This is a genomic window from Candidatus Pantoea communis, assembly GCF_011752685.1.
Classification (GTDB): Bacteria; Pseudomonadota; Gammaproteobacteria; order Enterobacterales; family Enterobacteriaceae; genus Pantoea; species Pantoea communis.
This window is the reverse complement of sequence record NZ_VWXC01000003.1, coordinates 57,672-285,551: the sequence shown is the minus strand read 5'-3', so window position 1 is coordinate 285,551 and position 227,880 is coordinate 57,672. Positions and strand designations below refer to the sequence as shown.

The following is a 227,880-nucleotide window of genomic DNA, read 5'->3' as shown; positions in this document are numbered from 1 at the left end:
ACGGTCGGCACACCGGTTTTCTTCATCGCGGTGATCGCAGACACTTTGTCGCCCATCAGGCGGATGGTGTCAGCTTTCGGGCCGATGAAGATAAAACCAGAGCGCTCAACCTGCTCGGCGAAATCGGTATTCTCAGAGAGGAAGCCGTAGCCCGGGTGGATCGCCACGGCGCCGGTAATTTCGGCGGCAGAGATCAGGGCCGGGATATTCAGGTAGCTTTTGACCGACTGTGCCGGGCCGATGCAGACGGTTTCGTCCGCCAGCAGCACGTGCTTCAGATCGCGGTCAGCAGTGGAGTGAACCGCAACGGTCTTGATGCCTAATTCTTTACACGCGCGGAGAATTCGCAGAGCGATCTCACCGCGGTTAGCAATGACAATTTTATCCAGCATGCTTCGCCTCGTTATTCGATGACGACCAGCGGCTCGTCAAATTCAACCGGCTGGCCGCTTTCCACCAGGATCGCCTTAACAACGCCGGATTTATCGGCTTCGATCTGGTTCATCATTTTCATCGCTTCAACGATGCACAGAGTGTCGCCGGCGTTCACTTTCTGGCCGACTTCAATATAGGCTTTCGCGTCCGGGCTCGGCGTGCGATAGAAAGTGCCGACCATCGGAGAACGCACGATGTGGCCGGTGATTTCCGGCTTAGCGGCTTCAGCCGGCGCAGCGGCTGCAGGTGCAACGGCGGTCGCCAGTGCAGGCTGCTGCATCACTGGCGCAGCATAAGCCTGTTGCATGACCGGGTAGCCAGCGTTTGCAGGTGAACGGCTGATACGAACTGACTCTTCGCCTTCAGAGATTTCCAGCTCGGAGATGCCGGACTCTTCAACCAGTTCGATCAGTTTCTTAATTTTACGAATATCCATGAAAAACTTTTCCTACGCGTTATCAACTCGCAGCAGTTATAGCAGAGGGCATTCTTGAGCAGGACATAGGGAGTTCAGTTGGGGTTATAAGGAAAAGGTGGCGGAGTGGATCGTTGGTCATCTGAATTTTATGCCGAGGTGGGGATATCGTGGATAATATTGCAGTTTGAGAGGTAAATGACATATTAGAGAGGCGTAATCTTATTACGCCTCTTATGAATAACCGTTACTTCTTCAGACTAATTTTCTGCAGGGCTTCCCACAGCCGCGTTTTATCATCCTGTTCCAGATTCGCTTGATCAAGCGTGTGCAGAAAGGCGGCTTTATCGGTGAAGGGTTTGCCCTGCGCTAACTGCGCACGGATACCACTCAGAATGCTGGCGCTCAGCACATTAATTTTGCTTCTGACCTGATCCAGCGGCAAAGGCTGCCAACCTTGTTCAGGTGTGGAGAGCCAATCTGCGCGATAGCGATATTGAATCGCTTTTGCTGCATCCATCTGAGCCTGCACAAAGGGTTTCACAGACTCGCCCGCTAAGCCCAGCTTTTCGGCTTGCTGCACAGCACTGGCCAGCACTTTTTCTTCTTGCGGCAGATCTTCAATCGCAAGATGATTGGCGGCTTTATAACCGGCCACATCCTTCATATAGGACAGGCGTTGATTGATCAGGGAAGCCACATCGCTATCAATGACAGGTGCCGCCAGCGCGGTGGCCGAGCAAGACAACCCAATTAACAAAATGATCTTACTGAAATAATTCCGATTCATCTCTCTTAGCCTCTTTTTCCATGAGTCACATTGCGTCGCTAATTTAACTTTTTTTTTCTGGCACCGAAACCTTTCCGCCCACTCCAGCGAACTGATGTATTGAGTCACTTAAACCGGACCTCCCTTACATCGCAGGAGCAGATAATGAAATCGTTTAAAACCCTCGTTTGTACTCTGAGCATCACCGCCGCATTGGGCCTCTCTGCCACCGCTTTTAACGCCAGCGCCGCGCTGCCGGTTGGTGCAAAGGCACCAAATTTCGAACTGCAAGGTGCATTAGCCGGCAAACCATTGACCTTCTCGCTGCAAAAAGCGCTGCAAAAAGGGCCAGTGGTGCTTTACTTCTTCCCGGCCGCATTCAGTGCGGGCTGTACGATTGAAGCGCATGACTTCGCCGAAGCCACCGACAACTTCACCAAAATGCACGCCACAGTTATTGGTGTGACTGCAGGCAATACCGATCAGGTGAGCGATTTCTCTAAACTGGAGTGCCGTGACAAATTCGCTGTTGCCGCCGACCCAGGTGCTAAAGTGGCCGCTCAGTATCAAACCACCATGCAGATGAAAGGCAAAACCCTTTCCGATCGCACCTCTTATGTGATTGCGCCTAATGGCGACATCCTGCTGAGTTACACTGATAGAAACCCGGATACGCACATCGAGAAAGCCCTCGCCGCCGTGAAGCAGTACGACGCTGCACATCCGCAAACTAACTAAGCAAAGAGGCCAGCGATGTTAACCGCCATGCTGGCCGCCTTTATTGGCGGCATCATTCTGAACTTAATGCCCTGCGTCTTTCCGGTCATCTCCCTGAAAGCGCTCGGCCTGTTGCGCCACACTGACAATGCCGCCAACGCGCGTCGTGAAGGTTTAGGCTTTTTACTGGGCGTGATCGTTACCATGATGGCGCTAGCGGGTATTTTGCTGGCCGCGCGTGCAGGCGGTGCAGCTGTAGGCTGGGGATTCCAGTTACAGTCCCCCCTGGTGATTGCCCTGCTATCATTGGTGATCCTCGCCGCTGCGCTCAATCTGCTTGGCGTATTTGAAGTGGGCCTGTCGGTTCAACGTGTTGGATCCGTTGAAATCAATCGCGGCGCCTTCTTACGTTCTGCACTCACTGGCGTATTGGCGATTTTGGTTGCCACCCCTTGTGCGGCACCGTTTATGGCTAGTGCGATCGGCTATGCCCTGGTGCAACCCCCTGCTGTGGCGCTGGTGATCTTCTTCGCCCTGGCACTCGGTTTCGCAGCGCCTTTCACACTGATTTCTCTTTTCCCTCAGCTGGCGAGATTCTTACCTCGTCCAGGCGCATGGATGGATGTACTGAAGCGTGGTTTAGCCTTCCCGATGTTTGGCGCTTATGCCTGGCTGGTGTGGGTGCTCGCGCAACAGGCAGGCAGCGCGGCATTGGCTACACTGTTAGCAGCCTCTGTGGTAGTGGCATTCGCGGGCTGGCTATATGGGATGGCGCAACATCGCCGCTTTGCCGGTAAAGGCCATAAAGTGCTGTTCGCCGTGACCGCCGTATTGGTTATCGCCGTGCTGGCCCCACTGCCGCAGTTAATTCAACCGGGCGCAGCGCTGGCAGGTGACCAGGTAGCCAGCCAGCTCACTAAAGAGAAGTGGACACCGCAAGCCGTCGCCTCTCAACGTGGACACGGTAAAGCCATCTTTGTCGATTTCACAGCCTCATGGTGTATTACCTGTCAGGTGAATGAAAAAACCTCCCTTTCGACGCAGGCAGTGAAAGACGCGTTGGCAAAAACCGGTACGGTGTATATGGTGGCGGACTCCACCAAGTTTAATCCCGATGTCGATGACGCCATGAGCGAGTTTGGTCAGGGCGGACTGCCGATGTATCTGGTTTACCCCGCCGATGGCGGGCCGCCAAAAGTGCTACCGCAAGTGCTGACACCGAGCATTGTGGTGAATGCGCTGCAAGCGGCCAGCACCAAGGCGTAATTGTTTCAAGGCGGATTATGCAAGCAAGTGATAGCGCGCGCGAAAGTTGGCCCGCGCTAATGGAACAGGCGCAGGCGGGCGATCAGCTCGCCTACACCCGACTGCTCAAAGCGCTAGTGCCGGTGATACGCGGGCAAATACGCCAACAACTCACCGACCAGGCATTAGTGGAAGATGTGATTCAGGATGTGCTGTTAACAGTGCATCGGGTGCGTCACACCTATGATCCTGCCTACCCGTTTTTACCCTGGCTGATGGCCATCATCTCCGCTCGCGCAGTCGATGCCCTGCGGCGACGCGGACGCCATCAGCAATGGGAAGTCCATGAAGAAACGCTAACTGAAGCTGTCATTGCGCCAGAGGCACCATCGCTGGATACACAAGAGGAACTGGCTGGCTATCTGCGCCAGCTTCCCTCGCGCCAGCGCGAGATTGTCGAGCATGTTCACTTGCGCGAAATGACCCTGACGGAAGCGGCAGAACATAACAATTTGAGTGTGGCAGCGGTGAAGTCGCTGCTGCATCGCGCGCTGAGTAATCTGCGTCGCTTTGGAGCACACCATGAATAACCATGACCTGTTAATCGAAAAACTCAGCCGCGACATGCAGCCCGTTCAACCGATGCGGCCGACTTATTGGCGTGTCTTAGTGTGGCTGCTACTGGCACTGCCCTGCGGCATCGTCGCCAGTTTTCTGGTCCAGCGTACGTTAACCGATTGGTCACAACCCGGTGCGATGCGCGCGCTCATCCAGTTGGCGCTGGCGTTTGTGCTCGGCTTGTTCGCGATTCGTAATGCGTTCAACATGAGCATCCCTGGCCGACGCAGTGTCAGTTGGAAAGTGCTGTTGCCTCTGGGTTTATTGTGGTTGGGATTGAGCCTGAGCAGTATCCCGCACGCCGTAGTGGAGGCACATGATAATGACAGCACGCGCTGTTTTACCTTCCTGTTAGTGGTGAGCACACCGATGATGGTGCTGATGATTGCCAGTTTACGCAAGACACGTGCACTCCATCCGGTACGCAGCCTGGCGATGGCCGGACTGGGCATATCCTGCATGGCCGTCACCATGCTGGCGTTTTGCCATCCGGTGCATCTGCACGCCATGGATTTTGTCATGCATCTGGCCGCGATTGCGGTGATTATTGCTCTGACAGTGCTGCTTGGTCGCCGCTGGGTAAGATTAGGTTGAGGTGATAAAAGGATGTCATTCTCCCTCTTAAAATAGAAAACAGGAGTCTGGCTCTCATTAAATCTACCTCATCACTATCCTTTGATGTGTTAAGTTAATTAATGGAGAGAGGCAATCAAGTGAAGGAATACACATGCCAGTGCTTAACAAGGGGGATTCAAATATGGCCATAATGCCAATGTCATACAGCCCCAATACATTACAACGACGTTTTGAGATTATTGATGAGTTTGAAATGGGTAGTTTTACTTACTGGATTATCTATGATCGAAAAACACCTTTTTCAGCAGTCGTCGATGCTGGTCCAGCATTAATTGAGAACGATTTACGCCATCGCGTCATTGCTACGTTGGAACTGATTCGCGTTGAAAATTTTGATGGGCTCAGCGTAAAGTCATTCTGGCAAGATGCTGCCGCGCTGCAGGTTGAAGGGGTTGTTGTACAAGAGATCATGCAAGGTTTTGGTCTGGCAACCCGCATGTATGAAAACTTGGTGGTGCATCAACATATCACGCTGATGAGTGATCATCACCACTATGAAGGCGGAAAAGCACTTTGGAAACACATTGCGCAAAAGTCTCGTCTGTTGCAGGTTTTTGTTTTAGATACAAACGAAGGTAAATTTTATCCCTACGATGGCACCAAAATACGTTATGACGGCATTTGCATCCCCGAAAGTAAAATATGGAGCGTTCATCCTGATGAATCCTTGCAGGGGATTATTTTGATTGCTGAGGCTAAAGAAAAAGTCTCAGCATTATCCATCCCTGTTATATAAACAGGTAAAGATAAAGGTGAGTAAAACGGCAGCGCATGAAATGTAAAATATCGCGCTGCCCGTCTTTCTGAGTTCCTGTAATTAAAACCCAACCATTAGGCTTCTTCAGCCACCTTCTTTTCTTCATTACGAGCAATGTCGTAAGCGGCTTGAGCCTGTTCCATCACCGGGCCGTACTCCATCGCCCAACTCGCCAGGGCCATAAAGGGCTGCTGCAGCGTCTGCGCTAAAGGTGTGATGCTGTATTCCACGCTCACCGGCGAAGTTGGTAGCACTTTACGGTTCACAAGACCATTGCGCTCCAGACGTTTGAGCGCATCCGCCAGTGCCTTATGCGTAATCCCATCCAGTCTGCGGCGAATCTCATTGAACCTTGAGGGCTGTGTGCAAAGCACGGTGAGAATTAATATTGACCATTTATTGGTGATGTTTTCCAAAACAGGTCGGGTTTTACCAATATCAATCAATGGCTTGTCAGTTTTGTCATTCATGGCGATATACCCGTATATATCTGATATAAACTAAGTGCGTAATTGATATCAAGTATAGTTTTTATATCATCTGGGTTCCACTCTTTAAGGAGTATTGCAGATGAGCAGATTAGAAAACAAAGTTGCCGTAGTACTGGGCGGCGCAAAAGGTATCGGTTTGGCGATCAGCCAGCGTTTCGCCAGCGAAGGAGCAACAACCTGGTTTACCTCCCGTCGTGAAGAAGAATTAGCTACTGCCAGCCGCAAGATATCCGGCATCGCGAAGCCATTACGCGCCGATGTTAGTCAGAACGAAGAGCTGGCCGATATTATGGACACCATCAAAAGCACGTCAGGCCATTTGGATGTGTTGGTGATCAATGCGGGTATGTCGGAATACGCCCGATTAGACGAGATCAGTGAGTCTCACTACGAGCAGATTTTCGGACTTAACGTGCGCTCGCCGCTCTTTGCCTTACAAGCTGCATTGCCCCTGCTGAAACCTGGCGCGAGCGTGGTGTTGATTGGCTCGATTGCGGATGTGATTGGCACGGAAGGCTATGGTGTTTACTCTGCCAGCAAAGCCGCTCTGCGCTCCTTTGCCCGCACCTGGACCCGTGAACTCGCCGCACGCGGTATCCGCGTCAATGTGGTCGCACCCGGCCCTGTGGATACCGAAATGATGGCAGCAGCTTCAGAACAGGTTCGAAATGGACTCACCAGCGCCATCCCCCTCGGCAGAATGGCAAAACCGGAAGAGGTGGCGAATGCTGCGTTGTTCCTTGCCAGTGATGAAAGCAGTTACATTGCGGGCGCTGAGATCTGCGTTGATGGTGGATTGACCCAGGTTTAGATGCGGCATACAAACAGCCATCGCAGGATGGCTGTCACTTCATTTCAGGGCAGACACGGTTCGAAATCAGTATGCTTTTCTCACCACACCTTAGGCACTCCAGGATCACTCACCCATCACAACATCGAATCACTGATATTGGGCGGAGGACTCACGCGCATCACCACTTTCATTGGAATATTTTTAGCGGGATGGCCTTTTTCAAATCGCCACTTATTCACCGCTCTTATAACCGCGTCATCAAACAGATGGTCGGGTGTGGATTGCACAATGCGCATTTCACTGACCTTCCCTTGCGCATCGACATCATAAAAAAATTGCACCTTTCCTTCGATATGATTCTTTGCAGCATAAAAAGGGTAGTCAGGTTTATCCATTCGCAGGGCTTTAGGATGTTCTTTATTGGCGGATGAAGTGGTACAACCTGATAATGCCAGAGTGAGAATGATGGGTATGACCTTAAACATAACAACCTCCTGTTGTTGAGAATCATTCTCATGTTATCATCACATGATATCAACAAGATAGAGCCAGTTTAACGTAAAGAATCCTTCATTAGGCTTCTGCTACCCTGTTCATCCATCAAGATTAAGGAATAATCGTCGATGAAAAACATCGTATTTATCTACATGCCCAGTCCAACATTGTTCAGAACACCGGGATTCGGAGTGAGTGGCGGATTGTTTGTTGCCTATTTTCGCGAAGATAAATATATCGCCGCAGTGCAGAAGGCGATCGATAAACGCCAATTGAACTGGCGCTTCACGCGCGACACCACAGAATCGAATATTGAAACGCTTATGGACGAAGGTGTTGAATTACTGGTCTGTGCACCCGGTCTACGCTTTATGTTTTATCGCAAGAATTTTGATAAGCAACGCATGGTGTTTCTCACCACCATGGAATACCTGAGTAACGACGTCCGGCCTGTAATGCGTAAAATACGGGAACGGGAAGACAGGGAATATTTGTTGGACTAAAGGGCTCGGATACCTCATGTCGGATATTACAGCCCAAAATAGTATGAGTTGTTGTTCATGAAGGTGCGCATTGATGCGCACCTGGAACACCGATCACAATGAATAAAACTACTGAGGAATCACCTTCTCCGCTTTCAGCCGATCAAACAGCGCAATAAACGAATCCAGCGTTGAACGATATCCGGTGAATCCCGCTTTGCGGCTTTTGCTCATGTCGGTGAACGCTTCCATTGGACGCCCAAGATCCGCATCGGTGTGCCACCACGAAGCCAGTTTATTGATGTCAGCCTCACGCAGCTGTTCGCTCGCGGCAATTTCATGCCATGCGTCGGCGGCCTGTTGCATGCGCCCTTCCAGAGGCATCATCTGTGCAGGATACGCGGCGGCTTCAACGTTAAAGTAAGCGGCCAGCCGTGGCCACAACCAGTTCCAGCGGAATACATCGCCGTTGACCGCGTTGAAGTCCTGATTCGCTGCTACATCCGCCGTCGCTGCCCACAGCAACTGCTCCGCCAGCAAACCGGCGTCGGTCACATCCGCAATACCGTTCCACTGCTCCGGCGAGCCAGGAAAGATAAACGGCCAGCCCTTCTCGCGACACAGCGAGGCATACACCGCCAGCGTCTGCCCCATATTCATGGCATTAGCCACTGCATAACCGATGATGGTGTGCGGGCGATGCACGCTCCAGCGATAGCCATATTGCTCGGCACCGGCAAAGATTTCATCTTCCTGCGCATAGTAGAAGTTATCGACCGGCTGGCGTCCCTGTTCTTCACGGAACGGCGTCACCGGCACAGCACCTTTGCCATACGCCTCAAATGGTCCCAGATAGTGTTTCAGCCCGGTCACCAGCGCCACGTGCGCACCGTTCAGGCGCTCACCCAGCGCTTCAATCACATTACGTACCATGCCGCCGTTCACGCGAATGTTCTCTTTTTCGTTCTCCTGACGCGCCCAGACGCTAAAGAACACCGCATCAGGCTTCTCTTGTGACAGTGTAGTGCCGACCGCATCAGCATCGGTCAGATCTGCGGTCAGACTGCGGCAACCTTCGGGGATCGCGCCGCGTCCACGAGATAATCCAGTCACCAGCCATCCTTCACTTTGCAGTTTTTCCGCCAGCGCACGCCCAATCACGCCGCTAATGCCGACAATTAACGCCTGCTTTTGCATTTCAATTCTCCTCGGTTTCGGTAATCATTAGCCTAATAGAGAATTCAATTCCTATCTCTGGCTTTAATTCACATCATTCACAACCTGGATTCACGAATAGATGCACGATCAACGCCTTAAAGACATTGTTCCCTTTGTAGCCAGTGTTGAGAGTGGCAGTTTCGCAGCGGCGGCGGAACGTTTGCACCTGACCGGTTCCGCAGTCAGTAAAAGCGTCACACGGCTGGAGACTCGTCTTGGTTCACGTTTGCTGGAGCGCACCACGCGCAGTCTGAAGCTCACCGATGCAGGCAACGCCTACTACCAAACCTGCCTGCGCATCATGGAGGAGCTGGCCGAAGCCGAAGCGGTACTGGCAGCACAGCGCAGCATTCCCTCAAGGCGATTGCGCGTGGCGGTGCCGAATACCTATGGCCGCCTTAGCGTCATGCCGGTGCTGATTCCGTTTTGTCAGCAACATCCCGAGCTGGAACTCAATCTCACCTTCTCGGATCGTTTTATCGATCTGTTTGATGAGGGGATCGATGTCGCAGTACGCATTGGCGGATCGCCGGACGTACCGGCCTCGCTTGGCTGCCGTCAGATGGGTCGCGAGCGTATGGTGTTTTGCGCGGCGCCGGAATATTTAGCCCGCGCGGGTCGCCCTCGTAACGAAAGCGAGTTGCTGCAGCATCAGGCGATTATGTATGAACGTGTGGATGGCAGCAGCAAGCCATGGCTGTTTACCACTTCAGATGGTCACCCGCACTGGCGCAATGTGCCACACCGGATGGCGCTGGGTGACGTGGATGCGCAAGTCCAGGCGCTGTGTGGCGGATTAGGCGTGGCGCAGATGCCATCCTGGCTGGTGCGCGAGCCACTGGCGCGCGGTGAACTGGAGATCATCTTGCCGGAGCAACAGCCCGATGGATTGGCTTTGACGCTGATATGGCCGCGCCGCAAGCAGCTGTTGCCGAAAGTCGATGCGCTATTGACCGCGCTGAAGGAATTACAGATTCGCTGAAGTGGGCGGCCTGAAGGCCGCCTGCTACCGCGAGCGCAACCATAATGACGTGCAGGTTTTCAGCGGGCCAGTGTCCCCGTATCAGGATCGCACAGGGGATCCTGATTAATTTTCGGGGTCAAACAGTGCGCGGGCGTAATTCTGAGAAGAGACTTTTTTCTCGCTGTGCGGGATCTCCACGCTATCGATAAGCTTGGCTTGCTGATAGCTTTTCACTGTCTCATGCTGAGTGAGTTGCTGCGTGGTCTGCGCAGCCAGCTCACCTTTTTTGTTCTGCGAAACCACGGTCTGGCTGCGCTCTTCATCATCAATCAGATGATAGCGGTAATTTTGCGATGACTTAAGTGCCGTCAGTTTCGCTGCCCCGTCAGAATCCAGCGCGGTGTGGAAACTGGCTTTGAGTTTGAACAGCGTATCCTGTGTCAAATCCTGGCTATCAGTGTGTTGCTGCGAGCGGGTTTGCTGCGCGACGTCCAAAGAGAAAGTGTCCTGTTCCTCCGGTTTATAAGGATTATCAGAACGTGGCGTCTGCTGATAACTGGCGGAAAAATCGGCCAATCCGCTGATGGCACCGTTTTTAGCGGCATTAGCATCAATGGAGATCACTCGCTGGGTGTTGACGCTGTGGCTTGCCTGTCCTTGCGTGGTATTCAGCGCCCGGAAGCTGGCTTTGAAGAGATTCAGCATGTCGCGATCGCCGTGCCCACGCGTTACGGCCTGATCCATTTTGGCAGACCACTGTTCGAGTGCGGCGGCCTGCTGTTCGGCGCTGCCTGCCTGAGTCAGCTTTGACACATCAGTATCGAGTTTGATACTGACATCCCCGTTGTGAAAACCGAGCCAGCGCTCTTTATCATCTGCGTGAAGGTTGAGGGACTGCGTCACATTGTCGCCATTACGCAGATCGGTCTTCAAATCGACACTTTTCAGCTGCGAGATATCAAACTTCATCAAGTCGCTGATATCTAGCTGCGTGGTCCCTGCGTCCAAACCGTCCAGCGCTTTTTGCAAACCGTCGGAGAGCTGACTGATGGCTGCGGCTTCATCACGGTTGAGTTTACCCCCGCTGGTATTCAGCTCCACCACCAGTCCACCCTGCTGGCGTGTCATTTGCAGACTCACTTCAATCCCCGATTGTGTGGTCATAGTGAGCGCCACCGCGCTCTGACTGTTGCTGGTGCCGTTGGCTGATGAGGTTGCGGGCACGCTTAACGTGACATTGTCACCACTCTGCACCAGGCCCTTGAGCAAACTAGTGCCGATAGCGTTCATACCAACGCCGCCAGACTGCGCTGCCGCGTTGAGTTGCGCCTGTAAATTGCTGCTGATCGTGCCGCTACTCTTTACCTGTGCTGGCACAATTTTATAGATGTCGGCAATGGCCTCGCTTGCTTCACTGAAGGTCACTTTGGTGGACGCTTCAGCCTGTAAGTGGCTTTGTGCTGCCTTGCTGTTTGCGGTGGTATTTACGCTTGAACCCGCAGAAATCAGGTTGCGTAGAACGCTGTTGCCAATCCCATTTAGCATCAAAATAATCCTTCTTGTGAACTATTCCTGAAGGTTATCGGCATCATATCGCCATGCTTTAACATTCCCCTCCGGTTAACGCCAGCTCCTGTTAGGCCGCTGGCACTTCTGGCACAGCATCTGTCTGCCTAAACACAGCCGAACCCGCGCGTCTGATTTACGTTATTGATCAACACATTGTCTACCGCACAGGTAGCCCCCTTCAACAGAGGTAAGGTCGCGATGAATAATCTGCATTACAAAAGCTTGCTGGAAATTGGACGCCTGATTCAGTCTGGCGACATCACCTCGGTAGCGGTCACTGAATCACTATTAACGCGCATCGACACACTGGATAGCGATCTGCACAGTTATTTCTACGTGATGCGCGACAGTGCATTAAAACAGGCGGCAGAGGCGGATCAGGAAATCGCCGCAGGTAAACTGCGTGGCCCGCTGCACGGTGTGCCGATTGCCCTAAAAGATCTGATCTGGACCAAAGATGCGCCCACCAGCCACGGCATGATCATCCACAAGGATCACTATCCGGCGGAAGACTCCACGGTGGTTGATCGTTTCCGCGCTGCCGGTGCGGTGATCCTCGGCAAGCTGACGCAAACTGAAAGCGCCTTTGCCGATCACCATCCGGACATCACCCGCCCTAATAACCCCTGGGGCAGCGCCCTCTGGACCGGTGTCTCCTCCAGCGGTTCTGGCGTGGCAACCGCCGCTGGCCTGTGCTTTGGCTCGATCGGAACGGATACCGGTGGTTCTATTCGTTTTCCTTCCAACGCCAACGGCTTGACCGGCATCAAACCGACCTGGGGTCGCGTCACGCGCCACGGTGCCTGTGAGCTGGCTGCCTCGCTTGACCATATTGGGCCAATGGCACGATCAGCCGCCGATGCGGCGGCCATGTTGCAGGCTATCGCCGGGCGTGATGATAAAGATCCGACCTCCAGTAGCGAGCCGGTGCCTGACTATCTGGCCTTGATGACGCGCGGAGTCAGTAAAATGCGCATCGGATTAGATGCGGGCTGGGCGTTGGAAAAGGTGGATGCGGAAACCCGTGCCGCGCTGGAATCGGCGATAGCTACCCTGACATCGCTGGGTGCCACCTTCGTGGACATCACTGTGCCAGACACGGAAAAAGCCGCCGCCGAGTGGAGTGCGCTTTGTGCAGTGGAAACCGCCCTGGCGCATGAAGAGACCTATCCAGCGCAGAAAGATCAATATGGTCCAGGATTATCTGGTCTGCTGGATCTTGGCCATCAGGTCACCGCATTGGAGTATCAGCGCCTGCTGCTAAGCCGTGCTGCACTGCGTGGCGATATCTCAGCTCTGTTCAGCAAAGTGGATTTGATTCTGGCACCCGCCACCGCTTATGCCGGATTAACCTGGGACACCATGACCCGTTTTGGTACCGATCAGGCACTTTTTAACGGCGTATTGCGCTATACCAGTGCATTTGACGCGAGCGGGCATCCGACCATCACCCTGCCATGTGGCATGACTTCCGCCGGTGCACCCATTGGTTTCCAGTTAGTCGCCGCCCATTTCGATGAAACCGCAATGATTCAGGGCGCCTGGGCTTATCAGCAAGTCACTGAATGGCATAAAAAACATCCTGCTATCTAAAGCTGCTTATTTTGGCCGCACTGCATTTCGGGTGCGGCCTTTTCGTGTCGATATGGCCTGAAACTTGCTTGGTTTGTTGTGATTTCACCCTTTTCGCCAGGTTTAGGGGATGTTGCCATGAAAGAAACGTTCACCACGGATCACTTAGATAATCGCCACCGCTTTGATGCCTGGCGCGATGCCGTCTGTTCGCGCTTGATTAATGCCGAGGCGCGTCAGGTTAATGCCGGTACTTTTTCCGGCAGCTTTGGTTATTCCATGCTGGGCCATGTCGATATCGCACACCATGTGTCACAAACCGCGCTGGTGTGGCAACGCACTACCGAGTGCATTCGCCGCCATCCTAATCATGATTTTTATCTCGGCTACGTTCGTTCCGGCATCGGGACATTGCGGCAAAACGATAACCAGTCACGGGTGAGCGCAGGGGATGTGGTGATTTACGATGCCGCAACGCCCTTTGATTTCGCCATGGATAACGTGGCCATCAACATTGTGCATTTGCCGCGCCAGATGATTGAAAAAGAGGCGCCAGCGATTGCCCGGCTCGCGGGGAAAACGCTGGATCTTAGTCGTCCCGGAATGACCTCACTCAAGCAACTACTGGAAGAGGCGTTTGTCTTTAACGCGGAGAGTGAGAACACCTTTCTCGCGGAACAGTTCGCCAATACGTTGATCAATATGATCTCAGTGAGTGTCAATTTGCAGAAAGGCGATGACGCACTAAAACCGGATCTTTACTCGCGGGTGGTGAGTTATTTACGGCAAAATCTGCAGGAAGCGGACCTAACTATGGCGCAAATTGCCAATGCCCATCATGTTTCACCGCGCACCATCAGCCGCGTGTTTGCTGCACACGGCACCACGCCGATGAATTTTGTCTGGCAGGAGCGCCTGCTGGCGTGTCGCAAGGCGCTAGCCGAAGGTAAAGCGCGCAACATCACGCAGGTGGCGCTGGATCACGGCTTTAGCGATATGTCGCATTTCAGTCTCGCCTTCCGCAAAGCCTTTGGTTACACCCCGAGCAGTCTGCTGAGACAAACCGAGGCGTAACGGCGTTTTGTTTTACCCTTTCTGCAACTGACTGATCACACGCTCAGCAGTAAATTCCAGGCTGCTGCGCGTGTTCATCGCTTCGGTACGCATAAAGCGATATGCCCCCGACTCATCCAGACCGAAAGTCTGCATCAACACGCCTTTAGCCTGCGCCAGTCGCTCATTCCTCAGTTTACGCTGTTGGCGAGCCTGCAGTTCACCCCGCAACTGGGCATTCTGCTGGGCGGATTGCCAGGTGCCGATGATCTGCACAATCAAGGCAACGGGGTTTAGTTCTCGCTCGGCGATGGCAGCGGGTTGCAGTTTCATTAGCAGCGGAAACAAGCGCGCATCGTGGCAGTTCGCCAGGGCAATCACCGGTGTGTGATGCTGTTGCAATGAACGAAACAGCGGCGTTAATACCGCCTCGTGGTGATTTTCAATCGCCACCAACAGCAGTTGCGCGTCAGCCGGACGTTCGGCGACAGGCGGCCAGCTGTGTTGTGCGTGACAACCGATTTGCGTCAACGAGGCACAAAAAGCCCGCACGCTTTGCGAATCAGGATGGAAAATATGCAACCGCACACCCGCAAGCGTTTTCAGCAAAGATGGCTCATTCATGTTTCACCCGTGTGCATTCTGAAGTTCGAAGCATCACGTTAGAGGAGTCAGGCAATCGATGCTGTGTTGCTGCTGCCGGGTGCTGTGTCAGGCGAGACAGGGCATGCACCCCGTCCCGCTTGACCGATTTAGGCGTGAAACCCTAAAAACTGCTCCGCCACACTGGCACTCGGCTGGGCGCGCGGATCAATCTGCTGCACAATCTGCCCTTTTTCAATCACATGGATCCGATCCGATAACGCATACAGAAACTCAATATCCTGCTCTACCAGAATGATCGAGATATCCATTTCATGCCTCAGCCGCTGCAGCGTCTCGATGATCTCCTCACAGATATTCGGTTGAATGCCTTCGGTTGGTTCATCCAGCAACACCAGCTGTGGCTGCCCGCAGAGACAGCGCGCCAACGCCAGCAGTTGCTGCTCGCCGCCCGAGAGCGCCCCGCCCGGTTGAGCCAGTAAACGTTTCAGGCGCGGGAAAATCTCCAGCATCTGCTCGATGATCTGACCCGCACGCGAAAAGTGCTTCACGCAGCCCATGCGCAGGTTCTCTTCCACCGTCAGCAGCGGGAAGATTTGCCGCCCTTGCGGCACAAAACCGATGCCCGCCGCCGCCCGTTGGTGGGCCTGATAGCGGGTGATATCAATGCCGTTGAGCGCGATAGTTCCCTGCCAGGCGGGCAGCTCTCCCATGATGGTGCGCAGCAGCGTGGTTTTTCCCATGCCGTTGCGTCCTAACACACCGGTGAAGGATTTCGCCCCGACAAACAGCTCGGATAAGTGCAGGACCGGAATTTTGTTGTAGCCCGAGACCATCTCTTTTATTTCAAGCATGTTTAATCTCCAGATTGCCGAGATACGCCTCTTTCACCAGAGGATTCTGCGTCACCTCGCGGAAAGTCCCCTCCGCCAGCACCGCGCCCTGATTAAACACCGTGACCTGCTGCGCGATCATGCTGATGAACTCCATATCGTGCTCCACCACCACCACGGTGCTCTGTTGATTGATCGCTTTAATCAGCTGGGCGGTTTTGCGCACTTCCTGATGCGTCATGCCTGCGGCGGGTTCATCCAGCAACACCAGTTGCGGACGAGAAATCAGGATCATCCCTAACTCCACCCACTGTCGCTGCCCGTGCGCCAACTCCGAGAGCACGGCATCCTGATGATCTTCCAGTCCGATATCGTGCAACACCTGATCAATTGCGGAGGACAGAGCCGCTTTCGCCAGCTTATTGGCTGCCGCCTGCCACAGATTCTCCCGAACACTCAACCCTTCAAAGACGCTCGGCACCTGAGTTTTGATGCCGATACCCAACCGGGCAATATCCCACGGGCGTTTGCCGGAGATCACTTGATTGCGGTAGCGGCACTCACCGCGCGTGGGCGTTACCTGACCGCTGAGCATTTTGAAAAAGGTGCTTTTCCCCGCGCCGTTCGGGCCGATCAGGCAGCGAAGCTCCCCTTCATGCAGGGTGAAATCCACCTCCTTCACCGCATGCACACCACCAAAACTGACGCCCATTTTGCGGGTTTCCAACAGGACTGTTGCCGTCATGGTTTCACCTCACTCACCGATGTGCGGGTTGCAGGCAGCGTGTTCGGACGCTTGCGTCGCCACAGCCGTTGTAAGGTCGGTAAAATGCCTCCGGGGATCAGCAGCACAAACACTGCCAGAATCACGCCGAGCACCAGATTGACATCCACCGTTTGCTGCGCGCCCAGCCGCGTCACCATCCACTGCAACAGCACACAGCTGATCACCGGACCGATCAACGTGCCGCGCCCCCCGACAATCACCCAAATGATGATCTGTGCCGACTGACTGATACTAAACACCCCGGGGCTGACAAAGGCACCCCAGTTGACGTACAGGCATCCCGCTAACCCGGCAATCGCCGCGCCAATGGCAAAGGTGACGAGCTTATGTGCCGGCACGTTGTAGCCGAGCAGTCCTGCGCGCTTTTCGTTTTCCCGAATGGCCACCACCGTTTTGCCAAAGCGGCTGAGCAGCACAAACTTCAGCAGCGCATAGCAGAGCGCCAACGCACCGGCGGTCACCATAAAGATCGCCTCCGGTGACAAAATGGCATCTGGCTGGAATGGCATGTTGAGTGTCGGCACTGACGGAATACCATTGAACCCACCCAGCAGCGCTTCGCCGATATGGTATTCACTGCCCGAGGTGGAGTTTACCCAGTTAAACAGCACCAGGCTCACGGCTAACGTGATCGCGCCGAGGTACACATCACTGACACCGCCGTAGAAGATCACGTAACCGAGAAGCAGAGAGAACAGCGTGGGCAGGAGAATCGCCATCACCACCGCCCAGGTGGAATCCCCCCAGTTAATGGCGCAAATGGCGTAGGTATAGGCCCCCAGTCCAAAAAATGCCGCCTGACCAAAACAGAGGATGCCGCCGTAGCCCCAGATAAACGCCAGGCTGAGTGACAACAGTCCCATCACTAAAAACACCGTAATGGAGAGCAAGGTGTACAGCTCAATCGCACCAGCGAGCCAAAACGCCAGCAGGATCAGCATCAGGGCACTGAGCACAATGCGCACTTTTTCCGAAAACAGTTTCATTACAGCGATCTCCTGAAGAAGCGCCCGGTGATACCCTGCGGCAGCAGTCGCAGCAGCACAATGGCACTCAACAGCAGCGCCACCGCACCAAACACCGGCGTGGAGAGATAGGTCACCAGTTGCGAAATGGTTCCAAACAGCGTGGAAGAGGTCAGCGTGCCAGCGATGATGGCGCTGCCCCCGCCGATTACCGTGATAAAGGCTTTGGCAATAAAGCTAACGCCGATGGTCGGTATCACGCCGGTGATCGGTGCCAGCAGCGCGCCACCCAATCCGGAGAGCGCGGCTCCCAGACCGAAGGTCAGGCTGTAGATTTTACCGGGATTGCTGCCTAGCGCCGCCGCCATGCGCGCATTCTGCATGGTGGCACGTGCGCACAATCCCAATGTGGTGAAGCGCAGCAACAGCCACAATGCCGCCACCAGACACAGCGCAAACACAATCATAAACAGCGAATAGCCGCTGGTGCTGTAACTTCCCACATTCACGCTGGGCAGCGGCGAGCTGATGCCCAGCGTGGTGTTGCCAAACAGCATGGTCGCGGCACCGATCAACGCCAGACTCAATCCCCAGGTGGCCAGCATGGTGTCGATCATCCTGCCGTACAGATGACGAATAATGACGCGTTCAATCACCATGCCAAACACGCCAACACAAATCGGCGCAACCACCAGCATGGAGATCCAGATCGGCACGCCAAAGTGGTTAGTGGCCATAATGGCGCTGTAGCCGCCCAGCATCATAAATTCGCCGTGCGACATATTGACGATTTTCATCATGCCAAACACCACCGCCAGCCCCAGACTCATGATCACCAGCACCGCGATGGCATTCAGCACTTCGATGCCATAGATAACCGACAGATCCATTAGCGCCTCCCGTTACAGCTCAATCTGATACTGTTTGGTATCACGTGGATTTTTCTTCAGGTCGCACACCATGGCGGTATCAACCGGTGCCTGGTTGGTGAAGGTTTCCAGAATTTTCATCTGATGGTTCTCCACCTCGGCAATGTGTACGTCCAGCGAACAGTGATGCGTGGTGGGATCGACACTCAGCTGACCGCTTGGCGAGGTCAGCGTAACGCCCGACTCCAGCGCTTCAATCACTTTCATGCGGTCGATGTCGCCTGCCTTGCGCACCCCTTCGGCCCAAATCAACATGCCCTGATACGCGCCCATCGCCAGATCGCTGATGTACATTTCGCCGTAACGAGCATGGAATTTATCGACAAACGCTTTGTTCTCGGCAGACGGAATTTCCTGCATGTAGTTCGCCGCCACCAGAATGCCGTTGCTCTCTTCCGGCGACAGAATGATGTGTTCATTACCGCCGCCGAATACGGTAGAAGCGATGGGAATCTTGCCGCTCATGCCTGCCGCATGCCATTGGCGGTAGAAGGAGATGTGCGCCCCGCCCACCAGCGCTGACCACACCATGTCGGGTTTAGCGCTCTGGATTTTTGAAATGGCGGCACCGAAGTCCGTGACATCCAGCGGGAAGAACTCCACCGTCATCACTTCACCGCCGTTGTCACGCACCGACTTCTTCACCCATGACGAAACAATCTGGCCGTAGTTGTAATCAGCCGCCAGCACATAGACTTTCTTGCCCCACTTCTTCATGGCGTACGGCACCAGTTTCTCCACGGTTTGTGCGGGCGTTGAGCCTGAAGAGAAGTAGTTGCGATCGCAGACGCCACCTTCGTACTGCGCAGGATAGAAATAGAGTGAGCGGAAACGATCCAATACCGGACGAATCACCTCGCGCGACGCAGACGTGATGCCGCCGTGCACCACCGCCACTTTGTCTTTCAGCGCGGCCTGCTGGGCGTATTGCGCGTAGAGTTGCATATTGGATTGCGCGTCGTAATTGATGATTTGCAGCGGTCGGCCCAATAATCCCCCTGCTGCGTTGATCTCATCTGCAGCTAAATTGATGGCGTTGGACATCGGCTTGCCATAAATATCCAGCCCGCCTGACAGGTCGAGAATGCTCGCCACTTTAATGGCGTCTTTGCTGTCAGCGGCTAAGGTGAATTTCGGTGCAACCCCTGCAGCCAGACCCAATGCGGATACGGCAGACCCCTGAATAAATGAACGACGACTAATAGCCATAGCACCCTCGCAATGAAGTTATTGGAATAAATAGAGATGAAGTATTCCGGGAACCGGAAGAGATAAGCGGATACACAGACAGCGCTGTCTGCATTAATGCGAGAAAAGGGCCACAACATTGGGGCACGTTTTTTAGATTAGCAATAAGCGGGCCAAAACCTGGCCAACCGCTTAAATTAATCTTATTCCCTGCCAGAAGAAGCGACGACAACGAGAAGTATTACTGCATTTAATTACATCCAGCTTTAATTAATTCAAACCACCCCACTTTACTGCACTTAATTAAAGCAATAAGCACCAGCGCGGTGCAATTAAATCTTTTAACACTGCGCTGTCCGCTCAAACACAGCGAATGGCAGCATTAACAAAGATGTAATTACCAGAAGCGTTAACGTCTCTCACACACTCATTCATCTCATCAGTAAAAATCTTTGGAGGAGACATTATGTCGGACCCTTCGGTATTACCTTCGGATGCCGCGTTAAAGATCCGTGCTATCCAATCCCTGTTGGCAGAAAAGGGATTTCTGAGTCAGGAGGTCACTGACACCATCGTGGATTATTTCGAAACCAAGGTCGGCCCACGTAATGGTGCGCAGGTGGTGGCAAAAGCCTGGTGCGATCCCGCCTTCAAGGCCCGCTTACTGGAAAATGGCCGCGAGGCGGTGAATGAACTCGGCTTCTCCGGCTTTGAAGCCGCTACCCTTCACGTGCTGGAGAATACCGACAGCGTGCACAACGTAGTGGTGTGCACGCTTTGCTCTTGCTATCCGTGGCCGGTGCTGGGCTTGCCGCCCATCTGGTTTAAATCGACACCCTATCGTTCACGTGTGGTGATCGATCCCCGTGGCGTATTAGCTGAATTTGGCACTGCAATCCCGGCCAATAAGGAGATTCGCGTATGGGACAGCAATGCCGAAATCCGTTATTTCGTGCTGCCTCAGCCCCCTGCTGACAGTGAAAACAAGAGTGAGAGCGAGTTGGCCGCATTGGTCACACGCGACTCCATGATCGGCACACGCACGCTTTAAGCGGAGAAACACCATGAATAATATCCACGATTGCGGCGGCATGCATAATTTAGGTCCAATCGAGATTGAAGTCGATGAACCTCATTTTCACAGCCAATGGGAAAAAGATATTTTCGCCACCACGCTGGTGTTCTTTATGAGCGGAAAGATCGTGCTGGATGACTTCCGTTATGAAATTGAGAAAATGTCCGTAACAGAGTATCTGCAATCCAGTTATTACGAGCACTGGTTATTTGCCATTGAGCAGTTGATGTGTAAAGCCGGCGTATTCACTGAACAAGAGTTACAGCAGCGTCTTACCGAACTCTCCGCCTGAGGATACAACATGAATACTTATTCGCCGCAGGTCTACCTGGATTTAATTACTACACCGCCCAATTACCATCGTGATGTTGAGATCGCACCGGAATATCAACCGGGTGACACTATTACTACGCACAATTTAAATCCGCTGAGTCATACACGCCTGCCGCGCTATGCGCGGGGTAAAAAGGGCGTGATTGTTGCCAACTACGGCGCCTGCGTATTTCCCGATGCGCTGGTCGCAGAGCAACAGGAGAAACCGCAGTACGTCTACCTGGTGAAATTCAGTGCCGCCGAGTTGTGGGGAGAGAATAACGAGAATTTCAGCGTCCACCTGAGCGTCTGGTCCGACTATATTCAGGGCAGATGTGAGGATGCTGCGCATGGATGAGTTAAACGCGATTATTGCTCAGGTGAACGAAGCCGATCCCACCTTTGCACAACCCTGGGAAGCCGATGCGTTTGTCATCGCGGTGGCCCTGTCACAACGCGGCTATTTTAGCTGGCCACAATGGGTGGAACAATTTGCCCAGGAGATCCGCGACTTCCCGCAGCGCAGCGATGAAAGCGCCCATACCGCCTATTATCGGCAATGGCTGAGCTGTCTGGAAAAGATCCTGTCACAACATCAATTGATTCCGATGTCAGAATTGCTGATTCGTGAAGAGCAGTGGCGCCAGGCGTTCCTTAACACGCCACACGGCAGCCCGGTGGATCTCGCTGCCGCCAGCTGCCCGCCCGACCACCCGCATGATCATGACCATCACCACCATCATCATCATCATCATCACGACCATCACGCCGCGCAGCCGCTGATCCAGCCGCTGCGCGTCTTTGCCGCCGTCGGGTAATTCTCAGGAGCATTTATGAAGGTGCTGAGTCATAGGCAAAAAGGCGCGGCGGTGATGGGTGGCGCCATGCTGTTTAATTTGCTGGTCATCGGTACGGCGTTGGTGACGTTTCAGCATTCACCGGCCGCGCTGAGTGTCGCGCTGTTGGCCTATCTGTTTGGTTTGCGCCACGCCGTCGATGCCGATCATATCGCCGCCATTGATAATGCCACGCGCAAGTTGAGTAATGAGGGCAAGAGCCCGTTTACCGCAGGTATGTGGTTCTCACTCGGCCACGCTTCGGTGGTGCTGATCGCCTGCCTGATATTCGCTTTGACCACGCAACCTTTGCAGCAGATGTTCCCCGGCGTGAAAGAGATTGGCGGCATGATCAGCACACTGATCTCCGGTGCTTTTCTGCTGCTACTCGCCTGGGCTAACTCCCGCACTTTGTGGCAATGTTTTCGCCAACGTCAGCGGTTGCTGCGTGGCGATGCAACGCGGGTCCCGCAGAAGAGCCATCACCACGGCGTGCTCACCCGGCTATGCGCGCCACTGTTTCGCATGGTGAGCAAAAGCCATCATCTGTTCCTGATCGGTTTCCTGTTCGGCATTGGCTTTGATACCGCAACCGAAGTGGCGATTTTCGGTATGTCCGCCAACCACGCAGCGGGTGGCGAAGCGATGCTGCACATCATGTTGATGCCGCTTTTATTCACTGCCGGCATGATGCTGATCGATACCACAGATGGCGTCATGATGTTGAAACTGTATCGCTGGTCGCAATTCGATCCGTTGCGCAGCCTCAATTACACCCTCGCCATTTCATCACTCTCAATTGTGGTGGCCTTCGCGATTGGCTGTTACGAAGTGTCGACGGTGTTACAACTCAACACGCTGCTCTCCCCGGCGCTGGATGGCGTGATGGAAGCAATCATCAGTCAGATGGGCTGGGTGCTGATTGTAACGTCCATTGGTGTATGGCTGCTGTTTTCACAGCGGGCTAAGCGTCGGGCGCTGTAAGTACAATGGCGGCTTTGTGCCGCCCTGTTTCTGGCATCAGCTTGTGTTAGACCCCCCTGTCAGGTTCAACATCCTGTCAAAAAAGCCTTTTCTGAAACAGGCTGCCATCAGTAAAAAGAATTGAAATCAAGAATCATTCTCATTATGGTGCAAGGTGATATGTACCAATAACCAATAGAGCAAGGATTTCAATGCTTTATAGATTTTCAGCAATAAACCGTCCCATTGGCCTGCTGTTGTTGCTCAGCAGTGTCACCACCAGCGTTTTTGCACGCCCGAATATGACGCCACTCGGCCCGAATATCGCCGACAAAGGCTCCGCTTATTACCACTTCTCCATCAGTGAATATGACTCGGCTGATGGCCAGCGGCATTACAAAGTTTGGACTGCGGTGCCAGATAAAGCGCCTCCGCCATCTGGCTACACGTTGATCACGATGCTGGATGGCAATGCGGTAATGGACAGGCTGACCGATCCGCTGCTGCAAAAACTCTCGGCAGGCAACCCTCCGGTTCTGGTGGTGGTCGGGTATCAAACCACTTTGCCGTTTGAGGTAAACGCGCGAACTTACGATTACACCCCGCCTGACAAAGAGCATGGCGATGCAGGATACACTTTTAGTCGCGGTCGCAAGGGCGGCGGCAGCAGCGCATTCCGCACCTTGCTAGAGCAACGTATTTTGCCCGCAGCGGAGAAAGGTGTGCATGTCGATCATCAACAACGCGCGCTGTGGGGCCACTCTTACGGCGGATTGTTTGTACTCGACAGCTATCTCTCCTCTCAGCTGTTTACGCGCTATTTCGCTGCCAGTCCATCGGTCGGCCAGGGATTTAACTCTCTGTTGAGTGAGATGCAGACCCGCAAAGCCAGTAATAGGCAGATCACTTTGATGGAAGGCAATGGCGATCGCCGCAGCGATAGCAACACGGCGGAACCTGAAGTATTGCGCGCGGTGCGCACCACTATCGAAGGTATGGCAGAGAACGGCACAGCCGCACGCTATCAACTTTATCCGGGACTGTCCCACGGACAAATGTTTGGTGCATCAATGGAAGAGGCGCTGCTGGAAATGTCACAGGCAAAATAGCGAGGAGAAGTAGGCGCAAAAAATGCGCCCACCGAACGGCTTAATTAAAGAACTTTATATCAGTGGGCGTGGATATTTTTGCTGCATCGCCCGCTGCTTTCAGCTCACCGCTCTTTTCATCGAAATGGAACAGGGAAATATTGTTGGTGAACACGTTAGTGACATAGAGATATTTTCCACTGCCATCAAATGAGAACGCCCGAGGTTCAATGCCGTTGGCTTTATAACTGACCGGCTTGCCTAACTGGCCATCCGCCTCAATTTTAAACACCAACAGCTTATTATCTGAACCACGATTCGCTGCAATCACATATTTACCGTTCGGACTGAGAATAATTCCGCCGCCGCTACGGTATTCAGCACTGTTATTTTCAGTGTTCAGCTTCACGGTATTGCTGCGATCCAGGTGATCGTCTTTCACTGTAAATACCGCGATCTCACCAGCCATTTCGGTGGTGACGTAGGCATGTTTGCCATCTGGTGAGAACACCATATGACGCGGGCCAGAACCGGCGGTAAAGGTCACGTCATGCGCGGTATCCGCTTCCAGAGGCTCAGCCTTATTGGCGTGATAACGATAGGCATGGAGCTTGTCACCGCCGAGATCGGCAGCGTACAGATATTTACCGTCGTGGGTAAAGGTGGTCGAGTGTGCGTGACCGCCATCCTGACGCCCTTTCACCGCGCCCGTGCCGTGGTCGAAAGCAAAGTGCTGCACCTGCTCACCCAGTTTACCGTCATGATGAATCGGGAACACCGAGACGCCCGCGCCGCCTTTCGCCACCGAGTAGTTAGCAACAAACAGGAACTTACCGTCCGGGCTGATGGTGGCGTGCGTCGGCTGTTGCCCATGGCTATCCACCGCATTTAGCACTTTCACCTGACCGCTTTTATCAATGGACAGTGCGGTAACGGCCCCGGCGTTTTCTTCATTGGTGGTATAGGCAAAGCGGCAATCCTGGGATTTTACAATCCATGACGGGCTTTTCATTTTGATCACATCAAGTGGTGTTAAAGTGCCATCCGCATTCACCTTGAGGCGATATAAACCTTCGCCAGGATGATCCGGTTTCTGCTCTAATGGGGCATCTGGAATCGACGTCCAGGTACCCACTAAAGCGATTTGTTGATGTTCCGCAGCATTTGCCATAGCGCTCCCCGCCAGTGAAAAAACAGCTAAGGATAATGCCATGGTTATGTTTGATGCTAAACCGCTGAATGCGGCTTTTTTATTTCTATTCATTTTCGTCCCCCACCATAATCGGAATGTTTAACGACTATAGTGGGATTAATTTGAATAGCGCCCGGCCAGGGTGACCGGGTTCACAATATAGCAGATTAGTTTTTAGGAAATCGTGCCTTTAAATTCTGACTCATCACGATTCAAGGTAAATATCTGCCAGTCAACTTGTTTGGCATGAAGCGTAAATACCGCTGTCGCCAGGGTGTTCTCTTCATCCGGATCGTTCGGCGAAAGGCGATAAATGGGCAGCACCGCATCATGCTGGTCAGAGAGAATCGCTTTTGCTGCATCGCCATCCAGCTGCGTTTGCACCTCCAGCCACTCAATTAACCGCTGCTGGCGTGATCCGGAGCTGGCAGTGATCACCTGTTCCACGCCATCAAGCTGCGGATGAATCAGGTGATTGGCATGGGCGAACACTGCGGTCAGTGGCGTTACGGAGCAACCCGAACCCGTGGCTTCCACGCTAAACAGACGGCTATCGCCCATCTGTCCGAGCGTATGGTGGAACGATCCGGCGCGCGGTGATGTGGTCAGAATAGCGATAGCCTCATCCAGCGTAGTCGCATTCAGCGCGGCGCGGGCCAGAATCTGACGCGGCACTCCTTCCGGGCGATACAGCGCACGAATATTATTTACCGTGTTCACCACGCCCTTCTCGTTTACGGCAACGGTATGACCGCAAATTGACCCCGGATAAGCAAAGCTGGTAAACGCCATGCCGCTATCCGGACGGATGCTGACGATGGCACAGTCATCGCGTAATTGAGGAAAACCATCTTCATTGTGCGCGATAGTTAACACGCCATCAGCACGCTGTCCCGCCACGGTGGTACATCCATCCGAGGTTGAACGTACTAAATCGCCACGGCAGTTCCAGGCAAAAACCTCCTCAATCGGCGCCTGTAATCCTGCGGCCAGCCCTTCCAGCTCCTGCCAGATCAGCGGATAGTGCGCCTGGACCAACGCGCGCATGGCCACCGTTTGGTCGGCGTCTTTCATGGCTGTCACTGTCTGCCAGAGTGCGGTGAGCGTCAGCTTTTGATGCCAGGCTTCACGGCCAAATTCACCCAGTTGCTGACCAATTTCGAAGTCGGAACCATGGATTGCGATTTTTTTCATATTGTTATCGTTCACTTCTGTTCAGGATACGTGTTGCAAGAATTCTTTCAGACGCGGATTGTCGCTGGCCGTCAGCAGCATATCAGGTGAACCGTCTTCGGCAATGGTGCCGCCATCAATAAAGATCAGTCGTGAGGCCACATCACGGGCAAAGCCGATTTCATGTGTCACGATCACCATCGTCATGCCCTCTTCAGCCAGTGATTGCATCACTTTCAAAACTTCGTGGCGCAATTCTGGGTCGAGAGCTGAGGTTGGCTCATCGAACAGCATCATCTTCGGCTTAACAGCTAACGCACGTGCAATCGCCACTCGCTGCTGCTGGCCGCCAGAGAGTTCAGACGGATAGTGATTGGCGCGCTCACGCAAACCCACACGATCCAACAGTGCCATCGCCTGTTCACGGGCTGCAGCTTTGCTCTGCTTGCGCACGCGAATCGGACCAAACATCACGTTTTCCAACGCGGTGAGGTGCGGGAACAAATGAAATTGCTGAAACACCATGCCCGCCTCGCGGCGAATATCGCACTCATTGGCGTGTGGATCGGTGATGTGCATGCCCGCCACCAACAGCGTACCGGAGGAGATCTCTTCGAGCTTATTGATGCAGCGTAACAGCGTGGACTTACCCGAGCCCGATGGCCCGATAATCACCACCACTTCACCGGCTTCAATCTTTAGATTGATGTCATGCAGTACCTGAGTGGTGCCAAAACTCTTCGACACCGCGCTAAATTCAACCATGCTCATAAAATATGAATCCTTTTCTCCAGTTGCTTCAGCAGGAAACTCAGGCACAACGTCACCAGCAGATAAATCATTGCCACTGCGGTCCAGACTTCCAGTGCGCGGAAGTTACCGGCAATAATCTCTTGCCCTTGACGAGTTAATTCCGCTACGCCAATCACAATAAACAGCGAGGTGTCTTTAATACTAATAATCCACTGATTGCCTAACGCGGGGATCATACGACGTAGCGCCAGTGGCATAATAACGTGTAATACGGTACTGCGCTGTGATAATCCCATTGCCAGACTGGCTTCTTTAAAACCTTTATTGATGGAGAGGATCGCACCGCGCGTAATCTCCGCAATATAGGCGCCAGAGTTAATCACAATGGTCACAATCGCAGCCGTCACCGGATCGATACGGATCGGCATGACCATCGGCAGTGCAAAATAAATGAACATCACCTGCACCATAATCGGCGTGCCGCGAATTAACTCAACGAAAATCAGTGAAAGTGTTTTTGATATTCTACCGCCCAATGCACGACAGGTGCCCGCCAGCAAACCAATAATAAAACCACCCAGCAATCCTGATAGCGAAATAATCAGCGTTAACTGTAATCCCTGTAACAGCAGTGGCAGGGACTCCCAAATATATTTACTTTCGAAATTCATCTTTCAACCCGTAAAAACGAAACGAGGCCGATTCTCACCGGCCTGGCGGGATTATTTTGGCTGCTTAGCAAACCATTTCACGTAGATTTTGTTATAGGTGCCATCTGCGCGCAGTGCCTGCAACGCAGCATTCACCTTAGGTGTTAAGCTGCTGTTCTTCTGCATCGCAAAGCCATACTGCTGTGGCAGAATGCTGTCAGTTTCACCGGTGGATTTCACTTTGCCATCGCCTGCCGTTTTCACGTAATAGAGCACGTTCGGTGAGTCATGCACCACGGCGTCGAGGTTGCCCGCTTGCAGATCAAGATAGGCATTATCTATGTTCGGAAATTCAACGTAGTTCGCTTTATATTTGCTTTTCATAAAGCTGGCAGCGGCGGTGCCTTGCTTGAGGCCCACTTTCTTACCCGATAAATCGCTAAATTTCGTGATGGAATTATCGGAGCTTTTTACCGCCATCAATAAATCGGCGTCGTAATATCCTTCACTGAAATCGACGACCTGCTTACGCGCATCCGTAATAGTAATGCCCGCCATCGCCACATCCAGATTACGCGATTGCAAGCCCGGAATTAACCCACCAAAATCCATTGGGCGTAATTCGTAGCTAACGTGCATTTTCTTCGCAATGGCATCCCATAAATCGATATCAAAGCCGACGTATTTATCACCTTGTTTAAATTCGAACGGAACAAATGCGGTGTCTACTCCGACGGTTAATTTATCTTGCGCTGCTGCGACAAAACTGGCTGAACAAGCAACCAATGCTAACGTAACTTTTAATTTAGAGAATAATGCAGACATAATAACCCTCAGCGTCAGTGAAATAGCGTGCGATGAATGTCACCCAGCGAAATATTTCGGCGGGAGTAAAAAGATAAATCCATTTGATATTCAGGGCGCATTCGATCACGCCCTGATGAAAACGACGGCTTATGCCGGGATAATATCATCCCGTGTTTCGGGTACCGGCGTCTGTGCGCCGTTCATGATCATCGAGAGGAAGCTGTAATAACCGTTAATGCCAATCAGATCCACCACGCCCTTTTCGCCCCATAAATCGATGGCTTGTTGCCAGGTGGTGTCAGTGACTTTTTGCTGTTGATGCAGTTGCTGGCAAAAGTGGTAAATCACCCACTCATCCGGCTTTAAGTCATCGGGCAGGCGCTTCTCATTAATGGCCTGAACGGCAGCGCCGGATATGCCCTTTTCCCGGGCGATGGGCGCATGAATCGCCCACTCCACCGGCTGCGACCAGTGACGCGCCGTCATGAGAATCGCCAGTTCCGATAAGCGCTGACCGAGCGCGCTGCGATAGCGCAGGTACTCTCCCATGCGCTGCGCGTGCGCCATCAATTCCGGGCTGCGCAGTAAAGGCTCAAACGGCGGAAGCAATGCGCCGCGCGGCCCATTAATGATCTCTTCTGCCAGTGGACGTTGCTGGTCGTCCCACTCGTGTTCCGCCAGCGGCGGCAAACGATTAATCATAATTTACCGGTCTCTTCACGAATCACAGTCGCCAGCGTATCCACCACAAAATCGAGCTGGCTCGGCGTAATAATAAATGGTGGAGCAATCAGGATGTGGTCGCCATACTGCCCGTCAATGGTGCCGCCCATCGGATACACCATCAGGCCACGAGCCATACAGTTGGCTTTAATGCCAGCATGTAGTTTCAGTGCAGGATCGAACGGGGTTTTGCTCTCTTTATCGCGCACCAGTTCCACGCCGGCAAATAAGCCGCGCCCACGTGTGTCGCCCACATGCGGTAATGCGCCCAGCACTTCACGCAAGGCATTTTGCAGGTAAGCGCCCTGCTGCTTCACCGCATCGAGCAGGTTATCGCGTTCAATCACCTGCTGGACGGCCAGTGCCGCTGAAGCCGCCGTAGCGTGGCAAATATAAGTATGACCATGCTGGAACAGACCACTGCCCGACTGGAGTGCGGAGACGATCTTTTCGCTGGCCAGCACCGCACCAATCGGCTGATAACCGCCACCCAACCCTTTGGCGATAGTGACCAGATCCGGCACCACGTCATCTTGTTCAAACGCGTGCAGCGTCCCTGTGCGACCCATTCCGCACATCACCTCATCGGCGATATACAGGATGCCGTACTTATCACACAGTGCGCGCACGCCTTTCAGATAACCCGGCGTCGGCGGTGTCGCGCCGGTGGTGGCACCCACTACCGTTTCAGCGCAGAAACCAATAATGGTTTCCGGACCGGCATCAATGATTGCCTGTTCCAGTTCGTTGAGCAGTCGCGTGGTGTATTGCTGCTGCGTCTCATCAGCACGACGATCGCGATATTCGTTACAGGCTGAGACGCGAATCACGTCAATCAGTAATGGCGCGAACTGGCGACGACGCCACTCATTGCCGCCGACGGCCAGCGCACCCAGCGTGTTGCCGTGATAGCTCTGCTTACGCGCAATAAATTTGGTACGTGACGCCTGCCCGATTTCAACGAAATATTGACGCGCTAATTTCAGCGCGGTTTCCACGGCTTCCGAACCACCGGAAACGAAATAGGCGTAGTTGAGATCGCCAGGCGCCGTGCGCGTCAATTGTTCGGCAAGTTGTTCAACGGTGTCGCTGGTGAAGAAGCTGGTGTGAGCATAGGCCAGTTGGTCGATTTGACGATGCATCGCGGCTAACACATCAGGATGCGCGTGGCCTAAGCAGGAAACGGCAGCACCACCGCAGGCGTCGAGATACTGCTTTCCTTGTTTATCGAAGATGTACGCCCCTTCGGCGCGAGCAGCCACGGCGGGCGTGCTGCGCAAACTGCGGTGAATAATGTGGCTCATACTGGGTACTGCTCCTGAATACGCTACGGTGATTAAGCGCATCTTGCAGGATTCATTTGGATCACGTCAATGCAATAATGATTCACATGCATTCTATTTTCTTATGACGGATACAAATGAATCATCCCTCAGGATTTGCCAGGCACCACATATGCTCCAGATTCAATCAGATAGCGTTCGGCATTTTCGATTTTATGCACAGCATCACGGCCATGGCGCGCCACCAGCATTGCCAGTAAGCACTCTGCCAGCCCCATGCCAGAGACCACTGAGGGGAAGAACGACGGACTGTCGATAGAGAATAACAGGGTGCAGTCGGCGGCCTGCGCCAGCGGGGAAACCGGTGAATCGGTAATCGCGATGATCTTTGCCCCTGCCTGCTGCGCGGCGTGTAACACATCCAGTGACTCACGGGAATAAGGCGCAAAGCTGGTCAGCAGCACACAATCCTGCGCGGTGAGTTCACGGGTAAACACTTCGATATTACTGGCCAGGCCATCAATCAACGAGACCTGACGGTTAAAGAGTCGGTAAACATAAAACAGCGACCAGGAGATGGGAAAACTGGCGCGAAAGCCGCAGATATAGACGTTATCAGCCGCATCGAGCAAGGTCACAGCTTGTTCCATTTCCGCCTGATTTTCGTTTTGCGTAAAGGCAAGATTGGCCTGATGCGCGCTAAACACCTCATCATACAGCTGCGGCTGTGTTCCTTTGGCGATCAGTTTCTCGGCCTTGGATACGTATGTATCATTGCGCAGGCCAATGTCATCAATGAAGGCATCTTTCAGTTCGCCCCAGCCGTTGTAGCCCAAACGTTGCGCCAGTCGCAGCAGCGTGGCGGGTTTGACACCGGCTTCAACGGCAAACGCACGCATCGATTGCACCACCAGCTGATTGGCATTTTGCAGAGAGAACTCAGCCGCGCGCTGCAGTTCTGGTGACAGCTCACTGAACTGGCCGACAATTTTTTCCCGAAGATTCATGGCGTTTGGTCGTTGATGGCAGATGGATGCATATAAACATAATTGCGACGGCGAGAAAACCAGACGCAGAGACGATTCATCCTGGAGCGAATGCCGTGGTGCTCCGGGCGCGGTGGCGCAATTCTTTCCAATACAGTGTGATTCGTGCCGTGGTTTAATGCCGCTCACAGAAAAAATAAGGACAGGCTTGTTGCTATGCTGCAGTTTTCAAATGGTTTTCTGCTGAGTTTATCGCTGTGCCTTGATATTGGGCTGGCCAATATCGCCATGATTACCCTCGCGATGCAGCGTGGCTATTTTCACGGTTTTTGGTTAGGGATTGGCACCTGCATTGGCGACCTGATTTATGCGCTGCTGGCGCTGGCTGGCATGGCGGTGGTGTTGCAGTTTACGGCGGTACGCTGGGTGTTGTGGATTGGCGGTGGATTATTACTACTGTGGTTCGCAGGTAAAATGTTGATCGCTGCACTGCGTAAAGACGCGGCGTTACCCCCAGCGGAGCAACAGCCTTATCGTTCGTTACTGCGCGAGTTCAGCCGTGGCGTGGTGCTGGCGATGTCATCTCCCACGGCGATTTTATGGTTTGCCAGCGTGGGCGGTGCACTGATTGCTCGCATGGGGCACGGCAGCGTCAATGCCACCTCCTCTTTCCTCGGTGGGTTCTTTATCGCGGGAGTGGTCTGGACCTGTGTGTTATGCCTGGTGGGCAGCATGGGCGGTAAGCTGTTGGGGCAGCGCCTGTTAAAATACTCCTATCTCGCCTCGGCGCTGATCTTCTGCTACTTCGCTGCCTATGTGATGGTGTCAGGCTATCGGGAGTTTGTATTGGGCTGAGGCAATTTGCTGGGCGTAATGGCGTGGCGTGGTGCCCATCACTTTGCGAAAGGCGTTAATGAAGTGGCTTTGATCGTAAAAACCCAGTTGCAGCGCGGCTTCCTGCGGATGTACCCGACGGCGCAACAGTTCCCGCGCCTGCTGTAGCCGCAATTGCATATGGTATTGCAACGGTGGCAACCCGGTGAGCTGGGTGAAACGACGCACCAGATGATATTTACTCAGCCCGGCACGTTGCGCCAGCGCATCCAGTTGCGGTTTCTCGTGCAAGTGTTCACCAAGAAACTGCTTCACCTGTTCGATAATCTGCACTTCCCCCTGCTCGGCACTCTCTTTATCGTCGAGCAGTTCACCACACAGCCACAGCAGCTGTTGTTCCAGCAGTAACTCATCTCCTGTGCGCGCGGCCTGGTTGAATTCAGTGATCGCCTGAAACAACCGCGCGTCATGGAACACCCCTTCGCGCAAAGCGGGCGCAGCGGTAGTGCCAAACATTTCGGATAAGATCACCTGCGGCAAGTGAATGCTGATAAAACTCACCGGATCATTGCTGAATAAGGAGGACTGAATCGCGCTGGGATTATAAATCGTCACCTGCCCGGCAAACACGTCAGAGACTTTGCCATCGAGCCAAATCTCTTCGCGCCCGCTGAGATTGGCACAAATTACATATTCGTCATGCAGATGACGCGGAAAGCGGCTGCCAGTGGCGTTCACGCGCGAACATTCAATGCCATTACGGCTAAACCATTCTGATGAGGAGAGCGACACGCGATAACCCGTTAAATATGGCGATGGGTTATAACAGCATCGCCAGGGTTGAATTGCAATGCTGCTGAGTTATAGCGGGCTGATTAGCTTTAGTGCCGTTTTAAAGTGTTTGCCGGGAGCCGCGTAGCGACAACGGCTCCCGACAGAGAAGGCAGCATTTAAATTCCAGCAATCCGTTTCAAATCAGCTTCTGCGCCAGGCGCCACCGCCAGCACCTGAGCGCCTTTCAGCAAACGTTCGCCTTCGGTATTGAACGGGTGATACCAGCCGCCCGCCTCTTTCACCAGGCAGTAGCCCGCCAGACAATCCCATGCGTGCATATAAGGTTCGTAATAGCCCACTACGCGGCCAGCGGCTACCCACGCCAGCATCAGTGCACCAGAGCCGATACGGATGAAGTTGCCCCCGGCTTCCAGCAATGAGGCCAGGATTTTACCCACTTCAGCGGGGCTAACGTGGCTGTTAGCGCCAAAGCCAGTGACATGGTTTTGCAGCGTGCGGTTTGGATCGACCTGCAAGCGACGACCATTCAAAGTCGCGCCTTGCCCCAGCGCCGCTACATAGCACTCCTGATAGGTGGGCGCATAGATCACCCCGATCACCGGCACGCCGTCATGCAGTACCGCGACGGAGACGCACCAGTTAGGCATGCCGTTCAAAAACGGGCTGGTGCCATCAATCGGATCGACTACCCAGGTGTATCCCGATGTGCCTTCCTGCAATCCGTACTCTTCCCCCAGGAAACCGTCGTCGGCAAACTGCGCGCGAATCTGCTGGTCGATCATCTGCTCGACTTCGCGGTCAGCACGAGACACCACATCCTGCAGATCATACTTGGTCTCGACCACCAGCGTGTCGCGATGATGGAAATACTCCAGCGCCTTCTCGCCCCCTGCGCGTGCCACTTTCTCTGCCAAAATCAAACGTGCCAGCAGCGCGTCATTCACGGTGTCACTCATTATCTGTCCTTAAATTATCCGGCAATCAGGGCTAATCCCTGAGGTTTAAAATCAATCGCCACGGCAGAAGCCAGCGGCAGACGCTGCTCCATCTGCGCATCAACGATAAACAAGGAACCGAGCGGCGTGGCCACTTCATATTCGATGTGATCACCCAGCCATGTGCTGTGGGTCACTTCGCCTTGCAAGGCTCCCTGCCCATCGCTGTGCAACGTAATAAACTGCGGACGCACCGACAATTGGGCCGAGCCGGTTGGCACGCCGTTACCGCGCACGCGATAACGCAGATTTCCCAGCCGCACCAGCGCATCGTTGCCCTCCACTTGCTCGACTTCGCACGGCAGAATGTTGGCTTCCCCCATAAAATCAGCGATGAACACCGAATTCGGGGAGTGGTACAGGCTTTCAGGTGCGCCCTGCTGGGCAATATCACCCTCTTTCATGACAATAATTTTATCAGACACCGCCAGCGCTTCTTCCTGATCGTGCGTGACATAGACTGCGGTAAAGCCAAGCCTTTGTTGTAGCTCGCGAATATCGGTGCGCACACGGCGACGCAGACGTTCATCAAGATTGGATAAGGGTTCATCCAGCAGCAGCACCTGCGGTTCCAGCACCAGCGCACGCGCCACTGCGATACGCTGTTGCTGACCGCCCGAAAGCTCAGACGGCAATCGCTGGCCCTGGTTTTCCAGTCCCACCAGTTTCAATCCTTCGCGCGCCCGGTCTTGCGCTTCCCGCTTGTTCATTCCCGAGGACTGAAGCCCATACATGATGTTGTCGAGCGCGCTCATATGGGGAAACAGCGCGTAAGATTGGAACACCATTGCCACATCGCGCTCGTTGGCAGGCAAATGTGTTACGTCTTTGCCGCCGATCAGAATGCGCCCGGAGGTGGGATGTTCAAGCCCCGCCAGCAAGCGCAACGTGGTGGTCTTACCGCAACCAGAGGGGCCCAGCAGCGTAACCAGCGTGCCAGGTTCCACCGTCAGTGACAGATCCGGCAAGGCGTTGAAGCCCGCAAAACGTTTAGTGACATGCTCAAATACCACGGAACCCGCATTGATACTGGTCATACGGTTCTCTCCTGAGTTAACGAAGTTGAAGTCGACGGCACGGCGATATCCACGGGGCGGGCAACGCGACGCAGTTTTCGCTCACCCACCAGCCACTGAAACACGCCAATGATCAGCAACATCACCACAATCAGTACTGTGGAGTAAGCAATCGCCACGCCGTACTCACCGTTTTCGACCAGCCCGACAATGTAGGAGGTCGCCATGTTGTACTGCGCACTGACAAGGAAGATCACGGCGCTAATGGAAGTAATAGCGCGAACGAAGGCATACACTAACGCGGCGCTGATCGCCGGTTTGAGCAACGGCAGCACCACTTTGCGCAGCGTGCGGAAACTGTTGGCACCGAGCGTCAATGAGGCTTCATCAAGGCTTTTATCCAGTTGGCTCATCGCCGCAATGCCCCCGCGCACCCCCACCGGCATATTACGAAACACAAAGCAGGCAATCAGGATGAGAGCCGTACCGGTGATCTCCAGCGGCGGCAAGTTGTACGCCATCACATAACTCACACCAATCACCGTGCCCGGAATAGCGAAACTCAGCATCAACAAGAATTCAAACGTCTGACGGCCGGCAAACTTCTGTCGCACAATCAGCCAGGCGGTGAGCAAGCCGACAATCGCGGTGAGCGGCGCGGCAATCAGCGCTATCTCCAGCGTGGTCCAGAACGAGTTCCACGCCACGCCGGTCCAAAGCAAATGCCCGTCACTGCTGCTGACACGGAAAGCTCGCACATAATGCTCGACAGTGAGGGCGTCATTTAGCCCCCATGACTGCACAAACCCACCGACGACGATCATGCCGTAAATCACCAACGTGAAGAGCCCCCACGGGATCACCATGCCATACACGCCATAGCGTAATAGTCTGGGCAGTTGACCATGTTTGCCGCCGTCGCCCTTACCGGTGACGGTGGCGAAATTTTTGCCGCCCAACCACCAACGCTGCAGTACGAACGCCGCCAGGGTGAAGCTGAGTAAAATCATCGCCAACACCGCTGCCCGACTGGGATCATTCTGCGCGCCGACTACCGAGAAGAAGATTTCGGTGGAGAGAACACCGTGACTGCCGCCCAGCACCATCGGGTTACCAAAATCAGCCATGCTTTCGATAAAGCTGATCAGGAAAGCGTTGGCCAGACCGGGCGCCATTAAAGGAAGGGAAATGCGGCTGAAGGTGCGCCAGCGGTTGGCGCGCAGCGTTTGTGAGGCTTCTTCCAGTGAAGGGCTTACCCCCTCGACCACACCAATCAGCACCAGAAACGCGATAGGCGTGAATGACAGCACCTGCGCAATCCAGATGCCGGTTAAACCATACAGCCATCGTCCAGGTTCGATGCCAAACAGCGCCGCCAGATATTCCGTGACCACGCCTGAACGGCCAAACAGCAGAATCAGCGCCAGACCAATCACAAACGGCGGCGTGATAATCGGCAAAATGGTCAGCATACGCAGCGCTTTTTTACAGGGCAGCGGCGTGCGCGTGGCGGCCAGCGCAAAGGCCAGCCCCAATAACGTAGAACCAGAAGCCGTCATCAGCGCCAGCCACAGTGTGCGCCAGGCCGTACCGCAGGTACCTCCTTTCAAACAGGCCAGACTCCAGATTGAAGGATCCTGAATATTGCTGATCAGTCCGTCGGGTTTAAAACTGCCATCAACGTCCTGTACCGAGACCACAAACATGCTCAGCACCGGATAAAGCACAAAAATACTGACCAGCGCGGTCAGTAATACCAGGGACGCCACCACAAAGGCATCGCCTTTCAACACGCCTCGCTCGGCCAGCGCAAAGGAAAACAGCAGCAAAAAGGTGGTCATCAACAGCAGTGCACCCGCGCCCATCGCCGGTTGGCCCTGCTCCAGTGCCCCGAAGCGGTTTTCCAGCCATAACCAGCTCCAGCCGCTGTAGCCGATGGCATGTCCTTCAATCACCAGAAAAATGACGCCCAGTGCGCTAAATAACAGCATCAGGCGGCTGCGGGCGCCAGAGGGAAGTAATCCACACGCGGCACAGAGCGCGAACAAGGTCAGTGCAATCGCCAGCCACGGATGTGAGCTGACCTGCCACAAGGCGGGCGCATTAGCAGGATCGCGCCACAAATTGAACAACCAGCCGCCATCAAAAAAGCCGGCTTCCAGGCTATACCACGGCAGCAAGAGTAGAGATGCCAGGCCGATCAACAGTGCGCCGGTAAGCCGACGATTATTTGCATGCATAAAACACCTCAAGAGGGAGAGTCTGCCTCTCCGGCTCGCAGTGGAATGATGTGTTGAAAGGCGCCACGGCAAGGATAGGATCTCGCAGGATGTGGCGCGGGTTCACGCAGTCAGGCCATCACTGTGCGCTGGCACCAATCTCTTTATCCCAGCGGCTGAGCAGCGCTTTGCGTTTAGCGGAGTCGCCATAAGTTTTGAAGTCGTAATCGATCAGCTTGATGTTTTCGAAGCGTGGGGCGTATTCCGAGATTTCAGCGTTACGATTTGACGGCAGCTGGAAGGATTTCGCTTCCTTCATATGCGACTGCGCCTCTGCGCTAAGCGCCCAGTCGTACCAGACTTTGGCATTCGCCAGGTTGCGCGCCCCTTTCACAATCGACATTGAGCCGATTTCATAGCCTGTGCCTTCACAGGGCGCCACGGTTTTGATCGGGAAGCCATCCACTTGCATTGCAACGGCATCATGCATGAACACGATACCGACCGTGGTTTCACCTCGCGCCGCGGCTTTCACCGGTGCAGAGCCAGACTTGGTGTATTGCGAAATGTTGGCATTAAGTTTTTTCAGGTAGTCGAAGGCCTGATCTTCCCCCATGATTTGCACCAGGGTGGCCAGTGTGTTGTAGGCGGTACCGGAGGAGTTAGGGTTAGCGATTTGAATTTCCCCCTTAAAGCCGGGATCCAGCAGATCTTTCCAGCAAGTGGGTTCTTTCAGTTTTTTATCGGCTAACAGTTTGGTGTTATAGCCCCAACCCAGTGCACCCGCGTAAATTCCCACCGTGCGATAGCCCGAGTTTTCAGCCTGTTTTTGTGCCCAATCCTGCTGCTGGTCAAGCAGTGGAGATTTGTACACTTGTGTTAACCCCTCATCGGCCGCCTGCATATGCGGATCGCCGGTACCGGCCCACCAGATATCGGTACGCGGATTACGCGCTTCACTGCGTAAACGCGCATACGCTTCCCCCGCCGACAAACGCACCATACTGACTTTGATATCTGGATGGTTCTGGCTGAAGATACGTGTCATGTGTTCACACACCACCACGTCAGCGGAACAAACCATGTTGAGGTTGCCTGCCGCAGAGGCAGCGAAAGGCAGTGCAGTACAAGAGAGGGATAGTGCGACGGCGATTGAGGTGGCTCGCATGGTGTTCTCCTTTGATTGTAGGGTGGTGCTTCACTGGCACCTTTTTTGCACATCTGTGCAAAGTAGTAATGAACAAAAAAACAGCTGTCAAATGGCTTGCGATGCAATTGATAGGTTGTGTCACAAAAATGCAACAAATTAGATTCTGAACGGTTTGCACAGCTTTGCAATTTGAGGCAGACTCTTTTTCAACCGATGTTTGCACAGGAGTTGAGCATGCAGAGTGAGAAAACCGTGGTCAGTGCGCAGGATGTGGCAGAACGCGCTGGCGTATCACGCTCAGCGGTATCACGCGTGTTTACACCGGGTGCCAGCGTGTCCTCTGCCATGCGAATCCGCGTCATGAAAGCCGCGCAAGAACTCGGCTATCACGTCAACCATCTGGCGCGCGGCCTGGTGCGTAATCGCAGTGGAATTGTGTGCTTAGTGGTATCGGAGATCGCTACCCCCTATCGCGCCAGCCTGGTGCGCTGGCTGACCCAGTTTCTGCAGGAAGCGGGAAAAATTGCCATGCTGATCAATACGGATCGTTCCGATAACAGCGTGTCAGCCGCGTTACAGCAGGCGATTAACTTCCGTGCGGACGCCTCGATCATCCTTTCCGGTATGCCGGATCGCACCATCACGCGTCAGTGTTATCAGCATGGTCAGCGCATCATTTTGATTAACCGCGATGAAGCACTACCCGGTTCACTCAGCATCAATCTGGATGCACAGCGAGCCGCTGCCACAGCGGTGATGGCGTTTCAGCGTGCTGGCTGTCGCCACCTCGCCTTTGCTAACTCCCTGGCGGGCACACCCAGTCTGATGAAACGGGAAGCGGCATTCGTTGCCGAAGCGCAGCGCGTTGGGATGACGGTTACCGTTGAGCGCTTTGGCTCCACCTCTTATGAAAGCGGGCGGTTTTTGGCCCACCGATTGCTGACTCAGCATCAACGACCCGACGCCGTGTTTTGCGTGACCGACCTGGTTGCTTGCGGATTTATGGATGAAGCGCGCCACCGTTTCGCCCTGCGCGTGCCGGAAGATTTGTGCCTGATTGGCTATGACAACATTGCGCAAGCAGGCTGGTCTTCCTATAACCTCACCACCTTTGCCCAACCGGTTGAGCTGTTTGCGCGTGATGCCGTGAACTGGCTGATGCAAACCGAAGCCGATGAAACCGGCTTTACTCCGCAAACCGAGCAACAGCATGACAGCTTGCTGTACCAGGCCGATGTAGTGTGGCGCGGGTCGGTGCGGGGCGCCTAAGCCCAGCATGATATCCAACCCTGTTCTGCATAGGCGCAACGTTCTCGCATAAGGATCACGATGAACCTTCCCAGGAATCAGATTTCCGCAGGCCTGTTGATTGCCTGTTCTATGTGGCTAAGCGCCCTACCGGCACACGCTGAAGCGCAGTATCAGCTGGAAAAGGTCGTGGAACTAAGCCGACATGGTATTCGCCCACCCACGTCTGGCAACCGTAAAGAGATTGAAGCAGCGACTCAACGCCCGTGGACAATCTGGACCACACACGATGGCGAGTTGACCGGGCATGGCTACGCTGCCGTGGTGAACAAGGGGCGCTGGGAAGGCGATCATTATCGTCAGTTGGGTTTATTGACGTCAGACTGCCCACAGGCACAAGAGGTGTATGTTCGCGCCAGCCCGTTGCAACGCACCCGCGCCACTGCCCAGGCGCTGGTGGATGGTGCATTTCCAGGCTGTGGCGTTACGGTGCATCACGTGGCGGGTGAGGATGATCCCCTGTTCCAGACCGAAGCGTTTCCGGCTACCGATACCGATCCCGCACAACAACTTGCCGCCGTGACCGCTACGACGGGGAATCTGGTCGCACGTCAGCAGGCGCTACAACCTGCCGTTCAGGCATTAAAAAGTGCTGTCTGTCAGCCAGGCAGCGATTGCTCGGTCTTTGACAAACCGTGGCAGATCAAGCAGAGCAAGAGCGGCAAGACCTATGTGCAGGGATTGAGTGTTCTTGCCAGCATGGTGGAGACGTTGCGTCTGGGCTGGAGTGAGAACCTGCCGGCAGATCAACTGGCCTGGGGCAATATCACCCACTCTACACAGATAACCGCTGTATTACCGCTGTTAACCGCTAATTACGACCTCAGTAACGACGTGCTGTATACGGCGAAAAAGCGTGGCTCCATTCTGCTGAATGAAATGATTCAGGGTGTTGAACAGGGTGTCAGCCCCGTTTCAGATGCCGTGCCGTATGCACGCTGGCTGCTGTTTGTCGCACATGACACTAACATCGCGATGGTGCGCACGTTGATGGGCTTCACCTGGACTTTGCCGGGTTACACGCGCGGGAATATTCCGCCCGGCAGTAGCCTGGTGTTTGAACGCTGGCGCGATAAGCAGAGTGGCGAGCGCTGGCTGCATGTTTATTTCCAGGCACAAAGCCTCGACGACCTTCGTCATCTGCAGTCCGTCAATCAGGCGCATCCGCTGCTGCGAGAAGAGTGGCGAGCGCCTGACTGTCGGGTCACCGAGGTGGGTACGCTTTGTCCAATGGCATCCACGTTAGCGAAATTCGGTCAGCAACTTGATCCTACCGCCATTACGCCGATCAGTTACGCGCCATAACGCAAACCTGTTTCACCACGCCGCGCAACCAGCGATGCGCGGCATCATTCTCCAGTCGAGGATGCCACATTTGTGACACTGTCATTTCCGGCGTGGCAAAGGGCAACTCAACCATCGCTAACGCCTGGCTGTGAGCGATCAATGGGTGATGTGCAACCAGCGAACGGGGCACCAGCGCCACCCAATCCGAATCGACCACCAGCGCCACAGCGGCAGAGAAAGCCGGCACAACAGCAACAACCTTGCGCTGCAATCCGGCTTGCTCGATGGCGTCATGGATCGGTCCCCCCCGTTCTGCGCGACGAGACGCCACAATATGGCCAAATCGGGCCAATTGGGTGATGTCCATCTGCTGTGTCAATGGATGGCCCGCGCGCGCCACGCCGACAAAACGATCGCGAAACAGCGCCTGCAAGCGGATTTCAGGCCCCATATTGCCGAGCACGCCAATCTCTATATCAATGCTGCCATCACGCAATTCACGATCACTTTTCTCCGGCTTTGCCACAAAGACCAACTCGACCTTCGGTGCCTGCGCGGTCACAGCAGCAATCAACGCACTGCCAAACGCTTCGACAAAGCCTTCGTTGGTGCGCAACCTAAAACAGCGATTCAGTTGTGCTAAATCCAGCGTTTCAGCATCCGGGCTGAGCACGGCATGTGCTTCCCGCAACGTACGGTGCGTCCGTTCCCGTATCGCTTCTGCATAAGGGGTCATCACCATCTGGCGGCCGGCCCGTACCAATAACGCATCGCCCGTGACATTGCGCAGGCGACCCAGCGTGCGGCTCATCGCGGATTCGCTCAGGTTCAACTGACGTGCCGCCCCCACCACGCTGCCCGTGGTGAGCAGCGCGTCGAGTGCCGTGAGTAAATTCAGATCGGTGGTGTTCATGGACACTATCCTGCTGGATGTCGAGCGGCATAACAAGGCGTTTGGTGCATGTTACCACTGCATAGGCTGCGTGTTCCGCCTCCCCTCACTCCGCGCTAGACTTTTCTTAAGAACTCAACTGAGGAACACAGGATGAAAACATTATTGATTGGCGCGTCACGCGGGTTGGGATTCGCACTGGCAGAAACCATGCTACAGCGAGGCTACCAGGTTGTGGCCACCGGGCGAGCCCATTCTACCGATAAACTGGCGCAGCTGGCTGCGCGCTATCCGCAACAGCTGACGGTAGAAACGGTGGATATCACTGAACCCGAGCAGGTTCGCGCTCTGCATCAACGCCTGGCGGGCACGGAGTTTGACATGCTGTTCGTCAATGCCGGGGTGAAAAATGACGATCGGGAAACGATAGCCGATGTTTCAACCGAGGAGTTCACCCGTGTGATGGTGACCAACGCGCTCAGCCCATTACGCGTGATCGAGACATTCAAAGATCGGGTCAGCCCCAGCGGCACGATTGCCGTGATGTCCTCCGGTCAGGGCAGTCTGACCAACAACACCAATGGCAACTACGAGGTGTATCGCGGTAGCAAAGCAGCCTTGAACATGTTTATGCGCAGCTTTGCCGCCCGTCATCAGGATGCGCGCACGCTGCTGTTGATGGCACCGGGCTGGGTGCAAACCGATATGGGCGGGCCGGAAGCTCGCCTGACCATCGATGAAAGCATCCCCAATCTGCTCAACACGATGGAAGCCTATGCGGGTCGCACCGGGCTGCATTATCTCGATTATCTGGGTCGCGTCGTGCCGTGGTGAAGTCAAAGGGATGCGCCGGACGCTGCAGCCCGGAGCCTGAAGTCTGAAGTCTGAAGTCTGATGTCTGATGTCTGAAGCCTGAGCCTGAATTCTGAACGCCAGACTAAATCTTCCGCTGCAGCAGACTGCACAAAATCTCCCGCAGCCAGCGGTTTGCCGGATCGTCATGCTGCGCGTTGTGCCACAACAAAGACAGTTCATAATCCGGCATTTCAACCGGCACGGGCGCAGCATTTAAGCCATAGCGTTGGCACCACGCGGGAGCCAGCCCCTGCGGTACAGTGGCGAACAGCGGCAACTGCTGGAGTAGCAGCGGTAAGCTGGAAAAGTGCGGCGTGACATAGCGTACACGTCTGGATTTACCCAGGCGCTGCAAAGCATGGTCAAGGGCACTTTCGCTGGCACCGCGATAAGACACCAGCGCATGCTGATGACCGACAAACTGAGCCAGTGTAAGGCGTTCCAGTGCAATTTGCTGGCAGCTCCACACAGTGCGAAAACCCGCCGGGCCGATTTTCTCGCGGGTTAAGTCGCGACTGGCTTCATTCCCAACGGTGATTACCACATCTGCCTGCTGCTGCTCCATTAACGGAATCGCCTGCCAGGGATCGGCAGCGACGACATGAATATCTACACCGGGCGCGGCAGTGGCAAGTTCCGCTAACAAATCAGGCATCAACCACTGTTCCAGCCAATCGCTGATGCCGATGCGAAAACGGCGGTTATCACGCTGTGGATCAAATGCATCGGGCGTGAAAATCACCCGATGCAGCCCCTGCATCAGCGGTGCGAACTGCTGCACTAATTGTTCGGCACGCGGCGTCGGTGTCATGCCGTATGACGTGCGGATAAACAGCGCATCATCGAACATTTCACGCAACCTTTTCAAAGCGGCACTCACCGCTGGCTGGCCGAGGTAAAGGCGGTTGGCGGCCTGCGTGACGCTGCGTACCTCGTACATCACCATCAACACCACCAGCAGATTGAGGTCGATACGAGAGAAATCATTTTCATTGATGTTATTCATGATTTTAATCGATTTAAATAATGTTCTCCGCCTCAGTATAGTGACTTTCAACTTACTGTCACGGACGCTGTTGAACGCGTCCTCTATCAAGTGGAGCACAGCATGAAGATTCAGGTGGGCGAGTGCCGGGTTGAAAAAATCACTGAGCAGCGCGCCGCTTTTCCGTTTGGGGCGTTGTTTAAGGCACATCGTTCTGAGATGAGTGACGCCTTTGCCGAACAGCCGGCTGAAGTGTCGATACACAGCTGGGTGGTGCGTACCGCTGAACACACTATTCTGATTGATACCGCAACCGGCAATGGGCGCAATCGGGATAACAAACCATTATTCCATCAGCTGAATACGCCTTATGTCGAAAATCTGGCACGGGCGGGCGTTGATCCTGCTGAAGTCACGCTGGTATTGATGACGCACATCCATACCGATCATGTTGGCTGGAACACCCACTGGGTTGACGGCCAGTGGCAGCCGATGTTCCCTAATGCGCGTTATGTCTGCTCGGCGATTGAATTGCAGCACTGTCAGGACGATCCCGCCAGTCAGGAACTGTATCGCGACAGTATTCTGCCGCTCATCGAGCGCGGCCAGTTGCAGACCATCGATGTGCCGGAATCTCCGCTGTTCGCCGGCGTGCTGCGCTATATTTCCACGCCGGGTCACAGCATCGATCACGCCTCGATTGTGCTGGAAAGCCAGGGTGAATATGCGATTTTCCCGGGTGATGTGATGCACCATCCTGTGCAGTTTCAACACCCGCACTGGAACTCGCTCTTCTGTGAAGACCTTCCGCTCGCGATGGCTTCACGTCAACGCGTTATAGACTGGTGCCAGCAACATCAGGCAATCTGGTTCAGTTCCCATTTCCACAGCAGCTCTTTGGGCCGTGTTACGCCTGATGGGCAATGGAGTCCAATCGAGGATTGACCGGATGCAATACGCTGACTATCTCACCGCGTCGCTCAGCGACTTAAACCAGGCACTGCAACGCGGTGACGTCACTGCACGCGAGCTGACCGACTATGCACTGCAACGCATAAGCGAGGCAGACCAGCCGCGCTACAACGCCATCACCTGGCTGTTTGCTGATGAGGCGCGTGCAGCAGCAGAACGGAGTGATAAACGCCGCCAACGCGGTGAGGCGTGGGGTCCGCTGGACGGCGTACCGGTGCTGATTAAAGACAATATTGAAGTGCGCGGCTGGCCCACCAGCGCGGGTTCGGTGATGTTGCGCGACGTCATCGCTGATAACAATGCTCCGCTGGTCACCACACTGCGCAATCAAGGCGCGATTTTGATCGGCAAAACTGCGATGCATGAACTGGCAGCGGGCATTACTGGCGCCTCATCGCTGAGCGGCTTTACTCACAATGCCTGGCTGCAAGGACGCTCACCGGGCGGATCGAGCAGCGGCTCTGCAGTTGCCGTTGCCGCCGGTTATGTGCCGCTCGCCATTGGCAGCGACACAGCAGGTTCGGTGCGTATACCCGCGGCGTTTAATGGCCTGTTCGGCTTACGCATGACGCGAGGTGCACTTAGCACATCCGGAATTGTGCCGCTGTCACCCACTCAGGATATCCCCGGCCCGCTGACACGCAGCGCGGCCGATCTGCGCATCGCCAGCGAAGTGCTTAGCGGCAAGACGTTTACTACGGAGGGAGAAGCATTACGGGTCGGCATCTGGCAGGAGGGATTTGCCGCTGATGAAGATGAGATTAACCAGGCGGTGCAGGCTGCCGTGGCTGGGTTCGCGCCTGCCACGCTGAGCTGGCCAGAATTAGAGACGTTAGCGGCTGATGCCAATATCATCGGCTATGAATTTGCTGAAGCGCTGGCGAAGTATTTAGCCGATAAGCCGCAGGCGCAGTTCCATACCCTGCCGGATATCACTGCGTCCGGGCTGTATCATCCTCAGCTCGAAACCGTGTTTAAGACCCGCGCGGTACATCCTGGCACGGCCAGCGAAGGTTATGCACGGGTGCAGCAGCGCCAGCATGATCTTTACCAGCAGTTGGTGGCGATGTTCGACCAGCACAACATTAACCTGCTGGCCTACCCGGTGGTGCGCCGTGCGCCAGTCAAACACGGCGAGATGCCGGAAGGCAGCAATGCGCTGGTTTCCGCAGTGACTGGCGCGCCAGCCATTTCGATTCCCGCAGGCCTCAGTCAAGATGGGGTGCCAATTGGCGTCGAATTGCTGGCGCTGCGTGGCCGGGAAGATTTGTTGTTGCGCGCGGCTGAAATCATCGAGTTGCGCAGTCGCTAAAGAAATTAATGCGGTCGCCACAGGTGGCGATCGCTTTCACCCATGCAGTGACAAACCTTTAATCGCCTTATCCACTGCTTTCTTTGGCCCACGAATCGCGATGCCGACCAGGTTCAGGTTGTCGGCATCTTCAGCCATGAATACCTCGCGGTTGGCGGCATCATGTCCGGTGGCGAACATCGCTTCCACATACGGGATCACCGTCAACTCCCGTTCCAAACCCTGGCGATGAGCCCGTTGTAATCCCGTGACATCACCCGCAAACACCAGCATCGGCTGGCCTGCCATATTGCCGTATTGACGCCCCTTCGCATCCACGTAAGGTTCGCCCATCATGTCAGGCGCAGCAGAAGCAATGCCGGTAGCAAGAAAGGCCACCACATTCAGGCGCTGCCAGGTGGCTAAATCATCACGAACAATCAGGGCGATTTTGGTATCAAACATCTGTCACTACTCTCCGATGGGGTCTAAAACAGCATCATCTAAGAGTCGCGGGGGTGGGATATAGAACGTTTGTGCACTGTCGTTGATAGGAGGCCGGTGTCATGCGGTAGGCGCGTTGGAACCAACGCCCTAAATGACTCTGATCGGCAAAACCAACCTGAGCGGCAACCTGCACCGGCTCAATGCCCTGCGCCAGCAACACACGTGCGCTGCGCAACCTCAGTCGTACCAGGTAGGCATGCGGTGACTGACCAAACGCCTGCTTAAACTGACGCGTCAGCTTAAAGCGATCGATGCCCGCCAGCCGTGACAGCTCATCCAGCCCTATATCCTGCGCCATAAAATCGTGCAGATAGTCGCGTAATAGCTGCATGTGCTGCATCGCTGCGCCTGATTGCGCATTGGGTTTGGTTTCAAGATGGCGGGAAAGCATCGTCATCAGATGATCGAGGCTTTGGTCGCGCGCCAGTCGCCCTTCACTGTGATGCACTGAAAACCACGCCTGCTGGATGGCACTGGCCAGCAGCGCATCATCATTTAACGTGTGGCGAAAAGCCCCTTCGATGTTGGAGACATCACCCAGACCGCGTCGCTGCATCATCTCTGCCACCCAATGTTGCGGCAGATAAAGCATGGTGTAGGTGAAACCCTCTTCGTTAGGCGCGTGGCCATCATGCACCGCGCCTGGCTCAATCAAAATGGCGCGGCCAGGCGTGCTGGTGTGCAATGCTCGATGGCAGTTAAAACGCTGTAAGCCCTGCTGCGTCACGCCCACCAATAATTCATCATGATCGTGCGGATCGTAGGCGTGTCCGCGAAAATGCGCGTTGACGCTTTCGATACCGGTTTCGTCATCGCGACGAAAATCGACCCAATCTTTATTGGCTGACATAACGGCGTGCTCAGGCTGTGAGGGAAAGTCAGGCATAGCCTAGCAGCCTGAACCAGAGATAATCCAGTGGTAACAGCAACAGCACGCTGAAGATAAACACCAGCACGCACAGTTGCAGGCCCGCTTTGGCAGGCACATTACCCAGCCCCATCGCCACCACCACTGGCGAAGCCTGATAAGGCAACAGCGGCGTCGCGTAGGCAAACACCTGCATCATAACGACGCTCATCAGAGAAAAGCCGGATGCGGTTGCCAGCTCTTGCGCGATCGGCGTGACCATCGCTGGCACGCCGTTGGCGGTCAGCACAAAGTTGAGCAGCGAGACCAGCGAGTTAAGCACCGCGAAATTACCAAACGAAGCGTGATCCTGCAGAGGCAGCACGCTGAGCAGCAAATTGGCAATCAGTCGGCCAAGTCCTGAATCCACCACCACTGTCGCCACCCCGAGAATACCCGCGATATAGATACAGGTGCGGAAATTAACCCCGCTGGCGAAATCATCTCCTGAAAGAAAGCCAATGCGCGGCAGCAGACAAATACAGGCCGCCGCCAGCCCAACCCATGCGGCAGGCAAGCCGTGCAGGCTATCGGTCATCCACAGCAACAGAGTGATAGCCAACAGGCCCATCAACCGCCATTCGCTGCGGCTGAGCGGCTCAAGTTGATCGCGATGGCGCACGGGCTGAGGTTGCGCGCGGAACAGGAAAAGAATAGCGGCTGCAAGTACCATCCCCTTGCCAATCCCCACCACCGGCATATGCAGCAGCCACCAGGGCAGCCACTGGAGATGGATCTGATAGGCGTTTTCCGCAGCACCGCTCAGCACCAGATTGGGCACGTTAGCCGGTAAGATGCTGGCGGAGAGCTGGAAAGTGCCAAAACCCACCGCCAGCGCCAGACCAATGCTGCCACGGCTCCCGGCTTTAATTCCGGCCCGTTCACCCAACGCCAGCACCACCGGCATCAGCAAAGCGATGCGTCCCATATTGGAAGGCATCACCAATGCCAGCAGATAGGTCAGCACCAGAGTCCCCACCACCATGCGCGGCCAGCTCTGGCTGAACGGCACCACCAGATAGTTAGCCCAGCGTTGTGCAAGCCCGACTTTACGGATTGCTGCACCGAGCACAAAACCGCTCAATACCAGCCAGAAGGCTGAAGAGGCAAATCCGCTGAAGATGGTGCTGGCGGGGGCGATGTTGAATAACGTGGCAGCAGCAAAAAAAAGCAGCGCGGTAAGATACTCGGGCAAACGAGCGCTCGCCCACAGCAGAATAGTGATGGCAATAATCAGCGTGGTAAGCCAGAAATGCATATCTGAAGTCACTGACTGAACTCCCTGTCTACGATCCGTCGCACAAAGCGGATAAGCATAGTGCAATCCACGGTGTGCAACGCTGAGTCAGTTAACAGTTTGTTAAATTGCTAGTTGTCCGAGCCAATTAATTAACGCTTCGCTGCCCGGCTGGCTGCGCGAACGCTGCGGCCAGGCAAGAAAATAGGGTTTACTTAACGGCAGGCTTAACGCATCAACCATAACTAAATCGCCTCGTGCCAGCTCTGCAGCGATAAGCCTTTTCTGCCCTAATAACAAACCCGCGCCTGCCACCGCAGCATCGATCGCCAGGGAGGTGAGATTGAAGCTTAACGCGGGTTGAGGCGCAGGTTCCGCCATCCCTTTCGCCTGATACCAGCTGCGCCAGTCCGGCAAAAATCGCCCTTCATTACCCCAGTCAAGATGGATCAATGGAGCCTGTTGCAACACGTTTTCTAATGGAAACTGCTGCAACAGCCTGGGACTCACCACGGGCACCACCTCATCCAAAAACAGACGCTGCTTATCAAGCTGGGGATAGCGATCCTCACCAAAGCAAATGACAAAGTCAGCTGGTGTGGCATTAAAATCCACCAGTGCATGGGTGCCGTGTAGCGATAAATCAATGTCGGGACAGTGAACGCGCCACTGCGCAATATTGGGCAGCAGCCACTTCGAGGCTAGCGCGGGCAATGAATAGAGTGTGAGCTTGGGCATCGCCGCCACATGACGCAGGTTTTGCTGACCGAGATGCAAAATATCAAAAGCTTCCGTCACATAGCGCAGATACTCTTTGCCGGTTTCGGTGAGCATGACCCCACTCTGCGTGCGCACAAACAGCGCGCTGCCCAACTGTTCCTCTAGCTGGCGGATCTGCTGACTTACCGCCGCAGGCGTCAGCGCCAGTTGCGCGGCGGCTTTTGCTAAACTGCCCAATTCCGCTGCCACCTTAAATGACTGGATAACGCTGATTTTCGGTAAACGCGGTGACTGTGCGGGCATTAAAGTTTCCTTAGCAGGGCATTAAATTTATATCGTTACGCACTAACATATCAGTGAGTTACTGTGATAACACACCTGTCACAATGAGAACTGTTGCTATGTCTGCATTGATTCGTTTCGATTTGCATCCACTGGCCGACGCCGACTGGCGACGTGAATGCCGTGAACAGCTCAACCAGCATGGCGCGCTGGTCCTGCGTCAGTTTTTACAACCCGACGCGCTGCAAAGCATCATTGCCGAAGGAAACGCTCAGCGCCATCTGGCCTATCACACCCTCAGCAAGCATAACGTCTATCTGATGAAGAAAGACGAGACGTATGACGCTGACCATCCGCGCAATCGTGATGTAATCAGCACTAAAGGCTGTATTACCGACGACGTGATCGCCGCCGAATCGCCGCTGCGCCAGCTGTACAACGACGAACTGTTTAAAAGTTTCCTGTGCGACGTGCTGGGTGAAACCGCGCTCTATCCTTACGCCGATCCGCTCTCTTCCATCAATCTGCATTACGCGCCTGATGGTCAGGAGCTAGGCTGGCACTTCGATAACTCCTCCTTCGCCATCACCCTGCTGGTACAGAAACCCCGCGCCGGCGGCGTATTCCAGTATGTGAAGGATCTGCGCGATGCCGATGCCGGTGAGATGAACTTTGATGGCGTGGCGGCGGTTTTGGATCAGCGCCAGCCGGTGGACGCGCTGGCGATTGAAGCGGGTGACTTAGTGCTGTTCCGTGGTCGCAACTCAATGCATCGTGTGACGCCAACCGAAGGCGACATCACACGCATGCTGGCAGTGCTGGCGTATAACACACAGCCTGGCATCGCTCTATCGGAAACAGCGCGTATGACTTTTTATGGTCGGTTGTGATCGGCGTTTAACAAACCTTGCCAGCCGCGTACAAATATCTGCTGGGTCCGAAAAGCCACCAGATCGCGCCAGTCGCGGTCTGCTGGCCAGAAACCTTCCACCAGCTCATGCTTTAAGGCGCGCCCTGACTCACTGGCCGGTTCACCTTGCAGATGCAACCAATGATCATCACGCACGCGACGATGCATCTCTTCGCCGGGATACGTTCCGCACTCCACCACCAGTGGCAAAATATGCGTCTGCGGCAGTGATTCCAGCAGGAACTGCGACAGATAACCCGTTGCGGTCGCGGTCACTCCGGTGACACTGTCACGACCTGCACCGGTAAACAGTAACGTTAACCACTCGCCATACAGTGATTTTCCCCACTGATGCGCAGCGACTTGCTGCTCAGCAATAGAGAGCAACATTGGATGCCCCCATGCTCCGGCTCCCGTATGCAGATCGAAACTCAGGATGGTTTTTGCCTGCGATAAATGGTCGGCGATGATGGTTTGCATGGTGCGATAAGACCAGCTCGGTTGCTGTCCACCGTAGAAGAAACCGTCAGCGAATTGGTATTGCCCGGCTTCCACCACCCGTTTTACCGCCAGCCAACCTGCGCCGTTAAGGGTTTTAACTAACAGCTCATCAGCTTGTGTCCGATCGCCGTGGTAAATCCCGTGCCATGACGGGTATTCCGGATTGGCGGGGGCTGGCTGAGTAAAATCGATAAAATTGCGATTAAGATCGATGTTGTCTTCGTTGACGCGCCGCAAATGGGCTGCTCCCCAGGGATTCAACAGGTGCAGCAGCACAATCGCGGTGTCATCGGGCAAAGCAGTCAGACTGAAGCGATTGAGCCACTCAATCTGACTGTCCGATCCGTAGTAGCCCTCCACCCCATGCGTGCCCGAGATGATCATCATCAATTTGCTTGCACCGGGATCGCCAATGACGGCGACATCGGTATAAAGCGTTTCACCTTGTGGGCCCGGCAGCGGATGCGGATATGAGGTCAAAACGCCGTGTTGGCGCTCGACTGCCGCAACAAAACGGGCACGTTGGGACGAGTAATGCGGCAAATCTGACATGCTGTTTCCTGTAAATAAGGGCGCTTACGGATAAACCTTAAACTTGAAGTATTTTTTCGCTAGCTGATCGTAAGTGCCATTGTTGTGCAGTTCGGCCAGCGCATCATTGATCAGTTTCAGATGCACGGTATCGCCCTTACGCAGGCCAATTCCCACACCGTTGCCCAGCAGCTCTTTATCCACCAGCGTGGCTTTGATGACGTAATCTTTGCCTTCCGGCGTATTCAGGAAACCCTGATCCGCAGACACCGCATTCGCCAGAGTGCCATCCAGTCGCCCCGCGACCAGATCGGGATAGATCTCCATCTGGTTCGGATAGGAAACCACATTGACACCCTGTGCCGCCCATTTTGCTTTGGCGTAGGTTTCCTGAATGGTGCCCTGCGCCACGCCGATGTTTTTACCGCGCAGCGTGCTGATATCTTCGGTCAGGGTGCTGCTTTTTGGCGTCAGCAACGCACTCGGCGTGATATACAGCATGTTGCTGAAATCCACCTGCTCACGGCGTTTCTCCGTCATCGACATCGCCGACAGAATCGCATCAAATTTTTTAGCCTGCAGTGCCGGAATACTGCCATCAAAGCCGATCTGCACCCACTGGCATTTGACTTTTGCCTGCGCACAAATGGCGTTGCCCAAATCGATATCAAATCCTTTTAGTGAGCCATCACTGGCCTTAGATTCAAACGGTGGGAAAGTGGGATCAACACCAAAACGCAACGTCTGCTCAGCAAACGATAAGGTGCTGAAAGCGCCCAGTGAAAGCAGTAACGCGAAGGACAAACTCTTTTTCATTGTTATCTCCAGCAGGCAGGTAAATTCACAACGGCATGGAGATTTAATAACATGACGGAAACATTACCACCACTAAAAAAATGGATTTATGTAGAGTGAATTCTTATATTGATTAATAGGTTAGAGGAATTTCACACCCCATTAAAAATTACTTAATACCCCCTGTCATTCTTTTGTCATAACTCGCTCACCCTGCTGTCAGCGCCGTTTTCATATCCTGTGCCCGAACCTTCCTTATCTGGAGCACAAACATGAAACTGAAAAAACTGACGTTAGCGGCGGGCATTTTATTGGCGATGGCAGGCGGCGTGGCGCAAGCCGAGGCGCAACCGGTGAAGAATATTGTGTTAGTACACGGTGCGTTTGTGGGTGGTGCAGGATGGCGTCCGGTGTATGACCGCCTGACGCACGATGGCTATAAAGTGACGCTGGTGCAGGAGCCGCTGACCGGTTTCCCGGAAGATGTCACCGCGACACGCCGCATCATCGATCAGCAGAATGGACCGGTGATTCTGGTCGGCCACAGTTATGGTGGCGCGATCATCACCGAAGCCGGAAATGACAGCAAGGTGGTGGGTCTGGTGTATATCGCCGCACACGCGCTGGATAACGGCGAAACCGAAGCCATCAACGGTAAAAAATTCCCCAACAGCGCGCATCCGTTTGCTAAATCCAGTGATGGCTATCTGACCATCGCTCCTGAAAATTATCACAGCGATTTCGCTGCGGATTTACCGGCGGCGCAGGCGGATTTTGAAGCGCATGCGCAGATGCCAACCAACGCCGCTGTGTTCACCGCCAACATTCCAGACCCTGCGTGGAAGACCAAGCCTAGCTGGTACATGGTGGCGAAAGCTGACAAAATCATTAACCCTGATCTGGAGCGGATGTACGCCAAACGCGCGCATAGCCACACGGTTGAAGTCGCCGGCGCCAGCCACTCGGTGTATGAATCTCATCCTGATGATGTGGCGAAACTGATTGAACAGGCTGCTCAGCAGGCGCAGCCCTAATCCACTTGTCCCGCCCGGAGATGCGCATGAAAATTTTGGTGATTGAAGATGAAGCCAAAGCGCGCGATTACATGCGCAAAGGATTAACCGAAGCGGGATTTATCGTGGATGTGGCCGAGAATGGGCAAGATGGTTTGTTCTATGCGCAGGAGCACCATTACGATTTGATCTTACTTGATGTGATGATGCCCGGCATGAGCGGCTGGGAAGTCATGGCCGCGCTGGATAAACAGATCCAGACGCCGGTGATTTTCCTCACGGCTAAAGGCACGTTGGAAGATCGCATCAAAGGATTGGAACTGGGCGCGGATGATTACCTGGTGAAGCCCTTCTCGTTTGCGGAACTGCTGGCGCGCGTTCGTACGCAGTTGCGGCGTGGCGGCCAGCAAAAACTTCCCGATGTGCTGACCCTCGCCGACCTGCAACTCGATATCCTTAAGCGTCGAGTGGAGCGCGCGGGAGAACGCATCGACCTCACCAACAAAGAGTTCAACCTGCTGCATCTTTTTATGCTGCATCCAGGAGAGGTACTGACGCGCACGGTGATTGCCTCGCGCGTGTGGGACATGAATTTTGATAGCGATACCAACGTGGTGGATGTGGCGGTGAAGCGCCTGCGCCAAAAGATTGATGGTCCCTTTGCCCATCCGCTGATTCACACGGTGCACGGCGTTGGATATCGCTGCGAAGCTGAAACATGAAAAAACTCTCGCTTGCCACTCGCTTATCCCTGCTGCTCAGCACTGCGGTGATCGTGATTTTTGCCCTGAGCGGCTTTGCGCTGTATCAGTCGCTGGCGAAGCAGATTGGCGTGCGTGATGACGCGGCTTTACTGACGCGCATTGATCAGATTCGTACGCTGCTGCGCGATGAAGATGCCATCACGCTGATCCAGCAAAAACCACGCCTGTTTGCCAATATGCTGGGCAATACGGAGTCTTTGCTGGTGCTGCGCTTTCCAGGTCAACCGCCGCTGATTGTGGTCAATCCCGGCGCACGGCCGATGCCCAACATCACGCCAGTGCCCACCGATCAGCCACTCAGTCTGACCTCAGTGCATCACCAGCAGGCAGAGGACGGCACGCCTTTTATCTCCGCCGCTGCATTAGCGCCGACGCGCGATGGTAATGGGCAAATTGAGATCATCACCGGCCGCCTGATGAGCGATCGTACCCAAACTCTCAACAGCTATCGCGATCAGATCATTGTCTCGACCGCACTGGCTGCGCTGCTGGTTGCATTATTGAGCATCTGGCTGGTGCGACGCGGCTTATCGCCATTGCGTCGGCTGGCAGCGGAAACCGATGCCATAGACGTGCGGCGTTTATCGCACCGCATCCAGTTCAGCGATGCTCCGACAGAACTGCAACCGCTGGTCGCTGCCTTCAACCAGATGCTCAGTCGTCTGGAAATGGGCTATCAACAGCTCAGCCAGGTTTCCGCCGATATGGCGCACGACCTGCGCACGCCGATTGGCACCTTGATCGGTCAGACCGAGGTGGCGCTGAGCCAGCCGCGCAGCGTGGGCGATTATCAGGCACTGCTGGGCTCCAACTACGAGGAACTGGAGCGATTGGCGAAAATGATCGATAACATGCTGTTCCTCGCTAAAGCGGAAGACGCCAGCCAGGCGATGGATTGGCAAACCATCGATTTGGCACAGCTGGGCGAGAAGTTGCAGGACTATTTTGATGGCATGGCCGAGGAGCACGCCATGCAGTTGGAGATGCGCATGCAAGGAGAATTGCGCGCCGATCCGCAGCTGCTGCAACGTGCACTGGCGAATCTGATGGCGAATGCCTTGCGCTATGGCGAGCGGGATACCACCATTCGCGTGTTAAGTGCGGTGCGCGATCAGGGAATCGAATTGGTGGTGGAGAATCAAGGCGCGGCGTTGAGTGTTGAACAGCAGTCACGCATGTTTAATCGCTTCTGGCGCGCCGATGCATCACGGCATCAAAGCAGTAGCGGACTGGGCTTGTCGATTGTACGCAGCATCATGCGCTTGCATCACGGCAGCTGTGCGGTGAGCAGTGAGAATGGGGTGAACCGGTTTAGTTTGCTGTTTCCGCGATGAAACGTGTCGCGGCGCGATTCATCGCGCGGGGTTAAAACCACGCAAAAAATTGCGCCGCAACCGCTTAAATAAAGGTGAAAATCTCTTCGCGCGGCAAACGTGATTTTGGCAATGCCGCGTTGAAATCTTCGTCGCTGCGATAGCCCAACGAGACCAGTACCACGCTGGTAAAGCCTTTCTCACGCAAGCCTAACGCCTGATCCAGCGCTCGCTGATCAAAACCTTCCATCGGCGTCGCATCAATCCCTAACATCGCGGCACCTAGCAGCAGACCACCGAGCGCCAGGTAAACCTGTTTCTCCATCCACTGCGGGATATCACGCTGCTCGTAACGGTGCATATCGACATAGCCACGACGGCTCTTATCCTGACCGGCTTTGCCTTCTGGTTTGGCAAAACGCCCATCCTGCTCTTCCTGCGCCAGCACGTTTTGCAGATGCGCGTCATCCAGATCGGTGCGCATGCACAGCGCGATCACATGGGAAGCATTCAGTACTTTTGGGCCGTTATAAACAAAGGCGCCGGTAGTGGATTGCGCGATCTGCTCACGACCTTCTGGCGTGGAAGCCACCACAAAATGCCACGGCTGAGAGTTGACGGATGACGGGCTGCTACGCAGCACGTTCAGCAATGTTTCGATCTCTTCCTGCGGCAAGCTTTTACCACTGGCGAAGGCTTTTACAGTGTGGCGACGAGCCACTGCGTCATTAAGTGTCATGGCAATCTCCTGAATCGATTATTTTAAAAGTGCCGTTACCTTAACCGCCGCGCTTACACGGCGGTTAACGAATTGTGTTTCAAAGGGTTAAAAGCCGCTCAGCACGATTTTGCCGCGTGCACGCCCGCTTTCGATCAGCGCATGGGCTTTGCGCAGATTGGCCGCGTTGATGGTGCCGTGATGTTCGCCTGCCGTGGTTTGCAGCGTCTGGTCATCTACCAGTTGGCTGACGCGCTCTAAAATATCGTGCTGACGCTGCATATCGCGGGTCTGGAACAGTGAACGGGTAAACATCAGCTCCCAGTGTAGCGAGATGGCTTTGCGTTTCAGTGGCACCACGTCCAGCGTTTCCGGATCGTCGATCAGCGCCAGCTTGCCTTGCGGGACCAGCACATCCACCAGCTGGGTGTAATAGCTGTCGGTGTGCGTCAATGAAGCCACATAGCGCACCTGCGGGTGACCAATGGCCGCCAGCTGTTCGCCGAGTGGCTGCTGATGATTAACCACATGATGCGCGCCCAGTGAGCGCACCCAATCCGCGGTTTCGGGACGCGATGCGGTGCCAATCACCGTGAGGTTAGTCAGCTTGCGCGCCAGCTGCGTCAGAATTGACCCAACACCGCCGCCTGCTCCAATTATCAGCAATGCGGCATTGTCATCCGCCTGCACTTCCAGACGATCAAACAGCAGTTCCCATGCGGTGAGTGATGTCAGCGGCAACGCGGCGGCATCGGCATCATTCAGCGTACGGGGTTTATGTCCGGCAATGCGTTCATCCACCAGACCATACTCGGCATAACTGCCCGCGCGCGTAATATCGCCCGCGTAAAACACTTCATCGCCCGGCTGGAACAGCGTGACTTCCTCGCCCACCGCTTCCACCATGCCGACCGCATCCCAACCCAGAATGCGCGGTTTGTCGGTGGGCGCACCGTTACGCACTTTGGTATCCACCGGGTTTACGGCAATCGCGTGGATCTTTACCAGCAGGTCACGCGCGCCCGGCTGCGGTTGGGCGACATCCAGTTCGTACAACGCATTTTCATCGGAAATTGGTAAACCGTTTTGGCTATAAACTATCGCTTTCATCAAGCCGTTCCTCAATTCATCAGGGTGTTAGGTAAGTTGAGCTCAGCATAGCGGCCTGCACGCTGAGGAAAAATGCCGATTGCACAGCAACACTTTCACTCTTAGAGTGAAAATCCCTGCGCGTTTTGACGATGAGTAAGAAAATGATCCGACTGGAAGATGTCACGCTGTTTGTAAGATCGGCAGCACTGGGCAGCTTTTCGCGCGCGGCCCGCGAAGTGAATTTGCTGCCGGGCCAAGTGAGCGCCGCCATTCAGCGTCTGGAGCGGGAACTGGATCGCCGCCTGTTTGCGCGATCCACGCGTAGCCTGCGTTTAACCGCTGAGGGTGAAAAGTATCTGCCCTACGCGCAGGAGATGCTGGCCCTGATGCAAGCGGGCGCTGATAGCCTGCAAAGTCACGAAGACGCACTGAGCGGTGAGCTTAAAATCGCGATGCCTTCCGATATTGGCCGCAATATCCTCTTGCCGCTGATTACCGAATTTTGCTGTGAGCACCCTGCCTTGTCGGTTCGATTATCGTTATCCGATCAAATCAGCGATGTGTTTCGCGATCCGGTCGATATCGCCATTCGCTACGGCAAACTGGAAGACAGCAGTTACGTGGCATTGCCGCTGGCCGAGGACAATCGCCGCATTATGGTGGCATCGCCAGCCTATCTCGACCAACATGGACGCCCGCAGAAGCTGGAGGATTTGGCCCAGCATCACTGCCTGCCGTTTGTGATGGGCGGCCATGTCTATGACAAATGGACGTTCCCGCAGGAAGGTATGCGCCGCCAAATCACGGTGAAAAGTCGCCTGCTGTGTGATGACGCCGAAGTGGCGCGTCGTTGGGCTATCAATGGCATGGGCATCGCGTATAAATCCTGGATTGACGTCTGTGAAGACATTAGGCAGCGCCGCCTAGAACGGGTGCTGCCTGAGATCCCCGGCGAAAGCACGCCGCTGCATTTAATCTGCCCGCATCGTAAGCAGTTCTCTCCTGCGATTCGGGCGCTGCATAGCGTATTGCGGGAGCATTTGCGGGCGATTACCGCGCAACTTTGATAGCTGTAAATGTGCAGAGCTTATGCGAACTTGCGGTTTTGATTGCCTCGTGAGCGGCTTTATCATTTTTAAAAATTGATAACACCTTCAGGGACTCACATGCGCAACATTACAAAGACAATACTTGCTTCACTACTTTTCTCCTCACTGCTTGCCAGCGCCAATGCCGAAGAGACACTTCGCATCGGCTATCAAAAATCTTCCACCTTGCTGACGTTGATAAAGCAGCGTGGCGATCTGGATAAGGCGCTCGCCGACCGTGGCATTAAAGTGACCTGGCACGAGTTCACCAGCGGATTGCCGCTGCTGGAAGCACTGAATCTCAACAACGTTGACCTCTCTGCTGACGTGGCCGATACCGTGCCGGTGTTCGCGCAAGCGGCTGGCGCTGACCTAACGTATTACGCGCGCGAAACCCCCTCGCCTGAAGCTCAGGCCATTTTGGTGCCCGCTAATTCCAGCATCAAATCACTGCAGGATTTAAAAGGTAAAAAGATTGCCGTCACCAAAGCGGCTGGCAGCCATTATCTGCTGATCGCCGCGTTGCAAAAGGCGGGACTGAAATTCAGTGATGTCGCGCCTGCATGGCTGACGCCTGCTGATGGGCGTGCTGCGCTGGAACATGGCAGCGTTGATGCGTGGGTAACCTGGGAACCCTTTGTCACCAGTGCGAAAGTGGAGCAGCACACGCGCGTGCTGGTGAGCGGCAAAGGTCTCGCCAGTTATCAGCGCTACTATCTGGTGTCGACGCCTTATGCGCAGAAGCATCCTGAGGTGCTGGGCATTGTGTATAAGACGCTGGATCAGGAAGCACAATGGCTGAAAGCACATCCAACGGATGCAGCAAAGATTCTCTCCCCGCTGTGGGGTAATTTGCCGCTCGCCACGGTGGAACAAGCGAACCAGCAACGCAGCTATCAGATCGAGCCAGTGAACAAGAGCGATTTGGCTGAGCAGCAAAAGATTGCAGATGCGTTTTATCAGGCGAAGCTGCTGCCTAAAGCGATTGATGCGCAGGATGTGGGCACCTGGCAGCCGCAGGCGAAATAGCCGACCTGCCAGAGAATAATCTGATTAAGCCGGTTGGCGTCGGGGATCTCCGAAGATAGCAGTGAAGCTTTGCCCCTGGATGCCGATAGACGTATCAGGCTTACTCAAAGCCGTTTCCGCCCCCCATTAGTCGTTTTAAAGGAGAGCAAGATGGATGTATCACAGATTACTTCACTGGCTATCGGTCTGGCTAATATGGACCTCAGCAGTAAGGTGAGCACAATGGTACTGAAAAAGTCCCTGGATAATCAGCAGTCAATGGCAGCTGGAATTCTTAATTCGATTCCGCAACTGCCGGCGAATCCCGCTGTTGGCCGCAACATCAATACCACCGCATAAACTCACGCTGCATCGTTGCACTCACTGAACGACCTCTGTTAGCGTGTATTTTTAACCACTCCCTACTTCAGGGAGTGGTCGACACGCTAATCAGGGACGTTTCGTGACGATTTTCTTTCCGCTTATCTATCTGTTTGCCGGATGGTTGCTGGGTAAAACTGCCTGGGATTGCAAAACGGCTGCGTCATGGATATTGACGCGCATCGCTATTCCCATCGTGATCATTTTTAATATATCGACCCGCTTTCACAGCATGAGCACCATTATTGTCGCCACTGCGATATGCATGATGGTGCTGTTGCTGGCAGGTCGCTATGTTTTTGCTGACCCAATTAAAAACCTCTGTTTTAGCTATCTTAATATCGGCTGGCTGGGTCTGCCCGTTGCCAGCGTGTTATTCGGCAATGATGCTGCGACCATTATCATTGCCGCCTATGTCGGCAGCTCAATTGTCGGAAACTCGCTGGGCGCAGGCATGCTCTCCAGTGAGAGATTTAATCCAATCACGTTGATGCGCACCCCGCCCGTCATCGCACTGATAATTGGCGCAATGTTAATTCCATTCAGTGGTCAGGTGGCTCATTACTTCGATAGCCTGTATCAAATTGCCAAATTTATGATGAGTTTTCTTGGCATGGCCGTGTTGGGCATCTGGCTTGCAAAGACGACAATATCGATGCGCGATTTTCGGCTCGAATTGCGTCCGTTTTTCACTCGCTCAATAGTTTTCGCTGTGCTGGTTTCGTTGCTGCTGCTAATAGCCGATCAGTTCAACGCGCCACTTATTACGCAAAATCCGGCAACACTGTATCTTTTATGCCTGCTTCCCCCGGCAGCGAATATTATCGTGCTGGAGACGCATTATCTGGGCACCGGAAATTCAGCGCGGGTGATTTCATGTGGGACTTGTATCAGTATCGTGGCGATAGCGCTTTATTCGGGTGCTTTTTGGGGTGGCAGAGCGTTAGGGATATGGGGTTGAAGAGATGTTTAAGCGGGCTAACGTGATGCTCTTAAGACACTCATTTATCGTTTGTCGCGGCATGAGCGAACAGGTTGCGCGGCATCAACTCTAGGTCGTGCTATTTAAAAGGACATAAGCAATGACAGTTCAGCATGAGCCCTACTGGAACCGGATGGTGCCCGAATTGACCGTAACGGACTTCACTGCCTCACTGCATTTTTACACTGATGTATTGGGATTTCAGATTATGGTCAGACGAAGCGATCCCGAATTTGCTTACATCAACCTCGGCGAAGCACAGCTGATGCTTGAGCAGTTTCACGCCGAAGGCTGGAATACCGCAGAACTCCTCAAACCGCTGGGGCGTGGCGTGAATTTCCAGATAGAAGTGGATGATATTGCGTGTGTGCTGGCGCGGGTGAGGAAACATGGTGTGCCGCTGTATCGGGAGCTGCGTGAAAACACTTATCAGATTGGAGAAACCACGGCTTGCCAGAGAGAGTTTCTCGTTGAGGATCCCGATGGCTATCTTTTGCGATTTAGCCAGTTTGTTGAGTGAGGGTGATTGTGGATGTTGGGGGTGGCTTTGGGGATTTGGATTCATGGGGCTGGGGATCCACTTTGAAAGAGGATCGGACTCTTTTATCCATTTCTACTATCGTGGCTTACGAAATTGAGCTTACGGTGTCTCTCGGTAGAAAATAGTGAGAAACTGCTATTAATTTTTTATCTCAACCTGCCCTATGGGAAGCAAATTCGATTAAGGAGGAATGAATGTCACATTCATCATCAAGAAGAAAAGTGTTAGACACAGAAGGCCTCCTTGCTCATAGATCGTCACATGCACGGAGTTGTGCTAACCATGTTGCGAATAGATTAGGTATCGCCCGAAGCGAGCTATTGATGAAAGTTGAGAAAGATTCAGGAGCAAGTTTGGTGTCACCGCTTACAGAAGATGAGTTGATGAAAGCTTTTCATTATATGGAAAACCTTTAAAAACGACTGTTAAGAGCGAAAAGCGGACATTTCAAATAGCGTTCTGTGTGAATAAGCTAGGAGCAGGTCTGTGTTCTATGAGAATATCGTCTAAACGCTAAAAAACATTATTCCAGTGGGTGATTAATGATGAATGTTTGCGAAGAGCGATTTGAATTTTGGGCTGATGCTAAAGGCTTCGACTTACTCAAAATAGATGGGAAGTATGACGACCCGGCAACTAATAATGCATGGGAGTGCTGGAAAACCGCATGGGCTGAAAGGGATAATTGGGGGGCGTGATGCTTACATCTATTGTTCTCGATATCTAAACTGTCCTACTCACTTTAAAGAAACCTAGTCCTGAGTTTGCAATGTCCGTTATTGGCACACAGCAGACATCCACAACAGCCAATGTCCACTGTGAGCGAACTGCAGACATTGTTAACAGCATTCTGTATTAACCAAAGGTGAGCAGGTCATGACCTCAATAAATAGGGTGATAAAAAGTCTTCAACTTCTTGTTTGCCAAGGCCTAACGTGAAACTGATACCTGCATTCTTTAGAATACTCAGCCCTTCCCCCCTATTTCTAGGGTGCGGATCTTCTAAAGCCACATAGACATGTCTTGGCTTCAACTCTGCAAGTGTTAAAGCACAGGATGGGGTTCTTCCCTGGAAGGAGCAGGGTTCAAGCGTGACAAAGATTTCACATTCCCGAATTGGAACCTTTAGTCTAGAAATTGCGTCTATCTCAGCGTGACTATGGCCTGGGGATTGCGTAAACCCCTTCGAGACCACATCTCCTTTATGAACAATCACGCACCCTACCGGTGGGTTAGGCCTGCATTCCGGTAATGCCTGGCGGCAGTGTTCAAGCGCCAACAACATGAATTTCAGTTCTTCACTCATCCACTTTCCGTCTTTTGTGTAAGTCACATACCGCCAGTTTTTAAGGATTCTGAAATTAATGTCCATAAAAAACTACTAGCGTATTAGCATCCGTACCTGCTTACCATGGTAGTTAACATACCCCTGAAACTTGAAACCAAAACGCTCAGCGAGATAATTTGAGCGTCTATTTTCTTCGTCAATAATACAACACACTGAAGAGGAAAATGTCTTATCGGCCCAAAGTAAAATTGCTGTCAGTGCTTCAGACGCATAACCCTTTCCTCTAACTTCGGGAATCAACGCCCATCCAGCTTCAGGGTATTTTAACGCAGGGGTGATATCGCGATGGGCATTTTGAAAACCAAATGCTCCAATATAACGATTTGTTGTTTTTTCAATAACCGCCCAGTAGCCATAACTCAATGCATGCCAGTGCCCGATATAGCGTAGTAAGCGTGACCAAACGATTTCTGCCGTTGGATTCTCACCGCCATTAATTTTAGCCATCTCAGGAGTAGCCCAGCTCGCCATAAGCTCCGGAAAATCGCCGAGCGCAAATTGCCTTAAAATTAGTCGTGCAGTTTCAAGTTGAGGCGCTTGCTGAACAGTCATCACTTATCCCAATCGTAGCTATTTAATGCAGCTGCTTTACCACCATGCATGATTCATCTCTCCCGAGCAACTAAAACGACGTCCGCTCGTGGCACATTGCAGCATTTGGAAGTTGATAAAATGCGTCAATCATGACAACTGAAATGGATGAGGTATCTGCCATATTGTGAATCAATTACAAACTCATCGCGAAGTGAGCCATACCACACAGGAGGGCTCGTAATGAGGGTATATAACAGAGCAGTACCGGTCATTTCAGTGAGATCATCTTGGAAATTGGCAAGCAGTTTTTGTTTGAGTGGGCGAGGCAGCCGTTGCATGTCCTGTTGCTCAAAAAACCGGGACTTCACAGTATCCATAAACATTTCCCGAGAGCACGCTTTTAATTCGGGGTGCCAGTATGCGGCCGGAAATTCATCAGTGATGGACGAGTGATAGATCGCCAGTGATGTCAAAATGCTATCGGTTTCCTCAAGTTTTACTAGAAAATAGTCAGACATGCGGTTTGCCGCATCATTCATACATCCTAAGGCCCGCATGAAGCCTGTAAGTCGTTCCACATACTTATCCAATTTTCTCTCTCTAAGCACGATGTTGAATCTGAATTAATGAAAATGGATTCTGATGATGAGCAATGTTTCAGGACATTAAAACATATAGCTGTGCCCAGTGTTAACGAGCGTTTTGAAATACTAAAGCCATGGCCTACTTTGCATTGATTACAGATGCTGATGTAGCAACTTCCGCTTTTGGCACAGAGCAGACATCCACAACAGCCAATGTCCGCAGTGCTAGCTCTGCGGACATTGCTGACAGCATTCAGTGTGAATCAATTGGTAGCAGCTCAGCACTGTTACTTTTATAACCTCTGGTATAAATCAATATTTAGTCAGTCCGAGGTGGTCCCGCAGATGAGTTCCTTCATATTCGGTCCGAAATATGCCTCGTCGTTGCAGTTCCGGCACTAGAAGACCAGTTAATGCCTCTACCCCTGTAGGGAAATGAGTGGGCACGGCAAGGAATCCATCACAGGCATCGGCATCAAGCCAGGCTTGCATCTGATCGGCAACCGTGGCCGGGGAACCGATGGCTTTCAGATAACTGCCTTCCGCGAAGTAGCGGGCAGTTTCAAGGACGGAGAGATTTTTATCACGGGAAATGGCCATAATCGCGTCCCGGTGCGATTTTCCCGCGTTTGATTCAGGCAGTTCTGGTACTAGTTCATTAAGGTCAAACTGGCGAAAATCGACCCCACCCGCCAGGGGTTTCAGATTACTTAGGGCAATGTCATCTGGAATCAGGGCTAGCATTTGATCGGCCAGTTCTCTGGCCTTCTGGTCTGTTTCGGCAATGATGGGAGTAAGCCCCACCAGGATTTTGATTGAATCGGGTGAGCGCCCGAACTCCTGAGCGCGCCGACGAATGTCATCACGAAATGCGCGCCCGCCTTCGATGGTGGATTGCAGTGTAAAGACCACATCAGCCGTTCGTGCCGCCAGCGCCCGACCGGGCTCTGATGCGCCGGCCTGAAAAATAACAGGTCGCCCTTGTGGGCTGCGCCCCATCGGAAGTGGACCACGAACTTTAAAATGCGTCCCCTGGTGCTGAAGAAAATGCATCTTATCAACATCGAAGTAAACACCGCTCTGCTTATCCCGCGTAATAGCATCCTCATCCCATGATTCCCAGAGGCCGTTAACAACGTCGACGAACTCTTCCGCCCTTCCATAGCGGTCAGCGTGCCCCACATGGGCATCCAGGCCATAGTTTTGCGCTTCATCTTCGTTAAAGGAAGTGACTAAATTCCATCCCGCGCGCCCCTTGCTAATAAAATCGAGCGTTGAGAACCGACGCGCAATGTTGAACGGTTCGTTAAATGTCGTCGTGGCTGTGGCAGCCAGACCCAATCTGGAGGTATGGGCTGCGAGAAGCGGTAGCACCATCGTAGGGTCAAAGTGAATTGAACGGGGGTTAGCCGCGCCGTACTTGTCACCCGCCAGGATGTCATTACTGCGACGCACGGCGGCCTGGTCTTCGAAAAAAATGGCATCCAGTTTGGCGGCTTCTGCAAGCTGTGCGGCGTGCACCAGATGGTCGATGTCCAGATCTATCTCTGGAATGGCATCCGGCAATCTCCAGGCTCCGAGGTGATATCCCGGGAAGAGAAACAAGGCTAAATGAAGCTTTTTTTGTGTCATAACGTCACCTTTTATTTTTACTGTCCCAAAGTGCGATCTCATCGCCTGGATGATTAGCCTGTGCATTGCCATCGCAGTATGGGTAATTTAAGGTGTACTAATCCATCAGCATAAATGCACGACCCTGTTGCATAAAACTGTACAGGAACCCTATGAGTCCTTTTTCCCGCTTTGCAGCCTACTTTATGGAGGTTGCGCGCCATGGAAGTCTTCGAAAAACAGCGGAAAGGCTGCACGTTTCCGCGTTAGCCATTAATCGGCAGATCCTCCAGGCGAAAGAAGATCTGGGTATACCTTTATTTGAGCAACTGCCGGGTGGCATGCGTATGACAGCGGCAGGTGAACTTCTCTACACTGGCCTACTCCGCGGGCACGTGAATTCAACCTGACAAAATAACGATTTGATGAGATTAAGGGGCTGAGGCGTGGAAAAGTCAGTATCGGGCGGGTTCAGGCTTTAACGGAGGGGCAACTCTGTGACGAGATTTCTGCCATTGCTCAAGAGCATAGCTGGCTGGATCTCCAGCTAAATGTTGAAAGCAGCGCCGTAATCACACAGCAGGTGCGGGATTCCGAAATTGATTTTGGACTTATACTCGCCCCGGAAAGCGTTGTTGTACTAGAAGTTTAGCCTTTGCTGGCCATCATTTAGCTAGCCTGATAACAAACGAGCCATCTTCTTTTTTGATTTTGGCTCCTCGCTCTGCCCAGCGATCCGCAAGCTCAAAAAACTCATCGGCACTGATATTGAAATCCAGCACAACCTCCCTGAACTCACCACTTTTCAACAACTCGTTCGCTTTTTTTAAGGACTTTGCGGTTGCGCTTTTCATCGATTTTCTTCTCCGAAATTTGAGTGGGTAATTTTTGTTCAGTGCAGGATATCCCTGGTTGGGTCTGAAGTCGCCCTGAAAAATTTGCCGCCTGAATGGGTAGACTTAGGTTGGTTATCTTCCCCGCTTACATATAAGCCAACTTTTGGCTGTGAGTTCGATTGATAGATGCAACAGATTGGTTCAACTAAGACATATTCTTTTCATGTTCGATTAACCACTCTTTGCGTGCGATGCCTCCACCATATCCGGTAATAGCTCCATCATTTGCGGATATTCTGTGGCAGGGAATAACAATTGCTATCCGGTTTGCACCATGCGCAGCGGCAATTGCTCTTGCAGCATCGGGTTTGTTAAGAAGCAGCGAAATAGTCTGATAACAGGAAGTTTGACCATACGGCACAGCACGCAGTGCCTGCCAGACAGATCGTTGAAAATCACTGCCCGGGGCATCGAGTACCAGATCAAACTGTCGGCGCGTTCCGGCAAAATATTCGCTGATCTCTTTTACCGTCTGCCGGGTATGATTGTTTTCTCCTGTGACAATTCTGGCGTTCATTAAACGCTGAATGTCGCGAAATTCCGTTTCTAACAACCTTCGATCGGTAAACTCCAGCAGGCACACGCCTCGCTCTGTGGCACAGACAAACATTGGCCCCAGCGGAGTAGTAAACCGGTGAATGACAATCACCTCAGCCCGTTGAGTTGGGGCTGCGCCAGTGAGCCGCTTGTAGGTATAACCAAAACCGCTCAGTGATTCATAGCCATTGTCCAGCGCGACATCAGTCGCCGCACGCCCGCTTTTAAGCTCCTGAATGGCAATATTTACCCGCTGCATTCGCTGGAATGCCTGAAACGTAATGCTGTGATTTTGTATGAACCAGCGCCGTACGCGTTCCGGGCTGATTCCATGCTTACGAAGATCCGCGTCGGTTACACGGGTTTTGAGATCCTGCCTGACAAGTGCAAGCGCTTCCTCAACAAACAATGGCGCGCTGTGAGCATTTTCCGCTGGTCTGCAGACTTTGCATGGACGAAAGCCCGCAGCCAGAGCTGATTTAGCATCTTTGTAGAATTCGACATTTTTACGTTTAGGCTTTCTTGCACGGCATACCGAGATGCAAAATACGCCTGTCGTTATGACACCGACAAAAAATACCCCCGTATATTCTGAAGCACGTTCAAGTAATGCCTGATACCAGATATCACACAAATCATCATCGACAATTTTCATTAGCAAAAAGTCCTTCAAACGTTTGGTGACAGCGGATTGCCTTCATCACATCATCAAGCTTTGACTGGAGGGCTGAATGAACAAAGTTACCCATCGATATGCGGCTGACCCCTGCAAGTTTAAGCCTGCTGAACGGCGGAAGATTTGGCATGCACATGACATTCAGAGGAAGATCAATGGAATCCGCAATGAGGGTAATCTCTTTCTCTGACGTCACGCAGGGAACGAACAGGCCGTCAGCACCTGCGGCTTTATATAGCTGACCGCGTATTAACGTCTCTTGTAACGCGTTTTCATGGGCAAGCAAGTAGGTGTCAGTCCGGACGTTTACAAAGAGATCATAGTTCTCACTTTTCAGACCACTGCAAATCGCTCTCAGCGTGGAGGAGAATTCAGACGCATCATCAAGCTGACGAACGTGATTGATAATCCTGCTGTCTTCGAGGTTTACCCCAGATACACCTATATGAGCAAGGCGTTTGAGATTAGTTGTAATCTCTTCAACTGAATCACCATATCCGGCTTCCATGTCTACGCTTAATGGCAAAGTGATGACTTTCCGTATGCGGGTGACCAAATAAAATAATTCTTCAAATGGCATCCTCTGGTCGTCTTCATATCCTAATGTGGCCGCTATTGCTGCGCTGGACGTTCCTAAAGCCTGATAACCTGCTTTTTGCACGGCAACAGCACTGGCTGCATCCCAAACATTAGCGATAAGCAACGGCTCATGTTGGCTGTGGAGTTCTGCAAAATTCATATTCATATCCTCACAATCAAGTTGAAGATGAATCTAAGCATTCAATAAAAACGGCACAACCGAATTTCAGACGACCATTTGGTGATAGAAGCGGAAACAAATCCCTCGGCACCCTCGATGCGATCCCAACATTATCCAACGTTTATTTGGCCCGCTGCGCCACAATGAAAAAATGCGCCGCCCTGGCGCATTTCTTACACAGGATGCCCCCCTACAGAACCCCCTTCCCCTGCGAGTGAGCATGCCATCCTTTAATGATGCTCACAAAGGCAAGACCTACCGGGATAAGTGATCCCCACAAGACAGCATTCCAGCCATAAAGGTTTAGCAGAGCGCCGGAAGAAAATGACCCCAACAGCATCACACCGAATACCACAAAATCGTTCAGAGACTGAACCTGCGTTTTTTCTTCTGCCCGGTGGTACTCAACAATTTTTGCTGATGCGCCAGTGAAGCCAAAATTCCAGCCGATGCCCAGCAAAATTAACGAAAGCCAGTGATGAAAAATGTCTGTTCCGCTCAGGCCAGCAGCAACCGATGCAACGGTAATCACTAATCCAGCGGCCGTCACTCGCATGGAGCCGAAACGGTTTATCAGCCTGCCTGTAAAGAATCCAGGCCCGTACATGGCAATAACGTGCCACTGAATCCCTAAGTTCGAAGCCTGCTGAGAGATAGCGTGCATATGCATGGAAAGCGGTGCGGCAGTCATCAGAAAGTTCATAACCATATAGGTTACTGCACCGCAGAACACGGTCAGAGTAAAACCAGGCTGACGCACAATGTCGCGCAGAGGACGCCCTTTTGATTGTATTGCTACAGGAGGCTCAGCAGGTGTAACGCCTTTCAGGATAACGGCAGCAATAGCGGCTACACATGCCTGGGCTATAAAGGTCACGGCGAAGGGATGAGTTGGCCAGAGATTCATCGTCGTTGTCACCAGCATCGGACCGATGACGCCTGCCAGAACACCGCCTCCCATGACCAGAGACAAAGCACGCGCGCGTCGTTCAGGATTAACGCCGTCTGTTGCTGCAAAACGAAAACTTAGCGCAACCGCTGCGTAGGCTCCGCCAAGAAATCCAGCGAGACAAAATAGCAGGAAGGAGCTGATCACAACGGCCAGAGCGGCTACCAGACCGGTTAACACCCCTGCACCGGTTCCCACCATAAAGACGGTTTTACGGCCCCTTTTTTTAGCCAATGCGCCGAGAGGCAGGATGCATGCAGCCATCCCCAGGACAAACATGGTGACCGGCAATGTGGCGAGCGTTGGGCTGGGCGCAATATCATTACCCACGATGGCGCCAGTGGCATAGAACACCACGGCATTCGCGCCGGCAAGCGCCTGGCACGCGGACAAACGGAAAATGTTATTTTTTTGCTCTGCGACGGAAAGTGTGTGTTCTGCGATCATCTGATCGAGCATCCTTAGTGATTGTAAGCACGATCCAATAACGTGCTTTTCCTTACGCCTCGTTTGCCTGTTCAAACGGCATCGCCTCGATGATGGCAGGAACCACTAAGAGGCGACTGAAACATAATGATGTTCTGTCTGCGCCGGAGTGCTTACAAACCCGAACGTATGAACGGCATCGCCATCATGCGTTACGTCCTGCCATCACGCCACCATCAGTGTCCCAAATTGCGCCGGTCACCCAGCCTGTCTTATCTGAAAGCAGAAAAGCCACGGTCTCAGCAATGTCTGCCTGCGTGCCCACGCGACCAATTGGATGGAAGCTGTCAAAGCTGTTCATTACATTTTTCACGTCGTCTTTTGGGATAAAACCTTCGTAAATCGGTGTATGCACAACCGCCGGTGAGACAGCATTCACGCGAATACCCTTCTCACCGAGCTCAATCGCCAGGTTTTTAGTCATCGCATGCAATCCCGCTTTTGCCATTGAATAGGCAGAGGACGGCGTGGCACCGATTGCCTGCTGTGCCCACATAGAACCAATGTTGACGATTGAGCCTTTAATATCGGCCGCAACCATATTGCGCACCACATCGCGGGTGATAAAGAAGGTGGCGCGGTTGATGCTCATGTACATGTCATAGTCAGACGCTTCATGTTCGATAAACGGTTTTGGGAAGAATACCCCTGCGGCATTCACCAGCAGACTGATGTCTTTATGTTCCGCATTGATGGTTTTAACCACTTTCTGCAGTCCTTCCTCTTTTGTCAGGTCGGCCACAATCACAGATACCTTGCTGTCCGCAGCCAATGCCTGCCGAGCCTGTTCAGCTTTATCCTGACGGCTACCCACCAGCACAACATGGCCTCCGTTTTCTAAAATCAGTTTCGCCGTTTCGAAACCCATGCCGCTGGTACCGCCGACCACTAACAGTTTTTTTCCGGCAAAAGATGTGTTCATCACTAACCTCATAAATCGTTGATTATCATGAATGAAGAGTAGAGTTCTTCATTGTGTGAACGCAGAGTGCCATCACGGCTTCAGGTTGACGAATGAGAAGAAGTTGTGTCACAAGAAAGAAAATCTTTTTCGTTAACTCTGTTAGCGTTGATCAGGAATATTTCTATGCGATCGCTAAACCGACTGAAATGGCTGCATGCTTTTGAGGCAACCGCGCGGCACGGAAGCTTTACCGGCGCAGCGCAAGAGCTGGGTGTCACGTCAGCAGCGGTTGGTCAACTCGTCCGATCGCTCGAAGATTGGGTTGGGCACCCGCTGCTTCACCGCACACGCAGCGGCAAAGCGCGTCTGACACTGGTCGATGAAGCTCAGGAAGCCCTTGAGGACATCACTCAGGGATTGGACAAGCTCGAAACCGGCCTGACTAAACTGCGTGGCCGCCGTGCGCGCTCAGCCATTGTTGTCACTGCGTCACAGGTTTTGATGATGAACTGGCTGATGGAGCGCCTGAACCGGTTCTCTGAAATGCATGAAAATACCGACTTGCGCCTCAACGTGACGGACAAGCTGATGGATGTGTCACACGGTGAAGCGGATATCGGCATTCGTTGTGGGCTGGGAGACTGGCCTGGCGTGAACAAAACATGGCTGATGGATGAGGAGGCGGTATTAGTATGCAGTCCACGGCTTTCCCCGCCGCAAAAAATGGCCTGTGGTAAATGGCTCGCCACGCAAAAGTTGATTCATGATGACACGCCACATCCCGGTGCAGACTTTCCTTCATGGGAGGATGTTCTTAAGGCGGTAAATGCACCTGAAGCACTTGAGAGTGGGCTGCACATCAACTCCACTGCAGCAGTGATTTTATCTGCGTTAAGCGGTCGGGGCGTTGCCATTGTTCGCCATGCGCTGGTTAAACAACTTATTGAAACCGGTCAACTCGCGCAGCTCCACCCTGAGAAACGTTGGCCGCTGAAATGGGCTTATTATCTGGTGACACCGCAGCATCAGACTATGCGAAGTGAAGTCAGAATGTTCCATGACTGGCTTATTGGGGACGTGAAGAGTGATGATGAGTCAACCGCATGTGAAGACAATCAATAAGTGGCGTATTTCGCAGGCAACCTGACTATGTTAGTGAACATATGCCGAATGCATTAACACCCCAAAACGAGGTTAAGGATGATTTCACTGGGTTTTGTGTCAAAGAAAATGCTGACTAATTGGAGTGACGTTCCGCCCTACCTGCCTGATTTCCAGTTCCACGAAAAACACAGCGCGGTAATCCAAACCACCAGCCCGGAAAAGATCATGCCGCTTATCAAGGCCTTCGATCTTGAGCAGGATGCGGTTATCCGGGCATTGATGTCGATACGACAGTTGCCGCGTAAACTGCAAAGAAAGGCCCCTGTATCCCAGGATGATCAATTCGGTCTGCAAACCTTCACGCTTCTTCACGCCTCTGCTTTAGAACTATGCTATGGCTTAAGAGGCGAGTTTTGGCGTGCCGACTTTGGCCTGGAAAAGATTTCAGACGCTGAAGAGTATCAGCAGCCCGCGCGGCCGGGTGCTGCAAAGCTGTTGCTGCGCTATCAAGTTAATATCATTAATGGCAGCCAGTCCGAACTTATTACGGAAACGTTCATCCACTGCCCCGACAAAGCCTCTCATTTTAAGATGGCAGCTTATTGGCTGGCGATCAGAGCGGGAAGTGGTTTGATTCGGCGCAGAACGTTGAGCGCCGTTAAGCGTGAGTTAGAAAAATATTCAGATAAGGCAACGAGATGATTTCGCAAGAGAATGCTGAGCATTATGTCTGGGGTGATAACTGCGACGGTTGGTATTTAGTCAATCGTCAGGACATGTTGATTATTCATGAGAAAATGCCTCCTGGCACCTGTGAAACACGTCACTTTCACTCCGTATCCAGACAATTCTTTTTCGTTCTGCAGGGCGTCCTGACGATGGAACTGGAAGGTGAAAACCACGACATCAGGGCCCAGCAGGGTCTTGAAATCGCCCCCGGCGCAAGGCATCAAGCAAGAAACGATAGTGAATCTCCAGTGGAATTTCTTGTGATCTCCCATCCAACGCCACGAGGGGACCGTACTGATCTTTCAGCATGCTGAGTTTCAACGATAATGAACCCTCAACCCCAATGAAGGCAGGCCATGAATCACGAAAAAGAAGCTGACCATATTATTGACCTGTATCGGGAAGGTGCCGAAGTCTGGGATAACCATCGCATTAAGCACTTTATCGAGCAGCACTGGTTGGCGCGTTTTCTGGATCTGATTCCCGCTGGCGGTGAGATCCTGGATGTGGGCTGCGGCGCGGGTATTCCTATTGCGCAGCACTTTTTGCAGCAGCAATTCAAGGTCACGGGGGTGGATGCTTCCGAGCCGATGATCGCCCGCTGTCGTGAACGGTTCCCGCAAGCACAATGGCATATTGCCGACATGCGCACGCTGGCACTCGCAAAGGCTTTCAACGGTATCATCGCTTGGGACAGTTTCTTCCACCTGACGCGCGATCATCAACGCGCGATGTTTCCACGTTTTGCTCAGCATGCCCAGAACGGCGCGGCATTGATGTTCACCAGCGGGCACGGCGACGGCGAAGCAATGGGCACTTTCCTTGACCGTCCGCTCTATCATGCCAGTCTGGATCACGATGAGTTCCGCCAACTGCTGTCGGATAACAGTTTCAGCGTGGTTAATCAGGTCACCGAAGATGCCACCTGCGGTGGCAGGACGGTGTGGCTGGCTCAGAAAAACAAAACTGCTTAAAGCGCAAAATCGACGTGCTGGCCGCCAGGCATATTTACGCCAATCGTTAATTGCCCGCCCAGCGCCTCAACATAACGCTTTAAGGTGGCAATTTTCAGGTCTTCGCCACGCGCTTCAATTGCTGCAACCGACGGTTGAGCGATTCCCATGGCTTCCGCTTGTTGTTTTTGCGTTTTTTGCAGCGCCTCGCGTAACTTATAAAGTTGGGAGTCCAGGCGCATTGCCACCACTTTATCATTTACCTGAACGAGCTCCTCAGGCGTTAAATCCGCCATCAGGTCTTCTAACGTTTTCATTTTTAGCCCTTTTGTATTTGTCCTAACACTCCACACAATACATCCTTATAGATTAGAGTCTATACAAGGATATATATATTACAATCTATATTGAGCCATTCCTGACTACATAGCAGTCAAGTGCTATAAACGAGACCCCGCTTCATTAGTTTTGCGCATTCTTGTCGCGTTGTTTCAAAAATTTCAGATACATATCCGAAAAAGAGACGGCTTTGCCCCACGTTGATGACTTTGCTTAACGACTCACCGCCCCTCAATTATCCCCCACATCCCTGCAAACACCCCGCTCAGACTTTTGTTTCCCACTTCCGAAAGGTGGTTATCGTCGCGATACAGAGGCACATTCTCCCTGGCTCCGTAGCAGTAACGGCTGTCACACAATCCCTGCGTGGCATCCAGCAAGGTGATGTTAGGTGAGAGCGCCACGATCTTGTTGAGCATTGCCAGCGCGTCCTGATGACGTAATTGATACTCAGCGCGAGATTGCTGAATGGTCAGCACTTTGCCGCGCATCGCATCGCGTGACATGCGATAAATCACGTCATAACCGAATTCCGGCACCGGCGTCATGATGAATACACGATGATGGCTGGCGAGTTGTTTCACCGCCGCGCCAAAATGCTGTTGGTAGGCGTCGATGGAACTGCCGTCCTGCCTGAAGCTATAGGTCGGTGCGCTGCTGCCGCTGCCATACTCGCCGTGCAGATAAAACGACATGCGATTGATGATCAATACCGATGCGTTGGGATATTTGCGTTCAATATCAGCCATTGCCGCTTTTACAAAGCCACCGCAATCAGGGCTGGCGCGGCGTTGAATATCCGGCACTGAAGGACAGCCAGACTGTGCGATGAACACCACGCCATCCTGCGTTCCCGCGCTGGCCACAATCGAGGACAACATGGCGGCGGCGTGGCTATCACCCAGCACCACCAGATTCACCTTTCTGGCATCGCCAAATACGCACTGTGGTGATGTGCTGCCGCTGAACACAAAGCAATTTTTAGCCAGCGCAAAGCGTTGCTGTGAATAGTGATCGATTGAGGCCACCACGGCGGGCGCGCGCGAAGGGATTCCCGCCCTCGCAACGATCGTCACACCGAACAACATCACCACAGCAGCCTGTCCCAGCGCGATATAGGTTTTCCGGCTGAACCAGCTTTGCCTGTTCTCAACCCAGACGTAAGAAGCCCAACCGGCAGCCAGTGACAGCAGGATCAGTAATACCTGGCTGACGAACGTGACCGGCCAGTCCGCCAGATGCCAGAACACCCACAAGGGCCAATGCCATAAATAGATCGAATAAGACGTTTTACCGATGTGCTGCATCACGCGATGATTTAACCACCGACTGTTCTGTACCCCCGCATGAAGGATCAGCGCGGTGAACAACACCGGTATCAACGTCATGATGCCGGGCCACGCGCTATTCTCATCAAATATCAGCGCACACAAAATCAGCGCCAGAATACTCAGTGGTGGAACCCAGCCCTGCCCGCTCAGTCGTGTTTTAGGTGCCAGATACACTAATCCGCCAACCAGCATTTCCCACGCGCGGGTGGGCAACAAATAATAGGTGGCGGTGAGATGATAATCAGCAGAAACCATCGCCAGCACCAGGCCAAACGACAACAGCGCCGCTATGCTCATCACCCAGGCAAATTGCTGGCGCAGGAAACGCGCGGTGGACATCAACGCCAAAGGTAATAACAAATAAAACTGCCACTCAACGCTTAACGACCAGGTATGCAGCAGCCATTTATATACCGATCCGGTATCAAAATAACCGCCCTGTTTGAAATAGACCACATTGGATATAAAGCTGAGGCTGGAGACCGCATGCTCCGCCATGCGTTGATACTCGTCTGGCGGCATCAGGAAATAACCCATCAACATTAATATTGCGCACAGCACCATTAATGGCGGGATAATTCGCCTGCAGCGCGCGGCATAGAAAGCCATCAGTGAAAATTTCTGATGATTAAGTCGCGAGAGAATAATTCCCGTCATTAAATAGCCAGAAATAACAAAGAACACATCCACACCGAGGAATCCTCCGCTCACCTGGGTAAAACCAAAGTGGTAGAGGATGACTAACATAACCGCATAGGCACGCAGCCCGTTTATGTCAGAGCGGAAATTCATTGGGATGATCCCTGAAAGAGGTTTTCAGGATAATGTAAAGATTGTGAAAAGGCGCGGCAATCGATGAAACCGTGCCAGATGCACAACCATCCCATTACCGATGGAACTGTACACCTGGTGTTTTTTCTTAGAATAATGTCATTAGCATTTTAATTTTCATTAAGTTGTCAAAGGTGAGAACGGGGGCACCCTCTGAGAGTGATTATTGAATTAAATGGAAGGCCTTCAGGATATTCAGAATAATGGTACACTCCTATCAATAGATATTAATAAACCAGAAAAGATAAACAATTCAGCTTTATCTGGCGCTAATGCCGCAGCGGCATCCTCAAATCAACACAGTCGCATGATGTGTGGCGTCAATGTCATGGCGATGGCGATGGCGATGAGGAGTTGATGCGTCAGATTCGCGCACTGCGCGCCATGGCTAACCAGACGATTGATCCGAAGTCACGCACGCGGCTGCTCAGGTTGAGCATAATTGCAGTTGATTTAGAGAGTCCCATGAACATAAGCACATCAGGCCAAAGTAAACAGAGATAACGCAACTGGCAATCTTCCTTAGATATCTTTACACCCATAATAAGATTTATCTATATCTGAAAGTTATTAAGATCCCCTTAAGATTTTTGTGCTTCACTTATTCACTGGCGAACACCAGATTTGACGCATTGCGTTATCACAATACTCTCAATGAGCAAGGGTGAATTATGCTGATAAAACTGAAGCGCACCAGAACACACGTTGAAGATCGTAATCTCGCCCTGTGCCTGGCCACATCAGCGGGATTATTGAACGCCATGGCGTTAGCCGCCTTTGGCTTTTTCCCCTCGCATATGTCCGGCAACATCGCACAAATCTCCAGCGATTTGAATGAGATGGATATACGTAATCTTAAAGTCTTCATTGCCATGATTGGTGCCTTTGTCACCGGTGCGGTGGTGGCAAGGATTTCGGTGGTGCTTGGCGTGATTAATGGACTGCGCACCATATTTAGCTGCATTCTGCTGGTGGAAGGCGTGCTGTTAATTATGACGTCATTGTTCGAAATTTATTATTTCTCGTCGAATAATAACGGCGAAATATTGCTGCTATTGGCCTTTTTAATGGGTGTACATAACTCCACCTCGACGCAACTTTCGAACGGCCGTGTACGATCGACCCATATTACCGGCACACTAACCGATGCAGGTATCTCTATCGGTTCGGTATTTGTTGCATTATTACGCCGCGATCCCTCCAAAAACATCCGTGCCTTTAAACAGCAGCTGAATACCCATCTGGTGACCATTTTCTCCTTCCTGACCGGTGGCATTGTCGGCCTGCTAATCTTCAATGCTTTAGGCTTCGGGTCGCTGATTGGCCCCGGATTGATTTTGGTGGTGATTGCCACGCTTTCGATCATTTTCACGCTTTATAAAGTGAAGCGTCGCGGTTACGCCAAAGCGATTCCTTCTTAAGACGGAATCAGCAGTAGTCATTCTGCGATGCAGGCGATATAACAAAAGCAGGACAATCTCATCGCAGAGGACGACATGGCGCTTTCACACGAATTGATTTTAATCTACACCACCTATTTTGTTGCCACCGCCAGCCCTGGCCCGAGCAATATGGCGATCATGGGCACGGCGATGAAGAGAGGACACGGTGCCGCACTGGCGCTAGCAAGTGGTGTGATCAGCGGTTCGATGATGTGGGCGCTGCTGGCAGCCTGCGGCGTGTTAACCGTACTGGCAACCTTTGCTCAGCTCTTGATTGTGCTGAAAATCGGCGGTGGCTTATATCTGCTGTGGCTGGCCTATAAGGCGGGTAAATCGGCTTTACGCCGTCCTGATGCGAATGAATTAAGCGCCAGCGGCGACAAAGTCGCCTTTATCAGGCTGTTTCGTCAGGGTATTTTGATGCACGTTGGCAATCCTAAGGCGATTCTCACCTGGGTGGCGATCATGTCGGTGGCACTGAAACCGGATGCAGCGACTTCAACCTTACCGATGATCATCGCCGGTTGTGCCACGATCTGCGTGCTGGTGTTTTGCGGCTATGCGCTGTTGTTCTCCACTGCGGTCATGGCGGCATTTTATCGCCGTATCCGCCGTGGGCTGGATGCGCTGCTGGCGTGCTGCTTCGCCGTTGCGGGATTGAAACTGGTATTTAGCCGGAATTAAACGGGGGCGGTGCTGGCAAGCGCAGCACCGCTTGCAAATCAGGAGTTGTTTGGCGCAGCGGCCTGGGTTTCGCTAAAGGTCGGCTTCTGACGCGTCACCGAATAGACCACGTTCTTTGGGCCTTTGGTGTCGGTGGTCACATCCACCGACGCGATGGTCACCCTGCCAAATCCGAACAGCGTCTGCACGTAACCACCGACCTGGTGTTTACCTTCACTGACGCGGATCTCTTTATTCTCGCCTTTTTGCAGCAGCCCGGCATCCTGACCATCTACCGTCACGTAAACGGAAGACCCGTCATCGGTACGCGTGATCAGATGAGAAACGTTGATCACGGTCGGGCCGCTATCAAACTGGGAAGGAATGTTGTCATTCTCGATGGGCGCAGCAGCTGGAGCGTCAGCTTGCGCGGTAGCGTTGCTGTCTGCGGCGTGACGTGCACAACCGGTAAGCATGAGTGCGGCCGTCAGAGCGGCCAGAGTGAAACGCGAAAACATCGTGACGAAAAACCTTTTGCTAAATGAGAAGCGATTATTTTAGCGTGCCTCGCGGAGTGATGACAGTCACACAAATCCAGTATTTTCCGAAAACCTGTCTCCAGGTGTTTCATCTGCAGGAACACAGCACGGAATGCAAATGGGTAAAACCAGGGCACCCGCAAGGACGCCCTGCCTTATCACGCTTACCAGCTGTAGCTGACAGACGCCACAATCGAACGACCGCTGCCGTAGAAGCATGCGCTGGTGTTGCTGCATGAGGCAACATAGTGCTTGTCGGCCACGTTGTTGACGTTCAACTGCAGCGTGGTGCCACGCAGTGAGTTAGCCGCTTCGCCCAGCTCATATTTCGCCATCACGTCATACAGCGTGTAGTGCGGAACCTTGTCCTGACCGATGGAATCCGCCCAGGCGGTGCCGGTGTAACGCACACCGCTGCCGAGCGTCAGACCGTTCAGAGCACCACTCAGGAAGCTGTAGCTACCCCAGGCAGATGCGGCATGGCGCGGAATGCTGGAAGGCGTTTTGCCAACCTGCGCCGCGGTGTTGCTCTCCTTGGTTTCCGCATCGGTAAAGGTATAAGCCGCCATCACCTTAATTTCCGGAGTGATTTGCGCGTGCGCTTCCGTCTCGATCCCTTTGGACTTCACCTTACCGATCTGCTCGTTGTAACCCAGTTCGCTGTTGTAAGAGGTGATGTTTTTCTGTGTGATATCAAACGCGGAAACCGTAAACACTGCATCCCAGCCCACAGGTTGATACTTGATACCGATTTCCGTCTGCTCGCCGGTGGTCGGTGCGAACGGATCGCTACCCGGCGCACCGGTGCTCAGATTGGGTTCGAACGAGGTGCTGTAGCTGATATACGGCGACAGGCCATTATCGAAGGCATACAACAGACCGGCACGGCCGGTGAACTTGCTGTCATTTTGCTGGGTGGTGGTGTTCTCAATGCGGTCCTGCGTGCGCACTTCTGACCAGTCCTGGCGACCGGACAGCAGCAGATTCCATTGATTCCATTCCAGCTGATCCTGCAAATACACGCCAACCTGATCGAGCTTTTTGCGCGTGCTGGTGTTCAACGCCAGATCGCTCTCATTGATCGTCACACTGGTTGGATTCGCCCAGTCGAGAATGTACTGGTCACCGCTGTCGCGCCACAGTTTGTTGTCGACATCGCTCCATTTGTAATCCAGCCCGCCCAGCACGGTATGCGCAACGTTGCCAGTATCGAACGTTGCTTTCACCTGGTTATCAATGCCCAGTTCTTTGGACTTGATTTTGTCATGCTGCGGACGACGGTTGATCTGATGGTCACTGCCATCCACATCGAAGGTATAGACCAGGTATTTGTACGACTCATCCATGTTGCTGTAACGCATATTCTGCGTGAAGCTGATGTTATCGTTAAAGTTATGCTCGAAGATGTAGCCAACAGAAGTCTGCTCGCGTTTCGCTTCGTTAAAGCTCGGGTCGCTGACGTTGAAATCGTAAGGAATGTAGCCCGCGCTGGTGTTAAACAGCGTGCCGTTGGCAGGCAGGAAGTTACGATATCCGGCCTTTGGCTCGTTCTGGTACATGGTCAGTAGGGTAAAACTGGTGTCCGCGTTTGGCAGCCAGGTCAGCGCCGGGGCAATGGCCATGCGCTCCTGTTTGTTATCTTTCACGAACTCATGTTTGGTGCTGGCAATACCGTTGAGACGATAAAACAGCGTGTTGTCGTCATTCAGTTTGCCGCCGAAATCAAACGCCGCTTCGCCCAGATGCTGATTACCGGTGCTGAGCTGAACTTTATGAATGCTCTGCGCGGTTGGGCGCTTGCTGGTCATCGCGATGACACCGCCGGGGTTAACCTGGCCGTACAACACCGATGCCGGGCCATGAATCATCTCCACACGCTCCAGCAACCATGGGTCGATCTGTCCTGCCGCGCCAGCCTGGCCGGATAAGCCATAGCTCAAGCCATCGAGGAATTTCGGTGCATAGCGGAAACCACGCGCGATGATCTCATCGTTACGGTTCGAGTTGCCACGGTAGTTGGTCAGCACGCCGCTAGTGTAGCTCAGAGCATCCGCTACCGACGGCGCTGCCTGATCGTCCATCTGCTCACGCGTAATCACCGAAATCGATTGCGGGGTTTTACGCAGTGGGGTCGAGGTTTTCGTTCCAGCAGCGCTCTCTTTCGCCACATAGCCTTGCAGCGGAGACGTCACGCTTTCACGCGTATCTGCATTCACGGTGATGGTTTCTTCCGCCGCGACGCTGAAAGTAGCAGGCGCCACCAGCAGAATTGAGGCCAGTGACAGGTGAAGACGGGAGAATCTGAACGGAAGTGCCACAGCAGGTATTGCTAAATTTTTTGCTTTAACGGACATAGTTGCCATCTCTATTTCAAACTGCCTTGTCGATGAAATAATCCGTCCATTCCCCTTCACCCAACGGCGAAAGCTGTAACGGATTGAAATATAACTTCCTCTGATAAAACTCGGCCCTGAATCCCCCTTAAAAGCCTATTTCATAATAATCATCTGAAAATAGGGGATTTATTCGGCGCAAAAATAATATTGCAAATGTAAATCGTTATCAATAGCATTTGCATTACGTTTGTTAATGTAAAGTCTTTGAAGAAAATGTGGAGAGAGATTGCAGGATGTTTCTCAGTAACTCAGAACAAATGACGCAAATCTGGTTGCCCACTGGAACAGTTACCCAGTGGTTACAACAGGACGATCTCGGCAGCCATCGCTGGTGGGAACAGCTTCATCAGGCGGGTACGCCGGTGATTGAGCATGAGGCAGATGGCGAAACGCGCATGCATTTTTTCTGGCGCGATCCAGAAGGCCGTTCCGAGTTATCGTCTACCAAAAAGGTGTATATCGATATAAACGGCGTCACCGATCATCACAGCCAGGCGCCTGAATCCCTTGTTCGCGTCGGCAACAGTGATGTCTGGCATTGGTCGACGCAGATCGAATCTGACTGGCGTGGCAGCTATAGCCTGATCCCGGTGACCGCTGAGCATTTGCCCCCGCTGTTCTGCGGCAGTGACGAAACCTGCCGGGTGCTGCAACGCAAATGGTGGATTTCGCTGATGCCACTGGCGATCCCCGACATGCTTAATCCTTCGCCCCCGTTTCTTAGCAGCCGCCGTTTTGCGCTGAGTAATGCGCATATGCCCGACGCGCCGGATCAATCTGCCTGGCAACAGTTGGATGCCGGATTGGCCGACACCTGGCCAGATGGCCTGCAAACTTTGCAGTGGCACAGCGATCTGCTCAACGTCACGCGTCACGTCTGGCTTTACACCACCGGACAGACTGCGCAACCGGATCAGCGCCCGCTGGCGATTCTGCTGGATGGGCAGAATTGGGTATACGGGCAGCCGATTTTCAGCGCCCTCGATCAGAGCACCGCAGCAGGTGAACTGCCGCCTGCCTGCTGGTTATTTATCGACGTGATCGATAGCCAGCATCGCGAGATTGAGCTGCCCTGCAACGAAACCTTCTGGCAGGCGGTGCAACAGGAGCTGTTGCCGCTGGCCCGTCAGCATGCCGCGTTCAGCCATGATGCCAGCCGCACGCTGGTGGCCGGTCAAAGTTACGGTGGCCTCGCGGCGCTCTATGCTGGCCTGCATTGGCCTGAGCGTTTTGGCCGCATTCTCACGCAATCCGGCTCGTTCTGGTGGCCGCACCTGCAATACATCCGCGATTACGCTAACCGTGAACGGCACGCTCCGGGTCTGCTGTTGCAGCGCTTACAGGACAACGCCCTGCCCGCTGGCAAGTTGAAGATTTTTCAGGAAGTCGGCGATCGCGAGCAGGACATGTTGTTCGTGAATCAACAAATACGTCCCGCACTCGAAGCCGCTGGACATGAACTGTTTTTCCGCTGCTACGCCGGAGGGCACGACGCGCTGTGCTGGCGTGGCGGCTTGATCGACGGCTGCCACTGGCTGCTGGCCGATCTTCTCTCTGACCCAACCTCAAAAGGTAACCACCATGTCTGAACAACTAAATCCGTTTGATAACGACGCGCTCGATTTTTTGGTGCTGATCAACGCGCGTCAGCAATACAGCCTGTGGCCCGCATTTGCTCAGGTGCCTGCGGGCTGGCAAAACGTGGCGGGTCCGCTGCCGCGTGCCGCAGCGATTGAGTACATCGAAACACACTGGCAGGACATGCGACCAGCGACGCAACAGACGTCGTCCAGCGCACATTAATTTTTCGCTTTTTAACTTTTCCTTTTTCGATTTTTTTAGACGGGAACATTCCTTTGGCATCGTTAATCACGCATTCACCGGCGTATCCTTTGGTGGCGGCTCAGCCCGGCATCTGGATCGCTGACGCTATTGCGCAGCAGCGCAATCAATTTACCGTGGCGCACTACAGCTTGCTACACGGCGACATCAACCGCGCCGCCCTGGACAGCGCCATCCGCCAGACCATGGCGGAAGCCGATACCGTGCAGGCACGCTTTGGCCTCGATGAAAACGGGAATCCCGCGCAATGGTTTGGCGCGCAGGCACTGGTGCTGCCGGAGTGGCATGACTTCAGCCAGCGCGCGGATGCCACCGGTCAGGCGCATAAACTGATGCAGGCCGATCTGCGCGCCGAACTGGCGGCCGACGGTGATAAGCCGCTGTATCGCCACGTGTTAATGCGCGTGGGTGATGGCAGCTGGTGGTGGTATCAGCGGTATCACCATCTGCTGGTTGATGGCTTCAGTTTCGAAGCGCTGACGCAGCGCGTGGCGGCCATCTATGCCGAACTGTGCCGTGGCGACGAACCCTCGCTTTCACCCTTCACGCCGTTTAGCGAGGTGATTGATGAGTATCAGCAGTGGCAGGCATCCCCGGCTTTTTCCCGTTCCGCCAGCCACTGGCAGACCTATGCGGCTGACCTGCCCGAAACTTTAACGCTCTCCAGTGAAAGCGTAACGGATGCTGGCGATCGTCCGATCAGCTGCCACGTCGCGCTGCCGGAGTTGGCAACGTTGCGCCAGCATGCTGCGTTCCAGGATTGCAGCGAAGGCGATATTGTCAGTGCCCTGCTGGTGGCTTATCTGGCGCGCATTAGCGACAACTCGCGCTTAGCGATTGGCTTTCCGTTTATGCGCCGCATGGGCTCGGCGGCACTGACGGCGTTGGGGCCGGTGGTCAACGTGCTGCCGCTGATCTTCGACATCCCTCATCACACTGATTTAGCCGCGCTGGTGCAGCAGGTACAGACGGAAATCCGCAAAGCACGCCGTCATCAGCGCTATGAAGCAGAGCAACTGCGTCGCGATCTGGGTTTGGTCGGCGGCAGCCAACAGCTTTATGGGCCGGTGATCAACGTCAAGGTCTACCATGATGATCTGCGATTCGATGGCATTCCGGCGGCGACCCACACCTTAGCCATGGGCCCGGTCGACGATATCGAGTTTGAAGTGGGCTTCCGTGATGGCGCATTGCAGTTAACGCTGGTGGCTAACCCGACGCGCTACGACGCGCAAATGTTACAGCGTCACGCTAATCGCATTCGTCATCTGCTCACGCAGTTCGCTGCACAACCCGAAGCCACTCTGGATACGCTTTCGATCATTGCTCCGGACGAACAGGCTGATTTACAGCGCTGGTCCACTGGCCCGAAAATCACCCCGCCAGCGGGGGCAACCACCATCGTGGATATGCTGCTGCAACGCACGGCACAAAGCGCTGACCTGACGGCAGTCGTCTGCGGCACACAGTCACTGACGTATCGCCAGCTGACCGACCGCGCCATGCAACTGGCACATGCCTTGATGGCGCGTGGCTTACAAGCAGACGACGTGGTGGCGATTGGTATTCCGCGCTCGGTGGATTCGCTGGTCGCCATCTTTGGTGTGCTGGCGAGCGGCGCGGCCTACATGCCGCTAGACCTCGACTATCCACGTGAACGTCTGGCACTGATGTGCGACGATGCGCAACCCGCATTATTGCTGACTCACTCCACGACACTGGCGCAGATGCCGGCCCTTCCCGCGCTGTGCATTGATCAGCTGGAGAGCGAACTGGCGGCACAGCCGACCAGCGTACCGAGCACCCTGCTGTGCGGCGACGATCTTGCCTATATGATTTACACCTCCGGATCCACCGGCCGGCCAAAAGGCGTGATGAGCACACATCAGGGATTGCTGAATCTGTTCCTGTCACATCGCGAACATCTGTTTGGACCGGCGATTGACCGCTTCCACGCCAGCAACCCGCGCCGCATGCGCGCCGGTCATACCGCGTCGTTCTCATTCGACTCTTCGTGGGAACCGCTGTTCTGCATGCTGATGGGCTGCGAGCTGAATATCTTCGACGAAGAACTACGTCGCGATGCCTGGGGTTTGATTCAGCAGATGAACGCGGTGCCGGTCGATCTGCTGGACATCACGCCGTCATTCTTCTCTCAGATGATCGACAGCGGATTACTGGAAGCGGAAAACCACCGCCCTGCGTTTGTCATGATTGGCGGTGAAGCGGCCACGCCGACGTTGTGGAAACTGATGCAGCAACAGCAGCAGATGGAAATCCACAATTACTACGGCCCGTCTGAGTACACCATTGATACCCTCGGTGCCAGCGTGCTGGCTTCCCCGCAGCCGGTGATTGGTCGCCCGATGGGCAACAGCCAGGTTTATCTGCTCGACAGCCAGTTGCGTCCGGTGCCGATTGGCTGCACCGGCGAACTCTATATTTCCGGAACCGGCATCGCGCGCGGGTATCTGCGCCGCCCGGATCTGACAGCCGCCCGCTTTGTGGCTAACCCCTTCCGCGAAGGCGAGGTGATGTATCGCAGCGGCGATGTGATGCGCTGGCGTCAGGATGGTCAACTGGCGTTTATCGGACGCGTGGATCATCAGATCAAAGTGCGCGGTTTCCGCGTCGAACTCGGTGAAATCGAAAACGCGCTGGTGGCACTGCCCGAAGTCAGTACCGCAGTGGTGATTGCCGAAGTGATGGGCGCCACTCACCGTCTGATTGGCTACTGCTCGGTGCAGGATGATGCTCTGCGCGCCGATCCGCAGATCAGCGCCCGCTTACTGGCCCAGCTCAGCACCCAGTTGCCCGACTATATGCTGCCAGCCGTGCTGATGGTGCTGGATGATCTGCCGCTGAATGTGAATGGCAAAATCGACCGCCAGGCGCTGCCGAAACCACAGCAGGCTCAGCAACAGCAAAGCCGCGCGGCTCGCACCCCACAAGAAACGTTGATTTGTCAGGCGATGGCGAGCCTGCTCGGGCTGGAAAGCGTCGGCGCAGAAGATGATTTCTTCTCGCTGGGTGGTGACAGCATCTCGGCGATGGGCCTTAGCACCGCCGCCCGCCGTGCCGGATACCTGCTGCGCCCACGTGACATTTTTGCCGAACGCACCGCCGCACGTATGGCGCAAGATCTCGCCCCGCTAACGCAACACACTCAACATGCTCGCGTGTCGCAACAAGGCGCGATTGGTGGTCTGCCGATTCTGCACTGGTTCCATGCGCAGGCGGGGATCAACGCGCGCTTCGCTCACGGCGTGCTGCTATCGGTGCCACCTGAGCTGCAACTTTCGCAGCTGGAACAATTGATTGAGCAGCTCGCCAGCGCGCATCCGGCGCTCAACGCTTTCACGCGTAATACACTGTTGGTGGTGGGCGAACCGCTGCCTGCGCGTCCTGCACGTTGTCGTGTTATCGAAGTGCAAGCGCGTGACCAGGCCGCAGACCAGGCCTTCCGTGAGGATGCAGCACGCCTTGATCCGGCAGCAGGATCGTTGCTACAGGCGACCCTGCTTCAGACACAAGGCACAAGCTGCGGATTGGTGTTAACGTTGCACCATCTGGTGGTGGATGGCGTGTCGTGGCGCGTGTTGCTGGATGAACTGCAACAAGCCGGTGATGCACTGCTAAGCGGTGCACCGATCACCTTGCCCGCCGAAGAGACCTCGCTGCATGACTGGTCTGCTACGCTGCTGGCTAACTTGGCATCACGCCCCAGCGAAATGCCGTTCTGGCAACGCATGCTGGAACAGCCGCTGCCGGCGCTGGGTGAGCGCGCCTTAACGGGTAACGAGCGTGTCTTGCATCAGCGCACCCTGCTGGATGTGGCCACCAGCTCTGCCTTGCTGAATACCCTGCCGCAGCAGTTCCGTGCCACCAGCGAAGAGTTACTGCTGACGCTGCTCTCACTGGCGCTGAGCAGCATGAACGGCAGTGCGTTACAACGCGTGACGCTGGAGTCACACGGCCGTGCCGAGTTGCACGATCATCAGGATCTGGCGCGCACGGTGGGCTGGCTGACAGCGGAGTTTCCACTGCTGCTCGCCCTGCCTGCTTCGGCCGACCTCAATGACAGCGTGCGCGCGGTGAAATCCGCGCTGCGTGCCGTGCCGGATCGCGGTATCGGTTACGGCCAACTGCGCTGGCTGGATGCCCACCGTGGCATTACATTGGCGAAACTGGCCGCCGACCATGCGCCACAGGTGCTGTTCAATTATCTCGGCCGCTTCACTCAATCCGCCGGTCACTGGCAGCCTCAGCGGACCGCGCAGCAGTTCCGCGACACTTTTGCGGTGATCCAGGACGATGCTATGCCGTTACAGCACGCACTGGAACTCAACGTGTTTGTTGATGACCAGCAGCTGGCGCTGAACTGGAGCTGGGCGGAGGGCGTCTTGCATGCCGATCAGATTGAGCAACTGCATCAGGCCATCGCTCTGGGTGCGCAACAGCTTTACCACTTCGCAGAGCAACAGCCACAGCAGGCCGCCAACACGCTGGTCGCTGCGGAAATCAATCTTGAAGGCGTTGATGATGCGCTGCTGCAACGATTGCGCGCACGTCACGGGGCGTTTAGCCACGTCTTGCCGCTGCTGCCGTTGCAGAAAGGATTACTGTTCCACGCGCAGACCAGTGGCGCGCAAGGCAGCTATAACTCACTGACGCGATTAACCCTCAGCGGTGATGTGTCGGTAGCATCGGTGCAGCAGGCGCTCAACCAGGTGTTGCAGCGCCATCCGCAGCTCGCCGCCAGGTTTGATAGCGAACTCAGTCTGCAACCCTTGCAGTTGCTGCCGGAAGGCGATCTGCATTGGCCGCTACAGGTGCTGGAAGTCGAGGATATTGACGCCACTGAACATCAGGCGCTGTCACAGGATCTGTTCCGGCAGCCGGTGATGTTGCAGGCGACGCTGATCCCGCATCGCCATGAAGCACGCTGGACGCTGCTGCTCAATGCGCATCATCTGGTGGTGGATGGCTGGTCAACGCCGGTGATTTTAAACGATTTACTTAGCGCATTGCGTCAACAGCCGCTGGCCGCCCAACGCACCCATTATGCTGACATCGTGCGCCAGCTTAGCCAGCGTGATGAGCATCAGGCTCGCCAGCAGTGGCAAGAATGTCTGCGCGACGTGCGGCCCACATTGCTATATCCCAATGCCGCCGAGAGTGCTGTTCAGGAAAAACGCATTACGCTGGATGCCACGCTGGAGCGCGAACTCTATGCGCTGTGCCGCGCACGCGGGTTGACCCTCAACACCGTGATGCAGGGCCTGTGGGGCATGATGTTGTCGATTGCCAGTGGTCAGCATGACGTGGTGTTTGGCGCGCCGGTTTCCGGTCGTTTCGGCCAGATTGAAGGGATCGATCAACATGTTGGTCTGTTCAGTAACACGCTGCCGGTGCGCGTGCGGTTTGATACTCAGCGCCCGTTGCTGGAGCAGTTAGCCGCGCACCAAAATCAGCAGATCCAGCTGATTGAGCAGGATTGCCTTGGACTGGCTGAAATCCAACAGCTGGCGGGTGCAGGCACCCTGTTCGATACCTTGCTGGTGGTGGAAAACTACCCTGATAATCAAACATTACTCGACGCCAACGCGAAGGTGCGCTGCGACGCGATCCACAACCGCGGCTATACCCATTATCCGTTGACGCTGCTGGTGCTGCCGGGTGAACAGTTGACGCTATTAATGGAATACCGCGCTTGCGTCACCGATGCCGAGCGTCTGGCTGAACGCCTGTTGCTGCTGTTACAGCAGCTGGTGACCACACCGGATCTGCCGTTAACGCAGTGGCGTTTGCAAACCCTCGCCGAGCAATCGCTGCTCGAGTGGGTCAATAACACCGGCGTGCAGCTGGAAAATGAAACCCTACAACAAGCCATCGCCCAGCAAGCCGCACGCACACCGGACGCGCTGGCGCTGTGTGATGTTGAGCATCAGCTCAGCTACCGCGAGATGCAGCGTCAGGCCACATTGCTGGCCGATCGACTGATCGAAGCGGGCGTGATGCCAGGCGATATCGTTGCCGTTGCCTTGCCGCGCTCGGTGCGTCTGAGTATTGCTCTTACTGCCATCTTGCAGGCGGGCGCAGCCTGGTTGCCGCTGGACATTGGCTATCCCGATGAACGTCTGGCGTACATGGTGGACGATGCACGACCGTGGGTGGTGATCACCGAGTCGGCGCTGGAAAACCGTTTTGCTGGCTTTGGCACTCTGATGATGTTCGATCACCTTGCCAGTGAGCAGAGTGTGGCGCGTCATACGTTGCCTAAACCCGACGCGCAGCGACCGGCTTATGTGCTTTACACCTCAGGTTCGACCGGCAAGCCAAAAGGTGTGGTGGTCAATCAGCGCGCCATCGTTAACCGCTTGCGCTGGATGCAAGCCAGCTATCCATTGCGTAGCGACGACGTGGTGTTGCAGAAAACACCGTGCAGCTTTGATGTTTCGGTATGGGAGTTCTTCTGGCCATTGATGACCGGCGCACAGCTGATGATGGCGCCGCCGGATGCCCATCGCGATCCACAGGCGCTGTGGCAGTTGATTGACGATTATCAGGTCACCACCCTGCACTTCGTTCCGTCGATGCTGGCCGCCTTTGTCGGGCATGTCAGTGCGCAAACCGATCGCGCCTGCGCCTCGCTGCGCCGCGTATTTTGCAGCGGAGAAGCGCTGGCCTGCGATCTGGCGCGCAGCTATCAGCAGGTGATCGCCGCTCCGCTGCATAATCTGTACGGCCCGACCGAAGCCGCCGTGGATGTCACCTGGCAACCCGCCAGCGGTAACGCGCTCGAAGGCCTGAATGGCCCCGGCGTGCCGATTGGTCGTCCGGTGTGGAACACCCAACTGCATATCCTCGATAACCTGCTGCGCCCGGTGCCAGTCGGCGTGCCGGGCGATCTCTATCTCAGCGGCATCCAGCTGGCAGATGGCTATTTGCATCGCGCCGATCTTACCGCGCAGCGCTTTATTGCCGCTCCGTTTGCTGATGGCGAACGTATGTACCGCACCGGTGATATCGCCTGCTGGCGTGAGGATGGCGCCGTAGAGTATCTGGGGCGCAGCGACGATCAGTTAAAGATGCGCGGACAACGTATCGAACCGGGTGAAATTGAGCAGGCGCTGGTGGCATTGCCGGGCGTGGCGCAGGCAGTCGTGGCTGCGCGCAATTTGACACAACAGGCGGCGGCGGGCGTCGATAATCGCCAGCTGCTCGGCTGGCTGGTGGCTCAGCCTGGCGTGGTACTGGATATCGAGCAAATTAAACAACAGTTGAGCACCCGCCTGCCTGCCCATATGCAGCCGGTGAGCTATCTGCTGCTCGACGATTTGCCCCTCAGCGCCAACGGCAAGCTGGATCGTAAAGCACTGCCGATGCCACAACGCAGCGCGCAACCAGGCCGCCTGCCGGAAACGCCTCACGAGCAGATGCTGGCAGAACTGTTCCAGCAGCTACTGGGATGTGAGCAGGTGTATGCCGACGATGATTTCTTTGCGTTGGGCGGTCATTCCCTGCTGGCGATGCGACTGGCAGCAGAAATGCGCCGCCGTGTAGCGCAGCCGGTGAGTGTCGGACAGATCATCGCCGCACGCAGCGTGGAGAAACTGGCAGCGCTGTTATCAGGCGATGCCAGCGACAGCAGCGGCAACGGGGAACTGCTGCCACTGCGTGCCGGTCAGGGGCCGACGCTGTTCTGCATCCATCCGGCATCAGGGTTCGCCTGGCAGTACAGCGCGCTGCTGCACTATCTCGACGGCGATTTCCCGATTGTGGGGCTGCAATCACCGCGCCCGGCGGGTGTTATCGCAGCCTGTACAAGTGTAGAAGCCATGTGCGATCGCCATCTGGCTGTGATTCGCGAGCAGCAGCCGCATGGGCCTTATTTCCTGCTGGGCTACTCGTTGGGCGGCACGCTGGCACAAGGCATTGCGGCGCGTCTGCAGGCGAGTGGCGAAAGCGTGGCCTTCCTTGGTCTGCTGGATACCTACCCAGCCGAAGGACAGGACTGGCGCACGCCCGATGCTGAAGAGGCGGAGCAGGAAGTGGCACGCGAACAGGCCGAATTTATGGCTGCTACTGAAGATGAGCGCGATCCCCTGTTACGTGCCGAGAAAGCCGCGATGTTTAGCACCATCGTCGCCAACTACAAGGACGCGGTTGCCCGGCTGGCGGAAGCGCGTACGCCGCGTTATGCCGGTAAAGCCACGCTGTTTATGGCAGAGAAAACCCTGCCTGCCGACATGGATGTGCCTGCGACCTGGAAACCGTTTGTTTCAGACCTGGAAATCTGGCCGCTGGATTGCGAGCACGCTGACATTTTGTCTGCGGCCTCGCTGAAAGTGCTGGGTCCGCTGATCAACCGGTTGCTGACGGCAACTCGCTTATAACCCGGCCCTCGGCCAATGAATGTGGGCGCGCTAATGTGCGCCCCAGCTCATTTTTAACAATGGATATTTATGGCTAAGCCTTCAATTCTTCTAGATTTCAGCCTGTTGAAAAACAACGCCGCGTTTCGCGCTATCTTCTGCGCTCGCATGCTATCCGTGTTTGCGCTGGGCATGCTGGCAGTGGGCGTGCCGATCCAGATTCAGGCCATGACCGGCTCGACCTTGCAGGTCGGCGTCGCCGTGATGCTGGATGGTATCGGCATGTTTATTGGCCTGCTGCTCGGGGGCGTGCTGGCGGATCGTTATGATCGCCGCAAGCTGATCCTCTTTGCGCGTGGCACCTGTGGTATCGGTTTTGTGTTGCTGAGCCTGAACGCGTTTAGTCCTGTCCCTTCATTGTGGGCCCTCTATTTCCTCGCCTTCTGGGACGGATTTTTTGGTGCGCTGGGCATGACAGCGCTGATGGCGGTGATTCCGCTGATTGTAGGACGCGAGCATCTGGCGGAGGCCGGTGCGTTAAGCATGTTAACCGTGCGGCTGGGTGCGATCCTGTCTCCGGCGCTGGGTGGCATGATTATCGTGGCGGCAGGAGTCGGCTGGGCGTTTGCCGTGGCCGCCCTCGGCACGCTGGCGACGCTGATCCCGCTGGTACGGCTGCCCGTGATGAAACCTGAACAGCAAGAACCAGAACACCCTTTGCGCGCGCTCGCCAGTGGCATTCAGTTTGTCTGCCGGCATAATGTGGTGGGTGCGGCCGTACTGGTCGGCTTGCTGCTCAGTATGGTGGGCGCGGTACGCATCCTGTTCCCGGCACTGGCGCAAACGTGGCAGGTTGATGCTTCGGCGCTCGGGCTGATGTATTCCGCGGTGCCGCTGGGTGCGATGATCGGCGCATTCACCAGCGGCTGGGTGCGACAGTTGTCACGACCAGGCCTGGTGTTGCTGGTGAGTGCACTGGCTGCCTTCGGTTGCATCGCTTCTTTGGGGCTGTATAGCCAACTGATTCCGGCGTTGCTGGCATTGGTGGCTTATGGCTACAGCAATGCTATCGCTTCACTGCTGCAATTTATTTTGATTCAGCACCACACGCCAGATGCCCTGTTGGGTCGGGTCAACAGCCTGGGCACCGCGCAGGATGTGAGCGGGGATTCGTTGGGTGCTTTAGGACTCGGCGCATTGGCGCGTGCATTGAGCGCGCTCAACAGCGTGCTGTGGTTCGGCGGCGTGGCGGCGGGTTTACTGCTGCTGATCGCGCTGGCCGCACGCGGTTTGCGCTCGGCACAGCTACATCATGAACCACCGGCCACTGAGCAAGCCGCTGCTTAGTGCACAAACTGCCGTTTTAAACTGCTGAGTATATTGCTGCCGATTAGTGTACGAACTGCCGTTCAATGCTGCTGAGCATATTGCTGGCACTGTAGTAATCGAGGCGGAAAGTATCGTTACCCATGGCAAAAATGTCGTGATGCTGCACAGCGGGTAAATGCGCGAGGAACGGATTCTTCGCCACCTGCGGTATCGTTTTTTCATCGGCGGCGAACAGCAGCAGCGTATTGCCGGTGACGCCATCCGCCATCGTTTCGCCATTGAGTTGGATGATGTCGTTGCGTTTGCCCATGCTGGTACTGCCCTGCAAGTTGGCAGGCGGCATCGCCAGCGTGAAGCCCAGTGCCTTGAGTAATTCTCCCTGCGCCGAAGCCGGCGTCCACACATTCATGCCGCGCCCATCTTCGTAATAGACAATCGCCGAGGTGGGCTGTGGCGGCAGGGTAATTTTGCTGCGCAGTGTCTCGACGCGTTGGTCAAACTTAGCAATCACCTGTTTCGCCTCCGCTTCGTGACCGGTGATATTGCCAAGCTGCAACGCCAGCGCCTGCCAGCTCTTATCGCCGTAATCAACCACCAGCACGGGCGCGATGGTTTTCAGCTGATCGTAGAGTTTCAGCGCAGAGTCCCCACCGGTCGCCGCGATAACGATCAGGTCTGGTGCCTCCGCGGCTATCGCTTCCGCGTTGGGCTGGGAAACATAGAGCGGCTTGACGTGACGTGCTTTGGCGACCTCCCCCCACTGGGTAAAGAAGCCCTGGGCATCGGACACACTGCTGTTGCGGCTGGTGGCGCCAGACCCAATCAGCGGCGCGTTAATCGCCAGTAAGGTGCCGCTCAACGTCACGCTGGTGGAGACAATGCGCTGCGGTGGCTGCTGTAAGGTGAACGGGCCTTGCGGAGTGGGTATGGTGCGAGGCCAGCTGGCTGAATCTTCAGCGGCGGTAGCCTGGTTAAACACGGAAATGAGGCAGAAGAGTAAAGCCAGAACGGGCAGACGCATCAGGTTATCCATCACTTGATAATTGAGAATGGATATCATTATCAAAATAAGGATGGGGTGCAAGAGGATTTGGTGGCCAGGGCCGAGGAAGGTTGCCGAGGAGTGGTTGAGGGTTGGTGATTGGTGAAATTTGATGCTGGAGCGCGGATGAAGATTGAGTGGTCATGCCGAATGGGCTAGTGGTTGCGTTCTGCGTTCTGCGTTCTGCGTTCTGCGTTCTGCGTTCTGCGTTCTGCGTTCTGCGTTCTGCGTTCTGCGTTCTGCGTTCTGCGTTCTGCGTTCTGCGTTCTGCGTTCTGCGTTCTGCAGGTTAGAGCATAAAGGATGGAAGGTGAAAGTGTGTTGCGGGCCAGCGAATTAGCCAGCCCGCACACCGTTTACTGCTCCAAAGAATAACGTGTCATCGGTGCCACATCCTTGATCAGGCCGTTGGCTTTCATATATTCACCAAACGCCTGATACCGTGCTTTATCAAAGGTCGCGCTGTGCCCATCAAACAGCGGCAATGTCGCTTCCCATGCCTGATGATTGAGTTTGGTGTTCAGCTCAGGATACTGCTTAATAAACGCTTTCCAGGCTTCTTCCGGATGCGCACGCAGCCACACTACACCCGCATCCAGACCACGTAAAAATGCTGGAATACGCTTGTCCTGGGCGGCGCTCTTGTTGTTCGCCAGAATGATCAGCTCATCATAAGCGGGCACACCATAATCTTCGGGTTTAAACACCACCGGTTTCGCGCCCTTATCCTGCAAATCGATCAGCTCGTAATTGCGGAAAATGGTCATCGCGCCATCGATTTTGTGCGTCAGCAGCGCCGAAGTGGAATCCATATTCAGGCTGATTAATTTCACCGAATTGACATCCACTCCCTGCGATTTCAGCATATTGCGGATCGCCACATCTTCCGATCCTGGCACCGCGTAACCCAGCGTTTTACCCGCTAAATCTTTAAGTGAATGGATATCGCTGGACACGGTGGTCAGCGTATTTAGCGGTTGTCCAATCAGCGTACCCACGCGGATCACCGGAACATCCTTCTCTACCAGCGTGTAAAGCTGTGGCTGATAGCTGATCGCCAGATCGGCCTTGCCTGCCGCCAGCAGCAGCGGCACCGACGCCGAATCAGCCGGGGCGATCATCTCGACATCCAGCCCTTCCTTCTTGAAAGCGCCGCTGTACTGCGCGGCAAAAATGGCTGCATGGTTAGGGTTCACAAACCAGTCGAGCAGCAGGCGAACTTTTTGTTCAGCATGTGCGCTGGTGGTTGCCAGCAGCAGCAAAGCGGTAATCGCGGTACGTAGGGTGTTCAAGGGACGTCCTTATGTTGAGTGCCAGAGGAATTTTTTACGCAGCATCGCGACGCCGCCGGAGAGCAGCAGCGCCAGCATCAATAACAGCAACAAAGCAGCAAAGCTGGTGGCCGTTTCCAGCCGGGCGTTGGATTGCATCATCAGATAGCCCAGCCCTTCGCTGGCACCGACCCATTCGCCAATCACCACCCCAATCGGGGCCAGCACCACCGCCATCTGCAAACCGGAAAAGAACTGCGGGAGCGCTGCGGGCCAGCGCACGTGCCAGAAAATCCGCGCACGTGAAGGATTCAGCGTGCCCGCCAGTTCCAGCCAGCCGGAGGGCGTACGGCACAGGCCATCAAATAGCGACAGACACAGCGGGAAGAAAACGATTAACGCCGCGACTACCACCTTGGAGGCGATGCCAAATCCCAGCCACAACACCAGCAGTGGCGCCAGCGCAAACACCGGAATCGCCTGGCTGGCGGTCACGAGCGGAAACAGCACGCGACGCAGCGTTTGGCTGCCTGCCATCAGGACCGCCAGCGTCACGCCCGTCCCAACGCCCAGCAGCAACGCCAGCACAATCTCTGCCAGGGTAAACAACGCGTGATGCGCCAGCAGCTGGCGATGCAGCCATAATGCCTCCAACACCGCCAGTGGCGAAGGCAGCAAAAAGTCCGGCACGCCATGGTGCCGCGCCAGCAGCCAGCCACACAGCAGCACCGCGATCAGATAGATCGCGCTAAACAGTTTTTTCATCTTGATTCAGTCGGGAAAAGAGTTCGCCCTGCGCCTGTAGCAGGCGAGGATCATCAAGGGATCGGGGAGCATCACCCGCAGGCACCGGCCAGCTTTCAACCGCTAACGGCTGGCCATGCAACAGCACGATGTCATCGGCCATACGGCAGGCTTCGAGCGGATCGTGCGTAACCAGCAGCACCGTTTTGCCCTTGAGCAGCGTGGCAGTCAGGGTTTGCAGACTGAGTTTGGTCATCACATCCAGCGTGGCGAAGGGCTCGTCCATCAGCACCACTTCGCGTTGGGCATACAGTGTACGCGCCAGTGCGACACGCTGCCGCATCCCGCCTGAAAGCTTATCCGGTGAGGCTTGCGCCACTTCACTCAGCTTCACCTGCTCAAGCAGCGCCAACGCACGCACCCGGTCCGGTTTTTCACCGTTGAGCCGAGCGGAAAGCATCAAGTTTTCCAGCACCGTCAGCCAGGGATACAACAGATCCTGTTGCCCCATCCATGCCACTTTGCCCGGCAACCCGCTGATATCGCCCTGCTGCGGCTGCAGCAAACCCGCCACCAGCCGCAATAAGGTGCTTTTCCCAATGCCGCTTCGCCCTAATAGCACCGTGGTTTTACCGCCGCGCAGTTGCAGATTGAGTTGCTGGCACAGTACCTGTTCGCCCCAGCTAAAGGTGATGTCGTTAAAACAGATCGGATTCATGGTCGCTTTGCCGCCAACATTGCCAGACGGGTAAACCCTCGCGCTTCCAACACCGAGGCCGCCTGCGCCGCGCGAATGCCGCTGGCACACACCAGCACAATGCGCCGGTCCTGTGGCGGCTGCCAATCGGCTATCGCCTGCGGCAGAACGCGTTCGACGATGTTCGCTACGCTGACAGGCGCTTCTTCCACCGCGCGCAACTCGACAATGCAATCATCTTTCGTCAGCAGTTGCTCATCGATAAAGGGCACGCTGTTTTCTGGCTCTTCCGCGCCGTCAAAACGAAATGCGCGCATATGCCAGTTGATGAAGTCACAGTTGATCACACTGCCGAGGGGTGAAGGTTGCAGATCCAACAGCACGCTGAGTGCCATCTGAGCCTGCATTGCACCCAAAGTCGCCACTGCCGGTCCCATCACGCCTGCGGTGTTGCAGTTGGCTGCGGAGGCGGGTAAGCGTGGAAACAGTGCCCGATAGCTCGGCGCGCTGCCGCAAAAGCCGCCGACATAGCCCTGACGGCCTAATACTGATGCACTGATCAAAGGAATCTGCGTTGCCAGACAGGCGTCGGAGAGTTGATAGGTCACCGCGAAGTTATCAGCGGCATCAATCACCAGATCGATATCCGTGAGGAGGTGCGGCAGATCGCTGGCGCCGATAGCCCGTGGCACCACCTCTATCTGCACCTCGGGATTACGTTGCAACAGCGCCTGTTGCGCACGTGCTGCCTTGCTGTGACCGAGGTCCTGCATCGTAAACAGCGTCTGGCGATGAAGATTGTGTAAGGCCACTTCATCGTCGTCACACAGGCGGATAAAACCGACGCCTGCGCCAACCAGCTGCGGCAGTAATGTAGCGCCCAACCCGCCTGCCCCCACCACCAGGACGCGCGCATCCGCCAGCTTTTGCTGACCTTCGACACCGATTTCCGGCAGCATCATCTGCCGTTGATAGCGATCCATGGTGGCTCCTTAACTCAAACTCGCCAGACCGAAGATCGGTGTTGAAGCTGCCGCCATATCGCGCTTCTCCATCAAACCAGCACTGCGTGCGGCCTGTCCCGCTTCAATCGCCAGCCGGAAACCGTTCGCCATGCCAACCGGATCGCCGGCTTTCGCCACCGCGGTATTGAGCAGGATGCCATCGAAGCCCATCTCCATCGCCTGTGCGGCCTGTGATGGCGCACCGATGCCTGCATCAATTATCAACGGGATGTCGCTGAACCATGCCCGCATCGCGCGTAATCCTTCAATGTTGCGCAGGCCCTGCCCGGAACCGATCGGCGCGCCCCACGGCATCAGCAGTTCACAACCGGCTTCCAGCAGCTTCTCACCGACGATCAAATCTTCGGTGGTGTACGGGAAGACCTGAAAACCGTCCGCACACAGGATGCGTGCCGCTTCAACCAGCGCAAAAGGATCGGGTTGGAGCGTGTCGGCATGACCAATTACCTCCAGTTTGATCCACGAGGTATTAAACAGCTCGCGCGCCATCTGCGCGGTGGTCACCGCCTCTTTCACCGTGTGGCAGCCTGCGGTATTGGGCAGCACGCGAATGTCCAGCCCGGTTAGCAGCTCGCGAAAAGCCGCACCCGCCGCGCCTTCACGACGCAAACTCACGGTGATGATTTCCGTGCCGGAGGCGGCAATCGCCTGTTGCAGAATCGCCGGTGACGGATAGCCCGCGGTGCCAAGCAGAAAACGTGACTGGGGATCGAAATCGTAAAACATGTTTCAACCTCCCTGCATCGGCGATAAGACTTCCAACTGGCAGCCCTCTTCCAGCAGCTGGTTGCTGTACTGACTTTTAGGCACAAAGTTGCCGTTGAAAGCGCTGGCAACGCAGGCGGCATCAATTTGCTGCTCGATCAGCAATTCGCTGAGCGTGCTGGCCTCAGTGCGGATCGCCCGGCCGTTAAGCTGAATATTCATAGGATTGTTCCCCGAAAAGGCGCTGCATCAGCTGTTCTGCCATCATTGGCGCCAGCAGAAAACCGTGGCGATACATGCCGTTAAGATAAAAAGTGTCGTTTTGATAATGGATTTCTGGCAGATTGGCCGGATACGCTGGGCGTAGCCCGCTGCCGCTTTCCACCACGCGAGCTTCCGCCAGAGCAGGATGAATCGCGTAGGCCGCGCTGAGCAGTTCCATCATGGCGCGTGCGCTAATGGGGCTGGCATCGTCGCTTTCCACCATCGTGGCACCGAGCATGAAATGGCCGTTACGGCGCGGCACCAGATAGCACGGAAAGCGCGGATGCAACAGACGAATCGGACGCGAGAACTGCACCTCTTCGCTGTGCAGAATCACCATCTCGCCACGCACCGAACGCAGACGCGGAAGGTCGGATTTGGCATGCATGCCACGACAATCAATCACCCGACCCGAAGGGTGTTGTGCATCAAAACGCACGCCGCGCTGTAACAGCTTTTCGCGCATTTCGGTGAGAGCCAGACGCGGGTCGAGATGCGCCTCCTCGGCAAAAAACAGCCCGCGCGCAAAACGCCCGGCCAGCAGAGGTTCAAGCTCACCGGGATCGACCCATTGGTGCTGTTCGGTCATGCGTGCGAAGCGAGTCAGTTCCTGGCTATCGCGCGGTGGCGCCACCACCAGCGTTCCCTGATGTGCCACGCTGCTGACACGCTGTTGCCACCAGGCCGCAGCATGCTGCCCAAGAGAGATCACTTCCTGCGGTGCACTTTCGGATTCGCACCAGGGTGCAAGCATGCCGCCAGCAAACCACGACGCGGGCTGGCGGGAGTCGTCGCCAATGACGTCGACCTCTTCGCCGCATTCAGCCAGCAGCGTTGCCACGCACAGGCCTGCCACGCCGCAGCCTAAAACCGTCCAGCGGCTCACAGCAGGTTATCCGGGATATAAAGGGAATTCACATCGGCCTCTCAGTGTTGACTGAGACCCGCAGATACAGGAGGAGGGAAAGGGCGCGAGCGATCCTCTGCGCCAGACAACACCGGAGCGGTGCTGTCAGTCTTCCTACGCCAGTATCAACTGGGTCAGGTTCAAAGGGTCGCTAAGCCGCGCATTGCGCTTTTAGCCTCTCAGTCTCTTTGGCGAGACTCCCCCGACGCGTCTATTTGTATTGCAGGCGCAGGTCGCCGTCAAGCACGGATTGCCGCAGATAGCCATCACGTCATCGCATGGCATTTATCGCTACCTGCACGTTCTGGATCGAAAACGTAACATATGGTATACAAAGGCATTATTGCTACTTTTCAAGCGCAAAGAAATTACAGGTGATGTTGGACTCATTATGAAAAATATTAGAATTGCCTTTATTAAAGCCGGTTGGCACAAAGAGATTGTGCACAATGCTTTGGTGGGTTTTGAGCAAGAATTAAAAGCACAGAACGTTGAAGCGGAATTAAAAGTGCTGGAAGTGCCGGGCGCATTTGAAATGCCGCTGCTGGCAAAACGCTTAGCGGAAACCGGCAAATACGACGCGATCGTAGCGGCTGCGCTGGTGGTGGATGGCGGTATCTATCGTCACGATTTCGTTGCTGCAGCCGTGGTTGATGGCCTGATGAACGTTCAGCTGACCACCAATGTGCCAGTGTTCTCTGTCTCACTGACGCCGCACAATTTCCAGCCGGTCGATGTGCTGGAAAACTTCTATACCGAACACTTTATTAAGAAAGGCAAAGAGGCCGCGCGTGCTGCGCTGGCGATTCATAATTTGTCGATCGATTAATTCCCTCTCAGGAACACTTCATTATTCGCGGTGAAGTGTTCTTGCTCTCAATAATACCTCCCTGCCCTTAAGAACAATATGTTCTACGTTATTTCGAAAATCGCATAAGCCACTTTCATTACTCTCCTCTGCTACTTCAACTTACGTAAATTTTTGTCGTAAACAGCAAAAGGTGTACAAAAACACTTCACATTCATAGCATTCACTATAATGTATAGCACAGGCTATACTTCTCAGAGGATGACTATGTTGATCAGGCACGTTGTATCGGTTGTGATGCTTACGCTCGCGATGAGCACTTCGGCGTTTGCTGCCGACAAACTCAAAGTGGTCACTACTTTCACGGTGATCGCAGACATGGCAAAGAACGTCGCAGGTGATGCCGCCGAAGTGACATCCATCACCAAGCCCGGTGCGGAGATCCATGAATACCAACCAACCCCCGGCGATATTCGTCGCGCGCAGGGTGCCGATTTAATCCTGGTAAACGGTTTTAATCTGGAACTGTGGTTTAGCCGCTTCTATCAGCGCCTGAAAGGCGTGCCGCAAGTCACAGTGACCGAGGGCATTGAACCCTTAGGTATCACCGAGGGACCCTACAACGGCAAACCCAACCCACATGCCTGGATGTCACCAGACAATGTGCTGATTTACGTCGATAACATCCGTAAAGCACTGCAAAAATACGATCCTGCCAATGCCGCCGTTTATCAGGCCAATGCGGATCGCTATAAAACGCAAATCCAGCAAACCCTGGCGCCGATGCGCGCGGAGATTGAAAAACTGCCGGAAAACCAGCGCTGGCTGGTGACCAGTGAGGGCGCTTTTTCCTATCTGGCACGTGATTTGGGTCTGAAAGAACGTTATCTCTGGCCGATCAATGCCGATCAGCAAGGCACACCGCAACAGGTGCGCAAAGTGATTGATGCGGTGAGAGCCAACCACATCCCGACTATCTTCAGCGAAAGCACCATCTCCGCCAAACCGGCCCAACAGGTCGCGCGTGAAGCGGGTATTCACTACGGCGGCGTGCTCTATGTTGACTCTCTCAGCAACAGTGACGGGCCGGTTCCGACCTACCTTGATCTGCTGCGCGTGACCACCGATACCGTAGCCAAAGGCATCACCGCCGGGAGCCAAAAATGACCCTAAACGTGCAGGATGTTAGCGTCACCTACCGCAACGGTCACACTGCGCTGCGTCAGGCATCTTTCTCCGTGCCAGCGGGCAGCATCGCCGCGCTGGTGGGCGTCAACGGCTCCGGGAAATCCACACTGTTTAAGGCCATTATGGGCTTCGTGCCGCTTTCGACGGGTCAGGTCACGCTGGCAGAGATGCCCGCGAAGCGTGCGCTAAAACACAATATCGTCTCCTATGTGCCGCAATCCGAAGAGGTGGACTGGAGCTTCCCGGTGCTGGTGGAAGATGTGGTGATGATGGGCCGTTACGGCTATATGAACATGCTGCGTATCCCGCGTGCGGAGGACAAACGCAGCGTGGATGAGGCGCTAGCACGCGTCGGGATGAGTGATTACCGCCATCGTCAGATTGGTGAACTCTCCGGCGGGCAGAAAAAACGCGTCTTCCTCGCACGTGCGCTGGCTCAGAGTGGTCAAATTATCCTGCTGGATGAGCCCTTCACCGGCGTCGATGTCAAAACCGAGGCGGCGATCATCACCCTGTTGCAGGAGCTGCGCGATGAAGGCCGCACTATGCTGGTCTCCACGCACGATCTCAACACCATCCCCGATTACTGCGACCGCTGTGTGCTGGTCAAAAACACCGTGCTGGCTAGCGGCTTATTGCATGACACTTTCACCGCTGCCAACCTGGCGCGCACCTTTGATGGTGAGGTGCAGCAGCGTAATGCCGCACTGTTGCAGAAGATAGCCGCACGACCGGGGGCGGATCATGTCGTGGATTATTGAACCCTTCGGCTATCAATACATGCTGAATGCGATGTGGATCGCCGCGCTGGTCGGGGCGATTTGCGCGTTTCTCTCCTGCTTTCTGATGCTGAAAGGCTGGTCGCTGATTGGTGATGCGCTATCCCATTCGATAGTGCCGGGTGTGGCTGGCGCGTACATGCTGGGGTTGCCCTTCTCACTCGGTGCCTTTCTCTCCGGCGGACTGGCGGCGGGCAGCATGCTATTCCTTAACCAGCGCACGCGCCTGAAAGAGGATGCGATCATCGGACTGATCTTCTCCTCCTTCTTCGGCATCGGGCTCTTTCTGGTGTCACTCAATCCGACATCGGTCAATATTCAAACCATTGTGCTGGGCAACATTCTCGCGGTGGCGCCCGCCGATATCTGGCAGCTCGGCACCATCGGCGTGGTGACACTGACGTTGTTGCTGCTGAAGTGGAAAGATTTGATGGTGACGTTCTTTGATGAAAGCCACGCGCGCTCGCTTGGACTGAATACCACCGGCTTAAAGATTCTGTTCTTTACCCTGCTCGCGGCCTCCACCGTCGCCGCATTACAAACCGTTGGCGCTTTTATGGTGATTTGTCTGGTGGTGACACCGGGTGCCACTGCTTATCTGCTCACCGACCGCTTCCCGCGTTTGTTGATGATTGCCGTGGCTATCGGCAGCATCACTAGCTTCCTTGGCGCGTGGAGCAGCTATTTCCTTGATGGTGCCACTGGCGGCGTGATCGTGGTGGCACAGACTCTGGTGTTCCTGCTGGCGTTCGTCTTTGCGCCTAAACACGGCGTGCTGGCCGCACGGCGACGCGCTCGTCTGGCGCAGGAGGTCAACCTCAATGATTGAAATACTGCTGAGTCCTTTCGAATTCGAATTTATGAATATGGCGCTGATCATCACGCTGATTTTGTCGCTGCCGTGCGCCATGCTGTCCGCATTTTTAGTGTTAAAAGGCTGGTCACTGCTCGGCGATGCCATGAGTCACGCGGTATTTCCCGGCGTGGTGCTGGCGTGGTGGATCGGCTTTCCTTTTGCGATTGGCGCTTTTATCGCGGGCATGCTTTGCGCACTCGCCACAGGATTTATCAGCCAAAACAGCCGCATCAAACCTGACACGGTAATGGGTATTGTGTTCTCCGGCATGTTCGGCGCCGGACTGGTGTTGTATCTCAAGCTCAAACCTGAAGTCCATCTCGACCACATTCTGTTCGGCGATATGCTGGGTATTGGCTGGGCGGATATCGCACAAACCGCCGCCATTGCGCTGCTGGTCGTTCTGGTGCTGAGTGTGAAATGGCGCGATCTGTTGCTTCATGCCTTTGACCCACAACAGGCGCGCGCCTGTGGCATCAACGCTAATGTGATGCATTATGGGCTGCTGTGTTTAATTGCGCTGACCATCGTTGCCGCGCTGAAATCGGTGGGCGTGATTTTGTCGATCGCCATGCTGATTGCGCCAGGAGCGATATCACTGCTACTGGCGCGGCGGTTCTTACAGGTCATGCTGCTGGCGGCGCTAATTGCCATCCTGACAGGATTTTGTGGGGTATACGCGTCCTTCTTCCTCGATAGCGCGCCGGGACCGACCATTGTAGTGCTGTATAGCCTGTTATTTGTGGTGACGTTTGTGAGTGTGAGTTGGCGCGAGAGAGCGAATGGTCGCGGCTTAGCGGCTATCAAATAAAGTGATTCCGGGCCGCAAATTTCAAGATTGGGCCATAAATTTAATTTATTGGGCCGATAATGAGTGAAATGGGCTGTAAAATATTTATAATGGGCCGTAGATGTTCGGGATGGGCCATAAATTATGATGTCGTGGGCCATAAACGTTCAATATGGGCCACAAATCTACCTGGTCTCAAGCCTTCAGCGAGTGCAAAGCACGGGCCAGGTAGGTTTCTGATTTATGGATTTCGAGCTAATCCCAGAGGCATACGATTTTGATCCAGCCAATCTCCCCAGATGATCTTTCAGACCTACAACACCGAATTCTCTCAACTATCGCATGTGCCGAGTCTTCGCTCAGTTCCGGTGATCTCGCGAGTCGGCTTGGTGTGGGTCGTTCAACGATCAAACGGCATATCGAGGTTTTGCTTGGTCAAAGTAAAATTACCCGGCACGGCGTAGGACGAGGGACTCGGTATACCGCGCAGGCGCCCATTAACAAGCTGCCCCAATCCGGTTCATCGGTGACAGAGAAGACCCCTGAATATCATTCTTCTTCCCTCACTACAGCTCAATCATTGCATCAATATCTAAATTTACCTCTGTCAGTCAGGGATATTTCCGGGTATGACCGAAGCTTCGTGGACAATTATATTCCAAACGAAACGTTCCTACTGCCTCAGACGCTAGCCCTGGCCTTAATGAATGAAGGCAAAATGGCAGGGCAACAGCCCGCTGGTACCTACGCGCGAAAAGTTCTGGAGCAATTGCTCATTGATTTGTCCTGGTCATCCTCTCAACTTGAAGGAAACCGATATTCATTGCTGGCCACCGAAGAACTGTTCAAAAGTGGCGCGGCTTCGAATGATTTGGATGCCGTCATGCTGCTTAACCATAAACAGGCCATTGAGTTTTTGGTCGATGCAGTCCCTGAATCTGGATTAACTGGGCCGGTAATCAGTAACCTGCATGCCTTATTGATGCATGATTTACTGTCAAATCCAGACGAGTTGGGAGCGATCAGACGCAAAATCGTGAATATTTCGGGAACCACCTACACTCCACTACAGGCACCGTTCCTGTTACAAGAAATGTTCGACATTATTATCAAAAAAGCACGGCTGATTAATAATCCTGTGGAGTCAGCCTTTTTCCTGTGGGTCAATATCGCTTATCTGCAACCCTTTGAAGACGGAAACAAAAGAACCAGCAGGCTGGCCGCGAATATTCCGCTTATGATTTACAACAGTGCTCCACTCTCCTTTCTTGATGCTGATGTCACAAGCTATGCCTACGCGATGATGGGGATTTATGAAAAACGTGACGTGACTTTAGCCATTGAGTTGTTCGAACATTTATATCGTCGCTCAATCAAACGCTATGCCGTCACACTGGAAGCTATGGGCGTTCCGGATCCGTTTAGACTTCGTCACCGGGAAGATTTAAACACCACTATTCGCTTAATCGTTGCAGAGAGTCAGAATATTAAGTCTGCGATGCAGGTGATTGATCTTTTTCCTGAAGACAGAACGCGATTCATGCAGCTTTTACAGAACGAGCTACGCATATTGAGTACGTTAAATTGTGCCCGGTATCGTCTATCAATATCGCTAACGGAGCAGTGGATCCGTCAGGGGCGGCCATGTTAGTAGTGAGGCCGACATACATCTTACATACCCGTTTTTGGCTAACCCGCATCGCGGCTTAACGTTATAGTGCCCTCACTGATGACGATATGAAACCGGCATGAAACTTACCCTCGACAATGATCTCACCATTCGCAAGCTGCTGATTTTCAGCTGCTACATGGAAACGGAAAACCTCGCCAGAGCGGCAGAAACGCTGGGGATCAGCACCGTGAGCGTGCATCGTGCGCTGCACACGCTGGAAGAGAGTTTGCGTTGTCCGCTGTTTGAACATAAAGGCCGCAACCTGGTGGCACTGCCCGCCGCTACGACGCTGCTGGAATACAGCCGGGAAGCGCTGGCCACGCTGAGTCAGGGCATTGATGAAACACGACGCACTGCAGGTATCGGTCTGGGGCATCTGCGTGTGGGCACCTTATATTCTCTGTCGCTGGAAACCGTGCCGCGTCTGATCATGAAAATGAAACTGCGCCGCCCCGAGTTAGAACTCAACCTCACCATGGGCTCCAATGATTTGCTGCTGCGCGCGCTGAAAGATAATCAGTTGGATGCGATTATCATTTCTGTCAGCGAAGCCGAGATCGATGAAAAGATTTTTGAGCAGGTGGCGCTGTTTCAGGATGACATCTTCCTCGCCGTACCAGCGGGCCACGGCGATAAAAGCGAGGAAGATATCGACCTGCGTCGCTACAGCGATAAACCCTTTGTCTCGCTGGCAGAAGGCTTTGCTACCTTTGCCGGATTTCAGGAAGCCTGCCACGTAGCCGGTTTTGAACCCAACATCGTCACCCGCGTGAATGACATCTTCTCGATGCTCAGTCTGGTGCAGGCCGGCATGGGCTATTCGCTGGTGCCGGGCAGGATGCGTAAGCAGTATGAAAACGATCTGCGTTTTCTACGCTTAGCCGAGCCGTATCAAATGCGACAGCAGATCGCTATCGTGTTTCCGCGCAACCGCGAACATGATCCAAATCTGCTGGCACTGGTGGCTGAAGGGCGTATGTTCGCCCTGAGTTTGCAGGAAAAAGTTCAGCGCGCCAGCCGCTGAAACAGACGCAGCGCCACTTCAGCACCGCTGCGCTCAAGGGCGATACACTCGCCCTGGCACTGCACGCTGCGCGTTAAGCCCGTCAGCACTTCACCGGGTGGCATCTCAATCACCAGACGCACTTCGCGTTCTTTTGCCGCCACCATCGCTTCATGCCAGCGCACGCTGCGCGCCATGTTCATCGCCAGATCGTCAGCAATACGCTCCGGCTGCCAGAGAACGCGAGCGCTGCTGCCGCTTAAATACGCTAATGGCGGACGTTGTAACCTGACCTTGTCCAGAGCGGCTTTGAGCTGCTGCGCGGGGCTATCCAATAGCGCGCAATGTGAAGGCACGCTGATCGCCAGCCGCTGCGCTCGTTGTGCCCCTTGCGCCAGCGCCCGCTGCGCCACTGCGGCCATGGCACTATCGCTTCCCGCAATCACAATCTGTGTTTCGGCATTAATGTTGGCAATGAAACTGTTTTGTCCATCTACCAGCGCTTCAACTTGCGCCAGCGTCATCCCACTGATAGCCGTCAAACCATAGCCCTGCGGATACGCCTGCTCCATGAGTTCACCGCGCAGCGCCACAAGGTGCAGAGCATCGGCAAAATCTATAACCCCTGCGATCACCGCCGCAGGATACGCACCAATCGACAGGCCACACACCATATCGGGCCGTAATCCGCGGGATATCAGCTGGCGTGCCGCCGACACGCCCGCAATCAGCAGCGCCAGTTGTACTGCGCGCGTATGTTGCAGTGCGACGGGGGAATCGAGTTGCATCAACTCCTCCCCCAGCACCTCATGCGCCACTTGCCAGGTCTCATCGCGCGCCAGCGACTGCAGCATGCCAGGCCGTTGCGTGCCCTGCCCCGGAAAAGTGAACAGCGTTTTCATTTTATGTCCTCCGTCCAGGGAAGCGTTGTCAGGCGTGGACCGCGTGCGGTTTTCAGCAATACGCGCCCCTCGCGCAGCCACTCATTAAGCGCGAAGGCACCCACCGGCGTTTCCACCTGGGTATCAGCCCGACAGGGCAAACGTGACACTTGTTGCTGCCAGGCCGTCACCTCCTCCGCCTGCAACGGCTGCGGTGCGCGAATTAACAGGTCGAGATCGCTCGAGGCATGCAGCACCGGCAATCCGGTCGCTAAGGCAAATCCCGTGCTGCCGGTCACGCCCCACGACCATGACCAGCGCTGCTGATGAAGTTGCATCACTGCCTCAACCGTGGGTAATGCGCGAAACACAGAATCGCTTGCATGCGCCAGTAGCCCCTCCGGTGTATCAATCCGCAGCACATCCTGCTCCCGCACCCATCCCGCCGCCCGTTGATGGCGTGCACTGCCACGCACGCCAATCGGAATGCGATCCTGCCGCATCACATCACGCCGCACCACGACCGGCTGCTGAGCGTTCCACTGTTGCGCCACCCAGCTTTCCTTAATGTGGAGCAGCGTGGTATCAGCGTGCAGCCAGAGCAGATCGTGTGGGCGGATATTCATGATTACATTCCTGAAGTTAGGCTAATAAACAGCGGCAGTGACACAATCGACAGCAGCGAACTCAGCAACAGTACCGCTTCGGCATCCGGTGACTGCACACCAAAGCGATTACCAAATACCACACCAAAGAAACCGGCTGACAGCGCAATCATCAGAATCGCGGTGATCGCGACGGTGCCGTGCAAACCAAACAACATCACAATGCCCCACGCCAGTAACGGTTGGATCAGCAGTTTGGTCACTGTCGAGCTGATCACCATGCTGTTGATTTTCAGCTGACGTGCCGAGAGGATCACCCCGGTCAGGAACAGTGCGGCGGCGGTGGCAGCCAGACCGAGCGGTTTGATCGCGGCCAGCACCAAATCCGGCATTTTGATGCCAATGGCTGACAGCACCACGCCCAATAGCGGTCCCAGTACAATCGGTTTTTTCACCGAACGCCACATCAACACCGGCAGCATCGCCAGCGTTGAACGCTGTGTTTCCCCGGCGGTGCGCGCTTTTTCACGCTCCAGAATCAGCAGGCAGAACGGTGTCATCAGTACCGACCCGCAGGCAATAGAAACCGCAACGGACAGTGAGGTTGCTGAGCCCTCGCCCACTACGCTGCCGAGAATCGGTAAACCCAGCGCCGCATAGTTAGGCAGCGCCACGGTCAGCGTCAGCACCGCCGCATCCTGTGGCGATTTCTTGAAAATCTTCGTGGCAACAAAATAGAGCACCGCATAGGCGATCCACATCGCTAACGTCAGCACCACAATCAGCGGCATCTGCGCTACAATCCCGCTCCACGGCGTTTGTACCGTGGCGCTAAACAACGCGGCGGGCAGCGCAAAATCCATCACAAAAATATTGAGCAAAGAGACGTTCTTGTTATCAACCATTTTGGCTTTGCCGGCCCAGAATCCGAGCAACATGATAATGAAGATCGGAGCCAGAGCATGCAGAATCACGTAAGTCATAAATCACCTGTTTGTTATTAAAAGAGTGAGTACTGACGCGATGGTGTTGAATTTATCAGTTGCCGCAGAGGCCGGACGCCGCGTGCGTCCGGCATACTGACAGCCGGCAGGTTGATTTAATGCTTTTTATTATTAGGGTATTACCAACTGGCGCGCAGACGTTCGCGCACCAGCGCCGAGCTTTGACGATTCGGTGCCGCCAGGCGCGAACCTCGACCCGGCACACGGCGCGTATCGTCAATCGCTTCCGCCAGCGTGGCTTTAACACGCGTGACCTCTTCGGCCGTCGGCGCATCCGGATGGGTGATGTCCAGCAGAGATGACAACAGGCCGAGCGTGGCGTAATTACCGATGTCATAGGCCATCGGCGGTACGCTGGCAGTAAGTTTCTCCAGCGCTTCCACGGTGCGCAGGGTGATACGCGCCGCCGAGGCTTTACCCATGGCGTGCACCTGCACGGCCGGGTCGTTAAACGCGATCAATCGATTGGCCTGATAACCGTGCGCCAGAAACGCGCCGGACATTGCCTTACCCACGATCAGCCCAATCACCGGATGCCCGGCCAGACGCGCTTGTGCATAAGCACCCGCAGCGCCCGCCAGGGCCTGATGAATACCAAAGCCCTCTTCACGGCGGCCATAAGCCTGACTTGGCACATCAATCACCGCAATGATGGGTCGCTTCACTGCGTTTGCGGCGTCTTCCGCAATGGTCTCTTGCACCACTTTTGCCAGCGTCCAGCCTTCCAGCAAACCGACTTCGCCTTGCGCAGCGCGTGGATAGCGATTGTGCGCATCCGGAACGACAGCAATGAAACGAGCGGTTTCGCCATTAAGTTCGGCATCCGCGACCTGCACGGACGGGCAAAGCCCAGTGTGGCGGGCAGCTCCGCCGGTTAACTGGCTGAGCCACAGCTCACCCCGACTGTTGTATGCGCTCATGATTTCACCTCCGGATGGAAGACCTGATGAATGGTGGCTGTGCTGGCCTGTTGAGCGGTATCGAAATGGCTTAAACGCTCAAGATAAAATGCATAGTTTTCGCTGCGATGCTGTGCCGGAACCCCTTGCGCCAACGCTGCATCCACTGCCGTTTTCACCGCCTGGACACCGTCTGACACCAGCGCATCGACCAGCCCGCTTTGATAGCGAATCTCGCCGCCGGTCATGCTCCAGATAAATGGGCGGTCACGCGAGTCATACTCATCAATGCCCGCTTCCTGCTCAATCACCTGCGGGCCATTGAGTCCCAGACGTGCCTCACGCGTCACAATCAAGTGACTGCACAGCGCAGCGGCAATCGACATCCCGCCAAAGCAGCCAACGGTTCCGGCAACAATGCCGATCACAGGGGTGTACTGACGCAGATCGACAATCGCGGCGTGGATATCGGCAATCGCCGCCAGCCCCAAATTGGCTTCCTGCAAGCGCACGCCGCCGGTTTCCAGACACAGAATGGCCTGGGTTGGAATGCCGTTGCGATTGTCTTCAGCCGCCAGCTCCAGCGCACCGGCCATTTTTGCGCCGGAGACTTCCCCCATGCTGCCGCCCTGGAAGGTGCCTTCAATGGCAATTACCACGGTGGGATTGCCGTTAAGCGTGCCTTTCATCACCACCATGCCGTCATCGGCCTGCGGCACAATGCCCTGTTTCTCCAACCAGGGAGACATCACACCTTCGAACGGATCGAGCAGTTCGCGCGCACTGCCGCTGTCCAGCAATGCCAGCGCACGCTGACGGGCGCGTAATTCGATAAAGCTGCTGCCATCACGCATGGTTTACCTCCTCAAACACCTGTTCGATACGGATACGCGCGACACCCGGCGTAGCACCGAAATCGTGGATCACCAGTTGGCCCGCTGGTAGCTCGGTCAGTTCCGCCAGGCGGCTAAACAGTGCATCCCATCGCGCTTTGCTGTTATCCACCGAGGTGGTGATCGCCACGCTGAGCACGGCACTGTTATCCGCGCGGTACAGCACTTCCATATCACCCGATCCCACTACGCCCGCCAGCGCATTTCCGCTAAGCGTGCGACGTGCCGGGTAAGACAACGTTATCTTTTCCATAGCAACCTCTTAATCAATGAGTGGCGATGCTGACGCGATCGATAAACAGCGTGGCGGCGAGTAAATCAGCCGCGCCGCCGGGAGACGCATTCAGCGCCAGCATCGCGCTATCCAGTTGTTGTAAAGCCTGACGACCCGCTATGTGCGCAGTGCCACCCGCCTGTAACACCGCGTGCGCACCACGTTGTAAGGTCAGCAAACCGTTCATACCTGAACGGTTGAGCACGCAGGTGTCACTGAGCGAGGTCAGAATCGCCATCAGCGCATCAAGCCGCGCCTCGGTTTCGTTGGCTCCAGATTCACGGCTGCGCCATAACTGCGGCAATGCCAGCTGCGTGATATGCGGAAAGCCCTGTTGCGCTTCTTCACGTGCGCCCGGCACCTGAAAGCGATGCACGGCACGTAACCCTTTACTGAAGGTTTTGGGTGCGTGGCGATCCGGTAAACAAGCCAGTTCAGCGGCACGAGTGCAGAGTTGATCGCTGCTTGCCTCACCGCCGCGCATCGCCGCCGCGCTGACCAGCAAACCTAATGCCCAGATGGCGCCACGATGGGTATTCACCCCGTCGGTGGCAGCCATCATCTGACGCTCCCCTTCGCGACCAAGGCGGCCAACGGTTTCGCGCAAAGCAATATCCGCTGGACGCTGCCAGCACTGTTGCGCCAGCGCATAGAAGGTCGGGGTCAGGCTGCGTGCAGAACGCTCCATCAGCGCCAGCGAGAGATCCTGATGTGCGCCGCTGCCGCGACGATCCACCAGCCCCGGCTTGGGCGTCAGGTTCACTTCTTCGATCAGGCAATCGGTGGCGTGCTGTGCCAGTTGATGCAGGTGACTTTCAACCGATTGCGGCGCAAGTCGTTTCATTACCAGCTCCGGAATTTTGCCGGTGGGTTGTAAAGGCCATCAGACCATTCGACCAGGTCGGCCACGCTACCGGCCGCCAGCAGCGAACGCGTGGCATCAGATCGGCGAATCCCAAGATCTTCCGGGAACACCACTTTGCCGCTGCGACGCAGTTCAGCGACGCGTTTGGCATCCACGCCCAGACCGATATCGGTAATACCGGCCACCGCTGCCACCATCGCCCGACGCTCTTCGAGGTCCTGCGCGCGATAGAGATAGGCAATACCTTCTTCGGTCAGCACATGCGTCACGTCATCGCCATAGATCATTACCGGCGCCAGCGGCATTCCAGAGTTTTTCGCCACTTCAATGGCATCGAGTTTTTCTACGAAGGTCGGCTTCACGCCTGCCTGGAAGGTTTCCACCATCTGCACCACCAGCTTGCGACCACGTTCCATGGCATCTTCGCCATTTTTCATTGCCAGCCAGGCGGCGGTGGCATGACGACGACCGTGCGGATCGTGGCCCATATTCGGGGCGCCACCAAAGCCAGAGAGACGACCACGCGTGACCGTTGAGGAGTTCGCCAGGCCATCGATTTGCAGTGTCGAGCCGATAAACATATCGACGGCATACTGACCTGCCAGCTGGCACATGGCGCGGTTAGAGCGCATCGAGCCATCGGCACCGGTAAAGAAAATATCGGGACGGGCGCGGATGTACTCCTCCATCCCCAGTTCACCGCCGAAGCAGTGCACGCTCTCGACCCAGCCGCTTTCAATCGCCGGGATCAGTGTAGGATGCGGGTTCAGCGTCCAGTGCTTACAGATTTTGCCTTTTAGGCCGAGCTGTTCACCGTAGGTCGGCAGCAGCAGTTCGATGGCGGCAGTATTGAAACCAATGCCGTGATTGAGCGATTGCACCTGATGTTCGGCGTAGATGCCTTTGATCGCCATCATCGCCATCAGGATGTGTTCCTGTTTGATCAGACGTGGGTCGCGTGTAAACAGCGGTTCGATAAAGAAGGGTTTGTCAGCTACTACTACGTAGTCGATCCACGAACCGGGAATATCCACGCGCGGCAGATCACACTCGTCGTCCACCAGTTCGTTAACCTGGGCAATCACAATCCCGTCATGGAAAGCAGCCGCTTCGACCAGTGCTGGCGTGTCTTCGGTACTTGGCCCGGTGTAGAGATTGCCTTTACGGTCAGCTTTGTATCCGGCGATCAGCGCGACATTCGGTGCGAGGTCTACGTAGAGGCGAGAGTAGAGTTCGATGTAGGTATGAATCGCACCGATTTCCAGCTGATCATCTTCCAGCAGCTGCGAAATGCGCAGACTTTGCGTGCCGGAGAAGGAGAAATCGAGCTTACGGGCGATGCCTTTTTCGAAGATGTCGAGGTGTTCACTGCGGCCCACGCTCGGCATGATCATATGAAGGTGGTGCACTTTTTGCGGATTGACCTCGGCCAGCATACGCGAGAGGAAATCGGCTTGTTTCTGGTTATTGCCTTCCAATACGACACGGTCACCTGGCGAGATTAATTTTTCCAGCATCTCGACCATGTGTTCAGTGGGTAACACTTTGCCCTGCACCGGCACGGACGCCTGCCGCCGCTGTTTTTCAATGCGGCGCGTATTCCACACTCGCGCCGTTTGTTGTCCTGATGACATGACTAACCTCCTGAATGAGCGAATATCTCGATGACGTCAATGCAGGAAAGTGTGGTCTTAAGCGGTGATGGCATCAATCAACCTGAAAGTGGGATCGTTAGCCTGAGAGTAATGATTGAGATGACAGAAATTTGCGGTTGGTCAACGATTGGTGGGAATATGTGTGAGTGTGCAAAATTTGACTGCGATGATATGCATATTCATGCATATGTAATTAAACATTAATATTCAAAGAGTGATCACAAAAATTGAAGAAAAGCTCATTCTTACACCATAACAGTAATGCGCTGATTTAAAGGTTATTGTTGCATTATTTCCCGGAGGTTATGATTACCTCACACCTTAACTTATTTCGAGCTAAATCATGAATCGATACAACGTTTCAAGTAGTGAGGGTAAGTATGAGAATGAGTCTTGCGAGCAGGTTCTTCAAAATAAACTTGGGATCACTAATGCTGAAGAAATGGATGGTGCCGAGCTGGTTTTGTTAGAGCAGCTCTATCGCTCAGTTTTCGAAGAACAATTTCCTATGAAACACATTGATGTGGCGATGATTAAATCCTGGCATCACCGTTGGTTAGGCAACATTTACGCATGGGCTGGACAAGAGAGGACAGTAAACATTAGCAAAGGCGGCTTTATGTTTGCGCCTTCCGCTCAATTGCCAAAACTGCTGAACGATTTCGATTCGAAGTATCTTTCAAAATACACGCCTTGCTCAATCATGAGCGAAGAACAACTCATCGAAGCAATTGCAATTACGCATGTCGAGCTAATATTGATCCATCCATTTAGAGAAGGTAATGGACGATTATCACGACTTTTAGCCGATGTGATGGCAGTTCAGGCTGGTTATAAGACCTTGAATTATCAAAGCTGGGAATGTAATAAAGCCCAATACATTTCAGCTATACATTCAGGTATGTCACTGAATTACGAGCCAATGCAGCATTGGGTATGGGAGGCATTGAGAAGCCACTAAGCCAGGCGAAGATGTGCGAATTTCTTTCGAGCGGCTTCAAGTGAGGCTTCAATTTTAGCTGATGGCTGCCCTGTTTCCACCGCCGTTGACGTTGCGACAGAGCGGGTAATGTCCGCACGAGATGGCTTTGCATAGGTGGCCTGCTCATTTCTGTTATTACTCATTTAGCCCTCTCCGTTTTGCGATTACCTTTCGGATACAACTTCATATTCTATCAAGCTTTAAAAATAACATCACATTTTTTCGATTCTGTTTCAAAAGGCCTATAAGAGCAAAATCGGCAGAATTTTAATGCCAGATGTATCGCGCCGCGGTAACGGCGCGATTGTTTAAATTACAACGGCTTATGCGCCGTCTCTTTTGCCTTCCACAAGGCAAACAGCGTAATCAGCAGCGCCAGCGTAACGTACATCGACACCCACAGCGTGCTGCCCATTTCTTTATAGAGCGTGGTGATGATCAACGGCGCAAATCCGCCGCCAACAATACCTGCCAGCGTGTAGGCCAGTGATGACCCGGCATAGCGAACGTGGCTGGGAAACTGCTCAGTGACGAACGCGGCCTGTGGGCCATACATGATCGCATGGATCAGCAGACCACCTATCACCGCCAGCACAATCAGCACCGGCTGCGTGCTGTCCAGGAGCACGAAGAACACGAACGACCAGATGATCGCCAACACTGCGCCGGTGATGTAAACCGGGCGGCGTCCCCATTTATCAGATAGCGCGCCAAACATCGGGACGGTGATCGCATTCCCTATTGCGCCCAACATCGTGGCCATCAAGGCCAGCGGGCGTGGCAGCTGTAATACGGTGGTGACGTACGTCAGGGTAAATACCACCACCAGCGCATAGAGCACATCGGAACCGATACGCGATCCCCCCGCAATCAGCAGCTGTTTCGGATAGTTGACGAATACCTCTTTTAGTGGCGTATGCGTCGTTTTATCTGCAGCCTGCATCGCGACAAAGGTCGGTGTCTCTTCCACGCCACGACGCAGCCACAATCCAAATAGCACCAGCAACAGACTCAGCAGGAATGGAATGCGCCAGCCCCATGCCTGGAACTGATCGCCGCTCATCATCACCGTCACCAGGGTGATAAACCCGGTGCCAATCAAGGTTCCGCAGGAAGGCCCCACCTGTGCAAAAGATGCATTACGCCCACGTTTATCAGCATCACCGTGCTCCATCGACAGTAAAACGGCACCCGCCCATTCACCGCCCAGCGCAATGCCCTGCACAAAACGCAGCGCGACCAACAGCACCGGACTCCAGATGCCCCACACCGCATAGCCTGGCAGCAAGCCCATTAAGGCGGTGGTGACGCCCATGATCACCAGCGTGATGATCAACACGGCTTTGCGCCCTGCGACATCCCCCAGATGACCAAACACAAAACCGCCCAGCGGACGTGAAATGTAACCTACCGCATAGGTCGAAAACGCCAGAATGGTGCCAACCAGCGGATCAAAACTGGGGAAGAACACATGGTTAAACACCAGTGCCGCCATAATGTTGTAGACGGTGAAGTCGTACCATTCCAGCGCGGTGCCGATGGAACTGGCCGCGGCCAGGCGCCCGGTTTTCGACGCCGTCCGCTTATCACGCACCGTCTGCTGCAATGAAGAGTCTGTATTAGCCATGTGCCAACTCCTGTTTGGTTAACTGCCAGCTAAAGGCATAGCGTTGAACATCGCCGGTCATCAATTCCGCCGCGTGTGCGGCCAGTTGGTCACAGCTTGATGCGTCACTGCAGTGAATCAGTAGCATCGGTAGCATCTGCCGCTGTCCTTTACTCTCCATCGGCAACGGAGAACTGAGCACCACATCCGGGGTGAGTAAACCGGAGGCAACATAGCCCGGGGTATGGCTAATTTGCTGCTGCCACGCAGTCAACACGCTGGCATCCAGCGCTTTCAGCGTCACCACCGCCAGATGGGTGCCGGTGCCTTTGCCATGCTTGTGAGTGACCGCGCTGACCCGACGCATGGGATTAACCATCTTTTGCAGGTTCTTCACTGACCATTCGGTCTGGCGGGTGAAGGCCGCGTGATAATCCGCACTGGTAAAGGCTTCCAGCGCCTCGGTTTCATACAGGCCAAGATATTTGCGCTCGGCATGGATAGCCTGATAGCGCGTTCCGCTTAAGAAGCCACGAATCGCGACGCGCTCTTCTACATGTTCATGGTCATACCATTGGTTGAAGTCCGCTTCGTCTTCAGCGCCAATATTAGTGGCGACAAACAGCATGCCGTGGGATTGAGTCATCATCAGGATCTCCAGTTGAGGGCAGTTTCCACGGCGAGCGACCAGCTGATTAAGCGGGCGTCATCACCATGAACAGAAGCAAGGCTTAGGCCAACCGGCGCACTACCGGTTTGATGGCAGGGTAAAGAGAGTGCACAGCCGTCCAGCATGTTGATTACGCTGGTGTTACGCAGCATCAGCGCGTTGACTTCCATGTACTGCTGCGCATCTTCCAGAGAAGCGAGGGTCGGTGCGATGCGCGGAACGGTGGGCATGAGTAAGGCGTCAAAGTCTGCCAGCGCGCTATTAATGCGGTGCTGCCACGCTTTGCGCTGTTGATGAAGTTCACTGGCATCTTGCTCCGTCAGCAAACTGCCGCGCTGCACACGCACTAACACTTGAGGATCGTAAGCTTCGGGTTGCGCCAGTGCGGATTGTTGATGCCACTGCCATGCCTCGTAAGCAGTAATGCCGCCACGCGCATTCATAATGTTCAACTCATCCAGCTCTTCAAGCGGCAGTGCAATGAGGGTGGCCCCCGCCTGTTCCAGCACCGCGATAGCGTGCTTCCAGGCCAGCGCAACGTCTTCGTCCAGTCCCTCCAGCACGCGGGTCTGCGGGATAGCGAAACGAGCACTGCGTAACTCCACCTGCTGGAGTTCAAGCGGCTGTTCCGCGATGACACTGTCCAGCAGCCAGCAGCTGCGCACGTCATGGGCAATCACGCCGATGCTGTCGAGCGAGGCAGAGAGCGGTAACGTACCCACCTGGTTGATGCGATTCGCGGTGGGTTTAAAGCCGGTCAAGCCGCATAGCGCAGCAGGAATGCGCACCGAACCACCCGTGTCAGTGCCGATAGCGCCCAGGCACATGCCGTCTGCCACGGCGACAGCCGCACCAGAAGAAGAACCACCCGGAATGCGTTTGTCTTCGCGACGCCACGGATTGGCCGGCGTGCCGTAATGCGGATTGATGCCCAACCCGGAAAAGGCAAATTCGGTCATGTTGGTTTTACCGACAATCGCCGCCCCTGCGTGATGTAAGCGATCGACTACATGGGCATTCGCTGCCGCCGGTTCTGCATTCAGGAGCAAATGTGAACCCGCCGTGGTTGGCTCGCTTTGCACATCAAACAGATCTTTGATGCTGACAGGCAGCCCATCAATAGCACTGAGGGCTTGCTGGGTTTGCCAGCGTGCACTCGCTGCTGTTGACTGTTGAGCTGCCTGGGTGGCATAGCGGGTGGTGAAAACAAGATCCCCCTCTTTTAACGGATCCTGCGCTGCGCGCAATGCCGATTCAGTGAAAACCTCAGGAGACGCGTTACCGGCCTGAAGCTGCTGACTTGCTTGCCAGAGTGTGGTCATTAGCATGCTCCTTAAGCGACCACTGGCAGCGCGCCAGTGCAGTAAGCGTGTTCCAGCGTGCGGTTCAATTGGGGATCGTGCAGCGCCATGCGGAATTCACTGGAGGGACGAATACCGCCAATCGCACCCAGCGTGCCGCAGGACATCGCCAATCCTTCTTTAGCCGGGCTGTCGTTCAGATAGCGGGACAGCAGATCTTGTGGTGTCAGTAATGAGGCCAGCGTACCCTGCTGATAAACCACCCATTCGCCCTGCTCTTTTATCCACGAGGTCAGCTCCAGCGTATCCCAGTGCTCAACTACCTCGCTCATGCGCCAGGCTTTGCTGGCAACCGGTTTAATACAGGCCTGTTTGGAGAGGGCAACGCTGAAAGTTTCCAGATAACGGTCGGTGTGATCAGAAGTCAGCGACACCCACCATTCGCCCCGATGGAAAAACACAAAGGGCTCAGCTTCCCCGGAGGTTTCATTGCCGACCACTTCCAGCAGTGGCTGTTGGCTCAGTTGATTGGTCGCAACCCGGTAAAACAACGGTACTGCACCGGGAGCGGGCACGCCCAGTGCCTCAAGCTCCCTGATATGGTGCAACACCGCATCACTATCGCGTCCGGCCCAACCCGCAATAATGAAATGGGAAACCTCGACATCGAGCGTGCTAGCGGCTTTATCGCCGGTTGTGAACTGAAGGTGCATGTGATGATCTCCATTTGAAAAATCACTGTGAAATTTCACTGTGTTTTCAAACTAGCGATTTTCATGCCAGATTTTTGTGTAATATGTCTCATTGGCAAAAAAAGGAACGTCGTGATGAGTGAGTCAGTTACTGAAAATGTGAACCCAGCCAGCCGGGAAAAGAGCCTCTCTTTAAATGAACAGGCTTATCTGGCGTTCAGGCACAAGCTCATCACGCTTCGCTACAAACCAGGGGAGTATTTAAATACCGCTCAGGTGATGGATGATTTGGCAATGGGTCGGACGCCGATCAATCAAGCGATTCATCGGCTGGCCACCGAGGGGCTGTTGCAGATCATCCCGCGCAAAGGCGTGATGGTGGCACCTTTGTCGATAGATGATGCACTGGAGTTAATTGAGGTGAGATTGGTCAATGAAACCCTGTGTGTTGAACTAGCCAGTCAGAAAGTCATTGATTCACACATTCAACAGCTGCGCGAACTAAACCAGCAAATCGCCAGAGCGAGCGAATCACGTAGTCGCGAAGAAATGATGTTGCTGGATCGCGAATTTCATCAGGTGCTGGCCGATATCGCCGGAAACAGTCGGCTGTCAGATATTCTGAGTGTGATTCATGCGCAGGCACAGCGCTTTTGGGCGACAACGTTGTCCAATGTTGTCCATATGGATGAAGTCATCGCGGAGCATAATGAGATTATTGACGCGCTGGAATCCGGTGACACGCAACGAGCGGCCGATGCCGCACGGGCTCATATTTTCTCGTTTAAGCGAGCCCTGCTCTCGACCTGACTTCTCCGGAAATTTTCCACATGGCGAGGTGTTAAGCGCTTTTGCTGACAAGGCGCCCAGCAACCGACTCGCGGTGACTGGGCGATTCAATTTTGCTGTCGAATTTAGCGGCGACTTGAAATTTTTCTGCTGTAAAAGCGCTTTTTCTTTTTACCATGAACGATGGCATAAATAGAAAATGCCAGCACTAAACATAATACAAAAACCAAAACCAGCTGTGACATGACCCGCCTTATTATTGTTTACAGACAATACCTTTCGCAATATAGATCAGTGCTCGCTCAGAGAATGAACTCCTGATATGCAAACGCCTTTTGCAGTATGAAAAGTTGTTTTTTATCGTTGAATAACTTCTGTTCATCAGCGATGCAATATCCGCAATCTCAACACCCAATGATTTCATGTAGATGATTTGCATACTTTGCAGCGATAACCTGACGGCTCTACTTTCATGCAGTATCACCGCACTCATGATGTAACACAGTAGTGCATTGGCTGATGATCTTAGCGAAACAAAATGAATACGGGAATAGATCTCGTAATTGTCGTTATCCTGCGTCAGCACAAAAATAAATGCGCGTTCGCCGTATCTTTTTCTTAATACGAAAACATCATTCATTCTTGCCTCCAGAGACATCGAGCAGGCATTGACGATAATGATGGTACTGCCGGTTGGTTGCTGTGGAAATCTCTCACGCATCATGGCTGAAATGCCGGCTACGGTATATTGGCAATCTGAATACAGCACGAGCGAAGTCGTTCCCAGATTAAGTACCCTGGCGTTAGTAAGTGGCATACGAATACTCACGCAATGTTGCAATGAATTAGGTTTTTTCTGATTTACATTGGACTTAAGTCTCAAAAAAATCATACACCTTTCATATCTTGCCGCGCAGGGTTATTTCATTTTGCTTGCGTGTTCTTAGCGGAATGCTTACGCACCAGCAATAAGACATGCCGATGCGGGGTGATTTATTCAAATAATTGGGGTTTGGAAAGGAAATAATCTTCGATAAATTTGAATATGAAGAATTTGGCACGCCGTTGCTAATGAACTTTACGTGCCACTCTAAAATGGTGTCTGCGTGGCAAGCGTTGCGCTGCTAACGGCAGCGCACCCATTTATTTCACGCTCATCAGCCGCTCATCCGCCCCGATTTTACGTGGAGCTGACGGATTGATATCGCAATTACGCGGCAGCAGTACCGTAATAATGCCGGCCACCACCAGCGATCCCGCCAGCCAGCACACCGCCACACTCTGCCCATACAGCATCGTCATTATGCCGACCAGGTACGGCCCGCAGAATCCGCCCAGATTACCCAGCCCGTTGATGACGCCACGCGCACCTCCCGCGACTTCTGGCGAGGCGATACGGCCGGGAATCGACCAGAAAGGGCTGGTTGCCGCTTTCAGGAAGAAACCGCACACCACCAGCGCGATATAAGACGCGACGATATTACTGTGCAGCACCACCGATGCCAGCAGCGCAGCGGCGAAGCAGAACAGGGAAACCATCACCCACAAACGGCGTTTTCCTGTGCGGTCGCTGAGCCACGAAATCGCATATATCCCAAGAATAGTGGCAACAAACGGGATTGCCGCTAACAAGCCGACCCCCGCCATATTCGTGCCGGTGAGATTTTTCAGGATGCTCGGTAGCCACAGCGTGTAACCGTAATCGCCGGTCTGGTAGAAGAAGTTCAGTGCCACTAACTTCATCAACCCCGAATTGCGGAACACGGCTTTCAGTGGCGCTTTGCTGACCGGTGCCGCATTGCTATGCACCGCACGATCGCGCGCCAGTTCGCGTAACAGGTACTCTTTTTCACGCGTGGGCAGCCAGCGCGCCTCTTCCGGCCGATCGGCGATCACCAGCCACCACACCAGCAACACCGCTGCAGACAGCAATCCTTCGATAATAAACAGCCAGCGCCAGTCGAGTACGTTGATGATGTAACCCGAGATCGGCGCGGTAAACATGCCACCCAACGGCGCGAACATCATCACGAAGGCGTTGGCGCGTCCGAGTTCTTTTTCCGGGAACCAGTTGCTGACCATGGTGAGCACCACTGGCAGCATACCGCCTTCGGAGATACCCAGCACAAAGCGCAGCGCCAGCAGTTGATAGTGGTTGGTGACAAAGCCGGTGGCAATTGACACCACCATCCACGCGATCAGTGACCAGGCGATAAAGCGTTTACCGCTGCCGTTCACCGCGATACGTCCGCCCGGCACCTGTAAGAACAGGTAACCAATAAAGAAGATGCCGCTGACCATACCGGCCATTTGGCTGGTGATCGCCAGGTCCTGATCCATGCCGCCCGGCAGCGCAAAGCTGATGTTTACGCGGTCCATAAACGAGATGATGCAGGTAATTAAAATCGGGGCAATAACGCGATACCAACGTGTTCCGGGGATTTTCTCGTGCATAACGCCCTCTCTCTTTGCGCAACCATGCGTAAGCTCTATGGCTTCTTATTAAAGAGAGTTTGGTAATAATTATTGCGATCCTAATCACTGGGATGAATGTTAAGAAACTGTGTTACTTACGGCGTGATCGCAGGGGCAAAATTCTCCGGTTTTAGAGCCATCAAGCGCAGCCATACGATTTTTGGCGGGATGATTGATTAGGATTGGTGGCTGAAATAGCAGGTGTAACCTGATGCCGTAACATGGCATGCAACAAGGTCGCCATAAGAGGCGACCTTGCGGAGGTTAATGCAGTTTGTCGTGTGCGCATTCATGCGCACCTGGAATCAATCTACACGCCTGCGACGCATCAAGCACCACACGACAATCACCACCAGCAACACAATGATCGCGCCAATCATACCCGGCAACATCATCGGTTGCAGACGCGCCAGCAGCGGTGGATGACCGCCCTTTCTCACCCACGCCACATCACCCGCCGTCACGGTAACCTCGGCATTGCCGTAATGCGCTAACACGAAGTTACTGATATTGGCGACCTGCTGGTCATTCAGTTTGTCGACATAGGACGGCGAACTGAAGCCCGGCATCAGCACCTGGTGATCGGCGGTGTCACGTTGCACACCAAACAAAATGGCAGAGATCAGGTTGTTCGGATTACGCAGCCCGGTTGCCGTGTTGTGGAACAGTGATGGATAAGCCTGATTAGCACTGCCCGCGCCATCCGGCTGGTGACAGCTGGCGCAGTTGCCGCTGAACAGCGCCGCGCCGTTGTCCAGCGAGTGATTGGCGTTGTTCGGATTGCGCCCACGCACGCTATTTTCCACATCATGAGGCGCGCCGTAGCTGAAGGCTGGAATAGTGTCGCCTTCATCACGAATCGGTGCGGTGCCTTTCAGGTAAGTGGCGATAGCATGTAAATCGCCCTCCGGCAGATACTGCAGGCTGTGCTCAACCGCTTCCGCCATACCGCCCGCCGCCTGGTTTTTGCCCGGTGCGCGTCCGGTTTTCAGATACTGCACCAGCTCGTCATCACTCCAGCCGCCAATACCGCTCACCTCATCCGACGTGATGTTTGGCGCATACCAGCTACCCAGCGGTCCGCCTGCCAGCGGACGATCCTGCTGCTCCTGCATCATAAATCCGCGCGGTGTGTGGCAAGTATTGCAGTGTGCCAGTCCGTTGACCAGATAGTTACCGCGATTCCACTCCGCGCTTTTGCTGCCATCGTTCTGCCACATCTTGTCGTTGGCGAACATCATGTTCCAGAAACGCATGCTAAAACGCAGGTTGAATGGGAATGGTAAATCGGTCTGCGGGTTGTGCTGCGCCTGCGCTTTGACGCCATGCATCATGTAGTAGTAAAGCGCGTGCAGATCTTCATCGGTCATCATGCTGTAAGAGGTATATGGCATCGCCGGATAGAGTTGCGCGCCGTCCGCGCGTACACCGTGCCGCACCGCCTCGGAGAACTGGGCCTCGCTATAATTGCCGATGCCGCTGCTATCCGGCGTAATGTTGGTGGCGTAAATGGTGCCCATTGGCGAAGCAATACCGTATCCACCGCTGTAAGCGGTTTTACTGCCCGGCGCAGTATGGCACGCCTGGCAATCAGACGCGGTGGCAACCTGTTCACCCTGACGCAGCAAATTCACGTCAAGTGTTTCCGCTTGTGCGCCAAACGCCATCAGCGCGAATAAGCTACCTGCAAGCAGCGTTTTCATGCGAACTCCTTCATACGCAGGCTGATGTCATGTGCCGCTTTCAGGCCCAGTGCCGCCATGGTCAGCGTACTGTTAACCACGCTGGCGGAAGGGATCGCACCGCCGCCCGGCAACCACAGGTTCTCATGATCAAACGCACGGCAGTTGCCATCCACGACTGCATCTTTGCCGCTTTTGCCCATGATCACGCCGCCCATGATGTGGTTGTTGGCATTAAGACCTTTACTGATGGCGAACTCTTTGCCGTTAAACAGCTTGCCGATTTTCTCCAGCTGTTCGTGCGACACTTCCGCGCCCTTACGCACGTAATCCCCGACGTCGTAATAGATATCGGGACACGCCAGACCGTGCGGATCTTTGCGGGTTTTACTCAGGGTGAGACGGTTTTCCGGATCCGGTAGCGGTTCGAGGCTGATGGAGATATCGACGCTGTGCACCGAGCGATAGCGAATCTCCTCATCCAGCGCTTTGCCGACCAGACCCTTTTTCAGCGCCTGTTGCGTGGCGGCCACTACGCGCGAAATGTTATTCAGAATCATTTTGTTAGCCGAGTAATCCCGACGGAACTCGCCATCGCGATAGCCGACCATACAGCTGCTCTGCGCCGGTCCACGTCCCAGCCATACCGGTTCTTCAGTGAGGAATGAGCAGTGGAAACCGGAGTGATCCATCATGTTACGACCGACCATATCGGAACCGTTGGCGATGCCGTTCGGGTTTCCGCCGTTGGCCGCCAGCAGCAGCAAACGTGGGGTTTCGATACCGTTACAGGCCAGAGCGAAGGCCTTACCGCTGGCTTTGTGCGAGGCGCCAGACGCATCTTTCCAGTGCACGGCGGTGATGCGGTTATTGCCATCAGTATCGATTTTGTAAACTACCGCTTCGGCCAGCACCACTGCGCCATTCCGCTCGGCGCGTTCAATGTGGTGGATGCCGTTGTACATCGCGCCGATCGGGCAGATCGGTTGGCAGTTATTGTTGCCGCAGCAGGTTGGACGCCCTTCCCACGGACGCGTACTGCGCCCTTGTGGAATCGGCACCAGGTTGTAACCGTGCGGATTCACCACGCTAGCGAAATAGTTATCACCGTGGGCAAACGGCACCATATCCATCGGGTACGGCTGGCTGCGTTCAACCGGCGACTGCATATGCGGATCGTTTGGCCCCGCCACACCAATTTCATTTTCCGCGCGGCAATACCACGGCTCCAGTTCGTCATAGCTGATTGGCCAGTCACGCCCCACACCGTATTTTGACTGCATCACAAAATCGCTCGGGTGATGACGCCAGCACGATGCCGCCCAGTGCCAGGTGGTGCCGCCTACGGTGCGCAAATAGCCCTGCTGAAAACTGGACGCGTTAGGGCCGGTCACATTGACATAGTTGTTCGGCGGGAAGTAAAGCGGCGCGGGCGCGAATTTGGACTGCGGATACAGTCCCTGGAAATCTGACCCAGCGCGATTCGCAAACGGCATGTTGCGCCAGTTTTCTACCGCTTGCGCGCGGTCAATGCGTAAACCTGCTTCCAGTACCAGCACCGAGTAGCCCTGACTGACGAGTTCGTTCGCCATCAATCCACCGACCACACCTGAGCCCACAATCACAATGTCCGCGGAGGCATCACCCTGCGCAGTAAAAGTTGGTTTTTTCATGATTTTTCGTCGTTTTAGTTTTGAGGAAATTACAACTGTTCGATATGACCGTCGTGCTCATCCGGCACCGGTGCGGTCCACCAGATGGGTCCATTGCCGCAGTAAGTCGGCACCACCAAACCATCGCTGACCGTCTGGTACATCAGCGCCTGTTTGTAAGCCACCAGCGTGCCGTGATAGTCATCCCCTACCGTGCCGGTGTACCAGGCCGTGACGATTTGATAGAGGAAATCGTGCAGTCCTGCGCTGCTGGCTTTTGCCAGAAAATCCTGGGCGGTGATTTCTGAAGTTATCAGCGCATCGAGCTGCGCAACACGCGGCACAAATTGCGTGTCACGCTGCGCCAAAACTTCATAAAAGCGCGCGGCAAGAGCCACATCCAGTTGCTTGTGTTCGGTGATCGCCTGCGAGATGCGAACGAACTGTTTCACCGCGTCGCTGGCATGAATCACGCTAGCCGCAAACGCCCGCCCCGGAAGGGCTGCGACCGCACCAGTCACGGTTAATCCGAGTGTGGCAAGCAGGAATTCCCTGCGAGTGGAACCGGTTCCATTTTTAGATGCAGAAACGGTTTCGGGTGCAAAATGTCGTTTCATGGGGTTACCTGATGCTGAGACAAAAGAGGAGAAAGCCAAACGGCGCTATCCTAACGATTTCGTTGCAAAACTGTTATCAGGATTTGAACGAAATCCCATTAAAGGGTGTGGTTTTAGCTCTAAATGATAATTTAGGTCAAAAATTGTTGGGTTTAGGATAGTTGCGAGGAGGGATTGAGTGTGGGTAAAAATTAATCACACAGACAGTTGAACGCTATTAAGGTTATGATGATATTCAATAATCAACATAACCAAATCAGGAGTTCCTCCATGAGTCTCATCGAACAACATGCAGGGGTTTCCACATTGATTGGCACCCCTAAAGAAGTCAAAACACGGTTAGGAAAATCTCAGGCTAATCAGGTGTTAGTGGTGTCCTTCGATAACATCAGCAACCTGCGTGTGCTCAGTACGCTGACAGAAAATATTTCTACTGTAGCTTCAACCATGTTTGAAGTTTTTAAAGAGCGGCAGGAGAAGCAGTCACTCGAGATATTGGTTGGATCGATGCTGCCCAAGGCCCCTGCCTCACCACATCTGATGAAAGAAGCGGCCATGCTGTTGCAAGCACGTAAAGCCGTGTTGGAAAGTGGGAACTGGTTAACCGCCGCTGACGTCTCGCAGTTAGCCGGTTTGAGTACTACCAATCCCAGTGCTCAACCGAATAAATGGAAAAAAAGCGGCCAGATATTTGCGATTCACCACAATGGCATGGATTACTTCCCGGATTACGGTCTGGATCGCAATACGCAATTCCGACCATTGAAAGCGCTCTCTGAGGTGTTGAAGATATTCGCAGATCATAAAGATGGTTGGGGAATCGCGTTCTGGTTCTTGTCAGTGAACAGCTTTCTTGGTGGTCAACGCCCACAGGATATGTTGGCAAAACACTCAGAGCGGGTGATTGAAGCCGCAAGGGACGAAATCGAAGGGGTTGGACATGGATAAACTGCCAGAGCAAATGAAGGCTCAGCCCCTCTGCATGAATAATTCATTGACGTTGGTAAATGACATTTAGTTCGATAATACAATTATTGACCTGGATATAAGAAATACGAGGCTGATAGATACCGGTCAATAACAGCGCCGGATTTCGTTCAATTAAATAACCCTGTAATTAAAATAGCCACATATCGCTTATTAGTCTTATTAGTCTTATTAGTCTTATTAGTCTTATTAGTCTTATTATTTTATTCCGGTTCTTAAATGTGTTCTGATGATGTTATTGCCACTCCCATGGATTGAGCAACATAACGCCTGGTCCTTCAAAGTCCCTGGTATTTCGCGTAACTACAGTCATATCATGACGAAAGGCAGTGGCCGCGATCATTGCATCATTCGCGGAACGTTGGTCGGGTACATGGAGGCTCGCACAATAAATGGCAGTTTCGGCATCAAAAGGCAGTATACGGCCTGAAAACTCACGTAATACCACTGATGCAAACCATTCGCGTAGCATTTCTCCCTGACGCACATCCTTTCGCAACACCTGAAGGATGCCTTTTTCGATCTCCATAATCGTAATCGCTGATATGAACATATCACCCGCATCTACCGTATCCGTCCAGTTGGATACTTGTGGATCAATTTTGGGCGTCCTTGCCTTACGCATTTCCGAAATGACATTGGTATCAAGCAAATATCTCATGAAAAATCCACATCCCTGAAGTCTATGTCCACTCGTTGAGGATCAAAATCGATATCAGCGACACCGGGCATAGCAAGTGCATCCTGGATATTGCGTCGTGTACCCGTTAGCTTTTTATATTCCTCAAACGTCATCAATACGTGGGCTGGTTCTCCGCGATCAGTGATGTATACAGGGCCTTCCTCCGCCAGTTTTTTCGCAGCTGATACCTGCTGATTGAACGAACGGCTCGAAATTGTTGAGATACCCATAACAGCCTCCTGAGAATGTAGAAACATAACTACATGATACGTCAGCTGCACAATATTTCAACACCATGCTGAAAATAAGCATGTTTCAAGGGTACTGGAAATCTAGCTGATTGAAGTTCAAGAAAAATAAGAATAGCGGTGATAAATCAGCAGCGGCGTTTTCACATCCTCCGGCAGGCGCTCACTCAACGGCTGCTCAAATATCGCCAGGCACTGCTCGATCTCGCGCCGCATGTCATGCCCCAGCACCATATCCATGGTCCCTTTCTCCAGCAGCAAGCGACTCGATTCACTCAACTCATGCCCGGTGAAAATAACCTGTTCCTGCACGCCAAACGCTTCCAGCGCTTTCGCCACGCCTTCGTTGCCGCCCGCCGTATTATAAATCCCGGCCAGAGGCTTTCCCTCTTCCAGCCACTTTTTCACACTGTGCCAGGCGGTTTCGGCTTCGTCGTTAATGTTGACGCGATCGCGAATCGTCAGCCACGGGAAAGCCTCTCGCAGCACGCGACGAAAGCCGATCTCGCGCTCCTCCTGGGTGCGATAGGTCGAACTGCAAATCAGCAGAATATTGCCTGGTTGCTGCGGCGGCAGCATGCGGCCCATAAACCAACCGGCAGTCGCGCCTGAAGCGGTCTGATCGATACCCACATAAGCAGTACGCCGCGAATTGGGCAGATCGCTGGTGAGGCAAATCACCTGCACACCATCATCAATGGCGGTTTTAACCGCACGGTTGATCTTCACGTCATCGCGACACACCAGAATAATGCCGCTGGCTTCAGTAGCGCGGCGTTCAATCAGCTTGCTAAAGCGGTCAGCGTGGAATTGCGCACTCGGTAGCGTATCCAACGTGATGTGCAGTTGTGGACGTTCGCGCATTACCGCTCGTGCATGAAACTCAAGCTGCGCGACAAAGCTGGTGCCGGATTCACACACAATCGCGATACGTTTTGCCGCTCCGCGAGGGTCTTCTGTGTCACTCAGCCCTAACCGCACCATGGCATTTTCAACTTTCTTGCGCGTCACCTCGCGCACGCCTTGCCGTCCATTGATCACGCGGTCAACGGTGGCGGGACTGACGCCCGCTTCCTGCGCGATGGCTTTAATGGATGGCGATTTCCAGTTTTGCAGCGTCATGATATTTCCTGATGTCCTTCACCTCATGGATGAAACAGTAGCTTGATAAGGCACTGATAATCAAATTGTTATAACTCCATGAATCCAGAGAACAATCATATTATTGAGGTCATTAACCTCAAATTTTCATGTGATCGGCCTCATCCTTTTAGCATCCGTTTCAGGCTTTGCTTTGACTTAAAACTTCACCAATACGCTTAATAGCGCCATCACCTGTCGCCCTCATAGGAATTAAAAAATGCTCAATGTTGCTCTCTTAGGTGCTGGCCGTATTGGACAGATCCACGCTGGGAATATCGCCGCGCATCCGCAATGTCGTCTGGCGTATGTGATGGATGTCTACGCCCCTGCTGCTAATGTGCTGGCAGAGAAATACGGTGCCAAAGTGGCAGATCTCGACACCATTCTGGCGGACAGTTCGGTTGATCTGGTGGCGATTTGCAGCGCCACTAACACCCATGCAGATTTGATTGAAGCCGCCGCGCGCGCCAAAAAAGCCATCTTCTGTGAGAAGCCGGTGGATTTGAGTTTGCAGCGCGTGCAGAGCTGTTTAGCCACGGTGCGTGAAGCAGGCGTGCCATTGATGGTTGGCTTTAACCGACGTTTTGACCCGAGCATGGCCCATTTGCAGGCGTGTCTGCGTGATTGTGAGATTGGTGAAACCGAACTGGTGACCATCAGCTCACGCGATCCGGGTGCACCACCTGCCGAGTACGTTAAAGTCTCTGGCGGCCTGTTCCGTGATATGACGATTCATGATTTCGACATGGCGCGCTGGTTGTTAAATGAAGAGCCGGTATCGGTATATGCCAGTGCAGCGGCGCTGGTTGATCCCGAGATTAAAGCGCTGGGCGATGTCGATACCGCCGTTGTCACCCTCACTTGCGCCAGCGGCAAGATGGCGGTGATCACCAACAGCCGTCGTGCCAGCTACGGCTACGATCAGCGTATTGAAGTACACGGCAGCGAAGGGATGTTGCAGGTAACGAATCAGCTGGAATCACAGCTGGTGAAATCCGTGGCAAATGGCGTGGTGGCGCAGAAGCCGCAGCACTTCTTCCTGCAGCGTTATGCCGATGCTTACCGCAATGAACTGGCGACCCTCATTGAGGCGCTGGCAAAAGGCGAAGGCCAGTACCCCGGCGGGAATGATGGGTTGCAGGCGTTGTTGCTGGCGGATGCAGCGCTGGAGTCATTGAAAACCGGCAAACCGGTCGCACCGCAGTCGCTGTTGTAAGGCGGTGCTGATGAGGGGCGAACCCTGGTCCGTCCCTTCGACCACTCCCCATCAAGATGGAAGCTTGATTGAAAGCTCACTTAAGCTAAAGCAAACCGGCCAGAACGAGCCACATGCAGCAGTATGTTGCTCATTCATGGCAGCGTTAAGAACTAAAACGCATATGCTTCAGGGCGTCCGTTAAGACGCCCTGGCTTGTTTTAACGCTGTGGATGATTCACTTCCAGCGGACGCAGGTCGAATAGCAGCACTTCTGCGTTATCGCCCTGGGCGAAGTGCAATGCGCTCTCATTACGCACTCGCGCACCGTCACCTTCTTTGAATTTCACACCATTCACTTCGATGCTGCCGCGCGCCACATGAATATAGGCGTAACGATCGGCATCCAGTGCGAAAGTCTGCTGCTCAGCACCATCAAAGAAACCGGCATAGATGCGGATATCCTGACGTACGCTCAGGCTGCCCTCTTTCCCCTCCGGCGAGATAATCAAACGCAGTTGCCCGCGTTTCTCGCTCTCTGGCACGGAGATCTGCTGATAGCCCGGCTGGGTATTGTGCTCGCCCGGTACAATCCAGATTTGCAGGAAGTGCACGTTATCGCTCTTCGAGTGGTTGAACTCGCTGTGCGTCACACCGCTACCCGCGCTCATCAACTGCACATCACCGGGGACGATCACCGAGCCGGTGCCCATTGAATCTTTATGCTCCAGCGCGCCGTCCAGCACATAGGAGATGATCTCCATATTGTTGTGTGGATGCGCACCAAAGCCACGACCCGGTGCGACACGGTCGTCATTGATTACCAGCAGATCGGAGAAGCCGGTCTGTTTAGGATCCCAGTAATTCGCGAAGGAAAAAGTGTGATGTGAATTCAGCCAACCGTGGTCACCCACTCCGCGTTGTTCTGACAGACGTTGTTCAATCATGGTTTGCTCCTCAAATGTGCGGTGGAAAGACGCTTGCCCTTCCGAATGAGGATAAGTATACGTAAACTAATTTGCCCAACAATGCGCTAACCTGACAATGACTGTCACCGAAAAGTGGACAATATGCAGATAGAAGATCTTCGTATTTATGTCGCCGTAATTAAAGCCGGTAACTTCACCGCCGCCGCCGAACAGTTGATGCTGTCGAAGCAATACGTCAGCCGCCGTATTGCCGCGCTGGAGGAATCACTCGGTGCGCGTCTGCTGAATCGCAACACGCGTAAACTGTCGGTGACGGATAACGGCCAGCTCTTTGCCCAACATGCGCAACGTATTCTCGATGATGTGCAGGAAGCCCAGCAGGCGGTATCTGGCCGGCAACAGGTGTTGCAGGGCAGCTTTCGTCTTAGTGTTCCGATGTCGTTTGGCATCAGCCATTTGTCACCGTATATCGCCGAGTTCCTCAGTCAGCATCCCGGATTGCAGTTCCAGGTGGAGTTGGCGGACCGCTACGTCGATATGGTCGGCGAAGGCTTTGATATGGCGATCCGCATTGGCACCCTGCCCGATTCCAGCCTGATCGCCAAACGTCTGGGCGTGTTTCGCCGCGTGATCTGTGGCAGCCCGTCATACATTCAGGGCGCGGGCGCACCACGTGAACCAGAGGATCTGCTCAATCACGCTTGTTTGCGTTACGGGCGAGAAAGCCAGACCGGCTGGGAACTGTTTAACGGTGAACAACGCAAGGTGATGGCGGTGCAAGGCCCGATGGTGAGCAATAATGGCGAGATGCTGCGTGATGCGGCAGTGGCTGGATTGGGGCTAATTCTACTGCCGGAGTTTATCGTGGCACCGGCCTTAGCCAGCGGTGATTTGATGACCGTGCTGGATGAGTGGCAGCCTTCCTCACTCAACCTGAACGCGCTCTATCCACAGCATCGTCAGCGCAGCGAAGTGAATCGAGTATTTATGGCGTTTTTGCAGGAAAAGTTGGCAGGATAATGAAACGGGCGACCTGATGGCCGCCCGATAAGAATCAACTAGGCGCTTTCATGCGCAAACGTAATCGACTTTCTCCGTGCATCGCGCACCGCGATACCATGGATCAACAAGCCCAACACCGCCAGAATCGCACCGACCCAACCAGTGGACTGCCAGCCAAGGCCCGCAGAAATGGTCACGCCACCCAGCCATGCGCCGAGCGCATTCGCCAGGTTAAATGCTGAGTGATTCAACGCCGCCGCCATAGTTTGCGCATCGCCCGCCACATCCATTAAACGGATTTGCAGCACGCTCGCCAGGGCCACCATGGTACCGACCAGCATCACATTGAGTGAACCGGCAAACGCATAGTGAGCGGTAAACACAAAGGCGCTCAGCACCAGCACCGACCAGATAAGCACCATGCGAATGGTTTTCTCCAGTCCACGATCCGCCAGACGACCACCCACCACGTTGCCGATAATCATGCCGAGTCCAAACAGCGCCAGCACCACCGGAATCCAACTCACCGGCATTTGTGCCAGTTCGGTCAGCGTAGGTTTCACGTAGCTGAACACCGAGAACAAGCCGCCGCTGCCGATCGCACCAATAGCCAGCGTCAGCAACACCTGCTTGCGCGTCAGCGCCGAGAGTTCACGCAACGGACTGGCGGTTTTGTCACCCGCCACGTTCGGCACCCACATGCCCACCAGCACCATGGTCAACAGCGCTAATACGCCCACAATGGCGAACGCTTCACGCCAGCCAAACACCTGTCCAATGGCGGTAACCGCAGGCACGCCAAGCAGGTTGGCGATCGTCAGGCCAAATAGCACCATCGAAACGGCCTGAGCACGTTTTCTGCGCTCCACCAATCCAGCAGCGACCAATGCGGCGACACCAAAGAACGTGCCGTGCGGGAAACCGGCGAGGAAACGCGCCAGCAGCATTGAGTAGTAACCCGGTGCTACCGAGCTAAACAGGTTACCCGCGGCAAACAGGCCCATCAGCGTCATCAGGAAGTTACGACGTGAAGCGCGAGCACCGAGCACAGCCAACAGCGGCGCGCCGATCACCACGCCCAGCGCGTAGATACTGATCAGGTGGCCTGCAGTAGGGATAGAAACATTGAGGCCGGTGGCGGCATCGGGCAGCAGGCCCATGATGACGAATTCGCCGGTACCAATGGCAAAGCCACCGGTGCCGAGCGCAAACAGCGCTTTCAGCACACTGGCGCGCGGCAGCGATGCCTGCTCCGGCAGCTGATTAAGTTGAGGTTGTGCAGATGACATGGTTTTCCAGTAACGCAGGTGAAGAATCCAATCACAATCGTGGCGGCATTGAAGGCCACCATCGTTGAGACTGAAAGGATTTAGCGTCCCATGATAACTGATTTAAATGAAAATTCGATGGCAGAGAATTATGTGGCTGCTAATTAATCGTTTATTAGCCGCCTTGCGCCCATCACGGCGCAAAGCAAGGGTATGTTGACTGGCACCGCTGCAGTGTGTGCATTTTCGTTAAGCAACCTGCCGCGCCAGCAGCGCCGCGCCGATCATTCCGCCGTTATGGGCAAACGCGCCGGGCACCACCAAAGGATGCTGAGTGCTGCGCAACACATAACGCTGCACTTCCTCATTTAACGCTTCCATCAACGCTGTCACCGAAGCCAATCCTCCGCCCACCGCCACCAACGATGCACCGGTGATATTGATAGTGTAAGCCAGCGGCTGACTTACCAGTTGTAACCACACCTGAATCGTGCGATTAGCCTGCACTTCCTGCTGTTGCCAGCCGGCGATAATGTCGAGGCTGCTCGCATTAACGTCATGCAAAGTGCGATGGAGATTCTCCAGCCCGCGCGCGCCGCCGTAACTATCGAGACAGCCTTTTTGACCGCAGGGACAAGGCTGGCGCGGCAAGCGTATTGTCTCGCCTTCAATGTCCACTTCGGTCAGCGTAATCGGACCATGGCCCCATTCACCCGTCAGGCCATTCTGTCCGGTGATGATTCGCCCATCTGCCACCAAACCGCCGCCGACGCCGGAACCGATAATGGCGCCAAACACCACTTTATGCCCTTTACCCACGCCTGCCTGCGCTTCCGCTAAAGTGAAACAGTCGGCATCGTTATGCACGATCACTTTACGTTGCAGTAACTCGCCCAGCGCCTGGCTGAGGTTGCGTTGATGAAAGGCTGGGATATTACTGGCAAACATCTCGCCGCTATCGGGTGCCACGATGCCCGCAGTGGAGATTGCCAACGGTGAATCCGTGCTGAAGTGCAGCTGATGTTGTTGAATCATACGGCTCACCAGCGCGGTAAAATCCGGCCAGCTGTCTGCCGGGATTTTTTGCTGATCGAGGATAGTGAGCTGCTGCTGCGCATCCATCACACCCAGCTTAACGAACGAACCGCCCAGATCGAGGCAGATCACTGCCGGTGTTGTACTCATAAACGTTTATCCATCACATCACGCAGGCCGTCGCCCAGCACATTAAAGCCAAGCACAGTAATCAAAATCGCCAGTCCGGGGAACAGCGACACATAAATATTCAGCCCAAGGAAGTTGCGCCCATCACTCATCATGGTGCCCCACTCCGGCATCGGCGGTTGCACGCCTAACCCCAGAAACGACAAGCTGGCCGCCGACAGCACCACTGCGCCCGCCGTCAGCGTCGATTGCACAATCAGCGGTCCGATTGAATTGCGCAGTATGTAATGGGTGATGATGCGCGGATAGCGCACGCCCAACATATGTGCGGCTTCGATATACTCCATGTTTTTCAGGCCGAGCGTCAGGTTACGACTGAGGCGCGCATAGACCGGAATCGAGAATAGCGATATGGCAATCAGCATATTGGCCAGTCCCTCGCCCAGCACGCTGACGATCAAAATCGCCAGTACGATGCCAGGAAAGGCGAAAATAATATCCATCACCCACATAATCAGCGCATCGATTTTGCGTCCTGCCAGACCGGAGATGATGCCAAGGGGAATGCCAATCACCATCGAAATCGCGACGCTCAGACAAACCTCGAACAGCGTGATGCGCGCGCCATAAATCACGCGGGCGAAGATGTCGCGGCCATAGTCGTCCGTGCCAAACCAGTGCGCAGCAGAGGGAGCCTGCAAAGTGTTCAGCAGATCCTGTTCGATCGGATCCCAATGGGTTAACAGTGGCGCTAACACCGCGGCCAGCACCACCAGCAGTACCAATCCGCCGCCAATCGCTATCGACGGATTGTTCTGTAGCATGCGCAGGAACTGGCGACGGCGCGATCGTGTCGGCAGCAAAGAGGTATCGAGGCTGTTCATCAGTCGAACCTTATTTTTGGATTGAGCAGGCCAATCAATATTTCACCCACCAGGTTCATCAGCACCACGCCGGTGACCGCCACCAGCGTCACGCCCTGAATCACCGGGTAGTCGCGGTATTTGACCGAATCCACCAGCAGGCGAACAATCCCGGGCCAGTTAAACACCGATTCCGTGACCACGGCGCCACCAATCAGGCTGCCGAAGTTAAGCGCGACGATGGTAACTATCGGGATCAGCGCATTGCGCAGCGCATGTTTCCAGTGAATATTCGCCGACGATAAGCCTTTGGCTTTGGCGGTGCGAATATAGTCCTGACTCAGCACATCCAGCATGCTGGAGCGCGTCATGCGGGCAATCATCGCCATGGGTAAAATCGCCAGCGTGACAGTCGGCATCACGTAGTTTTTCCATGTGTCCGCGCCCAACAGCGGCAGCCAGCCGAGTTCCACCGCAAAGTAGTTCATCGCCAGCAGCGCGAGCCAGAAGTTGGCTATCGATGCGCCCGCAATGGTCAGCACCATCACGATTTGATCGGGAATACGCTGGCGATAAATCGCCCCGGTCATGCCCGCAGGCACGCCGATGGCAATCGCCAACAGATAGGCCAGTGCCGCCAGCGATAAGGTGTAAGGCAAACGCTCGCTGATTTCGGTGATCACCGGGCGCTGTGACTGCAACGATTCCCCCAGATTGCCGTGCAGTGCTTCAGTAGCAAATTTGATGTACTGCAGCGGCAGCGGCTGATCCAAACCCAGCCGGATGCGCATGTTATCCACCGCTTCCTGCGGCGCTTCCGGGCCCGCCATCAGGCGTGCCGGATCGCCCGGCAACGCGCGGATGGCGATAAATACGATGATCGACACGCCGAAAATAATCAGCGGCAGCGAGAGCACCTTTTTCGCAACGTACGCTTTCATCAATCAGTTCTTCACTGCGTCACGAACCACAATCTGTCCGCCAGGCTGCATGGTTACGCCACTGATGTTTTTGCGCGAGGCATAGAGATCATCCTGATAAAACAGCAGCACCTGCGGAGCCAGCCCGCTGATCTGTTTCTGTGCCTGGAAATAGAGATCTTTGCGTTTCGCATCGTCAAGCGTGGAAGCGGCGGTATCGATCAGGTCATCGGTTTGCTTATCGCTGAAGAATCCGAGATTCGCGCCACCCGGTGCAAAGCTGGCGCTGTGATACAGCGGGCGCAGTTGCAAGTCAGAACCGTACAAACCGGATGACCACGACGCCAATACCGCATCAGTGCCCTGCTGGGCTTTCTCTTTGGCATCGGCGAAGGCGGCTTTGGTCCAAACACCGCTTTCCATCTGGCGCACATTCAACTTCACGCCGATTTTCGCCCATAGCCCCTGCAACACCTGCGCGGTGCGCGCATCCGGTGCCTGAACCGCAATCGACATGCTGAAGCCATCCGGGTAACCTGCCGCTTTCAGCAGTTCTTTGGCTTTCTGCACGTCGTAAGGGTAATCCTTCAGGCTCTTGTCGTAGTTGGCATCAACCGGTGCCAGCGAGGAGTTAGCCGGCTGTGCATAACCAAACATGATGGCTTTCACCAGCGCCTGCTGATCGGTAGCAAAGTTCAGCGCCTGACGCACGCGCACGTCGCTCAACGCTTTACTTTGCGTATTAAGATCCACCCAGAACACGGCCGCGCCCGGCGACTGTTTCAAATTCACGTTAGCATTGTTTTTCAACATACCAGCGAATTGCGGCGGTACCGGATTAATAATATCGACCTGGCCGGATTGCAGCGCCATATTCATCACGGAAGGCTCACTGCTCCACGTCCATTTAATTTCATCAGGGCCGTTTGATTTACCCCAATAGTCACTGTTCTTTTTCTCCAGCACATATTCGCCAGATTTATATTGTTCCAGCTTATAAGGTCCGGTGCCGTCCGCCTTATTATTGATGCTGCCCGCTTTATCTGCGGTAGGGCTGACCATTAATCCTGGTCCCGAAGCCAGCACGGTTAAAAAGGCCGGATTGATTTTTTTCAGCTCAAACTCAACCGTTAAATCATCGGTTTTCTTCACATCCTGAATAAAGGTGCGGACTTTACCGCTGCCCGCCAGACCGCGTTTGGTATCCAAATGGCGCTGGAAGTTTTCCACTACCGCATCGGCATTAAACGGCGTGCCGTCGTGGAATTTCACATTGGGGCGAAGCTTGAATGTCCAGTGTAATCCGCTGCTATCCGCACTCCAGGAGAGCGCCAGCGCAGGGATAATCTTGCCGTCATCACCCAGACGCGTCAGGCCTTCATACATGGGATCGAGCACCGTGCCGGTAAAGGTAGCGGTCTGGTTGCCCGGATCCATGCTGCGTGGCGGTTCGTTTTGCATAATCACCAGCTGGCTGGCCATTGCCGCCGAGCTTGCCAGTGACGCCATGATACAACCGGCCAGCGTCAGTACCTTTAAATGCTTGAATGTGCTTTGCATGAAGGCCCTCAATGAATCATTGAAATGTTCGGTGAATTAACAACGCTATATAAGGCACACTCTCTGAACAAAAGCCAATACGTAAGTTCATATATTTTACTTATAGTTAGATCTGCGTTCAGGAAATTAACTAAATATCGTTGAATTTGTTTTCCAGCCTCATTATTGTCAGGTCATATCGCTAATGCAGTGAGAACCAACATGCTCAATGCCCACCAGCAGCAAATTTTGCGTCTGCTTATTGCCTCGCACGGCATGAGCCGTACCGCTATTGCGGAAAATATGAAATTGAGCAAAGCCGCTATTAGCCCACTGGTCAAAGAGATGCTGAATGCCGGATTGCTGGAAGAGAGCCTGGCGGAATCCAGCGGTCAGGGTCGGCCATCAGTATTATTAAAAATGCGTGCTGACAGCGCCTATTTTCTCGGCGCTTCGCTGCTCGGCGAGTACGTCGTTTTAGTGCTGATTGATATGCATGGACTGGTGCTGGCGAGCACGCACATGCCACTCGATCCTGATCCCCAACAGCTGAGTGCGACGCTAGCGGCAGCGATTCCCGATTTGATTGCGCAGAAAGGCATTTCAGCCGATCAATTAATTGGCCTGGGCGTTACGCTCTCCGGATTTGTCGATGAAAATCAGGCAATTTGCGTGCAATCAGCGCTGCTGGGCTGGAAGCATGTCCCGCTGGCCGACATGCTCAAACAGCAAACCGGCCTTGATGTCTCGCTGGAGAACGATGCCAAAGCGCTGGCCGTCAGCGAGAAGATCTTCGGCGTGGCGAAAAAAGCGCGCAACTTCACCCTGATTTCCCATGGTGACGGCATCGGTTCCGCACACTTCTTCCAGGGCCAACTGCATCGCGGCGCACACGGCGGGGCCGGTGAAATCGCCCACTGCACCATCGAACCCGGCGGCCGCCCTTGCCGATGCGGCAAACGCGGCTGCCTGGATACTCTCGCCTCGCTGACCGCGATTCGCGAGAGCATGCGCGATAAAGCACTGGAGAGCCAAACCATCGCCGAACTGGAAGCGCTGGCGGTGAAAGGCAACAGTGCCGCCATCGCCATTCTGCATCAGGCTGGTCACGCGCTGGGCCTCTCGATCGCCAACATTATTCAGATGAACGATCCCGAATTGATCGTCATCGCACATCAACCCGATGCTTTTGACGGCTTACTGAAAACCGTGGTGATGCAATCCATTGATAGCCACGTGTTGCCGTCGATCATGGGCAAAACCCCGATTTCCAGCATCGTGATCAGCGAACAGAGCTGGGCGCGCGCCGCGGCAAGCGTGGCGGCATATCGATTCATCATTCAATTACCTGACTAGCGGAGGCTGTATGCGCATTGCTTTTGGTGGCATTCATACGGAGTGCAGTACGTATAACCCGGTGCTGAACTATGCCGACGACTTCCGCATCGTGCGCGGTGACGATCTGCTAACCAACCCCTACTTTGCCTTTTTGCAGGATTATGATGCGGAGTTTCTGCCGACCTTCCATGCGCGCGCCATCGCCGGTGGTCCGGTGGCGCGGGTCACTTATGATGATTTCAGGCAGGATTTTCTCACCCGTCTACGAGCACAGCTGCCGGTGGACGGCGTCTACCTCGCCATGCACGGCGCGGTGTATGTGGAAGGGATGGAAGATGCCGAAGGTGACTGGATTACTGCTACGCGCGAACTGGTCGGCCCGGATTGTCCGATCACCGTCAGTTACGATCTGCATGGCAACGTGACGCAGCGCATCATCGATGCCATTGATATGTTCTCCACCTATCGCACGGCGCCGCACATCGATGTGGAAGAGACCATGCGTCGATCCGTGTCGATGCTGGTGAAAAGCCTGCAAACCGGCGTGAAACCCGGTGTGATTTGGGCACCGATTCCGGTGGTGCTGCCCGGTGAGCGCACCAGTACCGAAGATGAACCGGCAAAAAGTTTGTATGCGCGTTTGCCGGGTATCAATGAAATCGACCACATTTGGGATGCGTCGCTGATGGTCGGCTATGTCTGGGCCGATGAACCGCGCGCCACTGCGGCGGCGATCATGACCGGTACCGACGCCGATGTGCTTTCCGAACAGGCAGCAAAACTGGCGCTGGCATACTGGCAGGCGCGCGACGAGTTTGTCTTCGGCTGCGTCACAGGCAGCACCGAAGAGTGCGTGAAAATGGCCATCGCCAGTGAAACTGCACCGGTGATTTTGGCCGACTCGGGCGATAACCCGACCGGTGGTGGCGTGGGCGATCGTGCCAATCTGCTGGCAGAGTTGATTCGCCAGGGCGCGCAGGATGTGATCGTCGCCGGAATCACCGATAAACCGGCCACCGATGCTGCTTTTGCGGCAGGCGTTGGGGCGAAACTCACTCTGACGATCGGTGCCACGCTCGATCCCGCAGGGGGGAAAGTTACTGCAGAATTTGAAGTCCTGCTGGTGAGTGATGATGCGCGTTCGCTGGCTAAACAGGCGCTGCTGAAAACCGGCGGCATTACGGTGGTGGTCGCCGATCGTCGTCGCCCTTATCACAATATCGCTGATTTTGAATTGCTGGGGCTTCATCCTGCGCAGGCAAAAATTGTGGTGGTGAAATCGGGTTATCTGTCACCGGAACTGGCACCACTTGCTAATCCTAACCTGATGGCGCTGTCTGAAGGCGTGGTGGATCAGTACGTCGAACGTCTGGAGCGTAAACGTAAACTGCAGCCTGCCTATCCTTTCGACACTGACTTTGAATTTCTGCCGGTCAGCACCCGTTCGGCTCGCTTTGTGGCGGCCAAATGAGTCGCGAGCCGGTCTTGCAGGTAGAAAACCTCACCGTTGCGTTTCGCCATGACGATCAGTGGCGTGAGGTAGTGAAGAACGTATCGATGACCATCAACGCCAGTGAGACGCTGGCGATTGTCGGGGAGTCGGGTTCGGGCAAAAGCGTGACGTCGATGGCGATTATGCGCTTGCTGAATATGCGCCACGCGCGCGTGACCGGCAAAGTGCTGCTGAACGGCGTGGACCTGCTGAATCTGAGCGAAAAAGCGATGCGCGATATTCGTGGCAACGCCGTGGCGATGATTTTTCAGGAGCCGATGACCAGCCTCAACCCCTCTTTCACCATTGGTCACCAGATCGCTGAAGTCCTGATCAACCATCGCAACATCAGTAAGCGGGCGGCGCGGGAAGAGACGGTGAAGCTGCTGGAGAAAGTGCGCATTCCTAATGCCGCTAAACGCTTCGATGATTATCCGCATCACTTTTCCGGCGGCATGCGCCAGCGTGTGATGATTGCCATGGCGCTGGCGTTGCGGCCAAAACTGCTGATTGCCGATGAGCCGACGACCGCCCTGGATGTCACCATCCAGGGGCAAATTCTCGACCTGATTAAGACATTGCAGGAAGAGGAAGGCACCGCGGTACTGTTTATCACCCACGATATGGGCGTGGTGGCGGAAGTTTCGGATCGCACGCTGGTAATGTATCAGGGTGATGTGATGGAAACGGGCACCACGGCGGACATTTTCTCGGCGCCAGCCGCGGATTATACGCGCACGCTGATCGCTACCGTGCCGCAGCTCGGCGCGATGCGTGGCATTTCGGGGCCGCAGAAGTTTGCGCTGAAAGGTGATGCGGTTGCACTGCTACCTGAGCGCCCCGCTTCGCAACAGCCGCTGCTGTCGGTGAAAAACCTCAGCACCCGGTTCAGCATCCACGAAGGGCTGTTAAGCCGCAAAACCGGTGCGGTGCATGCGGTGGAGAATATCTCTTTCGATCTGATGCCCGGCGAAACCTTGTCGCTGGTCGGTGAATCCGGCTGTGGAAAATCCACCACCGGTCGCTCCCTCACCCGGCTGGTGAAAGCCGATGCCGGCGAGATCGCTTTCGACGGTTATGACGTGCTAAATCTCTCCTCCAGCGAACTGCGCCAGTTACGTCGGGCGATGCAGATGATATTTCAGGACCCGTTCGCCAGCCTTAATCCAAGGATGTCGATTCTCGAAGCCCTGACCGAGCCTTATCTGCAACATCAGCTCGGCAGTAAACAGGCTGCTCGGGAAAAGGCGGCGGAGTTGATGGAACGTGTGGGTTTGTCTTCGGCGATGATGAAACGTTATCCACATGAGTTTTCCGGCGGTCAGCGCCAGCGCATCTGTATTGCCCGTGCGTTGATGCTCGACCCCAAAATGATTATTGCCGATGAATCCGTCTCTGCGCTGGATGTGACTGTCAAAGCGCAGATTATTAATCTGCTGTTGGATCTGCAGAGCAGCCTTGGGCTGTCTTATCTGTTTATTTCCCACGATATGGCGGTGGTGGAACGCATCAGCCATCGCGTGGCGGTGATGCTGTTGGGCGAGATTGTCGAGATCGGCCCGCGCGCTGCGATCTTTGAGAATCCGCAGCATGACTACACGCGCAAGTTATTGTCATCGGTGCCGGTGCCTGACCCAGCTCGACGTCATCTCAAGCGCCATATGGACGTTAGCGAGCTGAAAAGCCCGGTGCGCGCATTAGGGTTCGTGCCAGAAACACGGCGCTATCGCGAGGTGGGTGCCGGGCATTGGGTGATGGAGAGTTAAAGCAGCCGCATTAAACGCGCCGGGTTTCCGGCGTAAACGCCCTTCTGCGTGATGTCTTTCGTCACCACACTGCCCGCGCCGATGACCGCGCCATCGCAGATGCTGACCGCCAAAATACTCGCGCCACTGCCGATTGAGACGTTGTTACCCAGCGTGATGCGCGCCCAGCTTTCTCGATCGGCATTGGGTTTGCCATCCCGGAACATATCGTTGGCGAACATCACGCCGTGACCAATAAAGCAGTTTTCACCCACGCTAACGTATTCGCAGATAAAGGTGTGCGACTGCACTTTTGTGCCTCTTCCAATCACCGTATGTGCCTGGATTTCGACAAACGGACCGATGAAGACATCGTCTTGCAGGGTGCAGCAATAAACGTTCGCAGGCTGGTAAATCGTAACGTTACTACCGATTTCAACGTTCTTGACTGCGACTTCGCGTAGGTTTGGCTGCATTTTAGCTCCATTTGTTTTGTGCTGAAGATTTTCGTCCGAGATATATTTTTAATAATGTTACTGAATCTACTTACACGTCCTAACAACAGATATTCTCGGTTTTGGAAACTGTAAAACTAACAAGTTGAAAATTAAAAATCGAGACATATGTGGCCTTAAAACAGTATTAAATCTCGTTACCAAAACCATTAACAATATGATTTAAATAGAAATTATTTCACCACTTCGACCATTTAAATATTGCACATTGCTCATCGGGTGATAAAATCATCGCGAATTGTTTATCGGCTTGTCGCTAAAACTGCATAAAAGGTGTAATTTCTGTCATCTATAATCGAAGAGAATTTCTTGATTGGGAGTCTGTATGTTTAAATTTGACATGCAAATAGAGCAGAATTATGCCTCATTTTTTGATGCTGAGAGCGGCAACGCTGTCTTTGTCGATTCATTTGATAATGAAGAGTTTGATGTCCGGATGGGAACGCTAAGCTACAGCGCCCATGTTGCGACCGTTCATGCACTCTCAAATGAAGAGCTCAATCGCAAACTGAGCGAGGTTGCTGCGCAGCATTATGACCATAACGGAACAACAACTCCTGGATTTGGAAGCTGATATCAATGACATCCTCGCTGAAGACTGCGCCAGAATTCATTTTACTTTCCATGCCGCATTTGAACGAATAAACGATCCGCGTAATAAACCATCCATCACATTACATGAACTGGATAACGTATTTCAGACATTCATTCAAACACACCTTTCTACGATAATTGATTATGATGAAGGCACGCGTTTTGTATTAAAGTGCAATAAAACACATTTACACTTTCCGTGTGCAATCACCCATGACAGACAAGTTGGCAAGTTATGGGTGGTACAAAATGTCATTACGGTAATGCGTAAAAAAGATTTTAAATCGCCCGATAATTTTCTTGTTATAAACTGAGTGTATTAAGGCAACACAGTGCCTTTGCACATAATTTGCAACTCAGCCAGGGAAAGACGATGACGCAACTAAACCAATATGGTCAGCCAGTGGGTTTTGCTCTGCCAGATTGGCAGCCGCTGGCCGCGCCTCCTGCTATTGCGCTTCACGGCCGCTTTTGTACGCTTGAACCGTTAGATATTGCGCACAGTCACGCTTTGTTTGCCACCTTCTCAAGCGCACCAGACGATCGGGACTGGACCTGGCTGGGCGCGACACAGCCCGCCTCGTTGGCAGAGATGGAAAGTTGGATCAGTGGAAAATGCCAGGACAGTGGATTGGTGAGTTACGCGGTGATCGACCACCGCACTCAGCAAGCGGTTGGTGCGGTATGTTTCGCGAATATTGACGGCCAGAACGGTGCGATTGAGATTGGTCATGTCACCTGGTCGCCGCTGATGCAGCGTAACGTGCTGGGCAGTGAAGCGATCTACTTGTTACTGAAACAGGCATTTGAGCTGGGCTACCGCCGGGTCGCCTGGCGCTGTGATTCCACTAACCTCGCCTCACGTCGGGCAGCGGAACGTCTTGGCTTCACTTATGAAGGGCGTTTCCGCCAGGCAATGACACGCAAACAGCGCAATCGAGATACCGACTGGCTGTCGATAATTGATGGTGAATGGCCGCAGGTGAAGCATGCGATATCGGCCTGGCTGGCGGCGGATAATATGGATGAGCACGGTCGGGAGCAGCAAAAGTTGAGCGTATTTTTCGCAAGTTAAATCTTGTCAAGTCACCTGCCGCAGCGCAGGCGTCAGGAACAGTATTCTGGCAGATGGCAAGTCAGGATTTCCGTTGTTTCAACGTCATTTAAGGGCAGGAATGGGTCTTGCCTGCGCATTGTTGTCCTTATTTCATCAACACCTGAAACTGCGGATTAAACTCGTCAAAAATCGGCAACGCCGCCGCCCCCAACGCAGCAGTATCACTGCCGGTTAAGCCGGTTTTCAGGCGCGAGCCGGTGAGATAACGCCCGCGCACCGACTGATAGAGCGGCGGTAGGCGCTGAATGATTTTATCCAACAGTGCGGCGGGCATCATGCCGCCGATGATCACGCTCTCCGCATCGAAAATGCACTCCAGCATATTGATGCCCTGCCGCAATGGCGTGAGCACCGTATCAATCCAGCGATCAAATACGGCGGGATCGACTTCCAGCAGGTCGTCCGGCAACGCGGTCATCGGGTCCAGCCCACAGAATTCATAGGCTGCCTGCAGTGATACATAGCGTTCGAGGCAACCGTGATTGCCGCAATAGCATTCACGTCCCCCCGGTTCTACCACCACATGCCCGATTTCTCCGGCGTTGTGGGCATGGCCGCTGTAAACATGGCCATCCATGATGATGCCAGCGCCTAATCCAGTGCCGATGTAGAGATAAATAAACGAGTTGAGATGGCGCGCAACGCCGTGGAAACGCTCCCCAATCGCCGCTACCGTGGCATCGTTCTCCAGCGTGACCGGCACGCCGCTCATTTCGGCCAGCCTTGCTTCGATATCGACCGACTCCCAGCCGTGCAAGGTAGTGGGACCCACCGAGGAAATCCCCTCAACGCCAAAGGGTCCCGGCATCACTACGCCGATCCCCAGGACTTTCTGCCAGCGGTCACCGAGCTGCGTTTTGATCTCTGCCAGCACCTCCGCAATGCGCGCTAAAGTGGCATCGGGCTGGGGTTTTTGCACCAGAATAAGGCGGCGGAAATGAACTTCACCGGTGAGATCCACCAGCACAATCAGCAGGGTTTGGTGGTCGAGATGAATGCCGATGGAGAAGGCACTGGCTGGATTGAGGATTACCGGAATCGCCGGTTGCCCACGCCCCTGCTTGCGCGGTTGGCGGCTGGTAAGCAGTTCGGCGGCTTCTAGTTCAGCCACGATATTGGAGACGGTTTGCGGGGTTAAGGCGGTGAGTCGCGCCAGCTCAGCCCGCGTCAATTCACCGTGCAAGCGGATCGCTTCAATGATCACACGACGGTTGTGCGCGCGCGCATGCTCCAGATTGGTTCCTGATGTTTTCATCCCGCTTCCCTCTTTTCACGCTCGCGACTGCCAGCGCATCAATATCTATGATCGGCGACACAATTTACAATCTGTTTACCTGACATCAGCAAAAATCTGTGCAGAGTAGTGTCCAGCGGCAAACGAGATTTATGCCCTGGCACGTCACTTGCTTTAGCTCATTGATGTCAGCTGCAGCAACCTGACAACCTGTGCGCGTTATTAAATCAATCAAATTGATTTAATTAAACACCCTCTTCTTGCATCAAGGCGGAAAATGTTATGAAAATCCGGTTTTCGACCACATTGAAAGGCTGTGCCATCGCGGTGATGTTAGCCAGCGCCGGTAGCGCGGCAGCCGCAACCACCCTCAATGCGCTGTTTATGACTCAGGCGGCTTACAGCGAAAATGATATTCGCGCCATGACGCAGGAGTTCCAGAAAGCGCATCCGGACGTGCAGGTGAATCTGGAGTTTGTGCCGTACGAAGCGCTGCATGACAAAATTGTCGCAGCACGTGGTGCAGGCGGTAACGGTTATGACGTGGTGCTGTTTGACGCCATCTGGCCGGCGGAATTCACCAAATTTGATCTGCTGCAGGACGTCAGCAGCCGTATCGCCGCAGACGAAAAAGAGAAGATCTTCCCCGGCGCAATGAACACCGTGGTCTATAACGGCAAAACCCTTGGCATGCCGTGGATCCTTGATACTAAATACCTCTATTACAACAAAGCGATGCTGGAGAAAGCCGGGATCACCACCCCGCCGCAAACCTGGCAACAGGTGATTGATGACTCACGCATCATCAAACAAAAGAACATCGTAAAATATCCACTGGTGTGGAGCTGGTCGCAGGCGGAAGCGCTGGTGTGTGATTACACCACATTGGTATCTGGCTTTGGCGGCAAATTCTATAACAACGGCAAGCTCGATTTCTCTAGCCCGGCCTCATTGCAGGCGGTCAAGCTGATGAAGAGTTCGCTGGATGAAGGGCTGAGTAACCCAGCCTCACGCGAATATCTGGAAGAGGATGTGCGCAAAGCCTTCTCCAACGGCGATGCCGCGTTCGCGCTGAACTGGACCTATATGTACAACATGGCTAACGATCCGAAGCAGAGCAAAGTGGCCGGTCAGGTCGGGATCGTTCCGGCACCAGGCGATGCGCCGGGTAAATTTGGTGCGGTGAACGGTTCGATGGGGCTCGGCATCGCCAAAGGCAGCACCCACGGTGACCAGGCGTGGCAATACATCAGCTACATGACTTCGCAACCGGTTCAAAACAAATACGCTACCCTGAGCCTGCCCATCTGGAAAAGCTCATATCAGGATCCTGCGGTACTGAAGAATCAGGAGAGCCTGATCGCGGCGGCGGACAAATCATTGAACGTGATGCTTTCACGCCCGGAAACCGCTGATTATTCCCGTCTCTCCAACACCTTGCAGCAGCAACTGCAGCAAGTGCTGGTGGGCAGCGCCACGCCAGACGCGGCCATGCAGACGGTTGATAAAAGTGCGGCGCGTTTACGTTAAGGGGTCAGCATGCTGAGTTTGCGTCAACGCGAACAACGGCAGGCATGGGTGCTGTTAGCACCCATGTTGCTGGTGATGCTGTTGCTCACCGCCTGGCCGCTGCTGCGCACCATCTGGCTGAGTTTCACCGATGCTGCCCTCATTGGCAGCGGTGAAGCACCAGCCTGGGTGGGTGTGGAGAACTATTTGTTCGCCATCACCGATCCCGATTTCCAAACTTCGCTGTGGCGCACGCTCTACTTCACCGTGGTCTCGGTGGCGTTTGAGGGTGTGATTGGCGTGCTGGTGGCATTGTTACTGAATCAGAAATTTGCCGGACGCAACATTTTGCGCGTGCTGGTGATTCTGCCGTGGGCGCTGCCGACCATCGTCAACGCCATGATGTGGCGTCTCAACTTTAACCCCGATTACGGCAGCATTAACGCCCTGCTGACTCAATTGGGCATTATTGATGGCTATCGTAGCTGGCTGGGATCGCCGGATTCGGCATTGAACGCGGTGATGTTTGCCGATATCTGGAAAAACTATCCGCTGGTGACACTGCTGGTACTGGCTGCGCTGCAATCCATCCCTGACGATCTGTTTGAAGCGGCGCGTCTGGATGGCGCATCCGCCTGGCGGCGCTTCCGTGCCATCACCTTTCCGGCGATTGTCGGTCCGCTGAGCGTTGCGCTGGTGTTGCGTACCATCGATGCCTTCAAGATTTTCGACATCATCTACGTGATGACGCGCGGTGGTCCGGTCGATAGCACTAAAACCCTGAGTTTCTACGTTTATCAGGAGTCGTTCAGCTATCTGCGCGCGGGCAGCGGTGCCGCCTATGCCATGTTAATGACATTGCTGTGCGCCGTGCTGATCACGCTTTACATGTTGTTATTGTGGCGTCAGCGCCGCAAAGGGAGCGTGTATGAAGGCTAAATTACGCAGCACGGCCAAATATGCCGCCGCGCTGCTGGTGGCGATTTCCGTACTCGCGCCGATGGGCTGGCTGTTTCTGATGAGCGTCAGCGCCACCAGCGATCTCACGCGGGTTCCGCTGGAATGGTTGCCGCGCCAGTGGGACTTCAGTCGCTACGGCCGATTGATCTCACTGGAACCCGGCCAACCCGGCACGCTGTTCCTGCATGCGTTGGGTAACAGCCTGTTAGTGGCAACCGGGGCGACGATTATCTGTCTGCTGCTGGCCATTCCGGCGGCGTTCAGCTTCTCGCGCTATCGTGGTCGCGATGGCTGGCTGTTTGCCTCGCTCGCTATATATATGGTGCCGCCAGTGGCGTTTGTGCTGCCACTCTACTTCCTGCTGCAACAGTTTGATCTGCTTAACACGCGCCCCGGTTTGATCATCGTTTACTGCTCGCTGATCCTGCCGTTTCTGACGTGGATGCTGAAAAACCAGTTCGATGCCTTACCGCAGGATATTGAGCAAGCGGCGCGGCTGGATGGCTTGCGCGTCTGGCAGGTGCTGCTGCGCATTACCCTGCCACTGGCAAAACCAGTGCTGGGTGCAGCGGCGCTGTTTGGCTGGTTGCTGGCGTGGGATGAGTTTTTCTATGCGCTATTGTTCACCAGCAACATTGCGGCACAAACCTTGCCAGTGACGATTGCGGGCTTTACCGCCGGACGCGCCACCGATGATGGTTTGATCGCAGCGGTCGGCATTCTGGCATCCGTGCCACCGCTGTTTATTGCTATCTGGCTGCAGAAAACGCTGGTGAGCGGCCTGGCCAGTGGCGGGAGCAAAGGATGAAGATGAACATGGACACTACCGCCACGCTGTATGTGGTCGGCAATATTAACGTCGATTTGATTATGGGCACCCTCGACCACTGGCCGCAGCGTGGCACCGAAGTGATGATGAATCACAGCGAATTGCGTCCCGGCGGATCGGCGGGCAACTGTGCGTTAGCACTGGAAGCAATGCAGGTGCGCCATCGTGCAGTGGCAAATCAGGGCGATGACGGCTTAAGCGCCTGGCTGGGCAGTTACTTTCCACACAGCGTCGCCCACTGGACGCGCTATCACTGTGAAACCTCACTCACCGTAGGTGTGACGCACTCCGATCACGAGCGATCCTTCCTCAGTAATCTTGGCCATATCGTGCGGCTCACCGCCGAAGATGTGCTCAATCAACTGCCGCTGCGTGCCAATGAAGGCGATATCGTGCTGCTGTGTGGCACCTTCCTGTGCCTGCATCTGTACAACGAATACCCGCTGTTACTGAGTGAGTTGCAGCAACGCGGATTTACCACCGCCGTGGATACCGGTTGGCCGCCGCAGGGTTGGACCGAAGAGGTTCGCCAGCAGATGGCGCCATGGTTGCCGCTGTGTGACTGGCTACTGCTCAATGAAGTCGAAACGCTGGGTCTGATGGACGCGGAGGACCTCAACGTGGCCGCCACCCAACTCGCACAACGACTCAGCGGACGTGGCGGTTGCGTGGTGAAATGCGGAGCGCAGGGGGCGGGTTGCTGGCAATCACATCAGCACATCACTCAGCCCGCGAAGCCCGTCACCGTGGTGGACACCATTGGCGCAGGCGACAGCTTTAATGCCGGTTTTCTCGCTGCGCTGCTGCATCAGCAGAATATCACCACCGCGCTGCAATGGGGCATCGCGGTGGCGTCACTGGCAATCAGTACCCAGCCACGTCGCTATCCCGACTGGCATCAACTGCAACTTTCCGCACAGGAGCGCTAAATCATGGCCAGTGTTGAACTCGTAAAAGTGGCCAAGCGCTACGGCAAACAATCGGTTCTGCATCCGCTCGATCTCACCATTCCCGACGGCAGTTTTACCGTGCTAGTTGGCCCGTCCGGCTGTGGTAAATCCACCTTATTACGTCTGCTGGCGGGGCTGGAGAGCCTGTCGGATGGCGCAATCATGATGGATAAAGTGGCAATCAACGATCGCGATCCCGCCGATCGTGATATCGCTATGGTGTTTCAAAGCTATGCGCTTTATCCGCATCTGACGGTGGCAGAGAACCTCGCGTTTCATATGCAGGTGAAGAAAGTGAAGCGCGAAGAGCAGCAGAGCAAAATCGAACGCATCGCCGGGATTCTCGGCATTGATAAACTGCTCGGGCGCTATCCGCGTGCGTTATCCGGTGGGCAGCGCCAGCGTGTGGCGATGGGCCGCGCGATGGTGCGCAATCCGCAGGTGTTCTTGTTTGATGAGCCGTTGTCCAACCTCGATGCACAGCTGAGGATGGAGTTGCGTGCGGAGATCAAATCCCTCCATCAACGCTTCAAAACCACCATGGTGTATGTCACGCACGATCAGGTAGAAGCCATGACCCTGGCCGATCAGATTGTGGTGATGAAAGAGGGTCGCATTGTGCAGCAGGGTGCACCGCTGGCGATTTATGACCGACCAGCGGACACGTTTGTGGCGCGTTTTATCGGTTCGCCGCCGATGAACCTGCTACCGGCGCAATTGATTACCCGCGATGGCATCCCGGGCGTGCAGTGTCAGGATCTATGGCAACCCCTGCCACTGCGCTGGCAAGCGGCGGCACGCGATCGCGAAGGGGCTAAGGTGACGCTGGGCGTGCGTCCTCATGATTTGCTGGAAGCCGAAACTCGCGCACAAGCTAAAGTAAAAGTGGTCGAAATCACCGGTGAATCCACGTTATTGCATCTCGAATGGCACGGCCATGCGATGCACATGCAGATCGCCGGGCGCCATGCTGCAGTAAGTGGTGATCAGATTCGTATTGGATTCAACGCCGAGAAGATTCATCTGTTTGATGCAGAAAGCGGATTACGCCTGAGCGAAGGTTAAATAAAATAAAAAAGCCACCCAAATGGGTGGCGAAATATATTTACAGAAAATGCATAACAACGATGGTGGCAGGCACTCATTCCATAAGCACCGTACCCTGACTATTTTACTCAAACGGCTTTTTTATTCTGTTCTCTCTGTTTAAAGATAACGTAAATCTCACTTCGTCCTTTAACAAATAAATAACCGCTACCAGGTTTTCCCGATATTAAACTGGAACTGCTCTGACTTATCACCTTCATATTTCTTGATTGGTAAGGCATAGGAGAACACCAGCGGACCAAGCGGCGATTGCCATTGCAGTGCCAGACCGCTGGAAACACGGATTTCACTCGGATCACCATAATCCGGAATGCCTGCCGCGCGCGTTGCCGCGGTATTTTCCCATTTGGTATCCCACACGGTACCGGCATCGACAAAGAACGAGGTGCGCAGTGAATCCGCATAACGATCGCTAACAAGTGGAGTCGGGACGATTAACTCCGCGCTCGCCACAGCCATCGCATTACCACCCACCGCATCATCCGATTTATTCACCGAACAGTTGCCATAGCTGCTTTCGCTGCCGGTGCAACTGTAATAAGCCGCTTTTGGACCGATGGTATTGGATGAGAATCCGCGCACGGAGCTGGAGCCGCCGGCGTAGAAGTTGTCGTAGAACGGCACTTCTTTGCCACCGAACCCATCCGCATAGCCCGCTTTGGTGCGGCCCATCAACACCCAGCGATGGTCATTACTCAGCGGTAAGTATGCGTTGGCACTCAGCGTACTTTTGTAATAGCTGTTGGTCGATCCCGGGATCGTCACTTTGGTGTTGAAACCCGCTGAAACCCCCGAGGTTGGGAAGAAGCCGCGATCTAACGAATTGTAGTTCCAGCCAATGTTCCAGAAGAAGTCATTAGCAACAAACTTCTCATCGCTGGTGGCGTAATCGTCATCATCATCTTCATTAGTGGTGATGACTTTCGGATGGATGCCCTGCGATCCCAGATAGCGCCACATGGAGACCTGCGGTGCCATATTACTGACGCGGTTGTAGGTGTAATCCAGCCCTGAACTCAGATTACTGTTTTCGCTGATCGGGAAGCTTAATGTACTGCTGGCACCAAAACTCTTCAGCGCGTATTCAGACAGGTCATTATCTTCGGCGCTGTAATCGTTGTAGAACAGTTTACCGCCAAGACTCACGCCATCCACGGTGAAGTACGGATTGGTGGCAGCAATCTCAACATAGGTTTGATAACTGTTTTTAGTGCCGCTAAAACTCACGGTATTACCGGTACCCATCCAGTTATCCTGGCTGACGCCAAGCTGGTAACTGATGCCGCTGTCGGTGCCGTACCCAAGACCCACGTTGAAAGTGCCGGTGTTACGCTCTTTCACCTTATACACCACATCGACCTGATCAGGGCTGCCGGGCACACGCTGGGTATCAACATCGACGCTTTCGAAATAGCCGGTACGATTGAGACGGGCCTTACCTTGATCAACCGCATCGCTGGCTAACCAAGACCCTTCCATCTGGCGCATCTCACGGCGCAGCACCGAATCCTTTGAGGTGTCATTGCCGCTGAACTTCACCTGACGTACGTAGAAACGATGGCCCGCTTCTACATTGACGTGCAGCTTAACGGTTTTGTCTGCATCGTTAATTTCAGGCTGAGAACTGACTTGCGGGAAAGCATAGCCGTAGCGACCGAGCAGCGCTTTGATCGCGCCTTCGTTCTCATTAATTTTGGCACCGCTGTATAAAGCCCCTGGCGGTATATGAGCCAGTTTCTCAATTTCGGCGGAGTGTCCCGCCATATCGCCGTTCAGGATAACATCGGAAATATGGTAAACATCGCCTTCATGAATATTGACTGTCAGATAAATACTTTTCTTATCGGGTGTTAAACTCACTTGCGTTGAATCAATATTAAAACGTGCATAACCGCGATCGAGATAATAGCTACGCAGTGTTTCTAAATCGCCGGACAGTTTTTGTTTCTGATATTTCTGATCGGCAATAAAATTCCACCACGGCACATCATCACGCAATTGGAAGTGCGAGATGAGTTCATCTGATGAGAAGGCATGATTGCCGACAATATTGATCTGCTGAATCTTCGCGGATACACCTTCGGTAAACACGAACTTCAGGTCGACACGATTGCGTGGCAACGGCGTGACCACAGCTTTGACGCTGGCAGTGTATTTACCCGCGCTGTAGTAGAAATCTTCCAGCCCTTTTTCAATATCCGATAATGTGGTGCGATCCAGCGCTTCGCCGACCCGCACACCGGTGGCGTCGAGATTTTGCTTCAGCTGATCTTCTTTGATTGCCTTGTTGCCGGAGAAGGAAATGCTCGCAATGGCCGGCCGTTCTTTCACACGAATGAGCAGCGCATCGCCATCGCGCAGCACTTGCACATCTTCAAAGTTGCCAGTGGCAAATAGCGCACGAATGGTGTTACGAATATCGTCATCTGTGACGCGATCGCCCACGCGTACGGGCATACTCAGCATTGCTGCACCCGGTGCGACGCGTTGCAAGCCGTCAAAGTGAATATCCCTGAGGGTGAAATCGTCTGCACCAAAGGCTGTGGTGGTTACCATGAAAAGTAACCCGGTTAACATCTTTTTCATCTGCTATGAGCCTGCCGTTTTTCCATTCAACGCATTTCTGCCGCACCACAAAAAAACGGGCTGAACACGCGGTTCAGCCCGTTAGTTGCGGCGATATGTTCCGGAAAAAAGACCACTGCGCCAAAGGTAAATTCAGCGCAATCAACGGATTTTCGCTTACCTTACAGTAAGCTGAAAAGCCGCTGCAGAAATCACAGCATAAGGATTACCCTTCCGCCGTCACCGGCTGGAAAGTGCGACGGTTCAGACTGGTCAGAATCACCAGCGTCACCATCATTAACAGCTCCACGCCCAGGGTGCCGGAGATAGCCGCCAGGTGATTACCATGCATGTTAATCTGCGTGAAAACGCCTCCGAGCAGCATCGGACCCAAACCGAGTGCCGATTGCTGTACGGTGGATAACACCGCACTGCCCGCGCCCGCCTGATGATGCGGTACACCGCTCATGCCAATGCGATAGAAGGTGCTGACGATAAACGACTGACCGAAGCCAATCAGGATGGTGGCGGGCATCAGGGTAAAGACGCCAACATCAGGCCAGGCAAACTGGAAAGTCCCGATCAGTGCAATCAAACCGACCATCTGGATGCCGCAACCGGTCAGTAACGTGGTGCGTTTACCAAAGCGTTCCACCATGCGTGTTGAACGCATCGCACCGATAAAGTAGGCAGCGCCCAGAGCGATAAACGCGTTTCCCGACTGAAATGCAGTTAAGCCAATTCCTGACTGCAGCGTCAGCGCTACCGCGAACATAAAGCCGCTCCAGCAGGAGAAGAACAGCACCGCCAGGGTCAACCCAAAGCGAACGCTTGGCAGACGCAGCAGCGAAGGGGGCAGCAACGGCGAACCGCCTTCTGCTTCCAGACGCAGTGAACTCTGACGCAGGCGATGCAATAACACCGGGAACAGCACCAGCAGCAGAATGCACGGCCATGACCAGTGCAGCAGCGGACCGAGCGCCAGCGCTAGCATCAAACAGCCAATCGCGCCTGCAAGCAGCAAGGTGCCGCTGACATCCACCGGCACGCGCTGATGATTGTGGGTTTCAGGCACAAAACGTCGCGCGGTGATCAGCACAAACAGGCAAATCGGCAGGTTGATCAGGAACACGCTGCGCCAGCCGTAGCCGCCGATATCCGCTTTGATCAGGAATCCACCTAACACCTGGCCGATGATAAAGGCCAGCCCACCAATGCCGCCGTAGAGACCAATGGCGCGTGCGTGCTCCCTGCCCTTCATGGTGACATGCATAGTGGCGAGGATTTGCGGCACGATGAAAGCCGCGCCGACACCCTGTAGTGCGCGAGCAAACATCAACAGGCCGACGCTGTTGGCGATGCCGCATAATAAAGATGCAATACCGAAGATCCATACTCCTGCCAGGAATATCCGACGACGTCCGTAGTTATCCCCCAGGCGTCCGCCCATCGCCAGGCAGATGGCGAAAGCAATGCCGTACACGGCGACAATCAGCGCCAGCTCAATCGATGTGGCGCGCAACGTATGCGCCATGGCATCCAGCGCCACGTTGACAATGGAAAAATCGATCATGGGCAGCAGTTGCCCTGCCAGCAGGACCACCAGTCCCGCGCGTTGAAGTTGCGATGTTTGCATCGGTTTTAACCTTGTTTTTAAGTGCAGTACGGCATAGCATCACCTAACTATTAAACGGGTACCAGTTCTTGTTTATCATGGTATAAATACTACCCGTCTCGTTTGGAGATCTGCTCATGCGCACGGCTACTGCCCCCGTCACGGCTGAATACAACAATCGAAAACTGCTTGGCACTTTTTTACGCACGCGCCGCGAAAGTCTCGATCCTAACCGTCTGGGTTTGCCACATATGCGTCACCGCCGCACGCCCGGTCTGCGCCGTGAAGAAGTAGCGCAGTTAGCGGATGTCGGCGTGACCTGGTATACGTGGCTGGAACAGGGTCGCGATATCAAAGCCTCGCCGAAAACGCTGACGGCCATTGCCACGGCATTGCAGTGCAACGATGTCGAGACGCAGCATCTGTTTTCCCTTGCCGGACACTCGTTGCCATCGGTACGGGTGGCCGCTGCCTGCTGCAAAATCGCAGCACATAATCAGCAGATGCTGGACGCGATCCAGTTACCGGCGATTATCGAAACACCGCGTTTCGATATTCTTGGCTATAACGCCGCCTGGTGTGCATTGATGGGCGTGGATCTTGCGGAGATCGCCGTGGAGGACCGCAACTGCATCTGGCTGGCGTTTAATCATCCCGGCTGGCGCAAAGCGATTAATGACTGGGAAGACGTCATGCCGCAGATGGTGGCGATGTTTCGTGGACAGATGGGCGAACACCTTGGCGATCCACACTGGGAGAGTTTTCTCGCTCGTTTGCTGAATAGCTCGGATGAATTTGCCCAAACCTGGCAACGCTACGAACTGGGCAAGGTGGAAAATCGGCTGAAGCGTTTTTACCGCGAGGAAGTCGGTGAAATGACGCTGCGCCAGAATAACTGGTGGTCTGCTTCACGCAACGGCGACCGCCTGCTGGTGTATGTACCGGATGATGAGCAGAGTGCGGTATCGCTGCAGCGATTGATGAAGTCGTAAAATTGACCACCTGCGCCGCAATGCTCGAGGTCTGGTGATGCAAACGGCTTGAGCGGGCTTCAGGCCGCTGCAGCCGCTTAACCTCATCACTACGCCTGGGATTCCGACCTTACCAGCGCTTTTCCGCAAACCAGGCCACCAGCCATTCGGTCAGGGCACTCTTCCACTGCAACCTGTGTCAAATCATCTGTCTCTCAACAAGGTCAGCTAGAGTTAAGCTAATCCGTGTAACCCGAGGCGAAGTGATGAAGAAAATCATTCTTGTTCCGTCCAATCTCGGCCTTAATCCATTGTATGAAGGGCATATTCCAGGCACATTCCGTGCCCCTGAGATCCTGATGCAGCATGGGCTCAGGAATGTCTTCTCAGACTATGAGATTGTGACGGTTCCATGCCCTCCCTATAGCCCTGAGGCTGAACCCGATACCGACATCCTAAATGGTCACAAGCTCAGACGGCTTAATTTGCAATTGGCGGACGAAGTCGAAGCATCACACCGATTGAACCTTAAACCGATTGTAGTTGGGGGTGATTGCGCTATTTTGCCGGGTGTCATTTTGGGCAGTCGGCGTCAACTGGGACCGCTGGCACTGGTACATATTGATGGCCATAGTGATTTCCGCCATCCTGGAAACTGGGCACGCCCTTACGCCGGGCGACCCGGTGCAGCAGCCGGAATGGATCTGGCGTTGGTCACGGGTCGAGGGGAAGCTTTACTCACTCAATGGCCTGATTTTGAAGGAGCGCTCATTGCAGATCACGCTGTGGTTCAAGTGGGTGAGCGTGAATCGCAGCTTGTCGATTACGAATGGCCAGATATTGCCGACACTGATATACGCCGTATCACTATTTTTGACGCGCTGAAGTTATCAAATCAGCAACTCATTGACAGAATATTCGAACGACTGAATCGCTTTCCTGAAATACCCTACTGGATTCATCTCGATCTGGATGTACTGGATAGTGCCGAAATGGCCGCCGTAGACTGCCCCGGCACACCAGGGTTGACTTCGCAAACCCTGGTGAGTATCTGTCAGGTGCTGTTCAACTCTATCCGCTGCTGCGGCATTACGGTGACTATTTATGATCCTGATTTAGATCCCGATGGGACCGAAGCTAAACGGGTTGTGCGCATTATTGGTGGGATCACTGGGGAAACTTAAAATTCAAAACGAAGATGCGAATTAATCGTTAACTGCATGAAAATCAGAGATTTAACAGGACATATTAAGTGGCATTCAAAAGCATATCACTGACAATAGTTCGAATGTGGGCAACTGTTCAATAAGCCATACGCATCTTAAATCATAGGGTATGCAAGGGACGGCTATTTCCTTGGCCAATTTGTCTCCTTGCTGGAAAAATGCTATTTCACCTTGCTTTCGATGCGGGGAAGATGCCTTTAAGTAAAGTTGAGGTTGAAGCGGCGCTGGTATCGTTGCGTGATGAAACAGATGATGACAGGTATCGACTCTCGTAGAGTAAGTTAAGATTTTAAAGAAATAGGCAGTATTTTCTCATTTAGTGTTCTGGCTTATACAGAATAAATTTCAGAGGCGCAGTTTGATGAGTAATGGAAAGTATGTATTAGGCATTTCTGGCAGTCTTCGTGCTGCATCGTTGAATACGGTTTTTTTACGGGCCATGTCTCTGCTTAGCCCAGTGGGAATCACATTTGAAATATATGACTCGCTGGATAAACTCCCTCTATTTAATGTTGATGATGAAAATACACAGAATTCAGCAGTTGAGCACTGGAGAGATGCACTATCCAGGGCGGACATGGTGTTATTAGTCAGCCCGGAATATGCACACGGTGTCACCGGAATCATAAAGAATGCCCTTGACTGGATTGTTAGCAGTGGCGAATTTCTTGATAAGCCTGTCTCAATGCCTAACCTGTCTGTCAGGGCCCATCTGGCGCACTCACAACTCACAGAAACATTAAAGGTTATGGGCGCGTTACTGCCAGAAGCATGTTGCCCGAGTGCAACACTTGAAGCACCTTATGTGTTTTCCGATGCTACAGAGTTTTCATTAATTGAAAATGCTGGAATTTGCTTAAGATTAAATGAGTTATGGGAAAATATCGAAATGGTAATGACACAATAAATAAAATGACTTAATTCTGCCTTTAACATCCTGTTTTCAGTCCATACCACCATCAACCATCAATATTTCGCTCCTTCACATAGCGCCAGAAGCGTTCCGCCGTCAGATTTAAACGCGCGCCGGAGCGATAAACATAAGCCGAAATCTTCAGCGAAAGGCTGTGGTCCATAATCGCCAGCCTTCTCTCCTCCAGCTCACGCTGAATCGAGTAATCCGGTAGCCAGCCAACGGCATCGCCTTTGAGGATCATTCTCTTCAGCAACTCACTCATCGAAGAGACAAAGGTCAGGATAAAGGTGGTGTTCGGGATGCGATCAATCACCTGATTGACCTGACGACCCATGTAGCTGTCATTGGCATACTTGACCAGCGGCAGTGTGTCGCCATTGATGGAGAAAATCGGCTTACCGTGTTGGTCACAGGGTGAAACCAGGTGCAGCGCGGAATCGAAAATTTTGTGATTGATAAACGGATAATTCATCAGCTCTTCATTATAAAAGGACAGGATGAAATCACTTTTCCCCTCTTTCAGGTTAAATACGGCATCGTTGACGTTTATCGATTCAACAAAGAAAACTTTATCAGGGCTGTCACGGTAATCCGCCAGTATATCGGGCAGCAGCAGGACGGAAAGCGAAGGCGCCGCATCGATACGGATACTTTGCTTTAGCTTATCTTCACCCTTAATTCGGCTGATCTGGAAGTCCATATCATCGAGCATATTTCTGGCATAGCCGACAAATATTCTGCCCTGTGGCGTCAACTGCGGAGGATTAACTTCACGATTGAAGACGCTGAAACCCAGGTTAGATTCGAGTGCCTGAATCCTTCTGCTAAACGAGGATTGCGAAATATTTCGTCTCTCTGCCGCAAGCGTAAAGCTGCGGCATTCTTCTAATGCAATCACATCATAGAACCACTTCACTTCGAGGTTACTTAGCACTTCTTCGCTCCAATTACAGCCCCCATTTCTATGCAATTTTTACATGACAAATGATTTATATGCAATTTCTGCATCAAAAAGCCAGTGCTACTATCCATCCCCTACTCGGGTCGGCCCTTGCCGCCTCGCCAATCATCCAATGAGTCAGGGTATTTTATGAGCGCAATTAAATCTGTCATGCAACACCTCTCAAACCTTGGCATCAACGATGTCAGCGAGATCGTTTATAACCCGAGTTACGAATTGCTGTTCGAGCATGAAACGTCAGCCGATCTTGAAGGCCCGGCGCGCGGAATTTTGACGACGTCTGGTGCAGTGACGGTTGATACCGGTGAGTTCACTGGCCGTTCTCCACGCGATAAGTACATCGTTCGCGACGATGTGACGCAAGATACCCTTTGGTGGTCCGATGCTGGCCTGGGGCGTAATGATAACAAACCGATGTCGACTGAAGTGTGGGCACACCTGAAATCGCTGGTAGCCGATCACTTATCTGAAAAAGCGCTGTATATCGTTGATGCCTGGTGTGGTGCCAGCGCTGATACCCGTCTGGCAGTGCGTTTTGTCACTGAGGTGGCCTGGCAGGCGCACTTTGTCAAAAATATGTTTATCGCCCCGACCGACGAAGAGCTGGCAAGCTTTAACCCGGACTTCACGGTGATTAATGGTGCCGGTTGCGTCAATCCGCAGTGGCAGGAGCAAGGGTTAAACTCGGAGAACTTTGTTGCCTTCAACCTGACAGAGAATATCCAGCTGATTGGCGGGACCTGGTACGGCGGCGAAATGAAAAAAGGGATGTTCTCAGTGATGAACTACCTGCTGCCGCTGAAGGGTATCGCGTCCATGCACTGCTCAGCCAACCGGGGTGAAAAAGACGATGTGGCGCTGTTCTTTGGCCTCTCCGGTACCGGAAAAACCACACTGTCGACCGATCCGCGTCGCCAGCTCATTGGTGATGATGAGCACGGCTGGGATGCAGACGGCGTATTCAATTTTGAAGGCGGCTGCTATGCCAAGACCATCAATCTGAAAGCGGAATCTGAACCGGAAATTTATGGTGCTATCCGCCGTAACGCGTTGCTGGAAAACGTTGTCGTTCGTGAAGATGGCAGTGTGGATTATGCCGATGGCAGCAAAACCGAGAACACACGCGTCTCTTATCCACTGTCGCACATCGAGAATATCGTGCAGCCGGTGTCTCGCGCGGGTCACCCTTCACGCATTATCTTCCTTGCTGCGGACGGATTTGGCGTGCTCCCTCCGGTTTCACGTTTGACGCCAGAGCAGATGCAGTATCACTTCCTTTCTGGCTTCACCTCCAAGCTGGCGGGCACCGAGCGCGGCATTACCGCCCCGACGCCGACGTTCTCAGCTTGTTATGGCGCTGCTTTCCTGATGCTACACCCAACGCAGTACGCGGACGTGTTACAGGAGAAAGTTGCACAAAGCGGTGCTGAAGTGTGGCTGGTGAATACCGGCTGGAACGGTGCAGGCCAACGTTTGTCGCTGAAAGATACGCGCCAGATCGTCAACGCCATCCTCGAAGGGGAAACTGGCGCAATGCGTGAAGAAACACTGCCGATCTTTGGCCTCGCCATTCCGCAGGAGATTGCTGGCGTCGATGTAAACACTCTTGATCCGCGCAACGGTTGGGCATCACCGGCAGAATGGCAGGAAGCGGCCGAGAAACTGGCACAGCTGTTTATCAATAATTTCAAGCAGTACAGTAATAACGAGGCTGGTGCGCGTATTGCGCAGGCAGGTCCGCAGTTGTAATTTCGCTGACGTTTAGCAGAGTGCCATTCCATGGCACTCCTTCACCGCTAATGAAGTGCTGATATCTGACTGAAATAACGCTGCCCCGCGTAAAATCGCCGGGCAGCGTTATTAATTAATAGAGCAGAAAGAATGCCAGGCACAGTTAGCCTGACGTATTCAGTGCTTATGCTGATTTATAACGAGCTTCTAACTTATCTAAAAAGCCAAATAGCACTTCATTCATCTCGCTGTAGTCGTGTGCACGAAGTTCTTCTGGCGTGTTAACAAAGCGGTATTCAGCTGCACGGCTCAGGTCATTCTCAGAATGCGCGATCAACATTTCAACGACCTCCCGCGTTAATTCCATATGACACTGGAAACCATAAACGCGATCGGAATAGGCAACGATCTGGCGCGGGCAACCTTGGCTATAAGCAATGATTTTTGCCTCTGCCGTCAATCCCGGCATGTCGTTGTGCCAGTGCCCCACTTCCAGCGTGCTGGCAAAGTGAGAGAACATCTCATCCTTGCTACCCTCTTCCGTCAGTGTGATTGGGAATTTACCAATCTCTTTCTCAGGGCTATATGCGAACGGCGCGCCAAGCGCTTCACCAATCAGTTGTGAACCGAGACAGATACCGATAACGGCTTTACCGGTTTGAACCGCCGAAGCAATCAACGCCTGTTCACCTTTCGCATCAAAGTGCGGGCATTCAGCTAGTGTGGTGGAGGGATCTTGTGGCCCTCCCATCACAATCAGAAAATCGATACCTTCCGCGTCTCCTGGCAACTTATCACCGGCGTAAACCCGCGAGTAAGACACATCATGGCCGTGATTAATGGCCCATGTTTCGTAGGCGCCGGGTGCTTCAAAATCTTCATGTACGATGAAATGTACGCGCATTGCAGAGAACTCCATGAGTAATTTACTGGCCTGTTCAGACCTTATTGGTAGCCTGAATCTGACCCTGCTGTGACAGAATCCCGGCCAGGGATTTTGCGATTAATTCAGTTTCGGGTGCATCAAGCTCAGAGACGGTGATCCGTAACCCTGAACGCGTGCTGTCCAGCATGAACCCTTCTCCGCCGCGAACCAGCCAGCCGCGTTGTGCCATTTGCATCACCGTTGCCGCACTGTTGTGCGCTAAAGGAACCCACACGTTTAAGCCATCGTGATGATCTGAAACAGTGACGCCGTGCTGTTTCAACGCGCTGACCAGCAATTCTCGTTGGCCCAAATAGCGCCCGCGTGCGGCCAGAATGGATTGCTGAAAGTCTGGCGAACGCATATGGCCCGCAGCCATATCCTGCAGAATATGGCTGACCCAGTTTGTCCCGGCATTCAGGCGTTGACGCAGACGCTGTGACGTTTCTTCATCGCTTGCAACAAAGGCCATGCGCATATCAGGACCAAGAAACTTGGACAGGGAGCGGATGAGCACCCAGTTACGGGTATTTGCCGGAACAATGTGGTGATAATCCTGTGTTGAGAGCAGAGAAAAGTGGTCATCAACAATCACCAGTACCTGCGGATAACTTGCCAGCAAAGTACGTATGCCCTCTGCCCTGCCAGCGCTCAGGCCAAAGCCGGTTGGATTGTGGGCGCGAGGGGTGATGATCACCGCCTGGACGCCCGCAGAAAGCTGACGTGATAGTGCCTCAATCTGCATTCCTTCCGTGTCCATTGCTACAGGCGCAGCCTGCAGACGATTGTACCGCAAGGTGCTGATGCTACTCAGGAAGCAGGGGTCTTCAACCGCCACGCGATCGCCTGCAATCAGGTAACTGGCAAGCACCCTCTCAACCGCATCAACCGCACCGTTGGTCAAATTTAATTCAAAGGGAACATCGAGATCGGGTTGTAGCCATTCGAGACCCGCCGCCTCAAGTTCAGGCCGGATTTCCGGTTCGCCGTACAAACCCGGTGTATTTTGAATATGCGTAACAAGTTGGTTAACAGAGGGAAGAACCGAAGATGCAGGATTGCCACTGGCGAGATCGCGTATCGCCAGGCCCGGTGCGCTGCCTTCAATATCAATCGTCGCGATCGGTTCACGCACAATGGTGCCGTTTCTGCCTCTGGACAGCACAAAACCTGCATCCGTGAGGCGCTTGTAAGCCAGGGCAACCGTGTTGCGATTAATGCCCAACTCACCGGCTAAATCACGCAGTGTAGGCAGCATCGTGCCGGGAACGAGTTCACCGGACTGAATCTTTGCGCGGATTTGATCGAAAATATCACCCGCTGTTTTTCCGTTTATCTTCATTGATCTGGTACAAATAAAAGTTTAGCCTAGGTCAATGTTAATTGACTGCTGAGCGCTTGTCTATACGCGATGAAAACATCGGTACAACACACTGAAAATTGAGGGATTACAACGGAATCGCGATACCACAGACAATATCTTCTAAGAGAGTTAACGTTACGAGGAAAGAGAGCCAAAAATGAATACCCGGCCTTCAGCACGATTACTCATCATTGACCCACAGCAGCGTGTTCTGTTGTTTTGTTTCACACATAAAGCCGATGCTCTGGATGGACAACGTTATTGGGCCACACCCGGCGGAGCATTGGAAAATCACGAAAGCTGGAAACAGGCAGCGATTCGCGAACTCTTTGAAGAGACAGGCATTATACGTACTCAGCTGGATGATGCCATCGGCTACCGAGCGTTTGAAATGCAACTACCCAGCGGCGAGGTAGTGTTAGCACAAGAGCACTATTATACGGTGCATGTTGTTCAACAGGAGATTTCAACAGCGGGATGGAGCAAGCACGAGCGCGAAGTGATGTCAGACTATCACTGGTGGGAACTGAAAGAACTGATATGCAGTGGGGAACGCTATTATCCGGAAAATTTAACGGCTTTGCTGGAAATCGCCCATCAGTCTGCTGCACGCTGACGGTTGCAGGCGGCAATCAAAACCGCCTTCGATAAGCCCTCTCGGCGCATCAATTCTCGTCGTTATCGCTAAGGTAAATATCTGGGCGCGTGATCGTCCACGCATAATCAGGACGATTGACCGGCTCGTAACCAAATTTCTCATAAAGCCGTGGTGCTGTCGTGGTGAACAACATGATCCTGCGGAGCCTGTTAAATAAAGGATGGTCATGAATGCACGTCATTAACCATCTGCCTAACCCATCCCCCTGATGCGCTTCCAGTACATACACGTCACAAAGATAAGCGAAGGTCGCATGATCTGTTATGAGCCGGGCAAATCCGACCTGAGATTGATGATGATAAATGCCAAAGTTCAGGCTGTTTTGAACTGAAGCCGTGACGGTTTCCACGTCTATGCCTTTCGCCCATGTTGAGCGCGTCAGATACTGGTGTATCGCCTCCACATCCAACTTTGCGCTGTCTGTACTAATGAGATAATCATTTTGATGCCATTCATGGATTGATGGAAGCGTCACTCTTCACTCCAAATAACTTTTTCAGTGGTGCTGGAATCCTATCATAGCGGAATGACCATGGGTTCTGATGTATATTGCTTTGCAAGATCCGATGTTATTGATATCGATCCGTGTGAATTAACAGAGCGTTGGTTTTCGCTGCGCTGTAATTAATCTGGGTATAAAAAAATCCTGCAGAATTAAACGGGTGTTCTTTGAGGACTTAGACATGACCACATTCCATCAACTTACCGCCACCAGCCTGAGCGGCCAGCTTATCTCCATGGCTGATTACGCTGGCAAACTGGTTTTGGTAGTGAACACCGCCAGCCATTGCGGCTTCACGCCACAGTACGCAGGCCTTGAAGCGCTTTATAAGAAGTATGCCGCCCAGGGGCTGATGGTGCTGGGGTTCCCCTGCAATCAGTTCGGTAAGCAGGAGCCCGGTGATGCCGACGCGATCTCTCAAACCTGCCACATTAACTACGGTGTAAGCTTCCCGATGTTCGAGAAGGTGGAGGTCAACGGAGCGGCTACGCATCCGGTGTTTGGTTATCTGAAAGACGAATTACCCGGCTTGCTGGGCGGTCGGATAAAGTGGAACTTCACTAAATTTCTCATCGGACGTGACGGCAAACCTATTAAGCGTTTTGCACCGTTCACCACGCCAGAGAAAATGGAATCTGCGATTATAACTGCACTTGAAATCTAATCATTCCTGAGCGTCATTCGCGCTGAAAGAGATTAATCTAAATAATATAGTTCCCTACTTCTTTCAGCGCAGACAATTCAAGTTTTGCCACCGGTGAGTCAGATTTTGTCGTTTGACGCACGGCTATAAATCAGTTTAACATCTACATTACTGTATAAAAAAACAGGCTCAGCATCATGACCCTAACTTTAATTGGCGAGAAAATTGGCAAGAATCGGTTTACCGGTGAGAAAATTGAAAACAGTACTTTCTTGAACTGTGACTTTTCTGCTTGTGACCTTAGTGGTACTGAGTTTACTGGTTGCACTTTTTACGATCGTGAAAACCAGAAAGGATGTAATTTCAGCCGCGCCACCTTAAAAGATGGCATCTTCAATAGTTGTGACCTGTCTATGGCGGATTTCAGAAATATCAGTGCTCTGGGTATCGAAATTCGCAGCTGTATGGCTCAGGGAGCGGATTTTCGCGGTGCCAGCTTTATGAATATGATCACAACCCGCACCTGGTTTTGCAGTGCATATATCACCAAAACCAACCTCAGCTACGCCAATTTATCGAAGGTGGTTTTAGAGAAGTGTGAACTCTGGGATAATCGCTGGATTGGCACTCATATTCTGGGTGCAACGTTCAGTGGTTCAGATCTCTCCGGTGGTGAGTTTTCTTCATTTGACTGGCCTTCTGCCAATTTCACTTATTGCGACCTGACAAACTCGGAGCTAGGTGAAATCGATGTGCGTGAAGTTGATATGCAGGGCGTGAAGCTGGACAACTACCAGGCCTCATTAATATTGCAGCATCTTGGCATCTCGGTTGTTAATTAATAAGCTGCATGTTAACCACTCATTTAAAATTTATCGCAGTGCTTGAGTGAATGAATACAGACTGCCAGTAAAAAACATATTATGGCAATATCGCTAGTCAACAGCACAAGGTCGATTATCTGGCATGGTCGACCAAATAGTGTTTAGCCCATCGTGTTGCCTTCACTCCTGCCACGGAATAAAGGCGCAGTGACGATGCCAATGAGCCTGTGAGCTTAACAAGCATCAGTGAGTCCGTCTTGCCCACTGAGAACGCCCGTCCTTACGTCTCAAATCTTCGCGATTACTTATATACGTCAGCCTAAAAAAGCCGCTAAATCGGGGTTTCTCCCGGCAAATTGTAAATTTATGTCTATGCTGTATCAGGATCATCAGCTTTTGCTGGGTTCACTATGACGTTTTACTGTTTGTTTATAACTAGATATCAATCAAAAGCAATTGATTTTTAAGGGAATGGTAATGCTTAGTTTAAGACGTAAAAAGGTTAAACCGATGCGGTTGAAGGACGTGACAATCATTGATGATGCTCGTCTCAAGAAGGCGATTACCGCCGCCGCTCTGGGTAATGCCATGGAGTGGTTCGATTTTGGGGTATACGGCTATGTCGCAGCCGTTTTAGGCAAAGTTTTTTTCCCGGGTGCCTCGCCTGGCATTCAGATCATCGCCGCTTTAGGCACATTCTCGGTACCGTTCATCATTCGCCCGCTAGGGGGAATGTTCTTTGGCGTATTGGGTGATAAATACGGCCGTCAGAAGATTCTCGCCATCACCATCATATTGATGACCTTCAGCACCTTCAGTATCGGACTTATTCCTTCCTATGCCACCATCGGCTTCTGGGCACCGGTCTTGCTGCTGATTGCAAAAATGGTTCAGGGATTCTCGGTGGGGGGCGAATATACCGGTGCTTCCATCTTTGTGGCGGAATACTCACCCGACCGTAAACGCGGATTTTTAGGCAGCTGGCTTGATTTCGGTTCGCTGGTTGGCTTCGTCTGTGGCGCCGGTGTGGTTGTGCTGCTCACCACGATCCTGGGCCAGGAAACCTTCAATGACTGGGGCTGGCGCATTCCCTTCTTTATGGCGTTGCCGCTAGGTTTAGTCGGCCTTTACCTGCGTCATGCGCTCGAAGAGACTCCGGCATTCCAGAAGCATGTGGATTCAATGGAAGAAGGTTCCAAACAAGGTTTGAGTGAAGGCCCCTCTGTTCCTTTCAAAGAGATTGCACGCAAACACTGGCGGAATCTGATCTCCTGCATCGGCATCGTTATCACCACCAACGTGGCGTACTACATGCTGCTGACTTACGTGCCGAGTTATCTGACCCACAATCTGCACTATTCAGAAGACCGTGGTGTTTTGATCATTGTGGTTATCATGCTGGCGATGCTGTTTGTGCAACCGGTGATGGGATTACTCAGTGATAAATTTGGACGTCGTCCGTTTATCATTATTGGTAGCGTGGCAATGGTGCTGTTATCCATTCCCTCCTTTATGCTGATTACCCATCACAGCCTGGTCGCACTCTTTTTTGGATTGTTGATTCAGGCGGTCATACTCAACTGTCTGATTGGCGTGATGGCCTCGACCCTGCCCGCGCTATTCCCGACAGAAGTGCGTTACAGCGCGTTGGCCAGCACCTATAACATCTCCATTTTGGTTGCGGGTATTACCCCTACCCTTACCGCCTGGTTAGTGGAAGTGACAGGCAACCTTTATATGCCGGCATGGTATCTGATGGTAGTGGGTGCGATCGGTGTGGTGACCGGTTTTACCGTGAGGGAAACCGCTAACAAACCGCTCTATGGTGACACCCCAGCTGCCTCCTCGCTTGAAGAAGCCAAAGAGTTGCTGCAGGAGCATCATGATGGCATTGAGCAGCGCATCGAGGATATTGATGAACAAATTGAAGCGTTGAAAAACAAGCGCCGCAATTTAGTTGCTCAGCACCCCGAAATAACGCAATAAATAACAGCCGCTGCCTTAGGGCAGCGGATTCCCCCTTCAATCGCTCTTCCTGACACAGAACACTTATTATCGTCTATACTTTCAGTGAGTTGGTTTATTCACTATTTTTAATTAAAACTCGATAATGATGAAATTGTTTTCATCAGAATCAATGATGGGTATTAAATTAATCTCATTATTAGCGATTAGATAATTAGCAGAGAACCGGACAGACAACGGTTACTGAATTTTTAATTTACCTGACAATGATATATTGTCAGCTGAGAATGAGGGAAAATAATGCCATCAATATTTGATGAGTTATCTGACGCCCCTTCATGGGTGCCTGCTGTGTTACTTGTCACCCTCTCGCTTGTCGCGGGATTTCTGGCTCGATTTTTACTGCTTAGGTTTATACGTTATTGGCAGGATCGCGACAGGAAACTGTTCAAGTCACTTGAGAAGCATCTTCGTGGTTCAATGTTTCTATTTATTCCACTGATGTTAATCAACGTCGGAGCCGAGTATGTGAATATTCACCCCAATTCGCTTTCGTTTATTACCCCCACACTGAATGTTTTTATCATTCTGTCATTGTGCTCGATCTTAATTAGATTGACCAACGTCGCGCAGGACATGCTATTTATTCGCTATGATATTAATCTGTCGAACAACCTGCGCGCCAGGAAGATTCGCACCCAGATCATTTATGTCAAAAAGGTCGCGATTGTCCTGCTTGTGTCATTCTGCCTTTCCCTGATTCTTATCAGTATTCCCGGCGTGAGAAAATTCGGCACCACCATCCTCGCAGGCGCTGGGGTGGCAGGCATCATTATCGGTTTTGCATTGCAGAAATCACTGGTTAATTTGTTTGCCGGCATTCAGATCGCTTTCACACAACCGATCAAAATTGATGATGCGGTTGTGGTTGAAAATGAATGGGGTTGGATTGAGGAGATCAACCTGACCTATGTTGTGGTGCGTATCTGGGACCTGCGCCGTCTGGTGCTGCCAATTACCTATTTTACCGAGAACGCCTTCCAGAACTGGACGCGCAATAATGCCCAAATATTAGGTTCAGTATTTCTATATCTTGATTACTCAATGCCACTCGAACCGCTGCGTCAGCATTTTGAAAAAGTTCTCAGCGAAACCAAACTCTGGGATCAGCAAACCCAGGTGCTTCAGGTGACCGATACCACTGATAAAACCATGACGATTCGTTTATTAATGACCGCACAAAACTCCCCAACCGCCTGGGATTTACGCTGCTACGTGCGCGAGAAGATGATTGAGTTTATTCAGCAAAATTATCCGCAAAGTCTTCCTCATGTGCGGGCGACGTTGACCGAGACTGGAGTATCTAATAGCACAAAAACGTTGTCTTAGATGATACGCTTTCCTGCGTTTAAAGGTGGCAGCTCAAGCGGTAATGACGTATCTACGTTGTATCAACCTCAACGATGATATACAGTGTATCGACATTTCGCAGGAGGTTGGTTATGACCACGGTGACGTTAAAAAAATGGGGCAATAGTCCTTCAATCCGCATCCCTGCCAGCGTAATGCAATCTGCTGCGCTCAGTGTTGACGACAAACTGGAACTCAGCGTGGAAGATGGCAAATTGATACTTGTCCCGGTGAGAGAAAAGGAGTATTCCCTTGATGCTCTGCTGGACGGCATCACTGAAGATAACGTCCATGAAAAAATTGATTTTGGACCTTCAGTTGGCAAGGAATTGCTCTGATGGTTTCACGTTTTGTACCCAATGCCGGAGACCTGATCTGGCTGGATTTTGACCCTACACTGGGGCACGAGCAGGGTGGACATCGCCCTGCTGTCGTCCTCAGTCCTTTTGCCTATAACAACAAAGTGGGCATGCTGCTTTGCGTACCCTGCACCACTCAGGCCAAGGGTTATCCCTTTGAAGTCATCCTGTCAGGCGCACGGGAGAGTGTCGCGCTGGCTGATCAGGTGACCAGCATTGACTGGCGCGCCCGAAAAGCGGTGAAAAAAAGCCATGTCACATCGAATGAACTGGCTGAGATTCGCGCCAAGGCGAAAGCGCTGATTGGATAAGCACGAAAACTGGCAGCCTGAAGCCGCCAGTTGTTCTTCAGTGCCCACGCCGCGCCCGCATCATCGCCAGCCTGAACTGGCGGACATCTTGTGGCGTCCAGCAGCGGCAGGACAACGGCGCGGTATCGTCAACCGCGGCGGGTAGCGGGACTTTCTCTAGCGTGCCACGATTGCAAATCGCACAGGCTAAAGTGGCGGAGGGCACGCCAAGATAGCGCGCAACCTCCGGCAAGGTCATCAGTGTAGTACGCATCATAACCTCCTCGTTGCATGTGATTTAACTGACATGGTTGAGCAGTTTTCAGCGTAATTTTATGATCGCGATCAGGTGATGAATTATTTTTGGTTAAAAAATAATCAAAGCGTCATCAGCATCTCGTGCCACGCCATGCCGCCGTGATCGGACGCCGAAGGTTTGATGTACTGATAGCCGAACTTCTTATACAGATCAACGTGATGGGTTTTGCACATCAAATGAATGGTCAGCTTATCCATCTGCTTCATAAGCTTGATGAACTGTTGCATCATCAGTGTGCTGTACCCTTTGCCCTGATAGGCCGGATCGAGCACCACTGACATAATCACCACGTTAGGTGCTGCAGGATCGTGCCCGATTAACTCCTTAAATTCCTCATCTGACATCACCACATCCCAGGCGCAACCTGCATTGATAAAGCCAATGACTTGACCCTCGTTTTCAAGGCACATAAACCCTTGAGGATACTGTGCGATACGGGTTGCGATTTTTTCGCGCGTGGCAGCCTCATCGCCTTCGTAGGCATTAATTTCAATGGCATAGCAGCGATCAACATCAGCTAAAGTGGCACTTCGGAACTTCAGATTCGACACAACAGACCTCTAAACATAACATCTCGTGAGCGCCATATTAGCAGGGTGTCATGGGGAAAGGTTGAGAGAATGGAGCGCTGCATTGCTGCAGCGCTACCGTTTAAATCACTTCCACAACCCGATTTTCACGTGCGCTAACAAAAGCAGCATCCAGTACCGCCAGGACTTCAATCGCCTGCTCTGGCGTCACCGGAGGCTCACTGCCATCGCGTACCGCTTGAGCAAAAGCTTGGTAATAGGCGTGATAGGCACCTTGTTCAGAAGGCACCCGTTCTGAGCCTTGCGGCGTATTAAGTGTGCCCCAGCGCTCAGGCTGCTCATAGCCCCATGCATCCCGATCGTCCGCCGGGCGCTGGCCCGCAAAAATGGCCTGCGCCTGCACATCCGTCCCTTGTGAAACAAAGCTACCGGCATCGCCATACAGACGAAACTCACGGCAAACAAAGCGATTCAGTTTGGTGGCGGAAAGATAGGATTTAGTCCCGTTTTGATGAGTTAGCGTCAGCACAAAACTGGCATCGGTCGGCCCTTCCGGCAGGTCGATGATATCCAATTGAGCATAAACCGATTTTACCGGCCCCAACAGGAACAGCGCCTGATCGACAATATGACTGCCTAAATCACGCAGCAAACCGCCGGTTTCGCCGCCTTCGAGGGTATTGGCATCGTCAAAATCCATACGATTATGCAAACGCCACACTTTTCCCACGCGATTTTGCTCAATCAGTTTTTTCAGCGTGCGCACATCATGGTCAAAACGACGGTTGTGATACACGCTCAGTACGACGCCTTTCGCTTTCGCGGCATTGGCCAACTCACGCCCCGTTTTCGCGTCGGGTGCAAAGGGTTTGTCGGCAATCACCGCCACACCCGCAGCAATCGCTTCCAGCACCAGTTCACGGCGCGTTTGCGGTGGTGTCGTGATCGTGACGGCATCGACACCTGCCGCCAGCATGTCGGTCAGGCTGGCATAGATCGGAATGTCGGGAAAATCCGCTCTCACGCGTGCAATAGTGGCTGGCGCACGCGCCACGATGCCCGCTAACTCCACGCCCTCAGCCGCATTAATGAATGGCGCGTGAAAGTGTTTGCCGCCCGTTCCATAGCCCACGATACCGATTTTCATGCTGCCTCCTTGTGATAGAGAAAAGTGGTAAGGCAATCAGTAATAACATAATCGCAACAACTAAAACTGCTCACTCACGCAAAAATGGCACAAAAATATCATTTTTAGGAAAAATGGCTTTACTGTGCCGCAGGGAAGTTGCGCTTAATCGGCGCAAAGTCACTGGCGTTTTTGCCTAACAATCGCTGAGGGCGGAAATCTGCCAGTAACTCACTGGCCTGATCCTGCACCAGTTCCTGCGCCACCAGCTTGCCAATCAACGGTGACAATGTGATTCCACTGTGTGTCACTGCCACATACACACGCTGATGAGGCGTGACGTAGCCAATGGCAGGTAATCCATCCGCCGGTCTGGCGCGTTGACCAATCACAATGTTCTCAATCTGCAATTCGCCTGCATCTGCAAACAACGCGTGGTAGCGATCGCGAAACGCCTGCGCAATATCGCCATGGCACGAAGGTGGGGCAGCAGGGTCGGCAAGGTCATCCAGCGCCAGTGCCTGCAACAGCAATCGCCCGCCGCCGTCCGGGCGTACATTAAGCTGAGGAGAGATTAAATTGGTTGCCAGCGAGAGCGGCTGTGGCGCCGTACGTGCCAGGAAACTACAGGCCACCGCGTTGGGTTTGCTGGTATCGAGCAGCGCCAAATCAAGATTAAGGGTGTTAAGCAGTTGATTTGCCCAGCGCCCGGTGGCAATCACCACGTGATCACCCTGCCACTGTTCACCGTTTACCAGATGCAGCGTGACGGCATCAGCTTGTTCGCTAAGACGTTCAATCGCATGTTGTTGATGCAATACCGCCCCATTGGCACGCGCTTCAGACCAGAGTCGCGAGAGATACAGCGCCGGATGCAATACCGATTCCGTTGGGAAATGCCAGACGCTGCCACTTACCGCCTGTGAACGCAGATCCGGCACTTCACGCTGCAACGCATCCGGTGTCACCTCATGCGCGGGATAACCCAGCGATTGCAGGGAGGTAACACGCTGAAGTAGCCTCTGCTGCGCCTCGCCTTCTGACGCCCACTCCCAGGTACCACAGGTTTCCAGCCAGCGCAGACCATTGGTTTGCGAAAGCTGCAAACGAGTATGTTCTTCCATAGCGAGGGCATTGAGCTGGTGATAACTGAGGGGTTGTTTACCATTGGAGTTGACCCAGGCGAAGGTGGTGCTGCTGGTGCCGGCACCAATATGCTGCTGCTCAAAAATCGTAACCTGTACGCCCTGCAAGGCTAATGCGCGCGCCACCGCTAAACCGATGACGCCGCCGCCCACTATCGCAATCTTTTGAGTTGTCATGAATGGCTCCTGAATGAATAGCCCTATCATAACAACGTTCATCGGCAGAGATTGCAATTGCTATATAACGCTTACTGCGCAGGATATAAGAAAATCCTCTGATGCCAGAGAATAAATTTATATCGTCGTCAGCATTTTCCCATTTGAGAAATAGGCCCGCAAATTCTCCAGCACATTATTCGCCATGCCTTCACGAGTTTCATGGGTGGCACTCGCAATATGTGGGGTTAATAACACATTATCTAATTCACGCAGCGCAGGATGAATAATCGGTTCTTGCGGGAAAACATCCAGCGCGGCGCCTTTTATCACACCCTGCTGCAATGCCTGGATAAGATCGTTTTCATTCACCACCGTGCCGCGTGCAATGTTGATCAGCACACCCGATTTCCCCAACGCCGCCAGCACTTTTGCGTCCACCAGCTGGATATTTTCCGGGCTACCCGGCAGCGCCAGCACCAGGAAATCACTGAACGCCGCCAGCTGTTCAATGTTCTCACAGCGTTGGTAAGGCACATCTTTTTGACTGCGCGCGGTGTAAGCGATCTCCATACCGAATGCCTCAGCACGCCGGGCAATCGCAAGACCAATCGCACCCAAGCCCGCAATGCCCATGCGTTTCCCGCTGGCTTTACTGGAAAGCGAAGTGCCGGTATTTTCCCACGCGCCAGAGCGTGCGAACTGATGATTGGCCACCAGGTTGCGTGAAAAAGCTAAGGTCAGCGTCATGGCTAAATCGGCGACATCATCGGTAAGAATATCGCTGGTGATGCTCACCTGAATATCATGTGCAGCGGTGTAATTCAGGTCGATACGATCGGTTCCCACCCCAAACACCGCAATCGCTTTACAGGCCGGCACCTGTTCCAGAATCGACGTTTCTACACCCACGTCACCGCGCGTCACTATGCCTTGAATCTCTTTGCCCTGGCGCTGAAGAAATAGCGCAGGGTCCTGCTCCTTTTATAAACGATGACAATGAAAATGTTGCGAGAGTTTTTCGTCCAGCTGCGGCATCAGTGGCTGAATAATCAGAATATGAGGTTGCGAAGACATCATTATTTTCCTGGATGGATAAGCGTGTCGTTTCAGACTACCGGATGAATTTATGTTACGGCACCCTTGTTACTTTTTTCGCTAATACGATCACGGGGAAAGTGCAATGAATCCTGGTGGAGAATCAGGTTTTATTTCGGATCTGTCTTTACCGTAATGCGTTGAGCGCGCTGGCGAACTCACCTTACGCAGTCTACGGTTAATAAAAAAACCATAACAATTCAACTTACCATGGAAAGCCGCTATGACCGCCCATGTCGACATCACAGCAAGCCAGGAACACGAACTTCACTCTTTGCAGCAATTATTGCAGACGCATCTTGAGCAACTGCTGCCTGCGGGTCAACCGAGCGATCAGGTTCGTGCCGCCATGCGCGCCGGAGCACTGGCACCGGGTAAACGCATTCGTCCACTGTTGCTGCTGTTGGCTGCGCGAGATATGGGCAGCAAAGCATCGCAACAGGGCATTCTTGATCTCGCCTGCGCAGTTGAAATGGTGCATGCCGCGTCGCTGATCCTCGATGATATTCCTTGCATGGACAATGCTCAGATGCGACGCGGACGCCCAACAGTGCATCGCGAATTTGGCGAAAGCGTGGCGATTCTGGCGGCGATTGCCCTTCTGAGCCGCGCCTTTGAAGTGATCGCCGTTGCGCCAGGTTTAGCCGCCCTGCAGAAATCAGAGGCGATTGCCGAACTCTCTTCTGCCGTGGGTTTACAAGGTTTGGTGCAGGGTCAATTCCAGGATCTGCATCAGGGCGCGCAATCGCGTAGCCCGGAAGCCATCGCATTAACCAATGAACTTAAAACCAGCGTGCTGTTCCGAGCCACCTTGCAAATGGCGGCGATTGCCGCGGAAGCAACACCCGCTATGCGCCAGAAGCTCAGCTATTTCGCGCAGGATTTGGGTCAGGCTTTCCAGTTGCTCGATGATCTCGCCGACGGCAGCAAACACACCGGCAAGGACATTAATCAGGATCAGGGTAAATCGACGCTGGTACAGATGCTCGGTTCTGAAGGTGCTGAGCGCCGCTTGCGTGAACATCTGCGCAGTGCCGATGCGCACCTCGCCTGCGCCTGCCATCGTGGCATAGCGACCCGCCAATATATGCACGCCCTGTTTAATCAACAGCTGGCGATGTTTCACTGATCGCGGGACTGCCGATGGGGCACTTTGCCGTGATTGCGCCGCCACTGTATAGCCACTTTCACGCGCTGCAGGCGTTGTCACAGACGCTGATTGCGCGCGGTCATCGCATCACCTTTGTGCAACAGGATGATGCACGTCTCCTGCTAACGGATGAATGTATAGGATTCAGCACCGTAGGTGAGCGCAGTCATCCCACCGGTTCTCTGGCGCAGATGTTACAGCATCTGGCCTCGCCCCTTTCGTTATGGCGGGTAATCAGTGATATCGCCGCCAGCACCGATATGTTGTGTCGTGAACTGCCTGCGCGTTTAACCTCGTTGCAAGTCGATGGTGTGATTGCCGATCAGATGGAAGCGGCGGGTAGCTTAGTGGCAGAAGCGTTGCACCTTCCCTTTGTTTCAGTGGCCTGCGCGCTGCCGGTGAATCGCGAGCCTGGCATACCGCTGGCGGTGATGCCGTTTCGCTTTGGTCAGGATGAAAAATCACTGCAACGTTTTCAGGCCAGCCAGGATATTTATGATCGTCTGATGCAGCGCCATGGCGCGGTGATCAGTCATCATGCACAAAAATGGGGATTGCCCGATCGGCACAGCCTGCACCAGTGTTTGTCACCGCTGGCGCAGATTAGCCAACTCGTTCCGGCATTTGATTTTCCGCGCCAGCAACTGCCCAACTGTTTTCATTCCGTAGGACTGCTGCGCGCCTCAAAACAGCCCCGCGTAGCCACGGCCCCCTGGCCTGAATTGCGACAGCCGGTGGTTTATGCCTCTTTTGGCACCTTGCAAGGTCATCGTTTTCGCTTGTTCCTGCATCTGGCACAAGCGTGCCGCAACCAGCAGCTCTCGTTGGTGATTGCCCATTGTGGCGGTTTGGACGCCAATCAGGTGCAGCAGCTTGAGCGCGCTGGTGCGGCGTGGGTGACGGATTTTCTCGATCAGCCAGCCGCGCTGCAACATGCGCAGCTGTTTATCACCCATGCCGGACTCAACAGCACGTTAGAGTCACTGGAATGGGGCACCCCGATGCTGGCGCTGCCGCTGGCCTTTGACCAACCCGGCGTGGCGTCTCGTATTGCCTGGCACGGTGTCGGTCATCGTGCGTCTCGCTTTAGCCGCGTGCATCAGCTGGAGCAGCACCTGCAGCAACTGTTGACGGATGACGGCTATCGGCTGCGTATCTCGCCGATTCAGGCGCAGCTGCAGCGCTCAGGCGGTTGCGAGCGCGCCGCTGATATCGTTGAGCAGGCATTGGGGCAACAACGTGTTGTGCTGGCGGAGGCGACCTGATGCCCGAGAATTATGACGTGATTTTAGTGGGTGCCGGACTGGCTAATGGCTTGATTGCGCTGAAGCTGCGTCAGCGCCAACCCCAGTTGCGCATTCTGATGCTGGAAAGTCACGCGCATCCGGTAGGTAATCATACCTGGTCCTTTCATCAGGACGATCTTAGCCCCCATCAGCTTCAGTGGTTGCAACCGTTGATTGCCTATCGCTGGCCCGGCTATCAGGTGCGTTTCCCTACACTGCGCCGCAATCTCAGCGGGGAATATTGCTCAATCACCTCTGCAGATTTTGCCCAACGGCTTTATGAGGTCATGGCGGATGATCTCTGGATCAATACCCCGGTGAATGAGGTGCGCCCCACTCAGGTCACCCTGGCCGACCATCGCGTACTGCATGCTGCGGTGGTGATTGATGGTCGCGGCCTGCAACACACGCCACATCTGCAACTGGGCTATCAAGCCTTTATCGGTCAGGAGTGGCATCTGGCGAGGCCTCACGGTTTAACACAACCGATCTTGATGGATGCGACAGTGGATCAACAACAGGGCTACCGCTTTGTCTACACCTTACCGCTCAGTGCGGATCGTCTATTAATTGAAGATACGCACTACATTAATCAGCCCACGCTGACAGAGCACACCGCGCGGCAGAATATCGCCGACTACGCCAAAGCGCACCAATGGCCATTGAGTCTTCTGCTGCGTGAAGAGCAAGGTTCACTGCCAATAACATTGAGTGGCGATATTGATGCCTTCTGGCAGCAACAGCGTGATCAACCCTGCAGCGGGCTGCGTGCGGGCTTGTTCCACGCCACCACGGGCTACTCGTTGCCCACAGCACTGGCGCTGGCTGAACGCATTGCCCAACTGTTGCCCTGTGATGCGGCAACGCTCAGTCGCGCCATCGAAAAGTTTGCACGCGAGCAGTGGCGAACACAGCGTTTTTTCCGGCTGCTCAATCGAATGCTGTTCTTAGCCGGGCACCCGGACCAGCGCTGGCGTGTCATGCAGCGCTTTTATCGGCTGAATGCCGGATTAATCAGCCGCTTTTACGCCGGGCAACTCCGCCTCGGCGATAAAGCGCGCATTTTATGTGGCAAACCGCCCGTGCCAATCGGCGAAGCGGTGCGCGCACTGATGACGACCTCTTCTAAACCAGGGAAGAAATAATGACACGCACTTATGTGATTGGCGCCGGTTTCGGCGGCCTGGCATTGGCTATTCGGCTGCAGGCGGCCGGTATTCCTACCACGCTACTAGAGCAGCGCGATAAACCCGGCGGACGCGCCTACGCATGGCAGGAACAGGGCTTTACTTTTGATGCCGGACCGACAGTGATCACCGACCCGACAGCGATTGAAGCGCTGTTTACGCTGGCCGGTAAATCGCTCAGTGATTATGTTGAATTGATGCCGGTTACACCTTTCTATCGCTTATGCTGGGAAGACGGCAAACAGCTCGACTATGACAATAATCAACCGTTGCTGGAGCAGCAAATTGCCCGCTTCAACCCGGCCGATGTCGCAGGCTATCGGCAGTTTCTCGCCTATTCACGCGAGGTGTTTAAAGAGGGCTACCTGAAGTTGGGTACTGTACCTTTTTTGCATTTCCGTGACATGCTGCACGCTGGCCCGCAGTTAGGCCGCTTGCAGGCCTGGCGCAGCGTTTACAGTATGGTGGCAAAATTTATACAGGACGATCACCTGCGTCAGGCATTCTCTTTTCACTCGCTGCTGGTTGGCGGTAATCCTTTTGCAACGTCCTCGATCTATACCTTGATTCATGCGCTGGAACGCGAATGGGGCGTATGGTTCCCACGTGGCGGCACGGGAGCGCTGGTGCAAGGCCTGGCTAAGCTGTTTACCGATCTGGGTGGCGAATTGTTGCTCAACGCCGAAGTGAGTCAGCTGGAAACCCAGGGCAATCGCATAAGTGGCGTGCAATTGAAAGATGGTCGCCGGTTTGCAGCTAATGCGGTGGCGTCGAATGCCGATGTGGTGCATACCTATGATCGGTTGCTGCGTGGGCATCCTGCCGCCAGCAAACGTGCGGCCTCGCTGAAACGTAAACGCATGAGCAATTCGCTGTTTGTACTCTATTTCGGTCTGAATCACCCGCATTCACAGCTGGCGCATCATACCGTGTGCTTTGGCCCGCGCTATCGTGAGCTGATCGACGAGATTTTTAACAGCAGCCAGCTTTCAGACGATTTTTCGCTTTATCTGCATGCACCCTGCTCCAGCGATCCATCACTGGCTCCGGCAGGCTGTGGCAGTTTCTATGTATTGGCACCGGTGCCGCATCTCGGCACGGCGGCGATCGACTGGCAACAGGAAGGACCGCGTTTACGCGATCGCATTTTTGCTTATCTGGAGGAGCACTATATGCCGGGACTACGTCAGCAACTGGTGACGCACCGCATGTTTACGCCGTTTGATTTTCGCGACACGCTGCATGCCCATCAGGGTTCAGCGTTTTCGCTGGAACCGATTTTGACGCAGAGCGCATGGTTCCGCCCACATAACCGCGATGCGGATATCGCCAACCTCTATCTGGTTGGTGCTGGCACACATCCCGGTGCCGGGGTACCCGGTGTGATTGGCTCGGCGAAAGCCACTGCGCAACTGATGCAGGAGGATCTCGCTGGATGAATCGCCAACCCCTGCTAGAGCAAGTGACTCAGACCATGGCGGTGGGCTCAAAGAGTTTTGCCACCGCCGCGAAACTGTTCGATGCGCCCACGCGGCGCAGCACGCTGATGCTGTACGCGTGGTGTCGCCACTGCGATGACGTGATTGATGGACAAACGCTGGGCGAAGGCGGCACACAGCATGTGGTGGAAGATGCCGAAGCGCGCATGCTGCATCTGCAAATTGAAACCCGCCGTGCTTACAGCGGTGCGCACATGGATGAACCCGCGTTCAAAGCATTCCAGGAGGTGGCGTTAATTCACCAGTTGCCGCCACAGTTGGCGTTTGACCACCTGGAAGGCTTTGCGATGGATGCGCGTGAGGCGCGCTACGTGACGTTCGACGATACTCTGCGCTACTGCTATCACGTCGCGGGAGTGGTGGGCCTGATGATGGCCCGTGTGATGGGCGTCCGTGACGAAGCGGTGCTGGATCGCGCCTGCGATCTGGGGCTCGCCTTCCAGCTCACCAACATTGCCCGCGACATCGTTGAAGATGCGCAGAACGGGCGCTGCTATCTGCCGCAAAGCTGGCTGGATCAAGCGGGCTTAACCGGCCAGAATCTTGCCGATCCGCAACATCGCGCTGCCCTGGCACCACTGGCCGCGCGACTGGTGAGCGAAGCAGAACCCTATTATCACTCTGCTCGTTCCGGCTTACCAGGGTTGCCGCTGCGTTCCGCGTGGGCTATCGCCACCGCACGCGGCGTCTATCGTGAGATTGGGGTGAAAGTGCAACATGCGGGTGAGCACGCCTGGGATGCGCGACAACGCACCAGCAGCGGCGAAAAACTGGCGCTGCTGGTGAAAGGTGCTGGCTTGGCGCTTACTTCACGTTTGACTCGTCCGGAGTCGCGTCCTGAGGGGTTGTGGCAGCGTCCGCGTTAACGGATTTATGCCGCTGTCGCAGCGCCGCCTGCAACTTAGGTAACGGCGGCGCATAGAGAAAGCCGAAAGAAACACATCCTTCCCGTCCTCGCACCGCATGATGCATGCGGTGCGCCATATACAGACGCTTGAGATAGCCTTTGCGCGGGATATAGCGGAACGGCCAGCGTTGATGCACCAGCCCGTCATGTACCATGAAATAGAGTGCGCCGTACAAGGTTACGCCCGCACCAATCCATTGCAGCGGCCAGTAGCCGTTTACGCCGATGTAGATCAGCGCAATCGCCATGAACATAAACACCACGGCATAGAGATCGTTGAGTTCAAATTTGCCGTCGTGCGGTTCATGGTGTGATAAATGCCAGCCCCAGCCCCATCCGTGCATGATGTACTTATGCGACAGTGCCGCCACCCCTTCCATCACCACCACTGACGCCAGCAGGATCAGCGTATTCCATAACCAAAGCATCGTGCATCCATTTGTGTTGAACAGAGGCTTTAAAAGTGGACGCGGATAGGTCGAGAGGCAAGTCAATAACGTTTATTTTTGTTGGATTGATGGCAGTTGAGTTTTCATCCATACTCATCGACATTACTACACGTGTAGTCCACACGGGGGATTTATGCCTAATACCAGTGTAAAACAGAAGAAAACCGTCAGCGTCACCGTCGAACCCATGCTATTGCAACAAGCCAGAGAGGCCGGTTTAAACTTATCCGCGATTCTTGCTGAGGCTTTGCGACAAGAAATACGGGTAGCCGCTGCAGAAAAATGGAAACAAGAAAATAGTGCCGGTTTACAGGAACTGAACCGCATAACTGAAGAGCATGGTTTATTGTCGGATGAACACAGGACGTTCTAAACATGCAGTACATGATTTATAACAACACCAGTAAAAACAGTGCTTACCCTTATCTGGTCGATGTTCAAAGCGATATCATTGATCAGCTCACAACGCGTATTGTCATTCCTTTGTACCCTATGAATCGACTTAAGGCTGGTCAGGTAAAACGGCTTAACCCCGTCATCGAAATTGAGGGAGATGGCTATCTCGTCATGACCCATGAAATGGCAAGTGTGCCCGCATCTCTGTTAGGAAAACAAGTGATGGATGCGCGCCCTTATCGCCAGCAAATCAAAGATTCTATTGATTTTATCTTTGATGGATTTTGAAACTTTACATGTCAAACGTCCCTCGTTAGTATTCCCCTCCTCAGCGGAAATGAACTGCTGCGTAAGCGTTAACGTCAATCAACGCACCATATGCAGAATCGTTCTGCCTCAACTCTATGGTGCGCAAATATGTCCCATACCACTATTGCCCAAAATCCAGCCCTGCGACGCGCGGGTTTTTTCTTGTTTCTGTTGCTGCTTACTGCTGCCAACCTGCGCACGCCGATCACCGCCACCGGCCCCATACTGGAGAATATCCGCGCCAGTTTTGGTCTGAGCGCCAGTGCCGCAGGCGTCATTAACTTTTTACCGCTGCTGATGTTCGCCACGCTGGCACCGCCTGCCGCCTGGTTTGGTAATCGCTTTGGCCTGGAACGCAGTTTGTGGGGCTCGCTGCTGCTGATCACGCTGGGGTCGTTGCTGCGCATTACCGGCGGTGAATATGCCATGTGGGCAGGAACCCTTATTCTGAGTTCCGGGATTGCCGCCGCCAATGTCCTGTTGCCACCGCTGATCAAACGTGACTTTACTGAGCACACGGCACGCTATATCGGGTTGTATGCCATGGTGATGGGGATTTCAGCCAGTATTGCATCGGGGATTGCGGTGCCGCTGGCTGAAATCAGCTCCGCAGGTTGGCGTCTGTCGCTCGCGGTGTGGCTGGTGCCCGCGTTTGTCGCGCTGTTCGCCTGGCTGCCTTACCTGAAAAAATCAGGGCCGCAGGTGCACGCCGCAGCAACCCACAGCGTGACGCGATCGCCCTGGCGCTCAGCATTGGGGTGGCAAGTTTCGCTGTTTATGGCCAGTCAGTCACTGCTGTTCTATACCCTGATTGGCTGGTTCACCCCGTTTGCGCAAGACAACGGTATTAGCCAGATTGAGGCAGGCGGCATGCTGTTCGTCTATCAGATCGTCGCCATCGTTTCCAATCTCGCCTGCATGAGCGCCCTTAAACGACTGCGCGATCAGCGCGCTATTGGCTTTGTCGCTTCATTCCTGATTTTTGTTGCGGTGGGCGGCTTGCTGCTGCTGCCTTCATGGTCACTTTTGTGGCTGATTCTGGCTGGATTGGGCGCGGGCGCATCGCTGGTGATCAGCCTTTCACTGTTTAATCTGCGCACCCAGGATCATCGCCAGGCATCAAAACTCTCCGGCATGGCGCAGTGCGTCGGTTACGGGCTGGCGGCACTTGGCCCGCTGTGCTTCGGTATGCTACATGATGCCAGCGGTAACTGGCTGGTGCCGCTGATCATGTTGCTGGCGGTCACCGTGGTTCAGATGGTGATGGCGCTACTGGCGGGCCGCGCCCGCCATATTTGATATCAGGCGGAGACCCGACTTTCCTGACGTTCCAGTTCACGCACTAGCGGAATCACTTCGCGGCCGAAGAATTCGACGTCCTCATGGAAGTGCAGAAACGCCAGCAGCAACAAATCGACGCCAACTCGCTTCAACGCCATGATGCGCTCGGCGATCTGTTGTGGAGTGCCAATTAAATTGGTCTTAAAGCCGTCGTTATACTGCACCAGATCTTCAAACGACGACTTTGCCCAGTTGCCCTCACCTTCCGGTGACGCACTTCCCGCGTTTTTCACCTCATGCTGGAAACCTTTAACGGCATCCGGATTGGCTTTTGCGATGATTTCCTGCAGAACGGACTGTGCTTCCTGCTCTGTATCGCGGGCGATGACAAAACCGTTTAAACCAATTTTAACCTGATGTCCGTGCGTGATGGCTTTCGCCTGAATGTCTTCAATTTGCTGCTGAACGCCCTCCGGCGTATTGCCGTTGGTGAAGTACCAATCCGACACGCGTGCCGCCATATCACGCGCTGCACGGGAACTGCCGCCCTGGAAGATTTCAGGTAAAGGTAAAAGAGGTTTGGGTTTTAATGCGTAATCGCGGAAGCGATAGAAGTCTCCGGCAAAGGTGAAGCTGTCTTCACGCCAGATACCTTTAAGGCAGCGGATAAATTCTTCAGACCGTAGGTAACGCTCTTCATGATCGAGCCAGGGTTCGCCAATCGCTTTAAATTCACCCCGGAACCAGCCGCTGACAATGTTAACGGCAATGCGTGGACCGTAAAGATGGCTGATGGTAGCGATCTGCTTGGCGGCCAGCACGGGATTCCATGGGCCGGGCAGCAGCGCGGCAATCACTTTGAGCGTTGAGGTATGGCTCAGCAAGTCCTGTGAGAAGGTCACCGATTCATGCTGGTTATCTGCCCCGTATCCGGCAGTAAATCGAATCTGCGTCAGGGCATAGTCGAATCCTGCCTTTTCAGCGATTTTTGCCAGTTCGCGATTATACTCCGCGTCCCAACGGGTGCGCTGTTCAATCTGACTGATCACCAATCCACCGGACACATTGGGCACCCAGTAAGCAAATTGCAGGGGTTTCTTATCTGACATCGGCTTCTCCTGTCGATATATAGCTTAAAAATATGAATTTCAATCAAGTTCAATCTTTTCGATATATAAAGGGTAATGCAGCAGCTGTGCCAGATTTTCATGAATTTAAGCAGTTGATTTTATTGAGATGGGAGCGTTACTTAACGGGTGAGAAGTTGCAAATACAACAGCCGTTGTAAAACGCCCGTCGCCATTGCAACAGTGAGAGGAGAAGAAATTGAATCTGCGCGTTGAAACCATCACCCCGTATGTCCCCGGATTTTCGTCACTCAAAGCGGAGAGCATCGACCTGGGTTTCAATATGCTTCGCAGGCTCGATGATAATTGGCGCAACGGCACCAATTGTTTCGATCTCCCTGGCGAAAAGCTATTGGGGCTGTTTTCATGCCATCAACTGATTGGTGTTGGCGGGCTGAATCAGGACCCATTCATGACAAATTGTCGGGCTGGCAGGGTTCGTCATCTCTATTTAGGTCAATGTTATCGCGGCATGGGGCTGGGAACGTTGTTACTGCAACAGATCATTCAGGATGCTGTCATCCATTTTGCTCTGATCAATACCCATGCACCGCACGCAGCGTATTCCTTCTATGAACGGTTGGGTTTTCAGTGCTTAGCGGATCAGGATATCAGCACGCATCGGCTACAGCTCATTGCCGCGACTAAGTGAGCGCATCCCTCCTTGGTAGCGCGTCAATAAACTCCCGAATCTGCGGCCTGTTATCGTCCTTCCGCCACACAGCATATAAGGTTATCTCCAGCGGTAACCACGGCAGCATCACCAGTGAAACGGTATCTGCGACCCGACTCGCCAGGCTTTGTTGAATGAAGGTAAACCCCAGGCCCGCTTCCACGCAGGCCAGGGCAGCCAGCGGCCCGTTCACCTCAAAGGTAATATCCGGCTGGAAACCCGCTTGCTCACATGCAGCCAGTAAGCGGGCGCGCGCAGCTGGATTGAGGTGCGCATGATCGGCGATCCAGCGCTGTTTTTGTAAATCTGCCGGTGTGGGTGTAGCGATGGTTTGTGCTTTTGGCATGACTAACAGAATCGGTTCCGTCAGCACTTTTTTCTGCAAAAACCAGTCGCCCTTTTCGGGAGGGGTATGCAGTAGCGCTACATCCAGCGCCCTTTCCTCAAGTAATTCGCGTTGTTGCTGGGATCGCATCGCGTGCAGATGGATAGCGGTGCCGCTTTGCTGATCAATCCGGGCAATGGCATCTGGCAGTATGCGCGAATGTATCGCCGCCTCAACATAACCAATATCCAGACGCCCCTTGGCCGTCTGCGTCAGGCTGCGGCCATAATCGGTGAGACGCGCATGATGTTGCAGAAAAGGCGTGACCTCATCCAGAAATTTTCGCCCTGCTTCCGTCAATCGCAGACGCTTTTTCTCGCGATGAAACAGCGTGATGCCGAGTTCACTCTCAAGTTGTTGAATTTGCCTGCTCAGCGGGGATGCCGAGATATGCAGCTTTTCCGCCGCCTGACCGACATGTTCCAGCAGCGCCACAGTCGCAAAAGATCGCAATAATTTAATGTCCACAGCTTTTTCGGTCTCAACTCAGTCGAAAAGGATGATAGTCACACCCGCCGGTTCGCTGCAATATTTCATTGCTGATGCAGCTTAATGATTAAACAGCGTTTTCTCTTTCGATGAAGAACAAAGGCGGTAATGATGGTCAAACATTTCTCCTCACAACGCGTGGGTCACTATCTGGTCACGGCTATCAGTGATGGCACCATGAAAGCCAGCCTTACGCTGCTCTCCGGCATTGATATCCCCAGCGCAGAGTCAATTCAAGCGCAATCGGGTATCGATGTGCCGGGTGATATTCATATTTACTGTTATCTGATTCGCGGTGAAGGACGCACGATCTTGATTGATAGCGGCATGGGCGCCGTCAATCATATTGGCGGGGAATTGCAGCCTAATCTGTTAGCGCTGGGTGTTAACCCCGACGCCATTGATACTCTGTTGCTCACGCATTGCCATCCCGATCATATTGGCGGCTTACTAACAGCCAACGGTCAACCCGCCTTTGTTAATGCGCAACTTTATCTCTCTACGGCTGAAGCGGCATTTTGGCGGGATGATGAAAAGCTTGAAACAGCCAACGAACGCACTCAGAGAAATGCCTTGCTGGTGCGTCGTACGCTCGAGGCCTATCGGCCCAACCTGCACCTGATTGAACAGGATAGAATCACTGCGGATATTCACGCCATCCCTCTGCCAGGCCACACGCAAGGCCATACCGGATACCTGATTGATTCATGCGACGAACGTCTACTGATCTGGGGAGATATCGTGCATTACCCGCATATTCAGTTAGCCCGACCAGACGTTTCCATTTCCTTTGATAACGATCCGGCACTGGCTGAAGCCACGCGCAAAGCAATTCTCGAACAGGTTTCAAGGGACAAAACGCGGGTAGCAGGCATGCACTTTGGTGCATCGGCATTTGGCTATATTGAGGGTGATGCGCACTCCGGCTATCTGCTGCGGCCAAAAACGGATTAAGACGCTGAGCTGTGAAAGTCGTTGACGGTGCCACGCGTCAGACCATCCAGCGTGGTCGCCGTAAGAAATGCGTCCAGCAGCCCGGGGAAGCGTGCGTCCAGGTCGTCACGACGCAGTGACAAGAGGTTTTCACGGCCTGAAGGTTTCTGCCAGATGACGCCACTGTCGCGCAGCACCCGCCAGTGATGCGTTAGAGTGGATTTGGACACGCCCTTCAGCAGCGATCCGCACGTGTGCTCACCCCCCTCAGCCAGGATAGCGACCACACTCATGCGCAGGGGATTGCCGAGCGCGGCCAATACATTTTCCAGACGGATCTCATCGCGCTGCGGGTGATTTTCCAGCATAGGCTGCCTCATGATAGTTCGTATAAACACGAAGTATCGGGCAGCGGATGCGGGATGTACAGCGCGGCAGCACACCGCGCTCAACGCCTACTGACTGATGGTCTGTTTCAACGCGGCAATCGATGAGGTGATGCCCGCTTCCACCGACATGGTGAGATCTTCCATTTCCAGTGAGACCCAGTCGTTGTAGCCCATCATACGGACCACGGAGAAGAACTCCTTCCACCACTGCAAATCCTGGCCGCAGCCCACAGCAACGTAGTTCCAGGCGCGGTTTGCCACATCCTCCACCGGTTTGGTTTCCAGCAGACCGTTGATATTGACCAGACCCCGTTCCATCCGCACATCTTTACCATGGCAGTGATGAATCGCCGGCCCCAGCGCCCGAGCTGCGGCAATCGGATCGGCGCCCATCCACAGTAAATGGCTGGGATCAAGGTTCAGCCCTACCATGTCGCCCACCGCATTGCGCAGCCGGAACAGGGTCTCTGGATTCCACACCAGCATGGAGCTGAAGTTCTCCAGCGCAAATTTCTCGACCCCACTTTGCTTCGCGCGCGCCACCAGCCCTTGCCAGTAAGGGATCGCCACTTCATTCCATTGATAGTCGAGGCAGTTTTTCAGTGTCGGCGGCCAGCTCACGGTATAGGTGATCCAATTGGGAATGGTGTCATGCGGGCTGGCAGGCGGTAACCCACTCATCATGACTATTTTCTTCACACCCAACTCACCCGCTAACGCCAGGGCATTTTCGGTATCGCGTTGATGCTTTTGACCAAGTTCACCGGGATCCAGCGGATTACCCGATACATTCAGAGCAGCAATCGACATCCCGCGACTTTCCAGTGCTTTCAACAAGTTCTGGCGCTGTGTGGCACTGCCCAGTAACGCTTCTGTCGGCAAATGTGGCGCAGAGGACCAGCCACCCGTCGTCATTTCAACGCCGTAAACACCCAGTTCCAGCAGTTTGTCCAGCATTTGCTCAAACGGCAGATGCCCCAGGCTGTCGGTACAAAAAGAGAGTTTCATGGCAGTCCTTATTGGTAGTTGACCCAGGTCGCGCCGTTGTCGGCGGAACGAACACAGTTTTCAATCCAGCGCACGCCTTCCAGCCCGGCATTAATATCGGGATAGATCAGGTTATCAAGCGTGTGCTGATCGCCACGCTGGGTGGCACTGATAGCGATGGCAAATTTGAGGTAGATGTTGGCCCAGGACTCGGCCAGGCCTTCAGTATGCAATGCACCCAGACGCTCATCCGCCAACGCACTTTCATGCAAATACGGCATACCGTGATGCATCAGTTGATTTGGCTGGCCCTGCACTTCGTATTTCAATTCGCCCGGGTTGTAATCACTCCACTCCAGACTGGCGCGTGAACCGATAATGCGGATGCTTTGGCTGTCCATTGAACCGGCGTTGATCGATGAAGCCCACATGCGCCCTACCGCCCCGTTGTCGTAATGCATCAGCACCATCGCGTTATCTTCCAGCGGTGCGCGTGAGGGAATAAAGCTTTGGCGATCGCACAGCAGCGATTTGACTTTCAGCTGCGGCAGCACCAGCTGCGAAATGTAGAAGGTGTGAGTGGAGATATCGCCCAGTACAAACGAGGGGCCGGCGATTTTTGGATCGACACGCCATTTCTGTGCTTCGCTAAATTTATCGGCACTGTCATTGGCGCTGAAGCCGTGGGTATATTGCAGCTCCACCATACGCACTTCGCCGATTTCGCCGTTGGCGATCATGGCTCGCATCTGCATCAACAATGGATGGCCGGAGAAGCCGTATGTCACGCCGACGATGAGCTTTTTCGCCTCTGCCAGCGCTTTAATCTCCTGCGCTTCCGCGCTGGTGAAGAACAGCGGTTTTTCACAAATCACATGAATACCGGCATTCAGCGCCGCTTTCGTGATCTCATAATGGGTGCCATTGGGGGTGGCGATTGATACCACTTCCACCCCATCGTCACGCTTTGCCTCTTCCTCAAGCAACTGCTGGTAGTGGTCATAACAACGTTCCGGCGCAAGTCCAAGATTGACGCCAAATTCGCGCCCACGTGTAGCATCAATATCAAAGGCGCTGGCGACCATCTGGTAGGCGGTATTATCACGCAAGGCACCGGACCGATGTTTATAACCCACCTGACTCAGGCGGCCGCCACCGATCATTGCCCAGCGGAGCGGGCGTGGAATGTGTTTTTCACCATTTAACATAGTCACTCCTGTTTTTTGCACTCGGGTGCAAATTAGGTTGAGGGTAGATGTTCTTATCTGTTACTGCTGATTCTTGTTATTTATTCACGCACTGGAATCCATTGCACTGCACGTACTGCCGTACTTCACGAGATGCTACCGAGTGCAAATCTCATCAGAATCGGGCCTGAAAAGGATGATTCTTGTGCTTACAAGCGCTGAATGTCAGCGATGCCGACTTTTTAGTCAATCTGGCAACATGCAATTCAGCGAAGAAGATCACAAAAACCGTTAAATTTGCACCCGAATGCAAAACTCATTGCAATCGGGTGCAAAGATCAAACATAATCGTAACATCATAAAAACAGGGTTATTCGATGTCATTTGCCTCATTTGCCTGCGCTTAGGTGTTTATTTTCAGTTGGCTTTCACGTTCAATGCAGGGGACTCCGCCTTTTTATCCCTACGCAGGTGCTATGAATAAACCAACAAAGAAGCCCCACAAAGCCACAGCAAGTGATGTCGCACGACTTGCCGGCGTCTCAAAATGGACCGTATCCCGCGCTTTCACGCCCGGTGCATCCATCTCTGACAAGGCGCGTGAACAGATATTGAAAATCGCCGCAGAATTGGGCTATCGCCCTAACCTGCTGGCGCGCAGCCTGTCGCAGAAGAAAACGCACATTATCGGCGTGGTGATCGATGAGATGAAGAATCCTCACTCGATGCTGATGCTCGACATGGTCACGCGTCAGTTGCAACAGCGCGGCTATATGGCGTTGTTGCTGAATATTGGTAGCGGAAAAAATTACAGCGCCGTGCTGACGCTCGCCGATCAGTTGCAAGTGGATGGCCTGCTGTTTCTCGGCACCGTGTTAACCGACGAACTGATTAGCGTGGCACGCGAGATGCATCAGATTCCGCTGGTGCAGGTGTGCCGAAACAATGACGAGCCCGATATCGATGTGGTGAACGTTGACGGTTTACGTGCGGGTAAACAGCTGGGCGAACTGTTGCTGGCACAGGGCTACACCCGTATCGGCTATATGATGGGACCGGAAACCAGCAGCCATCATACCCAGCGCCTGGATGGCCTAACGCTGGCACTCCAGGAGGCTGGATTGACGCTGGAATTACTGCTCACTGCAGGCGAGTACTCTCGTGAGCGGAGTTATGAAGTGCTGAGTGATTATCTCAACTCGCACGCCCCTCAGCAGCGGGTTGACGCCCTGTTTTGCGAGAACGACATTTTGGCACTCGGCGCATTGACGGCGCTTAAAGAGCATGCAGGCAACCGTTTTATGGCGGTGGTGGGTTTTGATGATATCGATGAAGCCAGTTTGTCCAGCTGGCAACTGACCACGTTTAGCCAGCGATTGGATTTAATTGTCAATGAAGCCCTCAACCGCTTGATTGACGGAAAGGCCACTCCAGGTGGTGTTTGGTCTCAGGGAGAATTGCGCTTACGACGCTCTCACCTGAAACCCTGAGGTAACAAGGAGGAGAGATGAAGTTGTCACTGCATGGTGTTTCTGTCTGGTACAGCAATGCCGTCACTCAGTTACGCATCGCCCACGAAACAGGCTACAGCGGACTGGAGATTCTGCCTGAACATCTGTATCGCTATCTGGATAACGGCGGCAGTTACGCAAAATATCGTGATCTGCTGGCGAAGTATCAGATTGAGATCACCTGCATTAATGCTTTGAAGCGGATGGGTCGTTTCCAGCCAGAAGAACGTGCCGCCCTGCTGCGTGAAGCGGAGAAAGTGGTGCAGGCGGCCGTGGAACTGCGCTGCCCGGTGGTGCAAATTATGGCGTTAACCGAATTAGATCATCTGCCAGACGCCGCACGTGACGCCATCTTGCTGGAAAACCTCTGCGCCATCGCCGATATCGGCAAGCCACATGGCATTAAATTCCAGATAGAAGTGGTGGCCTTCACTGCCTTCAATTCACTGCAACACGCGCTGGATCTGATTAAACAGAGTGGCAAAGATAACCTTGGCGTGGTGGTCGATTTTTGGCACCTGCACGCCGGCGGTGGCACCACACCGGATGAAGTGGCGCGCATGGACAAGGATTTGATCTACGGTGTGCATTTCTGTGATGGTCGCGCCGCCCATCCTGGCGAAGCCTGGGACGAATGGGTGCAACGTAATTACGCGCCCGGCGAGGGCGATGTTGATATTCCAGCTTGGGTGGCGGCAGTGAAAGCCACGGGATATAACGGCGTATGGTCACCGGAATTATTGAGCCCGCGCAACTGGGAAGATGATCTCTGGGATATTGCCCGTCACAGCATCGATGACATGAAAAAATATATTTATTAAAAATAAAGGAGGCCCGAATAACGGGTTTTCCGTGAAGAGATTTGGCAATGGCGGGAAAAATCCATTCTACGGAATCGCGTGTTGATTAACAACACGCGCATAACGTCTTTCAATACTTTCTGAGAAATCATAATAACGAACATGGATTCGTCGTGGACGGCTGCGCGCTAATTAACGTGTGGCCGGTCTATGTCTGAATGTCCGGAACGTCGTGCTCTGTCAATATTAATCTGCCGTGTCCATCAGACGATGGAATGATTAAGGGAAAGAAGTATGAACCGAAGAGAAGCGCTCTTTTCGCTGAGCGGTATTGTCGCCTCACTTGCCGTGGCACCGCAACTGCGCGCCAAAGAGCTGCACAATGTGCCGCTGGAAACCCAGCTCAGTGCCGACCATTTGCCACAGCCAGCGTGGCAAGACGGTTACCAGGTGCTCACCAACCCTCTGGATCGCCAGAATCTACAAGCCATTTTTGATCGTTTAATCCCGGCCGATAAGCTAGGGCCTTCAGCTACTGAAGCGGGCTGTATTGAGTTCCTCGATAATCAGTTAGCGGGAGATTACGGTTCAGGAGCCGCGCTTTATTTGCAGGCTCCACTGCATCCTGAAAACGAAGAGAAAATGATGGGCAGCCCTCAATTTCTCTCGGCACCCAAGGAACGCTATTTAACCGGTCTGAAGGCACTGGAAAGCTGGGCACTAAAAAATCATCAATCTTCCTTCCATGCGTTAAATGCCGAACAGGTTGATGACTTCCTGACAAAAATGGAAGACGGAAAAATTGATTTAGGCGCAGACGTAAATAGCCAGGCCTTCTTTGAATTAATGCTACAGAACGCCCGGGAAGGTTATTTAGCCGATCCGATTTACGGCGGTAATAAAAACATGGCGGGCTGGAAGATGATTGGTTTTCCTGGTGCCCGCTATGACTACCGCCCTTATATCGAACGCCGCAATGAAAACCTGGCGCTTATTCCTGTCAGTCTGATCCCCAACGATTAATACCCCGGAGCTGAGTCAATGTCATTAGAGAGAAATAAGGCTGACGTGGTGATCGTTGGTATGGGTTGGGCCGGTTCAGTGATGGCGGAAGAGTTAACCCGCGCCGGGCTAAATGTGGTCGGTATCGAACGTGGCGCGTGGCGAGACACTTCTACCGATTTCCCAGTGGCGATTGATGCCGATGAACTGCGTTTCCACACGCGTCGCAAAATTTTGCAGCCGATGAGTGTCGAAACCACCACGTTCCGCAACCGCAGCGACCAACTTGCCGCACCGGTGCGCAACTGGTCGGCGTATCAGTTTGGCTGGAACGTGGGCGGAGCAGGCACGCACTGGGCAGGCATGTCCTGGCGCTTCACACCGTGGGATTTTGAAGTCGCGACGCAGACCCGTGAACGTTACGGCGCGAAAAAGATGGCTGGCTTACAGTTGCAGGACTGGGGCGTGACCTATGACGAAATGGAACCTTTCTATGATCGCTTCGAGCGCATCGCTGGCACCTCGGGCTACGCCGGAAATCTGAACGGTGAAAAACGCACGGGCGGCAACGTCTTTGAGGGCGCACGCAAACGGGATTACCCAACGCCACCGCTCAAAGATACCCATTGGATGAGCAAGTATCGTAAAACCACCGAGAGCATGGGTTATCACCCCTTCACGGTACCCGCTGGCAACCTGTCTCAAGCTTATGTTAACCCACTAGGCGTTAGCATGGGGCCATGCACCTATTGCGGTTTCTGCGATTTCCACGGCTGCGGCAACTTCTCCAAATCGTCGCCACAGGCCTGCATTTTGCCGGTGTTAATGCGCCGCCCAAACTTCACCTTGCTGACGGAGACAGAAGTCCTGCATGCCGTGAAGCATGAAGATGGCAAAACCGTGAAAGGCGTGAAATTTGTCACTCAGGATGGCGTGGAAGGTTTCCAGCCTGCCGATGTTGTATGCTTCACCGCTTACCAGATGGATAACGTGCGCCTGATGCTGCTCTCCGGCGTCGGAGAGAAATACGATCCGCTCACCGGCCGTGGCACCATTGGTCGCAACTACAACTATCAGACGTGTTCAAGCGTGACCGGTTTCTTTGATAACGAATACATGAACCCGTTTATCGGCGGCGGTGCTTTAGCCGTGCAGATCGATGATTTTAACGGTGACAACTTCGATCATAGCAATCTCGATTTTATTGGTGGCGCGGGGATTATGGGCTTCTCCACCAATGGCCGTCCGATTCAAAACATGAACGGCCTGCGTCCTGGCACCAAACGTTGGGGCAGTGAATGGAAGGCGGGTTATGCGCGTGATTACCAAACGGCGGGCACCATCTTCTGCCAGGGCACGTCGATGCCAATGCGTGAAGCTTACCTCGATCTCGATCCCAACTATAAAGACCGCCACGGCCACCCCCTCCTCCGCCTGACATTCGACTGGAACCAAAATGATCAGCGTATGGCGAAATTTGTTACCGATCGCGCGATCAACATCATGAAAGAAGTCGGCGGTCAGCACATTGTGGTCGATAACCAAGCCGAGAAAAGCTGGAACCCTTACATGCAGCACAGCTCGCACACCATTGGCGGCGCAGTCATGGGTGCCGATCCAAGAACTTCCGCGCTCAACCCATACTTGCAAAGCTGGGATGCGCATAATTTGTTTGTGGTCGGTGCCTCGGCCTTCCCCAACAATGGCGGCTACAACCCAACAGTCACCGTGGGTGCGTTGGCGGTGCGTGCGGCGCAAGCTATCCACCAGAAGTACATCAATAATCCGGCACCGCTGGTGGGAGCATAATCATGGCGAAGGCAAAGAAAATTACCTATACCCTCGCGGCGTTGGCCGTGGTCGCCGCCATTGGCGTGACCGGCAGAATGTGGGTGGTGATGGACAGCTCACGTTCAAATGTGGCTGATGATAAGGTCAGGTTAGCCGATTTTCACAGCAGTGATGCAGATGCCATTAAACGTGGCGAATATGTGATGCGCCTGGCGGATTGCGCGGCGTGCCACAACGCGGACTTTTCCGGCGGCTACAAGATCGACACCCCCTTTGGTGCACTGCAAACCTCCAACATTTCACCCGATCGTGAAACCGGCATCGGCAACATGACGGAGCACGATTTCTTTAATGCGGTCCGTCAGGGACGCGGCGAACACGGCTTCCTTTATCCTGCGATGCCTTACACCGCTTATACGCAGATGAGCGATGCCGACATGCACGATCTCTGGGCCTATTTCTCTGTGCAGAAGCCAGTGAAAAATGCCATCGACGAAAACGCAGGCATGAACTTCCCGTTTAACATTCGTCTGGCGATGGCGGGTTGGAACCTGTTGTTCTTCGATAACAGTGCGTTCAAGCCTCAGAGTGCGCAGAATGATGCCTGGAACCGTGGTAAGTACATCGTTGACGGCCCCGCGCACTGTAGTGTGTGCCACACCGCACGTAATGCGTTAGGAGGAGAGATCAGCAGCCAGTATCTGCAAGGCGGCAACTTAGGGACATGGTATGCACCTGATATCTCGCCGAATCCTCATGCTGGCATCGGAAAATGGAGCGATGAGCAGATCGCGGATTACCTGAAAACCGGCTCCAACGGGGAGAGTGTTGCGGCCGGTCCGATGGCAGAAGCGGTTGAGCACTCAACGCAATATTTCAATGATCAGGACCTGAAAGCCATTGCCACCTATTTGCGCAGCCTGCCCGCTTCTGCAAAGGCTAAGCCAACTGCATTTGTGATGGATAAGACGAAACACGATCAGGCGGCACTGCGCTATGAGGTGGACTGCTCAGCCTGCCATGGCTTGTCGGGGGAAGGTATCACGGGTATGGTGCCGGCTTTTGCGGGTAACACCGCGATGCAGAATGATCCCACCAACATGATCCATGCGCTGTTGGATGGGGCGCGAGCGCCGCACACCGAAGGACGCCCAACGTCTGCCGGCATGCCTGCCTTCTCATGGAAATTGAACGATCAAGAGATGGCAGATGTGATCAACTACGTGCGCAATTCATGGGGCAACGAGGCTGCCGAGGTGAAAGCCAGCGATGTTGCCACGCTGCGCAAAGCCACGGATGCGGGAGATAAGCTGAAAGTACCGGCAGCGAAATAACGGCTTCTCGTTATTCATCAACGCGCCGCTATTCCTTTCTGTGCAAAGAATAGCGGCGCAATCTCTGAAGTGAATTCCGAAAATTGGACACCATGCCAACGAGTAGGGGGTTCAACAATGAGCAGTCGTAAGCATTCACCGGAATTTAAAAAACAGGCCGCTCTGTATCACTCCCCTCATCCAACAACCATTAACATTTTCGCTAAACCGGCTTTCCAGTTTTGTGCTCGATGACGTCTCATTGCGCCGGAATTAGCACAGCAGTTGGTTGATTCCCCACAGCGCTAAAGCATGATCGTCTTCAGAAGGTAAGCCACTGATGCTGACTGCACCAATGATCGCGCCCTGCGGGCTGAGCAGCGGGAAGGAGCCACCGTGATCGGTGTAATCTTCCTGGCGAATGTTACGCTGCTGCGCCATGCGTTCGCCCTTCTGCTCATTAGCGAACCCTACATACATCGAAGAGTGGCCGGTCAACAGCACCGTGTTGCGTTTACGACGCATCCACTCCAGATTTTCGGGCGCGGAACCGGGTAACGCCGCCAGAAACAGCACCTGCCCAAAAGCATAAACTTCGATAGCAATTGGCGCATTCATTTCGCGGCCACGCTGTTGAATGCCCTGACCAATTTGCCAGGCCAAATCGAAATCAAACTGCGGTAAACGGTGCTCAGCTTCCTGCTGTAGCAGGGTTTCTAATGAAGGCAGTGCTGACATTGATAGGATCCTCTCAAAATGAAATTTATTTTCCACTTTTTATAACATGGAAAATATTTTTCGCATGTGATGAGGATCGCAGTTCAGTTTGGGTTAACCCGAATCACGCGACACCATGGTAAACCCCATATCAATAATCAGATTTTCCACCGTCTGATTTTGTAGACGCTTTAACAATTGCTCTGCAGCAAGTTCACCCATGCGGTGCCGGTCAATGCGAACCGTTGAAATCGCCGGATAATTTGCCGCTGCGAAATCCAGGTCGCCAAAACCAATCACCGCCAGCTGCTGCGGAATGCTTAAACCACGCGCCTGCGCCGCCATCAATGCGCCCTGCGCCAGCGTGTCTGAACTGCACACCAGCACATCGACATCCGGATGTTGCTCCAGCAATTGCGAACTGGCTTCGCGACCGCGTGCCATTAGCGCCGGGAGTTGAACGGGCACATCAGCCAGCGGTTCTATATCCAATGACATTAACGCATCCAGCAAGCCCTGTTTACGCTGCAATGCGCGGCGGTCATCTGTCCATATCAGACCCGGCTTTTGATAACCGCGCTCGGCAAGGTAAGCGGCAACGCGCGCGCCGATTTTCTCATGAGAAAAACCCACCAGCATATCGATAGGGGTGGGCGTCATATCCCAGATTTCGACTACCGGGACATTGGCTTGTAACAACACTTTTTTCAGCTGCACGCTGTGATGAATTCCGGTGAGCACGATGCCATCCGGGCGGCGAGACAACAGCGTGGCTACGGTTTCCGCTTCTGTTTCCGCTTCATAACCAGTGACACACAACAGCATGTGATAGCCCTGGGCACTCAGGCTGTCATTCAGGCTCTGAATGGTGTCCACGAACATGTTGTTATTGATTTGCGGCACCACAACGGCAATCAGGCGACTACGATTGCTCGCCAGACAGCCCGCTTGCGCGTTGGGAATGTAGCCGGTTGCGCTGATTGCCGCTTTGACTTTGGCGACAGTCGCCGGTCGAACCAGATGCGGGGAATTGAGCGCACGACTCACCGTCATCGGCGAGATTCCCGCGACGCGGGCGACATCTTCCAGCGTAGGGGCAGCATTGCGCTCGGGGTTGCGTAGTTTCATGGCGGCTCAGGGTAGAAGCAGATAGCGCTAGCATAGCAGGCCGCCCAATCAAAGCCAGCGCAAAACGCTGAGAATGTTAGGGCTATCATTTAAATCCCCGAATTGTCCATTCTGTGATCAGCTCTGCATTAAAGCTCAACGTTATTGGCGCATAGTCTTCTCCGATTCAAAATGTTAGCGCAATCATTTACAGGAGAACATCATGTCGAGTGTGAATTCCAGTGCCGTAAGCTATGCCAAAACAACAGGAGCCGGAAATGCCTCCGAGAGCGGTGACCGCATCGTTTGGGTCAATCTGTCACTGGCGTTTTTGCCGCTGGCCACGCCGGTGAGCGATGCCAAAGTGCTGACTGGACGCCAGAAGCCGCTGACAGAAGTGGCGATCATCGTAGCGGAGATCGAAACGCGTGACGGTTTCCAGGGCATCGGCTTCAGCTATTCCAAACGCGCGGGCGGCCAGGGCATTTACGCCCATGCTTGTGAAATTGCCGATGCGCTGATTGGTGAAGATCCCAATGACATCGACAAGATTTACACCAAACTGCTGTGGGCAGGCGCGTCCGTGGGCCGCAGCGGCATGGCGGTGCAGGCGATTTCACCGTTTGATATTGCACTTTGGGATATGAAAGCACGGCGTGCCCAATTACCCCTGGCAAAGCTGCTCGGCGCGCATCGTGATTCCGTGCAGTGCTACAACACTTCGGGCGGTTTCCTGCATACGCCACTTGATCAGGTGATCAAAAATGTGGCGATCTCGCGTGAAAATGGCATTGGCGGCATCAAACTCAAAGTCGGCCAACCGAATACTGCTGAAGACTTGCGTCGCCTCACTGCAGTGCGTAAGACACTGGGCGATGATTTCCCGTTAATGGTGGACGCGAACCAGCAGTGGGATCGTGAAACAGCGATTCGCATGGGACGTAAGATGGAGCAATTCAATCTGGTGTGGATCGAAGAACCGCTCGATGCCTATGACGTGGAAGGCCACGCAGCACTGACTGCCGCGTTAGATACACCGATTGCCACCGGTGAGATGCTCACCAGCTTCCGTGAACATGAGCAACTCATCCTTGGCAACGCCAGCGACTTTGTGCAGCCGGATGCGCCGCGCGTGGGCGGTATTACGCCATTCCTGCAGATCATGGGTCTGGCGGCGCGCCACGGACGTAAACTGGCACCCCACTTCGCGATGGAGATTCACATTCATCTCGCAGCAGCCTATCCGATTGAACCCTGGCTGGAGCATTTTGAGTGGCTCAACCCGCTGTTCAATGAGCAGTTAGAACTGCGCGACGGCCGTATGTTGATATCCGATCGCCACGGCCTCGGCTTCAGTCTTAGCGAACAGGCGCGCCGCTGGACCACGCTGACGCACAGCGTGGGTAAACGTCCTTAGTGGATCTTTGCGCTGGCGTGACCGCTGAGCTGAGCCTTAGCCAGCGTGCGCGCCAGAATCGAAGAGTACAGCGGTTTGCCGCCAAAGAACTGTGCTGCAAGGGTTGCGCCCAGGCAGGTGATGATCATCGGCAGAATCAGCTGATAGTTATTGGTCATTTCCAGTACCAGCACAATGCCGGTTAAGGGCGCGCGTACCGAAGCGGCAAACAGTGCGCCCATGCCTGCCACGGCAAAGGTCGCGGTCTCCAGTTGATAACCGGGGAACCAGTGAATGCACAGTTGACCGAAACAGGTACCCAGCAAGGTGCCCAGGGTGAGCATCGGCGCAAAGATCCCGCCCGGCGCGCCTGAAGAGAAGCAGCAAATTGTCACCAACGTCCGCAGGGCGAACAGGCCGAACAAGGCCAGCGCGCTGTAACTTCCCGCAGAGAAATCGGGAATCAGCGTGATCCCCCCACTCACGGCAGCAGGCAGAAACAGGCCAAGCACACCACACATTCCCGCCAGCAGGCTGCCCCACATTACCCAGGCGGCAATGCGGCCTTGATGTAATCGTTGAAACTGATCCTGCGCGAGAAATATCAGGCGGTTAAACGCCACACCGCAGCCGCCAAACAGGATGCCGAGCAACAAATAGAGCCAAAGCGTGTTGGTAGGCGCATCGCGCAACTGGCCGATGTTGATAATGGCTTCATTACCATTGCATAAACGAAATACGATGCTGGAAACGATCACGCCGACAAACACTGCTTTGATTGAAATCAGGCTGTAGCGAAACTGCGGACGCATCTCCTCAATAATAAACAGGATGCCTGCCAGCGGCGCATTGAAAGCCGCCGATAACCCCGCCGCTGCCCCGGTGGCGATCAAGGTATGCCGGGATTCAGACGACTTAACGCGGAACAGATCCAGACACATGCCACCAATATTGCCGCCGATCTGCACGGTTGGGCCTTCGCGCCCCAACACCATACCTGAGCCCAGCGCTCCCATACCGCCAAGAAACTTCACCGGCAGCACGCGCCACCAGCGCACCGGACGCAGCTCTTCCAGTGCCCCTTCGATTTCGGGAATGCCTGAACCACCCGCTTCTGGCGCGAATCGCCGCACCAGATAATAACCAATGGCCCCCAATACAGCGGAAACCAGAAAAGCACACAGGACCTTAAAAAGGGGATGAGTGGCAGCGTTTTCCAGCCAGTTCAGGCGCGAATGCAGGATGAAATTCACCGCGCGGTCAAAGGCAACACCGACCAAACCGGTAAGCACACCGACCAGTGCGGCGAGCAGCAATAAAGCCACGGGTGTTTTATCGCGGCGCAGCAGCTTTTGCAGCAGCATAAAACGCCCGGCGCGCATGGCGTTCTCAGGCTGACTGGCATTTTGCGAAACAGACATGCAGATCCTCAATAACATCAGCGCCGCCATTCCAGCGACGAAAAGGCGTCAGCATAGCTAACTCAGGCGATCGCGTAACGCAATCATTGGCAACAGAATTTTACGGTTGGCTGGGCAGTTCACCATAATGTACCGCCAGCCACACCGTAGGGCCCTGGCTATCGGTCCAGCAAACGCGATGGCGGCAGCCTGCCGGAATATCGATAAAATCGCCGGGTAACAGTGTGCGCGCTTCGCTTTCGCCTTCCAACTGCAATCCAGCCGAACCCTGTAAAATCATCACCCATTCACCTTGCGTCTGGCTGTACCAAAAATCGGGCGGACTGGCCTGCCCGGTTGAAACGATACGTTCAATCAGTACATTGGGTTGTGATAGCAGTGCTTCGAAGGTTTCAGCGCTGCCGGTTTGCGCCGCTGACGGAAAATCACGCAACAGATTGGTGAACATAATGTGAGCCCGATGTTTTTGCTGGATTTATGCACTGTAACGCAGGCTTCACCCGGAAGGCTCACAGAATTTTACGTCGCCCGTTGACGAGTTAGGGGCAAATCACCATGATCCTGGCCTTAAAGATCATGCTGTCTCTACTACCGCACTTCGATTGCCATTCTCTTGATTGCGCAGCTGATAGCGGCTCATGACTGCAGATACGCGCGATGAAACAAGCCGCAAACGTATTTGAAACGGAAAAACAAGAAAATTGGAGCCATCTGGTGTCAGAACTCACGAATGGATTGCTGGAAGAAATTGTCGCTGAAGTCCGTCCTTTAACGCGACAGGGCAAGGTGGCGGACTACATTCCCGCATTGGCCGGTGTCGATGCCGATCAGCTCGGCATCGCCATTGTCACACCCGATGGTCAGCGCTTTCAGGCTGGCGATGCTTCCACGCGTTTTTCCATTCAGTCGATCTCCAAAGTGCTATCACTCACGGTCGCGTTGACGCTGTATGACGATGCCGAGATCTGGCAGCGTGTGGGTAAAGAACCTTCCGGTCAGGCGTTTAACTCGCTGGTGCAGTTGGAGCTGGAACAGGGCAAACCCCGCAATCCCTTCATTAACGCCGGTGCGCTGGTGATGTGTGACTTGCTGGAGAGTCGTTTAACTGCCCCGCGCCAGCGTATGCTGGAGATTGTGCGCCGCCTGGCTCAGCAAAGCGACATCAACTATGACCGTGTGGTTGCTCGCTCTGAATACGAGCATTCCGCCCGCAATGCCGCGATTGCCTGGCTGATGAAATCATTTGGCAATTTCCACAATGATGTCAGCAAAGTGATGGAAACCTACTTCCATTACTGCTCACTCTCCATGAGCTGTGAAGAGCTGGCGCGCACCTTTCTCTATCTCGCTAACCAGGGACGCAGTCAGCACGATGAGTGGGCCGTGATCTCACCGCGTCAGGCACGCAAGGTCAATGCGCTGATGATGACCAGCGGCATGTATGACGGTGCAGGCGAGTTCGCCTGGCGTGTGGGAATGCCCGCAAAGTCGGGCGTAGGTGGCGGCATTGTCGCGGTCATCCCCGGTGAGATGTGTATCGCGGTGTGGTCGCCGGCGCTGGATCACTCCGGTAACTCTCTGGCGGGCACCGCGCTGCTGGAGAAACTCACCGAGCGACTGGGCCGCTCGATTTTTTAAGCGCTTAGCTCACCACATGCGATGGATTGCCCTGAGCAAAGCCCTCGAGATTAGCTTCAATACCGCGCAACAGATTGTTCACTCCCTGCTGGCTGGCCCAGGCGATATGCGGGGTCAGCAGCAGGTTAGGAATTTCCGGTTGCAACAGCGGATGATCGGCTGCTGGTGGTTCACTGCTGAGCACATCCAGCGCTGCACCGGCAATCACACCCTGACGTAGCGCGTGGGCCAGTTCCGTTTCATTGATCAGTCCACCGCGTGCAGTGTTGATTAGCCAGGCTGACGGCCTCATCTGCGCCAGCGCCTGCAAATCGATTAGCTGCTGAGTTTGCGGCGTCAGCGGGCAATGCAAGCTCAACACATCACTACGCGCCAGCACCTCTTCAAACGGAACATAACCAGCGCGCGGCGCTGAACTGCCTTTGCGGTCCGCGTAGAGTACCGTCATGCCGAGCGCTTCTGCCATCGCACCCACCGCGCTGCCGATGTCGCCTTTGCCGACAATCCCTAAGGTCGCACCAAAAATGTCCTGAATCGGCTGGCGATGCACACAAAAATGCGACGATGCAGGCCAGGCTGCGCGCGTGCTGTTGGCGTAATCCACCAGATGGCGACGCAGGGCAAATAAGGCGGCAATCACGCCTTCGGAGACGCTTCGCGTGGAGTAGCCGGGCACATTACTGACCACAATGCCGCGTTCACGACATGCATCCAAATCGATGCAGTCGTAACCCGTTGCCGCGACACAGATGTAGCGCAGATCCGGCAACTGTTTCAGTGTTTCCGCGCGCAGCGGCACTTTGTTGGTGATGGCAATCTGCGCGCCTTTTAAGGCAGAAATAATGTCGTGCTGTGCCGTTGTTCCACGAAAATCCCATTCCGTACACCACTCCGGGCGTGTCGGCGGTGTAGGCAGCGTATCACCATCCAGCATCACTATTTTCATCGCTTCTCCGTTTACATGTTTCCGCACTGTTCTCATCAGGTTGCATTTAGGTTAACAAATACAGCGCGTAAAGTGACTTTTTTCAAAAGGTGCGAATTTTTTCTAAATTAGCCTGAGTTTCTGTAACCCTTCTGCGGCAATGGCGTTACACTTCGGCCTCATTTGTTGAATCATTTCGTCGCCGCCATGACCTTTTCACATCAACTTCGCCAGCGCCTGACTGCCTGTATCGCCATCCTGGCGGTGCTGCTGCTGTTTGTCGCGCCGATCGTATCGAAGTCGTTGATGGAACGGCAAAGCCGCATGATGGATATGCCATCCCACGGCATGACGTCTGAAATGTCGATGCATCATCACGAAATGATGATGGATATGGCGATGCCGGGCATGGACCATCACATGATGGAAGACGGTGAATTCGCCTGCGGCTACTGTGACCTGCTGGTGCATGTGCCGTTGATGATGTGGGTGTTCATCCCGTTCATCTGGCTGATGATGGTGATTTCTCGCGCCCCACCGCTGCCGCCTCTGCAGGCTCCGGTGCTCCGACGCTTCAGCCCGACAAACCGTCCGCGTGCGCCGCCTGCTGTTCTCTCCTGCTGATAACATCATTAACGACGCACCTTTTTGCGTCACGGCATTCTCTAACCGGAAGGAAGACGGCTTTGTCTGCTGCTCACTCTGCAGCACCGCGTGGTGCGGTGCTTAATCTACTTCGTCGCTTACATTTTTATATTGGCCTGTTTGTCGCGCCCTTTATTTTTGTCGCGGCACTCAGCGGCACGCTCTATGTGCTGACGCCACAACTGGAAAACGTCATCTACTCCGATGCGTTAACGGCACAACCCAATGGCCCTGCCCAGCCACTGTCTGCGCAAATCAGCGCGGCACGCGCCTACGCAGGTGAGAAACAGCACATTTACGCTGTGCGGCCTGCGCCAGGCGCAACGGATACCACTCGCGTACAGTTCAGCGATCCCTCATTGGGCGCTTCGCAGTCTCGCGCGGTGTTTATCGATCCTTATAGCCTGAAAGTGAAAGGCGACATGACGGTGTACGGCACCAGCGGCGTACTGCCGCTGCGTACCACGCTCGATTTACTTCACAGCAGCCTGTTGCTAGGTGATTTCGGCCGCAACTACAGCGAGCTCGCGGCGTCCTGGTTGTGGGTCGCCGCGCTGGGCGGCGTGGTGCTGTGGCTGGGCACGCGCCCGAAACGTAAGCTGAAAGCCGCGCGCAAGGGATTCGCCTTTAGCCGTCACTGGCATATCACGCTGGGTCTGACGCTGGTGCTTGGATTGGTGTTTTTCTCCGCCACCGGTTTAACCTGGTCGCAGTGGGCGGGTAATAATATTGACCGCTGGCGTACGGAGTTGAACTGGCTGACACCGCAGGTCAACACCTCACTCAATGGCGATACGGCGCGCGCCGATCCTCATGCTGACCATCACAGCATGCCAGGCATGCCTGATATGGATATGTCGAATATGGACATGTCCAGTATGTCCATGTCATCAATGGCAAAACCGGTTGCGCAGCCCGCGAAGCCGATGCCCAACAACCAGCCGGACAGCGATTGGGATCGCGTACTCAGCGCCGCCCGTCAGGATGGATTGAGCGCCAGTAAGCTGGAGTTACGTCAGCCGAAAAGCGCGGACAAAGCATGGGCAGTGACCGAAATCGATCGAAGCTGGCCGACCCGGGTTGATGCGGTTTCCGTGAATCCGCAAGACTTCACGATTGTTGATCACGTCTATTTCGCCCAGTTCCCACTGGTGGCAAAACTGACGCGCTGGGGCGTGGATGCGCATATGGGCGTGCTGTTTGGCTTGCCTAACCAACTGTTGCTGGCGTTCTTTGGACTCGGTTTATGCACGATGATCGTGCTGGGTTATCGCATGTGGTGGGCTCGCCGTCCGCAACAGGCGGAAGCCAGCCCGGCGAAAACGTTAACCGAAACCTGGCTTGCTATACCGCATTACAGTAAAGGCACCTGCCTGATGATAGCGTTAGCGCTGGGTTATGCGCTGCCGGTGATGGGCGTAAGCCTGCTGGCGTTTTTGCTAATCGACGTTTTGCGCTGGCGTAAACAGCAACGTGTTCCGATGACCGAAGCGGAGATTCTGGCGTCGCAGCAGTCTCCGCTTGGCATTATTCGCGCTCGCTTTACGGTGAAGCGCAAGGAGATGCGTAACTTCCTGCGCGGCGTGTGCATTCTGGCGGTGATTGTCGTTTCGGTGATGAGCAATGCGATTATTGGCGGAGTGATCGATCAATACGGTATCCCGTTTAGCCACTGGTCATTGACGATGTACATCACGCAGGGGTTGATGATTGCCTTATACAGCGCAGTGTTCACCGCACTGATGTCGATTCCGTTGTGGTATTTCTTCCTGGGCGAAAGCGATCCACAAGGTAAATAAGGGTTGGTGCGCAAGGATGCGCACCTCATCTCGTCAACGAGACTTAAAAATCCGCTTTGAGTACCACGCGATAATGGGCTTTTCCCGCTCTCACATGTTCTAACGCGGCATTGACCTGCGACATCGGAAATTCCTCCACCTGTGGAGCGATATCCACGCGGGCGGCTAACTTGAGCAAGGTACGTAACTGAGCGGGAGAACCGGTTGAAGATCCGGTTAGCGCACGATCGCCGACAATCAAACTGAACGCCGGAACCTCAAACGGCCTCATCACCGCGCCCACCGTGTGGAACTTGCCTTGTCGCGCTAGTGCCTGGTAGTAGGGCTTCCAGTCTAAATCCACGGCAACGGTGCTGATGATCAGATCAAACTGACCGGTTAATGCATTCAGGGCTTCCGCATCGCGGCTGTTTACCACCCGATTGGCGCCCATCGCCAGAATGGAGTCGGTTTTGCTGGCATTGGAGCTAAATGCGGTGACTTCCGCTCCCATCGCACGCAGCAGCTTAATCGCCATATGCCCTAGTCCACCAATTCCAATCACGCCCACACGACTGGTGGCATTGATGTTGTGCATCAGCAGCGGTTTGAACACGGTGATGCCACCACACAGCAACGGACCTGCAGATGCCAGATCCAGCGTCTCGGGCAGCGGGATCACCCATTGCCAGTTGGCGCGCAGATGGCTGGCAAAACCGCCGTGGTTATTGATGGTGGAGACTTTGCCATTTTCGCAGTTCACCTGATCGCCTGCGATGCAGGCATCACAGTGATGGCAGCTTTTTGCCGTCCAGCCGATACCGACGCGTTGCCCGATGCTGAGCCCTTTGTTCTGCGCCGCCTCTCCCAGCGCCGCCACGCGACCAATCACTTCATGCCCGGCAATCAACGGATAACGTGAACCGCCCCACTCATTATCGATCATCGACAAGTCGGAATGGCACACGCCGCAGTAATCGACTTCAACCTGTACGTCTTCCGCTGCCAGCGGGCTGGCATCATATTCATAAGGCACTAACGCCCCACCCGCTTGCAGAGCGGCATAGCTGGAAATCTTCATCGCTGTCCTCGGAGTTTTGCTCGATAGAACATCAGAGTAGCAAAGTGATGAGCAATATAATGCTGAATAATCAGGTTATTAGTAAGGGGAATGCTGTTTGGTAGGACGATGCAGCTTAAGAATGGAGGTGCGAAGAATCGGTGCGCACGATGCGCACCGCAAGACTCAATGTCGGCATGGCTGCACTGCAACGTAAAGTCGGACCCTCATCTGACATTGAAGTTGCAAGGGCATGGCTGCCGACCCTATCGCGATGTTAGAAATCCGCTTTCAGCACCACGCGGTAATTCGCTTTACCGGCGCGGACATGATCCAGCGCGTCGTTGATTTTCGACATCGGGAAGGCTTCAACCGTTGGCGCAACGTCAGCACGCGATGCCAGTTTCATTAACGAACGCAACTGGCCCGGAGAACCGGTGGATGATCCTGTCACGGCACGGTCACCCATGATCAGGCTGAAAGCCGGAACTTCAAAGGGCTTCATCACGGCACCCACGGTGTGGAATTTACCGTGCGGTGCCAACGCCTGGAAGTACGGTTGCCAGTCCAAATCAACCGCAACGGTGCTGATGATCAGATCAAACTGGCCTGCCAGCGCGTTCAATGCTTGTGGATCACGGCTGTTCACCACGCGATCCGCACCCATCGCCAGGATAGATTCCGTTTTACTGGCGTTGGAGCTGAACGCAGTCACTTCCGCACCCATAGCACGCAACAGTTTGATCGCCATGTGGCCAAGGCCACCGATGCCGATCACGCCCACACGACTGGTGGCATTGATGTTATGCATCAGCAGCGGTTTGAATACGGTAATACCGCCGCACAGCAGTGGGCCGGCAGTGGTGATATCCATGGATTCAGGCAGTGGAATGACCCATTGCCAGTCCGCACGCAGATGACTGGCGAAACCACCTTTGTTCATGATGGTGGGAACAGAACCGTTTTCGCAGTTCACCTGCTCACCATTGATACAGGCGTTACAGTGCTGGCAGCTTTTCGCTGTCCAGCCAATGCCCACACGCTGACCGACTTTCAGTCCTTTGTTTTGCGCGGCATCACCCAACGCACTGATGCGACCAATCACTTCATGGCCCGCGATCACTGGAAACGAGGAGATGCCCCATTCGTTATCAATCATCGACAGGTCAGAGTGGCAGACGCCACAGTAATCGACCTCAACCTGTACCTCTTCAGCTGCCAGCGGACCGGCCTCATACTCAAAAGGCACCAGCGCATCGCCTGCATTCATCGCGGCATAACTTTTGATTTTCATTACTGTCCTCTGTTTCAGCGTTTTGACGCTCTAGTTTAGCAGAGCGTACGCCAGGATTATGACGATAAATCAAACGATTATCCGCGATTCGTCAGAAAAGCATTTAGGGTTAAAGCGGATCGTGATTCAGTGGGCTGCGAAAAGCATGCCTCGCTGCTTCAATCAGTTGGCTGGCGGTGATTGTCGGCGGTAAACGCATCAGCACCTTGCTCGCTTGCCAATAGCACAGCACCATCTCTTCATCTGTCTCGCTTTCGGCCATCTCACGTAGCCGTCTGCGCAGGCTGACCACATCCAACGTTTGCTGCTCATCCACCATCTCCGCAATGGTCTGATTGATCACCTGATGGATGATTTTCCAGGATATTTCGGCAAACACATTGAACCTCGTTGCTTATCTATTGGCTCCAGGCAAATGAATAAAACGTGCGGCGCTAACCGCACAAAAAGAGAACAAAGCTGGCATAACTATAGCCGTTTATTTTCTGAGCAAATGCCGGAACAGCGGACATTCTTGTAGTTAACGGATCTATAAAATGATTTTTATTTTGCATCGTGCTGACGACCGCAAATGTCCCTGTAACAAAAAAGCATAAACCTAAGCTGGCTGTCGTCGCCGCGCTTTGCCAAAGTAGGGCAACGTTTAACCTCGCAACAGGGAATGAATATGAGTCAAACCACTGCTTTACACGCCGATCCATTAATCTGGGGCCACGGCCCCAAAGTGTTTGAAGTGTTTCTGGAACCCACCTGCCCGTTCTCAGTCCGTGCGTTTAATAAGCTGGATGCGCTGCTGGCATTGGTGGGGGAAGATAAGATGACGCTGAAGATTCGGCTGCAATCCCAGCCATGGCATATGTATTCCGGACTGATCGTTCGTTACATCCTCGCCGCATCCACTTTGCCAGAGGGCAAAGCCGCTGCAAAACGTGTGCTGCAGGCGGTCGCCGATCATCGTGAGGAGTTTGAGTTCACCGATCACAGTCATGGGCCCAATATGGACGCGACGCCGAACCAAATCCTTGCACGTTTGCAGCAGTACAGCGGTATTGATGCCCATGCGCCTTTCCTGCGCGCCGAGCTGCAGAACGAAATCAAATGGCATTGTAAATATTCGCGCCAGAACGGTATTCACGTCTCACCCACCTTTATCACCAACGGTCTGGTGCAGTTGGATATGGGCAGCGGTGATGATATTGAGTCCTGGGTACAGCGCATTCTCGCCTGATGTTTTCAGCCCGCTGCGGCGGGCTATCCCCATATTTCGCAACAGATTTCAGCTTGCACTGATTGCACAATTTCCGATAATCGTTATCTACCTAATTATATAGCGAGAAAGGGAATGCAAGTCAGATACCTCACAGTATTGATGTTAACCGCCGCCGCTGGCCTCAGCCTGCAAGCACAAGCCAGTACCGATATTCGCGTAACTTATGCTGGTTCGATGGGAAAAGTGATGGACCAGTCTTTAGGTCCAGCCTTTGCCAAACAGAACGACGGAAAATATGAAGGGCAAGGCCAGGGCGCATACGGTATGGCTCGACTGCTCGCGAGTAAGAAAATCACCGCTGACGTGTTCGTTTCCATCACGCCGGGCCCGATGCAGATTTTGAAAGATGCAGGATTGATTGATGATGCCGTACCGGTTGCCAGCACCAGCATGGTGGTGGCGTACAGCCCGAGAGGCAAATTTGCCCAGCAGTTCGCACAGGCCAAAGGCGCAGATGCCAGCTGGCTGAAAGTGCTGGCCACGCCGGGCATTAAGTTCGGGCGCACCGATCCGATTAACGATCCAAAAGGCCAGAACATTATCTTTACCCTGCTGCTGGCTGAGAAGTATTACAAGCAGCCGGGCATCGCCGATAAAATTCTTGGTGGCTACCAAAACCCTGCTCAGACCCATCTTGAAGGTGGCCTGCTGGCTCGTCTGGAGAGTGGTCAGGTCGATGCCGCGGCAGGTTATGAGAGTGAAGTGATATCCGCGCATCTGCCTTATGTGGCGCTGCCGGATGAGGTCAACCTGAGCAATCCAGACATGGCAAAACAGTGGTATGACACTGTCAGCTTCAGCGTCAAAGACAGCGCTGGCAAAGATAAAGTGCTGCACACTCAACCGCTGGTTTACTACGCAGCCGTGCTGAAAAACGCTCCGCACGGTGCGGCGGCGGGTAAAGCCTTTGTCGATTTCATGCTGAGTAAGCCAGGTCAGGCGCTGTTTAAACAGAATGGCTACGCCGCGCCGAAAGGCGGAGCTGTTTATCAGTAATGAAGACCGGTCACGCCACCGCGCTTTGGTTGTCACTGCCAGCACTGATGTTGCTGGCCGTGCCATTCGTCACCCTGATTGGTGTCACTCAATGGCAGCACATGCACCTTGCCTGGGGCGATGGGAGTGCCATCTCCACCTCTATGGGATTGGGCGCGATTGCGCTGCTGTTGATCTTTATCAGCGGATTGCCGGTGGCGTGGTGGTTGTCGCAGGCAAAGGGTCGTGCGCGCGCCATTGTGGAACTGTTGGTGATGATTCCATTACTGACGCCTCCGCTGGCAATGGGGATTTTACTGGTGAGCGCTTACGGACCTTATAGTGTTCCGGGGGAATTACTGGGGAAATTTGGCTGGACGCTGGTTAACAATCCTGCCGCGTTTATTCTGGCGCAATGGTACGGCGCACTGCCCTACTTCATTACCACTGCACGTTCCGCTTTTGCGGGCGTTCCGCAGGATATTCTGGATGCCGGTCGTACCTTAGGTGCCTCACCGTGGCAAGGATTTTGGCGTTTGTCGGTTCCGCTGGCCGCGCCGGGTTTGGCCTCTGCAACAGCTTTGGCGTGGGTGCGCGCCATGGGTGAGTTCGGCATTGTCATGATTTTCGCCTATTTCCCTCAGGGCATGCCGGTTCAGCTTTATAACAATCTGCAAAATGACGGCGTCGATGCGGTGTACGTACTGCTGTGGTTGCTGCTGTTGTTTACCTTACCGGTGCCGCTGCTGTGTTTTGTGGCGTCAAGACGCGTACGTTATGGCAGTTCATCAGTAGAGTCATAGCGCGGCAGGGAAACCGATATTCCGTAGCGGGTGTCCTGCAGGACGTGCCCTGGCTATATTGGACAGGCTAATTGAAGTAACACGACAGACAATGTGCCTGATGGGCGCAATATATTGCGCCCATCATGACTTAATCAATCGCTTTCAATGCATCCAGCGCGCAAGCCTCATCAAGATTACCGCCCGGCGCACCACCGACACCAATCGCACCAATCACCTGATTACCACTTTTTACCGGCACGCCACCGGCTAACAGCAGAAAGCCTGGTACGTCACGCATATTCTGCGCGCCTGGATTGTTCTGTGCGGTTTCCATCACTTTGCCACTCAGATTCCTGGTACTCAACGCGGTATAGGCCTTCATACGGCTCGCTTCTACGGTGTGCGGACCGGCATTGTCCATACGCTGTACCGCAGTCACTAAACCTGCGCGATCTACTACTGTCACGGTGACATTGTAATTTTTTGCTGCGCAGGACTGAATAGCTGCGCTGGCCAGTTTTTGCGCCTCAGCCAATGACAGATTGGATTCAGTCACGGCGGCCTGGCTGCCAAAAGAAACAAATGCCGCCGCAGCAGCAATCAAAGAAAGACGAATAGTCATGTGTCACTCCTGAGTTATGTTAGGTGACACTGTAAAATGAGAGCAGGTTAATAAATATTCGGGTGATCACGCGTTCTGCCAGGTAGTTATACCTGGTTAAGTTGCTGCCAGGCGTGAATCAGTTGCGCAAGATTGTCCATTTCCAGTTTAGTCAGAACTGCGGCGCGATGGGCTTCAACCGTTCGTGGTGACAGCGATAAATCACGCGCTATCTCTTTACTGGTTTGCCCGGCAATCATCAGTTGCATCACTTCGTTTTCACGCACCGACAACAATGCAAAACGCGACTGCAAAATCTGTTGCGCCTGCCAGCGCTGCGCGCGCTGTTCACTTTCATGCATTGCCTGATGCACGCTTTCCAGCAACGGTTCAATCTCTAACGGTTTGGTGTAAAACTCGAAAGCCCCCTGACGGAACGCACGGCGACAGGCTTCAATCGTGCCATGACCGGTCATGATGATCACCGGCAGCAGCGGATGCCTTTCGCCCTTCTCTGCCAACCAGCTAAGGCCACTGATGCCCGGCATGCGGACGTCCAGCAACAAACAGCCGCGCAGCGGTTCCTGCGCTGACGTAGCCGCCTCAAATGAGGCCAAATCAGCAAAGTCGGCAACGTCATATTCCAGCGTTCTCAAGAGAAAACCCAATGATTCACGCACCGACAAATCATCATCCACTAACCAAACTTTTGCGCTCATTCCGTTACTCCGCCAGTGGGAAAATTAGGGTGATTTCCGCGCCGCCTTCGGCGCGGTTTGCCAGCCGCAGCTGGCCATTCATGCGTAACATCAGGCTCTCAACCAGCGTCATGCCAAGCCCCATGCTTTCTGGTCGCGAGCTGTAAAACGGCATACAGGCCTGCGCTAATCCTTCGACAGAAAAGCCTGGTCCGTTATCACTGATGATGATTTTAATCTCGTGCGCCAGGCGTTCTGAATTGATAGCCACCCACGCATCCGCCTGCCCTTGCTGCATGTGGATCGCATTTTGTAGCAGATTGTGAAAGACCTGTTCGAGCCATTGTTCGTCGCCGATAACACGCGCGTGGTCATGCTGAAACTGCTGATGAAGCACCACAGCGCCCGCATCCAGTTCTTGTTGTAATAGCACCGTGACTCGCCGCCATGTTGATTCAACACCGATCGCAGTCATCGCCACCGGGCGTTCGCTGACAATGTCGCGAAAACGTTGCAGCAATCCGGCCAATCGTTCAGTTTGTAAACTGATGGCACCGAGTGTCTGCGGCAGGCTATCGTGTTTGCCTTGCTTAAGCAGCAGTTGGCTGGTGTGTAACCACGTGTTAATCGCGGTGAGCGGCTGGTTAATTTCATGGATGATACCCGCCGTGAATTCACCCAAAGATTCACGCCGCGTGCGCTGGAAATAGTCAGCCCGCAGACGCATTTCGACGTTTTGTCGCCAGTGACGCAATAATCCCCAACCGAGAAAACCGATGATGAGCCACAACGTCAACGCCAGCAGGGGCGGAGCGACATGCAGCGCACGCCAATCAGGATTCGCGCTGCCTTTAATTAGAAAAGGTTGGTAGAGGTTGATAAACGGACGCTGCCATTGCCAGCGCGCCGTTTCAGAATAAGCCGAAGTTAATATTGCGGGCTGAGCATGAATATGAAATGCAAGTGCCAGCCCGACCTCTGGGGCTTGCACGGCAAAATGCAAATCCACCAGCATGCGGAATTGTCGATAGGGGTTATACAGCCAGTACCGTCCTTCGCTGGCATCTTCAAACCGCGGGCCGGTTAGCGGCCTGTTCTGTGTGTGCTCAAGCTGCACGATTTGCGGAAATTTCTTCTGCAATTCAGTAAGGTTTTCATCACCCGTCAATAATGGCAACAGAGTTTCATTCTGCGTTAAATAGGCCGCAATACGACTGAACTGCTGATGGAATTCCGCTTCACGCGTGCGCCGTTGATCCAGGATTTGTTCGGCAAGTAATGCGAACAAAGTCACCAGCGTGAGAAGTAGCCAGACCAGCCAATACCTTTTCATCCATGGGCGGTAAGTGTGAGGCATAGTTTTCCGTTGTTAAAGCGATAAAAAAGCCCTCCGGGTCAGGAGGGTTGTCGATACTGCACCAGCATCCATTCATGGTTTTGCAACGTTGTAACCTGCCCACCCATTGGATTCAATCTGTTTTACTGGTTTAGCGCTGATTTCAGAAGTCTACCTGGTACGACTTTGATTTAGATTGGCTTTTTCCCGATCGGTGAACGACTCTGCGTGATCCTGTTGTATGAGTTGATAACGAAACATCAGCTGTTTTAACAGTAATCCCGTCTGCGTTTGTTCACTCAGCTGATCACCATTACCCTCGGCATAACGTCGAAGTTGCTCTTCAACCGGAATCTGCTGGTTAAAGGCCTGCATCGCGGAAAAAATCCCCGTTTTAAGCTCACTCACCGTGAGATATTTCCCTTTAGTTTTATCTAGTCCATTAAGTTGTTCAGCCATATTTTCCAACTGCGCCATACCACGATGCCAGCTCTGTAATTTTTCCAACGATATCGCTTGTTTCTCTCTGCGCTGTTGTTCGAGCAGGGCTTGAGAGGCCATCAAGTGCTGATGCTGTTCGTATCGATACCAACTGCCACAGACAAAGACTAAAACGCCAGCCAGTAAGGCACAGCAGGCCCCACTCACAAATGATTTTAATGATGATGCCGTTGTGGGCGCGTCTTGCTGCTCATCCGCATCAGGATAGACCACATAAACGCGAGCCGGATCGCTGTGGTGTTCACTGTTGAGTGCTGCCGGAATAAGCTGTACCGGAGAGGGCAGTCTTTCTTGAAGCTGCGTTATGGAGTGTTTGACCTGATGCAATAACGTATTAGCCTGCGCGAATTCCCTGATACCAAAACGTAACAACGCTTCACGCAAGGATATCAGCAAGCGCTCCGTTTCTAATAGCTGCGCTGCCATCTCGCTGCCCACCACCTGCCAGCCACGGTAGAGACTTTGCAGACGTCGAAACATCACGCTGAGGATATCGGCGCGCGCATCAATCGCCAGCGGCCAGAAAATCGACCACTGATGTACCACCAGCGCGTCAATCAGATTCAAGCCTTCATTGAGCCCCCTCAAACCCGCGTTGTTGGCACGCGCCAAAGTGAACCAGGCCGCACTCTGCAACTCCAGTCCATTTTGTTCAAACAACCCCAGCGTGAGTCTCTCCACTTTGCCCCAATCAACATCGGGCCGGGCGGGATGCGTCAGCTTACTCATCTCTTCCCGCAACTGGGAATAGCCTGGTAAGGTGCGCGGATCTGCACCGGTTTTAATCACCTGATTCATATTCAACAACCTTCCTTGTTTATCCCGTCAAACCACTGCCCATTAACTGCTGTTGCTTTAAGTGACGCAGCAACACTCTGCCCTCTGGTTTGAATTCCGTGCCGTAGCGCACCAGTCCAATACCGGTGAGTTCGGCTTCAATGGCGTAGCGCAATTCGCCAAGCACCGTTTGTTCCAGCAATGCCACCTCAATACGCTTAAGGCGCGGTTCGTACTTCAGTAACACGCTTGAAAAGGTGTGAAGCAGCTGGTGCGCAGTGCCCGGCATCCCCTGCAGGATGCGGGTCATATCCGGCAAACCGTAGTCGGGGATGTGTGCAATTGAACCAGCGCGGGTGTTGAGGATGCGCTGCAGGTTATCCAGCACCGAAAGAATGACCTGGTCCCGTTCGCTCACGGCATCGAGCGCCAGCCCGCCACTAAAATTGCCGTAAAGGATCTCATAAAGTGAAGGCATCATCAGGGTCTTTTAGCCTTTTCCGCGACCAAAGTCAGTGTACCGTCACCCAGTTCAATCACGCGCGCGTTGTCCGGATCGAGATCATCGCGGGTCAGTAAGATTCGCCACTTATCATCCTGCGTGTCTGGCGACAGGAATAGCCCAGCCACTGCCACGAATTCCGCCTTATCGTCCATCGGCATATCAATACTGACTGACTCACCCGGGCGGATGCGTATGTCCTTTTGTGCCAGTAGATCCGCCTTCAGTACCTGACTGTCAGCAGCAAGCAGCGAAGGATAGTCTGAAGCGTCAAAGGCTTTACTGTCCTTGAGTTGCCAGATGCGCACCACGGTTGAGAGCGCAGCACCCTGTGCGTTGCGGTTTGCCCCTTCACGAGCGCGAAAATCGAGATGCAGTGTGCGTATTTGCTTGTAAAAAATGGATTTTGTTACGGAGACGGTGCCCTCTGATACTTTCTGCGTCAGACCGCAGCTGCTGACGCTCAGTGCCAGCATAAGAGGGATAAGCGTTTTACCAGCGATAGTCGCCCTGTTCATCGGTTTCGATCCTTGAAGGTTGCACCCGGACGCGCTGATAGCGACCGAGCTGTATGGTTATCTGGTTAAACTCGCGGGAGCCCGTGATTTGTGTCAGAGGCAGCACCGCCGTGCGCCCGAGTTGCTGCGCCCCCTCCGTCCGGCAGCTTAGCTGTGCATCAGGCATCATTGCGCGGTCAACGCACAGCTCCAGTCGCGCATCCAGCTTTGATCCCAGGTAGACGTGCAACAGCGCCATCAGGTCTCCGTGCAGTTGCCCGCCGGGGAGCCAGCCCCGGACTTCCTCACTGTTATCAGTGAACAGTCTCAGCAACACCTGACCGTTGACGTCTGTGGCATGCGTCCCCACCACCGGTCGATGCGTCAGACTGACAGGGTGGCGCGTGCTCATATTCAGTATTGAGGATTGGGGAATACGACGTGAATCCCAGGGCACGACCTGTGCGCGCGTGTCCGGTGCCAGCAGCTTCACTAGCGAGGAGACCCCTTCGGCAGTTCGACCGGGCAGCAGCATCACCGGCAGCAGCGCCAGGAATCGCGAGACCGGCGTCGCGATATTCTGCGCACAGCCGCTTATTCCCAGGCCCGCCAGCCCCAGCAGGTACTGAGAGGTGTCATCGGTGCCACCAGGAGCGAAAGTTGCCGGGTAGGTGTATTTGCGCCAGATGCGGTAAAACTGCGTGGTCAGGCGGTGGCTGAAGATATCCAGGAAATCCTGGGTGGCCTCGTGCCCTTCGCGCTGCCGCGTCACATCATCAATGTAATGCGACGGCAGCGGAGACGCCGTGCCATAGAGTCCCATGAAATTAATGCGTACCGTGGGCGGCAGATGCGGATAAGCGGGTTCCTCCACGCCACGCATTTCCCCTGCCGGGAAGCCCATGCCGGGATGAGGCCGGAAGCGCACCGGCTCGTGCCGCACCTGCCAGCTGCTGCCCGGCACGGGTGCCTCGGGATCGCTCCTTTCCAGTAGCTGACAGAAGCGGTAAAAATTCATATAAGGCAGCCGGTCACCCAGCCGCGCGATTAGCCGGGCAGGCGCTGACTGTGATTCTCTTTCCACCGGATGCATTTTCCTTCAGGCCGGATAATCAGGGAGAGCTGAATGAACTGGTTCATGTCCGCGTAAAGCGACAGGAAGCGGTTAAGCATCTCGCCGAACAGATGTATATCGCCATCACCGCTAAAGCCGCTGCTGTCGAGCGTCACCTCAACGTCGAGGCCACGCAGCAGGTAACCAGACTCAAACCGCTGCAGACGGTGATGATGTACGTCAAGGATCGCATCCAGTTTGCGGTTGCAGAGTTCGTCATCCTGCCAGTTGTACAGCGACAGCGTGCCGCGCAGCACCTCTGCGCTAGTCATCATATTGATGAAGCCGGAACCGAGGTGGCTCAGCACCCGCCAGTGAAAGCGGTCCTCCGCGGGTGGATAAGCAGGAAGTGTTGGACGAGTCAGATTACGCACCGTGACAGGGGTCTGCAGCACCTGTTCGCAGCGGTCCAGCAGGGTGCTCTGCAGCGCACGACGGGGAAGCTGCCCGTTGGTGCCGGTGATACGCAGCGAGAGCGTATCGCGGGAAAGCTCTTCCCCCTCCTCCCACTGCTGACCGCCGAGTATCAGCCAGGTGTCGTGCATCCCGGTCACGCCTTTTCGAACGCGCGTATGAAAATAGCGCTCAGGTGCGAGGCGTCGCATCATGCCGCCCCGGTGCCGGAAACTGGTGAACGGAACGTATTCAGCCGCACCGGTCAGCCCTGAACCGCTGACCGCATCCACCGAGTAAATTTCGGTATGTCCGTCCTGCAGGCGCTTCGCGCGCAGCAGGTACTCGCTCTCCAGTCCGTTAACCGTCAGCGGGTCTGCTTCCAGCGTGAACAGGTTAATCACCGGTACGCAGTGCAGTTTCAGCGAAGCATCGGTCACCGGCAAATCACTCTGCCACGCCTCACTGAATACCACCTCAATATCAAACCCCGTGAGCCCGGGTGGAAGAGGGATAGCTTCCAGTCCGTTCAGGGTCACAAAGCGAAACTTCTCCGGGAAGGTGAAGTACTCCAGCAGCAACTGATAGCCGCTGAAGGCGCTGTCACCTTTTGGCCATAGTCTGTCGTCCTCACCAAATCCACCCGGGCTGAACCAGGCGTTGAGGGCGATCCGCTCCTGCTGCCCGGCCAGGCGGACGTATATCGCGGCCTGACGGCGGGTCAGCCTCTGATGCAGCGCGGTCGCCACGGGCACGTCTTCTCCCAGCCACAAGCTAAGATGGCGCAGGTCACACTGGCTCCAGTCCGCCTGCCCGCTGCTGGCTATGCGCAGGCGCAACACGGAACGTCCGTCCGGCTCGGTGCCCATGACCACGCCTGAGATTGACAGCGGATTAAGCGTAACCGGCTTTGTGGTGCGGTAGTGGCAGACAGTATTTTTGGGGCCTACCGGGCGGGAATACACCTCCAGCCCGGCGGGAGCGGTCTCCGCCATTTTCATTTTCGGCAGATCAGGCGAGAGAGCCACCACGCTGAGTGAAGGGATCGTGCGCAGATAATGCGGCCAGAGCATGCTGACCAACCCTTCGGTCAGCTCCGGCAGGTCATCATCAATCTTCTGACGCAGTCGACCGACGGAAAAAGCAAATCCTTCAAGCAGGCGCTCCACAAAAGGATCTGGCGTGCCTGCACGGTCCAGGTTGAGCATGGCGGCGCGGTCAGGGTGGGTTTCAGCGAATTCTTTTGCGGCGTCGCGCAGATAGCGCATTTCGTTATCGTAATAACGCAGGGTTAAGTCTTTCATAAACGGGTTTCGTCTTCCTTTACGAAGTGGTCAGTATGGCAGCACGAGCGGCATCAATCCGGATAAGCGATGAAAGTAGTCTTTCCATCTCTGTGTGCGTCCTGGTTTTATCCGCTTCGCTTCGGCCTGCACGGCTGCGCAACAGCTTCAGCCTGCGGGACTGCACCTCAAACAACAGAGATGGCTCCCAATCGCCCAGCGTCATACTCTCTGCTTGCGTATCGAGCGCACATAGCAGATGAAGCGCCATTTCCTGACGGCCAAATTGCTCAGCAAGTCTGGCCATAAGCAAACGCAATAACCACTGCTGGCGAGATGAACTGATGCCGGGCCGCTGCTGCAGCCAGGCCAGCGCAGCCTCAATGCCCTCCCTGTCTGCCAGGTCAGTAGCCTCGCTCTCCAGCTGCAGCACATCATCCTCTGCGCCAGCAGTCACAGAGACAGCCTCCGTTTCGAACACTCCCGCAGACATCAGCACATGCTGCTGGATCCAGCCCATGGTGACCTCATCCGCAAACGGCATTCCGTCACTGAAAGCCAGCGTTTCCAGCCCGTTGAGGCGCGACAGCAGGCCCTTAAGGTCGTCCTGAACAATCGCCGCCAGCGCCGCATTGCCCGAGCGCAGCTGCGCCTGGTGCTGATACCACTGCAGGTCAAGCCAGAAGTGATTGCCGCCCCGGCTGAATAGGCTGTCGGCCTGCTCGGCCAGTTCGGCCCAGCTCTGCTGCAGCCACAGGCGTTTAAGCTGTGCGCGCTGGTCCGGCTTGGGTGGCTCGATACGGCTTTTGCCGTCGCCGGACAACGGTGGCAGTTGGCTGAGCGTGTCATGACGGATGGTTTTCATCAGCCTATGCGCGGCCAGCCATCCGCCTGGCTGATCGCGAAGATAAGCGGCCAGCGTTCGTGCCTGGTCCAGCAGATCACGCCCGGAACTGATAGCCGCCAGAGCGGGGGCGGCGGAAGCTGAAGACGACTGGGATGCGGGACCGTCTGCCGCCGTCTGGGGCACAACCGCATCCGGGCCGCCTGCCCTCAGCAACCTTGCCTCCAGCGCGCCGTAAAGGCTACCAAGGCCGGCCCCGCCCTGCGCTCTGCATACGTCATCAATCACCAGCAACGCCGCCACGGTACGCTGCGCCGAAGATGTCGTCACTTCGGGATAGAGCGTCAGCGTATCCAGCATGCGCGCGCTGGCGGGAAAGCCCAGCGCCGCCTCACGACTGCGCGCCCGCTGTGGATGCAGAGCATCACCAAAGTGCTGCAGCAGACCGGCTAGCAGGGCCAGACCGTCGGCGAACCCTTCTTCTCCGTCCTGTTGCAGTCGCGCCCAGCAGTACCAGACTGCTACACGGATATCTTTGGCTTCCTTAGTCAGCACCTGTTCTGCCAGCGCGCAGATAAGCGCCGTGTCCGCGCCAGACAAACGGTTCATCTCCTGCTGCATCTGCTGGAATGCATCGTTGTAGGTCGGGTCTTCGCCTGCTGCGTGGGTGCCCGCCAGGGGTTTCAGCCACGGCTCCCACAGCGAAACAGACTCAGTAGCCAGCACGTGAAGATGGTCCGCATCCGCACCGCAGGCATTAATCAGAGATTGCAGTGGCATTAGTCTTCCTCGCTGACAAAAGTTTCATCCGGCACGTCCGGTGTGTCACTGATAATGAAAATGTCGGCCGGGAGCGTGAAGTTGCGCAGCTTCAGCAGCGCCAGCGGCCCCTCTCCGGCTTCGGTGCGCAGAATGTAGTTCAGCGGGCGACCGTCGGGAGCCTGCCAGGTGAGTTGCCAGCTGCTGCTGATGCCCGGATTAGCGCTGACCTGAGCCTTATCCAGCAGGCGAATCAGACCCCAGCTCCCCGGCATGTCGCCGTACTGGCGGGTCCCGGCCTTCGTGCTTATCCAGCTCAGCGATGCGCCCGGCGCTTCTGTGTCGGCCGGCCAGGTGAAGCGTTTCCACACCGGCTGCTGATTCATGTAGGTGAGCTTCTGGCTGTCGATAATCAGGTCAGTCTGCATCACGTCTGCTGCCGTACCGGGGCGCAGTTCAAAATGCAGCCCGGCTTCCCCGCTGGTGAACACCACGTCGGAAATCCGGCTCAGTTGATTAAGCGCCTGCAGAAAGGCCGGGTTAAACGTCAGCCCCTGGGCGTTGATGCTGTCCGGTACCCAGCGGGTGCCTTCGCGGTGCAGCACGCCGCTCAGACGCGACTGCAGGAAGCGGGTGATGCGTCCGTTGTCCGTGTTCAGGTATTTCGCCAGCAGCGGCAGTGACACCTCACTGCTGACATTTTTAAACGGATAACGGCCGCCAAATGCGCTGTTCCACTCGTTCACCACCGACTGCTGCCACTGGGCGTTCAGGCTGCCCGCAGCCGGCATCAGCACCTGCTGCCAGGCCTGCTCCATCGGGCGCACAAACACCGTCTGCCCGAAACCGCTCCACTCCTGCCCCAGCCCGGCAGCGACCAGGCTGCCGTAATCACGCGTGTCAGTCAGGTCCATGGTTTTCCCCTGAAACACCGTCTGCGCCAGCGTCTGCGTCATGGCCTGCGGGTCTGCCGCGTTGGTGACCTGCTGCAGGCGCAGACGCACCTGAGTCACGCGCGTCAGGAAGGTGCGCAGGCTCATACTGCTGCTGCCCTGACTGTCAGTCAGCGCCAGCAGCGGGCCGAAAGTCGCATCGAGTGGGCCGCTCGGGCCGCTGTTCTGGTCAATGGCAGGGCGCTTTTCGCGACTGAGCAGGTTCTGCGCAGACTTCACCAGCGAGTCAGCAATAGCATCCCCACTCTGCCCGGTCCGTCCCTGCACGTTGAGCGTATTCATCAGCGCCACCAGCGGTGACTGCCTGACGTCTGCCATCAGCGTGAGCTGGTCAATTGCGTCTGATAACGTCGGAGTAGGTTGCAGGCGCAGGCTGTTGAGAAAATTCAGCCAGGCGGCGCTGTAGTCGGCAAAGTAACGGCTGGTCAGCCGCGTCTCCAGCGCTTCGGGTGAGGAAGCATCACCGGCGGGTGGCGGCGCATCACTGAGTACCCAGTCCATCTCTTCACGCCGCTCCCGCGCCACTTTTTCAATCGCGGGTTTAACGCCATCTTCCCAGGCCTGACGGGTGAACATGCCGGGCACCACTTCATCGGTGGTAAACAGCCGACCGGCATCCGTATCGCCGGTCATATCGGCCAGTCGCATATCGGCGTACTGGTGCTTCACCTCTGACTGCACCCGCTGATACTGGCGGGACTCGCTGTTGGTCACCCCCACCTGGCGAACCAGCAGGCCGCGCACCTGCCCGACCAGCTCCGGGTCTGCTTTCAGCGCCCATTCAGGGTGAGCATTGAGATTCTCTGCATAGAAAGCCAGCAGCGGACTCCCGGCGCCCTGCCAGTATGCCTGGTTCAGACCCTGCCGCTGCGTCCAGTTCTGCATCAGCGCCTGGCTGAACCAGCGTGGATCCATACGTTCAGGGTGCGTCAGCATCAGATACAGTCTGAGCTGTGTGTAGGCCTGCTTTGACTGCGTTTCGCGCAGTGGGCTGTCAGGTGGGAGTGCGGCATAGGCTTTCAGCGCGTCAGTAAGCTGCAAGGCCGCGGCGTCGCGCAGCAGAGGCAGTGCTGCTTCACGGTAGCGCGGCCACAGGGCAGACAGCAGTTCTTCGTTCTGGCTCAGTCCGAGGCGGTTGTACCAGGGCGTACCATGCTCCTGGCGATACTGTAATTGTCCGATCGTATCCTGAAGCACGCCCATCGCAGCAAGCCGTTGTTTTAAAGACTGACTGCTGTCAGAAGCGTTTTCAGTCACCTGTACGGCATCACCGATAATGCTGCGATTGGCGGCGAAAGAGACCAGCATCCCCGCCCCCCACAGAATGACTAACGCACAGGCGGTTGCAGCGAATATGCGACTCCACTGCAGGCCAGGGCGTATAGGGCGGAGATGTGCAGGCAGTTCGTTTGAGCTCGCGGGCAACGCATCCCAGCGATTGTCCTGTATCCAGCTGTGCGGTATGCCACCCTCGACTTTTCCAGAAGGGGCACTGAAAACAAGGCCTGCCAGCAGGAGTGGGCGGCGTGGGGGCCAAAAGGCAGAAATCATCGCAGCAACAGACTCGGGACTTCGGCTGAGCTGGTCAGCCAGGCCGAGAAGAAAGTGATGCTGCGGATTACCAGCCACCTGCTGAATACCCTGTGAGGTGAGTCGGCCCGTGAGTTCTGCCAGCAGAGCATCAACATTACTGGTTTCAGGCAACTGACAGCCCAGGGGCTGAGTGATACGATCCTTCTGCTCACCGGTGTGCGGATGGAGCGACCAGATAAACAGTGGAAGATGCCACCCCAGGGCATCATAACGGGCTGCGATTCCCTGAACGACAACATCAATGTTCATTGCTGGCGGTAAAGATGCTGAGGCGTCGCGACGGCTTGCCGCACATCGGTCCGCAGCAGACGTAACGTACACCATTGCATCAGCCGGGCGGCGGCTAAAGCCACTCAGCATTTTAAACCAGCTGTTGTTAAGGTTTTCCGACGGGTCTCCCCCCCAGAATAAAAGTGTACCGCCGTCCTCCTGCCAGAGCTGAGTCGGGAGTCCGGGGATCAGAGACTCTACATCCGCAACGCTCCCGGTGATGAGAATGACGCGAACATTATGCCGCCAGCGTAGGCCAGAATTTACACGCAGATGAAGTCTGCACTGTTTTAACGTGTCCCGATAAAAGTCGTTATCAGGCGCATGCTCTGTCTGTTGTGTTTTGGTCCCTGTGAGCGTTATTAATCGCTGCAGGAAAGTCCGTGATACCAGCCAGAGCCACGCCTCGATGAGCAGTTCGTCCATCAGTAATAAAAGCAGACACATCACAGCAGTGATTAATGATGCATAAAGTTTTTGTTCACGACCGCTGAGGTGTAAAAATGGATTATCTGACCAGATGAGACCGGCACTTATTATGAATATAACGGTGATGATAACCCAGGTACTTATCCGTTTATTTTTAATCATACAGCGTTCCTTCAGCTTTCTGATTTACGCACAATTAATTGATGGGCATTATTATCTTCAACCATTACCCACTGAGGGTTTCCTGACAATGCAGCATGTCCACTGGCGCAGATTAAAGCGATATTTCCTGTCGCCGCCCCCGGCACGCCAAACAGATCGTCAATGTCGTAACTCTCTTTATTTCCCGGAACATATCCCAGACGTTCAGCCTGCTGAATTACACGCTGTAGCGACATTTGACTCACACCTGACCGCCAGTGTGTGTGTGGTTCATCATGGGAAAGTTTCCCCCATCGCAGCACATCCTCCAGTGAACTCATCAGCTCTGTTGCCACAACCGGGCGATGGATCAGAACCTCGGATTTAACGTTATGCCGGGACAACCATTCTGGTGTTGCCAGTATGAGTGCCGATACTGACTCAGACTGGCGATCCCGCAGCGAGTGAAAAAGATTGATTTCAACCGACAGCATGACGGTTGATTCATCCTGATCAAGCAAGGGATCCAGCCACATGAGCCCAGTGTCCTCTGTGCTAATCTCAGGTAGGGAAAAAGTATGAGTGGGTGAAATTATGCTCTGCCAGATCCGCCCCACCTGCGAATTAGTCAGCACACCATCGTGTTGAATACGTACAGAAATCTTGTCATCAGAGAGAGCTGACAACTCCGCTTTCAGCATGTGAAGAACATCATTGAGATAACCAGCCAGCCTTTTTTCAAAGGTCAGTATCGGGACATCCGGCATCCAGTCTGACAGACGTGCGGTCGTTACCGCACGCTTTAGTGCTGGACTGTATTGCGAGCACAGCATGCTGCCATGAGTAAGCAATACGGAGCTGAGTTTGTTGCAACCGTAGGGCGTAATAAAAGACTGGCCCAACACACCAGCAGCTCGCTGTCCCTGCTCGACATACCTGTCATGCTGTTGCTGATGAAGCTTGTTCCAGTAGCAGGCCTTATCCCTTTCATTTTCATAAGCCTTTAGCCGGAAACCGTAACACGCAAATCCAGAAGAGAGAGGCATTGCCAGGGTGCAAAACCAGAACCAGACAGAGTTTGTAGGCATATCCCTGGGCCACAGCCAGAGAGAGAGCATCACACCACTTAACGTGATGAGTGCAATGACCAGGATCCATCGCAATGATGAAGGCGCCTCCGGCAGTTGCCGCTTTGGCGGGATTTTTTCCAGTTCAATGGGCATTACTGACGCCTTCCGGCAATGGGTAATGAGGAGATTAATGTGCAGCCACAACCACAGCGGTGCCCCTGAAGTGCAACAGGTTTACCGTTAATTTTTGCCACTTCATCGCCTTCTGCAATGGTCGTCCCGCCATGGGCCGAGCACACCACCTTATCCCCAGCACAGGAAACCTCCTTACCCTGAAATCTTACCCCGGAACTGCCCTGCAGGACGGTGCCACCACTGGACAGGGTATCCCCGATACGAATCACTCCTTTCACTCATTTCTCTCCTTAAAACAGGTAAACCACCAAACCACAGATCACCATTACCGCAATCAGAATGGTGAAAATGTGATATCCCACCTTATCTGTTGCACTGAGTTTCAGGTGCCATCCTGAATTCTGCACAATCTTAAAAATTGGGTTTTTAATATCTCGCGTTCTGAATTTGTAAGCATATTGCTGACCGAATGAACCGTCCTCTTTAATCCCCCATGAAGCTCCCTGACAGAATTCCTTACGACTTCCCAGACACACTTCTTTTTTCTTAATAAAACGTTTTAATTGCGCGTCCCAGTTAATGCCTGTCGATTTTTCTGTGTAACGCACTGTTTTGTTATCCACATCAAAAATCAATCTCAGTTCAAACTGTTTTTTCAACCCCTCCATACCAAAAATCTCAATTGCTTTGGCATCGGCTATTTTCCACGAGGCGATTAGTTCATCCCCTTCAGAAACCACATTAAATGGAACATCAATCTCGTAATTTAGAGACAACAATTCTTTTTTTAACATTAAAAGCGAATCATGCATTTCAGCATCACTCATTATTTCCACCTTCCGTTATAAGAACGTCATACCAGTGGGTCAACAGCACCAATTGATAATGAAAGGGAATCCATTATCCTAAGAAATTAAAGCAGGCCGGCCCAAGGTTGTGCTCTGTTGGCACTCTGCGGTGTCACATGACAGAGCGAGGCGTACCAGGGATTATCTTCGCTGTACAGGGGTCATACCGGGACGTAACAGGTTCAGTCCGGCATCATTTCGGTTTATTAATTTTTAAACCACAGAGGCTAATTCAGCGGTTCCGGCTCATTCACTACGCAACGGGCCGTATGGCCCGCAGGATATCCCGGCTCCGGGATGTCATAACTGCGGCTGAACGTGAGGCCGGACGGACGGCCTGGTGCAGGCCGGATAGCTCCGCGCAGCACCTTCCAGTATTGCCCTGTCTCTTCATCTTTAATCACGCCGGACTCCGGTCCATGAGGGTCTTTGACCGGAGATTTTTTGTACCAGTCCGGATCATACCAGTCCATGACCCACTCTCTGCCGTTCTCTGCCATCCCATAAAGCCCCGCCGGTGAAGGTGGGTACTTATCTACTGGCAGGCGGATAAGCGGTGAGTCGATTCTATACGGCTGGGAGGCTATCTCACGATCTTCATCCGTCGCAAAGTTCTCACCACGTTCCGTTTTCCGGTTATAACGCAGCGTACCGTCATCAGTGGCAATAATGACATACTGCCCTTTATTTCTGGCTGAATATTCCCACTGTGCTTCCGTCGGGAGCGAGAAATTTAAACCCGTGACCTTCTTTAACCACCGGCAGTACATATCCGCCTCGCGCCAGTCAATTATTGCAGGGCTGTTATCTAATATCGTCATCCTTGAAAGCATCTTATCACTCACTTCATTATTATAATTTTGCGGGGGGCTGCCAGATAACCTCAGATACGATGCGTACTCTTCATGACTGATTTTATATTTTGAAATCGAATAGGCAGACAGCTCTACCATGTGAGCCGGCTTATTGCTCTTATCACCCGTGCAATACGCCCCGCCATTTCGCATCTCCGAACAAAAGTCCCCCATCAGAAACGTCCCCGCCGGCATATAGACCATGTCCGCTCTGACGCGGCTGAGGAATATATCCAGCTCTTTATTCTGCTCTGCCGTAAGGGGCGGCGTGACCACCTTTTTTTCGTCACACCCTGAAAGGAGTAACAGGAGGAAAACAGCTAAGTTCCTTTTCATTTTCGGGTCGGCTCAAGGTTATGTTGTGTAATGGCACTCTGCGGTATCACATGACAGAGCGAGGCGTACCAGGGATTATCTTCGCTGTACAAGGGGGATGCTGGGACGCACAAGGTTCAGTCCAGCCTCATTCCGGCTTATTGATTTTTAAAATCACAGATGCTACTTCAAAGGTTCTGGCTCATTCACTACGCAACGGGCCGTATTGCCAGCTGGATATCCCGGTTCCGGAATGTCATAACTGCGGCTGAACGTGAGGCCGGACGGCCATCCGGGCGATGGCCGTCCGGCGCCGCGCAACACCTTCCAGTATTGCCCTGTCTCTTCATCTTTAATCACGCCGGACTCCGGTCCATGAGGGTCTTTAACCGGAGATTTTGCGTACCAGTCCGGATCATACCAGTCCATGACCCACTCTCTGCCGTTATCCGCCATGCCATACAGGCCTGCCGGAGACGGGGGAAATTTATCGACAGGTAAACTGAGAATCCCCGGGTCGATTCCAAAAGGCCGGGCTGCGAGTTCCCGATCTTCATAAGTACCAAAATTCTCCCCTAGCTCTGTTTCTCTGTTGACACGCAGGGAACCGTCATCCGTTGCGATACTGACGTACTTCCCCCGGCTTCTCGCGGCATACTCCCACTGTGCTTCTGTCGGGAGCGAGAAATTTAGCCCTGTCTGGTTCTTAAGCCACTGGCAGTACTTATCTGCATTGTGCCAGTTGATAATCGCCGGGCTGTTTTTTAACACCGTCATTTTAGCGAGTCTTTCATTCCTGTACTCTTTATTAAAGCTCTGCGCTGGCAACCCAGAAACTTCCAGGTAAAAATTATAGTCCTGATGCGTAATTTTGAATCTGGATATTGAGAAGGTTGATAGCTCAACTTCATGAGCTGGCTTATTGTTTTTATCTATAGTACAGAACGCCCCGCCGCTGCGCATTTCTGAACAAAAATCCCCCATCAGAAAGGTACCTGCCGGCATATAGACCATATCCGCTCTGACGCGGCTGATGAATATATCCAGCTCTTTATTCTGCTCTGCCGTGAGGGGCGAAGTGACCACCTTCTTATCATCACACCCTGAAAGGAGTATCAGGAGGAGAACAGCTAAGTTCTTTTTCATTTTCGGGCCGGCTCAAGGTTATATTTTGTGATGGCACTCTGTGGCGTCACATGACAGAGCGAGACGTTCCAGGGTTTGTCTTCGCAATAAAAGAGGGCGTGTAGTTGGACTGCATCGGTTTTAGTCCGGCATCATTTCGGTTTATTGATTGTTAAACCACAGAGGCTAATTCAGCGGCGCCGACTCATTCACCACACAACGGGCAGTAATGCCGGCAGGGTAATCCGGTTCGGGAATTTTGTAACTGCGGCTGAACGTGAGACCGGACGGCCTTCCCGGTGATGGCCGGATTGCTCCGCGCAGCACCTTCAAATGTTGCCCGGTATCCTTACCTTTGATCACACCAGACTCGGGGCCCTGAGGGTCTTTAACCGGAGACTTTTTGTACCAGTCCGGATCATACCAGTCTATTAC

Annotated in this window: 227 protein-coding genes and 1 riboswitch (1 of these 228 cut by a window edge); of the genes, 100 read left to right on the top strand and 127 right to left on the bottom strand. The window is 54.0% G+C overall.

Annotated elements, in window-relative coordinates; all coding sequences use genetic code 11:
* The 3 genes from F3J37_RS07330 to F3J37_RS07320 all read right to left on the bottom strand — a co-directional run.
* On the bottom strand, positions 1-392 hold a 392-nt coding region (locus F3J37_RS07330; protein WP_304623228.1), incomplete at its 3' end, for a biotin carboxylase N-terminal domain-containing protein.
* Between the two features lie 11 nt (positions 393-403).
* A complete protein-coding gene (gene accB / locus F3J37_RS07325) occupies positions 404-871 on the bottom strand; it encodes an acetyl-CoA carboxylase biotin carboxyl carrier protein (RefSeq protein WP_166932749.1) in 468 nt (155 codons plus the stop codon).
* A 226-nt stretch (positions 872-1,097) separates the two neighbouring features.
* Positions 1,098-1,640 carry a chorismate mutase gene (locus tag F3J37_RS07320; protein ID WP_166932747.1) on the bottom strand — a complete coding sequence of 181 codons (543 nt, stop codon included), beginning with the start codon at positions 1,638-1,640 and terminating at the stop codon, positions 1,098-1,100.
* Positions 1,641-1,784: 144 nt separating this feature from the next.
* Between F3J37_RS07320 and F3J37_RS07315 the strand changes: the two genes are divergently transcribed.
* The 5 genes from F3J37_RS07315 to F3J37_RS07295 all read left to right on the top strand — a co-directional run bounded on the left by F3J37_RS07315 (position 1,785) and on the right by F3J37_RS07295 (position 5,571).
* Positions 1,785-2,357, top strand: a complete 573-nt coding sequence (locus tag F3J37_RS07315) for a peroxiredoxin (protein ID WP_058960236.1) — start codon at positions 1,785-1,787, stop codon at positions 2,355-2,357.
* Between the two features lie 15 nt (positions 2,358-2,372).
* The gene (locus F3J37_RS07310; RefSeq protein WP_160867169.1) at positions 2,373-3,602 is read left to right on the top strand and encodes a protein-disulfide reductase DsbD family protein; all 1,230 of its coding nucleotides are present in this window, start codon (positions 2,373-2,375) and stop codon (positions 3,600-3,602) included.
* A 17-nt stretch (positions 3,603-3,619) separates the two neighbouring features.
* The gene (locus tag F3J37_RS07305) at positions 3,620-4,171 is read left to right on the top strand and encodes a sigma-70 family RNA polymerase sigma factor (RefSeq protein WP_166932745.1); all 552 of its coding nucleotides are present in this window, start codon (positions 3,620-3,622) and stop codon (positions 4,169-4,171) included.
* Positions 4,164-4,793: an NrsF family protein gene (locus F3J37_RS07300; protein WP_166932743.1), complete on the top strand. Its 630-nt coding sequence runs from the start codon at positions 4,164-4,166 to the stop codon at positions 4,791-4,793. Before F3J37_RS07305 ends, F3J37_RS07300 begins: the two co-directional genes overlap by 8 nt.
* A 133-nt stretch (positions 4,794-4,926) precedes the next feature.
* Complete coding sequence (locus F3J37_RS07295; RefSeq protein WP_240154078.1) at positions 4,927-5,571, top strand: hypothetical protein; 645 nt, start codon at positions 4,927-4,929, stop codon at positions 5,569-5,571.
* A 95-nt stretch (positions 5,572-5,666) separates the two neighbouring features.
* Here the strand turns inward: F3J37_RS07295 and F3J37_RS07290 are convergent, their stop codons facing one another.
* Complete coding sequence (locus F3J37_RS07290) at positions 5,667-6,062, bottom strand: winged helix-turn-helix transcriptional regulator (RefSeq protein ID WP_166932741.1); 396 nt, start codon at positions 6,060-6,062, stop codon at positions 5,667-5,669.
* 100 nt (positions 6,063-6,162) lie between these two features.
* Between F3J37_RS07290 and F3J37_RS07285 the strand changes: the two genes are divergently transcribed.
* Entirely contained in the window at positions 6,163-6,894 is a 732-nt protein-coding gene (locus F3J37_RS07285) for an SDR family NAD(P)-dependent oxidoreductase (protein ID WP_097118884.1), read from the top strand.
* A gap of 116 nt (positions 6,895-7,010) precedes the next feature.
* Here F3J37_RS07285 and F3J37_RS07280 read toward each other — a convergent pair whose 3' ends face one another.
* Positions 7,011-7,361 carry a TonB family protein gene (locus F3J37_RS07280; RefSeq protein WP_166932739.1) on the bottom strand — a complete coding sequence of 117 codons (351 nt, stop codon included), beginning with the start codon at positions 7,359-7,361 and terminating at the stop codon, positions 7,011-7,013.
* Between the two features lie 138 nt (positions 7,362-7,499).
* Between F3J37_RS07280 and F3J37_RS07275 the strand changes: the two genes are divergently transcribed.
* The gene (locus tag F3J37_RS07275) at positions 7,500-7,874 is read left to right on the top strand and encodes a nitrogen fixation protein NifS (protein WP_166932737.1); all 375 of its coding nucleotides are present in this window, start codon (positions 7,500-7,502) and stop codon (positions 7,872-7,874) included.
* A 108-nt stretch (positions 7,875-7,982) separates the two neighbouring features.
* Here F3J37_RS07275 and F3J37_RS07270 read toward each other — a convergent pair whose 3' ends face one another.
* On the bottom strand, positions 7,983-9,050 hold the full coding sequence (locus F3J37_RS07270; protein ID WP_166932735.1) for an SDR family oxidoreductase: 1,068 nt from the start codon (positions 9,048-9,050) through the stop codon (positions 7,983-7,985).
* A gap of 100 nt (positions 9,051-9,150) precedes the next feature.
* Here F3J37_RS07270 and F3J37_RS07265 point away from each other — a divergent pair, with 100 nt between their 5' ends.
* The gene (locus tag F3J37_RS07265; protein ID WP_166932733.1) at positions 9,151-10,053 is read left to right on the top strand and encodes a LysR family transcriptional regulator; all 903 of its coding nucleotides are present in this window, start codon (positions 9,151-9,153) and stop codon (positions 10,051-10,053) included.
* Between the two features lie 105 nt (positions 10,054-10,158).
* Here F3J37_RS07265 and F3J37_RS07260 read toward each other — a convergent pair whose 3' ends face one another.
* The gene (locus F3J37_RS07260) at positions 10,159-11,580 is read right to left on the bottom strand and encodes a hypothetical protein (protein ID WP_166932731.1); all 1,422 of its coding nucleotides are present in this window, start codon (positions 11,578-11,580) and stop codon (positions 10,159-10,161) included.
* Positions 11,581-11,802: 222 nt separating this feature from the next.
* On the opposite strand from F3J37_RS07260, the gene F3J37_RS07255 reads away from it, so the two are divergent.
* A complete protein-coding gene (locus F3J37_RS07255; RefSeq protein WP_166932729.1) occupies positions 11,803-13,197 on the top strand; it encodes an amidase in 1,395 nt (464 codons plus the stop codon).
* A gap of 117 nt (positions 13,198-13,314) precedes the next feature.
* The gene (locus F3J37_RS07250) at positions 13,315-14,250 is read left to right on the top strand and encodes a helix-turn-helix domain-containing protein (protein ID WP_097118877.1); all 936 of its coding nucleotides are present in this window, start codon (positions 13,315-13,317) and stop codon (positions 14,248-14,250) included.
* Between the two features lie 12 nt (positions 14,251-14,262).
* Here the strand turns inward: F3J37_RS07250 and F3J37_RS07245 are convergent, their stop codons facing one another.
* From F3J37_RS07245 to F3J37_RS07220, 6 genes are all read right to left on the bottom strand, one after another.
* Positions 14,263-14,853: an ANTAR domain-containing response regulator gene (locus F3J37_RS07245; protein WP_166932728.1), complete on the bottom strand. Its 591-nt coding sequence runs from the start codon at positions 14,851-14,853 to the stop codon at positions 14,263-14,265.
* Positions 14,854-14,981: 128 nt separating this feature from the next.
* Positions 14,982-15,686 (bottom strand): ABC transporter ATP-binding protein, encoded by a 705-nt coding sequence (locus tag F3J37_RS07240; protein WP_160867158.1) that lies wholly within the window; start codon positions 15,684-15,686, stop codon positions 14,982-14,984.
* On the bottom strand, positions 15,679-16,410 hold the full coding sequence (locus tag F3J37_RS07235) for an ATP-binding cassette domain-containing protein (RefSeq protein WP_166932726.1): 732 nt from the start codon (positions 16,408-16,410) through the stop codon (positions 15,679-15,681). Before F3J37_RS07235 ends, F3J37_RS07240 begins: the two co-directional genes overlap by 8 nt.
* Positions 16,407-17,438, bottom strand: coding sequence for a branched-chain amino acid ABC transporter permease (locus tag F3J37_RS07230; RefSeq protein ID WP_166932724.1), 1,032 nt, complete (start codon positions 17,436-17,438; stop codon positions 16,407-16,409). Before F3J37_RS07230 ends, F3J37_RS07235 begins: the two co-directional genes overlap by 4 nt.
* Entirely contained in the window at positions 17,438-18,307 is an 870-nt protein-coding gene (locus F3J37_RS07225) for a branched-chain amino acid ABC transporter permease (protein ID WP_166932723.1), read from the bottom strand. The genes F3J37_RS07230 and F3J37_RS07225 overlap by 1 nt, the downstream gene beginning before the upstream one ends.
* Positions 18,308-18,319: 12 nt before the next feature.
* On the bottom strand, positions 18,320-19,555 hold the full coding sequence (locus tag F3J37_RS07220) for an urea ABC transporter substrate-binding protein (RefSeq protein ID WP_166932721.1): 1,236 nt from the start codon (positions 19,553-19,555) through the stop codon (positions 18,320-18,322).
* A gap of 445 nt (positions 19,556-20,000) precedes the next feature.
* Between F3J37_RS07220 and nthA the strand changes: the two genes are divergently transcribed.
* From nthA to F3J37_RS07190, 6 genes are all read left to right on the top strand, one after another.
* A complete protein-coding gene (gene nthA / locus F3J37_RS07215; RefSeq protein ID WP_166932720.1) occupies positions 20,001-20,585 on the top strand; it encodes a nitrile hydratase subunit alpha in 585 nt (194 codons plus the stop codon).
* Between the two features lie 13 nt (positions 20,586-20,598).
* Positions 20,599-20,901, top strand: coding sequence for an SH3-like domain-containing protein (locus tag F3J37_RS28490; protein WP_166932718.1), 303 nt, complete (start codon positions 20,599-20,601; stop codon positions 20,899-20,901).
* A 9-nt stretch (positions 20,902-20,910) separates the two neighbouring features.
* Positions 20,911-21,279 (top strand): SH3-like domain-containing protein, encoded by a 369-nt coding sequence (locus F3J37_RS28485; RefSeq protein ID WP_166932716.1) that lies wholly within the window; start codon positions 20,911-20,913, stop codon positions 21,277-21,279.
* Entirely contained in the window at positions 21,272-21,739 is a 468-nt protein-coding gene (locus F3J37_RS07200) for a nitrile hydratase accessory protein (RefSeq protein WP_166932715.1), read from the top strand. Before F3J37_RS28485 ends, F3J37_RS07200 begins: the two co-directional genes overlap by 8 nt.
* A gap of 15 nt (positions 21,740-21,754) precedes the next feature.
* Positions 21,755-22,741 carry a HoxN/HupN/NixA family nickel/cobalt transporter gene (locus F3J37_RS07195; protein ID WP_166932714.1) on the top strand — a complete coding sequence of 329 codons (987 nt, stop codon included), beginning with the start codon at positions 21,755-21,757 and terminating at the stop codon, positions 22,739-22,741.
* Positions 22,742-22,932: 191 nt separating this feature from the next.
* The gene (locus tag F3J37_RS07190; protein ID WP_166932712.1) at positions 22,933-23,829 is read left to right on the top strand and encodes an alpha/beta hydrolase; all 897 of its coding nucleotides are present in this window, start codon (positions 22,933-22,935) and stop codon (positions 23,827-23,829) included.
* Positions 23,830-23,869: 40 nt separating this feature from the next.
* Here the strand turns inward: F3J37_RS07190 and F3J37_RS07185 are convergent, their stop codons facing one another.
* From F3J37_RS07185 to F3J37_RS07150, 8 genes are all read right to left on the bottom strand, one after another.
* Complete coding sequence (locus F3J37_RS07185) at positions 23,870-24,979, bottom strand: lactonase family protein (protein WP_166932711.1); 1,110 nt, start codon at positions 24,977-24,979, stop codon at positions 23,870-23,872.
* A 195-nt stretch (positions 24,980-25,174) separates the two neighbouring features.
* Complete coding sequence (locus F3J37_RS07180; protein WP_166932709.1) at positions 25,175-26,194, bottom strand: C45 family autoproteolytic acyltransferase/hydrolase; 1,020 nt, start codon at positions 26,192-26,194, stop codon at positions 25,175-25,177.
* A 21-nt stretch (positions 26,195-26,215) separates the two neighbouring features.
* A complete protein-coding gene (gene glnQ, locus F3J37_RS07175; RefSeq protein WP_034830426.1) occupies positions 26,216-26,938 on the bottom strand; it encodes a glutamine ABC transporter ATP-binding protein GlnQ in 723 nt (240 codons plus the stop codon).
* Positions 26,939-26,940: 2 nt separating this feature from the next.
* A complete protein-coding gene (gene glnP / locus F3J37_RS07170; RefSeq protein WP_034830279.1) occupies positions 26,941-27,597 on the bottom strand; it encodes a glutamine ABC transporter permease GlnP in 657 nt (218 codons plus the stop codon).
* A gap of 51 nt (positions 27,598-27,648) precedes the next feature.
* Positions 27,649-28,401 (bottom strand): glutamine ABC transporter substrate-binding protein GlnH, encoded by a 753-nt coding sequence (gene glnH, locus F3J37_RS07165; protein WP_034830281.1) that lies wholly within the window; start codon positions 28,399-28,401, stop codon positions 27,649-27,651.
* Positions 28,402-28,530: 129 nt separating this feature from the next.
* Entirely contained in the window at positions 28,531-29,085 is a 555-nt protein-coding gene (locus F3J37_RS07160) for a carboxymuconolactone decarboxylase family protein (RefSeq protein ID WP_205298888.1), read from the bottom strand.
* A complete protein-coding gene (locus F3J37_RS07155) occupies positions 29,082-30,410 on the bottom strand; it encodes an aspartate aminotransferase family protein (protein WP_166932708.1) in 1,329 nt (442 codons plus the stop codon). The genes F3J37_RS07160 and F3J37_RS07155 overlap by 4 nt, the downstream gene beginning before the upstream one ends.
* A 128-nt stretch (positions 30,411-30,538) precedes the next feature.
* Positions 30,539-31,396, bottom strand: a complete 858-nt coding sequence (locus tag F3J37_RS07150) for a MurR/RpiR family transcriptional regulator (RefSeq protein ID WP_166932706.1) — start codon at positions 31,394-31,396, stop codon at positions 30,539-30,541.
* Between the two features lie 195 nt (positions 31,397-31,591).
* On the opposite strand from F3J37_RS07150, the gene F3J37_RS07145 reads away from it, so the two are divergent.
* The gene (locus tag F3J37_RS07145) at positions 31,592-32,230 is read left to right on the top strand and encodes a LysE family translocator (protein ID WP_166932705.1); all 639 of its coding nucleotides are present in this window, start codon (positions 31,592-31,594) and stop codon (positions 32,228-32,230) included.
* Here F3J37_RS07145 and F3J37_RS07140 read toward each other — a convergent pair.
* The 5 genes from F3J37_RS07140 to F3J37_RS07120 form a co-directional block, all read right to left on the bottom strand.
* Positions 32,201-33,001: an AraC family transcriptional regulator gene (locus tag F3J37_RS07140; RefSeq protein WP_166932703.1), complete on the bottom strand. Its 801-nt coding sequence runs from the start codon at positions 32,999-33,001 to the stop codon at positions 32,201-32,203. The two genes, F3J37_RS07145 and F3J37_RS07140, sit on opposite strands and share 30 nt — an antisense overlap.
* Positions 33,002-33,159: 158 nt before the next feature.
* Positions 33,160-33,960 carry an inositol monophosphatase family protein gene (locus tag F3J37_RS07135; protein WP_160867140.1) on the bottom strand — a complete coding sequence of 267 codons (801 nt, stop codon included), beginning with the start codon at positions 33,958-33,960 and terminating at the stop codon, positions 33,160-33,162.
* Between the two features lie 14 nt (positions 33,961-33,974).
* Positions 33,975-35,036: an ABC transporter ATP-binding protein gene (locus tag F3J37_RS07130; RefSeq protein ID WP_097118858.1), complete on the bottom strand. Its 1,062-nt coding sequence runs from the start codon at positions 35,034-35,036 to the stop codon at positions 33,975-33,977.
* Positions 35,033-37,255 (bottom strand): ABC transporter permease, encoded by a 2,223-nt coding sequence (locus F3J37_RS07125; RefSeq protein WP_166932701.1) that lies wholly within the window; start codon positions 37,253-37,255, stop codon positions 35,033-35,035. Before F3J37_RS07125 ends, F3J37_RS07130 begins: the two co-directional genes overlap by 4 nt.
* 118 nt (positions 37,256-37,373) lie before the next feature.
* Complete coding sequence (locus tag F3J37_RS07120) at positions 37,374-38,402, bottom strand: ABC transporter substrate-binding protein (protein ID WP_166932699.1); 1,029 nt, start codon at positions 38,400-38,402, stop codon at positions 37,374-37,376.
* Positions 38,403-38,618: 216 nt separating this feature from the next.
* Between F3J37_RS07120 and F3J37_RS07115 the strand changes: the two genes are divergently transcribed.
* Positions 38,619-39,653, top strand: a complete 1,035-nt coding sequence (locus tag F3J37_RS07115; RefSeq protein ID WP_166932697.1) for a LacI family DNA-binding transcriptional regulator — start codon at positions 38,619-38,621, stop codon at positions 39,651-39,653.
* A 60-nt stretch (positions 39,654-39,713) separates the two neighbouring features.
* Positions 39,714-40,997: a histidine-type phosphatase gene (locus F3J37_RS07110; protein ID WP_166932695.1), complete on the top strand. Its 1,284-nt coding sequence runs from the start codon at positions 39,714-39,716 to the stop codon at positions 40,995-40,997.
* On the opposite strand, the gene F3J37_RS07105 is transcribed toward F3J37_RS07110, so the two are convergent.
* A complete protein-coding gene (locus F3J37_RS07105) occupies positions 40,981-41,892 on the bottom strand; it encodes a LysR family transcriptional regulator (protein ID WP_166932694.1) in 912 nt (303 codons plus the stop codon). The two genes, F3J37_RS07110 and F3J37_RS07105, sit on opposite strands and share 17 nt — an antisense overlap.
* Before the next feature lie 132 nt (positions 41,893-42,024).
* Here F3J37_RS07105 and F3J37_RS07100 point away from each other — a divergent pair, with 132 nt between their 5' ends.
* Positions 42,025-42,705: an SDR family NAD(P)-dependent oxidoreductase gene (locus tag F3J37_RS07100; RefSeq protein ID WP_166932692.1), complete on the top strand. Its 681-nt coding sequence runs from the start codon at positions 42,025-42,027 to the stop codon at positions 42,703-42,705.
* Positions 42,706-42,808: 103 nt separating this feature from the next.
* Here the strand turns inward: F3J37_RS07100 and F3J37_RS07095 are convergent, their stop codons facing one another.
* On the bottom strand, positions 42,809-43,732 hold the full coding sequence (locus F3J37_RS07095; RefSeq protein WP_166932691.1) for a LysR family transcriptional regulator: 924 nt from the start codon (positions 43,730-43,732) through the stop codon (positions 42,809-42,811).
* 102 nt (positions 43,733-43,834) lie between these two features.
* Between F3J37_RS07095 and F3J37_RS07090 the strand changes: the two genes are divergently transcribed.
* Together F3J37_RS07090 and F3J37_RS07085 are read left to right on the top strand one after the other, a co-directional pair.
* Complete coding sequence (locus F3J37_RS07090) at positions 43,835-44,656, top strand: MBL fold metallo-hydrolase (protein ID WP_166932689.1); 822 nt, start codon at positions 43,835-43,837, stop codon at positions 44,654-44,656.
* 4 nt (positions 44,657-44,660) lie between these two features.
* On the top strand, positions 44,661-45,995 hold the full coding sequence (locus tag F3J37_RS07085; RefSeq protein WP_166932687.1) for an amidase: 1,335 nt from the start codon (positions 44,661-44,663) through the stop codon (positions 45,993-45,995).
* A gap of 36 nt (positions 45,996-46,031) precedes the next feature.
* On the opposite strand, the gene F3J37_RS07080 is transcribed toward F3J37_RS07085, so the two are convergent.
* The 4 genes from F3J37_RS07080 to F3J37_RS07065 all read right to left on the bottom strand — a co-directional run bounded on the left by F3J37_RS07080 (position 46,032) and on the right by F3J37_RS07065 (position 49,648).
* Positions 46,032-46,439 (bottom strand): DUF2000 family protein, encoded by a 408-nt coding sequence (locus tag F3J37_RS07080; RefSeq protein ID WP_045833270.1) that lies wholly within the window; start codon positions 46,437-46,439, stop codon positions 46,032-46,034.
* A gap of 34 nt (positions 46,440-46,473) precedes the next feature.
* The gene (locus F3J37_RS07075; protein ID WP_166932686.1) at positions 46,474-47,331 is read right to left on the bottom strand and encodes an AraC family transcriptional regulator; all 858 of its coding nucleotides are present in this window, start codon (positions 47,329-47,331) and stop codon (positions 46,474-46,476) included.
* Positions 47,332-47,359: 28 nt separating this feature from the next.
* A complete protein-coding gene (locus F3J37_RS07070; RefSeq protein ID WP_166932779.1) occupies positions 47,360-48,646 on the bottom strand; it encodes an SLC13 family permease in 1,287 nt (428 codons plus the stop codon).
* 102 nt (positions 48,647-48,748) lie between these two features.
* On the bottom strand, positions 48,749-49,648 hold the full coding sequence (locus F3J37_RS07065) for a LysR substrate-binding domain-containing protein (RefSeq protein ID WP_166932684.1): 900 nt from the start codon (positions 49,646-49,648) through the stop codon (positions 48,749-48,751).
* Between the two features lie 98 nt (positions 49,649-49,746).
* Here F3J37_RS07065 and F3J37_RS07060 point away from each other — a divergent pair, with 98 nt between their 5' ends.
* The gene (locus F3J37_RS07060) at positions 49,747-50,517 is read left to right on the top strand and encodes a HalD/BesD family halogenase (RefSeq protein ID WP_166932682.1); all 771 of its coding nucleotides are present in this window, start codon (positions 49,747-49,749) and stop codon (positions 50,515-50,517) included.
* On the opposite strand, the gene F3J37_RS07055 is transcribed toward F3J37_RS07060, so the two are convergent.
* Both F3J37_RS07055 and F3J37_RS07050 read right to left on the bottom strand, forming a co-directional pair.
* Positions 50,502-51,590 carry a DUF2817 domain-containing protein gene (locus tag F3J37_RS07055; RefSeq protein WP_166932681.1) on the bottom strand — a complete coding sequence of 363 codons (1,089 nt, stop codon included), beginning with the start codon at positions 51,588-51,590 and terminating at the stop codon, positions 50,502-50,504. The two genes, F3J37_RS07060 and F3J37_RS07055, sit on opposite strands and share 16 nt — an antisense overlap.
* A gap of 24 nt (positions 51,591-51,614) precedes the next feature.
* On the bottom strand, positions 51,615-52,385 hold the full coding sequence (locus tag F3J37_RS07050) for a transporter substrate-binding domain-containing protein (protein ID WP_058960289.1): 771 nt from the start codon (positions 52,383-52,385) through the stop codon (positions 51,615-51,617).
* Positions 52,386-52,636: 251 nt separating this feature from the next.
* On the opposite strand from F3J37_RS07050, the gene F3J37_RS07045 reads away from it, so the two are divergent.
* Genes F3J37_RS07045 through F3J37_RS07035 form a run of 3 tightly spaced genes read left to right on the top strand, consistent with a single transcriptional unit; the run spans position 52,637 to position 55,475 of the window.
* The gene (locus tag F3J37_RS07045) at positions 52,637-53,398 is read left to right on the top strand and encodes an alpha/beta hydrolase (protein WP_166932679.1); all 762 of its coding nucleotides are present in this window, start codon (positions 52,637-52,639) and stop codon (positions 53,396-53,398) included.
* A gap of 26 nt (positions 53,399-53,424) precedes the next feature.
* Positions 53,425-54,099 (top strand): heavy metal response regulator transcription factor, encoded by a 675-nt coding sequence (locus tag F3J37_RS07040; protein ID WP_166932677.1) that lies wholly within the window; start codon positions 53,425-53,427, stop codon positions 54,097-54,099.
* A complete protein-coding gene (locus tag F3J37_RS07035) occupies positions 54,096-55,475 on the top strand; it encodes a heavy metal sensor histidine kinase (protein WP_166932675.1) in 1,380 nt (459 codons plus the stop codon). The genes F3J37_RS07040 and F3J37_RS07035 overlap by 4 nt, the downstream gene beginning before the upstream one ends.
* 64 nt (positions 55,476-55,539) lie before the next feature.
* Here the strand turns inward: F3J37_RS07035 and nfsB are convergent, their stop codons facing one another.
* Positions 55,540-56,193, bottom strand: coding sequence for an oxygen-insensitive NAD(P)H nitroreductase (nfsB, locus tag F3J37_RS07030; RefSeq protein WP_166932673.1), 654 nt, complete (start codon positions 56,191-56,193; stop codon positions 55,540-55,542).
* A gap of 87 nt (positions 56,194-56,280) precedes the next feature.
* The gene (locus F3J37_RS07025) at positions 56,281-57,282 is read right to left on the bottom strand and encodes a zinc-binding alcohol dehydrogenase family protein (protein WP_166932671.1); all 1,002 of its coding nucleotides are present in this window, start codon (positions 57,280-57,282) and stop codon (positions 56,281-56,283) included.
* A gap of 143 nt (positions 57,283-57,425) precedes the next feature.
* Between F3J37_RS07025 and F3J37_RS07020 the strand changes: the two genes are divergently transcribed.
* The 6 genes from F3J37_RS07020 to F3J37_RS06995 all read left to right on the top strand — a co-directional run bounded on the left by F3J37_RS07020 (position 57,426) and on the right by F3J37_RS06995 (position 61,680).
* Positions 57,426-58,331 carry a LysR family transcriptional regulator gene (locus F3J37_RS07020; protein WP_166932669.1) on the top strand — a complete coding sequence of 302 codons (906 nt, stop codon included), beginning with the start codon at positions 57,426-57,428 and terminating at the stop codon, positions 58,329-58,331.
* 99 nt (positions 58,332-58,430) lie between these two features.
* The gene (locus tag F3J37_RS07015) at positions 58,431-59,381 is read left to right on the top strand and encodes an aliphatic sulfonate ABC transporter substrate-binding protein (protein WP_166932667.1); all 951 of its coding nucleotides are present in this window, start codon (positions 58,431-58,433) and stop codon (positions 59,379-59,381) included.
* Positions 59,382-59,531: 150 nt separating this feature from the next.
* Positions 59,532-59,720 carry a YjfB family protein gene (locus tag F3J37_RS07010; protein WP_166932665.1) on the top strand — a complete coding sequence of 63 codons (189 nt, stop codon included), beginning with the start codon at positions 59,532-59,534 and terminating at the stop codon, positions 59,718-59,720.
* Positions 59,721-59,823: 103 nt separating this feature from the next.
* Positions 59,824-60,702, top strand: coding sequence for an AEC family transporter (locus tag F3J37_RS07005; RefSeq protein WP_166932663.1), 879 nt, complete (start codon positions 59,824-59,826; stop codon positions 60,700-60,702).
* Between the two features lie 121 nt (positions 60,703-60,823).
* On the top strand, positions 60,824-61,243 hold the full coding sequence (locus F3J37_RS07000; RefSeq protein WP_240154077.1) for a bleomycin resistance protein: 420 nt from the start codon (positions 60,824-60,826) through the stop codon (positions 61,241-61,243).
* A gap of 215 nt (positions 61,244-61,458) precedes the next feature.
* The gene (locus tag F3J37_RS06995; RefSeq protein WP_166932661.1) at positions 61,459-61,680 is read left to right on the top strand and encodes a hypothetical protein; all 222 of its coding nucleotides are present in this window, start codon (positions 61,459-61,461) and stop codon (positions 61,678-61,680) included.
* Positions 61,681-62,138: 458 nt separating this feature from the next.
* On the opposite strand, the gene F3J37_RS06990 is transcribed toward F3J37_RS06995, so the two are convergent.
* The 4 genes from F3J37_RS06990 to F3J37_RS06975 all read right to left on the bottom strand — a co-directional run bounded on the left by F3J37_RS06990 (position 62,139) and on the right by F3J37_RS06975 (position 65,362).
* Positions 62,139-62,570 carry a bifunctional diaminohydroxyphosphoribosylaminopyrimidine deaminase/5-amino-6-(5-phosphoribosylamino)uracil reductase RibD gene (locus F3J37_RS06990; protein WP_166932660.1) on the bottom strand — a complete coding sequence of 144 codons (432 nt, stop codon included), beginning with the start codon at positions 62,568-62,570 and terminating at the stop codon, positions 62,139-62,141.
* Between the two features lie 75 nt (positions 62,571-62,645).
* Complete coding sequence (locus tag F3J37_RS06985) at positions 62,646-63,164, bottom strand: GNAT family N-acetyltransferase (RefSeq protein WP_166932658.1); 519 nt, start codon at positions 63,162-63,164, stop codon at positions 62,646-62,648.
* Between the two features lie 125 nt (positions 63,165-63,289).
* Positions 63,290-63,724 (bottom strand): hypothetical protein, encoded by a 435-nt coding sequence (locus tag F3J37_RS06980; protein ID WP_369410656.1) that lies wholly within the window; start codon positions 63,722-63,724, stop codon positions 63,290-63,292.
* A gap of 318 nt (positions 63,725-64,042) precedes the next feature.
* On the bottom strand, positions 64,043-65,362 hold the full coding sequence (locus tag F3J37_RS06975; RefSeq protein WP_166932654.1) for an LLM class flavin-dependent oxidoreductase: 1,320 nt from the start codon (positions 65,360-65,362) through the stop codon (positions 64,043-64,045).
* A 152-nt stretch (positions 65,363-65,514) separates the two neighbouring features.
* Between F3J37_RS06975 and F3J37_RS28105 the strand changes: the two genes are divergently transcribed.
* A complete protein-coding gene (locus F3J37_RS28105) occupies positions 65,515-65,751 on the top strand; it encodes a helix-turn-helix domain-containing protein (RefSeq protein ID WP_240154076.1) in 237 nt (78 codons plus the stop codon).
* A 255-nt stretch (positions 65,752-66,006) separates the two neighbouring features.
* Here F3J37_RS28105 and F3J37_RS06965 read toward each other — a convergent pair whose 3' ends face one another.
* From F3J37_RS06965 to F3J37_RS06945, 5 genes are all read right to left on the bottom strand, one after another.
* A complete protein-coding gene (locus tag F3J37_RS06965; protein WP_034830320.1) occupies positions 66,007-66,195 on the bottom strand; it encodes a hypothetical protein in 189 nt (62 codons plus the stop codon).
* A gap of 187 nt (positions 66,196-66,382) precedes the next feature.
* Positions 66,383-67,429, bottom strand: a complete 1,047-nt coding sequence (locus F3J37_RS06960) for a bifunctional transcriptional activator/DNA repair enzyme AdaA (protein ID WP_166932652.1) — start codon at positions 67,427-67,429, stop codon at positions 66,383-66,385.
* Complete coding sequence (locus F3J37_RS06955; RefSeq protein WP_166932650.1) at positions 67,413-68,189, bottom strand: isocitrate lyase/PEP mutase family protein; 777 nt, start codon at positions 68,187-68,189, stop codon at positions 67,413-67,415. Before F3J37_RS06955 ends, F3J37_RS06960 begins: the two co-directional genes overlap by 17 nt.
* 211 nt (positions 68,190-68,400) lie before the next feature.
* Entirely contained in the window at positions 68,401-69,606 is a 1,206-nt protein-coding gene (locus tag F3J37_RS06950) for an MFS transporter (protein WP_166932648.1), read from the bottom strand.
* Between the two features lie 184 nt (positions 69,607-69,790).
* The gene (locus F3J37_RS06945; protein ID WP_166932646.1) at positions 69,791-70,567 is read right to left on the bottom strand and encodes an SDR family NAD(P)-dependent oxidoreductase; all 777 of its coding nucleotides are present in this window, start codon (positions 70,565-70,567) and stop codon (positions 69,791-69,793) included.
* 165 nt (positions 70,568-70,732) lie between these two features.
* On the opposite strand from F3J37_RS06945, the gene F3J37_RS06940 reads away from it, so the two are divergent.
* The 4 genes from F3J37_RS06940 (at position 70,733) to F3J37_RS06925 (ending at position 73,356) form a co-directional block, all read left to right on the top strand.
* Positions 70,733-71,671, top strand: coding sequence for a LysR substrate-binding domain-containing protein (locus tag F3J37_RS06940; protein ID WP_166932644.1), 939 nt, complete (start codon positions 70,733-70,735; stop codon positions 71,669-71,671).
* Between the two features lie 78 nt (positions 71,672-71,749).
* Positions 71,750-72,355 carry a hypothetical protein gene (locus F3J37_RS06935; RefSeq protein WP_205298887.1) on the top strand — a complete coding sequence of 202 codons (606 nt, stop codon included), beginning with the start codon at positions 71,750-71,752 and terminating at the stop codon, positions 72,353-72,355.
* Positions 72,352-72,696, top strand: coding sequence for a cupin domain-containing protein (locus F3J37_RS06930; protein WP_166932642.1), 345 nt, complete (start codon positions 72,352-72,354; stop codon positions 72,694-72,696). The genes F3J37_RS06935 and F3J37_RS06930 overlap by 4 nt, the downstream gene beginning before the upstream one ends.
* Before the next feature lie 42 nt (positions 72,697-72,738).
* Positions 72,739-73,356 carry a class I SAM-dependent DNA methyltransferase gene (locus F3J37_RS06925; RefSeq protein ID WP_166932640.1) on the top strand — a complete coding sequence of 206 codons (618 nt, stop codon included), beginning with the start codon at positions 72,739-72,741 and terminating at the stop codon, positions 73,354-73,356.
* On the opposite strand, the gene F3J37_RS06920 is transcribed toward F3J37_RS06925, so the two are convergent.
* Together F3J37_RS06920 and F3J37_RS06915 are read right to left on the bottom strand one after the other, a co-directional pair.
* Positions 73,353-73,652: a helix-turn-helix domain-containing protein gene (locus F3J37_RS06920; protein ID WP_034830328.1), complete on the bottom strand. Its 300-nt coding sequence runs from the start codon at positions 73,650-73,652 to the stop codon at positions 73,353-73,355. The genes F3J37_RS06925 and F3J37_RS06920 overlap by 4 nt on opposite strands.
* Positions 73,653-73,895: 243 nt before the next feature.
* On the bottom strand, positions 73,896-75,797 hold the full coding sequence (locus F3J37_RS06915) for an acyltransferase family protein (RefSeq protein WP_166932638.1): 1,902 nt from the start codon (positions 75,795-75,797) through the stop codon (positions 73,896-73,898).
* A gap of 214 nt (positions 75,798-76,011) precedes the next feature.
* Between F3J37_RS06915 and F3J37_RS06910 the strand changes: the two genes are divergently transcribed.
* From F3J37_RS06910 to F3J37_RS06900, 3 genes are all read left to right on the top strand, one after another.
* Positions 76,012-76,194, top strand: coding sequence for a hypothetical protein (locus F3J37_RS06910; protein ID WP_166932636.1), 183 nt, complete (start codon positions 76,012-76,014; stop codon positions 76,192-76,194).
* A gap of 313 nt (positions 76,195-76,507) precedes the next feature.
* Positions 76,508-77,257: a YoaK family protein gene (locus F3J37_RS06905; protein ID WP_166932634.1), complete on the top strand. Its 750-nt coding sequence runs from the start codon at positions 76,508-76,510 to the stop codon at positions 77,255-77,257.
* A 75-nt stretch (positions 77,258-77,332) separates the two neighbouring features.
* Positions 77,333-77,962 carry a LysE family translocator gene (locus tag F3J37_RS06900; RefSeq protein WP_166932632.1) on the top strand — a complete coding sequence of 210 codons (630 nt, stop codon included), beginning with the start codon at positions 77,333-77,335 and terminating at the stop codon, positions 77,960-77,962.
* Between the two features lie 38 nt (positions 77,963-78,000).
* Here the strand turns inward: F3J37_RS06900 and F3J37_RS06895 are convergent, their stop codons facing one another.
* Together F3J37_RS06895 and F3J37_RS06890 are read right to left on the bottom strand one after the other, a co-directional pair.
* Positions 78,001-78,459, bottom strand: a complete 459-nt coding sequence (locus F3J37_RS06895) for a hypothetical protein (protein ID WP_160867091.1) — start codon at positions 78,457-78,459, stop codon at positions 78,001-78,003.
* A gap of 185 nt (positions 78,460-78,644) precedes the next feature.
* The gene (locus F3J37_RS06890; protein WP_166932631.1) at positions 78,645-80,834 is read right to left on the bottom strand and encodes a TonB-dependent siderophore receptor; all 2,190 of its coding nucleotides are present in this window, start codon (positions 80,832-80,834) and stop codon (positions 78,645-78,647) included.
* A gap of 275 nt (positions 80,835-81,109) precedes the next feature.
* On the opposite strand from F3J37_RS06890, the gene fes reads away from it, so the two are divergent.
* The 4 genes from fes (at position 81,110) to entS (ending at position 92,443) form a co-directional block, all read left to right on the top strand.
* On the top strand, positions 81,110-82,465 hold the full coding sequence (fes, locus tag F3J37_RS06885) for an enterochelin esterase (RefSeq protein WP_166932629.1): 1,356 nt from the start codon (positions 81,110-81,112) through the stop codon (positions 82,463-82,465).
* Complete coding sequence (locus tag F3J37_RS06880) at positions 82,458-82,679, top strand: MbtH family protein (RefSeq protein ID WP_166932627.1); 222 nt, start codon at positions 82,458-82,460, stop codon at positions 82,677-82,679. The genes fes and F3J37_RS06880 overlap by 8 nt, the downstream gene beginning before the upstream one ends.
* Before the next feature lie 53 nt (positions 82,680-82,732).
* Positions 82,733-91,117: a non-ribosomal peptide synthetase gene (locus F3J37_RS06875; protein WP_166932625.1), complete on the top strand. Its 8,385-nt coding sequence runs from the start codon at positions 82,733-82,735 to the stop codon at positions 91,115-91,117.
* Positions 91,118-91,186: 69 nt separating this feature from the next.
* Positions 91,187-92,443, top strand: coding sequence for an enterobactin transporter EntS (gene entS, locus F3J37_RS06870; RefSeq protein WP_166932623.1), 1,257 nt, complete (start codon positions 91,187-91,189; stop codon positions 92,441-92,443).
* 43 nt (positions 92,444-92,486) lie between these two features.
* Here entS and fepB read toward each other — a convergent pair whose 3' ends face one another.
* The 8 genes from fepB to F3J37_RS06830 form a co-directional block, all read right to left on the bottom strand.
* A complete protein-coding gene (fepB, locus tag F3J37_RS06865; protein WP_240154075.1) occupies positions 92,487-93,446 on the bottom strand; it encodes a Fe2+-enterobactin ABC transporter substrate-binding protein in 960 nt (319 codons plus the stop codon).
* 376 nt (positions 93,447-93,822) lie between these two features.
* Entirely contained in the window at positions 93,823-94,758 is a 936-nt protein-coding gene (locus F3J37_RS06860; RefSeq protein WP_166932619.1) for an ABC transporter substrate-binding protein, read from the bottom strand.
* Between the two features lie 9 nt (positions 94,759-94,767).
* Positions 94,768-95,502: an ABC transporter permease gene (locus tag F3J37_RS06855; protein ID WP_166932617.1), complete on the bottom strand. Its 735-nt coding sequence runs from the start codon at positions 95,500-95,502 to the stop codon at positions 94,768-94,770.
* Positions 95,486-96,199 carry an ABC transporter ATP-binding protein gene (locus F3J37_RS06850; protein WP_166932615.1) on the bottom strand — a complete coding sequence of 238 codons (714 nt, stop codon included), beginning with the start codon at positions 96,197-96,199 and terminating at the stop codon, positions 95,486-95,488. Before F3J37_RS06850 ends, F3J37_RS06855 begins: the two co-directional genes overlap by 17 nt.
* The gene (locus tag F3J37_RS06845; protein WP_166932613.1) at positions 96,196-97,161 is read right to left on the bottom strand and encodes a HesA/MoeB/ThiF family protein; all 966 of its coding nucleotides are present in this window, start codon (positions 97,159-97,161) and stop codon (positions 96,196-96,198) included. Before F3J37_RS06845 ends, F3J37_RS06850 begins: the two co-directional genes overlap by 4 nt.
* Positions 97,162-97,170: 9 nt before the next feature.
* Positions 97,171-97,929, bottom strand: a complete 759-nt coding sequence (locus tag F3J37_RS06840; protein ID WP_058960329.1) for a thiazole synthase — start codon at positions 97,927-97,929, stop codon at positions 97,171-97,173.
* 3 nt (positions 97,930-97,932) lie between these two features.
* On the bottom strand, positions 97,933-98,130 hold the full coding sequence (thiS, locus tag F3J37_RS06835) for a sulfur carrier protein ThiS (RefSeq protein ID WP_166932611.1): 198 nt from the start codon (positions 98,128-98,130) through the stop codon (positions 97,933-97,935).
* Positions 98,114-99,058, bottom strand: a complete 945-nt coding sequence (locus F3J37_RS06830; RefSeq protein ID WP_166932609.1) for an FAD-dependent oxidoreductase — start codon at positions 99,056-99,058, stop codon at positions 98,114-98,116. The genes thiS and F3J37_RS06830 overlap by 17 nt, the downstream gene beginning before the upstream one ends.
* A 115-nt stretch (positions 99,059-99,173) precedes the next feature.
* Positions 99,174-99,293: riboswitch (TPP riboswitch) on the bottom strand.
* A 177-nt stretch (positions 99,294-99,470) separates the two neighbouring features.
* Between F3J37_RS06830 and F3J37_RS06825 the strand changes: the two genes are divergently transcribed.
* The 7 genes from F3J37_RS06825 (at position 99,471) to F3J37_RS06795 (ending at position 106,196) form a co-directional block, all read left to right on the top strand.
* Positions 99,471-99,908, top strand: coding sequence for a 6,7-dimethyl-8-ribityllumazine synthase (locus F3J37_RS06825; protein WP_034830445.1), 438 nt, complete (start codon positions 99,471-99,473; stop codon positions 99,906-99,908).
* Between the two features lie 276 nt (positions 99,909-100,184).
* Complete coding sequence (locus tag F3J37_RS06820) at positions 100,185-101,054, top strand: metal ABC transporter substrate-binding protein (RefSeq protein WP_370662125.1); 870 nt, start codon at positions 100,185-100,187, stop codon at positions 101,052-101,054.
* Positions 101,051-101,836, top strand: coding sequence for a manganese/iron ABC transporter ATP-binding protein (locus tag F3J37_RS06815; RefSeq protein ID WP_166932605.1), 786 nt, complete (start codon positions 101,051-101,053; stop codon positions 101,834-101,836). Before F3J37_RS06820 ends, F3J37_RS06815 begins: the two co-directional genes overlap by 4 nt.
* On the top strand, positions 101,820-102,683 hold the full coding sequence (gene sitC, locus F3J37_RS06810; protein ID WP_034830381.1) for an iron/manganese ABC transporter permease subunit SitC: 864 nt from the start codon (positions 101,820-101,822) through the stop codon (positions 102,681-102,683). The genes F3J37_RS06815 and sitC overlap by 17 nt, the downstream gene beginning before the upstream one ends.
* Positions 102,676-103,521 carry a metal ABC transporter permease gene (locus F3J37_RS06805; protein WP_166932603.1) on the top strand — a complete coding sequence of 282 codons (846 nt, stop codon included), beginning with the start codon at positions 102,676-102,678 and terminating at the stop codon, positions 103,519-103,521. The genes sitC and F3J37_RS06805 overlap by 8 nt, the downstream gene beginning before the upstream one ends.
* 256 nt (positions 103,522-103,777) lie before the next feature.
* The gene (locus F3J37_RS06800) at positions 103,778-105,151 is read left to right on the top strand and encodes a Fic family protein (protein WP_205298886.1); all 1,374 of its coding nucleotides are present in this window, start codon (positions 103,778-103,780) and stop codon (positions 105,149-105,151) included.
* Positions 105,152-105,248: 97 nt separating this feature from the next.
* On the top strand, positions 105,249-106,196 hold the full coding sequence (locus F3J37_RS06795) for a LysR family transcriptional regulator (RefSeq protein ID WP_166932601.1): 948 nt from the start codon (positions 105,249-105,251) through the stop codon (positions 106,194-106,196).
* On the opposite strand, the gene mdcH is transcribed toward F3J37_RS06795, so the two are convergent.
* The 8 genes from mdcH to mdcA all read right to left on the bottom strand — a co-directional run bounded on the left by mdcH (position 106,178) and on the right by mdcA (position 113,230).
* A complete protein-coding gene (mdcH, locus tag F3J37_RS06790) occupies positions 106,178-107,077 on the bottom strand; it encodes a malonate decarboxylase subunit epsilon (RefSeq protein WP_166932599.1) in 900 nt (299 codons plus the stop codon). The two genes, F3J37_RS06795 and mdcH, sit on opposite strands and share 19 nt — an antisense overlap.
* Positions 107,074-107,682, bottom strand: coding sequence for a malonate decarboxylase holo-ACP synthase (locus F3J37_RS06785; protein ID WP_166932597.1), 609 nt, complete (start codon positions 107,680-107,682; stop codon positions 107,074-107,076). The genes mdcH and F3J37_RS06785 overlap by 4 nt, the downstream gene beginning before the upstream one ends.
* A 2-nt stretch (positions 107,683-107,684) precedes the next feature.
* Positions 107,685-108,644: an AEC family transporter gene (locus F3J37_RS06780; protein ID WP_166932595.1), complete on the bottom strand. Its 960-nt coding sequence runs from the start codon at positions 108,642-108,644 to the stop codon at positions 107,685-107,687.
* 140 nt (positions 108,645-108,784) lie between these two features.
* Entirely contained in the window at positions 108,785-109,585 is an 801-nt protein-coding gene (mdcE, locus tag F3J37_RS06775; protein WP_166932593.1) for a biotin-independent malonate decarboxylase subunit gamma, read from the bottom strand.
* Positions 109,582-110,418: a biotin-independent malonate decarboxylase subunit beta gene (locus F3J37_RS06770; protein ID WP_166932591.1), complete on the bottom strand. Its 837-nt coding sequence runs from the start codon at positions 110,416-110,418 to the stop codon at positions 109,582-109,584. Before F3J37_RS06770 ends, mdcE begins: the two co-directional genes overlap by 4 nt.
* Positions 110,411-110,710, bottom strand: coding sequence for a malonate decarboxylase acyl carrier protein (gene mdcC / locus F3J37_RS06765; RefSeq protein WP_034830400.1), 300 nt, complete (start codon positions 110,708-110,710; stop codon positions 110,411-110,413). Before mdcC ends, F3J37_RS06770 begins: the two co-directional genes overlap by 8 nt.
* A 13-nt stretch (positions 110,711-110,723) precedes the next feature.
* Positions 110,724-111,575 carry a triphosphoribosyl-dephospho-CoA synthase gene (locus tag F3J37_RS06760; RefSeq protein WP_166932589.1) on the bottom strand — a complete coding sequence of 284 codons (852 nt, stop codon included), beginning with the start codon at positions 111,573-111,575 and terminating at the stop codon, positions 110,724-110,726.
* Positions 111,575-113,230, bottom strand: coding sequence for a malonate decarboxylase subunit alpha (gene mdcA / locus F3J37_RS06755; protein ID WP_166932587.1), 1,656 nt, complete (start codon positions 113,228-113,230; stop codon positions 111,575-111,577). The genes F3J37_RS06760 and mdcA overlap by 1 nt, the downstream gene beginning before the upstream one ends.
* 364 nt (positions 113,231-113,594) lie before the next feature.
* Between mdcA and F3J37_RS06750 the strand changes: the two genes are divergently transcribed.
* A complete protein-coding gene (locus F3J37_RS06750; protein WP_166932585.1) occupies positions 113,595-114,212 on the top strand; it encodes a Fic/DOC family protein in 618 nt (205 codons plus the stop codon).
* Here the strand turns inward: F3J37_RS06750 and F3J37_RS06745 are convergent.
* From F3J37_RS06745 to F3J37_RS06725, 5 genes are all read right to left on the bottom strand, one after another.
* Positions 114,209-114,376: a hypothetical protein gene (locus F3J37_RS06745; protein ID WP_166932583.1), complete on the bottom strand. Its 168-nt coding sequence runs from the start codon at positions 114,374-114,376 to the stop codon at positions 114,209-114,211. The two genes, F3J37_RS06750 and F3J37_RS06745, sit on opposite strands and share 4 nt — an antisense overlap.
* 170 nt (positions 114,377-114,546) lie before the next feature.
* A complete protein-coding gene (locus tag F3J37_RS06740; RefSeq protein ID WP_166932581.1) occupies positions 114,547-115,860 on the bottom strand; it encodes an MFS transporter in 1,314 nt (437 codons plus the stop codon).
* Positions 115,853-116,488, bottom strand: a complete 636-nt coding sequence (locus F3J37_RS06735) for a DUF4286 family protein (protein WP_205298885.1) — start codon at positions 116,486-116,488, stop codon at positions 115,853-115,855. Before F3J37_RS06735 ends, F3J37_RS06740 begins: the two co-directional genes overlap by 8 nt.
* Complete coding sequence (locus F3J37_RS06730; RefSeq protein WP_166932579.1) at positions 116,488-117,831, bottom strand: amidase; 1,344 nt, start codon at positions 117,829-117,831, stop codon at positions 116,488-116,490. The genes F3J37_RS06735 and F3J37_RS06730 overlap by 1 nt, the downstream gene beginning before the upstream one ends.
* An 11-nt stretch (positions 117,832-117,842) precedes the next feature.
* On the bottom strand, positions 117,843-118,523 hold the full coding sequence (locus F3J37_RS06725) for a DUF2848 domain-containing protein (RefSeq protein WP_166932577.1): 681 nt from the start codon (positions 118,521-118,523) through the stop codon (positions 117,843-117,845).
* Between the two features lie 114 nt (positions 118,524-118,637).
* Here F3J37_RS06725 and F3J37_RS06720 point away from each other — a divergent pair, with 114 nt between their 5' ends.
* The gene (locus F3J37_RS06720) at positions 118,638-119,312 is read left to right on the top strand and encodes a GntR family transcriptional regulator (protein ID WP_058961675.1); all 675 of its coding nucleotides are present in this window, start codon (positions 118,638-118,640) and stop codon (positions 119,310-119,312) included.
* A gap of 235 nt (positions 119,313-119,547) precedes the next feature.
* On the opposite strand, the gene F3J37_RS06715 is transcribed toward F3J37_RS06720, so the two are convergent.
* The 5 genes from F3J37_RS06715 to F3J37_RS06695 all read right to left on the bottom strand — a co-directional run bounded on the left by F3J37_RS06715 (position 119,548) and on the right by F3J37_RS06695 (position 125,717).
* Positions 119,548-120,108 (bottom strand): hypothetical protein, encoded by a 561-nt coding sequence (locus tag F3J37_RS06715; protein WP_160867063.1) that lies wholly within the window; start codon positions 120,106-120,108, stop codon positions 119,548-119,550.
* Between the two features lie 326 nt (positions 120,109-120,434).
* Complete coding sequence (locus F3J37_RS06710; RefSeq protein ID WP_166932575.1) at positions 120,435-121,745, bottom strand: MFS transporter; 1,311 nt, start codon at positions 121,743-121,745, stop codon at positions 120,435-120,437.
* Between the two features lie 326 nt (positions 121,746-122,071).
* On the bottom strand, positions 122,072-123,469 hold the full coding sequence (locus F3J37_RS06705) for a c-type cytochrome (RefSeq protein ID WP_166932573.1): 1,398 nt from the start codon (positions 123,467-123,469) through the stop codon (positions 122,072-122,074).
* Positions 123,466-125,121, bottom strand: coding sequence for a GMC family oxidoreductase (locus F3J37_RS06700; protein WP_058961671.1), 1,656 nt, complete (start codon positions 125,119-125,121; stop codon positions 123,466-123,468). Before F3J37_RS06700 ends, F3J37_RS06705 begins: the two co-directional genes overlap by 4 nt.
* 29 nt (positions 125,122-125,150) lie before the next feature.
* Positions 125,151-125,717: a sugar dehydrogenase complex small subunit gene (locus F3J37_RS06695; protein ID WP_166932571.1), complete on the bottom strand. Its 567-nt coding sequence runs from the start codon at positions 125,715-125,717 to the stop codon at positions 125,151-125,153.
* 270 nt (positions 125,718-125,987) lie between these two features.
* On the opposite strand from F3J37_RS06695, the gene F3J37_RS06690 reads away from it, so the two are divergent.
* The gene (locus F3J37_RS06690) at positions 125,988-126,665 is read left to right on the top strand and encodes a hypothetical protein (protein WP_166932569.1); all 678 of its coding nucleotides are present in this window, start codon (positions 125,988-125,990) and stop codon (positions 126,663-126,665) included.
* A gap of 274 nt (positions 126,666-126,939) precedes the next feature.
* Here the strand turns inward: F3J37_RS06690 and F3J37_RS06685 are convergent, their stop codons facing one another.
* The 3 genes from F3J37_RS06685 to F3J37_RS06675 form a co-directional block, all read right to left on the bottom strand.
* A complete protein-coding gene (locus F3J37_RS06685; protein WP_166932567.1) occupies positions 126,940-127,365 on the bottom strand; it encodes a type II toxin-antitoxin system VapC family toxin in 426 nt (141 codons plus the stop codon).
* Positions 127,362-127,616, bottom strand: a complete 255-nt coding sequence (locus F3J37_RS06680; protein WP_034831240.1) for a type II toxin-antitoxin system Phd/YefM family antitoxin — start codon at positions 127,614-127,616, stop codon at positions 127,362-127,364. Before F3J37_RS06680 ends, F3J37_RS06685 begins: the two co-directional genes overlap by 4 nt.
* A 117-nt stretch (positions 127,617-127,733) precedes the next feature.
* Positions 127,734-128,756 carry a LacI family DNA-binding transcriptional regulator gene (locus tag F3J37_RS06675; protein ID WP_166932565.1) on the bottom strand — a complete coding sequence of 341 codons (1,023 nt, stop codon included), beginning with the start codon at positions 128,754-128,756 and terminating at the stop codon, positions 127,734-127,736.
* A gap of 238 nt (positions 128,757-128,994) precedes the next feature.
* Between F3J37_RS06675 and iolG the strand changes: the two genes are divergently transcribed.
* A complete protein-coding gene (iolG, locus tag F3J37_RS06670) occupies positions 128,995-129,993 on the top strand; it encodes an inositol 2-dehydrogenase (protein WP_166932563.1) in 999 nt (332 codons plus the stop codon).
* Positions 129,994-130,193: 200 nt separating this feature from the next.
* On the opposite strand, the gene F3J37_RS06665 is transcribed toward iolG, so the two are convergent.
* Positions 130,194-130,919, bottom strand: coding sequence for a pirin family protein (locus tag F3J37_RS06665; protein WP_166932561.1), 726 nt, complete (start codon positions 130,917-130,919; stop codon positions 130,194-130,196).
* Positions 130,920-131,042: 123 nt separating this feature from the next.
* Between F3J37_RS06665 and F3J37_RS06660 the strand changes: the two genes are divergently transcribed.
* Positions 131,043-131,921 carry a LysR family transcriptional regulator gene (locus F3J37_RS06660; protein WP_166932559.1) on the top strand — a complete coding sequence of 293 codons (879 nt, stop codon included), beginning with the start codon at positions 131,043-131,045 and terminating at the stop codon, positions 131,919-131,921.
* Between the two features lie 38 nt (positions 131,922-131,959).
* On the opposite strand, the gene F3J37_RS06655 is transcribed toward F3J37_RS06660, so the two are convergent.
* The 5 genes from F3J37_RS06655 to F3J37_RS06635 form a co-directional block, all read right to left on the bottom strand.
* A complete protein-coding gene (locus F3J37_RS06655; protein ID WP_160834111.1) occupies positions 131,960-133,192 on the bottom strand; it encodes an MFS transporter in 1,233 nt (410 codons plus the stop codon).
* A gap of 228 nt (positions 133,193-133,420) precedes the next feature.
* Positions 133,421-134,356, bottom strand: a complete 936-nt coding sequence (locus F3J37_RS06650) for an ROK family protein (protein WP_166932557.1) — start codon at positions 134,354-134,356, stop codon at positions 133,421-133,423.
* A complete protein-coding gene (locus tag F3J37_RS06645; RefSeq protein WP_058961660.1) occupies positions 134,353-135,219 on the bottom strand; it encodes an ABC transporter permease in 867 nt (288 codons plus the stop codon). The genes F3J37_RS06650 and F3J37_RS06645 overlap by 4 nt, the downstream gene beginning before the upstream one ends.
* Complete coding sequence (locus tag F3J37_RS06640; protein WP_166932555.1) at positions 135,219-136,139, bottom strand: ABC transporter permease; 921 nt, start codon at positions 136,137-136,139, stop codon at positions 135,219-135,221. The genes F3J37_RS06645 and F3J37_RS06640 overlap by 1 nt, the downstream gene beginning before the upstream one ends.
* Positions 136,140-136,142: 3 nt before the next feature.
* The gene (locus tag F3J37_RS06635; protein WP_166932553.1) at positions 136,143-137,678 is read right to left on the bottom strand and encodes an ABC transporter substrate-binding protein; all 1,536 of its coding nucleotides are present in this window, start codon (positions 137,676-137,678) and stop codon (positions 136,143-136,145) included.
* Positions 137,679-137,879: 201 nt separating this feature from the next.
* On the opposite strand from F3J37_RS06635, the gene F3J37_RS06630 reads away from it, so the two are divergent.
* Genes F3J37_RS06630 through F3J37_RS06620 form a run of 3 tightly spaced genes read left to right on the top strand, consistent with a single transcriptional unit; the run spans position 137,880 to position 142,253 of the window.
* A complete protein-coding gene (locus F3J37_RS06630; protein ID WP_166932551.1) occupies positions 137,880-139,013 on the top strand; it encodes an ROK family transcriptional regulator in 1,134 nt (377 codons plus the stop codon).
* Between the two features lie 10 nt (positions 139,014-139,023).
* Complete coding sequence (locus tag F3J37_RS06625) at positions 139,024-140,466, top strand: M81 family metallopeptidase (protein ID WP_166932550.1); 1,443 nt, start codon at positions 139,024-139,026, stop codon at positions 140,464-140,466.
* The gene (locus tag F3J37_RS06620) at positions 140,463-142,253 is read left to right on the top strand and encodes an ABC transporter ATP-binding protein (RefSeq protein WP_166932548.1); all 1,791 of its coding nucleotides are present in this window, start codon (positions 140,463-140,465) and stop codon (positions 142,251-142,253) included. The genes F3J37_RS06625 and F3J37_RS06620 overlap by 4 nt, the downstream gene beginning before the upstream one ends.
* On the opposite strand, the gene F3J37_RS06615 is transcribed toward F3J37_RS06620, so the two are convergent.
* A complete protein-coding gene (locus F3J37_RS06615) occupies positions 142,250-142,708 on the bottom strand; it encodes an acyltransferase (protein ID WP_166932547.1) in 459 nt (152 codons plus the stop codon). The genes F3J37_RS06620 and F3J37_RS06615 overlap by 4 nt on opposite strands.
* 364 nt (positions 142,709-143,072) lie before the next feature.
* On the opposite strand from F3J37_RS06615, the gene F3J37_RS06610 reads away from it, so the two are divergent.
* The 3 genes from F3J37_RS06610 to F3J37_RS06600 are packed head-to-tail and all read left to right on the top strand — an operon-like array spanning position 143,073 to position 144,416.
* Positions 143,073-143,321, top strand: a complete 249-nt coding sequence (locus F3J37_RS06610; protein WP_058961653.1) for a hypothetical protein — start codon at positions 143,073-143,075, stop codon at positions 143,319-143,321.
* Positions 143,281-143,655 (top strand): hypothetical protein, encoded by a 375-nt coding sequence (locus F3J37_RS06605; protein WP_072017048.1) that lies wholly within the window; start codon positions 143,281-143,283, stop codon positions 143,653-143,655. The genes F3J37_RS06610 and F3J37_RS06605 overlap by 41 nt, the downstream gene beginning before the upstream one ends.
* Positions 143,656-143,714: 59 nt before the next feature.
* Entirely contained in the window at positions 143,715-144,416 is a 702-nt protein-coding gene (locus tag F3J37_RS06600) for a GNAT family N-acetyltransferase (protein WP_166932545.1), read from the top strand.
* Positions 144,417-144,543: 127 nt separating this feature from the next.
* Here the strand turns inward: F3J37_RS06600 and F3J37_RS06595 are convergent, their stop codons facing one another.
* Positions 144,544-145,713 (bottom strand): ROK family transcriptional regulator, encoded by a 1,170-nt coding sequence (locus F3J37_RS06595; protein WP_166932544.1) that lies wholly within the window; start codon positions 145,711-145,713, stop codon positions 144,544-144,546.
* 261 nt (positions 145,714-145,974) lie between these two features.
* Between F3J37_RS06595 and F3J37_RS06590 the strand changes: the two genes are divergently transcribed.
* Genes F3J37_RS06590 through F3J37_RS06570 form a run of 5 tightly spaced genes read left to right on the top strand, consistent with a single transcriptional unit; the run spans position 145,975 to position 151,005 of the window.
* Positions 145,975-147,222, top strand: coding sequence for an extracellular solute-binding protein (locus F3J37_RS06590; protein ID WP_097118772.1), 1,248 nt, complete (start codon positions 145,975-145,977; stop codon positions 147,220-147,222).
* A 9-nt stretch (positions 147,223-147,231) separates the two neighbouring features.
* Positions 147,232-148,140 (top strand): carbohydrate ABC transporter permease, encoded by a 909-nt coding sequence (locus tag F3J37_RS06585; protein ID WP_166932542.1) that lies wholly within the window; start codon positions 147,232-147,234, stop codon positions 148,138-148,140.
* Positions 148,130-148,969: a carbohydrate ABC transporter permease gene (locus F3J37_RS06580; RefSeq protein WP_166932540.1), complete on the top strand. Its 840-nt coding sequence runs from the start codon at positions 148,130-148,132 to the stop codon at positions 148,967-148,969. The genes F3J37_RS06585 and F3J37_RS06580 overlap by 11 nt, the downstream gene beginning before the upstream one ends.
* Before the next feature lie 2 nt (positions 148,970-148,971).
* Entirely contained in the window at positions 148,972-149,919 is a 948-nt protein-coding gene (locus F3J37_RS06575; protein ID WP_370662124.1) for a carbohydrate kinase family protein, read from the top strand.
* Positions 149,920-149,922: 3 nt separating this feature from the next.
* A complete protein-coding gene (locus F3J37_RS06570; protein WP_166932539.1) occupies positions 149,923-151,005 on the top strand; it encodes an ABC transporter ATP-binding protein in 1,083 nt (360 codons plus the stop codon).
* Between the two features lie 189 nt (positions 151,006-151,194).
* Here the strand turns inward: F3J37_RS06570 and bamA are convergent, their stop codons facing one another.
* Positions 151,195-153,633 carry an outer membrane protein assembly factor BamA gene (bamA, locus tag F3J37_RS06565; RefSeq protein ID WP_166932537.1) on the bottom strand — a complete coding sequence of 813 codons (2,439 nt, stop codon included), beginning with the start codon at positions 153,631-153,633 and terminating at the stop codon, positions 151,195-151,197.
* A gap of 205 nt (positions 153,634-153,838) precedes the next feature.
* Positions 153,839-155,248, bottom strand: coding sequence for an MFS transporter (locus F3J37_RS06560; protein ID WP_166932535.1), 1,410 nt, complete (start codon positions 155,246-155,248; stop codon positions 153,839-153,841).
* Between the two features lie 116 nt (positions 155,249-155,364).
* On the opposite strand from F3J37_RS06560, the gene F3J37_RS06555 reads away from it, so the two are divergent.
* The 3 genes from F3J37_RS06555 (at position 155,365) to F3J37_RS06545 (ending at position 158,331) form a co-directional block, all read left to right on the top strand.
* On the top strand, positions 155,365-156,219 hold the full coding sequence (locus F3J37_RS06555) for a helix-turn-helix transcriptional regulator (protein WP_166932534.1): 855 nt from the start codon (positions 155,365-155,367) through the stop codon (positions 156,217-156,219).
* Positions 156,220-156,464: 245 nt separating this feature from the next.
* Entirely contained in the window at positions 156,465-157,382 is a 918-nt protein-coding gene (locus tag F3J37_RS06550) for an arginase family protein (protein WP_166932532.1), read from the top strand.
* 403 nt (positions 157,383-157,785) lie between these two features.
* Entirely contained in the window at positions 157,786-158,331 is a 546-nt protein-coding gene (locus F3J37_RS06545) for an NADPH-dependent FMN reductase (protein ID WP_166932531.1), read from the top strand.
* Between the two features lie 52 nt (positions 158,332-158,383).
* On the opposite strand, the gene F3J37_RS06540 is transcribed toward F3J37_RS06545, so the two are convergent.
* Complete coding sequence (locus F3J37_RS06540) at positions 158,384-159,274, bottom strand: LysR family transcriptional regulator (RefSeq protein WP_166932529.1); 891 nt, start codon at positions 159,272-159,274, stop codon at positions 158,384-158,386.
* Positions 159,275-159,430: 156 nt separating this feature from the next.
* Between F3J37_RS06540 and pckA the strand changes: the two genes are divergently transcribed.
* Positions 159,431-161,050, top strand: coding sequence for a phosphoenolpyruvate carboxykinase (ATP) (pckA, locus tag F3J37_RS06535; protein ID WP_166932528.1), 1,620 nt, complete (start codon positions 159,431-159,433; stop codon positions 161,048-161,050).
* Positions 161,051-161,216: 166 nt separating this feature from the next.
* Here the strand turns inward: pckA and F3J37_RS06530 are convergent, their stop codons facing one another.
* Together F3J37_RS06530 and ptsJ are read right to left on the bottom strand one after the other, a co-directional pair.
* Complete coding sequence (locus F3J37_RS06530) at positions 161,217-161,936, bottom strand: type 1 glutamine amidotransferase (RefSeq protein WP_166932526.1); 720 nt, start codon at positions 161,934-161,936, stop codon at positions 161,217-161,219.
* A gap of 34 nt (positions 161,937-161,970) precedes the next feature.
* Positions 161,971-163,299 carry a MocR-like B6 salvage transcription factor PtsJ gene (ptsJ, locus tag F3J37_RS06525; RefSeq protein ID WP_166932524.1) on the bottom strand — a complete coding sequence of 443 codons (1,329 nt, stop codon included), beginning with the start codon at positions 163,297-163,299 and terminating at the stop codon, positions 161,971-161,973.
* A gap of 178 nt (positions 163,300-163,477) precedes the next feature.
* Between ptsJ and F3J37_RS06520 the strand changes: the two genes are divergently transcribed.
* The gene (locus F3J37_RS06520) at positions 163,478-163,936 is read left to right on the top strand and encodes an NUDIX hydrolase (RefSeq protein ID WP_166932523.1); all 459 of its coding nucleotides are present in this window, start codon (positions 163,478-163,480) and stop codon (positions 163,934-163,936) included.
* Positions 163,937-163,985: 49 nt separating this feature from the next.
* On the opposite strand, the gene F3J37_RS06515 is transcribed toward F3J37_RS06520, so the two are convergent.
* Positions 163,986-164,453 (bottom strand): GNAT family N-acetyltransferase, encoded by a 468-nt coding sequence (locus tag F3J37_RS06515; RefSeq protein ID WP_166932521.1) that lies wholly within the window; start codon positions 164,451-164,453, stop codon positions 163,986-163,988.
* Between the two features lie 208 nt (positions 164,454-164,661).
* Here F3J37_RS06515 and F3J37_RS06510 point away from each other — a divergent pair, with 208 nt between their 5' ends.
* The 6 genes from F3J37_RS06510 (at position 164,662) to mazF (ending at position 169,992) form a co-directional block, all read left to right on the top strand.
* Positions 164,662-165,144 carry a glutathione peroxidase gene (locus F3J37_RS06510; RefSeq protein WP_166932519.1) on the top strand — a complete coding sequence of 161 codons (483 nt, stop codon included), beginning with the start codon at positions 164,662-164,664 and terminating at the stop codon, positions 165,142-165,144.
* 176 nt (positions 165,145-165,320) lie between these two features.
* Positions 165,321-165,965 (top strand): Qnr family pentapeptide repeat protein, encoded by a 645-nt coding sequence (locus tag F3J37_RS06505; RefSeq protein ID WP_166932518.1) that lies wholly within the window; start codon positions 165,321-165,323, stop codon positions 165,963-165,965.
* Between the two features lie 459 nt (positions 165,966-166,424).
* Entirely contained in the window at positions 166,425-167,933 is a 1,509-nt protein-coding gene (proP, locus tag F3J37_RS06500) for a glycine betaine/L-proline transporter ProP (protein WP_166932516.1), read from the top strand.
* A 279-nt stretch (positions 167,934-168,212) separates the two neighbouring features.
* On the top strand, positions 168,213-169,301 hold the full coding sequence (locus F3J37_RS06495; protein ID WP_166932514.1) for a mechanosensitive ion channel family protein: 1,089 nt from the start codon (positions 168,213-168,215) through the stop codon (positions 169,299-169,301).
* 113 nt (positions 169,302-169,414) lie between these two features.
* Positions 169,415-169,660, top strand: coding sequence for an AbrB/MazE/SpoVT family DNA-binding domain-containing protein (locus tag F3J37_RS06490; RefSeq protein ID WP_058961633.1), 246 nt, complete (start codon positions 169,415-169,417; stop codon positions 169,658-169,660).
* A complete protein-coding gene (mazF, locus tag F3J37_RS06485) occupies positions 169,660-169,992 on the top strand; it encodes an endoribonuclease MazF (protein WP_166932513.1) in 333 nt (110 codons plus the stop codon). The genes F3J37_RS06490 and mazF overlap by 1 nt, the downstream gene beginning before the upstream one ends.
* 37 nt (positions 169,993-170,029) lie before the next feature.
* Here mazF and F3J37_RS06480 read toward each other — a convergent pair whose 3' ends face one another.
* The 5 genes from F3J37_RS06480 to F3J37_RS06460 form a co-directional block, all read right to left on the bottom strand.
* Complete coding sequence (locus F3J37_RS06480; RefSeq protein WP_072017049.1) at positions 170,030-170,245, bottom strand: hypothetical protein; 216 nt, start codon at positions 170,243-170,245, stop codon at positions 170,030-170,032.
* Positions 170,246-170,349: 104 nt separating this feature from the next.
* Positions 170,350-170,841, bottom strand: coding sequence for a GNAT family N-acetyltransferase (locus F3J37_RS06475; RefSeq protein ID WP_166932511.1), 492 nt, complete (start codon positions 170,839-170,841; stop codon positions 170,350-170,352).
* Positions 170,842-170,941: 100 nt separating this feature from the next.
* Positions 170,942-171,967, bottom strand: coding sequence for a Gfo/Idh/MocA family protein (locus F3J37_RS06470; RefSeq protein ID WP_166932509.1), 1,026 nt, complete (start codon positions 171,965-171,967; stop codon positions 170,942-170,944).
* Positions 171,968-172,086: 119 nt separating this feature from the next.
* Positions 172,087-173,268 carry an NAD(P)/FAD-dependent oxidoreductase gene (locus F3J37_RS06465; protein WP_166932507.1) on the bottom strand — a complete coding sequence of 394 codons (1,182 nt, stop codon included), beginning with the start codon at positions 173,266-173,268 and terminating at the stop codon, positions 172,087-172,089.
* 117 nt (positions 173,269-173,385) lie between these two features.
* On the bottom strand, positions 173,386-174,186 hold the full coding sequence (locus tag F3J37_RS06460; protein ID WP_369410657.1) for a 2-hydroxyacid dehydrogenase: 801 nt from the start codon (positions 174,184-174,186) through the stop codon (positions 173,386-173,388).
* 382 nt (positions 174,187-174,568) lie between these two features.
* Here F3J37_RS06460 and F3J37_RS06455 point away from each other — a divergent pair, with 382 nt between their 5' ends.
* From F3J37_RS06455 to crtB, 5 genes are read left to right on the top strand one after another with little or no spacing between them, the layout of a single operon-like run.
* Positions 174,569-175,474, top strand: a complete 906-nt coding sequence (locus tag F3J37_RS06455) for a polyprenyl synthetase family protein (RefSeq protein ID WP_166932505.1) — start codon at positions 174,569-174,571, stop codon at positions 175,472-175,474.
* 14 nt (positions 175,475-175,488) lie between these two features.
* Positions 175,489-176,760, top strand: a complete 1,272-nt coding sequence (locus F3J37_RS06450; RefSeq protein WP_166932503.1) for a glycosyltransferase — start codon at positions 175,489-175,491, stop codon at positions 176,758-176,760.
* Positions 176,760-177,926: a lycopene beta-cyclase CrtY gene (gene crtY / locus F3J37_RS06445; protein WP_166932501.1), complete on the top strand. Its 1,167-nt coding sequence runs from the start codon at positions 176,760-176,762 to the stop codon at positions 177,924-177,926. Before F3J37_RS06450 ends, crtY begins: the two co-directional genes overlap by 1 nt.
* Positions 177,926-179,407, top strand: a complete 1,482-nt coding sequence (locus F3J37_RS06440; protein WP_166932500.1) for a phytoene desaturase — start codon at positions 177,926-177,928, stop codon at positions 179,405-179,407. The genes crtY and F3J37_RS06440 overlap by 1 nt, the downstream gene beginning before the upstream one ends.
* Entirely contained in the window at positions 179,404-180,333 is a 930-nt protein-coding gene (gene crtB / locus F3J37_RS06435; RefSeq protein WP_160867008.1) for a 15-cis-phytoene synthase CrtB, read from the top strand. Before F3J37_RS06440 ends, crtB begins: the two co-directional genes overlap by 4 nt.
* Here the strand turns inward: crtB and F3J37_RS06430 are convergent.
* On the bottom strand, positions 180,272-180,802 hold the full coding sequence (locus tag F3J37_RS06430) for a sterol desaturase family protein (RefSeq protein WP_166932498.1): 531 nt from the start codon (positions 180,800-180,802) through the stop codon (positions 180,272-180,274). The two genes, crtB and F3J37_RS06430, sit on opposite strands and share 62 nt — an antisense overlap.
* A gap of 154 nt (positions 180,803-180,956) precedes the next feature.
* On the opposite strand from F3J37_RS06430, the gene F3J37_RS06425 reads away from it, so the two are divergent.
* From F3J37_RS06425 to F3J37_RS06415, 3 genes are all read left to right on the top strand, one after another.
* Positions 180,957-181,196: a type II toxin-antitoxin system CcdA family antitoxin gene (locus F3J37_RS06425; RefSeq protein WP_166932497.1), complete on the top strand. Its 240-nt coding sequence runs from the start codon at positions 180,957-180,959 to the stop codon at positions 181,194-181,196.
* 2 nt (positions 181,197-181,198) lie between these two features.
* A complete protein-coding gene (locus F3J37_RS06420; RefSeq protein WP_166932495.1) occupies positions 181,199-181,507 on the top strand; it encodes a CcdB family protein in 309 nt (102 codons plus the stop codon).
* A 129-nt stretch (positions 181,508-181,636) separates the two neighbouring features.
* Positions 181,637-182,827, top strand: coding sequence for a CynX/NimT family MFS transporter (locus F3J37_RS06415; protein WP_166932493.1), 1,191 nt, complete (start codon positions 181,637-181,639; stop codon positions 182,825-182,827).
* Between the two features lie 2 nt (positions 182,828-182,829).
* Here F3J37_RS06415 and sfnG read toward each other — a convergent pair whose 3' ends face one another.
* Complete coding sequence (gene sfnG / locus F3J37_RS06410) at positions 182,830-183,918, bottom strand: dimethylsulfone monooxygenase SfnG (protein ID WP_166932492.1); 1,089 nt, start codon at positions 183,916-183,918, stop codon at positions 182,830-182,832.
* A gap of 217 nt (positions 183,919-184,135) precedes the next feature.
* On the opposite strand from sfnG, the gene F3J37_RS06405 reads away from it, so the two are divergent.
* A complete protein-coding gene (locus F3J37_RS06405; protein ID WP_240154074.1) occupies positions 184,136-184,588 on the top strand; it encodes a GNAT family N-acetyltransferase in 453 nt (150 codons plus the stop codon).
* Here F3J37_RS06405 and F3J37_RS06400 read toward each other — a convergent pair.
* Entirely contained in the window at positions 184,581-185,462 is an 882-nt protein-coding gene (locus F3J37_RS06400) for a LysR family transcriptional regulator (protein ID WP_166932490.1), read from the bottom strand. The genes F3J37_RS06405 and F3J37_RS06400 overlap by 8 nt on opposite strands.
* 132 nt (positions 185,463-185,594) lie before the next feature.
* Here F3J37_RS06400 and F3J37_RS06395 point away from each other — a divergent pair, with 132 nt between their 5' ends.
* The gene (locus F3J37_RS06395; protein WP_166932489.1) at positions 185,595-186,437 is read left to right on the top strand and encodes an MBL fold metallo-hydrolase; all 843 of its coding nucleotides are present in this window, start codon (positions 185,595-185,597) and stop codon (positions 186,435-186,437) included.
* Here the strand turns inward: F3J37_RS06395 and F3J37_RS06390 are convergent.
* The 3 genes from F3J37_RS06390 to F3J37_RS06380 form a co-directional block, all read right to left on the bottom strand.
* On the bottom strand, positions 186,434-186,784 hold the full coding sequence (locus F3J37_RS06390) for an ArsR/SmtB family transcription factor (protein WP_166932487.1): 351 nt from the start codon (positions 186,782-186,784) through the stop codon (positions 186,434-186,436). The two genes, F3J37_RS06395 and F3J37_RS06390, sit on opposite strands and share 4 nt — an antisense overlap.
* A gap of 87 nt (positions 186,785-186,871) precedes the next feature.
* Positions 186,872-187,813 (bottom strand): sugar phosphate isomerase/epimerase family protein, encoded by a 942-nt coding sequence (locus F3J37_RS06385; RefSeq protein ID WP_166932485.1) that lies wholly within the window; start codon positions 187,811-187,813, stop codon positions 186,872-186,874.
* Positions 187,814-187,821: 8 nt separating this feature from the next.
* On the bottom strand, positions 187,822-189,000 hold the full coding sequence (locus F3J37_RS06380; protein WP_166932483.1) for a Gfo/Idh/MocA family protein: 1,179 nt from the start codon (positions 188,998-189,000) through the stop codon (positions 187,822-187,824).
* A gap of 455 nt (positions 189,001-189,455) precedes the next feature.
* Between F3J37_RS06380 and F3J37_RS06375 the strand changes: the two genes are divergently transcribed.
* From F3J37_RS06375 to F3J37_RS06355, 5 genes are all read left to right on the top strand, one after another.
* A complete protein-coding gene (locus tag F3J37_RS06375; RefSeq protein WP_166932481.1) occupies positions 189,456-190,469 on the top strand; it encodes a LacI family DNA-binding transcriptional regulator in 1,014 nt (337 codons plus the stop codon).
* 17 nt (positions 190,470-190,486) lie between these two features.
* Positions 190,487-191,311 carry a sugar phosphate isomerase/epimerase family protein gene (locus F3J37_RS06370; protein WP_166932479.1) on the top strand — a complete coding sequence of 275 codons (825 nt, stop codon included), beginning with the start codon at positions 190,487-190,489 and terminating at the stop codon, positions 191,309-191,311.
* 273 nt (positions 191,312-191,584) lie between these two features.
* A complete protein-coding gene (locus F3J37_RS06365) occupies positions 191,585-192,313 on the top strand; it encodes a gluconate 2-dehydrogenase subunit 3 family protein (RefSeq protein ID WP_166932477.1) in 729 nt (242 codons plus the stop codon).
* Positions 192,314-192,331: 18 nt separating this feature from the next.
* On the top strand, positions 192,332-194,101 hold the full coding sequence (locus tag F3J37_RS06360) for a GMC family oxidoreductase (protein WP_166932476.1): 1,770 nt from the start codon (positions 192,332-192,334) through the stop codon (positions 194,099-194,101).
* A 2-nt stretch (positions 194,102-194,103) separates the two neighbouring features.
* Positions 194,104-195,417, top strand: coding sequence for a cytochrome c (locus tag F3J37_RS06355; protein WP_166932474.1), 1,314 nt, complete (start codon positions 194,104-194,106; stop codon positions 195,415-195,417).
* A 252-nt stretch (positions 195,418-195,669) separates the two neighbouring features.
* On the opposite strand, the gene F3J37_RS06350 is transcribed toward F3J37_RS06355, so the two are convergent.
* Positions 195,670-196,134 (bottom strand): heme-degrading domain-containing protein, encoded by a 465-nt coding sequence (locus F3J37_RS06350; RefSeq protein ID WP_166932473.1) that lies wholly within the window; start codon positions 196,132-196,134, stop codon positions 195,670-195,672.
* 93 nt (positions 196,135-196,227) lie between these two features.
* A complete protein-coding gene (locus F3J37_RS06345) occupies positions 196,228-197,241 on the bottom strand; it encodes a LacI family DNA-binding transcriptional regulator (RefSeq protein ID WP_166932472.1) in 1,014 nt (337 codons plus the stop codon).
* A 199-nt stretch (positions 197,242-197,440) separates the two neighbouring features.
* On the opposite strand from F3J37_RS06345, the gene F3J37_RS06340 reads away from it, so the two are divergent.
* On the top strand, positions 197,441-198,637 hold the full coding sequence (locus F3J37_RS06340) for an L-talarate/galactarate dehydratase (protein ID WP_166932765.1): 1,197 nt from the start codon (positions 197,441-197,443) through the stop codon (positions 198,635-198,637).
* Here F3J37_RS06340 and clcA read toward each other — a convergent pair.
* Complete coding sequence (clcA, locus tag F3J37_RS06335; RefSeq protein ID WP_166932470.1) at positions 198,634-200,037, bottom strand: H(+)/Cl(-) exchange transporter ClcA; 1,404 nt, start codon at positions 200,035-200,037, stop codon at positions 198,634-198,636. The two genes, F3J37_RS06340 and clcA, sit on opposite strands and share 4 nt — an antisense overlap.
* 100 nt (positions 200,038-200,137) lie before the next feature.
* The gene (locus tag F3J37_RS06330; RefSeq protein WP_166932468.1) at positions 200,138-200,485 is read right to left on the bottom strand and encodes a cupin domain-containing protein; all 348 of its coding nucleotides are present in this window, start codon (positions 200,483-200,485) and stop codon (positions 200,138-200,140) included.
* 263 nt (positions 200,486-200,748) lie between these two features.
* Between F3J37_RS06330 and glsB the strand changes: the two genes are divergently transcribed.
* The gene (glsB, locus tag F3J37_RS06325) at positions 200,749-201,675 is read left to right on the top strand and encodes a glutaminase B (RefSeq protein WP_166932763.1); all 927 of its coding nucleotides are present in this window, start codon (positions 200,749-200,751) and stop codon (positions 201,673-201,675) included.
* Positions 201,676-201,679: 4 nt separating this feature from the next.
* Here glsB and F3J37_RS06320 read toward each other — a convergent pair whose 3' ends face one another.
* Entirely contained in the window at positions 201,680-202,621 is a 942-nt protein-coding gene (locus F3J37_RS06320; RefSeq protein ID WP_166932466.1) for a D-2-hydroxyacid dehydrogenase, read from the bottom strand.
* A gap of 186 nt (positions 202,622-202,807) precedes the next feature.
* On the opposite strand from F3J37_RS06320, the gene F3J37_RS06315 reads away from it, so the two are divergent.
* Together F3J37_RS06315 and F3J37_RS06310 are read left to right on the top strand one after the other, a co-directional pair.
* On the top strand, positions 202,808-203,224 hold the full coding sequence (locus F3J37_RS06315; protein ID WP_166932761.1) for a DUF2946 domain-containing protein: 417 nt from the start codon (positions 202,808-202,810) through the stop codon (positions 203,222-203,224).
* Positions 203,225-203,286: 62 nt separating this feature from the next.
* Complete coding sequence (locus F3J37_RS06310; RefSeq protein WP_166932465.1) at positions 203,287-205,044, top strand: DUF2534 family protein; 1,758 nt, start codon at positions 203,287-203,289, stop codon at positions 205,042-205,044.
* A gap of 43 nt (positions 205,045-205,087) precedes the next feature.
* Here F3J37_RS06310 and ahr (F3J37_RS06305) read toward each other — a convergent pair whose 3' ends face one another.
* The 3 genes from ahr (F3J37_RS06305) to F3J37_RS06295 form a co-directional block, all read right to left on the bottom strand.
* On the bottom strand, positions 205,088-206,104 hold the full coding sequence (ahr, locus tag F3J37_RS06305) for an NADPH-dependent aldehyde reductase Ahr (protein ID WP_166932463.1): 1,017 nt from the start codon (positions 206,102-206,104) through the stop codon (positions 205,088-205,090).
* Positions 206,105-206,360: 256 nt separating this feature from the next.
* Complete coding sequence (ahr, locus tag F3J37_RS06300) at positions 206,361-207,377, bottom strand: NADPH-dependent aldehyde reductase Ahr (protein WP_160866990.1); 1,017 nt, start codon at positions 207,375-207,377, stop codon at positions 206,361-206,363.
* Positions 207,378-207,486: 109 nt separating this feature from the next.
* Positions 207,487-207,756, bottom strand: coding sequence for a hypothetical protein (locus tag F3J37_RS06295; RefSeq protein ID WP_045813827.1), 270 nt, complete (start codon positions 207,754-207,756; stop codon positions 207,487-207,489).
* 288 nt (positions 207,757-208,044) lie between these two features.
* On the opposite strand from F3J37_RS06295, the gene F3J37_RS06290 reads away from it, so the two are divergent.
* The 3 genes from F3J37_RS06290 (at position 208,045) to F3J37_RS06280 (ending at position 210,425) form a co-directional block, all read left to right on the top strand.
* The gene (locus F3J37_RS06290; RefSeq protein WP_166932462.1) at positions 208,045-208,605 is read left to right on the top strand and encodes a thioredoxin; all 561 of its coding nucleotides are present in this window, start codon (positions 208,045-208,047) and stop codon (positions 208,603-208,605) included.
* A 114-nt stretch (positions 208,606-208,719) separates the two neighbouring features.
* Entirely contained in the window at positions 208,720-209,643 is a 924-nt protein-coding gene (locus F3J37_RS06285; RefSeq protein WP_166932460.1) for an extracellular solute-binding protein, read from the top strand.
* Positions 209,643-210,425, top strand: coding sequence for a molybdate ABC transporter permease subunit (locus F3J37_RS06280; RefSeq protein WP_166932458.1), 783 nt, complete (start codon positions 209,643-209,645; stop codon positions 210,423-210,425). Before F3J37_RS06285 ends, F3J37_RS06280 begins: the two co-directional genes overlap by 1 nt.
* Before the next feature lie 130 nt (positions 210,426-210,555).
* Here the strand turns inward: F3J37_RS06280 and F3J37_RS06275 are convergent, their stop codons facing one another.
* The 16 genes from F3J37_RS06275 to F3J37_RS06200 all read right to left on the bottom strand — a co-directional run.
* Positions 210,556-211,029 carry a GlcG/HbpS family heme-binding protein gene (locus F3J37_RS06275; protein WP_034830213.1) on the bottom strand — a complete coding sequence of 158 codons (474 nt, stop codon included), beginning with the start codon at positions 211,027-211,029 and terminating at the stop codon, positions 210,556-210,558.
* Between the two features lie 86 nt (positions 211,030-211,115).
* The gene (locus tag F3J37_RS06270; RefSeq protein WP_045834320.1) at positions 211,116-211,727 is read right to left on the bottom strand and encodes a response regulator transcription factor; all 612 of its coding nucleotides are present in this window, start codon (positions 211,725-211,727) and stop codon (positions 211,116-211,118) included.
* A gap of 4 nt (positions 211,728-211,731) precedes the next feature.
* Positions 211,732-213,063, bottom strand: coding sequence for a sensor histidine kinase (locus F3J37_RS06265; protein WP_166932456.1), 1,332 nt, complete (start codon positions 213,061-213,063; stop codon positions 211,732-211,734).
* Between the two features lie 150 nt (positions 213,064-213,213).
* Entirely contained in the window at positions 213,214-214,341 is a 1,128-nt protein-coding gene (locus tag F3J37_RS06260; protein ID WP_166932454.1) for a VasL domain-containing protein, read from the bottom strand.
* A 19-nt stretch (positions 214,342-214,360) separates the two neighbouring features.
* A complete protein-coding gene (gene tssE, locus F3J37_RS06255; RefSeq protein WP_166932452.1) occupies positions 214,361-214,801 on the bottom strand; it encodes a type VI secretion system baseplate subunit TssE in 441 nt (146 codons plus the stop codon).
* Positions 214,801-215,340 (bottom strand): type VI secretion system lipoprotein TssJ, encoded by a 540-nt coding sequence (tssJ, locus tag F3J37_RS06250; protein ID WP_166932451.1) that lies wholly within the window; start codon positions 215,338-215,340, stop codon positions 214,801-214,803. The genes tssE and tssJ overlap by 1 nt, the downstream gene beginning before the upstream one ends.
* Positions 215,315-216,412 (bottom strand): type VI secretion system baseplate subunit TssG, encoded by a 1,098-nt coding sequence (gene tssG, locus F3J37_RS06245; RefSeq protein ID WP_166932449.1) that lies wholly within the window; start codon positions 216,410-216,412, stop codon positions 215,315-215,317. Before tssG ends, tssJ begins: the two co-directional genes overlap by 26 nt.
* Positions 216,367-218,130 carry a type VI secretion system baseplate subunit TssF gene (tssF, locus tag F3J37_RS06240; RefSeq protein WP_166932448.1) on the bottom strand — a complete coding sequence of 588 codons (1,764 nt, stop codon included), beginning with the start codon at positions 218,128-218,130 and terminating at the stop codon, positions 216,367-216,369. Before tssF ends, tssG begins: the two co-directional genes overlap by 46 nt.
* A 19-nt stretch (positions 218,131-218,149) precedes the next feature.
* The gene (gene tssA, locus F3J37_RS06235; RefSeq protein WP_166932446.1) at positions 218,150-219,733 is read right to left on the bottom strand and encodes a type VI secretion system protein TssA; all 1,584 of its coding nucleotides are present in this window, start codon (positions 219,731-219,733) and stop codon (positions 218,150-218,152) included.
* A complete protein-coding gene (locus F3J37_RS06230; RefSeq protein ID WP_166932444.1) occupies positions 219,733-223,119 on the bottom strand; it encodes an ImcF-related family protein in 3,387 nt (1,128 codons plus the stop codon). Before F3J37_RS06230 ends, tssA begins: the two co-directional genes overlap by 1 nt.
* Positions 223,120-223,130: 11 nt before the next feature.
* On the bottom strand, positions 223,131-224,321 hold the full coding sequence (locus F3J37_RS06225) for a KPHS_23130 family T6SS system protein (protein WP_166932442.1): 1,191 nt from the start codon (positions 224,319-224,321) through the stop codon (positions 223,131-223,133).
* On the bottom strand, positions 224,321-224,581 hold the full coding sequence (locus tag F3J37_RS06220) for a PAAR domain-containing protein (protein ID WP_166932440.1): 261 nt from the start codon (positions 224,579-224,581) through the stop codon (positions 224,321-224,323). The genes F3J37_RS06225 and F3J37_RS06220 overlap by 1 nt, the downstream gene beginning before the upstream one ends.
* Positions 224,582-224,593: 12 nt before the next feature.
* Positions 224,594-225,130 carry a hypothetical protein gene (locus tag F3J37_RS06215; protein ID WP_166932439.1) on the bottom strand — a complete coding sequence of 179 codons (537 nt, stop codon included), beginning with the start codon at positions 225,128-225,130 and terminating at the stop codon, positions 224,594-224,596.
* Positions 225,131-225,378: 248 nt separating this feature from the next.
* Positions 225,379-226,341: a formylglycine-generating enzyme family protein gene (locus F3J37_RS06210; RefSeq protein ID WP_166932437.1), complete on the bottom strand. Its 963-nt coding sequence runs from the start codon at positions 226,339-226,341 to the stop codon at positions 225,379-225,381.
* Positions 226,342-226,503: 162 nt separating this feature from the next.
* Positions 226,504-227,466: a formylglycine-generating enzyme family protein gene (locus F3J37_RS06205; protein WP_166932436.1), complete on the bottom strand. Its 963-nt coding sequence runs from the start codon at positions 227,464-227,466 to the stop codon at positions 226,504-226,506.
* Positions 227,467-227,631: 165 nt separating this feature from the next.
* Positions 227,632-227,880: the 3' portion of a formylglycine-generating enzyme family protein gene (locus tag F3J37_RS06200; protein WP_166932435.1), read on the bottom strand. 714 nt of this gene lie beyond the right edge of the window; only the last 249 of its 963 coding nucleotides appear in the window; the start codon falls outside the window, past its right edge; it ends in the stop codon at positions 227,632-227,634.

Coding starts and splice junctions, on each gene's coding strand:
- F3J37_RS07035 (WP_166932675.1), top strand. CDS start 54,096: ATGAAAAAACTCTCGCTTGCCACTCGCTTATCCCTGCTGCTCAGCACT.
- F3J37_RS06225 (WP_166932442.1), bottom strand. CDS start 224,321: ATGCCCATTGAACTGGAAAAAATCCCGCCAAAGCGGCAACTGCCGGAG.
- iolG (WP_166932563.1), top strand. CDS start 128,995: ATGCTCAATGTTGCTCTCTTAGGTGCTGGCCGTATTGGACAGATCCAC.
- F3J37_RS07295 (WP_240154078.1), top strand. CDS start 4,927: ATGCCAGTGCTTAACAAGGGGGATTCAAATATGGCCATAATGCCAATG.
- F3J37_RS07050 (WP_058960289.1), bottom strand. CDS start 52,385: ATGAAAAAGAGTTTGTCCTTCGCGTTACTGCTTTCACTGGGCGCTTTC.
- F3J37_RS06640 (WP_166932555.1), bottom strand. CDS start 136,139: ATGAAAGCGTACGTTGCGAAAAAGGTGCTCTCGCTGCCGCTGATTATT.
- glnQ (WP_034830426.1), bottom strand. CDS start 26,938: ATGGTTGAATTTAGCGCGGTGTCGAAGAGTTTTGGCACCACTCAGGTA.
- F3J37_RS06960 (WP_166932652.1), bottom strand. CDS start 67,429: ATGAAAATTGTCGATGATGATTTGTGTGATATCTGGTATCAGGCATTA.
- F3J37_RS06280 (WP_166932458.1), top strand. CDS start 209,643: ATGAAGACCGGTCACGCCACCGCGCTTTGGTTGTCACTGCCAGCACTG.
- F3J37_RS06520 (WP_166932523.1), top strand. CDS start 163,478: ATGAATACCCGGCCTTCAGCACGATTACTCATCATTGACCCACAGCAG.
- F3J37_RS07270 (WP_166932735.1), bottom strand. CDS start 9,050: ATGCAAAAGCAGGCGTTAATTGTCGGCATTAGCGGCGTGATTGGGCGT.
- crtY (WP_166932501.1), top strand. CDS start 176,760: ATGCCCGAGAATTATGACGTGATTTTAGTGGGTGCCGGACTGGCTAAT.
- F3J37_RS07110 (WP_166932695.1), top strand. CDS start 39,714: ATGAACCTTCCCAGGAATCAGATTTCCGCAGGCCTGTTGATTGCCTGT.
- F3J37_RS07080 (WP_045833270.1), bottom strand. CDS start 46,439: ATGTTTGATACCAAAATCGCCCTGATTGTTCGTGATGATTTAGCCACC.
- F3J37_RS06320 (WP_166932466.1), bottom strand. CDS start 202,621: ATGAAAATAGTGATGCTGGATGGTGATACGCTGCCTACACCGCCGACA.
- F3J37_RS06910 (WP_166932636.1), top strand. CDS start 76,012: ATGGAAGGCCTTCAGGATATTCAGAATAATGGTACACTCCTATCAATA.
- F3J37_RS06380 (WP_166932483.1), bottom strand. CDS start 189,000: ATGTTAAATGGTGAAAAACACATTCCACGCCCGCTCCGCTGGGCAATG.
- F3J37_RS06370 (WP_166932479.1), top strand. CDS start 190,487: ATGAAGTTGTCACTGCATGGTGTTTCTGTCTGGTACAGCAATGCCGTC.
- F3J37_RS06330 (WP_166932468.1), bottom strand. CDS start 200,485: ATGTTCACCAATCTGTTGCGTGATTTTCCGTCAGCGGCGCAAACCGGC.
- F3J37_RS28105 (WP_240154076.1), top strand. CDS start 65,515: ATGAGTCCTTTTTCCCGCTTTGCAGCCTACTTTATGGAGGTTGCGCGC.
- F3J37_RS07275 (WP_166932737.1), top strand. CDS start 7,500: ATGAAAAACATCGTATTTATCTACATGCCCAGTCCAACATTGTTCAGA.
- F3J37_RS06205 (WP_166932436.1), bottom strand. CDS start 227,466: ATGAAAAAGAACTTAGCTGTTCTCCTCCTGATACTCCTTTCAGGGTGT.
- F3J37_RS06260 (WP_166932454.1), bottom strand. CDS start 214,341: ATGAATCAGGTGATTAAAACCGGTGCAGATCCGCGCACCTTACCAGGC.
- F3J37_RS06855 (WP_166932617.1), bottom strand. CDS start 95,502: ATGAAAAAACTGTTTAGCGCGATCTATCTGATCGCGGTGCTGCTGTGT.
- F3J37_RS06710 (WP_166932575.1), bottom strand. CDS start 121,745: ATGCACGAGAAAATCCCCGGAACACGTTGGTATCGCGTTATTGCCCCG.
- F3J37_RS06990 (WP_166932660.1), bottom strand. CDS start 62,570: ATGAGTGAAGAACTGAAATTCATGTTGTTGGCGCTTGAACACTGCCGC.
- F3J37_RS06590 (WP_097118772.1), top strand. CDS start 145,975: ATGAAAATCCGGTTTTCGACCACATTGAAAGGCTGTGCCATCGCGGTG.
- F3J37_RS07250 (WP_097118877.1), top strand. CDS start 13,315: ATGAAAGAAACGTTCACCACGGATCACTTAGATAATCGCCACCGCTTT.
- mdcC (WP_034830400.1), bottom strand. CDS start 110,710: ATGGAAAAGATAACGTTGTCTTACCCGGCACGTCGCACGCTTAGCGGA.
- F3J37_RS06940 (WP_166932644.1), top strand. CDS start 70,733: ATGCGATCGCTAAACCGACTGAAATGGCTGCATGCTTTTGAGGCAACC.
- entS (WP_166932623.1), top strand. CDS start 91,187: ATGGCTAAGCCTTCAATTCTTCTAGATTTCAGCCTGTTGAAAAACAAC.
- F3J37_RS07230 (WP_166932724.1), bottom strand. CDS start 17,438: ATGAAACTGTTTTCGGAAAAAGTGCGCATTGTGCTCAGTGCCCTGATG.
- F3J37_RS06440 (WP_166932500.1), top strand. CDS start 177,926: ATGACACGCACTTATGTGATTGGCGCCGGTTTCGGCGGCCTGGCATTG.
- F3J37_RS06805 (WP_166932603.1), top strand. CDS start 102,676: ATGATTGAAATACTGCTGAGTCCTTTCGAATTCGAATTTATGAATATG.
- bamA (WP_166932537.1), bottom strand. CDS start 153,633: ATGAAAAAGATGTTAACCGGGTTACTTTTCATGGTAACCACCACAGCC.
- accB (WP_166932749.1), bottom strand. CDS start 871: ATGGATATTCGTAAAATTAAGAAACTGATCGAACTGGTTGAAGAGTCC.
- F3J37_RS07100 (WP_166932692.1), top strand. CDS start 42,025: ATGAAAACATTATTGATTGGCGCGTCACGCGGGTTGGGATTCGCACTG.
- ahr (WP_166932463.1), bottom strand. CDS start 206,104: ATGAAGATTTCCAGCTATGCCGCTCTGCAAGCGGGTGGGGCGTTAGTG.
- F3J37_RS06555 (WP_166932534.1), top strand. CDS start 155,365: ATGCGCACGGCTACTGCCCCCGTCACGGCTGAATACAACAATCGAAAA.
- F3J37_RS06215 (WP_166932439.1), bottom strand. CDS start 225,130: ATGAGTGATGCTGAAATGCATGATTCGCTTTTAATGTTAAAAAAAGAA.
- F3J37_RS07185 (WP_166932711.1), bottom strand. CDS start 24,979: ATGGCAAATGCTGCGGAACATCAACAAATCGCTTTAGTGGGTACCTGG.
- F3J37_RS06935 (WP_205298887.1), top strand. CDS start 71,750: ATGATTTCACTGGGTTTTGTGTCAAAGAAAATGCTGACTAATTGGAGT.
- F3J37_RS06595 (WP_166932544.1), bottom strand. CDS start 145,713: ATGAAAACATCAGGAACCAATCTGGAGCATGCGCGCGCGCACAACCGT.
- F3J37_RS06915 (WP_166932638.1), bottom strand. CDS start 75,797: ATGAATTTCCGCTCTGACATAAACGGGCTGCGTGCCTATGCGGTTATG.
- F3J37_RS06920 (WP_034830328.1), bottom strand. CDS start 73,652: ATGAAAACGTTAGAAGACCTGATGGCGGATTTAACGCCTGAGGAGCTC.
- mdcE (WP_166932593.1), bottom strand. CDS start 109,585: ATGAGCGCATACAACAGTCGGGGTGAGCTGTGGCTCAGCCAGTTAACC.
- F3J37_RS06780 (WP_166932595.1), bottom strand. CDS start 108,644: ATGACTTACGTGATTCTGCATGCTCTGGCTCCGATCTTCATTATCATG.
- F3J37_RS07280 (WP_166932739.1), bottom strand. CDS start 7,361: ATGTTTAAGGTCATACCCATCATTCTCACTCTGGCATTATCAGGTTGT.
- F3J37_RS07190 (WP_166932712.1), top strand. CDS start 22,933: ATGCTTTATAGATTTTCAGCAATAAACCGTCCCATTGGCCTGCTGTTG.
- F3J37_RS06760 (WP_166932589.1), bottom strand. CDS start 111,575: ATGAAACGACTTGCGCCGCAATCGGTTGAAAGTCACCTGCATCAACTG.
- F3J37_RS06315 (WP_166932761.1), top strand. CDS start 202,808: ATGACCTTTTCACATCAACTTCGCCAGCGCCTGACTGCCTGTATCGCC.
- F3J37_RS06635 (WP_166932553.1), bottom strand. CDS start 137,678: ATGCAAAGCACATTCAAGCATTTAAAGGTACTGACGCTGGCCGGTTGT.
- F3J37_RS06615 (WP_166932547.1), bottom strand. CDS start 142,708: ATGCAGCCAAACCTACGCGAAGTCGCAGTCAAGAACGTTGAAATCGGT.
- F3J37_RS07180 (WP_166932709.1), bottom strand. CDS start 26,194: ATGAAAAAAATCGCAATCCATGGTTCCGACTTCGAAATTGGTCAGCAA.
- F3J37_RS06900 (WP_166932632.1), top strand. CDS start 77,333: ATGGCGCTTTCACACGAATTGATTTTAATCTACACCACCTATTTTGTT.
- mdcA (WP_166932587.1), bottom strand. CDS start 113,230: ATGTCATCAGGACAACAAACGGCGCGAGTGTGGAATACGCGCCGCATT.
- F3J37_RS07200 (WP_166932715.1), top strand. CDS start 21,272: ATGGATGAGTTAAACGCGATTATTGCTCAGGTGAACGAAGCCGATCCC.
- pckA (WP_166932528.1), top strand. CDS start 159,431: ATGAGCGCAATTAAATCTGTCATGCAACACCTCTCAAACCTTGGCATC.
- F3J37_RS06815 (WP_166932605.1), top strand. CDS start 101,051: ATGACCCTAAACGTGCAGGATGTTAGCGTCACCTACCGCAACGGTCAC.
- F3J37_RS06955 (WP_166932650.1), bottom strand. CDS start 68,189: ATGAATTTTGCAGAACTCCACAGCCAACATGAGCCGTTGCTTATCGCT.
- F3J37_RS06210 (WP_166932437.1), bottom strand. CDS start 226,341: ATGAAAAGGAACTTAGCTGTTTTCCTCCTGTTACTCCTTTCAGGGTGT.
- F3J37_RS06645 (WP_058961660.1), bottom strand. CDS start 135,219: ATGAACAGCCTCGATACCTCTTTGCTGCCGACACGATCGCGCCGTCGC.
- fepB (WP_240154075.1), bottom strand. CDS start 93,446: ATGCGTCTGCCCGTTCTGGCTTTACTCTTCTGCCTCATTTCCGTGTTT.
- F3J37_RS06420 (WP_166932495.1), top strand. CDS start 181,199: ATGCAGTACATGATTTATAACAACACCAGTAAAAACAGTGCTTACCCT.
- F3J37_RS06845 (WP_166932613.1), bottom strand. CDS start 97,161: ATGGATCGCTATCAACGGCAGATGATGCTGCCGGAAATCGGTGTCGAA.
- F3J37_RS07070 (WP_166932779.1), bottom strand. CDS start 48,646: ATGCATTTCTGGCTTACCACGCTGATTATTGCCATCACTATTCTGCTG.
- F3J37_RS07265 (WP_166932733.1), top strand. CDS start 9,151: ATGCACGATCAACGCCTTAAAGACATTGTTCCCTTTGTAGCCAGTGTT.
- F3J37_RS06725 (WP_166932577.1), bottom strand. CDS start 118,523: ATGCACCTTCAGTTCACAACCGGCGATAAAGCCGCTAGCACGCTCGAT.
- F3J37_RS07020 (WP_166932669.1), top strand. CDS start 57,426: ATGATCCGACTGGAAGATGTCACGCTGTTTGTAAGATCGGCAGCACTG.
- F3J37_RS28490 (WP_166932718.1), top strand. CDS start 20,599: ATGAATAATATCCACGATTGCGGCGGCATGCATAATTTAGGTCCAATC.
- F3J37_RS06605 (WP_072017048.1), top strand. CDS start 143,281: ATGACCATAACGGAACAACAACTCCTGGATTTGGAAGCTGATATCAAT.
- F3J37_RS06600 (WP_166932545.1), top strand. CDS start 143,715: ATGACGCAACTAAACCAATATGGTCAGCCAGTGGGTTTTGCTCTGCCA.
- F3J37_RS06715 (WP_160867063.1), bottom strand. CDS start 120,108: ATGCCACTTACTAACGCCAGGGTACTTAATCTGGGAACGACTTCGCTC.
- tssE (WP_166932452.1), bottom strand. CDS start 214,801: ATGATGCCTTCACTTTATGAGATCCTTTACGGCAATTTTAGTGGCGGG.
- F3J37_RS06560 (WP_166932535.1), bottom strand. CDS start 155,248: ATGCAAACATCGCAACTTCAACGCGCGGGACTGGTGGTCCTGCTGGCA.
- sfnG (WP_166932492.1), bottom strand. CDS start 183,918: ATGTCAGATAAGAAACCCCTGCAATTTGCTTACTGGGTGCCCAATGTG.
- F3J37_RS07300 (WP_166932743.1), top strand. CDS start 4,164: ATGAATAACCATGACCTGTTAATCGAAAAACTCAGCCGCGACATGCAG.
- F3J37_RS07105 (WP_166932694.1), bottom strand. CDS start 41,892: ATGAACACCACCGATCTGAATTTACTCACGGCACTCGACGCGCTGCTC.
- F3J37_RS06680 (WP_034831240.1), bottom strand. CDS start 127,616: ATGGGTATCTCAACAATTTCGAGCCGTTCGTTCAATCAGCAGGTATCA.
- F3J37_RS07145 (WP_166932705.1), top strand. CDS start 31,592: ATGCTGCAGTTTTCAAATGGTTTTCTGCTGAGTTTATCGCTGTGCCTT.
- F3J37_RS06395 (WP_166932489.1), top strand. CDS start 185,595: ATGGTCAAACATTTCTCCTCACAACGCGTGGGTCACTATCTGGTCACG.
- F3J37_RS06750 (WP_166932585.1), top strand. CDS start 113,595: ATGAATCGATACAACGTTTCAAGTAGTGAGGGTAAGTATGAGAATGAG.
- glnH (WP_034830281.1), bottom strand. CDS start 28,401: ATGTCTGCATTATTCTCTAAATTAAAAGTTACGTTAGCATTGGTTGCT.
- F3J37_RS07310 (WP_160867169.1), top strand. CDS start 2,373: ATGTTAACCGCCATGCTGGCCGCCTTTATTGGCGGCATCATTCTGAAC.
- F3J37_RS06890 (WP_166932631.1), bottom strand. CDS start 80,834: ATGTCCGTTAAAGCAAAAAATTTAGCAATACCTGCTGTGGCACTTCCG.
- F3J37_RS07320 (WP_166932747.1), bottom strand. CDS start 1,640: ATGAATCGGAATTATTTCAGTAAGATCATTTTGTTAATTGGGTTGTCT.
- F3J37_RS07135 (WP_160867140.1), bottom strand. CDS start 33,960: ATGAGTGACACCGTGAATGACGCGCTGCTGGCACGTTTGATTTTGGCA.
- F3J37_RS06785 (WP_166932597.1), bottom strand. CDS start 107,682: ATGAATATCCGCCCACACGATCTGCTCTGGCTGCACGCTGATACCACG.
- F3J37_RS06840 (WP_058960329.1), bottom strand. CDS start 97,929: ATGTTTTACGATTTCGATCCCCAGTCACGTTTTCTGCTTGGCACCGCG.
- F3J37_RS06925 (WP_166932640.1), top strand. CDS start 72,739: ATGAATCACGAAAAAGAAGCTGACCATATTATTGACCTGTATCGGGAA.
- F3J37_RS06385 (WP_166932485.1), bottom strand. CDS start 187,813: ATGAAACTCTCTTTTTGTACCGACAGCCTGGGGCATCTGCCGTTTGAG.
- F3J37_RS07120 (WP_166932699.1), bottom strand. CDS start 38,402: ATGCGAGCCACCTCAATCGCCGTCGCACTATCCCTCTCTTGTACTGCA.
- F3J37_RS06770 (WP_166932591.1), bottom strand. CDS start 110,418: ATGCGTGATGGCAGCAGCTTTATCGAATTACGCGCCCGTCAGCGTGCG.
- F3J37_RS06655 (WP_160834111.1), bottom strand. CDS start 133,192: ATGTCATCTGCACAACCTCAACTTAATCAGCTGCCGGAGCAGGCATCG.
- F3J37_RS07115 (WP_166932697.1), top strand. CDS start 38,619: ATGCAGAGTGAGAAAACCGTGGTCAGTGCGCAGGATGTGGCAGAACGC.
- F3J37_RS07040 (WP_166932677.1), top strand. CDS start 53,425: ATGAAAATTTTGGTGATTGAAGATGAAGCCAAAGCGCGCGATTACATG.
- F3J37_RS06675 (WP_166932565.1), bottom strand. CDS start 128,756: ATGACGCTGCAAAACTGGAAATCGCCATCCATTAAAGCCATCGCGCAG.
- F3J37_RS06945 (WP_166932646.1), bottom strand. CDS start 70,567: ATGAACACATCTTTTGCCGGAAAAAAACTGTTAGTGGTCGGCGGTACC.
- F3J37_RS06735 (WP_205298885.1), bottom strand. CDS start 116,488: ATGATGACTCAATCCCACGGCATGCTGTTTGTCGCCACTAATATTGGC.
- F3J37_RS07220 (WP_166932721.1), bottom strand. CDS start 19,555: ATGGCTATTAGTCGTCGTTCATTTATTCAGGGGTCTGCCGTATCCGCA.
- F3J37_RS07130 (WP_097118858.1), bottom strand. CDS start 35,036: ATGACCAGTATCAATGCGGGTTCCGTGGTATTTGAGCATGTCACTAAA.
- F3J37_RS06550 (WP_166932532.1), top strand. CDS start 156,465: ATGAAGAAAATCATTCTTGTTCCGTCCAATCTCGGCCTTAATCCATTG.
- F3J37_RS06285 (WP_166932460.1), top strand. CDS start 208,720: ATGCAAGTCAGATACCTCACAGTATTGATGTTAACCGCCGCCGCTGGC.
- tssJ (WP_166932451.1), bottom strand. CDS start 215,340: ATGAACAGGGCGACTATCGCTGGTAAAACGCTTATCCCTCTTATGCTG.
- F3J37_RS07150 (WP_166932706.1), bottom strand. CDS start 31,396: ATGAATCTTCGGGAAAAAATTGTCGGCCAGTTCAGTGAGCTGTCACCA.
- F3J37_RS06465 (WP_166932507.1), bottom strand. CDS start 173,268: ATGACAACTCAAAAGATTGCGATAGTGGGCGGCGGCGTCATCGGTTTA.
- sitC (WP_034830381.1), top strand. CDS start 101,820: ATGTCGTGGATTATTGAACCCTTCGGCTATCAATACATGCTGAATGCG.
- F3J37_RS06365 (WP_166932477.1), top strand. CDS start 191,585: ATGAACCGAAGAGAAGCGCTCTTTTCGCTGAGCGGTATTGTCGCCTCA.
- F3J37_RS06455 (WP_166932505.1), top strand. CDS start 174,569: ATGACCGCCCATGTCGACATCACAGCAAGCCAGGAACACGAACTTCAC.
- F3J37_RS07290 (WP_166932741.1), bottom strand. CDS start 6,062: ATGAATGACAAAACTGACAAGCCATTGATTGATATTGGTAAAACCCGA.
- F3J37_RS07255 (WP_166932729.1), top strand. CDS start 11,803: ATGAATAATCTGCATTACAAAAGCTTGCTGGAAATTGGACGCCTGATT.
- F3J37_RS06700 (WP_058961671.1), bottom strand. CDS start 125,121: ATGAAAAAACCAACTTTTACTGCGCAGGGTGATGCCTCCGCGGACATT.
- F3J37_RS07315 (WP_058960236.1), top strand. CDS start 1,785: ATGAAATCGTTTAAAACCCTCGTTTGTACTCTGAGCATCACCGCCGCA.
- F3J37_RS07160 (WP_205298888.1), bottom strand. CDS start 29,085: ATGATTAATCGTTTGCCGCCGCTGGCGGAACACGAGTGGGACGACCAG.
- F3J37_RS06740 (WP_166932581.1), bottom strand. CDS start 115,860: ATGGCTAATACAGACTCTTCATTGCAGCAGACGGTGCGTGATAAGCGG.
- nthA (WP_166932720.1), top strand. CDS start 20,001: ATGTCGGACCCTTCGGTATTACCTTCGGATGCCGCGTTAAAGATCCGT.
- F3J37_RS06665 (WP_166932561.1), bottom strand. CDS start 130,919: ATGATTGAACAACGTCTGTCAGAACAACGCGGAGTGGGTGACCACGGT.
- F3J37_RS06825 (WP_034830445.1), top strand. CDS start 99,471: ATGAAAAATATTAGAATTGCCTTTATTAAAGCCGGTTGGCACAAAGAG.
- F3J37_RS06585 (WP_166932542.1), top strand. CDS start 147,232: ATGCTGAGTTTGCGTCAACGCGAACAACGGCAGGCATGGGTGCTGTTA.
- F3J37_RS06580 (WP_166932540.1), top strand. CDS start 148,130: ATGAAGGCTAAATTACGCAGCACGGCCAAATATGCCGCCGCGCTGCTG.
- F3J37_RS06950 (WP_166932648.1), bottom strand. CDS start 69,606: ATGATCGCAGAACACACACTTTCCGTCGCAGAGCAAAAAAATAACATT.
- F3J37_RS07055 (WP_166932681.1), bottom strand. CDS start 51,590: ATGTCAGATTTGCCGCATTACTCGTCCCAACGTGCCCGTTTTGTTGCG.
- F3J37_RS07125 (WP_166932701.1), bottom strand. CDS start 37,255: ATGCATGCAAATAATCGTCGGCTTACCGGCGCACTGTTGATCGGCCTG.
- F3J37_RS06510 (WP_166932519.1), top strand. CDS start 164,662: ATGACCACATTCCATCAACTTACCGCCACCAGCCTGAGCGGCCAGCTT.
- F3J37_RS06895 (WP_160867091.1), bottom strand. CDS start 78,459: ATGTTTTCGCGTTTCACTCTGGCCGCTCTGACGGCCGCACTCATGCTT.
- F3J37_RS06650 (WP_166932557.1), bottom strand. CDS start 134,356: ATGAGTACAACACCGGCAGTGATCTGCCTCGATCTGGGCGGTTCGTTC.
- F3J37_RS06795 (WP_166932601.1), top strand. CDS start 105,249: ATGAAACTTACCCTCGACAATGATCTCACCATTCGCAAGCTGCTGATT.
- F3J37_RS06620 (WP_166932548.1), top strand. CDS start 140,463: ATGAGTCGCGAGCCGGTCTTGCAGGTAGAAAACCTCACCGTTGCGTTT.
- mazF (WP_166932513.1), top strand. CDS start 169,660: ATGGTTTCACGTTTTGTACCCAATGCCGGAGACCTGATCTGGCTGGAT.
- F3J37_RS06705 (WP_166932573.1), bottom strand. CDS start 123,469: ATGAAAACGCTGCTTGCAGGTAGCTTATTCGCGCTGATGGCGTTTGGC.
- tssF (WP_166932448.1), bottom strand. CDS start 218,130: ATGAAAGACTTAACCCTGCGTTATTACGATAACGAAATGCGCTATCTG.
- F3J37_RS06275 (WP_034830213.1), bottom strand. CDS start 211,029: ATGACTATTCGTCTTTCTTTGATTGCTGCTGCGGCGGCATTTGTTTCT.
- F3J37_RS07095 (WP_166932691.1), bottom strand. CDS start 43,732: ATGAATAACATCAATGAAAATGATTTCTCTCGTATCGACCTCAATCTG.
- mdcH (WP_166932599.1), bottom strand. CDS start 107,077: ATGAAAACGCTGTTCACTTTTCCGGGGCAGGGCACGCAACGGCCTGGC.
- F3J37_RS06660 (WP_166932559.1), top strand. CDS start 131,043: ATGCAGATAGAAGATCTTCGTATTTATGTCGCCGTAATTAAAGCCGGT.
- F3J37_RS06470 (WP_166932509.1), bottom strand. CDS start 171,967: ATGAAAATCGGTATCGTGGGCTATGGAACGGGCGGCAAACACTTTCAC.
- F3J37_RS06630 (WP_166932551.1), top strand. CDS start 137,880: ATGCTCAATGCCCACCAGCAGCAAATTTTGCGTCTGCTTATTGCCTCG.
- crtB (WP_160867008.1), top strand. CDS start 179,404: ATGAATCGCCAACCCCTGCTAGAGCAAGTGACTCAGACCATGGCGGTG.
- F3J37_RS06375 (WP_166932481.1), top strand. CDS start 189,456: ATGAATAAACCAACAAAGAAGCCCCACAAAGCCACAGCAAGTGATGTC.
- F3J37_RS07195 (WP_166932714.1), top strand. CDS start 21,755: ATGAAGGTGCTGAGTCATAGGCAAAAAGGCGCGGCGGTGATGGGTGGC.
- F3J37_RS06270 (WP_045834320.1), bottom strand. CDS start 211,727: ATGAGCGCAAAAGTTTGGTTAGTGGATGATGATTTGTCGGTGCGTGAA.
- ahr (WP_160866990.1), bottom strand. CDS start 207,377: ATGAAAATCAAAAGTTATGCCGCGATGAATGCAGGCGATGCGCTGGTG.
- F3J37_RS06490 (WP_058961633.1), top strand. CDS start 169,415: ATGACCACGGTGACGTTAAAAAAATGGGGCAATAGTCCTTCAATCCGC.
- F3J37_RS06390 (WP_166932487.1), bottom strand. CDS start 186,784: ATGCTGGAAAATCACCCGCAGCGCGATGAGATCCGTCTGGAAAATGTA.
- F3J37_RS06820 (WP_370662125.1), top strand. CDS start 100,185: ATGCTTACGCTCGCGATGAGCACTTCGGCGTTTGCTGCCGACAAACTC.
- F3J37_RS06745 (WP_166932583.1), bottom strand. CDS start 114,376: ATGAGTAATAACAGAAATGAGCAGGCCACCTATGCAAAGCCATCTCGT.
- F3J37_RS06575 (WP_370662124.1), top strand. CDS start 148,972: ATGAACATGGACACTACCGCCACGCTGTATGTGGTCGGCAATATTAAC.
- F3J37_RS07260 (WP_166932731.1), bottom strand. CDS start 11,580: ATGCTAAATGGGATTGGCAACAGCGTTCTACGCAACCTGATTTCTGCG.
- F3J37_RS06690 (WP_166932569.1), top strand. CDS start 125,988: ATGAGTCTCATCGAACAACATGCAGGGGTTTCCACATTGATTGGCACC.
- F3J37_RS28485 (WP_166932716.1), top strand. CDS start 20,911: ATGAATACTTATTCGCCGCAGGTCTACCTGGATTTAATTACTACACCG.
- F3J37_RS06930 (WP_166932642.1), top strand. CDS start 72,352: ATGATTTCGCAAGAGAATGCTGAGCATTATGTCTGGGGTGATAACTGC.
- F3J37_RS07000 (WP_240154077.1), top strand. CDS start 60,824: ATGACAGTTCAGCATGAGCCCTACTGGAACCGGATGGTGCCCGAATTG.
- F3J37_RS06355 (WP_166932474.1), top strand. CDS start 194,104: ATGGCGAAGGCAAAGAAAATTACCTATACCCTCGCGGCGTTGGCCGTG.
- F3J37_RS06975 (WP_166932654.1), bottom strand. CDS start 65,362: ATGACACAAAAAAAGCTTCATTTAGCCTTGTTTCTCTTCCCGGGATAT.
- F3J37_RS07240 (WP_160867158.1), bottom strand. CDS start 15,686: ATGCTTGAAATAAAAGAGATGGTCTCGGGCTACAACAAAATTCCGGTC.
- F3J37_RS06965 (WP_034830320.1), bottom strand. CDS start 66,195: ATGAAAAGCGCAACCGCAAAGTCCTTAAAAAAAGCGAACGAGTTGTTG.
- F3J37_RS06480 (WP_072017049.1), bottom strand. CDS start 170,245: ATGCGTACTACACTGATGACCTTGCCGGAGGTTGCGCGCTATCTTGGC.
- F3J37_RS06545 (WP_166932531.1), top strand. CDS start 157,786: ATGAGTAATGGAAAGTATGTATTAGGCATTTCTGGCAGTCTTCGTGCT.
- thiS (WP_166932611.1), bottom strand. CDS start 98,130: ATGAATATTCAGCTTAACGGCCGGGCGATCCGCACTGAGGCCAGCACG.
- F3J37_RS06505 (WP_166932518.1), top strand. CDS start 165,321: ATGACCCTAACTTTAATTGGCGAGAAAATTGGCAAGAATCGGTTTACC.
- F3J37_RS07065 (WP_166932684.1), bottom strand. CDS start 49,648: ATGCCCGCACAGTCACCGCGTTTACCGAAAATCAGCGTTATCCAGTCA.
- F3J37_RS06850 (WP_166932615.1), bottom strand. CDS start 96,199: ATGAATCCGATCTGTTTTAACGACATCACCTTTAGCTGGGGCGAACAG.
- F3J37_RS06415 (WP_166932493.1), top strand. CDS start 181,637: ATGTCCCATACCACTATTGCCCAAAATCCAGCCCTGCGACGCGCGGGT.
- F3J37_RS07235 (WP_166932726.1), bottom strand. CDS start 16,410: ATGACGGCAACAGTCCTGTTGGAAACCCGCAAAATGGGCGTCAGTTTT.
- F3J37_RS06905 (WP_166932634.1), top strand. CDS start 76,508: ATGCTGATAAAACTGAAGCGCACCAGAACACACGTTGAAGATCGTAAT.
- F3J37_RS07060 (WP_166932682.1), top strand. CDS start 49,747: ATGTCTGCATTGATTCGTTTCGATTTGCATCCACTGGCCGACGCCGAC.
- F3J37_RS06695 (WP_166932571.1), bottom strand. CDS start 125,717: ATGAAACGACATTTTGCACCCGAAACCGTTTCTGCATCTAAAAATGGA.
- tssG (WP_166932449.1), bottom strand. CDS start 216,412: ATGCATCCGGTGGAAAGAGAATCACAGTCAGCGCCTGCCCGGCTAATC.
- F3J37_RS06360 (WP_166932476.1), top strand. CDS start 192,332: ATGTCATTAGAGAGAAATAAGGCTGACGTGGTGATCGTTGGTATGGGT.
- F3J37_RS06425 (WP_166932497.1), top strand. CDS start 180,957: ATGCCTAATACCAGTGTAAAACAGAAGAAAACCGTCAGCGTCACCGTC.
- F3J37_RS07285 (WP_097118884.1), top strand. CDS start 6,163: ATGAGCAGATTAGAAAACAAAGTTGCCGTAGTACTGGGCGGCGCAAAA.
- F3J37_RS07015 (WP_166932667.1), top strand. CDS start 58,431: ATGCGCAACATTACAAAGACAATACTTGCTTCACTACTTTTCTCCTCA.
- F3J37_RS06345 (WP_166932472.1), bottom strand. CDS start 197,241: ATGAAACTACGCAACCCCGAGCGCAATGCTGCCCCTACGCTGGAAGAT.
- F3J37_RS07045 (WP_166932679.1), top strand. CDS start 52,637: ATGAAACTGAAAAAACTGACGTTAGCGGCGGGCATTTTATTGGCGATG.
- F3J37_RS06350 (WP_166932473.1), bottom strand. CDS start 196,134: ATGTCAGCACTGCCTTCATTAGAAACCCTGCTACAGCAGGAAGCTGAG.
- clcA (WP_166932470.1), bottom strand. CDS start 200,037: ATGTCTGTTTCGCAAAATGCCAGTCAGCCTGAGAACGCCATGCGCGCC.
- F3J37_RS06720 (WP_058961675.1), top strand. CDS start 118,638: ATGAGTGAGTCAGTTACTGAAAATGTGAACCCAGCCAGCCGGGAAAAG.
- F3J37_RS06230 (WP_166932444.1), bottom strand. CDS start 223,119: ATGATTAAAAATAAACGGATAAGTACCTGGGTTATCATCACCGTTATA.
- tssA (WP_166932446.1), bottom strand. CDS start 219,733: ATGCCACTGCAATCTCTGATTAATGCCTGCGGTGCGGATGCGGACCAT.
- F3J37_RS06685 (WP_166932567.1), bottom strand. CDS start 127,365: ATGAGATATTTGCTTGATACCAATGTCATTTCGGAAATGCGTAAGGCA.
- F3J37_RS06450 (WP_166932503.1), top strand. CDS start 175,489: ATGGGGCACTTTGCCGTGATTGCGCCGCCACTGTATAGCCACTTTCAC.
- F3J37_RS07075 (WP_166932686.1), bottom strand. CDS start 47,331: ATGTCAGCCAATAAAGATTGGGTCGATTTTCGTCGCGATGACGAAACC.
- F3J37_RS06495 (WP_166932514.1), top strand. CDS start 168,213: ATGCCATCAATATTTGATGAGTTATCTGACGCCCCTTCATGGGTGCCT.
- F3J37_RS06880 (WP_166932627.1), top strand. CDS start 82,458: ATGTCTGAACAACTAAATCCGTTTGATAACGACGCGCTCGATTTTTTG.
- F3J37_RS06290 (WP_166932462.1), top strand. CDS start 208,045: ATGAGTCAAACCACTGCTTTACACGCCGATCCATTAATCTGGGGCCAC.
- F3J37_RS06610 (WP_058961653.1), top strand. CDS start 143,073: ATGTTTAAATTTGACATGCAAATAGAGCAGAATTATGCCTCATTTTTT.
- F3J37_RS07090 (WP_166932689.1), top strand. CDS start 43,835: ATGAAGATTCAGGTGGGCGAGTGCCGGGTTGAAAAAATCACTGAGCAG.
- F3J37_RS06530 (WP_166932526.1), bottom strand. CDS start 161,936: ATGCGCGTACATTTCATCGTACATGAAGATTTTGAAGCACCCGGCGCC.
- F3J37_RS06570 (WP_166932539.1), top strand. CDS start 149,923: ATGGCCAGTGTTGAACTCGTAAAAGTGGCCAAGCGCTACGGCAAACAA.
- F3J37_RS07305 (WP_166932745.1), top strand. CDS start 3,620: ATGCAAGCAAGTGATAGCGCGCGCGAAAGTTGGCCCGCGCTAATGGAA.
- F3J37_RS06730 (WP_166932579.1), bottom strand. CDS start 117,831: ATGACCACACTCTGGCAAGCAAGTCAGCAGCTTCAGGCCGGTAACGCG.
- fes (WP_166932629.1), top strand. CDS start 81,110: ATGTTTCTCAGTAACTCAGAACAAATGACGCAAATCTGGTTGCCCACT.
- F3J37_RS06985 (WP_166932658.1), bottom strand. CDS start 63,164: ATGACTGTTCAGCAAGCGCCTCAACTTGAAACTGCACGACTAATTTTA.
- F3J37_RS06995 (WP_166932661.1), top strand. CDS start 61,459: ATGTCACATTCATCATCAAGAAGAAAAGTGTTAGACACAGAAGGCCTC.
- F3J37_RS07085 (WP_166932687.1), top strand. CDS start 44,661: ATGCAATACGCTGACTATCTCACCGCGTCGCTCAGCGACTTAAACCAG.
- nfsB (WP_166932673.1), bottom strand. CDS start 56,193: ATGACACTTAATGACGCAGTGGCTCGTCGCCACACTGTAAAAGCCTTC.
- F3J37_RS07155 (WP_166932708.1), bottom strand. CDS start 30,410: ATGAGCCACATTATTCACCGCAGTTTGCGCAGCACGCCCGCCGTGGCT.
- F3J37_RS06265 (WP_166932456.1), bottom strand. CDS start 213,063: ATGCCTCACACTTACCGCCCATGGATGAAAAGGTATTGGCTGGTCTGG.
- F3J37_RS07010 (WP_166932665.1), top strand. CDS start 59,532: ATGGATGTATCACAGATTACTTCACTGGCTATCGGTCTGGCTAATATG.
- F3J37_RS07225 (WP_166932723.1), bottom strand. CDS start 18,307: ATGGATCTGTCGGTTATCTATGGCATCGAAGTGCTGAATGCCATCGCG.
- ptsJ (WP_166932524.1), bottom strand. CDS start 163,299: ATGAAGATAAACGGAAAAACAGCGGGTGATATTTTCGATCAAATCCGC.
- F3J37_RS06430 (WP_166932498.1), bottom strand. CDS start 180,802: ATGCTTTGGTTATGGAATACGCTGATCCTGCTGGCGTCAGTGGTGGTG.
- F3J37_RS07025 (WP_166932671.1), bottom strand. CDS start 57,282: ATGAAAGCGATAGTTTATAGCCAAAACGGTTTACCAATTTCCGATGAA.
- glnP (WP_034830279.1), bottom strand. CDS start 27,597: ATGAATTTCGAAAGTAAATATATTTGGGAGTCCCTGCCACTGCTGTTA.
- proP (WP_166932516.1), top strand. CDS start 166,425: ATGCTTAGTTTAAGACGTAAAAAGGTTAAACCGATGCGGTTGAAGGAC.
- F3J37_RS07245 (WP_166932728.1), bottom strand. CDS start 14,853: ATGAATGAGCCATCTTTGCTGAAAACGCTTGCGGGTGTGCGGTTGCAT.
- F3J37_RS06625 (WP_166932550.1), top strand. CDS start 139,024: ATGCGCATTGCTTTTGGTGGCATTCATACGGAGTGCAGTACGTATAAC.